Source organism: Streptomyces sp. SCL15-4, assembly GCF_033366695.1.
Taxonomy (GTDB): Bacteria; Actinomycetota; Actinomycetes; order Streptomycetales; family Streptomycetaceae; genus Streptomyces.
On record NZ_JAOBTQ010000001.1, the window covers coordinates 7,961,688 to 8,192,373 of the forward strand.

A 230,686-nucleotide genomic window follows, 5' to 3' on the forward strand; every position below is an offset into this window, starting at 1 on the left:
TCCCGTCCACGCGTTCGCCGGAACCGTTGACGCATTGGTCCAGACCTTCTACGTTGTGAGCGCTCGGTCAGGCAACGCGCACGCTCGGTTCACCTCACCCCTGTACCACCCCACGACCACAGGGAGAGCCATGTTCCACCGGCGCAGACCACCGCTCGTCCTCTCTCGAAGAAACCCGTCAGGAGCGCCCTCCGGCAGCTCCGGCAGCTCCGGTACCGACGGCCCCGGCGCGCGGCGTCGCGGCGGCCGGTTCCGGTGGCGGATCGCCGCCCTGGGCACCGCGCTGCTGCTGCCGCTCGGCGTGCTCACCGGGCTCGCCGCGCCCGCCCACGCCGCCGGGTCACTGACGGCCACGTTCACCGCACAGGACAACGGCTCCTGGTGGAAAGGGACTTACGTCGTCCGCAACAGCGGCTCGGCCGCCGTCAACGGCTGGAGCCTGGAGTTCGACCTGCCGGCCGGAGTCTCCGTCACCGGCCACTACAACGGCGACGCGACCGTCTCCGGGCGGCACGTGAGCGTGAAGAACGCCCACTACAACGCCAACGTCCCGGCCGGCGGCAGCACCGAGCCGTACAGCTACTGGTTCATCGCCAACGGGCCGATCGGCACCCCGACGGGCTGCACCGTCAACGGCGACAAGTGCGACGGCACCCCCGACGTCCCGCCGACCGCGCCCGGCGCACCGAAGGCGACCGCGGTCACGGTGCACTCCGTCGCGCTGAGCTGGGCCGCCGCACAGGGCGGCGACCATCCCGTGGCCTCGTACGAGGTGCTCGGCGGACCGGGCGCCGCGGTCACCGCGACCGGCACCTCGGCCACCGTCACCGGCCTGGCCCCGGCGACGGGTTACACGTTCACCGTGCGCGCCAGGGACACCCGCGGGAACGCGGGACCGGCGAGCGCCCCGCTGACCGTCCGGACCGTCGATCCGGCCACCGACCCGGCGCCGCCGACCGCGCCCGGCAATCTGCGCACCACCGGCAAGACGTCCTCCGGTGTCGGCCTCGCCTGGGACAGGTCCACCGACAACGTCGCCGTGGCCGCGTACGACGTGTACCGCGGCGGCACGCTGGCGAAGACCGTCGGCGCGGACACCACGACGGCCACCGTCGACGGGCTCTCTCCCGCCACCGCCTACACCTTCACCGTCAGGGCCCGGGACACCGCCGACAACACCTCACCGGCGTCGGACGCGGTGACCGTGACCACCGACGACGTGGCCGGGCCGGGCAAGCAGCTCAAGGTGGGCTACTTCGCGCAGTGGGGCATCTACGGCCGCCAGTACTTCGTGAAGAACCTGGACACCTCCGGCGCCGCCGCCAGGCTCGACGTCGTCAACTACGCCTTCGAGAACCTCGATCCCGCCAACCTCACCTGCCAGGCGGGAGTGACCAAGGGCGTCTCCGCCAACCCGCAGGACCCCGACGAGGGGACCGGCGCCGGCGACGCGGACGCCGACTACGCGCGCCCCATGTCGGCCGCCCAGTCCGTGGACGGGATCGCCGACGACGGCTGGGGCAGGCTCCGGGGCAATCTCAACCAGTTGAGGAAGCTGAAGGCCAAGTACCCGAAACTGAAGGTCGTGGTGTCGCTCGGCGGCTGGACGTACTCGAAGTTCTTCTCGGACGCAGCCGCCACGCAGGCCTCCCGGGAGAAGTTCGTCAAGTCCTGCGTCGACGTGTGGATCAAGGGCAATCTGCCCGTCTACAACGGCGCGGGCGGCCCGGGCACGGCCGCCGGGATCTTCGACGGCATCGACATCGACTGGGAGTGGCCCGGCTCCGAAGGGCATCCGGGCAACCACTACGGCGCCCAGGACAAGGCCGGCCTGACCGCGCTGCTCGCCGAGTTCCGCAAGCAGCTCGACGCGCTCGGCGGCGAACACCGGCTGCTGACCGCGTTCACCCCGGCCGACCCGGCGAAGATCTCCGCGGGCTGGGACCTGACCCGCATCTTCGACTCGCTGGACTACGCCAACGTCCAGGGCTACGACTTCCACGGCGCCGGCAGCGACAACTCCTGGGAGCCCGGACGCACCGGCCAGGGCTCCAACCTCTACGCCGACGCGCAGGACCCCTACCCCTTCCACTTCAGCGTCGAGAACGCGGTCAAGGTCTACCTCGACGCCGGCGTCAACCCCCGCAAGCTGACGGTGGGCTTCCCGTTCTACGGGCGCGGCTGGCAGGGCGTGACCGACGGCGGGGCCGCGGGCGAGTGGCAGGCCGCCAACGGCGCGGCGCCCGGCCAGTTCGACACCGAGGCCGGAGTGCGCGGCTACGACAACCTGATCACCAGCTTCCCGGCCATGACCGTCCGCCACGACGAGCAGTCCGTCTCGACGTTCGGCTACACCGGCCCGGGCGGCCAGTGGTGGACCTTCGACGACGCCTGGTCGATCGGGAAGAAGACGGCCTGGATCAAGTCCAAGGGGCTGCTGGGCGGCTTCGTCTGGGAGATGTCCGGCGACACACCGAACGGCCGGCTCATGACCGCGCTGAGCGACGGCCTGGGGTGACGGGCCCACGGCGGCGCCTGGTGCCGCGTACGACTCCCGGGCGGGCGGTCGGCGGACCGCCCGCCCGGGTCGCACGGCCCGGGCGCGGCCGACGACGCACCCGGTGGGGCGGGCGACCTCGTCCGGTGTGGCGGCCCCGGCGGTCTACTGCTTCTTGAACGACCGGATCTGGTAGCTGCCCTGGAGGTTTCCTCCGTGGCCGGCGGCGGTGGATCCGACCCGTGCGTTGTAGTTGGTCTGCGTGTAGTACTGCACGCGGTGGCCGGTCCCGTTCCACAAGGACAGCACGTTCTTGCCGTTGCGGATGAAGGAGCACAGGTCGGCGGTGTTGGCGACCTTCTCCGCCGTCCACTGGCAGCGGGTGCCGCCGCCGTCCCAGCCGCTGTAGATGCAGAAGTGTCCCGGATCGCAGTGGAAGGCCGCGGCGGCGCTGGTGCCGGCCGGGGCCGCCGCGGTGGCCGACGCGGCGGGGGCCGTGCCCAGGGCCGCCGTGAGGGCGAGGGCGGCGAGGGCGAGTGAGGTGACAGGACGCATGGTGGGTGGAGTCCTTCCCGCTGGATTCGTCGCCGGTGTCCCCGGACGACGGCTGCCAGTGTCACGTACGGTGAACGACTCACACCAGAGCGTGCCGGATGGCGCGCGAGGCGTTCCGGGCGGTCGCCGGCGCGGCGGTGCGAGTGGAGTCCTCCGGCGGAGGCAGGGGAGCGTGCGGACGGGCGGCGCGCCGGTCCCGCGCCCACCGGCGAGAAACCGCCTGGAACCGGGCGGGCTTGTGGCGGCCGGGCGCCGCCCCCGGTTGTCGGTGGCGGATGGAAGAGTGGCCCGCATGATCGCATCAGACCCGAAGGCGGACCTCCTCCGATACCTGCGTCAGGCGCGGGACGCCCTGGTGTGGAAGCTCGACGGGCTCTCGGAGTACGACATCCGCCGGCCGCTGACCCCCACCGGAACGAACCTGCTGGGACTGGTCAAACACGTCGCCGGCGTGGAGTTGGGATACTTCGGCGACACGTTCGGACGTCCGTTCTTCGAGGGCGAACCGCCGCCCTGGTGGTACACGCGGGAGACGGAACCCAACGCGGACATGTGGGCCACCGCGGACGAGTCACGGGAAGAGATCGTCGGGCTCTATCGCCGGGCGTGGGAGCACTCCGACGGCACGATCACGACGCTGGCGCTCGACGCGACAGGACACGTCCCGTGGTGGCCGGAGGAACGACGGGAGGTGACACTCCACCACGCCCTGGTGCGCGTGCTCTGCGACACCCAGCGGCACGCCGGCCACGCCGACATCGTGCGCGAACTGGTCGACGGCTCCGTCGGATACGCACCGGGCAAGGGCAACCTGCCGCCGGAGGACCAGGCATGGTGGGAGGGCCACCGGCGCCGGCTGGAGCGCGCGGCACGGGACGCGGCGAACGTCTGACCGCGCGCGGTGCCCGGTCTCAGCCCAGCAGTTCGCAGACGAGCGCCGCCACTTGCCGGGCCTCGATCAGGAACCCGTCGTGCCCGTACGGCGACTCCACCAGCCTGAGCCGGTCGGCGCCCGGGATCAGCGCGGCCAGTTCCGCCTGCTGGGCCGGCGGGTAGAGGCGGTCGGAGTCCACCCCGGCGACCAGGGTGGGCGTGGTCACCCGCCGCAGGGCGGCCCGCGCACCACCCCGGCCCCGGCCCACGTCGTGGGCGTTCATCGCCTCGGTGAGGACGACGTAGCTCGCCGCGTCGAACCGCCGTACCAGCTTGGCCGCGTGATGGTCCAGATAGGACTGCACCTGGTAGCGCCCGCCGCGCCACGGGTCCTCCACGCCCTGCGGCAGACGGCCGAAGCGGACCTGGAGTTCCGGCTCGCTGCGGTAGGTGACATGGGCCAGGCCGCGGGCCAGCTCCAGCCCCGCGTGCGGCCCGCGCCCGGTGTCGTGGTAGTCGCCGCCCTGCCAGTACGGGTCCGCGCGGATGGCCCGCACCTGGAGGTGCGCCCACGCGATCTGCTCCGCGCTCGCCGCCGCCGTCGTCGCGAGCAGCAGCAGCGCGCCCGTCCGCGCCGGGTACGACACCGCCCACTCCACGGCCCGCATCCCGCCCATCGAGCCGCCGACGACCAGCGCCCACCGGTCGATCCCCAGCGCGTCCGCGAGACCGGCTTCCGCGGCCACCTGGTCGCGCGGGGTCAGGAACGGGAACGCCCCGCCCCAGGACCGCCCGCCGCCGGGACGCCGGGAGGCCGGTCCCGTGCTGCCCTGGCAGCCGCCGAGCACGTTCGGCGCGACGACGAACCAGCGGTCGGTGTCCAGCGCCCGGCCCGGACCGACGAGCGTGTCCCACCAGCCGGGAGTCGGGTGCCCGGGACCGGCCGGGCCGGCGACATGGCTGTCCCCGGTGAGCGCGTGCAGCACCAGGACGGCGTTGGAACGGTCCGGCGCGAGCGTCCCCCAGGTCTCGAACGCGAGCCGTACGCCCGGCAGTTCGCCGCCCGCCTCCAACGGCAGCGGCTTCTCGGCGTCGTACCACCGGCGCCGGCCGGGCGGGTCCCCCTCCCGCCAGGCCCCGGTGGCCGGCGGAATAGGTGCCTCGGCAGCGGCGACGGCGTGCACCTACGCGCCCTTGGCCGCGCGGAAACCGGCCTCCAGGTCCGCCTTCAGGTCGGCGAGGGACTCGATGCCCACCGACAGGCGCACCAGTCCCGGCGCGGTACCGGTGGCCTCCAGCTGCGCCTCGTCCAGCTGGCTGTGCGTGGTGGACGCCGGGTGGATGATCAGGCTGCGTACGTCACCGATGTTGGCGAGGTGACTGAACAACTCCACGCCGTCCACGAACCGTTTGCCCGCCTCGACACCGCCGCGCAGTTCGAAGGAGACGATCGCACCGGCACCGCGCGGCAGGTACTTCCGCCCGGCCTCGTACCAGGTGCTGGACGGCAGGCCGGGGTAGTGGACGACGGCCACCTCGTCGCGCTGCTCCAGCCACTCGGCGAGCGCCTGGGCGTTGGCCGTGTGCCGCTCGATCCGCAGGCTCAGCGTCTCCACTCCCTGCAGCAGCAGGAACGCGGAGTGCGGGGACAGCGCCGGGCCGAGGTCGCGCAGCAACTGCACCCGCAGCTTGACCGCGTAGGCGCCGGGGCCGAGCGCGGGCCAGTACCGCAGACCGTGGTAGCTCGGGTCCGGCTCGGTGAAGTCCGGGAACCTGTCGGCGTGCGCGCCGAAATCGAACGTACCGCCGTCCACGACCACGCCGGCGATGGCGGTGCCGTGGCCGCCCAGGAACTTCGTGGCCGAGTGCACGACGATGTCCGCGCCGTGCTCCAGCGGCCGGAGCAGGTACGGCGTCGGTACCGTGTTGTCCACGATCAGCGGAACTCCCGCCGCGTGCGCCACGTCGGCCACCGCCCGCACGTCGAGCACGTTGCCGCGCGGGTTGCCCAGCGACTCCGCGAACAGCGCCTTGGTGTTCGGCCGGATCGCCGCCCGCCACGCCTCCGGGTCGTCCGGGTCGTCCACGAAGGACACCTCGATGCCGAAGCGGGGCAGCGTGTGGCGGAACAGGTTGTAGGTGCCGCCGTAGAGGGAGGTGCTGGAGACGATGTGGTCGCCGGCGCTCGCCAGGGTGAGGAGGGCCAGCGTCTCCGCCGCCTGCCCGGAGGACAGCGCCACGGCCGCCACACCGCCCTCCAGGGCGGCCAGCCGCTGCTCCAGGACGTCCTGGGTGGGGTTGTGGATGCGGGTGTAGATGTTGCCGGGCTCGGCGAGCGAGAACAGGTCGGCGGCGTGCCCGGTGTCCCGGAACACGAACGACGTGGTCTGGTAGATCGGCGTGGCGCGGGCGCCGGTCACCGGATCGGGCGCGGCACCGGCATGGACCTGCTGGGTCTCGAAGGACCAGGCCGGTGTGCCGGAGCCGGCGGACGGCTCCCCGGGGGCGTGGCCGGCGGTGACGGAGTCGGGGGAAGGGCTGCTCATGGTGCTCCTCGTGCGGGAGAGCGGCGCTGAGTTGCGATGAGGTAAGCACGGCGCCGCCGCCCGGGGACAGGGCGATCCGCACCGTGCAACGAGGACTTCACAAACGACATCCGCGCGCGACGACCGTCCGCACGCGCGACCGATGGGACGGACCTCTGTGCGGGAGGCCGAGGCCCGGCCTCCCGCGCACACCGTCAGCGGCGCACGGTCGCCGGACCGGCCGGTGTGTCACCGCGCAGCGTGATGCGGTGCATGACACGGTGCTGGTCGCCGTAGTCCCGATTGGCGTAGTGGGCCGTGCTGCGGTTGTCCCACAGGGCGACGTCACCCGGCTGCCAGCGGTGCCGTACGACATGCTCGGGCTTGGTGAGGTGGGCGTAGAGGATGTCGAGGATGCCCCGGCTCTCGTGCTCGGAGACGCCCACGATGTGCGAGGTGAAGCCGGGATTCACGAACAGGCCCTTGCGGCCGCTCTCCGGGTGGACGCGCACCACCGGGTGCTCCACCGGCGTCAGCGCGGTGAACACCTCGCCCTCCCACAGGTTGCCGCGCCCGCCCCGGCGCTGGGCCAGGTAGTACCCGAACTCGCGCGTGCCGTCGTGGACGGCGGTCAGCGTGTCGACGTAGTCCCGCAGGCCCGGCGAGAGCGACTCGTAGGCGAGCTGGCTGTCCGCCCAGTTGGTGTCGCCGCCGCTCGGCGGCAGCACCACGGCCCGCAGGACGGAGATCGCCGGCGGACGCCGTACGAACGTCACGTCCGTGTGCCAGACGTCGGCGAACCCGTTGTCCTGGCTGTCCAGCGCGTACACCTCGGGCGCCACGTCACCGGAGTCGTGGACCGGATGCCCGACGGTGACCTCGCCCAGCCGCCGGCCGAACTCGATCTGCGCGGCGTCGTCGAGGTCGTGCTGGCCGCGTACGAAGAGCACCTTGTACGCCACGAGCGCCTCGCGCAGCGCGAGTACCTGGTCGTCGGTGAGGCGGCCGAGGGCGATGCCGTGGATCTCGGCGCCGAAGCGCGGGCCGAGCGCGGTGACCGGCAGCAGCGCCGGGGCGGGCCGCTCGCTGAGCAGGCTCATGTGTGTGTCCTTTCCGGGTCGGGGGAACGGGGGTCAGGCCGCGGCGGCGGCCTTGACGGCGTGGGACACCCGCGCGCGCAGCTTCGCGAACTCGCCCGAGTTCCGCAGCTCTTCGGCGTCCACGTCGCCGCGCGGCAGCGGGATCGGGAGGTCCAGGGCCACGGTGCCCGGGCTCCGGGTCAGCACGACGATGCGCGAGCCGAGGAACACCGCCTCGTCCGCCGAGTGCGTCACGAACACCGTGGTGCGGCCGGTCCGCTCGGTCACCTGGCGGACGTCCTCCTGGAGCCGTTCCCGGGTCAGCGCGTCCAGCGCCGCGAAGGGTTCGTCGAGCAGCAGGAGCGGGTTCTCGGCGGCGAGGGCGCGGGCGATGGCGACGCGTTGCTGCTGGCCGCCGGAGATCTCCCAGACCCGGCGGTTCTCGACCCCCGTGAGGCCCACACGGTCCAGCAACTGCGCCCGCCGCTCCGGTCGTCGGGCGCGCTCGACGCCCGCGTACCGCAGTGCCAGGTCGATGTTGCCCCGCACGGTCCGCCACGGGAACAGGCGTGGTGTCTGGAAGACCACCCCGGCGGACACCCCGGGCCGTGGTTCGGCACCGCGGACACGCACCGAGCCGTGCGTGGGCCGCTCGAACCCGGCGATGAGCCGCAGCAGCGTGCTCTTGCCGCATCCGGAGGCGCCCACCAGGACCAGGAACTCCCCGGCGGGGACGGTCAGGTCGACGGGCCCCACGGCGGTGAAGCCCTCGCCGCCCCGGCCGTACCGGTGAACGACCCCGTCGAGGCGGATGGCCCCGGCGTGCACGGCGCCGGCCTCCCGCGTGGACGCGGTGACATCACTTGAGGGCATCGGGCAGCCCCTTGAGATAGAACGCCTCGCGGACGACGTCCTCGGACGGCGCGGCGTCGATCTGTTGCTGGTCGGCCAGGAAGCGCGCGGTGTCGGTGACGTAGGCGAGCAGCTTGCCGGGGCTGCGATCGGTGCCCAGCCAGTCGGCGGACGCCACCTGCTCCGGGGTGAGGAACACTCCCTGCCGGAGCTGGGCTTTCGCGTCCGTCGCGCTGATGCCGAGTTCGGCCGCGACGGCCGCGACCGAGCCGTCGGGGTCGTCCTTGAGCAAGCGCAGCGCCCGTGCCTCCGCCGTGCGCCAGGCGCTGATCGCCTGCGGGTCCCTGGCGATGAGGTCGTCCGAGACCACCGCCAGGTCGAGCGTCGGTCTGCCCGCCGCGCCTATCTCCTTGCTGCTGGTGAGCTGGGTGCCGGTCGTACGCAGCTCGTCCAGGGTGGGCAGCCACACATAGGCGGCGTCGATGTCGCCGCGCTGCCAGGCGGCGAGGATGGCCTGCGGCTGGAGATCGACGAGTTTGACGTCGGAACTCCTCAGTCCGGCCGTCCGCAGGGCCGCCAGCAGGCTGTAGTGCGAGGTCGAGGCGAAGGGAGTGGCGACGGTCTTCCCCTTGAGGCCCGCGACGGAGGAGACGCCGCTGCCCTTGCGCGCGACGAGGGCCTCGTTCTCCCCGGCGACGTCCAGGACCCACGCGACCTTGTACGGGATCGGCGAGCCGCCCGAGATGCCGCGGGCGAACGGGCTGGAGCCCAGCGCCGCGATGTCCAGCGACTTGCCGAGGAAGGCCTGGTTCACGGCGGCCCCGGAGTCGAACTTGATCCAGGTGATGCTGTAGTCCGGCAGCTCCTTCTCCAGCAGCTTCCTGTTCTTCACGAGCAGGTCGCCGCTGGGGAAGGCGAAGTAGCCGATGCGCAGCCGCGGGGAGCCGCCCGACGTCGACGCCTCACCGGACGAGCAGCCGGTGACGGCCGCGGAGACGGCGGCGAGCGCACCGGCCAGCAGGAGCCGGCGGGAAGCGCCTTGGGGCACACGGGACATGACGAAGCCGTTTCTGTGCTGGGTTCGGGGGAGGGGAGGGGGTGTGCGAGCGGGGGCCTGCGCGCCGGTGCCTGGACGGGCCGTACGCCGACGCGACCGGGAGGAGGAGGACGGGGACTGCGGAGGCCGGTGCTACGCGCGGCCGCGCCACGGCACGAGGACGCGCTCCAGCCGCAGCAGCAGGCCGTCGATCACCAGGCCGGAGACGCCGATGGTGATGATGCCGACCAGCACCACCGGGGTGTTGTTGTAGTTGGCGGCGTCCTTGACCATGCCGCCGATACCGGGCAGCCCGTTGACCAGCTCGGCGGCCACCAGGGAGGAGTAGGCCACGCCCACGGCGAGCCGGACGCCGGTGAGCGTCTCCGGCAGCGCGGACGGGACGACGACGTCCTTGACCACGTTCCACCGCGAGGCGCCGAGGGCACGGGCGGCCTCGATCAGACTCCTCGGCACGGCCGCGACAGCCGTGGTGGTCGACACCGCCACGGGCGGGAACGCGGCCACCGCCAGCAGGGTGACCTTGGGCTCCTCGTTGATGCCGAGCCAGATCACGAGCAGGGAGAAGTACGCCAGCGGAGGCAGGGTGCGCAGGAAGGTGATCCAGGGCTCGAACAACGCGCGCAGCCAGCCGACGGTACCCATGAGCAGCCCGAACAGCACCCCGAAGGCGACACCGATACCGGCGCCGATCGCGATGCGGCGCAGGCTGATGCCCAGGTGTTCGACGAGGTAGGTGCCGTTGTACCCGCGTACACCCTGGTGTGTCGTGGACACGTTGACGAACGCGTCCCACACCTTGGCCGGTGGCGGAACCAGTGTCTCGCTCCAGGTGCCGCTCGCCGCCAGCAGCTGCCACAGCGCGAGGAAGACGAGGAGCGAACCGAGCGGCAGCAGGATGGGGCCGACACGGGCCCAGGCGTGCCGCGTCGGGAAGGGCCGCCGAGGTGGCAGTCCGGTGTGCGGCTCGGTGGTGCGGGGTTCGGACAGTGGGGGAGTCGTGGACACGGGCGTCCTCCATGGGACGCCGGGGAGGAACGGCCTCAACGGCGGAGGGCGGCGGTCGGCCCCGGCGTGGGTGTTGCTGAACGATGCGGACGGAGCACCCCGGCAGGGCGCGACAAAGACCCTCGTCCGGGTGACGTCACCGGACGACGAGCGGCGCGGGAACAGGCCGGATCAGCAACAACACGAGCCCGGGCGTCGGCACAGGTCGATGACCAGACGTCGCACCAGGGACTCGGAGATCATGAGGCGTATTTGTACAACAGACGCGGCCCCCGTCCAAGAGCCGTCCACTCTATGGAACCCGGCCGCTCACGGACCGGGCACACAAGACCGCGACCCGGCCGGGAAGACGGTGCCCGGCGTCGCGCGGTCGCGGTCGCCGGGCCGGGAGCAGCGGCCGCGCCGGGAAGCGACGGCCGGCCGGAACACCGCGGGGCCGGGGCGGGTTGCGGGCCGCGGCCTCGACGCGGGCCCGCGATCGCCTGACGAGCGCGGACCCGCGCCCAGCAGCGCACCCCGCCACGCCCCCCGGCCGGCTCGTGCCGGGGAGCCGCTGCCGGTACACGCCTAACGGTGGCCCTGGTCCGTCCATGTGCCGTGGAGCGCGGTGACGGAGAAGCCCGGCCCGTAGGCGACCGCCAGCGCGGCGGTGCCGTCGGCGGGCGGCTGTTCGTGTGTGCGTTCGAGGACGCGCAGGACGGACACGCCGCCGAGGTTGCCTTCCTCGGACAGGGTGTCGAGTGAGTGGCGTGCGTCGTCCTCGTCGAGGCCGAGAGCGGTGGCGGTGTCCATGATGATCGGCTTGGAACCGGGGTGGATGACGGGGACGTCGACCGGGCGGCCGTCGAGCCAGTCGAGGACGGCGGGCATGACGTGCCGGGCGCCTCCGACGGCCTGCTTGGTGGAGTCGAAGTGCAGGCCGTCCGTGCCGATACGGCCGGCGTACATGGCGAGACTGTCGGGGAGGGCGTACTCGAACATACCGTCCGCCGCCACGGCCAAGCCGGGCCCGAGCGGCTCGCTGCTCACGATGGTGGCCGCCCCGCTGTCTCCGAACAGCGCTTTGTAGATCATGTGCTCGATCTTCGTGTCGTTGTGGTTGTAGGCGGTGGAGAGGACCTCAGCGGCGACGACGAGGACGCGGGAGCCGGGATGCAGGAGCGCTTGTTCGGCGGCGCGGATGAGGGCGTGGGCGCCGCCGGCGCAGGCCGTGGTGGTAAGCGCGGTGCGCCGGACGGTCGGGCGCAGACCGAGCCGGTGGACGAGATGGATGTCGAGGTTGGGAACGGCCCAGCCGGTGGCGTGGGTGGTGATGACGCCGGTGATGTCGCCCGGCCGCAGTCCGTACCGGTCGAGGGTGGCGCGGGCCGCGGCCTCGGCCATCGACAGCCCGTCGGCGAAGGCTCTGGTGACGCGTTCGCCCACGTCGGCGGTTCCGGAGATGGTGTCCGCGGTGAGGGGCTGGGTGAAGTAACGGCTGTCGACGCCGCAGTTGTCGAGGACCCGGAGAATGGCGCGGAGCCGGGGATGGCCGGGGTGGTGGGCGCGGATGTCGTCGGCTATCTCGCTGGTCGTGACCTTGTGCGGGGCGAGGACGGTGGTCGGGCGGGCGATGTGTGCAGGCATGTGGTCCCCCCTGGACGTACGTTGACCTGGTCGGGTCAACGTACGGCAAAGTTGGCGCGATCGTTTCCCTCGGTCGTCGCGTTCATGTCCCCGCACTACCCGTCATATCAGAACAAAGCCTCGCGTTCACCCCATTGTTCGAGCCTGCAGCATGGGAGGACGTGTGGCCTTGTGCCGTGGACCCGGCCGAAAAATGAGGATCATGAATCGTGATCCGGGCGCGGTGAGCGGCTGCGCCACACACATCGTCACCCAGCCCTGCCCGTGGAGCGCGTGCCGGATGGGGCGCTCGTCACCGTCGGGGTGGATGCTGGTGCCGCCCGCGTCGTAGAGAGGCCGGGAGGCGGGATCGGCGAGCACGTCGGCTTCTATGTTCAGCAGAGTCTTGTCGTCGGGACGCTGCGCCAGCGCGGTCTGGAGCTGGGGCATGACCAGCGGCGCCCAGGCGGTGGCCCAGTCGGTGAGCTGGTCGCGGCCGTCGATGAGCATCCACCGCATGGTGTTGGCGGGAGCCCGCCCGTGGTCGAAGAGCTGGTGGAAGTGGTCGTTGCAGGTGATGAGGTTCCAACTGGCGTCGGTCACATAAGCCATGCCCTGCACGGCGTGGACGGCGTCGGCCCAGGCGGCGGGCACGGCGTGCCCCGAGGTGTCGTACAGCGGGCCGGGCGGGTCCTCGCCGCGGGCGTACCGGCACAGGGAGATCCATTCCTGCTCGTTCATGCCGTACAGCCGCGCGATGTCGCGGAGCAGATCGACCGGCGCGTTCGGGTAGTTGCCGGATTCCAGGCGCTGGTAGGTGCGGTCGGCGCAACCGAGGAGTTCGTCGACGTGGTGCTGGGCGAGGCCGGGCGCGCGGCGGCCTCTGCCGGTGGGCCGGGGGAGGCCATGTGTTTCGGGGGATATCTGGGCACGGCGGTCTTTGAGGAGTTTGTTGAGGGCTTGCTTGTTCACTTCGGATTTGTCCCCCGGAACCGGTTGTAGAGTGGCAGTCAGTCTAATTACTGCAACGGGGATTTGCTGTAAAAGATCTGCCGTAGATATCGGCTGGTTATGTCATGCATGCTCGGTGCTGCGCGGGCCCCGGGCGGCAACTCTGACGGCTGGTGCGCGCGTGCATCACCCCCTCGCGGATACCGGCTGTCAACTGGTCGACTCCCCCGGCTGGTATCCGCGCGAGGAGGCCGGAAACGGACGTGTGGCCGAGCACGCTTCCGGATTCTGGTGCGGTGCCCTTCGGGACTCCCGGGCGGGCCGGCACCAGCGGCCGGACGCAGGTTCGGTGCCATGCTCCCGGACCTGCTGTGCTGTGGCCGGTGCCCTCCCGCCCTACCCCAGGGGCCTTGGCACCGGCCGCCGGCTTCCTCACGGCCACCCGGTCCCGTACGGGGACGGGCGCTGTCCTTTTCGGCCATGGAGCCGTTGCGCGGTCGGCGCACCGCGCGCCGCTCCCGGGGGAAACGCGGAGTCGCCGCGGTCAGCGTGCCTGCCAGACCGTTCCGCGCGCCTCGTACTCCAGCATCGCCTCCACACCGGTCGCGGCGTCCGATCCGAGTTCGCGTTTGACCAGCCAGAGGCCCAGCTCCAGCCCCGAGGTGATGCCTCCGGCGGTGACCAGATCCCCGTCGTCGACCACGCGGGCGTCCTTGACCGCACCACCCTGTTCCGCGAGGTACGCCTTCGCGCCGTGGTGCGTGGTGCAGGGGCGTCCCTTGGTCAGACCGGCCGCGGACAGCAGCACCGCGCCCGTGCACAGCGAACTGATCGTCAGCCCCTCGCGCGGAGCCGCGGCGAGCGCTCGCGGGAGGGTGCCGTCGGCGACCTCGGCCCACACCCCCGGGCCGTCGCGGCGTGTGTAGCCGACGCCGGGCACCACGATCACGTCCGCCTCCTGCGGAGCCCAGCGGTGCTTGACCTGGATCCCCGTGCCGTACCCGCAGCGGACCAGCCTGGGCCGTCCGGTGGTGACGTACCGGACCTCGACCCCGTTCGCGCTGTGCATCGCGGCGGCCGAGAACACCTCGTATGGAGCGGCACAGTCGAGTTCCTCGACTCCGTCGAACATCACGATGTCGACGCGCAGCCGACGCGTCCGCCGGGTCGCGGCAGCCGCCGCCCCGGTGCCTGAGACCGTGGCCGTCAGCGCCCCGGCTCCCAAAGTCGCCGCGCCCGCTGCTGTCGTCCGGCGAAGAAAGTCTCTGCGTTCCATCGGTGTGCCTCCTGTGTCTGCCGTGAACGGCCTTTCGGAACAGCGTACGGATTCCGTGAACCGCCTCTGAAACATTGGTCGTTGGAGACGACGGCCGAGTTCCCGACCGAGGCGATGTGGCGGGTTGCGGTACGGCTGTGCACAACGGGGGCCGATGCGTACCGTCGTGCGACGCGTGAGGCGCGGACTGTGAGGATGAGGCGCCATGACCGCCGGGTGGTGCTGTCGCACGCTCAGGGCCGCCGTGCTCGCGGCCGTCTGCGTGCTGCTCGCCGCCCTGGGCCACGTCATGATGTCGGAGACCGCGGTGCCCTGGTGGGCCATGGCCGCGGCTACCGGGCCGACCGGCGGCACGGCCCGGCTGCCGGCCGGCCGGGAGCGCGGGCCGGTCACGGCCGGCTCCCTCGTGGTTCGCGCGCGCCCGCGCCTCACTGATCGAGTGGCTGCGGGACGCCGAGCGCCGCGCGGCCCTGCCCGGCGCCGCCTGTCACCGCGACGCCCGGTGATTCCCGGGCTCCCACCGCTGTCGGACGGATGTCGGCGGCGGTCGATGTCTGTCGGCGCTTTGTCGGTGGCCGCCGGGACAGTGGAATCAGCCGGCGCCGGTCCTTCGACGGCACCGGCTCCCACTGTCCCGTCTCACCGCGGCGGCCGTCCCGGTGTGCTCTGCCGGGCGTCCACGCAGCCGTTTCGCACTCAGGAAGGTCCTCATGACCACGGACATCACCATCATCGGCGCCGGCCTCGGCGGCCTCGCGCTCGCCCGTGTCCTGCACGTCCACGGCATACCGGCCACGGTCTACGAGGCGGAGCCCTCCCCGGCCGCGCGCTCGCAGGGCGGGATGCTCGACATCCACGACTACAACGGTCAACTCGCCCTCGAAGCAGCAGGGTTGATGCAGGAGTTCCGCGGTCTGGTCCTGGAGGGCCGCCAGGCGATGCGGTTCCTCGCCCCGGACGGGACCGTCCTGTTCGACAAGGCCGACGACGGCACCGGCGGCAGGCCCGAGGTGCAGCGCGGCGAGCTGCGCCGGATGCTGCTCGACTCGCTCCCGGCCGGCACCGTCCGGTGGGGACACAAGGTGACCGGCGCCCGCGCCCTCGGCGGAGGCCGCCACCAGGTGACGTTCGCCGACGGCGGCACCGTCACCACCACTCTCCTGGTCGGCGCGGACGGCGCGTGGTCACGCGTCCGGCCGCTGCTGTCCACCGCCACACCCCGGTACATCGGCAAGTCGGTCGTCGAGACCTATCTCCACGACGCCGGCACCCGCCACCCCGCCGCGGCGAAGGCGGTCGGCGGCGGCTCGATGATCGTGCACACGCCGGGCAGGGAGATGTTCGCCCACCGGGAGAAGGACGACACCCTGCACGCCTACCTCGGGCTGTCCGAACCGCAGGACTGGTTCACCGCCATCGACTTCACCGACGCGGCCGCGGCCACCGCACGCATCGCCGCGGAGTTCGACGGCTGGGCACCCGAACTCACCGCACTGATCACCGACACCGACACCGCACCCGTCCTGCGTCCCCTTTACGCCCTGCCCGCCGAGCACCGGTGGGACCGGGTGCCCGGAGTGACCCTGATCGGCGACGCCGCCCACCTGACGGCACCGAACGGCGAAGGCGCCAACCTGGCGATGCTCGACGGCGCCGAACTCGGCCGAGCCCTCGCCGAGCACCGCGACGACACCGAGGCCGCGCTCGCCGCGTACGAGCGGGCCATGTTCCCGCGCAGCGCCGAGGCCGCCGCCTTCGAAGGCGAGGAGGCTCACGGGACCGACTCCGACACGGCCACGGTCCACGAACTGATCACCGCGCTGACCCGGCAGGGGTCCCGATGAGGCCGGCGGGGCACGACGGGTGCGGGCGGGCGGCGACCGGGCGAAGCCGTGGCACGAGCGGTCAGGGCCGGGTGGCGGTGTCCCTGTCGGGATAGAGGGAGAAGATCTGGTCCAGGCCGACGATGCGGAGCACGCGGAGGGTGTGGGCGGGGACCGCGGCGAGGGCGATGTCCGCCTTCGCGGCGTGTGCGCGGGTGCGGGCGGCGAGCAGAGCGGTGATGCCGCTGGAGTCGCAGAATTCCATGCCGGCCAGGTCCACGACGAGGCGCTGACCCGGCCGCAGGGCCAGGGCGGCGACCCGTTCGCGCAGCTCGGAGGCGTTCGAGTAGTCGAGTTCGCCGATGATCTCCAAGACGGGACCGGTCGCGGTGTCGAGAGGGGTGATGTTCAGTGGGCTCATTCGGGGGTGCTCGTCGTGGTGCGGGGGGCGGGGAGGGCGGGGGCGCCGAAGGCGAGCAGAGCGGTGTCGTCGTCGAGGCCGTCGCCGAAGTCGTCCAGCAGGCCGGTGAGGGCCTCGATGACCGCGTGTGGTGGTCTGCCGGCATGGCCGGCGGCGAAGGCGAGCAGGCCGTCGTCGCCGTAGAGAGCGGTGCGGTCCGCGCCGGTACGGGCCTCGGTGAGGCCGTCGGTGTAGAGCAGCAGTGTGTCACCGGGGGCGAGGATGGTGGCGGCGGTGGTGAAGGGAGCCTCGGGCAGGATGCCGACGAGGAGACCGCCGGGAGTGGGCAGGTAGTCGGCCGTGCCGTCGCCGCGCAGCACGAGGACCGGCGGATGGCCGCCCGAGGCCAGGTGCACGGCTATCCGCCCGGTCGCCGGGTCGGCTTCCAGCGTGCCGAAGACGGCGGTGCAGTAGCGCGGGTCGCCGCTCGCGGCGTAGCGCTCGTGCAGCACTTTGTTGAGCGTGGTCAGGGCGGACACCGGGTCGGGGTCGTGCAGCGCGGCGGCGCGCAGGGTGTAGCGGGTCAGCGAGGTGAGCGCGGCGGCCTCGGGGCCCTTGCCGCACACGTCGCCGAGGAAGAAGGCGAACCGTTTGCCGTCGACGGGGAAGACGTCGTAGAAGTCGCCGCCGAGCCGGTCCGGGGAGGCGGTGTGGTAATGGGCGGCCGTCTCCACTCCGGGGATCGAGGGCAGGATGTCGGGCAGCAGTGACTGCTGGAGCACGGCGAGGGCGTCCTGGAGCCGGGCGCGGTCGGCCTCCGCCTGCTTCTGTGCCGCCTCGGCCGCCCTCCGGCCGCGCAGGAGTTCCACCTCGTAGGCGCGGCGGTCGCGGGCGTCGAAGACGGTGGTGCGGATCAGCAGGTGCTCGCCGGCGTCGGTCTCCTTGACGACGGAGGAGACCAGTACCGGTATCCGGCCGCCGTCGGCCTGTTTCATCTCCAGGGCTATGCCGCCGATCTCGCCCTGCATCCGCAGCAGCGGCGCGAAGTGTGTCTCGTGGTACAGCTTGCCGCCGACGGTCAGCAGGTCGGTGAACCGCATCCGGCCCACCACCGCCGCCCGGTCCAGGCCGAGCCAGCCCAGCAAGGTGGCGTTGATCTTGGCAATGGTGCCGTCCATCAGCGTGGACAGGTATCCGCACGGCGCGGACTCGTACAGTTCTTCGGCGCTGTCCTCCAGCAACGCGGCGAACGCGGCGTCCGCGTCCCCGGCGCTGTGCGGGTCGGGCTGCCGTCCGGCACGGCACATCATCGCAAGCTCACCAGGAACTCTATGATCGCCTCGTTGGTGGCCTCGGGCGCGGACAGGTGCGGGCAGTGCCCGGTCGCGTCGAGCGTGACCAGGCGCGAACCGGGAACCGTCCGGTGGACGAAGGCCCCGACCTCCCGGGGCGCGATGACGTCCTGGACGCACTCCAGCACCAGCGTCGGCACCCGGACACCCTTGAGGTCGTCCCGGGAATCGGACAGGAACGTGGTGCGGGCGAAGACGCGCGCCATGTCCGGGTCGGTGGCGCAGAAGCTGTTCTTCAGCTCCTCGCCGAGTTCGGGTCGCTCCGCGTTGCCCATGATCACCGGTGCCATCACCGCCGACCAGCCCAGATAGTTCGACTCCAGCGACTCCAGCAGCTCGTCGATGTCCTCGGAGCCGAAACCGCCCCGATAGCCTTCGTCGTCGATGTACCGCGGTGACGGCGCGACCATCACCAGGGCACCGATCCGTTCCGGAGCCTTGGCGGTGGCCAGCACCCCGATCATCGCGCTGACCGAATGCCCGACGAACACCGCGTCCCGCAGGTCCAGTGCCTCGCACACCTCGACCACGTCGAGGGCATACCCGTCCAGGGAGCCGTACCGCTCCTTTGAGAACGCGGACGGGTCCGCGCGACCCGAGCCGACGTAGTCGAACAGCACGACCCGGTAGTCCCGCTCCAGCGCAGGCACCGTCAGCCGCCACATGTTCTGGTCACAGCCGAACCCATGGGCCAGCACCACGGTCCGTCCCCGGGGGTTGCCGGTGACGGTGACGTTGTTCCTGCGAGCGATGTCCATCCTGCCAGTCTCGCAGGTGCCGCCGGCTATCCCGGCACGTCACCGGACCACCACGGTGAGCGAGCGCGCGCCTCCGGGCGGCGCACGGCCGGGCCGCGTGCGCACAGCCGTGCGCGAGGCGCCCGGAACCGACGCCTGACCTGCGAGGACCGGGGTATGCGCGAGAGCGGGTCGTCATCCCCCGAGCAGTAAGGAGTCACCGTGTCGTCCACCGACGTCGTCGAGCTCATCCTGAAGGACCACCGGCGCATGGAAGATCTCTTCCGCACCATGCGCAATGCCGAAGCCGACCGTGCCGCCGCCCTCGAAGAGTTCGCCCATCTGCTCGTCGCGCACGCCTCGGCCGAGGAGGACGAGGTCTATCCGGCCTTGCGGCGGTACAAGAACGTCGACGGCGAGGACGTCGATCACAGCGTGCACGAGCACCAGGAGGCCAACGAGGCCCTGCTCGCCCTGCTCGAGGCCGGGGACCCCGGCTCCGACGAGTGGGACGAGAAGCTGGAGGAACTGGTCACGGCGGTCAATCACCACGCCGACGAGGAGGAGCGGACCCTGCTCAACGACGCGCGGGAGAATGTCGCCGACGAACGCCGCTCCCAGCTGGGCGAGGCGTTCCGCGAGGCACGCGCGAAGTACCTGGAGGACGGCTGCGGCGGCATCGAGAACGTGCGCAAGCTGGTGGCTTCCGGCAGCGAGTGATCCTCCTCGGACAGCACTGCGCCGCCCGGGCCGTCGCCCGGGCGGCGCAGTGCTGTCGGGCGGCCTCCCCGCCGGCGCGGCCGCGGTCCCCGTCCGCCGGTGCCCTACGGCGACCGCGTCACGCGGTCTCGGCGCGTACGACGACCGCGTAGGAGCCGACGCCGAGGAGGCGGTCGCCCGAGATGTCACCGAGGGCGGTGTACAGCGTGTGGATGCGACCGGTGGTGTTGTCGAAGGCGATGTCCTTGACCGTGCCGTGCTCGCTGCCGTGCTCCGTCAGGACCCGGCGCCCCAGGGCCTCTTGATGAGCGGGGAGGCTGCCGTGCCCGACATCGGTGGCGGTGCGGGAACGCACGATGACGGCGTCCCGTCCCACCGCCTCGATCGCGTGCCAGGCGATGGTCGCGAGGTGTTTCGGGGCTCCGGAGAGGCGCAGGCAGGCGATGCTCCCGGCGTGTGCGTCGATGGTCAGGCTCTCCACTCGCCCCAGCGGTTCGGCCTCGTCGGCGGTGATCACCGGAAGGCCCTGGGCCTGGGTGAACAGCATCATGCCGGGCCTCCTGCGTCGATCGTGGGACTGTCCGGGTACGACTGCGCGGTGTGCGCGCGGAACGCCTCGACCTGGGCGCTGAAGCTCGGCAGGTCGTCGGCGACGAAATGCCGGGCGTGCGCGGGGATCACCAGCGCCCGCCCGGAGACGGCCAGCGTCTCGCCGCGCGGGATGAACACCTTGCGCTGGTGGCGGTCCGCGGTTTCGTCGGCGGCGATCTCGAAGCCGGCCACGCGTCCGCCGACACCGGCCTCGATCACGACATCGAGGACCCGGCCGATCTCCGTGCCCTGGTCGGTGAGCACGGGCGCGCCGATGACCTGGCCGTGTCCGGCTTCACCGGCCCCCGCGACCAGGTCCCGTTTCTCCAGCGCCGTCTCACCGGGGATCATCACGGCGGACGGACCGATGGCGTGCACTCCGGAGAAGGGCAGACTCTCCTTCAGCGGTCCGGCCAGCAGCCCGCGCCCGCTCAGCGTGAAGCCGGTGATCCGGCCCGCGCGGGCGTCGAAGAGGGTGTCCCTGACCTGCGCGACGGCCTCACCGCCCAGCGTCACCACCACCCGCTTGGTCAGCTCGGAAGCGAGCACGAGGGCGATCACCGCAAACCCTCCCGGTCGGCCGTACGGCTCGAGCGCACCGCGATCACCGTTCCGCTACGGCGCTTGGCCTGAACCACCACGGCCGCGGCGATGAGCAACCCCACCACCGCGACCGACAAGACCACCCAGCCCCACCACACCATCACCGACCTCCTCGGCTCCGTCCTCGTCTCCAGCCGTCGTACTGTCCGGCGGTCCCCGGGCTATCCGGTTGCCCGCCGCGTGGGCTCGCACTCCTTCCGTGTCACGGGTGGCCGGAACCGGCGGAGGCCCTGGCAGACCGGTTGTGCCGGGACATCCGAAAAGAGGAATCGATTATTCCAGTATCTCGGGGATACCGGAGTGCCACGCGGCCGACACGAGACGGGAGGGTGGCGGCCGCACCACAAGAACGGCAGCTTTTCCTGGAAGGGTTCTTTATGTCTGTGAGTCGCACGTTAGCCGTGTCCGTGATCTGCGCGACCGCCGCCGTGGGCATCGCGGGCTGCTCCGACGACGCCTCGTCGGACCAGCCGTTCCAGGGACAGAGCGCGGACCAGGTGGCCGCCAAGGCGGTGACCGCCACCCGGAACGCCACCTCGCTGCGCATGGCCGGAAAGGTCTCCGCGCAAGGACAGCCGCTGACGGTCGACTTCCACGTCGACACCCAGAAGAACTGCAAGGGCAGGATGGCGATGGAAAGCGGTTCGGCCGACATCGTCCACACCGGCCAGACGACCTACGTCAAAGGCGACAAGAAGTTCTGGGCCGGCGCCGCACAGGACTCGTCAGGCGGACGGAAGCAGGCCGAGGCGCTCGGCGGCCGTTGGGTGAAGGTGCCGGTGGGCGATTCCCGTACGACGGGACTGTGCGACAAGCAGGGTTTCCTGGCCGACCTGGACAGCGACAAGTCCGAGCGCAAGGGAATGAAGAAGGGCGACGTCACCACGGTGGACGGCCGGAAGGCGATCGCGCTGAAGAAAAAGAAGGGGAGCGGCGAAACCATCGTCATGTACGTCGCCACCGAGGGAAAGCCGTACATTCTCAAGGTGGACCAGTCGGGCGGAAAGAGCCCGGGCACCGTCGTCTTCTCGGACTACGGAAAGCCGGTCAAGGCGACGCCTCCGCCGGCCGACAAGGTCATCGACGGCACCAAGGCGGGCAAGACGGCTTCCTGAGCGTTCCCCGCGCGTGACTCCCACCGGACGCGGGTCCCGGGCTGAACGAGCCGCCCGGGACGGACGGATCTCCCGGTGCTCGTCGAACCGGCCGCGCGCCGCCGTCCGTCCGGCCGGTCCTCCGCCGGACGGCTCCGGGTCCAGTGTGAAGAGACGGTGAATTCATCGCGGGCCAGGGCGAGTTGGCGGGAGCCGGCCGCCCGGGCGCGCGGCCGGCACCCTTCCCCGGTGAGCGGGCCGCGCCATCGGGACGGGTGTTACGCAGTGGTACGGTCTCTTCCGCATGCCGTATGACGCGCACGCGACACGCTCGCACACATCGCGGCCGGGCCGCGCGTTAGGGTGCGCGCGTGAATCTTCAAGTTGTCATCGGATCAGGGCCCGCCGGGGCCGCCACCGCGCGGCTGCTGGCCGAACAGGGCCACCGCGTACGGGTCATCACCCGATCGGGCCGCGCCCCCGAGCCCGGCATCGAGCACCTCGCGCTGGACGCCGCGGACCCGGAGGCGCTCACCGAGGCCGTCCGCGGCGCGACCGCCGTCTACGGCTGTGCCGCACCCCCTTACCACCGCTGGACGACCGACTGGCCACCGCTCGCGGCCTCGCTGCACGCGGCGGCCGAGGCGACCGGCGCCGTTCTGGTCATGCTGGGCAACCTCTACGGATACGGACCGGTGGACGGACCGCTCACCGAGGACCTGTCGCTCGCGGCGACCGGACCCAAGGGCCGGGCGCGGGCCGCCGTCTGGGAGCGGACCCGGGAACTGGCCGGACAGGGACGGATCAAGGCGGTCGAGGTGCGGGCCTCGGACTTCTTCGGGCCCGGCGTGACCGACGGCGGGCACCTGGCCGCACGGGTCATGCCGCGGTTGCTGCGCGGCAAGCCGGTCTCCGCGCTCGGTGATCCCGACGCCCCGCACAGCTGGACCTACCTCCCCGACGTGGCCCGGACGCTGGCCGAGGTCGCAAGTGAGGAACGCGCCTGGGGCAGGGCCTGGCACGTCCCGACCGCACCACCGGCCTCCGTCCGCCAGATGGTGGACCGGCTCGCCGCCGAGGCGGGCACCGGACCGGTCGCGGTCCGCGGACTGCCGCCGGCCGTCCTGGGCATCGCGTCGCTCTTCTCGCCGCTCCTGCGCGAACTGAAGGAGATCCGCTACCAGTTCGACCGGCCCTTCACCGTCGACTCCAGCGCCTACGAGGCCGCGTTCTCCGTGCGGGCCACCCCGGTCGAGGAGCAGGTCGAGGCGACCGTGGACTGGTGGCGCGCCAGACAGGGTGAGGAGCAGTGAGAGCGGAAACGATGCACTCTGCACCGAGTGGGTCCGCGCGCCGGGACGACATCGCGATCGTGGGCATGGCCTGCCGGTTCCCCGGGGCGCGGAACCTCAACGAGTACTGGCGGCTGCTGACCGGTCCGCGGCCGCAGTTCACCCGCATACCGGACGAGCGGTGGCGGGCCGCCGCCTTCCTCAGCGACTCCCTCCGGGACGCCTCCGCCGCCTACACCGACATCATGGCGATGCTGCCGGACGTGGGCCACTTCGACGCGGCCCACTACGGCATCCCGCCGCGCCGGGCCCGGGCGATGGACCCGCAGCACCGGCTGCTGATCGACCTCGCCCGCGAGGCGATCCAGGACGCGGGCTGGGAGGCCGAGGGCTTCGACCGCGAGGAGACCTCGGTGATCACCTCCCTCACCGAGAGCGGATACCGCGAGATCAGCACGCTGCCGATACGGATGCGCCAGCTGGCCGGCGGCGAGTTCGGGGCCGGGGCGGCCGGTTCCGGCGAGCTGGAGATGGTGCGCGCGGTCGACCGGCTGAACGGGACGTCGGTGGCCGGGCTGCTGCTCAACATGGGCCCGAACACCGTCAGTTCCGTCTTCGACCTGCACGGGGAGAGCTACGCGCTGGACGCGGCCTGCTCCGGCGGCCTCATGGCGGTGGCCAACGCCGTGCACGCGCTGCGGGCCGGCCGCACCCGTATCGCTCTCGCCGGTGGCGCCCAACTGGCCCTGACACCGGATCTGTTGGTCGGACTGTGCCGGATCGGAGCCATCTCGCGCAGCGGCCGGTGCCTGCCGTTCGGCGCGGAGGCCGACGGCTTCGTCCTCGGCGAGGGCGCCGCCCTCCTGGTGCTGCGGCCCCTGGCCGACGCACTGGCGGCCGGGGACCGGGTCTACGCGGTGATCCGCGGCGTGGGCTCGGCCAACGACGGGACCGTGCACGGCGGCATGCAGCCGCAGGCCGCCGGCCAGCTGCGCGCACTGCGCCGGGCCTACCGCGACGCCGGCCTGACCCCGGACGCGGTGGGCTACCTGGAGGCGCACGGCACGGCGACCGCGGTCGGGGATCCGGTGGAGATCGAGGCCCTGCGCGAGCTGCGCGGGGACGGCGGTTCGCACGCCTACCTCGGAGCGGTGAAGGCCGTGGTCGGGCACTCGCTCGGCGCCGCCGGCCTGGCGGGGCTCATGAAGGCCGCCTTGGCCGTGCACCACGGGATCGTCCCGCCGCAGCCCGCGTTCGGCCTGGCCGACTCCGCCGGACTCGACGCCGCGCGCCTGACCGTCCCGACCGAGCCGGTGCCGTGGCCGGATTCCGGGCAGCCGCGCCGGGCGGGGGTGAGCGCCTTCGGGTTCGGCGGCACCGGTGTCCACCTCGTGCTGGAGGAATCCGCCACGCGGCCGGACCGCCCGGTATCCGGGACGGGCCCGCACCTGCTCGTGCTCAGCGCGCGCGACCGGTCGGGACTGGCCCGGCACGCGCGCGAGCTGGCCCACGTCGTCGCCGCCGGCGAACCGCCGCCGGCCCAGGTGGCCGACACCCTGGCCCGCCGTACGCTCCTCGCCGAACGGCTGGCCGTGGTGGCGGAGGACGCCGCCGACGCCGTCGCCAGGCTGACCGAGGCGGCCGAGGCGGTGGCGGCGGGCCGTACGGGAGACATCGGGCCCGGGCAATGGGCCGGCACCGTGCCGCCCGACGCACCGGCCGATGCCGCCGGGCCGGTGCCGGTGCGGCTGCCTGGCGAGACACGCACGGCCGAGCTGCTGCGGCTCGCACGGCACGCGGTCACCGGCCGGGGGCTGCGTCCCGCCGGCGAGCGCCTGCCGCCGCTGACTTTGCCGCCGAGCCCGCTGGCCCCGCGCCGGCACTGGGTGGTGGACGACTCGGCCCGCGAGACCGTGCCGGTGGACCGGGCCCACGCGGCGGCCGAGGCGGAGGAGGCGGTGGTGCCCGCACCGGCAACGTCCGCCGTCTCCGCCGTCGTACGCGAGGAGGTGTCGCGGATCGGGGTCTTCCCGCCCCGTGACGTCCACGAACGGATGGCGCTCGTCGCCGACCTGGGCTTCGACTCGCTGATGCTGGAGGAACTCGAGGTGAGCATCGGCAACCGGCTGCCGGGCTTCCGCACCGAGGAGATGTACGAGCCGACGCTCACCGTCGCCCGGCTGATCGAACTGGCCGCCGCGCATCCCGTCGCGGAGCCGGTCCGGGAGGGCCCGGCGCCGCAGCCGTTCCCGCACCGCCAGGAGGAGCCCCGGTGGGACACCGAGGCCTCCCGCGTCGACGACTTCCCCGAGGTGCGGCGCTTCGAGGAACGCTTCGACGCGATCACGGGAAGCGGCGCCGACTACCCCTACTTCCGTGTCCACCAGGGCAACATCCGCGACACGACCGTGGTCGGCGACCGGTCGTACCTGTCCTTCGGCAGCTACAACTATCTGGGCCTCTCCGGACACCCGGCGGTCAACGAGGCGGCGCGCCGCGCGGTGGACCGGTACGGGACCTCGGTCTCCGCCAGCCGCGTGCTCTCCGGCGAACGCGAACTGACCGTGCGGCTGGAACGCGCGCTGGCCGATTTCCTCGGCGTCGAGGACTGCGTGGCCCTGGTGAGCGGTCATGCCACCAACGTCACCGCGATCGGGCACCTCGTCGGCCGGGACGACCTCGTCCTGCACGACGCGCTCGCCCACGACAGCATCCTCCAGGGCTGCGCGCTGTCCGGGGCGGCGCGACGCCCCTTCGCCCACAACGACGTCGGCCGGCTGGAACACCTGCTGCGGGCCAACCGGTCCCGATTCCGGCGGGTGTTGATAGCCGTCGAGGGCGCCTACAGCATGGACGGCGACCTCGTCGACCTGCCGGCCCTGATCGAGCTGAAGAAGCGGTACGGCGCCCTGCTGATGGTCGACGAGGCGCACAGCATCGGCACCGTGGGCGAACGCGGGCGCGGCGTGGGCGAGTTCTTCGACGTCGACCGGTCCGGCGTGGACCTGTGGATGGGCACCCTCTCCAAGGCCTTCGCCAGCTGCGGCGGTTACCTCGGCGGCTCCGCCAGGATGGTGCGGTGGCTGCGGCACACCCTGCCGGGCTTCGTCTACAGCGTCGGCCTGACCCCGGCCAACGCGGCGGCGGCGCTGGCCGCCACCGAGCTGATCGTCGCCGAACCGGAGCGGGTACGGGCCCTGCGGCGCAACGCCGACCTCTTCCGTTCGCTGGCAGCCGCGGCCGGCCTGGCCACGGGCGTCAGCGCCCACACGCCGATCGTGCCCTGTGTGCTCGGGGACTCCGCGCGGACCCTCCGCATCGCGGACCGGCTGTACGACCGCGGTGTCATAGCCGATCCGATCTTCCATCCCGCCGTGGAGGAGGGCCTGGCCCGGCTGCGGTTCTTCGTCACCAGCGAACACCGCGAAGAGGACATCCGGCGGGTGGTGTCGGTGCTGGCCGAGGAGGTGACGTCCGCCGGGGGATGACCGGGATGTCTCAGATCAAGGTGCGTTCGATCCGGCTCAGCACAGCGTTCCCGCCCGTGGCGCCGATGTGGCCGGCGTCCTCGGCCGACGGCGCGTTCCTCTGCTCGCGGGTGGTGCCCACCTGCTGGGAGAGCAGGTAGGCGATGATCTCCGCCTCCTGTTCCTGGACGTCGTCGTAGGTGGCGCGCAGCAGCATGTCCCGCACCAGCTCCGGGTCGAGATTGGGGAAGAGGAGGCGAGCGGTCGTCTCGTCGAGCAGGCCGGCCCCGCGATGGCAGCAGATGATGTGACCCAGCTCGTGCAAGATGATGTGCTCCTGATGCGCGGTGGTGGTGTTGGCGTCGTAGAAGATCAGGTCCTCGTCCCGTGCGGCAACCCACATGCCGCACGGGTGCGACGCCGGCATCTGCATCGGCACGAGCGTGATCGGGCGGCCGCGGACACTGCCGAGGTGGTGGCAGAGTTCGGCCACGTCGGCCACGTCCGGAAGGTCCAGGGCGGCGATCCGCTGCGCACCGGCCTTGCGCAGCTGCTTGAGCTGACTGCGGCGGTCCTGCTCGGCCGGGCGACTCTTCCTGAGCCCTCTCACTGAGTCGGATCCCCTCCCTCCGTATCGGGCACGTCGGTGACCGGAGGGAGCCCTTGCAACTGCCGGTACTGGTCCATGATGGCCGTGATCGCCTGGAGATTCTCCCGTTTCATGCCGGCGGCCCGCATCGCCACCGCGCGCACGCCCGCCTGCCGCAGTGCCTCGACGGCGGCCAGTTCGCTCAGGACCGACTCGGCGACCTCGTCGTCGAAGAAGTAGGCGACCGACACACCGAAGAACCGGGCCAGGGCCGCCAGGAGGTCCGGGGAGGGGTTGGAGCGCTTGCCCGTGCGCAGTTGCGAGAGGTAGACGCCGCCGACCTTCAGGTCGGGATTGTTCCGCTTCAGCTCCTCCGCCACCTCGGCGTTCGTCCAGTGCCTGCCCTTGGGGCGGACCGTTCTGAAGAGGCTGTCCAGGCGGGTGGCGAGCAGGGGTCGGTCGTCGGGCTCGGACACTGATCCTCCCTTCCGGTGCCCCTCGGTGATGCCCTTGGCTATACGACAGTTTTCCAGATTAGCTGTCAGTTGACAATTGGGCATGGCTCCGCCAACGTTGGAGCGCGCCGATAGCTGGTAGCTAACTTGGCTCACGGGGGTGGCCGAGTCGGCTCCGGCTGAGCCGGTCAGGCCTGCCCTCGGGGGTGGGCGGACCTGACCGGACGGCGCCGCTCGGCCCGTGTCCCGCCGCAGAACCGGCGGCGGGACACGGGCACGAGAAGACCCGCCCGGTCCGACGGGGGAACGGACCGGGCGGGAGCTCAACCAGCCTTGCCGAGCTTACGGTAGGCGGTGGCGACTTGGGTGAGCCAGGCCGTCTCCGCGGCGAAGTTGTCCGAATCACGATCTTCGAAGTTCGCCGTGTCCTTGTTGTCGTCGGGGATGGTGCCGGCGCGCTTGGCCCGCAGGGCCTGCCGGATCTGGGCGGCCTCGGCGAACGCCTGCCGCGACTCCTCGCCCGCCTGCGGGCGCGGCCCGCCGGTGCCGTCGGCGCTGCGGTCGATGTAGGGACGCAGGTCCCGCCAGCCGTCGCGTATCTCCACGACCCGCCGGTGGAGGCGGTAGTCGAGGTCGGCGACCGAGGCCGCGGGCGGCTCCAGGACGATGTCCGGGGAGGACTCGTACAGGTCCCGCCAGAGCGGATACAGGACACGGTAGGAGCGGTAGGTGTCCACCCATTCCACCAGCCGGACGGCCGGTGCGCCCCAGGAGGGCACGGTCAGGCTGAGGGAGAGGATCGCGATGCCCGCCGCGCTGAACACGTTGGAGGCGAGTGTCCAGGCGCCGATGTCGACCCCGGCCGCGGCGGTGAGGATGTTGACCGTCCTGGCCGAGCAGTAGAGGAAGAGCACCACCGCGGCGACGGAGAGCAGCCGCAGCGCCTGCCGCAGCGAGGTCTTGTCGCTCATCCGGGCGTAGGGCCCGCACTGGCGGAAGATGGTGACGCAGGGCACCGCCTGGGAGACGATGAAGAGCAACAGGTAGGTGAGGACCAGCGGTTGGCCGCTGCCGGTGTCGAAGTCGGAGGCCGGCCGTCCGGTGCCGTCGGCGACGAGGAAGAGCGCCGTCAGCAGGACGTCGAGGGCGACTCCGGTGATCAGCCAGTAGCGGCTCAGGCGTGCCGCCTCCGTCTCGGAGGCCGCCCAGTGCAGCAGGATGATCTGCGCGCTGACACAGAAGGCGACCGCCGAGAGGTGCATCACCAGGATGGCGAGATTTCCCACGCCCAGGAAGGCGCCGTCGCCCATGGCGACGGCGCCCATCGTGAAGGTGAGCGACTGCAGGAGCAGCGTGATCACCAGCGTGCGGTAGGCACTGTCCCGCCAGTTGCGGCGCACCTGGCACAGCCGGTAGACGAGCGCGGCGTACGAGGACAGCGCCGCGATGACGAAGCAGAGTGTTCTGATGGTGGTCACGGCCCGATTCCTGGGAAGCCGCGAGGGCGGCGGACGGCTCAGTCGGTCTTCTCGGTGGTGTTCTCGTCCACGGGGACTTCCAGGCCGATGCCTTCGGCCGCCACGGCGACGGCGAAGTCGAAGAAGGCCGTCTCGTCCCGGACGCTGTCGTGGGTGCGGCTGAAGACCTGGAACACCAGCAGGCCGATCAGACCGCTCCACAGAACGATGCCGCGTTCGACGAGGTCGGAGAAGGGAGCCTCGGGCGTGCCGCCGAAGAGGGCCAGGGCTTCCGGGCGCAGCAGCGGCGGTCCGGGCACCGTCCGGCGGGGCGGGGTGAGTTCACCGGCCTCCAGCGCGGACCGCACGATTCCGGCCAGCACCGCGGGCGTGCGTGAGGCCGGCGGCACGGTGTCCTGCGGGGCGTCGTAACCGGGAACGGGAGAGCCGTAGATCAGCGTGAACTCGGCGGTGTGGTCGAAGGACCACTGCCGCAGCGCCCGGGCGGCCGCGAGCAGCCGCGCGCCCGCCGGCGCCCCGGCGTCCCGGGCGGCCTGGTCGGCCCGCTCCATGGCGGCCCCGGACGCGTTGTAGGCGTCGATGATGAGGGCGGTCAGCAGCTCGTCGCGGTGCGGGAAGACGGCTGCCACGTCGGAGCGGGACAGACCGCCGGCCTCGGCGACGGCGTCCAGGGACAGCTGCCCGGCACCCAGGCTCTCCAGCAGCCGGCGTGCGGTGGTCTTGATGGCCTCCGCGCGTCCGACGGTCTCGTCGGCGGCGGGACTTGTTCCGGATTCCATGGTCAAACCGTACCTGTCGGTCACCATGGCGAGGGAGGCGGTTCGGCAGGTGCCGCGGCCGTGCCACCGGGTTCCGGCCATGCGCGCGGGAACGGGCGGGCACGGGTGGGCCGTTGGCGGAGCGGCGGCCGGCCGGCCGGGAAAGGTGGGCGGTCGAGGCGTGGTGCGGGACCGGGCCGGGTCGGCGTCGGACCTCCGGCGCCGGCCTCCAACCGGTCGTCGACGGCCGCCCGGTGGTTCCCGTCCCGGCGGAACAGCCGTCGCCCCCGGGCCGGGTGGCCTGCCGGACGTCGGTCGGCAGCGGCTCCGGTACGGCTTGTTCCTTACGCCTGCCGGGAGTTCGTACCACCGGCCCCGTCGGCCACGGCAGCCTGGCGGCCGGTGTCCCGGGCCGCGGGCCGGAGAGGCGGCTCGGGAAGGGCGGTCGCGGGCCGGCGGGGCGGACGGCGCGGGCCCGCCAGGACGACCGGTCGGGTTCGTTCCCGTCGCGGTGCCCGGTACGGCGTCCTTGGCGCGGCCCGCGTCCGCCGGGGCGTCTGCCTCAGACCACCGTGAGGGATCCCGTTCGTCCGGCGTACTCCCGCAGGCCCCGCGTCGTGTCGCCCGCCCAGCCCACGTATCCGTCCGGGCGGATCAGGAAGACGCCGGGGCCGTAGGAGGCCGGGGGAGCGGGGAGCGAGGGGAGGCCCGGGAGGGTCGCTCCGAGCAGTGTCCAGTGCGGTCCGCGGAACGTGTCGAAGAGCCGTACGCCCGCCACCGTGCCGTCGGGGGCGCGGTCGCCCGCGCGCAGCTCCCCGGCCTCCCGGCGCGTGTCGACGCTGAGGGAGGACTCCCGGTAGCCGACTCCGAGCTGCACCGTCGCCCTGCCGCGCCGCACCTCCCCGCGGTGCACGCCCGTCGACAGCTCCAGCATGGCCGCGGCGTTCGCCCGGCGCTCCTCCTCGTACGTGTCCAGCAGCGCGTCCGGCGCCCCGCCCCGCAGCACCGCGCCCAGCTTCCAGCCCAGGTTGTAGGCGTCCTGCACGCTGGTGTTCAGGCCTTGGGCGCCGGCCGGCGAGTGCACGTGCGCCGCGTCACCGGCGAGGAACACCCGGCCCACCCGGAACCGGTCCGCCAGGGCCGCCCGCGGCCGGAAGACGGACGCCCAGCCGACCTCCGTCACGTCCTCCGCGTCCAGGTGCGTGCCGCGGGCGACCAGCTTGCGGATGCCGTCGGGGGACACGTCCGGCCGCGACCCCTCCGGCAGGCGGGCCGCCAGCTGGAAGTCCTCCGTCCCGGCCAGCGGGCACAGCCCGAGGAAGCCGCCGTCGTCTCCGGGGAAGGCGTGCCAGTGGACCCGGTCCAGACCCTTCAGCCGCAGGTCCGCCACCACGAACGGCGCGGGGTCGACCGCCTCCCCGGTCATGCCGACGCCCAGCGCCTGCCGGACCGCCGAGCGCCCGCCGTCGGCCGCGACCGCGTACCGCGCGCGCAGTGCCGTACCGTCGGCGAACCGCGCCGTCACACCCTGTCCGTCCTGTGTCAGGGCCGTCACCTCGCGCCCGAAGGCGACCTTGCCTCCCAGTCGGGTCAGCCGCGCGTACAGCACCTCCTGCGTCCGCCACTGCGGGATCATCAGCGGCTCGCTGTAGGGCATGCCCTCGTCCGCGTCCAGCTTCTCGAACATCGACTCCTCGCCGAGCCGTTCGCCGTCCTTCCAGATCATCCGGTCCGGGTAGGGGCCGCCCGCCGCCCGGATGGCGTCCAGCACGCCGAGATCGTCGAAGACCTCCTGCGTACGCGGCTGGAGTCCCTTGCCGCGCGATCCGGGAAAGAGGTGCTCGCCCCGCTCCACGACCAGCGCGTCCACACCCCGGCGCGCCAGGTCGATGCCGAGGGTGAGGCCGGTCGGACCCGCACCCACGATCAGAACATCCATGACATTTCTCCTTAACATCGTTAAGTTCTGCCCTTCGAGAGACTGCCCTTAACGGTGTTAAGCTGTCAAGCGTGAGTACGGACAAGCGCGCTCCCCTCGACCGCGAGCGGGTCGCCGACACCGCCCTGCGACTGCTGAACGAGGTCGGCCTGGACGGGCTGACGCTGCGGGCCATCGCCAAGGAGCTGGACGTCAAGGCACCCGCCCTGTACTGGCACTTCAAGGACAAGCAGGCGCTGCTGGACGAGATGGCGACGCTGATGTACCGGCGGATGCTCGCCCACACCGCGCTCGACCCCTGCGACACATGGCGGGAACGGCTGCTCGCCGTCAACCGGGGCTTGCGAAGCGCGCTGCTCGGTTACCGCGACGGCGCCAGGGTCTTCAGCGGCTCACGCTTCACGAGCACGGACCACGCCCCCGCGCTGGAGGCGAACCTGCGGCTGCTGACCGGGGCGGGACTCGGCCTCACCGAGGCGGTCGACGCGGGGCGCACCGTGAACGCCTACACCATCGGCTTCGTCATCGAGGAACAGGGTGTGCGGCCCCTCCCGGGCGAGCGCCGGGAAGGGTTCGACATCGAGGACCGCGCCCGCCGCATGGCCGGCTTCCCGCTGGCGGCCGAGGCCGGCAGGCTCCTCTTCGACGACTACGACCGGCAGTTCGAGGAAGGCCTGGCACTCGTCGTCGCCGGCATCGCGGCGCGATACGGACTCGCGCCGTGACGCGGCGGTTCGCCTCGCGGCGGTAACTCACCCTCTCGTTCGTCTCGTTGGTCTCGCCGGAGAGCCGATCGCCGGTTCCGGCGAAGGATCGCCCGCCTCGGCGGCGGCCGTTGCCCGAAGGGGCGATCATGAGGCCTGTCCGCTCGAACCGAGGAGGAGCCGTGCAGGTGGAGCAGGTGGACTGGGTCGGGATTCCGGCAGGAGTGTTGCGCAGGGGTACACCGGCCGACGAAGTGGCGGCAGTGGCCCGCCGCTACGCGGACACCGGCGTGCCCGTGGAGTGGTACCTGAAAGAAGCCCCGCGCGCACAGATCCACGTCCCGGCGTTCCGGATCGCCCGCACCCCGGTCACGGCCGGCCAGTGGAGGCTCTTCGCGGCGGACACCGGCAGGCCGCTCCCGCAGGCGCCGGCGGACCACCCGGTCATCGGGGTCACCTGGGAGGCGGCGACGGCCTACTGCCGGTGGCTCGGCGAACGGCTCGGCGGCCTCGAGGTGCGGCTGCCCACGGAGGACGAGTGGGAGCGAGCCGCGCGGGGCGACGACAGCCGGGAGTTCCCGTGGGGTGACGAGTACCGCACCGGCCTGGCCAATCTGGTGGACCTCGGCATCGGCACCACGACACCCGTCGGCTCGTTCCCCGAGGGTGCCAGCCCGTTCGGCGTGCTGGACATGGCCGGCAACGCCGACGAGTGGACCTCCACCCTCTACGCCCCCTATCCCGGCGCGCCCGCCGATGTGCCGGGCACCGAAGACTGGGCCTTCGACCCGCACATCACCCGGGGCGGCGCCTTCCGTCACGACCGGGACCTGGCCCGCTGTGCCCGCAGGCACGGCGTCTACGAACCGGACCTCGAAGCGATCGGTGTGGGCTTCCGCCTGGCGGCTCCGGCCGCGTAGGAACCGGACGCCGGACGCTCGCCTCCGTACCGGCCTCCATGTTGTAATAGCCCCCAGCACTTAGCACCTATTACCTAATCAGGGAGTGGCCGTGCCCTTCAGGACCACCGCCGAGGCGGTACGCGCATGGGTCGAGGGATGGGTCGTCTCGCGTGGCGCGGTCCGACCGACGCCCCGGTCCTGGGGGTTCACCGTGGACGTCGGCCTGCCCGGGGAGGTGGCCCGGCACGTCGTGACCGCCGCCGACGAGGCGACCGTCCGCAAGCTGGCCGAGAACACCACCGTCCCCGGCATTCCCCTCAAGGTGTTCGTACCGGCGCGGACCCTGAAGGCGTGGCTGCCGCCGGGCTGGGTCCTCCTGGACGGCCACGCCGCCCTCATGGCCGCACGGCTGAGCGCCGGCGGGACCCCGCTCCGCCTGGCCGACGGCTACCGGCTGCACACCTGGGAGCGGGCCGATGTCACCCGCGTGGTGGTGCGCGCCGCCGACGGCGCCTTCGCCGCGCGCGGGCAGATCGCGGTCACCGGCCCGACCGCCGTGGTCGACCAGGTGGAGACGCACCCGGCGCACCGGCGCCGGGGGCTCGGCCGCGTGGTGATGGGGACGCTCGCCGAGACCGCGGCCCGCCAGGGCGCACGGGCGGCCGTGCTGGGCGCGACCGAGCAAGGCCGCGCCCTGTACGAGACCATGGGCTGGCAGGTGATCGCTCCGCTGAGCGCCGCGGTCCGCAGCACCGCAGACACCGGGGCCTAGGCTCCTGCCACGCCGCGGCGGGACCTGTCCCGGGCGTCCTCCGAAGGGTGCGGCGACGCTCAGGCAGGCCCGGTCCGCGTCGCCGCCGGCAACGCATGAAGGCGGCCGGTCTCTGTGTCGCCGACATCCCCGGCATCGCCCGCATCGCCGATGGCCCTGGTATCGCCCGCCGGCGGCAGCGGACCGTCCGCCTGGCCGCCGCCCGTGGGCCCGTCGCCGCACCCATCGGTGCTTTCGCGCGCGTGTGCGGGCCTGCGCCGTGACGACGGATCCGCCTCGGCACCCGTGCCGACTGCCCCGTTGCCTGCCGTCATCGTCCACCGCCGCGCGCGGTCCGCGAGCGGCGGCTGCGTGGGCGCACGCCCCCGGAAGCGGCCCGGACCGGCGCCCGCACCCACCGGACGCACCGCCGATTTGACGAACGGCCGTACGCCGGACGAGAGTTGGCCCGGACCGGCCTGGCCCCCGAGTGCGGCCGTCGGCCGAGTGTTTCCGCTGCCCGTGTGTCGTCGGCCGGGTGGACGCCACGGCCCGCCGGGACGGGTGCGGCGCCGGAGACCGGGCCCGGAATTCGGATCATGGCCTGAAACTCCGTTGTACGAAATGTTGCGGCTGCGTAAAAAACGCGTACTTGACAGGCACTGATCGCGATAAAAGGCGTGATGGTGCCGGTGCGGCCATGGATTGATTGCTTCCGTTTTCCTGTTTCCGCTCTCCTGTTTCAGGCCGTATTCCCGAGGGTGTGTTGCATGTCTCGTCGTGCCTCGTGTTGGCTATGCCCTGGGCCGAGCGCCTCGTGATCAACGAGAGGGAAGCTGCTTATGGCGAGGGTTAAGATCAATCCTGCTCGATACAGCCAGTTCGGGCCGGCGGAGGGAAGCATCTTCTGCCTGATTACGAACCGCGAGCTCGAGGCCGAGCTGGAGATCGTCGAGGAAGCGCCGTACGCCGAATATCGGACGATCTTTATCGGCAAGGGCGACGACTTCGAGTCCATGCTGGCTGACGAAACCATTCCTCAGCAGTCACACTCCTTGGTCATCTCGCCGTACCGCTTTTTTGAGTCGCCCTCGGAAGAAGCCCTCGGTCCTCGCCGCAAGCTGATGGGGATGGCCTGCAACTCGACGCCCGCGGATCTCGAGATCATCCGGCACTTCATCCGTGTCATCGAGAACACCTCCGCGAAGGAGCAGGGCGAGTTCAGCGACCGCTTCTTCGAGCTGGCCGAGACCACGGACCACCTGCTCTACGTCGACGAGCGGCACGGCACCCGCGCCGTGCTCGATCACCTCGCCGAGGACCTGATCTGGAACCAGCAGGCCGGCCCCCTCGAATGGGGAGAGCAGCAGATCGTCCCCTCCGGGGAGATCAGCGTGCTGCCGATGCAGATCGTCGAATTCGACGAAAAGCTGCACCTCCCGCTCGAAGGCAGCATCGCGTTCCGCGGATTCCCCATCCTGCACAGCGGCACGCCGTCGTTCACGCGCAAGGACCAGGCCCGCCTGTCCGGCAAGCTCGCCGGCCTGCAACACGAAGCGATCGTCTGCGACGTCACCAAAGGCACGATCACCTCCTTGCGTCCCTTCCGGAAGGAAGGCGCCGAGGTCGCCAAGGTCTTCGAGGCCATGTTCGAGATCGACTCGCGCTACGCGCTGGTCTGGGAGATCGGACACGCCCTCAACACCAGCCTGGACATTCTTCCGGGCAACCATGCCATGAACGAGGTGTACGGCGGTGAACGAGGCTGCCTCCACTGGGGCCTGGGGCTCACGCCCTTCACCCAGTACCACCTCGACATCATCTCGCCCGACACCACCGTCTACACCGAAAACGGAGACGTGGTCCTGGGTGACAAAGGCGGCGCTCCCAGCGTTCGTATGGCCCCTGTCGGCTGACCGGGGCATGAGCGAATCGCATGAGCGTGAAATCCACGCCGAAAGGAGGTGACGGCCATGAAGAAGACCATCAAGGTCCGCAAGAACAGCAACTACCTCGGCACCCTGCTGGGCTGAGCCGGGTAGTCGGGCCGGTTTCCCGGGCCCGTCTCCTGTCGGATCGAGCACCGGTTTGGGGGTGTGCGCCATGAAGAAGACCATCAAGGTCCGCAAGAACAGCAACTACCTCGGCACCCTCCTGGGCTGAGCCGAGTAGCAGGCAGCCACGCGCGAACGCTCCAGAAGCATCGCGCCGGGCGTGCCGTAAGCGGGGCGGGCCGAGGTGATAGCTCGGCCCGCCCCGCTGACATACCGGCACAACGACCTGGGAGTGTCACAGTGATTATCGTCCGCCCTGAAGCCTATCGCCAGTACCCGGCAGGCCATAACCGATTCACGCTCGTTGTGGAAGAGCGGTTCTCCGACCAGATCCGGTTGGAGCCCCCGAGCCGCTACGAGGCATGGGACACGGTCACGGCCGGGCCGGACCGCTCCCTGAGCGACCTGCTGCGCTCCGGCATCCCGACGGACAGTGACGTTCTCGTCGTTGCCCAGGACGACCGGCTGCTGACGGCGCCTGCCGCCGAGGTGGGCCCGGACCGTACCGTCGCCACTCTCCGCGCGGGCACCGGTCCCTTCGCCCTCGACCAACTGGGCGGGCTGCTCGCGGCGCTGGAGAAGACCGACCCCAGCACCCTCGACGCCGCCGGCACGGCGTTCGGCGATGCCGTGGCGGGGGCCGGCGGCCTGGTCCTGGAAGAGGCCCTGACCGGAGCCGTGGCGAAGATGACCTTCACCGCGCCGACATGGTCCCGGACCGACACCGGCACCTTCCGGACCGGCACCGCGCAGAACGCGTTCGCCGGCCTGCGAAGCCTGGACCTCACGGGTGCCGGCACCAGCGTCACCGGTCAGATCGCCGTGAAGGGCTGGTCCGTCGTCCGCACGCGCGAGCCGGACACGGCCGCCTGCCAGGAGCTGTTCGAGAAGCTGTCCGGACTCTTCCACTACCCGCTCGTCCTCACCGTCGAGGACGGATCGGTGACCGAGATGAAGGCGACGGAGACCGGGTCGGCGTCCGCGGCCACCGCCCTGACACAGCTCTTCGCCACGGACCCCGGCCACGCCAAGGTCACCGGACTGGAGTTCGGCCTCAACCCGGCCGTCCCGCAGCTGCCCTTCAACTCCGAGTCCAACGCCGTCGGCACGGGCAAGGCCGCGGCCTCCGTCCACCTGGTGCTCGGCGCGCTGCCGCAGACCGGGTTCCAGGTCGTCCTGGACTGCGCCACCAGCTCCCTCAGCGTGCTCGGCGGCGACGCCCCCCTGGCCGGAGCGGGCACGGCCCCCACCGCTCAGGGCCCCCGCCGCCGGATGAACCGCGTCTCGTCGGCCAGCTGCGGTTGCCACTGACATGGCCGCCTCCGACACACCCCTGTGGGAGCAGCGCTTCCGCGCCCCGCGCCACACGCTTCCCGCCTGGGCGAAGAGCTCGCCGGAGCGCTGCGTGTTCGTCAGCGATCGCTCCGGCAACGCCCAGGTCTACTGCTGGGACCGTACGGCCGGCACCTTGCGGCAGGTCACCGATCGCGCCTCCGGCGCCCAGCACTGCGCCATCGAGGCGTCCGGCGAGGCCGTGTGGTGGTTCGCCGACACCGACGGGGACGAGCGCGGCCAGTGGATGCGGCAGCCGTTCGGCGGCGGCCCCGACGAGCCCGCCGTACGGGACCTGGAACCGTACTGGCCCGCCGGACTCGCCCTCGGCCTGCGCGGACACAACCTGCTCGGCCACACCACCGAGCACGGCACCGACGTGTCCCTCGTCCTGCCCGGCGGCACGGCCCGCCGCCTCTACCGGCACGAGGAGCCCGCGTACGCCGTCGACCTGTCCCGTGACCTCGCCCTCGCCGTCATCGCGCACAGCGAGCGCGGCGACCTGTGGGAGCCGGGCATCCGCGTGCTGACGACGGACGGCGTCGCCGTCGCCGACCTCGACGGCGAGGCCGTGGGCTTCTCTCCCGTGCCCGGCGACAACCGGCTGCTGGTCCTGCAACCGCACGAGGACCGCTGGGAGCCCGCCCTCTACGACCCGCGCACCGGCGAACGCGTCCGCCTCGACCTCGGGCTGCCCGGCGAGGTCTCCGTGGAGTGGGCGCAGGACGCCGCGTCCCTGCTCGTCGTCCACGATCACCAGGCGCGCTCCGAGGCGTTCAGCTACGACCTGGCCGCCCGTGAGCTGACCCGGCTGAAGACTCCCGACGGCACCATCGAGCACGCGCGCACCCGCCCAGGCGGCGACGTGTGGTTCTCGTGGTCGGACTCCGCCCACCCGCCCGTCTTCCTGGCCCTCGACAGCGACCCTCGGTTTCCCGCCGCCAGCCGTGCGCCGCAGACCGCGCTCGCCGCCGACGTATGGGTCGACGGCCCCGGCGGCCGCGTCCACGCCCTGCTGAGCCTGCCCCGGACCGGCACGAAGCCGCACCCCGCGGTGTTCCTTCTGCACGGCGGGCCCGACGAACACGACCAGGACGCCTTCGATCCCGAGGCGGCGGCCTGGACGGACGAGGGGTTCGCCGTCGTACGCGTCAACTACCGCGGCTCGACGGGCTACGGCCGGGCCTGGACGGAGGCCCTGCGGCGCCGTGTCGGCCACACCGAGCTGGAGGACATCACCGCGGTACGGCAGTGGGCCGTCGACCAGGGGATCATCGACCCCGCCCGCCTGGTGCTGGCCGGCTGGTCGTGGGGCGGCTATCTGACCCTGCTGGGACTCGGCACCCGGCCGGACGACTGGACCGTCGGCCTGGCCGGCGCGCCGGTCGCCGACTGCGCCGCCGCGCACCACCAGGCCATGGACGACATCAAGGCGCTGGACCGCAGTCTCTTCGGCGGGACCCCGGAGGAAGTCCCCGAGGTCTACCGCGACGCCTCTCCCGTCACCTACGCCGATGCCGTCCGCGCACCAATCTTCATCAGCGCGGGGGTCAACGACGCCCGGTGCCCCATCGACCAGGCCCGCGCCTACGCCGAGCAGCTGCGAGCCCGCGGCCTGCCGGTGGAGTTCCATGCCATGGACGCGGGCCACAGTGTGACGGCCGTGGAGGAACGCGTCACGGTCTTCCGCCGTCAGCTCGACTTCACCCGGACACACCTCGATGCCGTAGGGAGGCTGTCATGATCTGCCGATGCGCCCCTGGGAACACCCATCGCGGTGAGATCGTCGTCCACCGCCCGCGGCGGCTCCGCGAACGCCTGCTGCGCCGGCACAGCCCCGCCTGAGCGCGGCCGGCGTCCGGGCGGAGGGCGCCGGGTCCGCCTCCGCGTCCGCGGCGAGCCGGGGCACGCACCTCCTACTCCAGGGCACCGCCCAGCCGGGCCATGTGCGTACGGAAGGTGTACGACGGGTCCCGCTGTCGGCGTTCCGTGAACTCCGCCCAGCGCAGTTGCTCGCGCAGACTCACTCCGTGCAGCGCCTTCTCGGCCTGCCGCTGCTCGGCCGCCACGATGGTCCTGGCGACGTCCACGACCTCCGGGTACGTCTTGGCCGGGATGACGATCAGGCCGTCGGAGTCGCCCACCGCGACGTCACCCGGCTCGAACGGGAACGGCTGCCCCGTGGTGTCACCGGTGTCCGGACGCAAGGTGGGCGACGACGGGCACGGCCCCAGGCTGAACACCGGCAGCCTGATGAGGGCCAGCTCGTCGGTGTCCCGGTGACATCCCCACACCACCAGGCCCGCCATCCCGGCCAGCCGTGCTTCGATCGCGACGAGGTCGCCCATGCATGCCTCGTCCGTCCGTCCGCCGTTGTCGATGAAGAGCACATCTCCCTCGCGTGCCTCGTCCAGGCCCTGGAAGATCGAGGCCACGCCCTCGGTGTGCCGGATCCGGCGCAGCGGCCCGGCGAGTCTCATGCCCTGCGCGGCCGGGCGCAGGGGGAGGGGCGGCAAGGTGAGCCGTTGCCCCAACCGGATACCCGCGTCCCACAGTGCCGCCGTGGGCCACACCTGCCCGTCGGCCGGGTCTGCGTTCATGGTGCCGGCTCCCCTCATCCCGCGATCAGCCGGGTCACGGCCGCCGCGGCGGCGCCGAGGACGACCACGAGCAAGGTGGGCCACTTCCGCCAGACCCCGAACGCGCCGACGAGCAGACCGACGACGCGGGCGTCGACCGTCAGCCGCTGGCCGTCGGCGAAGATCTGGGTGGAGATGAGTGCCGCGAGCAGGGTCGGTGCCATCAGGGCCACCACCCGCTGCATTCTCTCCGGCAGCTCCTGGCCGCCCAGCAGCACCGGTCCGGTGGCCTTCAGCGCCATCGACACGGCACCTACGAGCAGTACCGCGAGCCATACTCCGTTCATTATTTCCTCAATCCCAGCAGACAGGCGACCGTGGCCGCGATCAAAGGCACGCCCGGTGAGGCGACCGGTGTCAGCGCCAGTGCGATCGCGACGCCGAGGATCGCGCACACGAGCGCGCGCCGATCGTTGATCTGTCCCTTGAGCAGGGCCAGGAAGAGGACGGGCGACACCACGTCCAGTCCGAAGCGCAGCGGGTCCCCGACGTACTCCGCGCCCAGCACACCGACGGCCGTGCCGCCCACCCAGGCGCAGTAGACCACCACACCCGCGCCGAGCAGCCGGCCGCGTGAATAGCGGCCGCCGCCCAGGTGTCCCACGGCCCAGGACTCGTCGACCACCAGTTGTGCGGAGAGGAAGCGCTTGAGGGCGTTGCCCTTCATCGCCGGGGCGACGCTGATCCCGATCGGGAGGTAGCGGGAGTTGAGCAGTACGGCGGCCACGATCGCGGCGGCGATGCCTCCGCCGGTGCCCACCACGGAGGCGGCCGCGAACTGGGCCGATCCGGCGAAGGTCGTCAGGGACATGGCGATGGGGGCCATGATTCCCATGTCGGCGGCTCGTGCCACCACACCGAAGGACACGGCGAAGCCGAAGACGGCGATCGCCAGCGGGATGGCCATGCGCAGTCCGCGCAGCCACTCTTCCTTGAATCCGGCCTGAGGATAATACCCTTCAGATGTAACGGGGGGAGCGGGTAATGCCTCTTGGGAGTCCATCGACCCTCCAGTCCGAGCCGGTCCATTGTGACAGATGATACGGAGCCATGATGCGGTTTACTAGTTACTCCGAGGCTTCGGTGACATGGGCCGAGGACCTGGTGAACACCTACAACGTCGTCCGCGAGAAGGAGAAGATGCCTGATGTGGCCGCGCTGACGGAACTGCTCGTCGCACACGGCATCCGGGTCGAGGACGTGCCCACCGACAAGGACCTGGAGCGGGCCCGCACCCTGCGAGCGGCCCTGCGGGAAGTCTTCGGCGCCCCGGACGAGGAAACCGCGGTCACTCTCCTCAACCGCCTCCTCGCCGAGCACCACGCGGTCCCGCACTACACCGACCACGACGGCGAATGGCACCTCCATGTCACCGGCCCGCAGGCCCCGCCCGTCGACCAGTACGCCGTGAACGCCGCCATGGGCCTCCTCGGTGTCATCACCACCACCGGCATGAGCCGCCTGCACGTCTGCCGCGGCAACCGCTGTGCGGAAGTGTTCGTGGACGTCTCCCGCAACCAGTCACGTCGCTACTGCAGCCCGCAGATCTGCGGGAACCGCGCGAGCGCCGCCGCGCATCGGGCCCGACGGCGGGCTGCCACGTCCGGCCGCCAGGACTCATCGGCGTAGACCGTGGCCTTTGGTGATGTCCAGGACGGTGGAACGGACGAGCCGGTCGACGGCGCGGAAGGTGAGTGACGGCTGCGCGCGCAGGACGGTGCGGTCCGCCTCGTCCCGGCCGTACGGCGCCGGGGCCCGGCAGAGGGGCAGTCCGTGGCGGGCGCGGGACGGCGAACCGGGGCACCAGGTGCGGGTCCCCGGCGCCGTACACCGCACGTGGTCGCCGTACCACGGTGCCGGCGGCCTTGGTGCGGCCGTAGGTGTTCAGGTGGCCGCGCACCGGGTCGTCCTCGGCGATGGGGGAGCGGGCGGGGCCGGGCAGAGCGGGTAGGAGGCCATCAGCCGTAGCGGTTCACCCATCGAGGCCGAGTCGGTCGCCTCGCCGGAAGCGGGAGCGAGCAGCGCCTCCGGCCGTGCCGTCACCGGCGGTCTCCAGCAGCGCGCGGACGGTGGTTCCGGCCGGTGGCCGAGTCCGTGACCTCCTCCGCACGGGTTGAGGACATCGCCGTACCGGATGATTGTCGCCATGCGCGTTCAATGCGTGACCGGACCGACCGGACGGTAAGCGCCCGGGATCTGCGCCGACGCACCACCGGAGACGAGCGAAGCGGTGGTGGTCACCAGGCGTGACGGCGCGTCCGGGAGCAAGCTTCGTGACCCTGCACGCCCGCACCCTGCACTCGAATGAAGGATGTGCCGGCCGAAAAGATTCGGAAGGATCGTTACCGCCCCGCCGACACGGCGATTCGCTGGATCAGTACCTGTAATTCTCAGGGAATTCAGATGATCTGCGCAACACGGGGCGTTTACGGTTTCGGTGGTCGAGGAGTGCCATGACGATTTCGGCCGACGGTACGCCGCACGCGAAAGGCCCCGTCTTCACGGGTGACGCCGGTGTGACGTTCGCCTTCCCCGCGGCCGGCCCGGCGGAGGAAGCGGCCCGGCGCGCGGTGGTGCGGGCCGCGGACCATCTGCTGGCCCGGCAGGACGCCGCGGGATGGTGGAAGGGCCGTTTCACCACGGACGTGAGCTATGACGCCCACGATCTCTTCCTGCGCCACCTGCTCGGTGTGCTCGACGACCGTGTGGCCAAGGCGAGTGGCCGGTGGATCCGCTCGCAGCAGAGCGCGGACGGCTCCTGGCCCCTCGTCTTCGACGGCGCGGGCCATCTGGGAACCACGATCCAGACGTACGTCGCTCTCCGGCTCGCCGGGGACGGCCCGGACGAGGAGCACATGCTCCGGTGCGCGGCATGGGTGCGCGAGCAGGGCGGCGTGGCGGCCGGCCAGCTGACAGCCCGCGTATGGCTCGCCCTGCTCGGCCTGTGGAGCTGGGACGATCTTCCCGAAGTCCCGCCGGAGATCATCGCTCTGCCCAAGTGGGCGCCGCTGAACATCTACTCCTTCAGCTCCGTCATGCGCGTGGCGCTGGTCGCCATCAGCATCATCAGCGCACATCGGCCCGCGCGGCCGGCTCCCTTCGGCATCGACGAACTCTTCGCTCCGTCCAATACCTCGGCGGGCCAGCCGAGGCCGGACAACGGCTGGGAGAAGCTCTTCCGGCGTCTGAACGCCACTGTGCGCGTGTGCTCCAAGGGCATCCCCCGTCCGGTACGCGAAGCGGCGGCGAACGCCTGCGTCCGCTGGCTCCTGGAGCGCCAGGAGCCGGACGGCAGCTGGGGCGCGTGCACCCCGATGACCACGTGGGTCGTCCTCGCCCTGCACCTGCACGGCTACCCGCCGGACCATCCGGTGCTCAAGGCCGCCTGGGGCTTCCTGGAGGAGTGCGCCGCGTGGCCGGAGGACGACGTACGGGCGTTGCACACCGTCCACAGCCCGGTATGGGACACCTGCCTGTCCACCACCGCGCTGCTCGACGCCGGTCTGGCGACCGACCATCCCGCGCTGGTCAGGGCCGCCGACTGGCTGCTCACCCGGCAGGCCGACCGGCCCGGGGACTGGGTCGCCCGGCGGCCCCGGCTGTCTCCCGGCGGCTGGGCCTTCCAGTTCCACAACCAGCACTACCCCGACAACGACGACACCTCCGAGACGGTCCTCGCGCTGCGCCGGGTCGGCCATCCCGACCGGGTACGCGTCGACGACGCGCTGGACAGGGCGGCGCGGTGGTGTCTCGGCATGCAGAGCCGGAACGGCGGATGGGCCGCCTTCGACGCGGACAACACCAGCACTCTGCCCGCCAGAGTCCCGTTCTTCGACTTCGGCGAGTTCTGCACCGATCCGCCCACCGCCGACATCACCGCCCACGTGGTGGAGATGCTGGCCGCGCTGGGAAAGGAGCGCGACCCCCGCACCCGCCGCGGCGTCCGCTGGCTGCTCGGGCAGCAGGAGGCGAACGGCGCGTGGTACGGACGCTGGGGAGTGAACTACGTGTACGGCACCGGCTGTGTCCTTCCCGCCCTCGTCGCCGCCGGAGTTCCCCGCGGGCACGCTGCCGTCCGGCGCGCCGTCGCCTGGCTGATCTCGGTACAGAACGCGGACGGCGGCTGGGGCGAGAACTGGCACTCGTACGCCGATCCGGCCTGCGCCGGCCGTGGCCCGTCCACCCCTTCGCAGACCGCCTGGGCGCTGCTCGCGCTGCTCGCGGCGGGAGAACGCGACAGCACCATGGTGCGGGACGGGATCCGCTGGCTGACCGAGAGGCAGACGGAGGAAGGCACCTGGGAGGAGCCGCAGTTCACGGGCACGCTCGTTCCCCGGGCCGTGGCCGGGCACTACGAGTACTACGGGCACGTCTTCCCCTTGATGGCGCTGGGCCGCTATGTCCAGCGCACATGTCCCCCACGTGATGTGCAGGTGGGCCGGCAACGAAAAGAAGCGACGGAGCCGGACCGGTGACCGGCCTCCCCTCTGAAAGGCGCCCTCGCGTTGAGTACTGAAACACTGGCGGTCGAGTCCGACTTCTTCGCACCGCGCACCGCGATCGACAACCTTCTGTTCGAGTTCCTGACGGAAAAGGCACGGACCGCTCCCGTGCCCGGCCAGTCGGCGCTCATCCTCATGCTGCGCGACTTCATCTCCGGGGGAAAGAGAGTCCGTCCGCTGCTGTGCGTGACCGGATGGATCGCGGCAGGCGGGCGGGGTGACACCACGCAGGCCGTCAGGCTGGCCGCCTCCATCGAGCTGGCACACACCTGTGCACTCATCCACGACGACATCATGGACGCGTCCGACAGCCGCCGCGGGCGCCCCACGGTCCACCGGGCGCTGGCCGACCGGCACCACGTACCGTGGATGGCGCAACAGTACGGCGTCGGCGGAGCGATCCTCCTGGGCGACCTCGCTCTCGTCTGGTCCGACGAGTTGCTCCACACCACGCCCATGCCCGACGCCCACCGCGTCGGCGTCCTGCGCTGCGTCGACCTGGCACGCAGCGAACTGATCGCCGGCCAGCACCTGGACCTGCTGACCACCGGCAAGCTCCACGCCAGCGTCGAGACGCTGCTGAGCGTCATCCGCTACAAGACCGCCAAGTACACCATCGAGCGCCCCTTGCAGGTCGGGGCGGCCCTCGCCGGTGCCGGGCAGGACGTCATGAACGCCTGCAGCGCCTACGGCGTCCCGCTGGGTGAGGCCTTCCAACTCCGGGACGACATCCTCGGCGTGTTCGGGGACCCGGACCGGACGGGCAAATCCCGCCTGGACGACCTGCGCGAGGGCAAGTCCACCAGCCTCATCGTCCATGCCCTGCGCGCCTGCGGACCCGCCCAGGCCGGCCGGCTGCACGCGCTGATCGGCGATCCCGACCTCGGGGAGCAGGAAGCCGCGGAGGTCTGCGACATCCTCACCAGCACGGGAGCCCGGAGCGCGGTCGAGCGAATGATCGAGGAAAGATACCGGCAGGCCCTGGACTCCCTGGCCCTGGCCCCCTTTCCGGACGACGCCGTCCGCACCCTGAAGGACGTCGCGGAGGCGGTCGTGCACCGCACGGCGTGAGGCCCGGCCCAGCCGCCGACCGACACCAGGAGACACCCCGGCCGTACCCCGGCCCGGCCGATAACGGAGTACGGACCCACAGTGATGACCACGACCGCGCCCGCGGTGGTTCTCCAGAGCGCCTGGCGCGAGATTCGCCTGAGCTGGCTGTTCATCAGCGCCGACCGCTGGACCACCATCTTCCCCGCCACCTGCTTCGTCATGGCGGCCATCGTCCACGCCCGGCTGTCCCCGTCCGCAGCCGTGACCACCCTGGTCGGCGGCGCCCTGTACTTCTGGCTGTTCGTCTACGAACACACTCTGGCCAACCAGCTCGTCGGCGTCGAAGAGGACCGCGTCAACAAGCCCTTCCGGCCCCTGGTCACCGGCCAGAGCAGTATCCGGGGCGCACGGCTGCGCCTGAACGCCGTCCGGGTCCTCTTTCCCGTGTACGGATACTGCCTGGGCGTCCTGGAATGGGCCCTGATGTGGCAGATCCTCTCCCTGCTGCAGCACGAGTACGGCTGGGGCCGGCACTGGCTGGGCAGGAACCTCTACGCCGGAATCGGAGTCGTCGCCCAGCTGGCCGCCGCCTGGGAGATGGTCACCGTCATGACGCCGGACGCCTGGCGCTGGATCGTGACCCTCACGGTCACCGTGACCCTCCTCATGTCCGTCCAGGACCTCCGCGACATCACCGGCGACCGCGCGGTGCACCGCTCCACCATGCCGCTGGTCTTCGGCGAAAGACCCACCCGGATCTTCCTGTGCACCGGTTTCGCCGTCGGGCCCCTGGCCATCCACCACTTCCTCATGGAGCCCGCCGGGCCGCACTGGTGGATCACCGCCACGGACGTACTGCTGTGCGGTCTGAGCCTGGTGCTCTCCGTCCGGGTGATGCTGTTGCGGGGACGGGAACAGGACCAGCGCAGCTACCGCCTGGTCGAACAGTGGTACACCCTCGCCCTCGCCGCCTCCGTCTACACACTTCGCTGAGGGAAGGGCCCGACGTGACCGCAGAGGCCGCGCAGCAGGTGCAACAACAGTCACGGCTGCGGATCAGCAGCGTATGGAAGGCGTACGGCCGCAGACAGGTCCTGCGCGGTGCCGACCTCGACGTGCCCGCCGGAGCGCTGATCGGCGTCGTCGGCGAGAACGGCGCGGGCAAGAGCACCCTGCTCCGGATCGCCATGGGGCACCTGGCACCCGACCGGGGCACCGTGGAACGCACCGGCACGGCGGGATATTGCCCGCAACACGCCGTGCTGAACGACTCGTTCACCGTCACGCAGCACCTTCGCCTCTTCCAGGCCGCCTACCGGCTGCCGGCTCTCACGCGCGCCCACGAGCTGATGGACCTCCTGGCGTTCGCCGACTGCGGCCGGCAGCGCGCCGGGGACCTCAGCGGAGGCACGCGGCAGAAGCTGAACCTCCTGCTCACCCTCATGCACGATCCACAACTCCTGGTGCTCGACGAGCCCTATCAGGGTTTCGACTGGGACACGCATCAAAGGTTCTGGTCGCTCGCCGCTCACCTGCGCGACCAAGGCAGGTCGATCGTCGTGGTCTCGCATCTGCTGCACGATCTGCACCACTTCGACGCGGTCGGCCACCTGCGCGACGGCCGCCTCGACATGGAGAGGCCCACCCGATGACGTTCCGCCCTTCGGCGTACACCGAAATGCTGCGCTGCACCCTCCTCGGCCACCTGCGCAGCCGCATGGCGGTGCTCCTGGCGGTCGCGTTCATCCCCGCCTGGATCATGGTGGCACGTCTGTGCGCGTCGGACCGGCCCCTGAGGTTCTCCCTGCAATCCGTGCACGCCGATGTCCACGCGCCGGCGAATCACGTCAGCCAAGTGGTGAACGCCCTCGCCGCCGTCACCTTGGTCACGGGATTCTCGATGTTCATGGAGACCTTCAAAGCCGGGGAGATGGACCGCCGGCTGGTCCTGGCCGGCTATCCGAAAGTCCAGATGCTGCTGGCCAAGGTCACCGCCGTCGCCGTCGTCACCACGCTCATCGCCGTGTACACCACGGTCCTGCTCCGCGGCTCGCTGCCGGTGAACCAGCTGGGCCCGCTGGCCCTCGCCGTTCTCGGCGCCGGTCTCGCCTACGGCGGGATCGGCCTCCTGCTCGGCTCGTTGGTACGCGGCGAGCTGGAGGGCTTCTTCCTCGTCATCATGCTCAGCCTGGTCGACACCGGCCTGCAGAACCCCGTCCTCAACGTCGCCGATCTGACCGGCCTGAGCGTGCTTCCTCTCTACGGCGCGTGCCAGTCCGCGCTGGCCGCGGCGTTCACGTCCTTCTCCTCCTGGCCGTACGGGCTGCTCTCGTTCGCCTGGTCCGCCTCGACCAGCGCCCTGGCCCTGCTCGCCTTCCATCTGCGCACCCGCTCCCACTGCCGGATCGCCGCGGACACGGTTGCCTCAGCACCGCAGCCGGGGTGAAAGGGCGAGGCACGGCCCTGCCCGGCGGTGCGGCGAACGCGGCGGAACCCGGGCCCTCCACCCGGTCCTCGCCCGCGCGCCGCGCCTCCTCGGTGTGACGGCACCGGTCGTGGCACGCGCCGGGCGGACGCAGCGAAGACCCCCTTGCCGAGGTGGCATGGGGGTCTTCGCCGGGCGGGGATCAGACGCGGTGGGCCGTCAGGGTGACGGTGAACGTCTCGAGGAGGTTGCCCTGGGTGTCGTAGCGGCCCGAGGTGCCGGTCGACGACCAGGTGCTGCCGTTGATGGTGCCGGTCTGGTCGGCCTTGATGTAGGACACGACGGCGCCGGTGGAGTCGTAGATCGGGTGCTCCAAGTGGAAGGTGAACGTGGAGCCGCTCTGCTTCCAGGTGCCGGTGGCGAGGTAGGCGTTGTCCTCCGGGATCATCTTCAGCGTGCCGTTGCCGTAGAAGAAGAAGTGCGGCTGGACCGGGTTGGGGCCGGCGGTGCCGGAGCCCTGCCACTCGCCGGCCAGGCTGGCGTAGGTCACGTCGGCGGCGACCGGGGCGTCGGCGGCGGTGGAGGCGGCGGACGCGGTGGCGGCGCCCAGGCCCGTCAGGGCGAGTACGGCGGTGGCGGCGACGACGCCGGCGCGGGTGGCGATGCTGCGCATGGAGTTTCCTTTTCCCGATGAGGTGTCGATGGTGAAGTGAGGCTCAGGTGGTGCGTCGAGGTGGTGCGGAAAGAGTCTGTGCCGCTCTCCTAGAGCGGCGATCGAGAGCCGCTAGCAAGGAGGCCGTCCGACTTGTTGTCAGGGAGCCAGCTCCCGGAAGGAGCCGCCGAAGTAGAGCATCGGATGCCCCTCGCCCTCCCCGGTGTGGGTGACCTCCGCGACGAGGATCATGTGGTCGCCCGCGGTGTGCCGCTGCCGGACCCGGCAGGCGAGCGTGGCCAGTGCGCCGCGCACCGCCGGTGTGCCGTTGGGCAGCGTCTCGAAGGCGCCGTCCGTGAACTTGTCGGCGCCGCGGGTGGCGAACCGCCGCGCGACGCCCGTCTGGTCGTGGGCGAGGATGCTGATCCCGCAGTCGGCGGCCCGGGTGAACGTGTCGTACGACGTGGCGGTCTCGGCGAGACAGACGAGCACGAGCGGCGGCCGCAGCGACACCGAGCAGAACGAGCTGGCGGTGAAGCCGTGCGGCTCCCCGAGCGCGTCGCGCGCGGTGACCACCACCACTCCGCTGGCGAACCGGGCCAGCGCCGCCCGGAAGCTGTCGGCGTCGACGCCCCGCACCGTATCGGTGATGCCACCGGTCATGGATCGGCCCTCCCGGTGCCCTCGCCGGCCCGCAGCGCGGCGAGCACGGCCCCTTGGCGCGCGTCCCGGGCGGCGGCCAGCCGCCGGTAGGCGTCGGCGCCCTGCCCGTACGCCCGCTCGGTCTGCGCGGCGAGCGTGTGCACGGTGTCGTCGGTGAGCCCGGGCGTGCCCAGGTGCTCCCACTCCGCGGCCATCCGGTCCCCGACGGCGCCCAGCATCCGCCGCAGGCCTCCGGGACCGCCGCCGAGATGGAACGCCTGGAACGGACCGACCGCCGCCCAGCGCAGGCCGAGCGAGCCGGTCACCACGGCGTCCACCTCCTCCGCCGTGAGGTATCCCTCGGCGACTAGGTGCACGGCCTCCCGGAACAGGGCCGACTGCAGCCGGTTCGCGGGGGTGCCGGCCATGGGGCGGCGCAGCGCGACCGGCACCTTGCCCAGGGACCGGTAGAACGCGGCCGCGCGCTCGACGGCGTCGGGCCGGGTGCGGGTGCCCGGGACCAGTTCCACCAGCGGCATCAGATGCGCGGGGTTGAACGGGTGGCCGACCAGCAGGCCCGAAGGGTCGTCCATGGTGGCGCCCAGCGCGTCCGCGGACAGGGACGAGGACGAGGACAGCAGCAGCGCGTGGCCCGGCGCAGCCCGCTCGGCCTCGGCGAACAGCTCCTGCTTCAGGGAGAGTTGCTCGCGGATGTTCTCCTGCACCAGATCGGTGCCGGCGACCGCCTTGGCCACGTCCGGCTCGATCGTGAGCCGGTCCAGCAGCCGGGCCGGGTCGGCGGGCGGCGAGGGCAGCGAGGGTGCGAACAGTTCCACCGCCTCGAGCGCCGCCCGTTCGGCGTCGGTCCTGCGGGTGCTGAGCCGTACGTCGAGGCCGTGGGCGAGGAAAAGCGTGGTCCAGGCCAGGCCGATGGTGCCCGCGCCGACCACGGTGACGGTGCGTACGGGCCCGGTCATCGCGCCGGCGTGGCGAAGTGCGGTGCCACCTGCCGTGCGAACAGCTCCATCGAGCGGTTGGCGACCTCCACGGGCAGCAGCCCGGAGTGGATGGTCAGGCTGAGGGTGACGTCCGGACCGAACCAGCCCTGGATGCGCTCCACTTGGGCGCGGACCTCGGCCGGCGACCCGGCCAGCAGCTTGTCCGCCTCCAGCTTCTTGTCGAAGTCGTAGCTGCGGGTGGCCTCGAGGATCCTGTCGTAGCCCGGGTAGGCGCTGCTGGAGACGCGCCCCCACGCGGAGACGGCCTCGGACATCCGCTGGTTGTACTCCTCGTCGTCCTTGCGGGCCAGGCGGCGTGCCTCGTCGCCGTCCTCGGCGACATAGGTGGGGTAGCTGAACTGCACGCGGCCCGGTCCCTCGTGGCCCGCCGCGGCGCGCGCCGCCCGGTAGGCGCCGAGCATCTCCTGGGCCTTCTCGACGGACGAGGTCGCGGGTACGAGCAGCAGGTGGTGTCCGGCGCGTCCCGCGGACTCGCAGGACTCGAGGCTCATGGCGGTGGCGACATGGGTCGGCGGGTGCGGCCGCTGCACCGGGCGAGGCTGCAGGGTCACCGGGCCGAACTTGTGGAAGCGGCCTTCCCAGACCACGTCCTCCTCGGTCCACAGGCGGCGGATCGCCTCCACGTTCTCCTCGAACAGGGCGCGGCTGTCGTCGATGGAGACGCCGAAGGCCGCGAACTCGTCGGGCAGGAAGGCCCGGCCGAAGCCCACCTCCAGCCGGCCGTGCGAGAGGTTGTCCAGCATGGCGAGCTTGCCCGCGAGCTTGACGGGGTGGGTGAACGCGGGCAGCACGGTGCCGGTGATCAGCCGGATGCGGCGGGTGCGGGCGGCCGCGGCGGCCAGGAAGGTGACCGGGTCGGGGCTGTAGCCGCCGTACCGGAAGAAGTAGTGCTCGACGATCTTCACGTGCTGGAAGCCCAGCGCGTCGGCGTGCTCGGCGACGGACAGCGCCTCGTCGTAGTAGGTCGCGCCGTCCTTGTCGGCGGGACCCACGGTCGGGAAGAAGGTCACTCCGAATTCCACTGTGCACCTCGCGGGCTGATGTCGGCTGCAGTACGGCGACGCTCGCAAGCCGGGCTCGCAGTCGGCTGGAGGCCGGATCGAGGGAGAACGTACTTGCCAGAGACCGGGCCGCCGGGTAATAGTTGGTTTGACACAACCAATCGAGCGGGATCGTGGTGTCGGACATGGGACGCACGTCAGCCAATCCACCTCAGGGACCGGACGAACAGCGCGAAGCATCCGGTGAGGTGGCGTCGGCTCTCGCCGTGGTGGGGAACTGGATGTTCTCCACGGCGGCGCGGCGCCGCATCATGGCGGCCTCGGGTCTCGAACTGTCGCTCGGGGACTACACGTTGCTGGCCCAGATCTCCCAGCACGCACCCGTGCGGCTGTCGGTCCTGGCGGACCTCATGGAGGTCGACAAGTCCACGCTCACCCCGCCCGCCAAGCGGCTGGAGGCCCGCGGGTTCATCGTCCGCGAGCCCGACCCGGCGGACGCCCGCGCCCAGCTGGTCAGTGTCAGCAGGTCCGGCAAGCTCGCCGTCCGCAAGCTCTGGCAGGCGCGGGCCGCCATCGTGGCGGAGCTGATGGAGGACTGGAGCACCGCCGACATCAAGAGCCTGGCCACCCAGCTGGCCGCATTCGCCGAAGCGATCGAGAAGAAGGGGTAGGGGCCGTGACCCGCTTAGGGACCCAGGACGGCGCGAGTGGCGGCGACACCACCACTCCGTCTCCCGACACCCGGCGGTCCCAGGACCGCACCGCACCACCCTGGGTGATCGTCACCCTCGCCTGTCTCGGCCAGTTCATGGTCCTGCTCGACGTCTCCATCGTGAACGTCGCGTTACCGTCCATCCAGACCGGCCTCGGCTTCAGCGACACCGGACTGCAATGGGTCGTGAACGCCTACACCCTCGCGTTCGCCGGCTTCCTCATGCTCGGCGGCCGGGCCGGCGACCTGCTCGGCCGCAAGCGCGTCTACATAGCCGGCATCGCCGTGTTCACCGCGGCGAGCCTCGTAGGCGGCCTCGCGGGCAGCCCCGGCGTCCTGATCGTCGCCCGCGTCGTGCAGGGCGTCGGCGCCGCCTTCCTGTCGCCGATCACCCTGGCCCTGCTCACCACCACCTTCCCCGAGGGACCCAGACGGGCCTCCGCGCTGGGACTGTGGAGCGCGGTGGCGGGCGGCGCCGGCGCGGTCGGCTCCATCGCCGGCGGGCTGCTCACCGGCTATCTGTCCTGGCGCTGGATCCTCCTGGTCAACATCCCCATCGGCATCGCGCTCATCGCGGCCTGCGTGCGCTACCTCGACTACCGGCGCAGCGAGGGCCCGCGCCGCCTGGACGTCCTGGGCGCCGCCACCGTCACCCTCGCCCTCCTCGCCCTCGTCTACGGCATCGTCAACACCGCCTCGTACGGCTGGACTTCCGTGCAAGTGCTGCCGCCGCTGGTCGTCGGCGTCCTGCTGCTCGCGCTGTTCTGCTTCATCGAGGAGCGCGTCGCCAAGGTCCCGCTGATCCGGCTCGGCCTGCTGCGCGCCCGCTCGGTGGCCGGCGGCAATCTGGTGGGCCTCCTGATGAACGCCGCGTTCCTGTCGATGTGGTACTTCGTCTCGCTGTACGTGCAGAACGTGCGCGGCTTCAGTCCCGTCCAAGCCGGACTGGCCTTCCTGCCGCACACGGTGATGGTGATGGTCGGCGCGCGGCTCAGCTCCCGGCTCATCTCCAAGGCGGGCACCCGCCCGCTCATCCTGGCCGGTGCGCTCAGCGCGCTCGCCGGCTTCGTCTGGCAGGCCCAGCTCGGCCCGCACAGCAACTTCGTCCTGATGGTCGTCCTGCCCGGCATGCTGATGGCGCTCGGCGTCGGCCTGGTCTTCACCCCCGTCGCCGCGGCAGCCACCTCAGGGGTCGCGCCCGCCGACGCGGGAGTGGTCTCCGGGCTGCTCAACACCTCACGCCAGATCGGCGGCGCCCTCGGTCTCGCCATCCTCACCACCATCGCGACGAGCCGTATCCAGTCGCTCTCCGGTGACGCTCAGCCCACTCCCGACAACCTGGTCTCCGGCTACGGCCTGGCCTTCCTGGTGGCCGCGGCCTTCGTGGTCCTCGGCGCGGCGTCGGCACTCGTCCTGCCCCGCATCGCCAAGAACCGCTCCTGACGGCCGACCTTCTTACAAGGAGACCTCGTTGAGCACCGACAAGTCCCGACTGACCTACCCGCACCTGTACTTCCGTGAGCCCAACCCGCTCGCGGACGGCAACTACCCCGGATTCGCGCCGGGTTCGCGTGTCGCCGACGGGATGCGCATCGACCGCGACGTCGAGATCCCGGTCCGGGACGGCAGCGTCCTGTACGCCGACGTGCACCGGCCCGCCGACCCCGGCGCGGCGCCGCTGCCCGTGCTGATCTCCTGGGGCCCGTACGGCAAGCACGGCGGCCGCAGCACCGCCCCCAGCCGCAGCGCCGCCAGTGGTGTCGACCCGTCCTGGGTCTCCGAGTACGCGGCGATCGAGGCCCCGGACCCGCTGTACTGGTGCGGCCACGGCTACGCGGTGGTCTACGTCGACCCGCGCGGCACCTGGAGCACTCCCGGCGACTACACCCTGGCCTCCGAGCAGGAGGCGCAGGACTTCCACGACGCCATCGAGTGGGCCGGCACCCGCGACTGGTCCAACGGCAAGGTCGGCCTGTCCGGTGTCTCGTACCTGAGCATCGCCCAGTGGCGGGTGGCCGCCACCCGGCCGCCGCACCTGGCCGCCATCAACCCGTGGGAGGGCCTGACCGACTTCTACCGGGACATCGCCTACCACGGCGGCATCCCGGAGACCGGCTTCATGGAGGTGTTCGCCCGGCACAGCCTCGGCTACTCCTCCACCCGCGTCGAGGACCTGGAGCGCCTCGCCGCCGAGCACCCCTTCGACGACGCCTACTGGGACGCCAAGCGAGCGGTCCTGGAGAACGTCGAGGTACCCGCGTACGTCGTGGCCAGCTGGTCCAACCAGGGCCTGCACGGCCGCGGCACCCTGGAGGGCTTCAAGCGCATCTCCTCGCCCGACAAGTGGCTGGAGGTGCACGGCCGCAAGACCTGGGAGTACTACTACCGGCCCGAGAACCTCGCCAGCCAGCTCCAGTTCTTCGACTGGGCGTTGAAGGGCGAGGACAACGGCTGGACCGACCGGCCGAAGGTGCTCACCGAGGTGCGCGAGCGGGCGAACGCCGGCTATGTCACCGAGGAGCGGGAGTGGCCCATCGCCCGCACCGAGTACGTGCCGCTGCACCTGGACGCGGCGCGGGGCGCCCTCGTCGACAAGCCGCCGCTGGCCGAGGCCGAGGTGAGCTACCCCGTCCAGGACGGCGACGCGGTCGGCGGGACCCGCTTCACCCACGAGTTCACCGAGCGCACCCGGCTCACCGGCCACGCCAAGCTGCGGCTGTGGCTGGAGGCCCGGGGCTCCGACGACGCCGACGTCTTCGTCGCGCTGCGCAAGAAGGACGCGGCCGGCCGCGAGGTGCCGTTCCCGTTCTTCGCGCTGTACGACAACGGCCCCGTCGCCCTCGGCTGGCTCAGGGCCAGCCACCGGGCCCTGGACGAGCAGCGCTCCACGCCGTGGCAGCCCTGGCACCGGCACGACCGCGAGGAACTCCTCGAGCCCGGCGTCCCGGTCGCCCTCGACATCGAGATCTGGCCCTCCTCGACAGTCTTCGAGCCGGGCGAGCGCCTCGAACTGATCGTCCAGGCGGGTGACGTCGTCACCGGTGTGCTGCCCGGACACCGCGTCACCCGCAACGCCGGCGACCACATCATCCGTACCGGCGGCCGGTTCGACAGCCATCTGCTCGTCCCGGTCGTCGCGGACGAGTAATCCGTACACGATTCACCATGAAGGAGTGAGGACAGGTGCGTGCCGTCCTGCTGAAAGATTTCGGTCCCCCGGACCAGCTGACCGTCGCCGATGTCCCGGACCCGCGCCCCGCCCCGGGCGAGGTGACGATCCGGGTGGCCGCCGTCGGCATCCAGTTCCTGGAAACCCAGGTCCGCTCCGGCATGATGCGCGGGGCCCTGGGCGGCGCGCCCCTGCCCGTTGTCCTCGGCAAGGAGATCGCGGGCGAGGTGATCGAGGCCGGGGCAGGCGTCGACACGTCGCTCATCGGCAGCCGGGTCCTCGCCACCACCGGCGGCACCGGCGGTTACGCCGAACTGGCCACCGCGCCCGCCGAAGGGCTCGTCCCGGTGCCCGACGGGCTGGACTTCCGGGACGCCGTCGCGCTCTACCGCTACGGAGCCACCGCCCGCGGCCTGATCGACGCCGCGCGTGTCACCGCGGGCGACCGGGTCCTGGTGCAGGCCGCCGCCGGCGCCGTCGGCACGATCCTCGTCCAGCTGCTCAAGCGGGCCGGCGCGACGGTGATCGGCACGGCCCGCGGCGCCGCCAAGCTCGGCCTCGTCAAGGAGCTGGGCGCCGACCACGTCGTCGACTACTCGCTGCCCGGCTGGACCGACCAGGTGCGCCAGGCCGCCCAGGGTGCCGTCGAGGTCGTCTACGACCACATCGGCGGCGAACTCGGACGCGACTCGTTCTCGCTGCTCGCTCCGGGCTCCGGCCGCCAGATCGTGTTCGGCTTCTCCAGCGGGCAGCCGCTCGACGTCAAGCCCATGGAGCTGTTCGGCCGCGGCCTGACCCTGACCGGCTTCAGCGCGGGCCTGATCTGGAACCGGCCCGCGTACGCCCGCGAGCTGGTCACCGACGTGCTGGACCTGGCGGTCGCCGGCGAGATCAAGCCGGTCGTCGGCCAGAGCTACCCGCTGGAGCGGGCGGCCGAGGCGCATGCCGCCGTGGAGGCGCGCAGCACCATCGGCAAGACCCTGCTCATCCCGTGAACCACATCCCGCAGCACGCACATTGCGCACAATCGTCCGGGCCGGCCGAGGCCCGGGACTTACCGAGGAGAACGACAACACCATGACCACCGCATCCAAGATCTTCGTGGCCGGTGCCACCGGCCTGCTGGGCGGCCAGATCGTCAGCTCCCTGCTCGACCAGGGCGCCTCCGTGCGCGCACTGGTGCGGCCGGGCACCGACGGCGACAAGAAGGCCGCCCTCACGGCCCTGGAAGCCCGCGGCCTGGAGCTCGTCGAGGGTGACATCACCGACCCGGTGGACAAGCTGGCGGCCGCGATCGGCGACGCCACCACCGTCATCTCGGCCATCCAGGGCGGCCCGGACCTGATCGTGGACGGGCAGGTGAACCTGGTGCGCGCCGCCGAGCAGGCCGGTGCCCGCCGCTTCATCCCGTCCGACTTCGCCATCGACATCAACAAGCTGGACGACAGCGACAACGTCATGATCGGCTGGCGTCGGCAGGCCGCGGCCGCGTACGGCGACACCAGCCTCGACGTGATCTCCGTGCTCAACGGCGCCTTCTACGAGGTCATGATCGGCTTCATGGGGATCGTCGACTGGGAGGCGGGCACCGTCTCCCACTTCGGCGACGCCGACCAGCCGCTCGACATGACCTCGGTTCCCGACACCGCCGCCTTCACCGCCGCGGTCGCCCTCGACCCGCAGGCCAAGGGCCCTCAGCGGTTCGCCGGTGAGGTGCTGTCGATGCGCGAGTTCCACCAGACCCTGGAGCGGGCCACCGGCCGCAGCCTCACCTTGAAGAACCTCGGCACCGCCGACGAACTGCGTGCCGAGATCACCCGCCAGGCCGGCGCCACCCAGAACCCGTTCGAGTACGTGGGTCTGCAGTACCAGTGGTGCATGGTGACGGGCAAGGCGAAGTTCGACAGCCTGGACAACGCCAAGTACCCGCAGGTCAAGCCCGTTTCGCTGGAGGACTTCGTCCGGAAGAACGCGCCCAAGGCGTGACCCAGGCACCGCCGGCACGGTGACCGGTGCGGCGCTCGCCGTGCCGGCGGTCACCCGGGGCGGTGGCATGCCGCGGCGGTGAGAATCCCCCGCTCACCGCCGCGGCTTGCCGCCGCCCCGGGTTCTTGTGCTCATTTCCGGACCGAAAGGACACATCAGTGCGCGACAAACCGGCGAGTTGGTTGGGTAACGGGTGCGTCTTCCGGTGTGAGGACCGACGGTCTGGCGGACTTTTTATCCGGTAAGTGAGCTGACGTTTTCTCCGACTTCTTCGGGAGGTGGTGCCCTGGGCTGCGGTGCGAGGGACAGGTAACCGTTGACGAACCGCGAGACCGGTTTGTAATTTCGTGACCTGCCCTCTACAAAAAATACAGGAGGTCCGGATGGTTATGCATGATCTCTACGGTTTGACCGCCTGTACACCGGGAATGCCCCCCAGCGTCGTGACGTGTGACGGCCTCCTCGCCCGAGCCGTATTAGGCAGCGCCACGTGATCTCACACACCGCGCGCAGAAAGTGTGCGAGAGACCTGGCTCCGGTGGTGCTCGTGGCGGTGCCGGCCGGGGGAGCGGCCCTGGTGGCCGACACCCCCCTGTGGGACGGCCACGGGATGCTGCGGGGCGCGCTCGCCCTGCTGACCGTGTTGGTCTACGCGGGGCTGCCGACCCTGTTGGACGTGGATGCGTCGACCTGCAGGCCGCGCCGCCTGTGCGCTCCCGTGGCGCTGCTGCCCGTGCTCGCGCTGGCGCCGATGCTGGTGCTCATGCCGGGCGCGCTCGGCTATCCCGTCCTGGCCCTGGTGGTGTCGGTGGTGGCGCTCGACTGCCGACGGCGTATCGGAGGGATGCTCTGGGCCCAGCAGCGCAGAATCGTCGAGGAACGAAAGCGGACCCTGCGTGAGAGCCGCCGGCTGCGGCGGGACATGCACGACGTGCTCGGCTACAGCCTGTCGGCCATCACGGTCAAGGCGGAACTCGTCGACCGGTATCTGGTGCAGAACGACGCGCGGGTGAGGGAGGAGGTGGCCGAGCTGCTGGCGCTGTCCCGCAGGACGCTCGCCGAGATGCGCTCCTTCTCCTCGGCCGCGCGGCAGCTCTCCCTCGGTGTCGAACTGGCCTCGGTGCGCCGGGTGCTGGCGGCAGCCGGCGTGGACACCATGGTCTGCGGCGACGCCTCGGAGGTGAACGACCCGGCGCTGGGCGCGGCGCTCTCACTCGTGCTGCGCGAGGGTGCGACCAACATCCTGCGCCACAGCAGGGCCCGTCTCTGCCGGATCACGCTGAGCACCCATGACGGCATGGTCATGCTCCGGCTCTCCAACGACGGCTACGAGGGCGAGATCGAGGGCGGTGACCCGCTGGGTACCGGCCTGGCGAGTCTGTCGTCGAGGCTCACCGCGTTCGACGGCACACTGACCTGGACCCACGAGGGGGGCTGGTTCCATCTGACCGCCTGTGCTCCGGAATCCGTCGCGTCGTACGGAACGTTCGTGGCGTCCTGAGGAGTGCGGGCCGAGCCCGCGCGTGTCCCGAGGTCTTGCCGAGGTGCCCGGTCCGCCGGGCCCCGGCAGGGCTTTCGCCGTGCCGGACTACAGCCAGCCCGCCTGCTCGGCGATCCGCACGGCGTCCAGCCGGTTGCGCGCGTGCAGCTTGGTGACCGAGGACGTCAGGTAGTTGCGGACGGTGCCGGTCGACAGGTGCATACGGCGGGCTATCTCCGCGGGATCGGCGCCGGCGGCGGCCTGGCGCAGCACGTCCGTCTCCCGCGGGGTCAGCGGGCTGACGTCGCTTTCCCAGGAGGCCAGTGCGAGTTCGGGGTCGATGACGCGACCGCCGGCGGCGATTCGCCGGATGGCCGTGGCCAGTTCTTTCGGGGGCGCTTCCTTGAGCAGATAACCGCTGACGCCCGCGGCCATCGCCCGCTGCAGGGCCCCGGGCCGGCCCAGCGCCGTCAGGACCAGTGTGCGACACTGTGGCAACTGTTCGTGCAGGGCCGCGGCGGCACTCAGCCCGTCCAGCCCCGGCAGGTCGATGTCCACCACGAGAACATCCGGCCGGTGTTCCAGCGCCGTCGGCACGACGGCGTCCCCCCTGCCCACTTCCGCCACGACCTCGATGCCGCGCTCGCCCGCCAGCAGGGCTACGAAGGCACCGCGGATCATCTCCATGTCCTCGGCCAACATGACTCGTATCACGTCCCGCCCCCCCACCTCAGGGCAGTCGGCGAGTCCCCTGAGTAGCTTGATCATACACAGCGCTCACGCCGAACAAGTAACCGAATTCTGACGGTATGTGAGGATTCGCGTCGCTCGGTGCGCGGAGCGGGCGTCGTCTGCTCCAGGGGTGCTCGACGGGTGTCCCAGACGTGCTCCAGGCGTGCTCGCGCCCGCCGTGCCGAGCGGCCGGACCGCCGCGGCGAGCAGGCGCTTGAGCGGGACTGCCGGTGCGCCTCGAGCCGGAGCCGACAGGGTCGTGGCGAGAGCGGAACGATCCATCGAGGAGTGAGTATGCCGCCGCAGCTGACGGAAATCGCCGACGACGTCTACGCCTACGTCCAGCCGGACGGTGGCTGGTGCCTGAACAACGCCGGTCTCGTCGTGGCGGAGGGAGAGGCCCTGCTGGTCGACACCGCCGCCACCGAGCGCCGGGCCCTGGCGCTGCGCGAGGCCGTCAAGAGTGTCAGCCCCGCCCTGCCCCGGCTCCTGGTCAACACCCACTCGCACGGCGACCACACCTTCGGCAACTACCTCTTCCCCGAGGCCGCCGTCGTCGGGCACCGCGGCACCCGGACCGAGGTGACCCAGGTCGGGATGCATCTGACGACACTGTGGCCGGACGTGTGCTGGGGCGATCTGGAACTGCGCCCGCCCCAGGTGACGTTCGAGGACCGGCTCACCATCCATGTGGGCGGCACGGAGGTCCATCTGCTGCACCTGGGCCCCGCCCACACCGGCAGCGACGTCGTGGTGTGGCTGCCCGGGCAGCGCGTCCTGTTCACCGGCGACATCGTGATGTCCGGAGCGACTCCGTTCTGCCCGATGGGATCGGTGGCCGGCTCGCTCGACGCCGTGCGGGCCCTGCGCGAGCTGCGGCCGCGCGTGGTGGTGGCCGGGCACGGACCGGTGGCCGGCGACGGGCTGCTGGACACCACCGAGGGGTATCTGCTGCTGCTCCAGCGGCTGGCCAAGGAAGGCGTGGCGGCCGGAGCCTCCGTCCTGGACGTGGCCCGCGAGGCCGAACTCGGCTCCTACGCCGAGCTGCTGGACGCCGAGCGGATCGTCCCGAACCTGCACCGCGCCTATCTCGAGGAACGCGGGGCCGAGCGCGGCCGCCCGGTGGACATGCCGGCGCTGTTCGCGGAGATGGTGGAGTTCAACGGCGGCCTGCCCGCCTGCCACGCCTGACCCCGGCTTCCAGACGGTTTCCAGGACGGCTCGAGCCGTCGGGCACAGCCTCGTCCGGTATGACCGCTTGCACAACCTTCCAGAAGGGAACGGCACATGAGCACCGTTGAAGAGCGGCCGTTGCCGACGGCTCACCCCTCCTCGCTGAGCGCTCGCACGGCCGAACTCGCCCAGGTGCGCGAAGCCGTGCGCCTCGGGCCGGGCGAGGCGGCCACCGCGGCGCAGCACGCCAAGGGCAAACTGACGGCGCGCGAGCGACTGGCACTCCTCTTCGACGAGGGGGTGTACACCGAGGTCGAGGGGATGCGCCGGCACCGGGCCACCGGGTTCGGACTGGAGGCGAAACGGCCGTACACCGACGGAGTCGTCACCGGCTGGGGGACGGTGCACGGCCGCACCGTCTTCGCGTACGCCCACGACTTCCGCATCTTCGGCGGCGCGCTCGGCGAGGCCCACGCCGAGAAGATCCACAAGATCATGGACCTGGCCGAAAAGGCCGGGGCGCCCATCGTCGGCCTGTGCGACGGCGCCGGCGCCCGCATCCAGGAAGGCGTCACCGCGCTCGCCGGATACGGCGGCATCTTCCAGCGCAATGTCCGCAACTCCGGTGTCATACCGCAGATTTCGGTGATCCTCGGCCCGTGCGCGGGCGGCGCCGCGTACTCGCCGGCGCTCACCGACTTCGTCTTCATGGTGCGCGGCACCTCGCAGATGTTCATCACCGGCCCCGATGTGGTGCAGGCCGTCACCGGCGAGCAGATCACCCAGGACGCGCTCGGCGGTGCCGACGCGCACTCCACGCTCTCCGGCGTCGCGCACTTCGCGTACGACGACGAGCGGAGCTGCCTGGAGGACGTCCGGCACCTGCTCGCGTTGCTGCCCGCCAACAACCGGGAGCGCCCGCCCGCCGAGCCGGCCGACGACCCCTGCGACCGCACCAACGAGGCCCTCTACGACCTGGTGCCCGCCGACCCCGGCCGGGCGTACGACATGAAGCAGGTCATCGGCGAGATCGTCGACCACGGCGAGTACTTCGAGGTCCACGAGACCTGGGCCACCAACGTCATCTGCGCGTTCGCCCGCCTGGCCGGCGAGGTGGTCGGCATCGTCGCCAACCAGCCCGCCGCGCTGGCGGGCGTCCTGGACATCGAGGCGTCGGAGAAGGCCGCGCGGTTCGTGCAGACCTGCGACGCGTTCAACATCCCGCTGGTCACCCTCGTCGACGTTCCCGGCTTCCTGCCGGGTGTCGACCAGGAGCACGGCGGGATCATCCGGCACGGCGCGAAACTGCTGTACGCGTACTGCAACGCGACTGTGCCGAGGATCTCGCTGACCCTGCGCAAGGCGTACGGCGGGGCGTACATCGTGATGGACTCCCGCTCCATCGGCACCGACCTCGCCCTGGCCTGGCCCATCAACGAGATCGCCGTCATGGGCGCGGAGGGGGCGGCGGGCGTCGTCTTCCGCAAGGAGATCGCGGCGTCCGACGATCCCGAGACGACGCGCCGGGAGCGGATCGAGGAGTACCGCACCCAGCTCATGCACCCCTACTACGCCGCCGAGCGGGGCCTGGTCGACGATGTGATCGACCCGGCCGAGACGCGTTCCCGGCTGATCGACGCGCTGGCGACGCTGCGCCACAAGCACGCCCCGCTGCCCACCCGCAAGCACGGGAACCAGCCCCAGTGAGCGCCGGCCGGCCGCTCGTCGTGGTGGAGCACGGAAGTCCCGGCACCGAGGAACTGGCCGCTCTGGCCGCGGTGTTGCTGGCCGTATCCCGTGAACGCGGAGGCAGGTCCGCCCCGCCGCGGCCCGCGCTCGCCTGGTGCCGTATCAACCCCGTCCATGGATCCGCCGTCGCCTGGGCGGCCGCAACGCGGCCCGCCTGGACGTCTTCTCAGTGAGAGGTCACACGTGAGTCTGCGCAAGGTGCTCATCGCCAACCGTGGTGAAATCGCTGTCCGCGTGGCCCGGGCCTGCCGGGACGCCGGGATCGCGAGCGTCGCCGTCTACGCCGATCCGGACCGGGCCGCTGTGCATGTCCGCGCGGCCGACGAGGCCTTCGCACTGGGCGGTGACACCCCGGCCACCAGTTACCTGGACATCGAGAAGGTGTTGCGCGCCGCCAAGGACTCGGGCGCGGACGCCGTGCATCCGGGTTACGGCTTCCTGTCGGAGAACGCGGAGTTCGCGCAGGCCGTCCTGGACGCGGGTCTGGTCTGGATCGGCCCGCCGCCGCAGGCCATCCGGGACCTGGGGGACAAGGTCGCCGCCCGGCACATCGCGCAGCGCGCGGGTGCGCCGCTGGTCGCCGGCACACCGGACCCGGTGAGCGGTGCGGAGGAGGTCGTGGCGTTCGCCGAGGAGCACGGCCTGCCGATCGCGATCAAGGCCGCGTTCGGCGGTGGCGGCCGCGGCCTGAAGGTCGCCCGGACCCTGGAGGAGGTCCCCGAGCTGTACGAGTCGGCCGTGCGTGAGGCGGTCGCCGCGTTCGGCCGCGGCGAGTGCTTCGTCGAGCGCTACCTCGACCGGCCGAGGCACGTGGAGACACAGTGCCTGGCCGACAAGCACGGCAACGTCGTCGTGGTCTCCACCCGCGACTGCTCCCTGCAGCGCCGCCACCAGAAGCTGGTGGAGGAGGCCCCCGCACCGTTCCTGTCCGAGGAGCAGCGGGCGGAGCTGTACCGGGCGTCGAAGGCGATCCTGAAGGAGGCCGGCTACGAGGGCGCGGGCACGTGTGAGTTCCTCGTCGGGCAGGACGGCACGATCTCCTTCCTGGAGGTCAACACCCGCCTCCAGGTCGAGCACCCGGTCACCGAGGAGGTCGCCGGCATCGACCTGGTCCGCGAGATGTTCCGCATCGCCGACGGCGAGGAACTCGGCTACGGCGATCCGGTCCTGCGCGGTCACTCCTTCGAGTTCCGCATCAACGGCGAGGACCCCGGCCGGGGCTTCCTGCCCGCTCCCGGCACCGTCACCCGCTTCGACGCGCCCTCGGGTCCCGGTGTCCGTCTGGACGCGGGCGTGGAGGCCGGCAGTGTGATCGGCCCGGCCTGGGACTCCCTGCTCGCCAAGCTGGTCGTCACCGGCCGCACCCGCAGGGAGGCGCTCCAGCGGGCCGCGCGGGCTTTGGAGGAGTTCCAGGTCGAGGGCATGGCCACCGCGATCCCCTTCCACCGCAAGGTGGTCACCGATCCCGCCTTCGCCCCCGAGGTCCACGGTCAGGACGGCCCGTTCACGGTCCACACCCGCTGGATCGAGACCGAGTTCGTCAACGACATCAAGCCCTTCACCGCTCCCGCCGGCACCGAGGCGGAGGAGGAACTGGGCCGCGAGACCGTCGTGGTCGAGGTCGGCGGCAAACGCCTGGAGGTCTCCCTCCCCTCGTCCCTGGGCATGAGCCTGGCGCGTACGGGTCTGGCGGCCGGGGCCAAGCCCAAGCGGCGCGCGGCGAAGAAGTCCGGCCCCGCCGCCTCCGGTGACACCCTTGTGTCACCGATGCAGGGCACCGTCGTCAAGATCGCCGTCGAGGAGGGCCAGGAGGTGAAGGAAGGCGACCTGGTCGTCGTCCTGGAGGCCATGAAGATGGAACAGCCCCTCAACGCCCACAAGTCCGGCACCGTCAAGGGACTGTCGGCCGAGGTCGGCGGCTCGCTGACCTCCGGCGCGGTCATCTGCGAGATCAAGGACTGACCTCTGCCGTCAGCAGGAGGAACCGATGAACCACCAGCACGGTGAACCCGACGCCGGCGACCTCCGGGAAGCCGGCGGCCCGGAGCGCGCGCCCGCGCTGCGTCTCGCCGGGGAGGAGGAAGACCCGGAGCCGCACATCGTCCGGGGGATCGACTAACGGCCGTCGGATGACGGCGTCGGGTGAGCGGGTGTGAAGAATTCATGCCCGCTCATGCCGGGCACACTGGTTCACCATACAACGATCCTGCGATGCTCATGTCCATGGAAATCGATGTTCTGGGACCACTTGGAGCACGAGTAAACGGCAGATCCATCGTACCGACTGCCGGAAAACCCCGGCAGATTCTGGCGCTGCTCGCGATTCGCGCGGGCCGCGTCGTCTCCGTGGAGACACTGATCGAAGAAGTGTGGGGAGACGCGGTTCCGCGCAGCGCCGCCCCCACATTGCAGACGTACATCCTGCAACTGCGCAAAAAGATCACCGATGCCCTGCCCGCCAACAGCGAACTGACGGCGAAGGACATCCTCGCCACCTCCTACGGGGGATACCAGCTCGCACCGGTGGAACCGATCCGCTGTGACCTCGTCGAGTTCCAGCGGCTGACGGCCCACGGCACCCGTGCCATGGCCGAGAACGCCCCGCACACCGCGAGCGAGAAACTGCGCGAGGGCCTCGGCCTGTGGCGCGGCAACGCCCTGGTCGACGTGCCGCTGGGCGAGGTGTTGCGCATGGAGGTCATCGGGATGCAGGAGGCGCGCACCCGCGCCCTCGAACTGCGGATCGAGGCGGACCTGCAACTGGGCCGGCACGCGGAACTCATCGGCGAGCTTCGCATGCTGGTCGCCCAGCAACCGCTGCACGAGAACCTGTGTGCCCAGCTGATGACCGCCCTCTACCGCGCCGGTCACCCCTGGCGGGCCCTTGAGGTCTTCCAGTCCCTGCGCCAGTCCCTGGTCGACGAGTTGGGTGTGGAGCCCTCGCCCCGGTTGCAGCGGCTGCACCGCGCGGTGCTCGCCAACGACGACCGGCTGGACCGGTTCACCCCGGCCCAGCGGTTGCTCTCCGCCTGAGCGGGCGGCCGGCTTACGGGCCGGCCGCCCGTGTGCGCGCCGTGCTGACGACGTGGCCGGTGCCGAGCCGGTGAGTGGTGAACGTCCACTCCACGGGCAGCACCGGCTCACCGGTGCTGCCGTGCAGCACGGCGGCCGTGCCTTCCACCGTGAAACCGAACGTGTGGAACGGCAGTCCCGTGCCCACACCGAGGGCCTTGGTGTAGGCCTCCTTCAGTGTCCACAGGCGCAGCATGGCATCGCCCCGCTCAGGTGCGGGAAGGGCGCGGAGGTCTGCCAGCTCCCGCGCCGTGCACGCGCGTCGTGCGAGCAGCGCACGGCATCCGGACCGGCCGAGCGGCTCCGCGTCCGCGCCGATCGGGCCGTCCAGGCCAAGGGCGAGCACCAGCAGGTCGCCGGTGTGGCTCAGGCTCAGGCCGAGCCGGTCGCAGCCGCGCAGATACGGCCGGCCGCCCGGCCCCCGGGCGAGATCCAGCTCGTGCGCCGGTACCTCCAGGACGGCCGCAGCGGCGTGCTTGACGAGCGCCCGGGACGCGGCGAAGCGGGCGCGGGCCGCCGGCCGCCGGCCGGCGGCCCGGTACCGCTGGTACTCGCGGCCGAGCAGGACACGGAGTCCGGTCCCGTCGGGGACGCTCCAGGAGCCGGCCGACGCGTACAGCACCACGGTGGTTCCGGCGCGCAGCGCCGTCCCGGCGGCCGCGGTCCAGGCTCCGTCGGGCCCGTCCGCGTGCAGGTGCACCACCGCGGGCGCGGTCACGCGCCCACCAGCCGGCGCGTGCCGGTCTGTGACGTGCGGGCCCGCGCCGTCGGCCGGCGGCAGTGCGCGACCGCCTCTTCGAAGAGGGCCCCGCTCAACTCGGTGTCGGGCCGGACCGGTTCCAGGCCGAGGCGGATGGCGATCCGGGAGAGCGCGGCCACCAGACGGACCCGGTCGGTGGTGATCCGCCGTCCCCGGCCGGCGCCCCGCCAGCCGTCCAGGCAAGCGGCCGCCGCGGTCAGCAGCGCGTAGCGGTCGGCCAGGGCCCAGGCGCCGGCCGAGGACCGCGCCGGCGCCGGGGCGCAGGCGCCGACCACGGCGCGGCGTTCCCGCTCCAGTTCGTCGAGCAGCGCGTGCAGGTCCAGCGGCAGCGCGGCGGGACGCACCGAGGTGAGCGGCCGGGCCAGCCGGTCCTCCCCGGTGGGCGGCCCGTCGAGGCGCGCCGTCACGGCGTCGAGCCGCGCACGGTGGTCGGGATGCCACATGGCCTGGTGCAGCCGCCGGGCGTGGCCCCGGTACGCGGCGCCCGGCCCCTCGTTCGACTGCGCCTGCGCGCCCAGCAGTACGCACAGGGCGTCGGCGCTCTCCATGAGCAGCCGCGGCAGCAGGAACCTGGCCGGGGCCGAGTGATTGCCGCCGTCGGCGCGCAGCAGCCGGTCGCCCACCCACAGGTCCAGGTAGGCGGCTCCGGCCGCGGCCCGCCCGAGCCGCGCCGGCTCGGTGCCGGCCACGGCCGCCAGCGCGCTGCGCAGTGCCATGTCGGCGTGGACCATGAGCTGGGCGGGGGAGGGGGCGGCGAGGGTCCGCACGGCGTCAGACCAGCTGGTCGTAGCTCACGGAGCGGGAGCGCAGCAGGATCTCGCCGTCCGTCACCTCGATGACGTCGTGCACGACGGTGCTGGGCCACACCTCCGGCCGCTCGTTCGGCCGCACCCGCACGATCAGCGCGTACACCGTGGACCGGATGCTGCCGTCCTGCTGCGGCTCCAGGACCATCTGGTTGAAGAAGTGACGGCGCTGTGTGGGGTCGTCCTGGTACTTCTTCAGGAACGACCGCAGCTCCTCGAGGATCGCGTCGCGGCCGACGGCCGCGGCGATGCCGGGCGAGTGCTGGAAGCTGCCGTCCTTCGTGAACGTCTGCGTGTACTCCTCCAGCCGGCCCTCGTCGAGCGCCTGCATCTGGTGGGCGTAGAACTGCTGGACCTGGGTGTAGAGATCACTGCTGACGGGCGTGGGCATGAGCGTTCCTCACGTGGGTCGTCGGACGAGAGGGGGCCGGGCCAGGATCGCCGCCGGCGCTCGAATCGCTCTGGAGCACGGTCGGGGCGGCGCATGAGCGCGGCCGGTGCGCTTCCAGGGACCTTCCAGCACGGCACGAGGCGCGCCCAGCACGCTCGGTGGGCACCTGCCGTCACAGCGATTCGGGAGAACACATGTCACAGGCAGTCAAGCCGGTTGCCCTGGTCACGGGAGCCACCAGCGGGATCGGTCTCGAGATCGCCCGGCGCCTTGCCGGGCTCGGGGCCCGCGTCTACCTGTGTGCGCGCCAGGAGAGCCAACTGGCCGACACCATCAAGGAGTTGACGGACGCCGGATACGAGGTCGACGGCACCACGTGTGACGTGTCCGACCCCGAGCAGATCCGGGCCTTCGTCCGCGCGGCCGTCGACCGCTTCGGACCGGTCGACATCCTCGTCAACAACGCCGGGCGCAGCGGCGGCGGAGCCACCAACGAGATCGCTGACGACCTCTGGTTCGACGTCATCAACACGAACCTCAACAGCGTCTTCCTGATGACCAAGGAAGTCCTCAACACCGGTGGGATGCTGGCGAAGAAGTCCGGCCGCATCATCTCGATCGCCTCCACCGGCGGCAAGCAGGGCGTCGTGCACGCCGCGCCCTACTCGGCGTCCAAGCACGGCGTGGTCGGCTTCTCCAAGGCCCTCGGTCTGGAGCTGGCCCGCAGCGGCATCACGGTGAACGCCGTGTGCCCCGGCTTCGTCGAGACGCCGATGGCGGAGCGGGTGCGCGAGCACTACGCCGGCATCTGGGGCGTGAGCGAGCAGGAGACCCACGACCGCATCACCACGCGCGTGCCGCTGGGCCGCTACGTGGAGACCCGTGAGGTGGCCGCCATGGTCGAGTACCTGGTGAGCGACGACGCGGCCGCGGTGACCGCGCAGGCCCTCAACGTGTGCGGCGGTCTGGGCAACTACTGATCCGGCGCGCCTACGGCCACGACGCGGCCGCTCCTCCCCGGTGCGGGAGAGGAGCGGCCGCTCGCGTACGTGCCGGAGTTCAGGCGGAGACCTGGCTGCCCTCGCCGGTGTGCGCGGCGGCGTGCGTCATCGTGGTCAGGCTGTTGCGGCCCAGCGCCTCGCGCACGAAGGCGCGGGCGTCGGCGAGGGTGGCCTGCTCGCCGAGCACCTCGCGCACCGTCGCCGGGTTCAGTGCGACGGTGTGCCGGGCGGTGGCCACGGGTCCGTCCGGGCCGTCCGTGAATGTCCACAGACCGCTGTGCCCGGTCAGCAGCTTCGGCAGCACGTGCTGCTTGTAGGCGATCCACGACGGCTCGTGGCAGACGCGCACCGAGCGGGTGGTGTGTGCCGAGCCGTCCGCCGTGACGGTGTCCATCTCCAGGTCCTGCACGCCCGGCTCCTCCTCGGTCAGCCGCACCCGGCTGACGTGCGGCAGCCGCTCGGCCCACAGGTCGGCCCGGTTGACGAAGTCGTAGGCCGCCGCGGCGCCGCCGGTGATCGGGACGACGTCGGTGAAGGAGAACACCACGTCGGCCACCGGGTGGCCCAGCTCGGCGACCCGGGCGAGCGCCGCCAGTTCCTCGCCGCTGTTGCGGTCCAGCGCGGTCAGCAGCGCCTCGACGGCGGCGGGCGCATCGTCCTGGACGCTGAAGCGGTGGCGCAGCACCACCTCGGTGCGGCCGTCGGGCAGTTCCCGCAGCAGCCAGCTGCCGGCCATCGAGGTGACCGGTGCGAAGCTGCGCTGCTGCCGGAAGCTCACATAGCGGCGCGCGGGATCGAGGACCCGCCGCGATGTCCAGCTGGTGACCTTCCCGTTGACCTGCGCCCAGATCTCGAAGACCTCGCTGCGCTCGTCGCGCTCCAGGTGGCGCACGTACACGCTGGGCCCGAACACCGCGGGCCACAGGGTGACATCGGCTACCAGGTCGTAGACGACCTGGGCGGGAGCGGACACGATGCGGGTGTGCTCGGTGCGGTGGATCACGGTGCGTTCCATGGCGGGTTCTCCTCGGCTCGGTGCGGTGGCGCGGAAGGGGCCGGGGCCCGTATCCCAGCGGCAGCGGATACGGGCCCCTAAGGCATGCGGTCGGGCCCGGACGTCAGACGGCGGCCGATGCCGTGTTGGTGTTGACCAGGGCGAGGAGCGCGCGGGGTGTCTCCACGTCCGCGATGTCGTCGTCCGACAGGTCGATGCCGTACTCCTGCTTGATGCGCGCGGCGGACTCCATCAGGGCGAGCGAGTCGTAACCGAGGTCCTCGAACGTGCTGTCGAGGATGTCGCCGGTCAGGTCGAGGCTGTCGTCCTCGCCGGCGCAGGCGATGAGGATGCGTCGCAGATCTTCGATGGCGAGCTGAGCCATGAGGGCCTTCTCCTGTCAGGTGGGGAACTGCCGGCGTTCGGCAGGTCAGTGATCGGTGTGGCGCGTGACGACGACAGCCGAGTTGAAGCCCCAGCGCCCGCGTGCGAGGACGAGTGCCGCCGACACCGGCCGGGTACGCGGTTCGCCGGTGACCAGGTCGATGCCGTAGGCGTCGGGGACACGAGCGGTGAAGCCGCTGGCCGGGACGACGCCGTCCCGGATCGCGAGCAGCGCGCTCACCAGGTCCGCGGGGCCGCCTCCCGCGTACATCCGGCCGGTCAGCGCCTTGGGCGCGGTCACCGGCACACCCCGCGGGCCGAAGACGGCACGCAGCGCGTCCGCCTCGATCCGGTCGAGTTCGGGCAGACCGGCCGCGTCGGCGAACACCACGTCGATGTCGGCGGGCGCCAGGCCGGCGTCGGCGAGGGCCAGTTCGGCCGCCCGGCGCAATCCGGGTTCGCGGCCGGAGCCCGGTTTGGGATCGAACGTCGAGGCATAGCCGGCGATCTCGCCGTAGATCCGCGGCGCGCCGCGCTCACGCGCGCTCGCGGCGTCCTCGGCGATGAGGATCGCGCCGCCCTCACCGGGCACGTAACCGGCCGCCCGCTCGTCGAACGGCAGGTACGCCGCCTCCGGGTCGGTGGCGGTGGTGACCCGGCCGCCCGCCAGCTGGGAGGCCCAGCCCCAGGGGTCGAACGCGGCGTCCACACCGCCGGACACCACGAGCTTGGTGCCGCGCTCGACGGTGCGCCGGGCGTGCCCGACGGCGTCCAGGCCGCCGGCCTGCTCGCCCACCAGGGCCGCGCTCGGACCGCGCAGCTTGTGCCGGATGGAGATCTGGCCGGTGTTGACGGCGTAGAACCAGGCGAACGACTCGTAGACGGAGACGAATTCCGAGCCCTTCGACCAGAGTTTGTTGAACTCCTGGTGGGTGAAGGCGAATCCGCCCAGGGCGTTGGAGGTGACCGTGCCCATGTCGTAGTCGGGCAGGGTGTTCTCGTCGACCGCCGCGTCCGCGAGGGCCCAGGCGGCGGCCGTGAGCGCGTAGCGGGTCGACACGTCGGTCTGCGGCAGCAGCCTGCTGGGCAGATGGGCCTTGGCGTCGTAGTCGACGATCTGCCCGGCCAGCCGCGAGGGGTACGCGGAGGCGTCGAAGCCGGTCAGCTCCCGGACACCGTTGGTGCCCGTCAGCGTCGCCTTCCAGAATGCCTCGGTGCCCAGGCCGTTGGGCGTGGCCGCCCCGATGCCCGTGATCACTGTGGTCATACCGGTGCCACCTCCGGACGGTGCAGGACCATCGCGCTCTGGAAGCCGCCGAACCCGGAGCCGACCGTGAGCACCGTGTCCACGCGCTGCTCACGCGCCGTCAGCGGCACGTAGTCGAGGTCGCACTCGGGGTCGGGAGTGTGCAGGTTCGCCGTCGGCGGCACGACGTTGTGCTCGATCGCCAGCAGCGACGCGGCGATCTCGACGGAACCGATGGCGCCCAGCGAGTGACCGACCATCGACTTGATGGAGGAGACCGGCACGTCGTAGGCGTGCTGCCCCAGCGAACGCTTGAAAGCGGCCGTCTCGTGGCGGTCGTTCTGCTTGGTGCCCGAACCGTGCGCGTTGATGTAGTCGATCCTGGTGCCGTCCAGGCGCGCCTCGTCCAGCGAGACCCGGATGGCCTCGGCCATCTCGCGGCCGTCCTTGCGCAGGCCCGTCATGTGGTGGGCGTTGCAGCGGGTGGCGTAGCCGCCGACCTCCGCGTAGATGTGCGCACCGCGCTTCCTGGCCGCCTCGTACTCCTCCAGCACGAACATGGCCGCGCCCTCGGCGAGCACGAATCCGTTGCGTGTGCCGTCGAAGGGACGCGAGGCGTGCGCCGGGTCGTCGTTGCGGGTCGTCGTCGCCTTGATGGCGTCGAAGCAGGCGACCACGATCGGCGAGATCGGGGTGTCCGCGGCGCCGGCGACGACGGTGTCGACCGTGCCCTCGCGGATCAGCTGCACGGCGTAACCGACCGAGTCGAGCCCGGAGGTGCAGCCGTCGGACACCATCGTCACCGGGCCTTCCGCACCCACTTCCCAGGCCACCTCGGCCGGCATGACGCCGGGGGAGAGGTAGTCGAACATGTGCGGCGACAGGTAGGAGGGGTCGACCTCCCACTCCTTGCCCGCGTCCGACATCACGAGGTACTCGTTCTCCAGGCTGGTCGCCGAGGCGACCGCGCTGCCCAGGCTGACCCCGACGCGGTGCGGATCGAGCGCGGACAGGTCCAGCCCGCTGTCCGCGACCGCCTCGCGGGTGCAGGCCACCGCGAACTGCGTGGCCCGGTCCATGCGGCGGATCTCGCGCGGGCCGAAGCCCTCGGCCGCCGCGTCGAAGTCGACCTCGCCGGCGATCCGCGAACGGAACGGCGACGCGTCGAAGAAGGAGATGTTCCGGGTGGCGGTGCGGCCGGCCGACAGCAGGTCCCAGAACGCCTTCGTTCCGTTGCCGCCGGGGGCGCGTACACCGACACCGGTGATCACGACGCGCCGGGTCATATCCGGCCCGCCTTCGTAGACAACATCGCTGTGAGTCCTTTCGTCGCCTCTGGAACAGCGGCAGTTACGTCCTGAAAGGCTGTGGTGACGGTCTAGAGCACCACTCGACCCCGCCTCGGGAGAGCGCGCGGGGTCACACGGAACACGCGCCCGCGGAGCCCGCGCCGGCTGACGGCGGCCGTCGCGGAACACCACGTCGGCAAGCCCGACGACAAGGCAGCCTCCCGCTCACCGAGCCAAGGCGCACCCGCCGGCCCCGTCGCACGGGCCGCCGCGCCGCGTGTGACCTGGGGACGGCGCGGGAGCACGCGCAGGCCGTTCTCGCGCACCGGGAAACCGGCCCCTCGTGGCCACCGGCATCGGCGGGGCCGCGGGCGGAGGCCGGAGGGCCGGGGCCTGGTAACGAGGTGTGAGCGGGACGACCCGGTCACGTACCGGACGTACCGGCCGGGTTGTGGCGCCGGCAGCAGCAACGGCTCCAGCGCCCGCCTGCACGGCAGGCACAGCGGGGAACCCGCGGGCGGTCACTGAGCGGAGCCGCCGACCGGCGGCGGCCTCGGCGCGGCCCCGCGTCCGACGGCGTCCGACGGCGTCCGCCGGGAGCCGGGACCGGTGCGCCGGGCCGCGCGGCACGACGGCCGTGTGCCGGCGCGGCGAAGCGGCACGACGGCCGTATGTCGGCGCGGCGAAGAGGATGTTGCGGCGGGCCGGTGGCCGACACCGGCCGGTTGTCCGGGAGCCGGGACTGCGGCTAGCGTGCCCGGCATGTGGCTCTCCCAGCGGCTCACGGTGCGACGCGCCGTGGATCTGATGCGTGTCGCCGCCGCGCTGTGTAGGTGACGCCGGGCGCCATCCCGTGTCCCGGAGCGTTCGTACGGTCACCGTTCGCCGGCCGACCGCCTCCTTGTACGCGGACGCCCGCGCCCGTCCGGAGCATTCACCCGCAGCAGTGTGCGAAGGAGACTTCCGTGAACCCGCTCAGAACCCGCCGTGCCGCCCGCCTCACCCGTACCGCCCTGGTGGCGTCGAGCGTCGCGGCGCTCACCGTCACCGCGACCGTCACGACCGCCACGGCACAGGACCGGCAGCCGCGCCCGTCGGTGGCGCTCGACTGGTACGACACCACGGCCGCCGGCATCGCCGCCGCCGGTGCTCCCACCCAGATCACCAACAGCCGCACCTGGGCCGTCAGCTGGCTCGCGGCGGCCCGCGCCACCCGCACGGTGCCGCACGGCGTCGACCGGGCGGACTTCCAGGACGCCGCCCTCGCCTCCGCCGTCCACGACTCCCTCTCCGCGCTGATCCCCGCCCGCACCCGGCAGTTCGATGCCGCGCTCGCGACGACACTGGACGGCATCCCGGACGGCGCCGCCGAGACCCGGGGCGTCGAGGCCGGGGCCCGCCAGGCCGCGCTGGTGCTCGCCTCCCGGGAGCGCGACGGCCTGGACCCGGCCTCGGTCGACGCGCCGTTCCCGGTGCCCGACGCCGCGCCCGGTGTATGGCAGCCGACACCGCCCGCCCACGCTCCGGCCGCGCAGTACGGCAACCGGCTCGCCCGGCCCTTCCTGCTCGCGCGCGCCGACCAGTACCGGCTGCCCGCACCGCCCGCCCTCACCTCCGAGCGCTACCGGAACGATCTCGCCGAGGTCCGCGCGTACGGAGCCGTGAACAGCACCGTCCGCACCCCGCGGCAGACGGAGACCGCCGATTTCTGGTTCGGCCCCTCGCCGACGCTGTACACCGAGCCGCTGCGCGTCGCCCTGGCGCGGTCGCCGCGGTCGGCCGCCGCGCGGGCCCGACTGGTGGCGCTGTTCCATGTCGCCCTGGTCGACACGCAGATCGCCACCTCCGACAGCAAGTACGCCTATCTGCGCTGGCGTCCGGTCACCGCGATCCGCACGGGCGCCATCGACCCCGACCCCGGGTGGACCCCGCTGCACACCACCCCGGCGCACCCCGACTACCCCAGCGGCCACGGCACCTACGCCGGCGCGGCGCAGACCGTCCTGACGGCGTTCACCGGGCCCCGCACGGCACCCTTCGAGCTGACCAGCCCCACCGCACCCGGTGTCGTCCGCACCTATACCGCCTGGAGCCAGTTGTCGAAGGACAACGTGGACGCCCGTGTGTACTCCGGCATCCACACCCGCTCGGCCGACGAGGCGGGAGTCACCTTGGGCGAACGCGTCGCGGCCCACACGCTGCGCACCGCGGAACGGCTGTTCGGCGACCTCTGAGCGGCGGGCGGGGCCGGCGCGCAGCCGTCCCGGCCGCCTCGGCGACCGGAAACCTCATCCACCGTCCTCGGCCGGCTCGTCGGTCACCGTGAGCAGGTCGTCCCGGGCGGCCAGGGCATCGAGGGAGAGCGTGCGGTAGCCGACGTCGTCGAAGAGGGCGGTGATCCGGTCCCCGTCCTCGCTCAGCACCGTGCCCCGGCCCCACTGTTCGTGACGCACCGAGACCCCGACCGGATAGGAGCCCGCGTCCGGGTGCGCCGGACGCCGCCCGGCGGGCGTCCCGTCGTCCTCCGCGGCCTCCCGCTCGTCGCAGGTGTCACAGTTGCCGCACGGCTCCGGGTACTCCTCGCCGAAGTAGCCGAGGAGGAAACGCCGCCGGCAACCGGTCGTCTCCGCGTACGCGCGGGCCATCTCGACCCTCGACCGGTCCATGCGCTTGTGGGCCTCGGCGCTGTCCTCGGCCCGTCGCACGGCGGTCGCCGGGGCGGTGTCCGCGACCGGCCGGACGGCACCCGAGGCGTCCGTCACCACGGCCTCGGCCTCCTCCAGCAGGTTCACGGCCGTGGTGACCCGGGCCCGCGACATACCGGTCTCCCGGCGCAGCTCCGTCAGCCCCGCCGGATCGTCACCGTGCTCGTGCACGGCCTCCACCACGGCCGCCACGGTGTCCCTGCCCGGCGGACGGCCGCTGAAGTAGGCCTGCATCCCCGTGTCCTGGGAGCGGTAGTGCAGCACGGCCAGCGCGGGCCGCCCGTCCCGGCCGCACCGCCCGATCTCCTGGTAGTAGGCGTCCAGGGAACCGGGCAGCGAGGCGTGGAGCACATACCGCACGTCCTCCTTGTCGATCCCCATCCCGAAGGCCGAGGTCGCCACCACCACGTCCGTCGCGCCCGCCAGGAAGTCCTCGTGGACCTGCCGGCGCTCGGCGGCGCGCAGGCCGGCGTGGTACGCCCGCGCGCTGAACCCGAGAGCGGCCAGCTCCGCGGCGTAGTACTCGGTGTCCTTCCGGGTCGCCGCGTAGACGATGCCGGGCTTCGGCCCGGCGGCGGCCTGCTCCACGACGGCACGCCGTCGCTCGTCGTCCTCCAGGTGACGGTGCGCCTCCAGCCTGATCTCCGGGCGGTCGAAGCCGGTGACGAGCTGCCGGGCGCCGTCCATGCCGAGCCGGTCGAGGATGTCCTGCCGGACCGGGGGAGCGGCGGTCGCGGTGAGCGCGAGCACGGGCGGCCGCCCCAGACGCCGTACCGCCTGGGCCAGGCGCAGGTAATCGGGCCGGAAGTCGTGCCCCCAGGACGACACGCACTGGGCCTCGTCCACGACGAACAGGGCGGGTTCCGCCTCGGCCAGCCGGTGGACCACCTCGTCCTTGGCCAGCTGCTCGGGTGACAGATAGACGAAACGGACCGCGCCGCGTCGTACGGCGTCCCAGGCGGCGTCCGTCTCGGCCGCGCCCAGGTCGGAGTTCACGGCGACGGCGCCGGGCTCGTGCTCGCCGCCGGGCAGGCCGGCGATCTGGTCCCGCTGGAGCGCCAGCAGCGGCGACACGACGACCACCGGGCCGGACAGCAGCAGGCCCGGCACCTGGTACACGGCCGACTTGCCGGACCCCGTCGGCATGACCACGAGCGTGTCCCGGCCCTGAAGCACCCATTCCATGGCCGTGAGCTGCTCAGGACGCAGCTCGTCCCAGCCGAAGACCTCGGCGGCCGTCTCCCGCAGACGCCTCGCCCGCCGTCCGCGCGATCCCTCGCCGGTCATGTCCCGCTCCCTCGCTCCGCCGCCGGAACGGCACCACATCCCGGCCCGGCACGGCTCCGGGTACCCCGTGGGCGGCGCCGGCAAAGCCCGCCGGTCCTGGTCCACCGCGAGACGCGAAGGCCGCCGGTGCCGTCGCCGCCCGGCTCGCCCGCGACGCCGTGCGCTCTCGGGCAAACGCCTGTGCGCTCACCAGAAACCGGGCCGGGACCGCCGGACATAACGTGACGGCGAAGCGGCCGTGCCACGGTCTCGCGCGGACCCCGCCGCATCCCGTCATCCGGACGCCGACAACCACCCGGTGGTCCCCGGCTCCTTTCCGCACACCAGGCGTACCGCCCGGACGACCGTCCGGGACCGTACCGACCCAGCACCGAAAGGCACCCTCATGGCCGACATCGCCCACGTCACCGCTGCTCCCGGCCCGGACCTGCTCACCCCGGACAACTGCGCGGTGCTGTTCATCGACCACCAGCCGCAGATGTTCTTCGGCACTGGCAGCGGCGACCGGACCGCGATCATCAACGCGACGGTCGGCCTGGCGAAGGCCGCCAAGGTCTTCGACGTGCCGGTGGTCCTGAGCACCGTGGCCGCCGAGTCCTTCTCCGGCCCGCTCCTGCCGCAGCTCGCGGACGTCTTCCCCGGCCAGGAGATCATCGACCGCACCTCGATGAACGCCTGGGAGGACACCGCCTTCGTCGAGGCGGTCAAGGCCACCGGCCGCGAGAAGCTGGTCCTCGCCGGCCTGTGGACCGAGGTCTGCGTCGTGCTGCCCGCGCTCTCCGCGCTCGCGCAGGACTACGAGGTGTACGTCGTCACCGACGCGTCCGGCGGCGTCAGCCCGCAGGCCCACGAACACGCCGTCCAGCGCATGGTCCAGGCCGGCGTGGTGCCGGTGACCTGGGTGCAGGTGCTGCTCGAACTCCAGCGGGACTGGGCGCGTACGGACACGTACCTGCCGGTCATGGACGTCGTGAAGGAGCACGGCGGCACCTACGGCCTCGGCGTCGTCTACGCGCAGGCCGTCATCGGCGAGCACGCCGCCGGCTGATCCACCACCCACGGTTGACGACGGACGTCAGGAACAGGCAGACGACGCGATGGACAGCGGACTGTTGGTGCTCCGGCTGGTGGTGGGACTCCTCATCGCCGGGCACGGAGTGCAGAAGGTCAGTTACCGGCTGGGCGGCAACGGGCTGGCCGGAGGGACCGAGGAATTCCGCCGTGACGGTTTCCGCGGCGGGAGACTCACCGCTCTCGCCGCGGGCGGCAGCCAGATCGGCGCCGGCCTGTTCCTGGCGGCCGGCCTCCTCACCCCGCTGGCGGCGATGGCCGCCATGGGAGTGATGACGGTGGCCGGGACCGTCAAACGGCACAAGGGGCTGTGGGTGCAGAACGACGGTTACGAGTACCCGCTGGTCCTCGTCACCGCCGCCGCGGCCCTCGCGCTCACCGGCCCCGGCCACTGGTCCCTCGACCACCTGATCGGCGAGGCTTCCTGGCCGCTGTGGACATCCCTGGCGGCGCTGGTCATCGGCCCGGGCAGCGGACTGGCCACCCGCCTCGTCCTGCACCAGGCACCCGGTGGCGGTCACACCACGAACGGGAGGACGCGGCATGCGCAGGCTGCTGACTGACGCCGCCCATACACTCGTCCCGCCGAAGAGCGACCGGCACGGCCCCCTGCCGCCGCTGATGCTGGGACTGACCGTGGTGACCGGCCTCATCGACGCCGTCACCTATCTGGCGCTCGGACACGTCTTCGTCGCCAACATGACGGGCAACGTCGTCTTCCTGGGCTTCGCCCTGGCCGGCGCACCGGGCCTGTCCGCGCCCGCGTCCGTCGTCTCCATGACGTCCTTCCTCACCGGGGCACTGGCGGGAGGACGCTTCGGCACCCGCTACGCCGCGCACCGCGGCCGGATGCTGACCGCGGCCACCGCGGTCCAGACGCTGCTGGTCGCCGGCACGGTGCTCACCGTCGCGGTCGCGCACGGGGAGGTGAACGGCCCGGTGAAGTACACCCTCATCGTGCTGCTCGGCATGGCGATGGGCCTCCAGAACGCCGTCGCCCGGCGTCTCGGCGTCCCGGACCTGACCACGACCGTCCTGACCCTGACCCTGACCGGACTGGCGGCGGACTCCGCCCCGGCCGGCGGGGCGACCCCCCGACCCGGCCGGCGCGTCCTCTCCGTCCTCGCCATGTTCCTCGGCGCCCTCGTGGGTGCCGTGCTCCTGCGGCACGCCGAACTCCTCCCCGTCCTGGCCCTGGCCCTGGTGCTGCTCGCGGCGGCCCTGGTCACCGTCCGCCGCCACTGGAACTCCGAGGCCGACTGGACGAGGCCGCAGTCGTGAACCCGGCGGGCACTTCGGCCTGGGCGCCGCTCGCGGCGCGTGTCTTCCGCGCGCTGTGGATCGCGCAACTGGTGTCCAACACCGGCACCTGGATGCAGACGGTCGGCGCCCAGTGGCTCCTGGTCGGGCACAGCGCCGCCCTGGTGACGCTCGTGCAGACGGCCTCCAGCCTCCCGGTCGTCCTGCTCGCGCTGCCCTCCGGTGTGCTGGCCGACCGCTACGACCGCCGCAAGGTGCTCCTGGCCGCCCAGTTCGCCATGCTCGCCGTCTCCGCCGCGCTCACGGTGCTCGCGTTCCGGGGCGCGCTCGCCCCGGGGCTTCTGCTGTGCCTCACCTTCCTGCTGGGCTGCGGTACGGCCCTGATGGGCCCGGCCTGGCAGGCGATCCAGCCGGAACTGGTGGAGCGCGAGCAGCTGGGACAGGCGGCGGCGCTGGGGGCCGTGAACATGAACCTGGCCCGTGCCGTGGGTCCGGCCCTCGGCGGCGCGGTGGTCGCCGCGGCGGGCGCGGGCTGGGTCTTCGCCTTCAACACCCTGTCGTATCTGGGCATCGCGGCCGTGCTGCTGCTGTGGCACCGGCCGGTGACACCACGGCCCGCCGTCCCGGGCGAGGGACTTCTCGCGGCCGTGCAGGCCGGCCGCCGCTATGTCCGGCACGCCCCGGGAGTCCGCCGGGTCCTGCTGCGCACGGCCGTGTTCATCCCGGGCGGAGCCGCCCTGTGGTCGCTGCTTCCCCTCGTCGCCAGCCGTTCCCTGGGACTCGGGCCGGACGGGTACGGGCTCCTGCTTGGGGCCGTGGGCATCGGCGCGGTGGGCGGTGCCTTCGCGCTGCCCGTGATCCGGCGCGCACTGGGCGCCAACGGCACCCTTGCCGCGGGGGCGGCCGTCTTCGCCGTGACGCTGGTGGTGCTGGCCACGGCCCGTTCCGCCTGGCTCGCGGCGGCCGCGCTGCTGCCCGCGGGCCTGGCCTGGATCGGTGTGCTGTCCACGCTCAACGCCGCCGTGCAGCAGCGGTTGCCCGGCTGGGTGAGGGGCCGGGGACTCGCCATCTATCTCGTGGTGTTCCAGGGCGGACAGGCGCTGACCGCACCCGTGTGGGGTGCGCTGGCCGACGGGCTGGGACTGACCCTCTCTCTCCTGACCGGCGCCGGGCTGCTGGCGGCCGGTGCCCTGAGCGTGCGCCGATGGCCGCTGCACAGCGCGGAAGGGCTCGACCCGAGCCCCTCCGACCACTGGCCCGTTCCGCCCCTGCTGTTCGAACCGGCGCCGGCCGACGGCCCGGTACTCGTCTCCGTCACGTACCGGATCGCTCCCGAGGACTGGACGGCCTTCACCGACCGCATGCGGCACGTGGCCCGTTCCCGGCACCGCACCGGAGCCTTGACCTGGGGACTCTTCCAGGACGGCGGCGATCCCGACCGGTTCATCGAGAACTACGTGGTGGCCTCCTGGGCGGAGCACCTGGCCCAGCACCACAGCCGGCTCACCGCCAACGACCGCCGCTACGAGGAGCAGGCCCGCGCACTGCTCGCGGCAGGCACCGCACCGGAGGTGACCCACGCCTTCCACGCCACCGCCGGACCCGTGGTGGCCCCGGGCAAGCGGCACGCGGGACGGAACAGACCGGCACCACCGGATGTTCACGGAAATGCTTGATCACGAACGTGGGGCACCCGGGTTCGACGGACGCCTCCACCCATACTCACGAAGGACATGAGCCATGTTCCAGCGCATTCTCGTAGCCGTCGATTCCAGCCCCGCCCGCCACTCCGCCGTGCGCCTGGCCGGTGACATGGCCCGGCTGACCGGCGCCAAGGTCGGTGTCCTGCACATCGCCGCCTCCACGGCGACGCTGGCCACCGTCGTCTCCCTGGAGGACGACGCGCAGGCCAAGACCATCCTCGACGAGGCGGTCACCTCGCTGCGGGACGCGGGCGTCGAGGCCGAGGGCGTCCTCGCCGACGCCCTGACGACCCAGATCGCCACCACCATCTCCGCCGTCGCCGAGGACCAGCGGGCCGACCTGCTGATCCTCAGCCCCCACCACCGCGGGGTCCTGGAGGCGTTCATCCACCCCCGCGTCAGCGACGCCGTCGTGCACAGCAGCCGTACGGCCGTACTCCTCGCGCCCGCGGACGGCGCCGGCGACCAGGACTGACCCGAGCACGGCCGGGTGCGCCGGGCGGTCCGCCTCCGCGGACCGCCCGGCTTTTCGCATGCGGTCACCGCCGGGCCCGGGACATCAGTGGTGCGCTGGGGGACTCCGAGCGGTGCACGGAGGAACAACTGGCCGGCCCGGCGCCTCCTTAGCCTGGCCGCGGCCCCCGTGAGCGACCACCCGAGGAGCACCATGTCAGGACAGTCCGTCGCCGAGCAGTATGTCGACCTTCTCGCCCGCGCCGGCGTGCGCCGCATGTACGGGGTGGTCGGCGACAGCCTGAACCCCGTCGTCGACGCCGTCCGACGGCACGGCTCGCTGGAATGGGTCCAGGTCCGGCACGAGGAGGTCGCGGCCTTCGCCGCCGGTGCCGAAGCCCAGTTGACCGGAAGGCTCGCCGCGTGCGCGGGATCGTGCGGACCGGGCAACCTGCACCTGGTCAACGGCCTGTTCGACGCGCACCGCTCGATGGCACCGGTCCTCGCCCTGGCCGCGCAGATCCCGAGCGGCGAGATCGGTACCGGCTACTTCCAGGAGACCCACCCCGACCGGCTGTTCCAGGAGTGCAGCCACTACTCGGAACTGATCTCCTCGCCCCGGCAGATGCCGCGAGTGGTGCAGACCGCGATCCAGCACGCGGTCGGCCGGCGCGGAGTGTCCGTGGTGGCACTGCCCGGCGACGTGGCCGCCGAGGACTCCCCGGCCGGTGGCGCGGAACTCGCCACGCCGCTGGACCGGCCGACGGTCCGGCCGGCGGACGCGGAACTGGCCCGGCTGACCGAACTGGTGGACGCCGCCGGGAAGGTGACGGTGTTCTGCGGCCGGGGTGTCGAAGGCGCCCACGCGGAGGTGATGGCGTTCGCCGAAAAGGTGAAGGCCCCGGTGGGCCACGCGCTGCGCGGCAAGGAACACATCCAGTACGACAACCCGTACGACGTCGGGATGTCCGGTCTGCTGGGCTACGGCGCCGCCTACGAGGCGATGCACGAGTGCGATCTGCTGCTGCTCCTCGGCACGGACTTCCCGTACACGGACTTCCTGCCCCGCCACGTCCGGACCGTCCAGGTCGACGTGCAGCCCGAGCGGCTCGGACGGCGCACGCAGCTGGACTTCGCGGTGTGGGGAGACGTACGCGAGACGCTCCGGTGCCTGACGCCCGCCGTGCGGGAGAAACCGTCCCGCCGGTTCCTGGACCGCATGCTGCACCGGCACGCCCACGCCCTGGAGGGCGCCGTCGGAGCCTACACCCGCGACGTCGGCCGGCACACCCCGATCCATCCCGAGTACGTGGCGTCCGTGCTCGACGAGGAGGCCGCCGACGACGCGGTGTTCACCGTGGACACCGGCATGTGCTGCGTGTGGGCGGCCCGCTACCTGACGCCGAACGGCCGGCGCCGCATCCTCGGCTCCTTCGTGCACGGTTCCATGGCCAACGCGCTGCCGCAGGCCATCGGCGCGCAGTTCCTCGACCGCTCGCGCCAGGTGGTGTCGCTCTCGGGCGACGGCGGCTTCTCGATGCTGATGGGGGACTTCCTGACGCTGGTCCACCACGGCCTGCCCGTGAAGGTCGTCGTCTTCAACAACTCCTCGCTGGGCATGGTCGACCTGGAGATGATGGTCGACGGTCTGCCACCGCACGGCACCGGCTACCCGCACACCGACTTCGCGGCCATCGCCACCGCCGCCGGCGCACACGGCATCCGGGTCGAGAAGCCCGCGCAGGTGCGCGAAGCCCTGCGCGAGGCCTTCGCCCACGACGGGCCGGCACTGGTCGACGTGGTCACCGACCCCAACGCCCTCGCGATCCCACCGAAGATCACCACCGAGCAGGTCACCGGGTTCGCGCTGTCGGCGACCCGCACCGTCCTCACCGGAGGCGTCGGACGCATGGTCGACCTGGCCCGGGCGAACCTCCGCAACGTCCCGCGCCCGTGAGCGGACGCCGTAACCCTTCCCCACCGATCCGAAGGGACCTCGCCATGTCGGACCCGACAGGTGTCACGCACCACACCGCCGTACTCAACGGGATCAAGCAGCACTGGGTGAGCGCGGGCCAGGGACCGCCGGTCTACCTGCTGCACGGCTTCCCCGAGACCTGGTACGGCTGGCGCAAGCAGATACCCGTGCTGGCGGAGCGGTTCACCGTCGTCGCACCGGATCTGCGCGGCTACGGCGACACGGACAAACCCGCCTCCGGCTACGACAAGCGGACCATGGCGCGCGACATCGTCGCACTGGCGGACCACCTCGGGCACCAGCGGATCGCGCTGGTCGGCCACGACCGCGGAGCCCGCGTCGGCACCCGGTTCGCCAAGGACCACCCCGAGCGCATCGACCGGTTCGTGGCCATGGACAACATCCCCACCCGGATCATCGCCGAGACCTACGACGTGCGCCTCGCCCGGCAGGGCTACTGGTTCTTCACCTTCCTCGGCGTGCCCGACCTGCCCGAGGCGCTCATCACCGGCCGTGAGGAGACCTGGCTCACCCACTTCTACCGCGGCTGGTCGTACGACCCGGACATGCTCACACCCGAAGAGATCGCGGTCTATGTGCGCGCCTACCAGCAGCCCGGTGCCGTACGCGGGTCCTGCATGGACTACCGCGCGGCACCCCAGGACGTCGCCCAGGACCAGGAGGACGCGGACACGCTCATCGACTGCCCCGTGCTGACTCTGTGGGGCGAGGACTTCAGCGCCGTCGGACAGGCCTACGACGTCCTCGACGTGTGGAGGGGCATGGCCCGCGACGTCCGCGGAGTGCCCATCGCCCGGTGCGGACACCTGTGCCAGGAGGAGCGACCGGACGTCGTCAACCGCGAACTCCTGGACTTCCTCGCCGACTGGAGCGGCTGACCGTGCACCGCCCGCGAGCACGCACAGACCACAAGCAGGGCACTGACGGACAAACACACCTCGCCCGCCGACTCTAAGGTCGCTCACATACCGGCGGCATCCCGCTCACCGCGATCCGCCCCGGCCGGCAGGCCGTCCCGCACCCCGCCCACGCCTTGCGAAAGAGAGCACTCCCATGTCCCGTTCCCCCAAGCCGACCGTCGTCCTCGTCCACGGCGCGTTCGCCGACGCCTCCAGCTACGCCCAGGTGATCCCCCGGCTCCTCGCCCGCGGTCTGGACGTGGTCGCCCCGGCCGTCCCCAACCGCAGCCTGATCGGTGACGCCGCCTACGTCGCCTCGATCGTCCGCCAGATACCCGGCCCCGTCGTCCTGGTGGGCCACTCCTACGGCGGCGCCGTCATCACGGTCGCCGGGACCGAGGACAACGTCGAGGCACTGGTCTACCTCGCGGGTTACGCCCTGGAGAAGGGCGAGAGCCTCGGCGAACTCCAGGGCCGCTTCCCGGACTCCGACCTCGCCGCCGCCCTCGTCTACACGCCCTTCCCCATCGAGGGCTCGACCGAGAACGGCACCGACGTGTCGGTCCGGCCCGACCGGTTCCCGGCCATCTTCGCCGCCGACGTCGACGTCCGCCTCGCCGAGGTCCTCGCCGTCTCCCAACGCCCCCTCGCCGCCCAGGCGTTCGCCGACGCGGCACCGGCCGCCGCCTGGCGGACCAAGCCCTCCTGGGGCCTGGTCGCCTCGTCCGACCACACCATCAACCCGGACGTGGAGCGCTACGGCTACCAGCGGGCCGGCATGACCACCGTCGAGGTCGACTCCTCCCACCTGGTGATGCTCTCCCACCCCGAGCGCGTCGTCGACCTGATCGAGGAAGCCGTCCGGGCCACCTCCGCCTGAGACACCGGCTGCCGAGCCCGCCCCTTTCACAGAGAGCCACCCATGAACGCACCGATCTCACGCCGTACCGTGACCGCGTCCCTCCTGGCCGGCGCCGCCGCGCTGGGCACCGCGGGCGCCGCGTACTCCGCGCCGGCGACGGCCCATGACACGGGCAGACCGCACGCGCGCCCGGACACACCCACCGTGGTCCTGATCCACGGCGCGTTCGCCGACGCCTCCAGCTGGAGCGGAGTCGTCGAGCGCCTCCAGCGGCGCGGCCACCGCGTGCTGGCGCCGGCCCTGCCGCTGCGCGGACTGGCGAGCGACGCCGCCTACATCCGCAGTGTCCTCGACAGCGTCACCGGTCCGGTCGTGCTGGTGGGCCACTCCTACGGCGGAGCGGTCATCAGCCAGGCCGCGGCCGACGCCCCGCACGTCAAGGCGCTCGTCTACGTCGCCGCCTTCGTACCCGAGGTCGGGGAGAGCGCGCTCCAGCTCACCGACAGATTCCCCGGGAGCACCCTGGGACAGGCCACCGTCACCCAGTACTACCCGCTGCCCGGCGGCGGACAGGGCGAGGAACTGGTCATCAAAAAGGACCTGTTCCGCCGGCAGTTCGCGGCCGGCGTCCCCGTCCGAACCGCCCAGGTCATGGCCGCGGGACAGCGGCCGATCGCCCTCGCCGCGCTCCGGGAACCCGCCACCGCCGCCGCGTGGAAGACGATCCCCAGCTGGTACCTCGTGGCGACCGAGGACCGCAACATCCCGCCGGCCGCCGAGCGCTGGATGGCCGAGCGTGCCCGCGCCCGCACCGTCGCCGTCCGCGCTCCGCACGCGGTGTCCGTGAGCGACCCCGGGCCCGTGACCGACCTGATCCTGAGCGCCGCCCGCTCCGTTCGCCCCGGACACTGACCGCGGCCGGCGGAGTCCACGACGCGCAGGACGTCCGGCACGCCCGACGTCCTGCGCCACGACGTCCTCCGTCGGCCAGGAGGCCCGCCGTGTGCCCGAGGACGACGCCTGGCGCCGTGCGGCGAGGCCGACGGCCGGAGAGGACCTCTCCGACCGCGTTCTCCGGGCGGAGCGCCCGAGGTCCCCACGCCGTGCGCGGGCTTCATCAGACAGGCCCCTGACCGGCGGCCCCGGACGAGTCCGACGACCCGACGACCTCCGACCGGCCTGCTCCGGCACCGGCGAGCCGCGACAGAGGTCCGCCGGCCGAACCCGGCACACCACCCGCACATCACCTGATGCAGAAGGCAGATCCCATGCCCCCATTCCTCGCAAGGACGCGCACCGGTCTCCTGGCCTCCGCCGTGGCGGCAGCCCTCGCCGTGACGGCCGCCGGCCCCGCGACCACGGCGACCGCCGGCACCCGGCCGGACGTGCGCGTCGTGGCCCACCTGGACATCACCACCGGACAGCGACCGGAGAACATCACCCTGGAACCCGGTGGCAGCGCCGTCGTCACCTTCGCCTACAGCCGCCGGATCGCCCGTATCAGCCCCGACGGCACGGTCCGCGTCCTGGCCACCCTGCCCGAACCGCCGGCCGGCTCCACCACCCCCGCCCTCACCTCACCCTTCCTCGGCGGTATCGTCCGCGCCCACGACGGAACGCTGTACTTCCTGTACGCCACCGGAAGCAGCGATCTGACCGGCCTGTGGCGCCTGCGCCCCGGCGGCACCCCGCAGCGCATCGCCGCACTCCCGGCCGACGGCCTGCCCAACGGCCTGGCCCTCGACCGCCACGAACACCGGCTGTACGTCGCCGACTCGGTCCTCGGCACCGTCTGGCGGGTGCCCGTCACCGGAGGCACGCCCACCCGCTGGGCCGCCGCACCCGAACTGGCCGCCGCGGGATTCCTCGGAGCCAACGGCATCAAGGTCCACCACGGCGCGGTCTGGGTGTCCAACCTGGACCGGGGCACCGTGCTCCGCTTCCCGGTCACCCGGCAGGGGACGGCCGGCCGCGTCGAGACCCGGGCGACCGGCCTGGCCGGCATCGACGACTTCGCGTTCACCGGCCACGGCGACACCCTCCTCGCCGCGATCAACGCGGACAACGAGATCGCCCTGGTCCGGCCCGGCGGCCGGCACCGGGTGGTGCTCACCGGCGCCGACGGACTGGAGAACCCGACTTCGCTCGCCGTACGGGGCACCACCGCCTACATCGCCAGCGGCGCCTACTTCACCGACGACGACCCCAACCTCCTGGCCGCCCCCGTCGCCCCGCGCCGATAGGCCGGCCGACGCCACCCCGCCCCCACGAGAGGAAACTCCGATGACACAGCCCCACACCACCCCGGCGGCACCGGCGGCGTTCGATCCCGACGCCTTCCACGTGGTGCCGGCCAGGACGTTCGAGGACCTGCGCGTCGGCGAGGTCTTCCGGGCGCCCAGCCGCACCCTGACGGACGCCCACGCCGCCGCCTTCCAGACCGTCTCCGCGGACAACCACCCGGTGCACTACGACGCCGAATGGGCACGCAGACACGGCCACTCGGCGCCGGTGGTGCACGGCCTGCAGGTCCTCGCCTTCACCGCCCCCGGCGCCACCCTGTTCCCGCACTTCATCGGCGAGGTGTTCGTCAGCTTCCTCGAACTCTCCTGCGCCTTCCTGGCCGAAGTGCACTCCGGGGACACCCTCTACCCGGCCCTCACCATCACCGCCCTGGAGCCCCGGGGCGACGACGGAGTGGTGACCACGTCCGCCACCGTCCACAACCAGCGCGGCGAACTCGTGCTGTCCGGTCAGCACAAGTACCTGCTGCGGCGCCGGTGACCCCGGGAAGAGACATGACGCGCCGCATCCTCCTTCCCGGCGTGCTCCTCGGCTGCGCCGTACTGGCCGGCTGCACGGACCGGAGCACGGACGGCACCGCGCAGGACGGCCCGAGCGGGCCCGGCCCCTCGGCACCGGCGAGGACCGCCGGCCCGGCACCTTCCGGCAACGGCCCGTCCGGCGCCCGTGACGCCGCACCGACACCGTCGCCCGGCGACGGCACCGCGTCACCAGGGTCCGCCGCACCGGCGACGACAGGCCGCTGCCACACCGCCGACCTGAGGGCGTCCATCGGGGCCGACCATCCCGGCGCCGGGCAGGCGGACTTCGCCATCGTCCTGACCAACGTCTCCCGCGGCACCTGCACGGTGTCCGGCTTCCCCGGCGTGGCGTTCGTCGACGGCGCGGGCGAGGCGGTCACCCCGGACCCCGAGCGGGCCACCGGCGAGAAGAGGCGGACCGTGACGCCGGCCCCCGGAGCCGGCGCCTGGTCGGCGATGACGTACGCCCGTCCGGCGAGCACCGGCGTCACCACCGTGACACCGGCGACCGTCCTCGTCACGCCGCCCGACGAGACGGCCCCGATCCCGGTCCGCTGGACGGGCGGCGAGGTCTCCGACACGGGCAAGGCGTCCGTGCCCCGGGTGAGCCCTCTGCGACCGGGCGAGGGCGCCTGACCCGGGGACACACAGCGGCACGAGACGGCGGACCCGGGGGCCGAAAGAGCCGCCGGGGACCGTTTGTTAGGCTGCCCTTGCCTCCCGTGGGGGAAGTCCGGTGAGAGTCCGGCGCTGACCCGCAACGGTGTGCACGGCACCGGATCCACCGGTCGCCGTGCGAGCCCGATCGCCTGCGGGGGCGTACCGACCCGTTGACTGCTCGCCGTGGACTGCGAGAGGGGATCGCCCGGCCGGGTACGGCCGCGCGGGCTGCTCCTGCTCGACGTCCAGCCGGCGGCCCGTGTGAAGGACGGCCCACCCGTGCGCCGAAGTACGGCTCCCAGCCGCATACCCGTGCCGCCGCTCAGCCTGTCCCTGGCGCTGGTGCTGCTGTTGTCCCTCGTGGGCGGTGTCAAGCTCGGTGCGGCCGACGTCGGCTGGGCGGAGGCGGCGCGCTTCCTGTGGGCCGGGCTCACCGGCGGTGGCGTGCGCGCGAGCGACGCGGCCGCTTACACCATCGTCTGGGAGATCCGGCTGCCGCGGGTGCTGCTCGGCGCCGTGGCCGGAGCGGGCCTCGCGACCGTCGGCGTGGCCGTGCAGGCACTGGTGCGCAACGCGCTGGCCGACCCCTTCGTCCTCGGCGTCTCCTCGGGCGCGGCGGTGGGCGCCAACGCCGTGATCCTCCTCGGCGCGTTCGCCGGACTCGGGGTGTGGGCGCTGTCCGCCTCGGCCTTCGTCTCCGCACTCGCGGCCATGGCGCTCGTATACGCGGTGGCCCGCTCACCGCGGGGCCTGACGCCGCTGCGGCTGATCCTCACCGGTACGGCGCTGGCGTACGGCTTCGAGGCCGTCACCACGGTCATGGTGTTCGGCGCGGCCCGGGGCGAGGCCGCCAGGTCGGCGATGATGTGGCTGCTGGGCAGCCTGGGCGGTGCCACCTGGGCGCAGGTGCCGCTCGCCGCGATCACCGTGGCGGCCGGCTGGGCCTGGCTGCGCCGGCGGGCCGAGTCGCTCAACGCGCTCGCCATGGGCGACGAGACCGCGGCCGCGCTCGGCGCCGTACCGGCCCGGCTGCGCCGGGAGCTGTTCCTCGTCACCGCGGCCGTGACCGGGACGGTGGTGGCGGTCAGCGGGGCCATCGGATTCGTCGGGCTCATGGTGCCGCACGTGGCACGGATGCTGGTCGGCGCCGACCACCGGCGGGTGCTGGCCGTCGCGCCGCTCGCGGGGGCCGTGCTGCTGGTGTGGGCCGACGTACTGTCCCGGCTGCTGTTCGCCCCGGCCGAGCTGCCGGTCGGAGTGATCACCGCGGTCGTCGGCGTTCCCGCGTTCCTGCTGCTGATGCGGCGGGGCGGCTACGCGTTCGGAGGCCGCTGAGCATGCGACTCGACATCGACGACGTCACGATCGAGGCCGCCGGAACCCGCCTGGTCGAGCACATCGACCTCACCGTGGGCAGCGGGGCGTTCGTCGGGCTCGTCGGCCCCAACGGCAGCGGCAAGTCGACCCTGCTGCGCTCTCTGTACCGGGCGCTGCGGCCGTCCGGGGGAGCGGTACGGCTGGACGGCGACGACCTGTACGCCATGGACCCACGGGCCGCCGCCCGGGCGCTGGCCGCGCTGCCGCAGGAGTACTCGGCCGAGTTCGACTTCACCGTCACCGAGGTGGTCGCCATGGGCCGGCTGCCGCACCGGGGCCGCACGGCCGCCTCGGACCGGGAGATCCTCACCCGGGCCATGGAACGCACCGGCGTCGCCCATCTCGCCGACCGCGGCTTCCCCGGCTTGTCCGGCGGCGAGAAACAACGCGTCCTCATCGCGCGCGCCCTCGCCCAGCAACCCCGGATCCTGATCCTCGACGAACCCACCAACCACCTGGACATCGCGCACCAGTTGGAAGTCCTGTCCCTGGTCCGCGACAGCGGCCTGACCGTGCTGGCCGCCCTGCACGACCTCAACCTGGCGGCGGCTCATTGCGACGTCCTGTACGTCCTCGACGGCGGCCGGATCGTCGCCTCCGGACCGCCTCACGACGTCCTCCGGCCGGCTCTGCTGGCCGAGGTGTTCGGTGTCCGGGCCCACGCCGTCCGGCACCCCGGGACGGACGCCGTCCAGCTCCTGTTCGACCTGCTACCGCCCGCCACCTGAAGGACGCCATGCGCAAGCGACTCCTCGCCACCGCTCTCTGCCTCGCCGCGACCGCCACCGGATGCGGCGCCACGGTGGAGCCGTCACGGGACGCGGAACACCCGCCGTCGGTGACCCTCACCAACTGCGGCCGCCGGGTGACGTACGACAAGGTCCCCGAGCGGGTCGTCACCAACGACGTCGGCATCACGGAGCTGATGTTCGCCCTGGGCCTGGAAGACCGCATGGCCGGCTTCGCCATGCCCGACGACAAGGGAGACCTGCGCGGTGTGCCCTGGAAGGACGGCTACGACAAGGTCACGTGGCTGTCCAAGGACCAGCTCACCAAGGAGAACGTCCTCGACGCCCGCGCCGACCTCGTCTTCGCCGGCTGGAACTACGGCTTCCGCGAGGACGGCGGCTTCACGCCCGATGCCCTGGAGAAGCTCGGCATTCCCTCGTACATCCTCACCGAGTCCTGCCGCAACGGCCGTTCGAAGACCTCCCGCGGCATCATGCCGCCGGTGGACGCCCTGTACACCGACCTCGCCAACCTCGGCGAACTCTTCGGCGTCGAGAAGCGCGCGGCCGGGCTGATCGCCGACTTCAAGAAGCAGATCGCGGACGTGCGGGACAAGGCGCCGAAGGGCTCCGACCGTCCTTCGGTCTTCCTCTACGACAGCGGCCGGGACACGCCCTTCACCTCCGGCCGCTACGCCGCTCCGGAACAGATCATCACCGAGGCCGGCGGCGTGAACGTCATGCACGACCTCGCGGACTCCTGGACCACGGTCGGCTGGGAGACCGTCGTGCGGCGGAACCCGGACGTCATCGTCATCTGCGACTACGGCGACGTCAGCGCGGAGCAGAAGAAGAAGTTCCTGCTCTCCTACGCCCCGCTGCGGAACGTCTCCGCCGTCAGGCACCGGAGGATCATCTCCCTGGACTACGCCGACCTGGTCGAAAGCCCCCGCAACCCGTCGGCGATCACCCGGCTCGGCGCCTACCTGCGAACCGTGCGGACCGGCCGGTGACGCGGCGGAGTCAGCCGTCCGCGACCGCGCCACGCCGGCCGACACGAGCCCCGGCCTCTTCGGCCGCCGAAGAGCCGCTGAAGAAGGCATCGGCCCTGTCGGCCGTACCCGCACCGGGTGTCACCGGAGCTGCCGCGCCCACGCGGTGCCGGGCGGCTCGGGCAGCCGGTCGCGGGCCGGGTCGTACTCCAGCCAGCGGCCGTGCCCCGCTCGCGCGGCGCAGGCGGCGGTGCGGCGGCGCAGACCCGAATGCCCGTCACCGGCGCGCCACAGCAGCGACCGGGTGTACAGCGGTGCGGGCTCGGCCGGCGGGGCACAGCGCACCCCGGCGAGGTCCGGCAGGCACACGTCGGCGGGCAGCAGCGAGAAACGCAGCGGCTCCTGGGCCACCTCGCCGGAGCGGCCTTCGACGCCCCGGACCGCGACGGCGACGGGCGCGTCAGCCCCCAGGAGTACCCGGCCTCGATCCGCGCCCACGTCACAGGCGGCACATCCCTCATGGGCGACGCCCTGTACTGACCGGCCCCCGAGCCGGCCGACCGCCGAGGACGCCGTGACGGCCGTCGCCGGGTTCCGCGGGAGGGGGCGACGGCCGGACGGGACCGGTGGTCAGGACGCCGTGCAGGTCCCGAGCGTCGGAGCGGTCGAGCTGCCGTTCTTCATGACCGTGAAGCCGAAGCTGGTCGAGGCGCCCGCCGCGAGGTTGCCGTTGTAGGTGGAGCGCACCGTCGCGACGTCGCCGTTCCAGGTCGGGCTGCCGTTCCACAGCGCGGACACCTTCTGCCCGGAGGGGAAGGTGAGGGTCACGGTCCAGCCCGTGATCGGCGCGGCACCGGCCGTCACGGTGACCTCGCCGTTGTAGCCGTCGTTCCAGTCGGAGGTGCGGGCGTAGGCGATGGTGCACGCCGCCGCCGGGTCACCGCCGTTGCCACCGCCGCCGTCACCGCCCCCGGTACCGCCGAGCGTGGTCAGGACGGCGGCGTACGCGGGCTTCTGCGCGTAGTTGGAGTCGAACAGCAGCGGGGTGCCGCTGCTGCGCCAGGAGTACTTGTCGGTGATGCCCCACACGGTCAGGCCGGTGCAGCGCGTGACGGCCAGGCAGGCCTTGACGACATTGGCGTAGTTGTTGGCCTGTGCGGTGCCGGAGCCCTCGATGTCCAGCTCGGTGATCTGCACGTCCACGCCGAGGTCGGCGAAGCGCTGCAGGTTGGCCTGGTAGTCGGACGGGACCGGGGAGGCGCTGTTGAAGTGGGACTGGAAGCCCACGCAGTCGATCGGCACACCGCGGGCCTTGAAGTCCTTGACCATGTCGTAGACCGCGTTGCTCTTCGCGTTGACGCCGTCGGTGTTGTAGTCGTTGTAGCAGAGCTTGGCGTCGGGATCGACGGACCGGGCGGTGCGGAAGGCCTCCTCGATGAAGCCGTTGCCGAGCTTGTCCTGGAAGGGCGAGCTGCGCCGGGCGCCGCTGGAGCCGTCCTGGAACGCCTCGTTGACCACGTCCCAGGCGTAGATCTTGCCCTTGTAGTGCTGCATGACCTGGGTGATGTGGTTGTTCATCGCCGTGCGGAGGTCGCCGGCGCCCAGACCGGAGACCCAGGAGGGCAGCTGGGAATGCCACACCAGCGTGTGCCCGCGGACCTTCATGCCCTTGCCCTGCGCGTGGCTGACGATCTGGTCGGCGGCGCCGAAGGTGAAGGTGTTCCGGGTGGACTCGGTGGCGTCCCACTTCATCTCGTTCTCCGGCGTCACCGCGTTGAACTCGCGGTCCAGCGTGCCGGAGTAGGCGGACTCGCCGAGATGGTTCGCCGCGACCGCGGTACCGAAGTAGCGGCCCTTCGCGGCCGCCGCGGAACCGAGGGTGCCGTCGGCGGCGGTGGCGCTGTGCGCCAGGGCCGTCAGTGTCGTCGCGGCGAGCAGCGCGGACGCGAACGCCCCGGCGGCCCGTCTGGGCAGCGATCTGGGCATGATCATGCCAGCTCCTTCATCGAAACTTTCGTATCTATGGCCGAATGTGACGGGCAGATTACGAACTGAAGTGACGCTGGTCAACGGTTCGCGCGACTTTTCGGGGAGTCGGCCGGAGGTCCACCTTGCAGGGCGCAATGGCGAGTTGGGCTCTGGTGATAGTGGTTGACGTCGCTCTCCGGTGCCTTTAACGTGACGCGGCACGTTCCCGAAAGATGTCCGAATGTTTCGAACCGAGGGGCGATGACATGATCCGTAGAAGGCCGGGGCCACGGTCCCTGCTGACCGCCTTGCTCGCGGTCCTGGCGCCGCTGCTGGCCGCGCTGACCCTGTCCGCGCCGGCCGCCCACGCGGCCTCCCTGACGGAGGTCACCGGTTTCGGCGCCAATCCGAGCAACCTGCGCATGTACGTCTACCGCCCGGACAGCGCACCCGCCCGTCCCGCGGTCCTGGTGGCCGTGCACTACTGCACCGGTTCCGGCCCGGCCTTCTACTCCGGCACCGAGTTCGCCTCGCTGGCCGACCGGTACGGCTTCCTGGTCGTCTACCCGTCGGTGACCCGCAGCGGCGGCTGCTTCGACGTCTCGTCGCCGCAGGCGCTCAAGCGCGGCGGCGGCAGCGACCCCGTCGGCATCATGTCGATGGTCACCTACGCCGAGCAGCACTACGGCGCCGACCCGGACCGCGTCTACGTCACCGGAGCCTCGTCGGGCGCGATGATGACCAACGTTCTGCTCGGCGACTACCCCGACGTCTTCAAGGCCGGGGCCGCCTTCTCGGGCGTGCCCTTCGGCTGCTTCGCCACGACCGACGGCTCCGGCTGGAACAGCGCCTGCGCCAACGGAACCGTGACGAAGACACCGCAGCAGTGGGGCGACCTGGTGCGCGGCGCCTACCCGGGCTACAGCGGGCCCCGGCCCCGGATGCAGCTGTGGCACGGCACCGAGGACACCACGCTGCGCTACCCGAACTTCGGCGAAGAGATCAAGCAGTGGACCAACGTCCTCGGCGTGAGCCAGACGCCCGCGTCCACCGACCACCCGCAGTCCACCTGGACCCGCACCCGCTACGGCGGCACCGGCACCCAGGCGCCCGTCGAGGCCATCAGCATTCAGGGCACCGGTCACACGCTGCCGGCCGCGGGCATGGCCGCCCGCGCCATCTCCTTCTTCGGACTGGACTCCACGACCACCCCGCCGCCGACCGACCCGCCCACCCCGCCGGCCGGCGCCTGCCGGGTGACGTACACGAACAGCACCTGGAACACCGGGCTGACGGCCGCGATCACCGTGACCAACACCGGCACCACGCCGGTCGACGGATGGGCGCTGACGTTCCCCCTGCCGGCCGGACAGACCATCACCTCCGGCTGGAACGCCCAGTTCTCGCCGTCCAGCGGCACCGTCACCGCGCGGAACGCCACCTACAACGCCACCCTGGCCCCGGGCGCCTCGACCACCCTCGGCTTCCAGGCCACGCACACCGGCGACACCTCCGCCCCGGCATCCTTCAGCCTCAACGGAGCCGCCTGCGCGACGGGCTGACTCGCGTCCACGACCGGAACGGCGGGTGACGACGCATCCGTTCGTCACCCGCCTGCTTCGGTGCCCGCCAGGCTGATAGAGGCGGGTCGCCGTCTCCGGACGTCGACGGCGCCGGCGCGGCGGAGTGCCGGTCCCGGAGGACCGGAGATCCGACAGGCGCCGGCACGTCCACCGGATCGCGCATTCCGCGCCGTCCTCGTCACCGCGGCACCGGGAGTCGCCGCCGTGACCGGACCGCCTCCTGCTGCTCCCGCACCGAGGCGGGCTTCACCGGTTCATTCGCGAGCTTGGTCCACGGCGCGGTGGCGGAGGGCCGTATCGGTACCGGAGCCGGCGCGCAGGGCGAGTTCCGCGTCGGCCAGCCGGGTCACCGCTGCGGGGTCGGACAGGCCGGGCACGCACACGACCTCGCCGGACTCCAGGGCATCGAGGGACGCGGTGACGACATCGGCCGCCGGCATGCCACCGTCCTCGTGAACCCGCGCCTCGCCGGGTACGGGAGCCTCACCCGTGCCGAGGTGGAACTCGGTGGCGGTGAGTCCTGGGCAGGCGACCTGGACGCGCACCGGTGTGCCGGCCAGTTCGGCGGCGAGCGTCCTGGTGAACGTCACGATGTACCCCTTGGTACCTCCGTACACGGCCCGGTGGGGGAGGGGACCGGGTGGCAGGGCGCCGGCGAACGCGAGCAGCGAGGCGACATTGACGACCGCGCCACGGCCGCGCGCCAGCATGCCGGGCAGGGCGGCGCGAGCGAGCACCGTCGGCGCCACGACATTCACGTCGATCACCTTGCCGAGCAGGGCGGTACCGACCTCGGTGAAGGGCCCGTACCCGTTGATCCCGGCGTTGTTCACCAGCAGCGTCACGTCCTCGGCGGCGACCCGCTCCGCGACCCGCACCAGATCCGCGGACGCGGCCAGGTCGGCCACCATCACCTCCACCGCGGCCCCGGTCTCCTTCCGCAGTCGTTCCGCCAAGACGTCGAGCCGCTCGGCACGCCGGGCCACCAGCACCAGGTCCGCGCCTCGGCCGGCCAGCCGGGCGGCGTACTCCGCACCGATTCCCGACGACGCCCCGGTCACCACGGCCCGGCCTGCTGTGCCGTCGTACGTCATGGCGGCCCCCTTCGCTCGGCGATCGCGCCGCCCGCGACCGCCGGGTGTCCCACCGCGGTCCCGGCGAAACCCCGGTGGCGGCCTTCACCCGGCACGTCGTGCCGGCCCGGTCCGTAACGGTCGAAGTCTCGGCGCCGGGCGCGGTGCGGCGCGTTGCGCGTGGGGGCACACGCCGGCGCCCCGCCGCGGCGGTGCCGGGGCGGGGCGCGAGGGAAGCGGTGTCGGAATCAGTGCGCGGCGGCAGCACCCGCCGGCGCGCCGCCCCGGCCGTGGCCGGTCGGCCGGGCGACGACCAGGATGCCGGAGGCCACCGCGGCGAGCAGCATCGCGGCCACGCCCCACCAGATGGCGTGCGTGTAGCCGTGCACGATGCCCTCGCGCAGCACCTGGGCCTTCTGCGCGGGGTTGGTCAGGTGCTGGCCGACGTACGTGCTCGTCGCCGAGGTGGCGATGGTGTTCAGCAGCGCCGTGCCGAGCGAACCGCCCACCTGCTGCGAGGTGTTGACCATCGCGGAGGTCACTCCGGCGTCCTGCGGCCGGACCCCGTGGGTCGCGGTGGAGAAGACCGGCATGAAGGTGAGGCCCATGCCGAGGCCGAGCAGCAGCTCGGCGGGCAGGACATGCGTGGCGTACGCGGAGTCCACGCCGAGCTGGGTGAGCAGCGCGAGGCCCGACGCGGCGAGCAGCATGCCGGGCACCATCAGCAGGCGCGGAGGCGTACGGGGCAGCAGCCGGGCGGAGATCTGCGTGGAGCCCAGGATGATCATCACGGACATCGGCAGGAACGCCAGACCGCTCCTGACCGGGCTGTAGCCGAGGATGCCCTGGAAGTAGTAGGTCATGAACAGGAAGAGACCGAACATGCCGATCGTGGCGAGCCCCATGGTCAGGAAGCAGCCCGCGCGGTTGCGGTCGGCGAGGATGCGCAGCGGCAGCAGCGGGTGCTTGGCCTTGCTCTGCCAGAACACGAACGCCGCCAGCAGGACCACGCCGCCGATCAGCAGGCCGACCACCAGACTGTCGCTCCAGCCGCGAGGCTCGGCCTCCGAGAAGCCGTAGACCACGGCGACCAGTCCGCCGCAGCCCAGGATCACGCCGGGAATGTCCAGCCTGGCCTCGCGGTGGCCCGGGCGGTCGTGCAGCAGCACGAGGGCGCCGATCACCGCGACGGCCGCGATCGGGATGTTCACGTACAGGCACCAGCGCCAGTTCGCGTACGAGGTGAGGATGCCGCCCAGCAGCAGGCCGATCGCGGCGCCCGCGCCGGCGATGGCGCCGTAGATGCCGAACGCCTTCCCGCGCTCGCGCGGGTCGGTGAACGTGGTGGTCATCAGGGAGAGCGCGGAGGGCGCGAGGACGGCTCCGAACACGCCCTGCAGGGCCCGGGCCCCGAAGAGCATGCCGGGGCTTCCGGCCGCGCCGCCGATCGCGGAGGCGACGGCGAAGCCGATGAGGCCGATGACGAAGGTGCGCTTGCGGCCGACCAGGTCGGCGATGCGGCCGCCGAGCAGCAGCAGGCCGCCGAAGGCGAGGGTGTAGGCCGTGATGACCCACTGGCGGTTGCCGTCGGTCATGCCGAGGGCTTTCTGCGCGGACGGCAGCGCGATGTTCACGATGGTCGCGTCGAGGACCACCATCAACTGCGCCAGGGCGATGACGACCAGGCCCCACCAGCGGCGGGGGTCGGGAGCGTCGGCGGCGCCGTGCGCGGTGGAGGCCGAAGCCGTGCGTATGGTCTCGGCCGGGGGCGAGTCACTCATGACGTGAACGTCACTTCCTTGCTCGTGATGGTGGCGTGCGTGGTCCGCGCGGATGCGGTGGGGCGCCACGTCGATGAGGCGCCCCGCCCCAAAGAGCGCGGTCCGGTGCGTACTGCGCGGACCCTCGGTGATACCGGGTGTCCCGTTCACCGGTAGCCCGAACGGACCAATGATCGGTCATTGAAGCAGATCGTTGGTCAGGCTGACGGTCAGTGAAGTGTACGCTGTCTCGTATGAAGGAAGAGCGTCCTCCGGAAGTAATTTCCCGGCGATTGGGATATCTCCTGAAGCACGCCTACGTGGCGCTGGCCGCGGAACTGGACACGGCGCTCGCGCCTTTCCGTCTCGTCCCGCGCGAACTCGGCGTGCTGGCGGTGATCGGCGCCTCACCGGAGCAGCCGTCCCAGCTGGAGATCGCGGCCCTGCTCGGTGTCGACCGCACCACGATGGTCGGCGTCATCGACTCGCTGGAGGACAAGGGGTACGTCGAGCGCCACCGCAGCGAGCGTGACCGGCGCCGGAACGTGGTGACGCTCACCCAGGCCGGCCGGACCTGCCTGGGCGAGGCGGAAGAGGTCCGCGAGCGGGTGGAACGCGACTTCCTCGCTCCCCTGGACGAGACCTCCGCCGAGGCGCTGACCGAGGCCCTGCTCACCCTGCACCTGGCGCGCGGCTCTGCTTCCCCGGCATCGGTCGCGGCCTGGACCACGCCGTCGGCGAGAGCGTAGACGGCGACGGCGCCCGGCACGGCGGTGGCCGGCCGTACGGATACGTCGTCCGGTGACTACTGCCACACCTGTGCGGCGACGCGGCGGAAGTTGCCGCCGAGGATCGCGGTGACCGCGTCGTCGGGATATCCGCGGGCGAGCAGCGCGTTCTCGACGGTCGGCAGCTCTTCCGGGGGCATGAAGTCGATCGGCCCCCAGCGGGTGTACGAGTCGGGGAACAGCTCCGGGCTCTGCTCCAGCATCGCGTTGAAGTCGTCGTGGTCGAACGGGTAGTCGGTCGATACTCCGACGTGTTCGTGGCCGACGAGTTCGACGGCGTAGTCGATGTGCCGTACGAGCGCGTCGACGCCGGCGTCGTTGGGGCCGAGGAAGATCCCGACACCGGTGATGCCGATGACCCCGCCCGTGGCAGCGCACGCCATGGCCTGCTCGTCGGTGATGTTGCGGGGATGGTCCCACAGCGAGCGCATGCAGGAGTGGCTGTAGATCACCGGCTGTTCGGAGACCTCGCACATGTCCAGCCCCGTACGGGCGCCGCAGTGTGATCCGTCCGCCACCATGCCGACGGCGTTCATCTCCCGCACCAGTGCCCGGCCATAGGCGGTGAGCCCCTCGTCGACCTCGTCCAGGCAGCCCCCGCCGGCGGCGTTGCGGTTGTTGTAGCTCGGCAGCATCGTGCGGACACCGAGATCGTAGAACCGGCGCACCCGGTCCAGCCGTCCCGCGAGCGGACCGGAATCCTCCAGGTCGAACGCCACTGCCACGTTCCCTTCCCGCGCGGCGGCCTCGATGTCGTCGAGTCTCCCGGCCGGCCGCAAGCGGTGATCGGCGGCGATCCGCTCCCGCCAGCTCGTGATCAGGCCGGTGACGTCGTCGGCGCTGTGCGGAACGTAACCCGCGTTCACCGACACGAAGCTGCCTCCCGGCCTGCGGTAGCGGGCCAGCTCGCCGACGTCCGCGTGCCGCCGCAACGGCAGGCAGCAATGCTGCTCCCACAGCAGGGACGGGCCGCGCGGTCCTGATCCTTCTTCCGTCATGGGGAGAGCGTGCCCAGGCGCCGCCGTGCCCAGGCCGCGAGGAGGGGGCGCGTACGACCTCACGCCTGGAACTTCATGATCCTTGACGAGGAGACCGGCCACACCGCGCGGAGGGTTCGGCGGTCACCGGACCCCGCTCCCGGAACACCGGTGGATTCGCCGATGGCAGCCCGCCACGGTTCACCGAGACTGCGGTCTCAACCCATTGGTCCACGCATTCACGGAGGCAACCCGTGCGCATGCTTGCTCGGTTATCCCGGCGGTCCGTCACCGCCGCCGCGCTGGGGGCGCTGCTCTGCGGCGGCCTCCTCGGCACTCCGCTGACGGCCCCGGCCGCGGCCTCGCCCGCCGCGGTCGCGAGCCCCGCGGTCACCGTTCCGCCCGACGGCACCCACGGCTTCCCGTTCCTCGCCGCGGCGGAGGACCTCGGCTCGTTCGGCTACACCGAGAGCGAGTACTTCATCTCGGGCACCGCCACGTCGTACGCCAAGTCCGGCCTGTGGACCTCGGACGGCCGGTGGAACGTCCGCGCGTCCGGCACCGCCGCGTACAAGAGCCGCCTGCTGGTGCGCCGCCCCGCCGACCCGGCCCAGTTCAACGGCACGGTGGTCGTGGAGTGGCTCAACGTCAGCGGCCAGCTCGACCTCTCCCCGGACTACTGGTTCGAGCGGGACGAGCTGCTGCGCCAGGGCTACGCCTGGGTCGGCGTCTCGGCGCAGGCCGTCGGGGTCAACGGCGGGCTGGGCGAGATCAAGGGCCTGAAGGGCTGGGACCCGGCGCGGTACGGCAGTCTGGTCCATCCCGGCGACGCCTTCGCCTACGACATCTTCTCCCAGGCGGGCCAGGCGCTGCGCACCCCGAACGGGGCCGACCCGCTCGGCGGGCTCCAGGTCCGTACGCTGCTCGCCGACGGCGAGTCGCAGTCGGCGGGCTTCATGACGACGTACGTCAACGCCGTCCAGCCGGTGTCCGGGGTCTACGACGGCTTCATGGTGCACAGCAACAGCGCGATCGCCTCGCCGATCAGCGGCGTGCTCGCCGACACCCTGCTGATGCCGAACCCGTCCCGGATCAGGACCGACCTGTCGGTGCCGACGTTCGTCGTCCTCACCGAGACCGACGTGCCGGGCGCCGCGATCGCCCGGCAGCCGGACACCGACAGCGTCGTGCACTGGGAACTGGCCGGCACCGCGCACGGTGACCAGTGGGCCTTCGACCTCGGCAACCCGACCGTGCAGAAGTCGGCGGGCTCCGCCGCGCCGTCGGCCGACTGCGCCGCCGGTTCGGCCCCCTTCAACGACGGACCCGGCCACTGGGCGATGAACGCGGCGCTGCGTCACCTGGCCGACTGGGCGCGCGGCGGCGCGCGGCCGCCGAGCGGTCAGCCGCTGAGCACCGTCCTGCGTGACCCGGCCACCGGCCTGGCCACCGGCGGTGTCCGTCTGCCGGACGTCACGGTGCCCACCCGTACGCTCACCGGTCTGCGCGACACCACCGGCAGCGGTGTCTTCTGCGGCCTGTACGGCGCCCGTGACCCGTGGAACGGCGGCGCCGACGCCTGGGACCGGCACGACGACGGCGACCCGTCCGACCCGTCCTTCCCGGTCACCGCGGAACCGGTGCTCAGCCGGCTCTACCCCACCCACGCCGACTACGTGACCAAGGTGCGCGCGGCCGCGCGGACGTCCGTCGCCGCCGGCTACCTGCTGCCGGAGGACGCGACGGCCGTCATCGCCGCCGCGCAGGACTCGGGCATCGGCGGCTGATCCGCCGGCCGGCGCCGCCTGCGCACCGGGCGTCCCGGGCAGACCGTGGCGAGACAGCGCGGGCAGCGAGGTCCGGCCGGTCGGCGTCTTGCCGGCCGGACCTTCGGCGCGCCGCCGGACACGCGGTCCCCGGCGCGGCACCGCGCCCCTCCCCGGAAGAGCGGGGCGGGGCGCGGCAAGGGAGACGGACGGCGGATCAGCGGTATGCGCGCATCGCGCACACCGAGTGATCTTCGCGCGCATCCTGCTCCAGCGCCTCGGCGAGTTCCCGTGGCCGGGCGGCGAACGGGCTGTGACTGCCGGGCAGGGTACGGACGGTGAACGGCTTCTCCGGCATGGCCCGGTCGGCCTCCGTGATCATCAGGTCCTGTACGGCCGCCGGCAGCGCCCGGTCGTCGGCGCAGCGCAGGAACGTCCGCGGGATGCGGCCCCACCGCGCCGGGGTCAGGGCGACCGGGGCCGTCACGACGGCCAGCGGCAGGTCGGGACTGAGGGCGGAGCGCCAGCGGTCGAACCGGTCGGCGGGTGTGTCGTGGTAGTGGGTCTGCCGCAGCTCCTCGACGTACGCGGGATCGGGCGAGAGAGGGTCGATCCGTACGGCGCCCAGCGCCTCGGGATCGCCGAGCGTGAGGCCGTGTCCCCGCGCGGTGGCGTTCTCGGGAGCGCCGAGGTAGTCGGAGAACCAGGACCGGCCGGCGGGGACGAACGCGGAGAGGTACACGATGCGGTCGACCAGCTCGGGCGCGCGCTCGGCGGCCAGCGACGCGGGGCCGCCGCCCGCGCTGTGGGCGACGAGCACGACACGGCCGTAGCGGCGGACCCGGCGCAGTGCGTCCAGGACGGCCTCGGCGCAGTCGTCCATCGTCACGTCGGCGAGCCGTGATCTCTCGGTCGGCAGTCCGGGCCGGCCGGGCAGCAGGTATCCGCTGGGCAGGGGCGCGTCGAAGCCGTGCCCGGGCAGGTCGACGGCGACGCCGACGGTGCCGAGACCGGTGAGTGCCCGCTGCGTCGCCGCCCACTGCCACGAGCCGTGCCAGGCACCGTGGACGAGGACGAAGACGGTGTCGTTCGGGTCGGGGCGCACAGCGGTGTGCGGGTCGTCGTACGGGCCGTTGCCCGCGAAGGGGGTCATGGCTTCCATCCCAGCCCCGGACGGCGGCGTCATCCAGTGGGATATATGGCAGGGTGAGCGGCGATACCTCGTATGTATGGAGAGGCATACGGGGAGTGCCGTGCGAGGGGGATGGTGGTCATAGAGGCGCGTCATCTGCGGTACGCGCTCGCCCTCGCCGAGCACGGGCACTTCGGCCGGGCGGCCCGCGCGCTGGGCATCGCGCAGCCCCCGCTGTCCAAACAGATCGCCGACCTGGAACGCGAGACCGGGGCCCGGCTGTTCGACCGTACGCGCCAAGGCGTGTTCCCGACCGCCGCGGGCGAGGCGTTCCTCGCCCGGGCGCGGAGCGCGCTGAAGGAGATGGCGGCGGCCACGGTCGACGCCGGACGCGCGGCGCGCGGCGAGACGGGCCGGCTGCGCCTGGGGTTCATCGCCTCCGCGCTGCTCGACCCGCTGCCGGACGTCCTGGGCCGGTTCGGCCGCGAACGGCCCGACGTGCGGCTGGAGTTGCACGAGATGGCGTCCAGCCGCAGCACCGCCGCCCTCGTCGCCGGGGAGCTGGACGTCGCCGTCACCCTGGGACCGCCCCGGGGCGCCGGGGCCGAGCACCTGGTGTCCGCCCCGGTCGGGCACGACCACCTGATCGCCGTCGTCGGCAGCGCGCACCCCTACGCGGGCCAGGCATCGGTGAGTGTGGAGCAGTTGCGGCGTCAGCCGCTGATCGTGGCCGCCGGGGAGGACGAGCCCGCGGTCACCGCCACGCTGCGCGCCCTGCTCGGCGAGGACACCGCCGCGCTGGACGGCGCGACCGTGGCCCGGGACGTGCACACGATCATCGGCCTGGCCGCCTGCGGAATCGGCGTGGGCCTCGGCCCCTCCCGCATGCTGTCGGCTTCCCGCCCGGGCATCCGCTTCTGCGAGGTGACCCCGCGCACGGCACTGCCCGACCTGGTCCTGTCCTTCGCCGACCGCGACCCCTCACCGGTCCTGGGCGCCTTCCTCGCCACGGTCCGCAGGAACTGCCCCGGCGTCGACGCGGTGCTCGACCGGCGGACGGGGTGAGCGGGGAGGCCCGGCACTGTGGAGGAACCCCGTGCGGTACTCGTGCTCGCACGGCCGACCGACGACGCTCCGCGTGAACCGGCACTCGACCGAACCGGGCTTCACAGCGGCTTCCAGCGGTGACGTGCGCGTCGGCGGACCGCGGTGAACCCGCCCGCCTCGCGCGGAAAGGGCGTTGTCAGTGGGTCCCGCTAACTTGATCCATGTCCCGCCGATCCGGCGTTGGGACTTCCCTTGTGCTGCGAAGGAGATGGTGCGTTGTCCGACTTCGAGAGGTCGAGCACGGCGCGGGTGATCCCGCCCGCCCGGCCGCGCAAGCTCGCCAAGGTGCCGTTCGTGGAACTGGCCGACGGACGCCTCCAGGGCGTCGTCTCCAGCGGCTCGGCCATCGAGCGGGTCTACGTCTCCTCGGTCGCCGCCGGGACGTACGCCTACGCGTGCAGCACCAACAACAACCGCCCCTGCGGCGGCGCCCGCGGCGGCTTCTGCAACCACATCGGCGCCCTGATCGGCGAAGCGGTGGTGCAGTACGGCGCCGAACGCGTCGCCCGCTATCTGCGGGTCGACCTCGGCGACGGCGAGGCGGGCGCGCAGACGATCAACGCCACCATGAGCGCGACCCGCCCCTCCCCGGCGGACAGCAAGGCCGCCGCATCCGTCTTCAGCCGGTTCCTGCGCCACCTGACCTACCTGGAACTCGCCCCCACCACAGCGCCGTTGCCGGAGATGCAGTGGTTCCCGACCACGCGAGCGGAGGCCACACGGGTGCCCGCGCAGGAGGCCGGCGCGGACGAGGAGGAACACCTCGACGGGCTCACCGGACCCGTCGACGGGCTCAAGGAGGCGCTGGCCGCCGTCGACGCCTTCGACCACACCCTGACCGGCGGCCTGCTGCGCCCGCGCCCCGCCCAGGCGGAAGGCCTGATCGCGCTCGCCGACGCGGTCGCCGCGAGCCCGCTCGCCGCCCGGGTCGCCGAGGCCGCCGAGAAGGCGGCGGCCGGTGCCGCGAGCGAGGACCACTTCGTCGCCCTCGCCGCCGCCCGCACCGCCCTGCTCGGCTCGGCGCACGACGCGCTCACCGCCCGCGCGGACGAGGTCACCGGCCGCACCCGCGAGGAGCCGACCGCCCCGGCCGCCGCCGGACGGCAGGCGCCGAACCTGCTCGCCGCCGCCCGCTCCTGGCTGTGCGACCTGGCCCGCACCGGCTGGCAGGGCATCGACCACGACCTCGTCTCCGGCGCCGCGCAGGTCGTGTCCGCGATGCTCCCGGACCCGGAACTGCGCCGGCTTGCGGCCCTCCTCGACGGTTTCGCCGCCGAACTCGCCGCGTCCTGCCCCGGCGCCGCCCTGGAACGGATACCGGTGCGCCGGTGGGCCGACCTGTGGGCACGCGGCATGCTGCTGACGCTCCCCGGCGCCGCCGCCGCGCCCGCCGCGGACACCGCCACCGGCCGGCTGCTGCCCCTCGGCGTCGACCTCCAGGAACACGCCACCGCCGCACAGGCCCAGGTGCACGCCGTGTTCGAACCCGCCGACGGCACCGCGCCCCGGCTGGTCCGGGCGAGTGTGTCCGTGCCCAAACCCGACACCGTCCTCGGCGCCGGCGTCTGGCAGCTGCTGCGCCCGCACATGACGCTGCTGGCCGCCGCCGGCGAGGGCCGCTCCATGGACCTCACCGGCATGCCCGTCACCGCCGAGGGCGACCTGGTCTGGCAGGACGAACACGCCCGCCCGGGAGAGCCCGCCGACCCCTTCGCCACCGCACGCGTCGCCCTGCCCACCGCCACCACGGCGCCGGCCGCCCCCCTGGACCGGCACCCGGCGCACCTCGCCCAGCCCGTGTTCCTGGAGGGCTACGGCATCGAGCAGGACGGCGACACGGTGACCTTCACCCTCCCCGGGCACCGCCTGGCCGTCGACACCGACCGCATCCCCGCCGCCGGCCCGCTCACCCCGCAGGCCGTCACCGCCTCCAGCTCCTGCATCGGGCTGCTCCGCTGGGACGCCGGGCGGTTCCGTCTCCAGCCGCTCGCCGTGGAGACCACCGTGCGCAGGAAACCGGCCGCCGTGCACGCCGGTGCCTGGGCCGGAGGCACCACCGACAAGGCCGGAGTCAAGGCCGAGAAGGCCGCCACCGACGCGGTGGCCGTACTGCGCGAACGCGCCGGAAGGCTGCTGCGGAAATGACCGACCACACCACGAAGGAGCCCACCCTGCCCAGCGCCGACGAGAACCGCCGGCAGGTCCTGTACTGGCGGCTGCTCGCCCGCCTCTTCGACCACGAGGAACAGGCCACCCTGGAGTCCGCCTCCCTCGCCGTCGTGGAGGACATCGGACTGCCGCCCGCGCTGCTGGACCCGCAGGCCTCCATCGACGCCCTAGTGCAGCGCCATCCCGAACTGGCCGAGGAGTTCGACGCCCTGATGGTGCCCGAGACCGGCGAGGAGGGCCGCGACCGGGCCGCCGAGGTGCGCCGCGCCGCCCTCGCCGCCAAGGTGCTGCTCAACGTCTTCGCCACCGGCACCGGAACCGTCACCGCCGGGCAGCTCGCCCGCTGGCAGTCCGACGCCGGATGGCTGGAGCGGGCGTTCGGCTGCAAGCCCGGCGAACTGCGCGGCGGCCGGGGCCCGGGACACGGCACGGGAAGCGGCGGGACGGGCGGGGGAGTGAGCCCGACCGGCACCGGAGGCGGCGGCCGCATGCCCGACCTCGGCAGGCTCGTCCCGGAGATCGGCCCCGAACTCGGCGCCCTCGAAGCCGACCTGGTCAAGCGGATGCACCTGCGCGAAGTCCTCGCCGACCCCGCGCTCGCCGCACAGCTCACCCCGAGCATGTCGCTCATCGAGCAGCTGCTGCGCGACAAGAACAACCTCTCCGGCGTCGCCCTCGCCAACGCCAAGGCGCTGATCCGCCGCTTCGTCGACGAGGTCGGCGACGTCCTGCGCACCCAGGTCGAGAAGGCCTCCGCCGGAGACCTGGACCGGTCGACCCCGCCCAAGCGGGTCTTCCGCAACCTCGATCTCGACCGCACGATCTGGAAGAACCTCACCAACTGGGACCCCGAGGAGGAGCGGCTCTACGTCGACCGCCTCTACTACCGGCACACCGTCCGCAGGACGACACCCCAGCGCCTGATCGTGGTCGTCGACCAGTCGGGCTCGATGGTCGACTCGATGGTCAACTGCACCATTCTGGCGTCCATCTTCGCCGGACTGCCCAAGGTCGACGTCCACCTGATCGCCTACGACACCCAGGCGCTCGACCTCACCCCCTGGGTGAGCGACCCCTTCGAGACCCTGCTGCGCACCAACCTCGGCGGCGGCACCGACGGCACGGTCGCCATGGCCCTGGCCCAGCCCAAGATCGCCGAACCGCGCAACACCGTCGTGGTGTGGATCTCCGACTTCTACGAATGGCGGTCCGAGCCGCTGTTCGAGAGCATGGCGGCCATCCACCGCTCCGGGGCCAAGTTCATTCCCGTCGGCTCGGTGACCAGTTCCGGCCGCGGCAGCGTCAACCCGTGGTTCCGGGAGCGTTTCAAGGACCTCGGCACGCCGGTGATCTCCGGTCACATCCGCAAGCTCGTCCACGAGCTGAAGACGTTCCTCACCTGAGCCGTCCCGCACCGGCTTCTCTTCCCTCCTCTCACCGAAAGGCCATGCACATGTCCGACCTGCTGCGCGCCCCCGCCGAGATCAAGTACGCCGAGGAACTGGACTGGCTGGAGTCCGTCGACGACAACCCCAAGCCCTACTCCTGGCGGCTGTCCCCCAAGATGATCCGGCTGTTCATCCTGGGCTCCGAGCGGGCCGACGGCCTCGACCGCGAGGTCTCCCAGAAGTGGTTCGGCGACCGCAGCATCGTGGAGCGGGCCATCGTCACCCTCGCCTCCGACCGCGGCCTGCTGCTGATCGGCGACCCCGGCACCGGCAAGAGCTGGCTCGCCGAACTGCTGGCCGCCGCCGTCTGCCGCAACTCCACACTCGTGGTGCAGGGCACGGCCGGCACCACCGAGGACCACATCAAGTACTCGTGGAACGTGTCCATGGTCATCGCCAAGGGCCAGTCGCGGGAGTCCATGATCCCCTCGCCGATCATGACCGCGATGGAGAACGGCGTCATCGGCCGCTTCGAGGAGCTGACCCGCTCCACCAGCGACGTGCAGGACGCACTGATCTCCATCCTCTCCGAGAAGTACATCTCGGTCCCCGAACTCGACAGCGACAACATCGTCTTCGCCAAGCCCGGCTTCTCCGTCATCGCCACCGCCAACAGCCGCGACCGGGGCGTCAACGACCTGTCCTCCGCGCTCAAGCGCCGCTTCAACTTCGTCCGCATACCGGTGGTCACCAACAAGAAGAGCGAGGCGGAGATCGTCCGCTTCCGCACCGAGGAACTGCTGCGCCGCCACCAGATCGAACTGGACGTGCCGCCCACCCTGCTCGACGTGCTGCTCCAGAGCTTCTCCGACCTGCGCGCCTCGGCCGCCGCGGCCGGCAGCGACGACGAGAAGCTGGAGTCCGCGCTCTCCACCGCCGAGCAGATCGGCGTCCTGGAGGACGCGGTCCTGCACGGCAACTTCTTCGGCGAGCGCGCGCTGACCGCCCGTACCCTCGCCTCCTCGCTGGTCGGCTCCCTCGTCCGGCGCGAACCGGAGGACCTGGCCATCCTCAACAAGTACCTGCACGGCGTCGTCGAGCCGCGCAGCAAGGAGGAGGGCGGTTCCTGGGCGGAGTTCCTCGAAGGCGGCCGCGACGCGATCGCCACCCTGTCGTGACCGCCCGGAACAGCACCATGGAGAGCACGGTGAACGAGGGAACCTTCACCGCCCTGCGCGCCCAGCTCCAACAGGCCGCCGCCGCGTTCGCCGACGGGCCCGACGCGCTGGAGGGCATCCTCCTCGGCATCGTCGACGACGTCGACCGCGCGGTGCGCGAACCACTGGAGATCTTCCCGGTCTGCCACCACTCGCCCGCCTCCGCGCTCGCCATGGCACGCCGGCTGCGCGAGAAGCAGCCCAAGGTGGTCTACCTGGAACTCTGCGAGGACATGGCGCCGCTCCTGACCGAACTGCGCAACTGCCGGCTACCGGTCGCGGTGCAGGCCTTCGCGACCGAGGTCGACGGCTTCCCCGCCGAGTGGGCCCCGCTGTCGGTCGTCGCCCCGATCACCGAGGCGTCGGCCGAGTACCAGGCGATCGCCTACGCCCTGGACACCCCGGGCGTCGAACTCGTCCTCGTGGACCGCTCCTCCGACCACGTCTTCCAGTGGCAGGAGAGCAAGGACGAGTCCGCCGCACCCGCCGTCCCGGACGCACCGTCCGCCGAGGAGGAGGCGGCGCTGCACGGTGACGCCGTCGGCGTGGAGATCGGCGACCTGCGCCCGCGCTTCGCCGAACTGGAGGAGCACCTGCTGCGGCACGGGCGGGTACGGCACTGGTCGGAGTGGTGGCACCAGTACGTCGAACTGCCGCTCGGCGACAGCGACCACGACACCTACCGCCAGGTCATGCTGCTGATCGGCAGCCTCTTCAGGCGCCTCGCCCCCGGCGAGGCACACCGGGTCCGCGTCGACGAGGACCGCGAGCGGTACATGTGGACGCGGATGCGCGAGCACATGGCCGCCACCGGCACCGACCCGGCCGACGCCCTCTACGTGTGCGGCGCCTTCCACGCGGCCAGCCGCGTCGCCGAGTTCGGCGTCCACGGCGCCGCCACCTTCGAGATCAGCCCGCCCAGCGCCACCAAGTGGCAGCACGGACTGATCCCCTCCAGCCACGCCGCGATCGAGGCCCAGTTCGGCCTGGCCGCCGGCTCGGTGTCCATCGCAGCGGCCCAGTGGGCGAAGAACCTCAGGCGCACCCGGGTCAAGCCCTACCGGCTGGCCGGTCAGGCGGGCACGAAGACGCCCGCGAAGACCGCGCAGGCCGCCGCCCCGGCACCGCCCGCCGAATCCGCCGCCCCGGACCGGCTCACCGGCTTCCTCCGGCGGCCCCCCGTCCTGGACCGCCTCGACGAGGCCGAACTGCTCGGCTGGTCCGTGGACATCGTGCGCGCCGCCCGCCGCAACGGCTACCTCGCCTCCACCGCCGACGCCATCGCGGTGTTCGAGACGTCGATCCTGCTCGCCGGGATGCGCGACCGGGCCAGACCCACGCCGTACGACTTCCAGGACGCGGCGGTCACCTGCATCGAGAAGGACACCGTGCCCGGCCGGCGTGATGTGCGCCGCCTGGTGGAGATCATGCTCGGCGGCGACCGCGTCGGCCAGGTCGGCTACGACGCCCTGCCGCCGCTCGCCCGCGACGTGCACGACCGGCTCGCCCCGCTGAACCTCAAGCTCCAGCAGCGCGGCGTACAACGGGCGCTGCTCGACATGGCGTCCCGGCCGGAACTCGAGCAGTGCTCCGACGTGCTGTGGATGCTGCGGTATCTGATGCCGCACGGCGCCGCACGCACCGTCATGGGCGAGCGGCGGCTCGGCGAACGCTCCCTCCAGGAGTCGTGGGACCTGGCCCTCGGCACCCACCAGCGCGCCCTGATCGAGCTGGGCTACGAGGGCGTCAGCATCGAGCAGGTCCTCGAACAGCGGCTGCGCCGCGCCGCGTACGGCCCGCAGGCGACCACGGCGACCGTCCTCGAGGCCGTCGAGGACGCCACCCTCTACCTGCGCAGCCGCCGCCTCGCCGACGAACTCGGCCGGCACGCCCTTCAGGTGCTGGCGACCGAGCGGAGCGTCGACGGCGCGCCGGAGGTGCTGCGCCGGGTACGCGGACTGCTGGCCTACTACCGCACCAGCGAGCCGTCCCTGCCCGCCTGGATCGAGTCCTTCGTCAAGACCGGCTACGCCCACTACTGCACGCTGCTGCCGACCGCGTTCTCCGACGACGACGCGAGCGTCCGCCAGGTCGCGGCCATGCTGGGCTTCCTGTTCAGCATGGAGAGCCTCGCCCTCTCCCTCGGCTGCGACCGCAACCAGCTGGAACTGGCCGTCGCCCAGTCCCGTTCCGAGGACGCGGCCAAGACGGCGCTGCTGTGGGCGGCCAGAACTCAGCTCGGGCGGCTCTCGCGCGCGGACCTGCGGGCCCGCTGCGACGAACTGCTCGGCAACCCCCTGACCCTGCCCGCCTATCCGCGCTACCTCAGCGGATTCCTGCACGCCCTGGAACCGGTGCCCGCTCTGGCCGACTTCGCCGTCGAGGCCGTGTCCAACGCCTTCGCACGGCTGCCGGACCCGGTGCTGCTGCCCTGGCTGCCGACGCTGATCACCACGGTGCGGGGCAGCGGCGCCGACCTGGCGCCGTTGCTGATCCGCGAGGCCGGCCGCGTCTTCCCGGGCCGGCTGGCGGCCCTGGACAGCTGGGTCCCGCCGTGGCAGGCCGACCCGGTGACGACCACGGCGCGCCCGTCCCGCGGCAGCGCGGCCGAGCCCGGCGGTGTGCGGCTGCTCTCGGCGCACCCCGCGACCTGTGACGCGGTGGCGGACCTGCTGGGCTGCGACGGCGGCTGGCAGACCTCCGCGCCGGCCCGCACCGGCGCGACGCTGCTCGCCCGCCACCCGCGGACCGCCCAGGCACTGGAGGAACTCCTGACCACTCCCTGACAGCCCTCGGCGGCCCGGGCCCGGCCCGCGCACACTCCGGCACGGTGGTGAGCGTCCGTACGCTCCGGTCTGCGGCGTCGACTCGGCCAGGACGACGGCGCCGCCGACTGCTGCCCGGGGCTGCTGACGTCTCCGCTCGATGAGGACCACCCCGGGGGCCGGAGTCGCGTCAGCACGGGTTGTCGGCGGTCGCGACGCGCCAGCACGTGATCACGGCCGTCCCCGCTCGGCCGAGTGCCGGGTGCTCGGGCGGGCGGCGACAACGAAGACCGACGGGCAGGCCGGCGACGCGGTGCGACGTCGCCGGGGGCGGTGCACCGCGTCCTTACCGGGACTGCCCGGGGACGACCAGTCCGCTCTCGTAGGCCATGACGACCGCCTGGGCGCGGCTGTTGAGGGAGAGTTTGCCCATGATCCGGTGCAGGTGTGTCTTGACCGTGCCCTCGGTGACGTGGAGCTGCCGGGCGATGGCGTCGTTGCCGACGCCCAAGCCGACCAGCCGCAGTACCTCTCTCTCCCGCGCGGTCAGCCTCGACACCGCCTCCGGTTCGACCACCGAGGCGGGCCGGCGCGTGTAGGACTCCACCAGGCGCCGGGTCACCGCCGGGGCGAACAGCATCTCCCCCTGGCTCACGACCCGGACCGCTTCGACGAGCCGTTGCGGCGACGTGTCCTTGAGCAGGAAGCCGCCGGCACCGGCGCGCAGCGCCGCGTACACGTACTCGTCGATGTCGAAGGTCGTCAGCACGATCACATGGGGCGGCTCGGGCACCGTCTCGAGGATCTCCTCGGTGGCGGTGATACCGCTCATGCCCGGCAGCCGGATGTCCATGAGGACGACGTCCCACCGCTCGCGGTGCACGGCCTCGACCGCTGCCTCGCCGTCGCGGGCCTCGCCCACGTCCGTGATGTCCGGCGCGGTCCGGAGCAGGGCGGCCAGGCCGGCTCTGACGAGATCCTGGTCATCCACCACGAGCACGCGTGTCATGTCCCCCGCCCCCCGGTTCCTCCGGGCGCGCACGACGCGGCGCGTGCACCGGAAGGACCACTTCGACTGCGAAACCGCCTCCTTCGTGCGGTGCCGCGGACAGTCGTCCTCCGCAGATCCTGACCCGTTCGCGCATGCCGATCAAGCCCAGCCCCGAGCCGGGGACGGGTTCCGGTCGCCCGTCGCGGCGGACGCGGCCGTTCCGGCCGCCGTCGTCGCGGACCACGAGGACGACCTCGTCCAGGATGCGGTCGAGGGTGAAGTCCACGCGCGCGCCCGGCGCGTGCTTGATGACGTTGGTGAGCGCTTCCTGCGCGACCCGGTAGACGCACACTTCGGCCACGGGCGACAGGGGAACCGGTTCCGGCGGTGCCGTGAACCGTATGTCGAGGCCGGCCGCGGTGGCGCCGCCGACCAGCTCCGGCAGCCGGTCGAGGCGGGGCGCCGCCTCGTAGGGCACTTCCTCCCGGTCGTCGTCGGCCTGGACGCGGAGCACGGTGAGCAGGCGCCGCAGCTCGTCGAGGGCGCCGCGTCCGGTCTCCGCGACGTTCCGCAGGGCGTCGCGGGCCGTGGGCACGTCCGAGGTGAGCACCGTCTCCGCGAGCCCGGCCTGAATCGTGATCACCGACATGTGGTGGGCCACCACGTCGTGCAACTCCCGCGCGATCGCCATGCGTTCGAGCGTGACGGCGTTGCGGGCGCGTGCCTCCTGCTCGGCCACCAGGTCCGCGGTGGCCTGGCGGAGCTTGGCGTTGGCCCGGACGAGGAGGTAGCGGGTATGGCCGAAAGCGACGGTTGCCACGGGCACGAGGACGGTCTGGGCGGCCACCAGCGCGAGGTGCAGGCGGCCGGTGAGCCCGCTGAGCCCGGTGACCACGGCGACCGGAACGGCCGCGGCCCAGGAGACGGCGAGCGGACGGCACCCGGCGAGGCTGAGCAGGGCGGCGGCCGGCGCCCACACGTTCACCGACGGTTGGTAGCCGCAACCGAGGTAGACGGCGTAGCCGGCGGAGGACACCAGCACCGTCAGGAACGGCAGCCGCCGGCGCGCCGCCAGCGGCAGTGCCGTCAGACAGCCAAGGACGGCGCCGGTCGCGTCGAACGCGCGCCAGCCGGGCGGCTGATAGTAGATGCCGGCGATGCAGGCGGCCACCGCGAAACCGACGGCGATGACCGAGTCGGCCGCCATCGCTCCTGTACGAGACCAGGTCACCGCAGGATGCTAAGGCCGCCGACGGCCCGGTGACGGTCTCCCGCAGGAACACGGTCCCCGCGTCCGGGACCCGGCTCACCTGAACGTCGTCCTCACCTGGCGTACGGGACCGCCACAGGACAGGCGTGGGCGGGGCTTCGTCGGGAGGGCCTCTGACGCGGCTTTTCCGGGGCGGGCGTGCCGTCGGAACTCCGAGTCCGAGGGCCCGGCGCGCCCCCCGGCGAGAGCCGGAGTCCCTTCCGCGGCAACTCAGGAGCGGGCGTAGCCCGTCAGTGGCGGGGTGCGCAGGGCGATGACCGCCTTGTCGTCGTGTCCGTTGCCGGGCAGGTGGTCGAGCAGGGCCCGGCACAGCTCGTCCGGTGAACGCCCGGCGAACCTCGATGCGGTGACGGCCAGCGCGTCCAGTCCTCGGTCCAGTGGATGGCCGGGGCCCTCCACCAGGCCGTCGGTGTAGAGGACGACGGTGCTGTCCACCGGCACCGCCTGGCAGTGGTCGGGGCGGGGCAGATCGGGCATCACCCCGAGGGGGAGGCCGGGCTCGGCGAACAGGTAGCGGGGCCGTCCGTCGGGCAGCAGCAGGAGCGGCGGTGGATGTCCGGCACTGGACCAGCGCAGTCGCCAGGAGCCGTCGGCAGGTTCCAGACGGGCCAGCAGCGCGGTGGCGATGGGCGTCTCACCCAGCGCGGCATGCATGATGTGGTCCAGCCGGGCGAGACAGGCGCTGGGCGGGACGCTCTGGTCGTAGTACAGCGCCCGCAGCATGCTGCGGAGCTGCGACATGTCGGCCGCGGCCCGCAGGTCGTGTCCCACGACGTCACCGATCACGGCCGCGCAGGCTCCGTCGGGCAGCAGCAGAGCGTCGTACCAGTCGCCACCCACGGCGGCCGGGGCGCTGGCCGGCTGATACGCCGCCCCGGCGGTGAACGGCCACAGGTCGGGCAGGCGGGGCAGCAGCATCCGCTGGAACTGTACGGCGCTGTTGCGGACCTGCTCGTAGAGGCGGGCGTTCTCGATCGCCACTCCGGCGGTGCCGGCCAGTGCGCGGATCACTCCTTCGTCGTGCCGGTCGAAGGGCTGCCCGTCCGTGCGCTCGGAGAGGTAGAGGTTGCCGTAGATCCGTCCGCGCACGCTGATGGCGACGCCGAGCAGGCTCCGCATGGGAGGGTGCCCGGGCGGAAAACCCGCCGACTCCGGATGGCGGGAGATGTCCCCGAGCCGCAACGGCTCGGGATGGCGGATCAGATGCCCCAGCAGCCCCCGCCCGCGCGGCAGCTCCACCCCGTTTAGGTCCGCCAACTCCTTGGCGCTCAGTCCCAGCGGGATGAACTCGGCCAGGAGCCTGCCCTCCGCGTCGAGCACGCCCATGGCACCGTAGCGGGCGCCCACCAGGTCCATCGCGGTGCGCACGATGCGCCGCAGCACCGTGGGCAGTTCCAGTTCGCTGGTGATGTTCAGCACCGCCTGGAGCAGCTCCTGCAGTGTGCTCTGCGCACGGGCCAGGGCGTGCAACTGCTCGCCGATGCGGTTCAGATCGGAGCTGAGCGGCAGATCGAGCAGGGACGTGTAGGAAACCTCGTCCGGCGGTGCGCCGCCCTCCCGCGGAGCCTCGTCCCCGACCGGTGGCTCCTGACCGTACTCCGCCATCGCCGCCGCCTCGCTTTCCGTACCCAGCCCCGGATACCCTCTGCGGCGTGCCGGCGGTACGCCACACGGGCCGCTCCAGTCATCTGAACCGCCCTCCCGCTCCGCTTCCCGGCGACTGGCCGTGCGCCGTCCGCAGCCACCCCATCGGCCGAACCGCGGCCGTCTGCGCTGGCAGACGCCCGTACGGGCCCGGTGGTGAAGGTGCCGTGCCGGCCAGGACGCCCACCGCTCCGTGGTACGGGTCCAGCGGGTCGCCGGGGTGTATGCCGACGAGGCATCCTCGGCCGTTTCCACGTCGCCGAGCGCGTAGTGCCCGTTGAGGGCGGCCGGGCGGCGGGTCCACGTCAGGCGGGGGAGTGCTTCGGTGTCGGGACAGGGTGAGGAGGGTGCCGTAGGGCCCGGATGCCAGGTCGTGGCCGGGAAGGCGGCCTTCCGTGTTCGGCGGGCCGGCGGGCCGGCGGGCGGTGAGGTGGTCGTGCGGCCGGGTGGCGTCCGTTCCGCCGGCCTACGTCACCGAGGTCAGCGTCGCGTAGACCACTACGTTGCCCAGGTAGCCGGTGTCCTTGGTGTAGCCGCCGCCGCAGGTGATCAGCCGGAGCTCGGGCCGGCCGGAACTGCCGTAGACCTTCTTGCTGGGGAACTGTTCTTTGTCGTAGAGCTCGATGGCGTGGACGGTGAACACCGCTGTGCGCCGGTCCGCCCTGTGGATCTCGATGGTGGAGCCCTCGGTCAGGGCGCCGAGGTCGTAGAAGACGCCGGGGTCGCCGGCGGGTGTGTCCACATGCCCGGTGACGACGGCGGTGCCCGCCGAGCCGGGCGCGATGCCGTCGCCGTACCAGCCGGCGAGGCCGGGTTCCTCAGGCGGTGGAGTCCGCAGCGCCCCTGTCGCGTCGAGGCCCACCCGTGTCATCGGGGCGTCCACGCCGATGGCGGCGATCCGGATCCGGTCCGGGTCCGCGGGGGGCAGCGGACGGACCGTCGGGGGAGGGGCGGGATGCGCGGAGGTCGAGGAGGCCCGGGCCGAAGGCCGCGGTGGCTCCTCGTCGTGCACCCCGCTGATCAGCAGTACCGCACCTGCCGCCATCGCCCAGCCCAGAGGGACCACGGCGGAAAGGAGCGGGCCTCGGAAAGGGCGGATCTGGTGGCCGGGTGCCATCGCGGTTGAGCCTTCTCTTCACGGCGGGTGCGGTGTAGTGGTGGGGCCGGTCCCGCGGCGGGTGGGCCGCGCCGCCACGGGGGCATTCCGTTCAGAGCCCGGTTGCGGGCCGAAGTGGATCGACACGGGATCGACCGATCGGCAGGGGTCAGCTTCTGTTGTCGTTCGGCCGGCGGTAGATCCAGACGACACCGGCGGCGGCCGTGAGGAGCAGTCCGCCGCCCAGGGCGAGCCCCGTGCCCGAGTCGTCGGCCGGTCCGAAACCGGCGTTGACCGAGCCCTCCGGAGGGCGGCCGGTGATCTCGTACGTCTCCGTGACCTTGGTCAGTGGCGGACACTTCAGGGTGACGGTGTCACTGCCCGGGCCGACGCCTTCCGGGATCTGGAACTGACCGGTGAGCACGCCCTCCTCGTCACCCGCGAAGAGGTGGAAATCTCCGCCCGCCTCCGACGTGCCCTTGCCGTAGTCCGCGTCAGGGTCGCAGGCACTCGTACTGACCGTGACCGTGGAACCCGGATAGGCGTTCCGCGGTTCGATACGGACATCCGAGTCGTCGGCGGCGGCTGCGGCCGGGATCTGGAGTCCCAGGGCACCGAGAGCCAGGCCGATCCCTGCACCCATGTGTGTGTAACGCATGCGAATCCTCCAACGGACAGTGCCCGGCCCGTCTGTGCGGTGCCTCTCCTGTGTTCCGCTCATGAGGCAACCGACAGTCCGTCAGTCCCGCAACCCGGCGCACCACCACATGTGTCACCCGGTCAGGCGCAAAGGCAGCGCCGCTTGATCACTTCCGCAGGTCACCGCCGCGAAGATCGGCCTCACGCATCACCCGCCACTCCGTCCCCATATCGGTGAATGCCGGTCGCGCGGTCCCGCACGGCGCGGGCACGCCTCGGACAGCCGCGCGGGGAGCGGTGCGACGTCCTGCGCGCCGGGCCCAATCACCTGTACGGAGGTGTATGCGCGGCGCTCCGGCCGTCGCGGAGGGCAAGGACGCCGGAAGCAGCCCACACGCCGCTCGTACCCTTGCTCACGCTCGCTCCCACTTGGCCCCGGAGGCGTTCACCGTGCCTGGGTCCGTCGGTCTATTGAATGGGATGGGTGTCGCGCCGGTATTCGGCCAGCTCCGATCGCTTTGTGCCATTCGTCGGCAACCGGCCGCGAACATCACCGGGGCGCCGCTACACAAGAACGCTGGGGCGGCGTCCTGCCGTTCCGTTGTGGTGGGTGGGTCCGTGGGGGAGGTCCGGGGTTGCTGACCATCGATGTGGCGGTGCTGCTCGCAGTCGTCGTGTTCTTCCGGCTGCGGCGGCGCACCGAGGCCCGCAGCCGCTCCGACGAGAGGATGACCGTGGTCATCGTCCCGGCGCTGGACATCCTGAACGGTCCGACTCCGGCCGGCCAGGGGATCTTGAACGCTTTCGAGGAGCCGGCGAGTGGCGTCACGGAGGCCGGCCGGTGAGTCCCCGCAGGCGTAAGGTCCGGATGGCGGCGGCCAGGCGCCCGGCGGCCCGGCGGCACTCCCGCAGGCCGGCCAGACGGCGTCAGCACGCGCATGGCCGGCTGATCGGCCTGGTGCCGGCCGCGGTCCTGGTCGTCGCGCTGGTCGTGGCGGTCGTCAACTGGCTGCTGGCCCACTGGTGGGTCCTGGTCGTCATCGGCGTACTCGCGGCGCTCGCCGGCGGCGGCTGGGTCTACCACAGGCAGCAGCGGGCGCGGTGGGACGCGGTCCGCGCGCGAGGCCTGCGCTACGGCCTCTCCCAGCTCGACGCCCTGCATCACACCCGGTTCGAGTACGCGGTCCGGGACCTCATGCGCCGTGACGGCTGCCGGAACGCGGTCCGGGTCGGGGGCGGCGGCGACCTGGGCGCCGACGTGAAGGCGACCGACCCCTACGGCAGACGCTGGGTGATCCAGTGCAAGCACCGCCGCAACGGCCTCGCCGGCTCCGCGGTGGGCACGCCGGACCTCCAGGTCCTCAACGGCACTGCCCGCCAGGTCCACGGCGCCGACGTCGCGGTCATCGTGACCAACGGCCGGGTCACCGCACCCGCCGTGAACTTCGCCGAGCAGCAGCGCCTCCACGTCGTCGACCGGCGCACCCTCGGAGTATGGGCGTCCGGCTCACGCCCACTGTGGGAGCTACTGCGCGCCGTCCCGCCGCCTCGCAGACCGACCACCCTCTCCTGAGGACGCCGGGACAGGCCCGCCGTCAACAGCCATAACGGAGCACACTCGTTGAGGGTGATCTCCGGGACGACTGGTGCTCCTCCTGCACCGCCTCGCCCTGCGGCAGCGTGCCCGCCGAGGACCTGTTCGCGTGTCAGGGCCCTCGATGACAGGCTGCTGCTCCCGGTCGGCGGCCGGGGCAGGCGCATGTTCCACCACAGCACTGCAAGGACGTGCTCGCCGGTGCGGGCGTGCGGTTCTCGCCCGGTCACGAGCCACGTGCCGTCGGCCTGATCTCTGGCGCGGAACCCGTCCGGGCTCAGCCCCGTGAACCCGTGGGATCCGCTCACTGGACGGCGGCCTCCGACGGCGACCAAGAGCACGGCCAGGGCCTCGGGCCGGTCATCGGGCACCGAGGACAGGCGGGCACACGACGCGGGCCGTCAGGTGAGTACGTGGACGAAATCCTGCGGAGCGTGCTGCGTGCCGGCCACGGCGCGCAGGCGTCGTGGCCGGCACGGTTCGAAGTCACTCTCCTCAGAGGGAGGAGCCTTCGCCTCCTGTCGCCGTGGTGGTGACCGGCTCGGCGGATGGGGCCGGCAGCCGCGCGGCGACGGTCCGGGCCACGGCCTCCGCCTCGGCGTCGACGTAGAAGTGGCCGCCGGGGAAGCGCACGATCTCCGTCTCCGCGGCGGAACTCAGCCGCCATGCGTCCAACTGGTCGTCGCTGAAGAGGTCGTCCGTTCCGCAGCACACCACCAGGTGGCTCTCGGTCGTCGTACGCCGCATGGTGCGCACGAAGGAATCACACACGGCGAAGTCCGCCCTGAGCAGTCGCACCGCGTGCTCACGCAGCTGCGCGTTCTCCAGGATCTGCGGTGCCGGCCCACCGAAGCGGGCCGCGACGCGCAGGACCTCCTCGTCGTCGGCGTGGAGCGGATCGCCTTCGAAGAGCGGCTGCACGCGCAGGGGCCCCAGGTTCGCGGAGGCGAAGAGTACCGAGCACCGTGCCTGCCCCGGGGTCTGTTCCAGCCTCGCGGCCAGCGACAGACCGAGATAGGCGCCCATGCTGTGGCCGAAGATCGCGAACTCTCCTGTCACGCCGGCGTCCGCCAGCCGCGCGTCGAGATCGCTCACCGCGTCCGCGGCGGTGTGGACCGGTTCCTCCCGCCAGCGACGGCCCCGGCCCGGCAGTTCCAGCGGGACCGGCTCCAGCCATGCCGGGAGGGCCCGGACGAGCCCGTCGAAGACCCGGGCGGTCCCGCCCGAATGGTGGAGCATGACCAGGGGGTAGCGACTCACTCCTTGACCTCCGATGCAGGTGGGGACGAGCGCTGCCGGGCATCGACCCAGCGACCCAGATAGGCCGACAGCAGCACCAGCGCTCCTCCGGCCAATTGGGCCGGACCGAGGTGTTCGCTGAGCAGTACGACCGCGAAGACGGCGGCGAAGAACGGCTCGGTGGACAGCACCAGGCCCACCCGGGTGGGACTCGACACCCGAGCGGCGTGCAGTTGGGTGAGGAACGCGAACGCGGTGCCGGCCACGCCCAGATAGGCGATGACCAGCCAGGCGTCGCCCGGCAGATGTTCCACCTCGTGCCAGGACCGTTCCGGCTGGACGAGCGACAGCAGCAGGCCGCCGAGCGCGACCACCCACAGCTCGATGCCGGTTACCCGGATGAGTGACACCTCGCGGCCCTTCGATCGTGAACCGAAGAGCACGATCTGCGCGGCCCGGATGACGGCGGCCGCCAGGATGATCAGGTCGCCGCTCCGTACCGAGAGTCCTTGGTCCAGGGTGAGCAGCGCGCATCCGGCGAGGGAGAGCAGTGTGAGCGGGTAGATGCTCCGGGCGACCCGCACCCGCAGGAACACCCGCTCGATCAGCGGGACGAGCATGACCGACAAGGAGATCAGGAAGCCGGCGTTGGACGCCAGGGTGTAGCGGACGCCCAGGGTCTCCAGGGACAGGATGCCGAAGAGCAGGCACCCGAACAGGACGCCCAGGGACACCTCCTCACGGGTGACTCCACGCCATACGCGCAAGGACAGGACCGTGATGACCAAGGCGCCCATCGCGAAGCGTAAGAACAGGAAGGCGGGGACGGAGATGAACTGCCCCGACCACTGCATCGCCACGTACGTGGAACCCCACACGATCGCCACGCCCAGCACACCGATGTCGCTGAGCCAGGTCGTGGCCGGGCGCGCGCCGGGCGCTGCCGGGGCCGGGCCGGCGGGAACGGCTTCGTCGACGACTTGCGCCTCGGCGACGCTCTTCGCGGCGCGGTCAGACGTGCTCAACGACGTACCCCACCTTCAGGACGCCGCCCTTGATCTTGACCGAGCGCAACGAGAATCCGGTGAGCTGCCCGAGCGAGCTGACGTGGGTGCCGCCGCACGGGTCCTCCTGGAGGCCGTCGATGCCGATGATGCGCCGGTCGCCCTGCTCGGTCGCGTACACCTTGCGATCGGCCTCGATGGCCTGCCGGGTGCGTTCCTCCACGGTCGCCGCCAACTGCTGCAGATCGGGCTTGCCTCCCTCACCGGCGTCGAACTCGATGCGCGCCTGCCCGGGGAAGTGGTTGCTCACCCGGTGGCGGAAGCCGAGCTGCCGCACGAACCCGTCCACGACGTGACCGCAGGTGTGGAGGGCCGCGTGGCGGCGGCGCGCCTCGGGGTCGATGGCACTGGTGACCTCGTCGCCGATCGTGAAGGGCCGCTCGCACGAGAGGCGTACGACGTGCTCGTCCGTCTCGGGCGCCTTGAAGGGCCGCGCCGCCGTCTCGTCGACCGTTCCCACGTCGCTCGGCTGTCCGCCGCCCTGCGGGTGGAAGATGTTGTCCTGCAAGGTGAGCCAGTACCCCAGCTCACCGCTTCCCGCATCGACCACCCGCGTGGTGACGGTGAACCGGTACGTGTCCTTGAGGTAGATGTGGCGCTGCAACGAAGTCTCCGGGGAAGTCAGTTGAGGTGTGCTGGGGCGGCCCGGCCGGCGGGCCCGCCCCAGCAATATCACAGTCCCTCAGAAGCGCCGCGGCGCGAAGACGTAACCCGTCTGGCTCTCCTTGGCGATGCGGTTGATGCCGTACTTGTCCTCACCGGCGACGACGACGGCGCCGTAGTTGTCCAGCGGGATACCGCCGCCGTACTCCGCCACGGTCTCCGTGCCCGGGTAGACGTGCACCTGGGTGGGCACGTAACGGGCGGCGAAGCCCATGCGGTAGTCCTTGTTGCTGCCGGTGTGGGGGAGCGAGGCGTGCATCAGGGTCGACCAGAAGATGACGCACTCGCCCTTCTTCATCACCAGCGGGAACGCCTGCGACTCGTCGGGCTTCCAATTCGGGTCCTTCTGGAGCTGGCGGTAGTCGTAGCCGAAGAAGCCACGCTTGACGCCGTCCTTCTCGCGGCTGTTGATGGCGTTGGGGTCGTAGTCCATGGCCAGCGACTCGTCGTAGTTCATGTGCCGGTGGGTGCCGGGCATGAGCTGGAGGCAACCGTTCTCCAGCGTCGAGTCGGTGAAGGCGGTCCACACGGTGATGGTGCCGCCGAAAGCGGGCCGGCCTTCCTCGGACGGCCACATGATCTGCGGCTTCTTGCTGGCGTTGGCGAACGTCGCCGCCTGGTGCCAGTCGGTCCCCTCGTCCCCCGGGTACTTGGGGAAGAACTCCGTGCGCCAGCACAGGACGTCGGGCCCCAGGATGGAGACCACGCGGTCGACGATCTCCGCCTTCATGATGTGCTCGGAGAGCAGGTCGACGTCGAGGTGGCGGTCGTAGTTGGAGATGTTGGTGACAGCGCCGAGCGCGTCGTCAGGGTAGATGGCGCGGGAGCGGTCCGGCAGCTGGCGCCGGATGGTGTTCCACCGCTCCTCCATTTCCTCCGGCTCGTACACCTTGATGGGGCCGATGAAGCCGTCACGCTCGAACTTCTCGAGTTCGTCGGCTCCGAGTCGGAAGTCCGTCTGCTCACTGGTGCTCATGCGTTCTCACCCTTCGATGTGGCCGATACGCCGTTCAAGCGTTGCTGCGTCGGAGTTGTGAGGAAACGATTCAGCTGATGGTCGTGCGGGCGGCGAGATCGGCGCCGGCCTCCGCGATGCTCCCCTCGAAGAGCACCTTGATGTCGTATTCCGCACCGAACCTGTCCTTCGCCCGCTGGCTCAGCTGCAAGGCGAGCATGGAGTGCCCGCCCAGGTCCAGGAAGTTGTCGTCCGGGCCCGCCTGGGGATCTTCGAGCAGTTCGGCGACCCATTCCAGGGTCAGCTGCTGCACCTCCTCGGTGCTCCCCGCCTTCGGGCCACGGCTCAGGGTTTCCGACATCCGTCATCTCCTTTCTTCGAAGGCCCGGGCCACGGAGGCCCGGTCGGCCTTTCCGTTGATCGTGCGCGGCAGCTCCGGCAGTGCCAGATACTGCGCGGGCTGCATGTACGACGGCAGGACCGACTTCACGTGGGCGCGCAGGGCACGGGCATCGGGTCCCGCGTCCTCCTCGGAGGCACGTGCCGTGTAGGCGCATACCAGTCGGCTGTCGCCCGGCGCGAACTCATGCACCCAGACCACCGCGTCGACCACCGCGGGGTGCGTGCGCACCGCGGCCTCCACATCGCTGAGTTCGATACGGTGGCCGCGGAGCTTCACTTGCAGGTCGGCCCGGCCCTGGTAGACGAGATCGCCCCCGGCTCGCCGGCTGACCAGGTCACCGGAGTGGTAGTAGCGCCGCGGTGGCTCACCGCCGTCCCGCGCAGGACCGGTGGTGAAGCGTTCGGCGGTCAGTTCGGGCCGGTTGAGATAGCCCTCGCTCACCTGCGGACCGGCCAGCCACAGCTCGCCCTGCTCGCCCGGTACGGCGTCCCGCCCGTCCTCGGTGACGATCCGGTAGGTGAAGCCGGGCAGCGGCCGGCCGATGACCGAGTCTTCCGCTGCCAGGTCGTCCTCGGTCAGCCGATGGAACGTGGCGTGCACCGTGGTTTCGGTGATGCCGTACATATTGACCAGGTGCGGTCGCTCCAGGCCGAAACGCTTCGCCCAAGGGCGCACCACGGCGGGCGTGAGCTTTTCGCCGCCGAAGACGACGTAGCGCAGTTCCGGCAGGTCGATGCCCTCGTTCAGGATGGCTGTGGTCAGCGCGCTGAAGGCGGTCGGTGTCTGGTTCAGCACCGTGATCCCCCGGTCGCGTACGACCCGGGCGGTCTCGACAGGGGTGCGGGCCGTCCAGTACGGCAGGACGACCAGTTCCGCGCCGGTGGTCAGCGCGCCCCAGATCTCCCAGACCGAGAAGTCGAAGGCCATGGAGTGGAAGAGCAGCCATCGGTCTTCGGCCGAGAAGGAGAACAGGCGCGAGGCGGCCGCGAAGAGAGCGGTGACGTTGCCGTGCCGGACGGGAACCCCTTTGGGGCGGCCCGTGGTGCCGGAGGTGTAGATGATATAGGCGACGTCCTGCGGGCCGGGCCGTTCGGGCCCGGGGCCCTTGTCCGCCCGGTGCTCCCGCAGCGCTGCCACGCTCTCCTCGGTGACCACCGGCCCTGTGTATCCGGAGGCCTCACCGGCGTCTCCCACCAGCGCGACCACCTGGCTGTCGGTGACGATGAACGCGTTGCGAGCGGGTGGGTTGCGGATGTCCAAGGGGACATAGGCGGCGCCGGCCCTGAGGATGCCGAGCATGGCGGCGATGGCGTTCGCGCCAGGAGGCATGCGCAGCGCGACCCGGTCGCCTCTCCTCACCCCGGCGTCGTGAAGGAGACCTGCGAGAGCGTCGACCCAGGAAGAGAGGTGGCCGTACGAGATCTTTTCGTCGTCAATGTGTAGAGCGGTGCGGTCGGGCTTTTCGATGGCGGCCCTGGAGAATAAATCAACCAGCGTCGCGCCGAACTCTGCATCTTTTGGCGAGGGGTACTGGGTCTTCTCTTCGGACACAATGGCTCCATTGTGTATTGATGACCAAATCCACCAGTCCAACGTGGCCCCGCAGTCGCAACACATCGTTACATGATTGATGCCTGTACGGACCTCGGCGTAGATAAATGTGATCTTAGTTACATGTGATCGTCAAAGGTTTGTTCACTTTGGCTGAATCCGCATCTTGACGGGAAAGTGGAATACATAGCTCCGATGGAAGTTGGCGAGAAATGACCTGAACACCCCCGGAGCGCCGCGCCTGCGGAGTCCGGACACAGCCGTCCGTTTCTTCGTCGGTGGCGCAGTCGTCCCGGCTGCAGCGCGCGTCGACGGCGCGCTCACCCGCCGCCTCGGCAGCCACCGGTCACCGGCGTGAGCTGCGCGGGCCCGACCGTGTGGCCCGTCCCGTTCCGGGCGTACGCCCCCTGTCGCGGCTCACCGACTCTTGCCGGAGGCAGCGCTTCGGTGCCGAGCGGGGCTTTCCTGACTAGGTCTGACGTTCGCCGCGTTCGGCGTCGGCCGAGAGCTGGCCGGAACGCACCTGCGGTACGCGGCCAGGCAGGCTGTGTCCGTCGGCCAAGGGCTCCTGATCGCAGCCTGTGCCGCCGGTACGTCGTTGCTCTGCCTCCGCTGGATACCTGCAACGGCCCCGGAGGGCGCCCGCTCGCCTTTGTGTACGACCGTCCGTGGCATAGGAAACGGTCGTCTCCACCGAGACCCAGGCCGGCTCATCCCCGGAACGGGTGCGGTTTCGAACCGACTTGATTCACGGCATGCAGGGAGTGGTCAATCCGGCATCTCCATCCGGGGCGTGGTGCACGCCTTCCCGGCGGTCACCAACGCGGCGTCGAACGGCATCTGCCGGTCCGTCGGGTTCCGGTTCCGGGCGGAGGCCGAGGTGGAGTTCGCCGGGCGGATGCTCCGGACCCACCACTGGGTCGTCGATCCGCGGACGGACCCGATCCGGTGACGGCGAGTCAGGGCGCGCTTCCGGCCTCCCCGGCGGTCGTCCGCGGGGCCGGACCGGTCGGGGGCCGCGGCGGCACGGCCCGGTTCAGCCGCCGGAACAGCTCGCGGACGCGGTGTTCCATGGCCTTGTCCGGCCGGTCGTAGGGCCGGGCGCCGTCGACCGGGGTCGTGCCGAGGGCCCTGCCGGGGTCCCGGTGCGCGCCGGGCGCGCCGCCGAGTGCGCCGTAGGACCAGCCCACCAGCCGCGCCGGGTATACGTATTCTGGCCGCGAGAACGGCAGCGACGTCCCGGTCGGCGGCCGGCACCGGCCCGGCCGCCCCGCCGGCTGCCGCCGGGAAGTTCACGGTGGCCGGCTCGTTCGCGTGCGCGTCGGCGTACGCGTGTGGCCGGGTCTGGCGGATGGCCGCAGATGCGCGTCGCCGGGGAGTTGCCGTATCCGCCCGCCAGGGGAGCGGGGCGCTGGTCGTGACCGTGCAGAGGGTGTCGTCGGTGGTGCAGGGCGCCCGCGGTGTCCGCACGAGCGCGGTCGGGGCGCGCGGCTCCGCCCGGCCGTGGGAGGCGATCCGGGCCGGGGCCGCCGCCGGAGCGTCCCGGCGCGGCTCGGGGTGGCGTGTCTACCGCAGGACGATGTCGCGGCCCGGGCCGCCTTCGACGGTGTCCTTCCCGGGGCCGCCGAGGACGACGTCCGGGCCGTCCCCGCCCATGGCGTGGTCGTCGCCCGGGCCGGCGTACACGGTGTCCGCACCGCCGTACGCCTCGATCATGTCGTCGCCCCGGCCGCCCCACAGCCGCTGGCCGTCGTCGTCGCCCATCAGGTGATCCATGCCGTCGCCGCCGTCCAGGACCGCGTGTCCCATGACCATGTCGTCCCCGGCGTCACCCCGCACCGTGTGCGCGGTGTGGGCGTGCAGTTCGTCGTCGCCGGGACCGCCGCGGACGGTGGCGACCGCGGGGTCGCTGGTGACGATCGTGTCGTCGCGGTCGCCGAGGAAGACGTCGATCCTGTCCGGCCGGGGGCTGCCGGTGGGCAGTTCGCAGACGACGAAGGTGTCGTCGCCGGGTTCGAGGTACGCACAGTGGTCGCCTGGTTCGAGCGGGACCGCGTCGCGGAAGCCGATCCGCCGGACCCCGGCGCCGAGGTCCATGGGAATCACGTGGAGATCGTTGGCCTGGCCTGCGGCGGCGGTGAAGACGATCGACTGAGTCGCCCAGTCGGCCCCGACGCGGGCCTTGGCCTGGGCGGCGGCGAGGGTGGTGGCTGCCGGGACGGCGACGAGACCGGTGGCGAGCAGGGTCACGGCGACCGCGCGGGCGGTGGCTGCGTGTCGGTTCATGGGACCTCATCTCGATGTGGCGACCGCTGGGCCGGCCTGCCGGCGGTGGCTGCCGGGGACCTGGCGGGCGGTCGCGACGGCAGTGTCCTCGTGGCCGTCCCTCCCGAGCGGGACGGCCCGTGGGGTGGTCGGGACGAGCCACCGTGTCGGGGCCTGCGCGCTCGGCCTGGGTGTCCTCAGGGTGAGCTTCGCCGTGGTCCGTGGTCTCGCAGAGCCTGAGGAGCCCCGGGTGCGTGGCTGGGTCCGGTCCGCGCGGGGCCCGCCTGCCGACTCCGGCTTCCTCCGGGGCGAGCACGCGAGGGAGAGGTCTCCCGGCCGCCGGGCGGCCGGGAGAAGAGGCACCCGGCGCATCGCCCGCTCCGGGCACCGGGACACCGGCCGGCCCTGACAGGACCGGCCGGTGTCCCGGCAGGGCCGGATGGTGCGGTACCGCGTCAGCTCACGTTCACGTCCACGCAGGCGTAGAAGGCGTTGGCGGTGTCGGCGATGTTCCACACGGCGAGCACCTTCTGCTTGCCGGTCAGGCTGCCGAAGTTCACCTGGTGGGTGACGGTCTCGCCCGGCCGGGCGCCACCGTCGTTGAACTCGGCGATCTTCCGGCCACCCGCGTAGTACTGCCAGGTGCTGGTGGCGTGCCGGGCCGTCAGCCGCCAGCTGAAGCTGGTCGTCCGGCTGACCGGGGTGACCTTCCAGCCCTTGCTGTCGTTGTCGAGCTCGGCGAAGGCGGCGTTTCCTCCGCTGCAGCTCATCAGGCCCTTGGGGCCCTCCACGCTCTGCGGCTCGTACTTGATGGAACCGCAGGAGACCATGCCGGCGGCGCACTGGGCCTGCCGGCTGGGGGGCGAGGATATGTAGCCGTGCGCGCTCGCGCTGCCGGCCGGCAGGCTCACGGCCAGGATCGGGGCTATCCCCGCGCCGATCGCGGCGGCCAGCATCTTCTTGCTCTTCATGACAACTCCTGTGTGGGGGTCCGTGCCCGCCTGCCCGAGGACGATGGCGAGCATGAGCATGTCAAGCAGAGGCTCCATGGCCGTGTGGGCGGCCATGTGCAGTGACAGAAGCGTACCCCGCTTGGTCTAGACCAAACTAGTACTCGGGAGCGACTGTTGCGTCCGACTGCCGACGGGGTGACCTACCGGCTCACGGCCGACAGGGTTCGGGCTGCCGCGGCCCGTCTCGCGCCCGCCGACTCCTCGGACCCGCACCCCAACCGCAACTGGTACGCCCTCGTCGGCACCCACCTGTACTACGTGGTCGACCTGGTGGAAGAGGCCACCGGTGCCGAGGACGTGAAGGTGAAGACGGCCCGCCTCCGCCTCGACGAACTCGGCTTCCCGGTCTTCGCGCTGGCGTGGAACACGTTGCCGACCCAGGGGCATCCCGCTCACACCGGCTGAGCGCCGCACTCGATCGGCCGCCGGACCGCCAGGCGCGGCCCCGGGTGCGCCGGAGCCGCGCCTGCGGGTGCCGGTCGGCTCAGGAGTCCTGCGCGGCGGACGGCGCCTGCGGCTTCGGCACCCGGATCGCCGTGAGTACCAGCAGCAGCCCCGCCGCCGCGAACACCGTCGCTCCGATGAAGGCGTCGGCCGTGGCGTGCGCCAGCGCCCGCGAGGTGCGGGAACCGCCGAGCGCCGTGCCGTACACGGTGACGAGGACGGCGAGCCCCAGCGCGCCGCCCACCTGCTGCATCGTCTGCATGGTGCCCGAGGCGGCGCCCGCCTCCCGGGGCGGGACACCGCTCAGGATCAGCGCGTTGAGCGGCATCAGGAACGAGCCGATGCCGATCCCCAGCAGGACCGTGGGGCCAGCGATCCCGAGCGCGTACGAGGAATCGGCGGTCAGCCGGGACAGCCACAGGGCGCCCGCCGTCACCAGGACGATGCCCGCGGTGATCAGGACCCGGGCGCCGAGCAGCGGAAGCAGCTTGGGCGTCACGCGGGACATGCCGAACATGCCGAGCGCCATGGGAAGGAACGCCAGTCCGGCGCGCACCGGCGAGAAATGGAGCGGCCCCTGCAAGAACTGCGAGATGAAGAAGAGGGCGCTGAACAGCGTCGCCATGCTCAGCAGCACGGTCGCATAGCCGGCCGCCCGGTTGCGGTTGGCGAACAGGCCGAGCGGCAGCAGCGGGGTGTCCGCCCGTGTCTGCAGCGTCAGGAACACGGCGAGCAGCACCACGCCGACCGCGAAGGCCGCCAGCGCCAGAGGATCGCTCCAGCCGTCCGAGCCGACCCTGATGAACCCGTACACCAGCCCCGACATCCCCGCGGTCCCGGTGAACGCGCCCACCAGGTCGAGCCGGCCCGGGTGGGGCCGCGAGCCCGTGACGTAGCGGGGCGTGAGCAGGGCGACGGCCAGGCCGAAGGGGACGTTGACGAACAGCACCCAGCGCCATGACGCCCACTCGGTGAGCACGCCGCCGAGGATCATGCCCGTGGCCATGCCGAGCCCGGCCAGCGTCGAGTAGACGGCCAGCGCCCGGTTGCGCGCGGGCCCTTCCTTGAAGTTGGTGATCAGCAGGGACATTCCGCCGGGCGAGGCGATCGCGGCGCCGACGCCCTGCACGGCGCGTGCGGCCAGCAGCATCCACGGCTCGGTCGCGAGCCCGCCGAGCAGCGAGCACACCGTGAACAGCCAGACGCCCCACACGAACGTGCGCCGGTGCCCGAACACGTCGCCGGCGCGCCCGCCGAGCAGCAGCAGACCACCGAAGGTGAGCGTGTAGGCGCTGAGCACCCAGGACAGTCCCGTGGGCGAGAAGCCGAGGGAGTCGCGGATCTGCGGCAGAGCGATCGTGACGACCGTGTTGTCCACGGTGATCATGAGGTAGCAGGTGACGAGCAGCGTCAGCACGATCCCCGGGTGGCGGCCCGCCCGAGTGGTGGCGTGCCGGTCGTCGGAGGCGTCGACGGCCGAGGGGTTCGCTGAGGTGGACAACGGGGCTCCTGGAGGCGATGGGGCGAAGGGGGGTTGCGTAGAAGCGGAGTTACGGGTGTTTTCTGGCCCGTACGGTCATCGGCAGGTCGCGCGGCGACAGCATCGGTGAGCGGGCCGGGCGTATGCGGTGGCCGGGCACGGAATGCAGGGTCCAGTCGTGGGTCACGGCGGCCAGGAAGATCAGCATCTCCTCCCAGGCGAAGGGCTCCCCGATGCAGCCGCGGTTGCCCGCGCCGAACGGCAGGAACGACGTGCGGGGGAGCGCCGCACCGGCCGCACCGGCCCAGCGGTCCGGCTCGAAGGCGTCGGGGCGTGCGTAGATCCCGGGGTCGCGCTGGATGGTGTACAGGGAGAACAGCACGTTCTGGCCCGGCGGGACGTGGTGGCCGGCCAGGTCGAGGTCGGTGAGGGTGCGGCGGGTGAGCAGCCAGGCCGGCGGGTAGAGCCGCAGTGCCTCGTTCAGGACCCGGCGGGTCAGGTCGAGTTCGGGCAGCACGTCGTGGCCCAGGGCCCGGCCGCCGGCCAGCACCCGGTCCACCTCTGCGGCCAACTCGGCCTGGACATCCGGGTGTTCGGCCAGCAGATGGCAGGCCCAGCTCAGCACGTCACGGGCGGTCTCCACACCACCGAGGAACAGGGCCATCGCCTCGTCGTGGATCTGTTCGTCGGTGAGCCGGTAGGTGCGCCCATGGCCGGACGGGGTGCCCTCGTCCGGCGCCGGGGAGTCGTCCGTGGCGCGCGCGGCGAGTAGCAGCGCCATCAGGTCGCCCTCCTCGCCGCCCACCCGCTGGTACTCGCGGATGACACCGCCGAGCGTCGAGCCGAGGCGCTCGCGGGCCCGCTCGAAGCGGCGGTTGGCCGGTGTGGGCAGCTTCTCCAGCCAGCCGACCGGGAACGCGATCCGTCGCTTGACCCCTTCGAGGAGGACCGGCAGCGAGTTCTCCACCTCGTCGGCGACCGTGTCGCCGAGGCCGGAGGAGAACAGCGCGCGGCACACCACCGTCACCGCGTAGCCGTGGATCTCCTGGTCGAGGCGGAGCGTCTGCCCGTCCCGCCACCGGGCCGTCCGCTCCGCGACCGCCTCGCGCATGTGGCGGGAGTAGTCGGCGATGCGGTGGTGGTGGAAGGCCGGCTGGAGCAGCCGCCGGTGGGCCATGTGCGTGGGCTCGGAGGAGTTCAGCAGACCGTCGCCGAGGAACGGCGCCGACTTCTCGTAGGCCACGCCCTTGTCGAGCTTGCGGACGTCCTTGGTGAGGATCTGGTGCACCAGGGCGGGGTTGTTGACCACATAGGCACGGGCGGGGCCGAGCCCGATGGTCACGACGTCGCCGCTGTCGCGCAAGCCGTTGAAGAACTCCCTCGGACGGGTCAGGAGTTGGATCACATGGCCGAGCAGCGGCACGCGGCCGGGCGCCTTGGCGATCGTGGGTGCGGGGGTGGTGGTGGCCGTCATCGGCTCAGCTCCTTGGGCAGTGCGAACGTCGCGGTCTCCACGGCGAGTCGCCGGCCGGCCACCTCGGCCGGGCCGAGCGCGCGCGGGGCCGCCACGACCCCGTCGGCGAGGCCCGGCGCCGTGGACGCGCCCGCGGTGAGGCCGGTGCGGGCCCCGGCGAGGGCGGTGGGACCGGCGGGCAGCACCGTGCGCGGGCTCCGGGCCGCCCGCGCGGCGCTGACGCCCGCCGCGCGCGCCTGTGCCGCGCACCGCCCCGCGGCATGCGGCGGTACCTGCGCCGGCCTGTCCGCCATCCGTCCTCCCGGTGCGGCTGCTCGATCCCGCGCCGCCCGCACCACGCTAGGAACTTCCGCCGACGCCGCGCAGGTCCGTGTTCCGTCAGGCGGAACGAGCGACTGCGGCGCCGCCCGCGCGGCGCTTTGATGGCGCTTCCGCACGCCGTGGACCGCCCAGCACCTCCGTGTTACGCCGTGCACCGCCGTGGACAAGGAGCCCGATGACCCTCCTGGAGACCCTTCGCGGACCGCACGACCTCGCCCGCCTGGACCGAGCGCAACTGGCCGAACTCGGCTCCGAGATAAGAGAGTTCCTCGTCGCCACGGTGACACGGACCGGGGGACACCTGGGGCCCAACCTCGGGGTCGTGGAGCTGACCCTCGCGCTGCACCTGGAGTTCGACTCGCCGCGCGACGCCCTGCTCTTCGACACCGGGCACCAGACGTACATCCACAAACTGCTCACCGGCCGGGCCGCGGGCTTCGGCCGGCTGCGCGCCCGGGGCGGCCTGTCCGGCTATCCCGCGCGGGCCGAGTCCGCCCACGACCACATCGAGAACTCGCACGCCTCGACCGCCCTCAGCTACGCCGACGGCCTCACGAAGGCCGACGCGCTCACCGGCCGCACCGACCGGCATGTGGTCGCGGTCGTCGGCGACGGCGCCCTGACCGGCGGCATGGCCTGGGAGGCGCTCAACAACATCGCGGCGGGCCGGCCCCGCAATCTCGTGATCGTCGTCAACGACAACGGCCGCTCCTACGCCCCGACCGTCGGCGGCCTCGCCGAACACCTGGGCCGGCTGCGCACCACCTCCGCGTACGAGCAGGTCCTGCGGGCCGGCAAACGCGCCGCGTACGGAATCCCGGTCGCGGGCGGAGCCGTCTACCGGGGACTGCACGGGATGAAGGAGGGACTGAAGGACCTGGCCGCGCCGCAGGCCCTGTTCGGGGACCTCGGGCTCAAGTACCTCGGCCCGGTCGACGGCCACGACCTCGCGGCGCTGCGGACCGCGCTCGCCCAGGCCCGGGAGTTCGACGGGCCGGTCATCGTGCACGCCCTGACCCGCAAGGGCGAGGGCTACGGGCCCGCCGAGCGCGACGAGGCGGACCGGTTCCACGGGATCGGCGTGGTCGACCCGGCGACCGGCCGGCCGCGGTCCACGGGCGGCCGATCCTGGACCTCGGTGTTCGGCGAGGAGCTGACCGGGATCGGGCACCGGCGCCCCGACGTGGTCGCCCTCACCGCCGCCATGCGCGGGCCCGTCGGCCTGGACGGGTTCGCCGCGGCCCACCCCGGGCGGGTCTTCGACGTGGGCATCGCCGAACAGCATGCGGTCACCGCGGCCGTCGGCATGAGCATGGGAGGACTGCACCCCGTCGTCGCCCTCTACGCCACCTTCCTCAACCGTGCCTTCGACCAGGTGCTGCTGGACGCCGCACTGCACCGGGCCGCCCTGACCCTCGTCCTGGACCGGGCCGGGATCACCGGCGACGACGGGCCCAGCCACAACGGCGTCTGGGACCTGTCCGTGCTCCAGGTCGTGCCCGGGCTCAGGGTCGCCGCCCCACGCGACGCGGCCACGCTCCGGGCCGAACTGCGCGAGGCGGTCGAGGTCACGGACGGGCCGACCGTCGTCCGCTTCCCCAAGGGCACGGTGCCCGCCGACATCCCGGCCGTCGGCCGGCACGGACCGCTCGACGTCCTCGCGCGCGCCGGCACCGAGCCCGCCGACGTCCTCCTCGTGGCCGTCGGCGCGACCGCCGGCGCCTGCCTGGGGGCCGCCGGGCGGATCAGCGCCGGAGGCGGTCCCGGCGTCACCGTCGTCGACCCGCGCTGGGTCACCCCGGTGGACCCGGCCCTCGTCGACCTCGCGCTCAGCCACCGGCTCGTGGTCACGGTGGAGGACAACAGCCGTACCGGCGGCGTGGGTTCGGCCATCGCACAGGCCCTCGCCGACGCGGACGTCGATGTGCCGGTACGCGTGCACGGGGTCCCGCGACGCTTCCTCGACCACGCTTCACGCGACCGGATCCTCGAGGAACTCGGCCTGACGGAGCAGAAACTGGCGGCAGCGGTGCGCACTGCGTACGGCCGGCTCGTCCCGGGGACCGCGACCGCGGGCCGGCTCACCGCCCTCACCGAAGGAGCGTGATCGCCCGTGACCGGAGTGACCCTGGGCCTGCCCGAGCTGCCGGCGCGCCCGCTGGCCGAGCGGCGGCCGACCCGGCGCATCCAGGTGGGCCCCGTACCGGTGGGCGGTGGAGCGCCGGTGTCGGTCCAGTCGATGACCACGACGGTGACCGCCGACGTCGAGGCCACCTTGCGCCAGATCGCCGAACTCACCGCCGCCGGCTGCCAGATCGTCCGCGTCGCCTGCCCCTCGCAGGACGACGCGGACGCTCTGCCCGCCATCGCCCGGAAGTCGCCGATCCCGGTGATCGCCGACATCCACTTCCAGCCGAAGTACGTGTTCGCGGCCATCGACGCGGGCTGCGCGGCCGTGCGGGTGAACCCCGGCAACATCAAGAAGTTCGACGACCGGGTCAAGGACATCGCTCGGGCCGCGTCCGACGCGGGTGTGCCCATCCGGATCGGAGTGAACGCGGGCTCCCTGGACCCTCGGCTGCTCACCAAGTACGGCCGGGCGACTCCGGAGGCGCTCGTGGAGTCGGCGCTATGGGAATGCTCGTTGTTCGAGGAGCACGGCTTCCGCGACATCAAGATCTCCGTGAAGCACAACGACCCGGTCGTGATGGTGGCGGCCTACCGGCTGCTCTCCCGGCGCTGCGACTACCCGCTGCACCTGGGCGTCACCGAGGCGGGACCGGCCTTCCAGGGCACCGTCAAGTCGGCTGTCGCTTTCGGGGCGTTGCTCAGCGAGGGGATCGGCGACACCATCCGCGTCTCGCTGTCCGCGCCGCCCGTGGAGGAGGTCAAGGTCGGCACCCAGATCCTGGAGTCGCTCGGCCTGCGCGAACGCGGTCTGGAGATCGTCTCCTGCCCCTCCTGCGGCCGGGCCCAGGTCGACGTCTACCGGCTCGCCGAGGAGGTCACGGCCGCCTTGGACGGGCTCAGCCTTCCGTTGCGCGTCGCGGTCATGGGGTGCGTCGTGAACGGTCCGGGTGAGGCCCGCGAGGCCGATCTCGGCGTCGCCTCCGGGAACGGCAAGGGGCAGATCTTCGTGGAGGGCGAGGTCGTACGGACCGTGCCCGAGGCGCGGATCGTCGAGACGCTGATCGAGGAGGCGCTCACGCTGGCCCGGCGGCGCGGGCTCGACCTGCCGGACGAAGCCGCGGGCTGAGGGGCGCGCGCGGGAGGAGGGCCGCCGGTGCGGACCGGGCGGCTCGTTGTCAGTCCGCCCACCAGGTGACCGGCAGCTCCAGCGGCGAGACGCCCTTCTCGCCGTCGGTCCACCCCGGCCGCGCCGGACCGGCCGCGAGGCGCGGCACCGGCAGCCCCTCCATGAGCCGCAGGGGCCGGTCCCGAGGGACGCCCGGGTGAGCGGCACGCCCGGGCGGGAGCGCACCCGGCGCCGAAGGCGAGCCGCTTGGCGAAGCCCTCGGGTTCGCCGCGGCCGCGCGTACCGTGCGCACGTCGCGACGGGCGTCCACGTCGTCCGGCGCCGAGTCGATGGCGAGCAGCACCGGCCGCCCGGCCCGCACCGTGCCGGACGACAGCGGGCACGTCCGTCATCGCGCCCCGCACCGCCGCCACCCCGCGCACGGCTTCCCCCCGTTGCCGTACGCAAGGCGCGCTGCCGCCAGGAGCCCGGCCCCGCCGGCGGCAGGCCACCGTAAGCCGCTCCGGCCGACTGCCGGGACCGCGCACTCCGTCCGGCCGCAAGCGCAGCTTCTCCCACCGGGCGCGGCCGTCGTCGAGCCGGATGAGCAGAACCGGGCCGGCCGTCGTGGTCGTGGTCTCCGCGCCCCGTTTGATGCCGTTCGGCGGGCTGACGGTGACCTCCTCCGGGAGCGGGCGCCCGCGCTCGGCACGGCGCGGCGTGAACGACGGCGTCAGCGGGCGGCGGCGGCCGAACGAGGGGCCCGGCTCGGAGGAAGAAACGGAAGGGCAATTGTCGGTCGTGACTTCTCGGCAACCCTTCGCCGGGCCCCGCTCAACCACCGTTCCGCACCGCGGAACGGCCCATGTACAGGCCTCGAACAGCATGCTTAGCATCCGGACATCTGAACGTGGGAGAGATTCAGCGAATCGAACGCGCCTGGTATTCAGCGCTCGACGGATGTGGCGCAGAGGGAATTTCACACGGACTGCGCGACCGGAATCAGCGCCTCACCCGAGAAAGGATCCACACCGCATGTCGAACCCTACGGAATTCTTCATGCCGGAACTCCCGCGCCTGTTGCCCTACGCCTATCACCCGCAGGCCGCGCAGATAGAGATCGCCTCGAACGGCTGGGTGCGCCGGTTTCTCGCCGACACGTTCCCCGGCGAACCCGACCTGCTGTATTTCCTGCGTCAACGCAACGGCATCTACGGCCCGTTGACCGTGCCGGAGGCCACCTACCAGCGGGCGCTCGACATCGCCGACTGGTACCAGTACGTGACGGTGATCGACTCCTTCGTCTCCGACCGCTCCGCGCTCGGCGCGAGCGCGACGGCCGCCCGCGAGGTCTTCGCCCGCATCCTCTCCGACTTCGAGGGCGACCTGCCCACGGACCCCGGCTTTCCCTACGGCCGCGCTGGACAGGACCTGTGGCGGCGGATCAGCCCCGGGCTCAGCGCAGGCCAGGTGCGCCGGTTCGCGCTGAGCCTGGAGGCCTTCCTGCGCGGCTGCGCCACCGAGATCCAGGCCAAGCTGTCCGACGAGGTGCCCGACTACGAGACGTGCCTGGAGGTGCGCCTCGACAGCTTCGGCTGCGACTTCATCGAGCTGATGACGGAGTACGGCGCCGAGGTCGACATGACCGACCTGCTGCCGCAGCTGACCGGGCTCCACCTGCACTGCCGCCGGCAGATGATCCTCATCAACGACCTGCTGTCCTGGCGCAAGGAGCACGCCCAGGACGACAAGATGACGGTGGTGCGCGTCCTCACCGAGCAGGAGGGCCTCGGACTCCAGGAAGCCGTGGACCGGCTGTGCGCGCGGGTCGGGGAACACGAGAAGGCGTACATCGCGGAACGGGACGCCCTGCTCGCCGGGCCGCTCGGCGACCGCGACGACCTGCGCCGCTACCTTCGTGCCGTCGACCATCTGATGGGCGGCAGCCAGGAGTTCGAGTACCTGACGCCGCGCTACTACGGCGACGGCTCGGTGTGGGACGGCACCACCTCCGGCTGGCTCGACCTGAACGCGCCCGTCACCCGCTTCCGCGACCGCCCCCACACCGCCACGGACGAGGGCCCGCGGCCCGACGAGGCGGCGGCGCTCGGCAAGCTGCGCGCGGCCGCCTCGCACCGGGTGGCGACCGATCCCGCCCCGGCCTCCCGGCGTACCGCGCGCCCCGACCGGGAGTGGCGGACGGTCAGCCCGGGCGGCGCGCTCCCCGTCCTCGGACACGCCCTGCCGCTGTGGCGCGACCCGCTGAAGTTCCTGGCCGAGTTGCCCCCCGACGCGGACCTGGTCGAACTGCGACTCGGGCCCAAGCGCGCCTATCTGGCGCACGGTTGGGAGCTGGCCCAGCAGGTGCTCACCGACTCCCGCACCTTCGACAAGGGCGGCCCGCTCTTCGAGAAGGCACGGCTTCTGGTCGGCGACGGCCTGGTCTCCTCCGCGTGGGAGCCGCACCGGCGCCAGCGCCGCATGCTGCAACCCGCCTTCCATCCCAGCCGCGTGCCCGGCTACATCGCGCTGATGGGCGAAGAGGTGGAAAGCGAGCTGGCCTCCTGGCGCGAGGGAGAGGCGCTCGACGTCAGCGAGGTCATGCACGGCCTCACCCTGAAGATCACCGCCCGCACCATGTTCGCCACCACGGCCGACCGCGCCGCTCTCGACGAGGTCGCGTACTGCATGCCCGTGATCATGCGTGGCGTCTACAAGCGCATGGTCGCTCCGACCGGCCTCCAGGAGAAGCTGCCGACCGCGCACAACCGGGACTTCGAGCAGGTGCGCATCCGGATGCGGCGGCTGATCCGCCGCACCGTCGAGTCGTACCGCGCGGCCGGCTCCGTCGACACCGGCGACCTCATGTCGATCCTCGTCAACACCCGGGACGAGGAGACCGGCAAGGGGCTGTCGGACGAGGAGATCCACGACCAGGTCATGACGCTGCTCATCGGCGGGACCGAGACCACCGGCAACACCATGGCCTGGGTCTTCCACATCCTCGCCACCCATCCCGAGCTCGAGCGCCGGCTGCACGAAGAACTGGACACCGTGCTGGAAGGGCGCACCCCCGGCTTCGACGACCTGCACCGGCTCGACTTCACGGGCCGGCTCATCACCGAGACGCTGCGGATGTACCCGCCCGCGTGGCTGCTGACCCGGACCACGACCCGCGCGACGAAACTCGCCGGACAGGCACTGGCACCCGGCACCACGGTCCTGTACAGCCCCTACGCCCTCGGCCACAACCCGTCCGTCTACCCCGACCCCGGGCGCTTCGACCCGGACCGGTGGCTGCCCGAGCACGCCGACCGGCTGCCACGCGGCTACAACCTGCCCTTCGGAGGCGGCAGTCGCAAGTGCATCGGGGACAGCCTCGGCATGGCGGAGACCACCATCACGCTCGCCGGGATCGCCGCCCGCTGGCGGCTGCGCGCCGTACCGGGCACCCGGGCCGGCACCGCCGTGCCGCGCGCATCGCTCGGCACCGGACCGCTGCCGATGGTGCCCGAGCCGCGCGAGCCGGCCCGGGCCCGGGCCGGTCTCGGCCGCGAGGGCAGCCGGTGAGCACGGCGGCCGGACCGGCCGGACTCGTCGCCGCCGCGGCCGTCACCGACACACTGGAACGCTGCCGGACCCTGGTCACCCCCGCCCTGCGCGCCGCCGTGGCACGCCTCGCCCCCGATGTCGGCGCCATGGCGGCCTACACGTTCGGCTGGCAGGACGTGGACGGGACACCGCGGGCCGGTGCCGCGGGCAAGGGGCTGCGGCCCGCGTTCGCGCTGCTCGCCGCCGAGGCGGTCGGGGCCCCGGCAGAGGCGGCCGTGCCCGGCGCGGTCGCCGTCGAGCTGGTGCACGCCTTCTCGCTGGTGCACGACGACATCATGGACGGCGACGAGCGGCGCAGGCACCGGGACACCGTCTGGAAGGCGTACGGCGTCGGACCCGCCGTCCTCGCCGGTGACGCCCTGCTCGTACTCGCCGTCGACACCCTCGCGGCCGCGGCCCCCGAGCCGGCCAGGACCGCCGCGATGGACCTGCTCACCACCGCCCTGGTGGAACTCGTCAACGGGCAGGCCGCCGACGTGGCCTTCGAGACCCGGCCCTGGACCGGTCCCGGCGCGGTGAGCGTCGAGGAGTACACCGCGATGGCCGTCGGCAAGACCGGCTCCCTGCTCGGCTGCGCCGCCGGGCTCGGCGCGCTGCTCGGCGGCGCCCCGCCGGACACGGTCGCCGCCCTCGACCGGACGGGCCGGGACGTCGGCCTCGCCTTCCAGGCCGTCGACGACCTGCTCGGCGTCTGGGGCGACCCGGCGCTGACCGGCAAGCCGGTCCGCAACGACCTGCGGGAACGCAAGAAGACCCTGCCGGTCGTCGCCGCCCTCGCCTCCGGCACCCCGGCCGGCGAGCGCCTGCCCCGTCTGCTCGGCGACGACGCGTCCCTGCACGAGGCGGCCCGTGCCATCGAGACGGCCGGAGGACGTGCTCTCACCTCCGCGCTCGCCGAACGCCACCTGCGCCGGGCCCGCCGCGCGCTCGACCGGGTCGCCACGGACCACGCCGCCGCCGAGGCGCTCGGCGCCCTCGCCGCGTTCGCCGTCACCCGCACCCACTGAACGTCCCGCCGCACTTCCCGCCGCACCAGGACACGAACCGCGGCACAGACCCCGAGGAGTTCCCCATGCCCGTGCGCAGCCGAGCGCCACGCACCACGGCGGCGCTGGCCGCGCTCGCCGCGACCGCCGTGCTCGCCGGCTGTTCCGGAGGCGGCCAGGCGGCGGGTGACGACGGACCGCCGCGCAACGGCGGCACCCTGACCTACGCCGTCGGCGCCGACATCGCCTGCGCCGATCCGCAGCAGGCGGGCAACGGCGACGAACTCACCGCCGCACGCGGACTCGCCGACTCCCTCACCGACCAGGACCCGGACACCGGACACATCGTCCCCTGGCTGGCCACGAAGTGGCGGACAGGCGACCGGGGCAGGAGCTACACGTTCACCCTGCGCCACGGCGTCACCTTCAGCGACGGCAGCCCGCTCGACGCCCGTGCCGTCAAGGAGAGCTTCGACGGCGTGCGCCGGCTGGGCGGGAAGGCCGTCCAGGCGACCACCTATCTGACCGGCTTCCGGCGCGTCGTCGTGGTGCGCCCGGACACCGTCCGCTTCGACTTCGAACGTCCCAACGCCCAATTCCTGGCGGCCACTTCATCGGTGAGCCTGGCAGTGGTGAGCCCGGCCACGGCCCGGCGCTCCGCGGCGGACCGCTGCACCAAGGGCGTCGTGGGCAGCGGCCCCTTCACCCTTGACCGCTTCACCCCGAACCAGCAGGTCGTCCAGCGGGCCCGCAAGGGCTACGCCTGGCCGTCGCGAGTGGCACCCGGCACGGCGACCCAGGGCTCCTCCACCCGCGCCCGCCTCGACCGGCTCGTCCTCAAGGTGGTCCCGGAGACCCGGGTGCGCGTCGGCGGCCTGCAGTCCGGAGAGTTCGACGCGGTCGCCGCGGTCCCGCCGCAGGACGAGCAGACCCTCAGGACCACGGGCTTGCCGCTGCTCGCGCGGCCCGTGCCCGGCCTCGTCCAGAGCCTCAACGTGAACGCGGCGCGCCCCGCCACCAAGGACCCCGCGGTGCGCCGTGCGCTGCAGAAGGCCATCGACCGGGACGAGATCGTCCGGACGGTGTACACCCCCGACTACCGCACGGCCCGCAGCGCCCTCGCCTCCACCACGCCGCACTTCGCCGACGTCGGCTCCTACCTCGCCACCGACCGGACCGCCGCGCGCTCCCTGCTGGACGGGGCCGGCTGGCGCCCGGGCGCCGACGGGGTGCGCGCCAAGGACGGCAGACGGCTCGCCCTCACCGCCGTCTGGTTCGGAGCCGGCTCCGGCCCCGCCCAGTCGGCCCTCGAACTCGTCCAGCAGCAGCTCAAGGCGGTCGGTGTCGCCCTGACCATCAAGACCGTGCCGCTCTCACGCGCCCTGGAGACCTTCCGGACGGGCGCGTACGACCTGGCCCTCGGCAACGCCTCGACCGCCGACCCCGACATTCTGCGCAACTACTACACGCCGAAGGGACTCGACGTGGTCCGCCTGGGCGCGGGACCGCTGCGCGACGCGCTGTACGCGCAGTCGGCCGACCTCGATCCGAAGGCCCGCGCGCGGCATCTGCGTACGGCACAGCGGCTGCTGGTCGCGGACGCCTACGCGCTGCCGCTGTACGAGTCCCGGACCGTCGTCGGCGTCGGCAAGAAGGTGCACGGCATCACCTTCGACGCCGCCTCGCGCCCGCTGTTCGCGCACGCCTGGCTGTCCTGAACGTCCGACCAGACCGGCCCGGAGAGGAAACCCGACCATGGCCACCGTCGACGCCCCCGCACGCCAGCTCCACCTCAACGTCAACATCCTCGGCGGCCTCGGACTGCATCCCGGCGCCTGGCGCTGGCCGGCCGCCGACCCGCTGTCCTTCCTCGACGTCGACTCCTATGTGCGAGCGGCCAGGACCGCCGAACGAGGACTGCTCGACGCGGTGTTCCTCGCGGACTCGCCGGGCATCGTGCAGAACGTCGCGGACGTCCCGCCGTACAACGGCATCGAGCCGACCCTGCTGCTCACCGCCATCGCCCGCGAGACGACCCACATCGGGCTCATCGGCACGGCGTCCACCACGTACAACGAGCCCTACAACATCGCCCGCCGCTTCCTCGGCCTCGACGTGCTGAGCGGCGGACGGGTCGCCTGGAACGCGGTGACCACCTACAACGCGCACTCCGCACGCAACTTCGGAGCCGGTGAACCCACCCGCGCGCAGCGCTACGCGCGCGGCAACGAGTTCGTGCACGTCGTCCGCGAACTGTGGCAGGGCTGGCGAAGCGACGCGGTGCTCGCCGACCGGGCGACGGGCCGGTTCGCCGACCCGGACCGGATCAGGCCGCTGCGCCACGAGGGCGCGCACTTCACCGTGCACGGGCCGCTCACCCTGCCGGGCTCGCCGCAGGGCTACCCGGTGATCTTCCAGGCGGGCGGCGGCGTCGAGGGGCGCGAGCTCGCCGCCCGGTTCGCCGACGCCGTGTTCGCCGCGCCCGAGGACCTGGCCGCCGCCGGCGCCGCCACCGCCCGACTGCGCGCACAGGCCGCCGCGTTCGGACGTGACCCGCAGGCCATCCGGGTTCTGCCCGGCCTGCGTACGACCGTCGGCGGTACCGAGGAAGAGGCGTGGCGGCGCCGTGACCAGCTCGCCGACCTGAGCGACCGGAGCGGCGAACTGGTCACTCTGGCCGGCCGGCTGGGCGTGCCCTCCACGGCCCTGGACCTCGACAGCCCCGTCCCGGCCCGCCTGCTGCGCGCGGCCCCGCCGGCGGGCGGGGGAGAGGCGGAGGAACGGGCGAGGCGGCTCGCCGAGCGCGGCCTGACGGTGCGCGATCTGCTCAGCCGCGGCCTGGGTGCCGGCTACTTCCACGTCGTGGGCACGCCGGAGCAGGTCGCGGACCGGATCCAGCTCTGGTTCGAGTCGCGGGCCGTCGACGGCTTCAACCTCATGCCGGACGTGCTCGCCGACGGACTGCCGGCGCTCGTGGACGAGGTCGTGCCGGTCCTGCGACGCCGCGGTCTGTTCCGCACGGAGTACCGGGGCTCCACCCTGCGCGCGCACTACGGCCTCCCGCTGCCCGGACGCCACCCCGCGACGGCGATCACGGGCTGAGACGAGCACCCTTCGACCCATGTTTTCCCGGAACGATGCATTCCTCCGCGGGCCGGGGAAAGGAGCTGGTCATGCGGGCCTGCCGGGTAACGAATCGGGCGGCTCACGGCGGCATTCCGGCCGGAGGCAATCCGTCCGGGAAAACACGCGGAGAAGCGCGGTGGACACTCGTCCGACAGGCGTGTGATATTTGACCCGTCCCCAAAGCCCTTGGCTTTAAAGGGCGTTGCGCTATGCGTCGACCGAGTGTTCATTCCCCGCGCCACTGCCGGTACGACCGGCGATCCGTCGCCAAGTGAGGTTCGCATGGCAGACAGCAATTCCACGCTGACCGACTCCTCGCACACCACCGAGGCGTACCGCGCGATGGTGCGTCCCGCTCTGCGCGAGGTCGTCGGGCGCCTGCACCCCGACGTCGTCCGGGCGGCCGCGGGCGGCTGTGCCCGCCCCGGCGCCGAAGAGGATCACGGACTGTGCCCGGCCCTCGCGCTGCTGAGCGCCGCGGCCGTGGGCGGGCGGGCCTGGGACGCGGTGCCCGGCGCCGTCGCCGTGGAACTGGCCCGCCTCTTCGCCCGCACCCACCGCGGGATCACCGGTGCCGGACCGAAACCGGGCGGACCGGTCCGCGGCGTCGGCCCGGCCGTCCTCGCCGGCGACGGATTCCTCGCCCTCGCGCTGCGCACCCTCGCGGAGACCACGTGCCTGTCGCTGTTGTCCTCCGCTCTGGTCGACCTCGTCCACGGCGAAGCGGCGGCCGCGGCCCTCCACGGCCGCCCGGACACCGTGACCGTCGGCGCGTACACCGCCGCCTCGGCCCGCACCCGCGGCGCGCTGCTCGGCTGCGCGGCCGGGATCGGCGCCCGGCTCGGCGGCGCGCCTCCCGACGTCGTGTGCCGGCTCACCGTCGCGGGCCGCGAGCTGGGCGTCGCCCTGCACGCCGCCGACGACCTGGCCGCGCTCGGCACCGGCCGCCCGCGGCCGCTGTCGTACCCGGTCCTGTACGCACTGGAGGCGGCCGACGGCACCGCCGGTGAACTGGCGGACCTGCTCGCCGAGGCGTGTGCCGAGCACGGTGGCGCGCGGTTCGACGAGGCCACCGGACGACGGGTCGCCGACCTCGCGGCACGCGCGGGCGGCGTGGCCCGCACCCGCGAGACGGCCCGGCACCGGCTCGACGAGGTGCTGCGGACCGTCGACGCCGTCAGCGTCGCACCGCAAGCCGCGCGGCAGCTGTCCGCCCTGGTCCGGTCCGCCGTCGAGCGGACGCACTGAACCGTGACCACCTCCGTCCCCGGCCACCCGCGCGCGACGGCCTCCGCCTCCTCAGGGATGACGATGACCTCCTCCACGACCACGCTCGGCACCACGGTGCGCACCGACACCACGGCGCGCGCGGTGATCGCCACGGCGGTCGGCGCCGCCAACGACGGCCCCGGCGCCGTCGAGAAGTCCTTCCTCGTCCTGGAGCACCTGCCCGGCGACGGCAAGGTGATCGGCGTGTCGGAACTCGCCCGCCGCACCGGCCTGTCCAAGACGACCGCCCACCGCATCCTCGGGCTGCTCACCGGACTCGGCCTCGCCGACCACCCCACCGGCGGATACCGGCTGGGCCGGCGCATCGTCGACATCGTCGCCCAGACCCCGTGCGTGCGTACCCAGGCCCTGCGCGACCAGCTCCTGCCCTACCTCCTGGACCTGTACCGGCTCACGGACGAGGCGGTCCACCTCGGCGTGCTGCGCGAACAAGGCGTGCTCTGCCTGGAGCGGCTGTACGGCCACCGCAGCGCGCCGCTGCCGCTGCGGATCGGCAGCATCCTGCCGCTGCACGCCACCGCGCTGGGCAAGGCGCTGCTCGCCTTCACCGACGAGTCCCTGCACAGCCGCGGCCTCGCGGGCGACCTGCCCGCCGTCACCTCCCGCACCCTCGCCACCGGGACACTCCTGCGGACCGAGCTGGACCAGGTGCGCGGACGCGGAGTCGCCGTGGACCAGTGCGAGTTCAAGCAGGGTGTGACCTGCGTCGCGGTCCCGCTGTGGGGGCGCGGCCGCACTCTCGCCGGCGCCGTCTCGGTCTGCGGCCCCGCCCACCGGCTCGACGTCGAACGCACCGCACGGGAACTGCGGCGCGTCGCCTACGAGGCCTCGCGCGCGCTCGCCGCGACGGTCTGCGGCACCGACGCCACGGTGCACGAACTGCCCCCCGTAACTCCCTTATGACCGCCGCCGCTCCGACGGCCTGTCAGGCATGACAGACCTTCCGCCCGCCCCGACCGCAGCCTCGCCCGCCCGCACCGGCCGTCACCGTGCCCGGCCCCGTCCTTCCCGCCCTGGAGACCCCCGCCGATGCCCGCACCCCTGCCCAGGCGCCGCCGTGCCCCGGCCCCCTTCGCCGCCGTCACCACGCCGGCCCCGGCGGCCGGCGCCCGCTCCTCGTCCGGCGTCGCCGGCCCGTGCCCGGGTGGCGGACCGGCCTTCGCCTCGCGGCTCCGGTTCCACGGCACGCGGCCGTCATGACGACCTATCTGGTACGCCGCCTGATCCAGGCCGTCCTCGTCCTGTGGGCCGCGTTCACACTGTCGTTCGCCGTGCTCTACCTGCTGCCCGGCGACCCCGTGTCCGTGATGGCGGCGGGCGGCGGCGAGACGAACGCCGTCGCACCGGAGCAACTCGCCGAACTGAAAAGGCAGTACGGCCTCGACAAACCGGTCTCCGAGCAGTATCGCGGCATGCTGTGGAACGCGCTGCACGGCGACTTCGGAACCTCGGTGCGCAGCGGCGACCGCGTCACGCACATGATCGCCACGAACCTGCCCGACACCCTCCGACTCGCCTCCGCAGCGCTGCTGTTGGCCCTGGCCCTCGGCGCGGGCACGGCCCTGCTCGGCACATACACCCGCAGGCCCTGGCTGCGTCAGGCGCTGCTGTCGCTGCCCGCCCTGGGCGTGTCCGCGCCGACGTTCCTGGTCGGTCTGCTGCTCGTGCAGCTCGTCTCGTTCCGCTGGGGACTGCTGCCGGCCGTCGGCAACGAAGGACTCGACAGCCTGGTCCTGCCGGCGATCACGCTGGCCCTGCCCACCGGCGCGGTGATCGCCCAGGTCTTCGCCAAGAGCCTGCGCACCGCCCTCGGCGAACCGTACGTGGTGACCGCCCTGGCCAAGGGAGCGAGCCGGGCCCGGGTGCACTTCCGGCACGCCGCCCGCAACGCGGCGATCCCCCCGCTCACCGTGGCGGGCATGCTCGTCGGCAACCTGCTGGCCGGTTCGGTGGTGGTGGAGACGGTGTTCTCCCGCACCGGCGTGGGGCGGATCACCGCCACGGCCGTGAGCGCGCAGGACATCCCGGTGGTCCAGGGCCTGGTGGTGTTCGGCGCCCTCGTGTTCGTCCTGGCGAACCTGGCGGTCGACCTCGTCCATCCGCTGCTCGATCCGAGGGTGACGACGGCCGCGGCGGTGGTCCGATGACCGGACTCCCGCAGGCCGAGGCGCTCACCCGCCGCTCCGGTGCGCCGTACTCCGGCCCCGAGCGGCAGCAGCGGACGCTTCAGCGGCTGCGCCGCCTGGCCGGCTTCCTGCTGCGCCGACCCGGACTCGTCCTGTCGGTGCTCCTGCTGCTCCTCGTCCTCGTATCCGCCTTCTTCCCGGGCCTGTTCACCTCGCAGGACCCGCTGTCCGGAGTGCCCCGGGACAAACTGCTCAGCCCGGGCGCCGGTCATCTCTTCGGCACCGACCAACTGGGACGCGACCTGTTCTCCCGGGTGGTGCACGGCTCGGCCCTCTCGCTGCGGGCCACGCTGCTCGCCGTCGCCGTCGGCCTGGTGATCGGCTCCGGGCTCGGCCTGCTCGCCGGCTACCTGGGCGGCTGGGTCGACGCCGTCTCGATGAGAGCCGCCGACGTCCTGCTGGCCATCCCGAACCTGCTGCTCTCGCTGGCCGTGGTCACCGCGCTGGGCTTCGGCACGGTCAAGGTCGCGATCGCCGTGGGCGTCACGAGCGTGGCGAGCTTCGCCCGCATCATGCGCTCGGAAGTGCTGCGGGTGCGCGCCGCGGTGTACGTGGAGGCGGCCCGCTCCTCCGGCGTGCGCTGGTTCACGGTCCTGTGGCGGCACGTCCTGCCGAACGCGGCGGGCCCCGTCCTCGTGTACGCCACCGTCGACCTCGGCGCCGTCGTGCTCCAGGTCTCCTCGCTCAGCTTCCTCGGCTACGGCGCCACCCCGCCCGCCCCCGAGTGGGGCGCCCTCGTCTCGGGCGGCCGGGACTACCTCGCCACCGCATGGTGGCTGACCATCCTGCCCGGACTGACCATCGCGGCCACTGTGCTCGCCGCCAACCGCATCGCGCGCGCCCTCGACGGAGAAGGCAGGCAGACACGATGAACGACGGACCGCCGCTGCTCGACGTCCGCGGCCTCGAAGTCTCCTACCGCACCCGGTCCGGCGTCGTACGAGCCGTGCGCGGCGCCGAACTGACCGTGCGGCCCGGTGAGGTCGTCGCCGTGGTCGGCGAGTCCGGCTCCGGCAAGAGCACGATGGCGCACGCCGTGCTCGGCCTGCTCCCCGCCGGCGGCACCCTGGACGCCGGGCGGATCGTCTTCGACGGCGTCGACCTGGCCCGGGCCCGGGACAGGGAGCTGCGGGCCCGGCGCGGCCGTGCGATCGGGCTGATCCCGCAGGACCCGATGGTGGCGCTCAACCCGGTGCAGCGCGTCGGGGCCCAGGTCGCCGAGGTGCTGCTGATCCACGGGCTCGCGGACCGGGACGCCGCGGCCGAACAGGCCGTGGAGATCCTGCGGCGGGCCGGGCTGCCCGACCCCGGGACCACGGCCCGCCAGTACCCGCACGAACTCTCCGGAGGCATGCGCCAACGGGTGCTGATCGCCGTCGCGGTGGCCGCCCGGCCCCGACTGGTGATCGCCGACGAACCGACCAGCGCCCTCGACGTCACCGTCCAGCGGCGCATCCTCGACCACATCGGGGAACTCACCCGGGAGTCCGGCACCGCCGTCCTGCTGATCACCCACGACCTCGGCATCGCCGCGGACAGGGCCCGGCGTATCGTCGTCATGGCCGAGGGCCGGGTCGTCGAGACCGGCCCGACCCGGCAGGTCCGCGCCACACCCCGGCACCCGTACACCCGCCGGCTCCTGGCGGCCGCGCCCAGCCTCGCCGCTGACCGCCTCGTGGCACGGCACCGACCCACGGCCGGCACCGGGCCCGCTCCCGCCGCACCCGTACTCGTGGCCGCCCAGGGCCTGGTGAAGGACTTCCCGCTCCCGCGCGCGGCGACGGGCGGTCCGCGCACGCTCCGCGCCGTCGACCACGTCGGTTTCACCGTCCGGCGCGGCGAGACCTTCGCGCTGGTCGGCGAATCGGGCTCCGGCAAGTCGACCACCGCCCGCCTGGTGGCCCGCCTCGCCGAGCCCACATCGGGCACGGTCGTCTTCGACGGACAGGACATCACCGCCCTGCGCGGCGAGCGGCTGCGGCGGCTCCGGCAGCGCATGCAGATCGTCTACCAGAGCCCCTACGCCTCACTCGACCCGCGGCAGTCCGTCGGGGACGCGATCACCGAACCGCTGCGGGCGTTCGGCGTCGGCAGCCGCAAGGAACGCAGGAGGCGCGCGGACGACCTCCTCGCGCGCGTGGCGCTGCCCGCCTCCGCGCTCGGCCGCAGGCCCGCGGAACTGTCCGGCGGACAGCGCCAGCGCGTGGCGATCGCCCGGGCCCTCGCCCTGGAACCCGACCTCGTCGTCTGCGACGAGCCCGTCTCCGCTCTCGACGTGTCGGTACAGGCACAGATCCTCGAACTGCTCGTCGACCTCCAGCGCGACCTCGGCCTGAGCTATCTCTTCATCTCCCACGACCTGGCCGTGGTCCGGCAGATCGCCGACCGGGTCGGCGTACTGCGGCACGGCCGCCTGATCGAGACGGGCACCACCGAGGCCGTCTTCTCCGCGCCGGCCGAGCCGTACACGAAGGAACTGCTCGCGGCCGTCCCCGGCGGCCGGCACAGCTCCGTCGGCACCTGACGCGCCGTGACACGGCCGGTTGTCGCGCCGCGCCCGGCCGGCCCATCGGAATCCGCGGGCGGCGCAAGGGCGTACGGCGGCCGGTGCCCGGCTCGCGGGTGACCGTCTCGTCACAGGCGCCGCCCGCGAGCAGCCACGGCAGTACGGCCGGGACCAGGAGCGGGAGTCACCAAGAGGCCCGTCAAGGCCGGGACTCACGACAGCCGGAGCCGCGAGCCCGCCAGGACCAGGCCGCCCCGGTCAGCCGGCGGACCGGCTGCTGAGGAGTGTTCGGTACGTACTCGCGCCCCCGTCCGTCCCCTCCTCACCGACCGGACGGCCGTCGACCTCGACCCAGGCGTGGGCAGCGAACGGACTGGTCCGCACGCCGACGCACCAGATGGGCCGCTGTCCGTGCAGCCGGGCCAGCAGCATGACCGCCAGCGAGCGGCGCAGACAGCCCTGCTGCCCTCGGCAGGAAGCGCTGACGGCGACGACGGCGGCCCGGTAGGCGCGAACCGAGGCGTAGTCCGCAGCGCGCGACCCGCGCCCGAGGACACGCAGAATCCGCAGGATCACGGCGGGCGAACAGCGGGCCATCGGCGCGGCCACACACGCCGCCGCGTACGCCGGAGCACGCAGCCGCCAGCGGGGCAGCGGCAGGCGGGCGAGCGTCTGGTCGGTGGCGGTCATGGCGTCACCAGTCCCGCGCCGTGCAGCCGGTCGACCAGTTCGGCCACGTCCCGGTGCACCTTCTCCCGGCCCGCGCCCGTACGCTCCGCGAGTGCGCCCACCACGTCGGGCAGCCGTTCACCGCCCAGCAGACGGGACAGCACTTCCGAGCCGGTGGAGTTGAGCTGGTAGAACTTCCCGCTCCGCTCGTGGAGCAGGACGGTGCCGTCGTCGGTGTCCAGCGCCGACACGGATTCCGCGAGACGCATGCTGTCCCTTCTGTCCCTGTTCCTGTCCCTGTTGCTCTTGCCGTCCCGTCCGTCGTCAGCCACCGGCCACCGCCTCATCGAGCCCCGCACTCCACGCCACCGCCGGTCACCGGCCTGCCGGCCTGGGCGCGCAACCACACCTCACCGCCCAGCGTGAGGGTCACGGCCGCGAGGGGAAGCCGTGGCGGGAGCGGTCCGGACAGGGTGGCGCGCAGCGTTTCCGCGTCGATCAGGCCGAGCGCCGCCAGGGCCGAGTCCGCACACAGTCCGAGCAGTTGGCGGCGGTGGCGGCGCAGACCGTCGTGCGCGTCCTGTGACGTCTCGTCCTTCGTCCGGCGCGCCAGCAGCTCCGGCGGCAGGACGCCGGTCACGGCCTCCTTCAGCAGAGGCTTGTACTCCCACGGCGAGAAGCGCTCGCCGGAACGGACGCGCAGGCAGGCGTCGACGACGGTGTCGTCGAAGAACGGGACTTGGCAGCGGACCCCCTCCGCCTCGAAGACCCGTCCGTACAGACGGCTGTTGCGGGCCCCCGCCCGTACCCGTTCCACGGCGAGGTGCCGCCCGCGTCCGTCCGCGTGCGCCGCGATCTCGGGCAGCCTGGTCTCGATCAGCCCGCACACCAGCTCGGCGGCCGTGCCGGTGGCCCACGGAGGCAGCCTGAGCGGGTAGCCCCAGGAGGTGGGCGGCCCCGCGTAGTCGATGTTCGCGCGGAGCCCCTGCCGCTGACCGGCCAGCCATTGCGCGTACCGCCCGGGTCCACCGCCGATCAGCCCGAGTGCCTGCCGCGGTCGCCAGCGGTGGTGTGCCCGGTACGCGCTCAAGTGCCGCAGCGCGAGCAGCGGTTCACGACGGACCAGGTCGTGGAGATAGCCGTGGGCGGGTGCGAAGAGTTCGTCACCGCCAAGACCCGCCAAGTGCGCGCATGCGCCCCGGCCGGCCAGACACCGTGCGACTCCGCGCAGCCGGGCCTGGGTGCGGGCTTCGGGAAAGGGTTCGTCGGGCGGTGTCCAGGCATCGGCCAGTTCCGCGTAGCACGGGGCGAGATCGCCGGCCGCGTCGAGCGTGAGGTGCGTGGCATCCGGCATCAGGGAGCGGGCGCGCGTCGCCCAGCGCATGTCCTCGTCGCCGATTCCGGCGACGGACACGGTGGTGAGGCGTGCGCCCGCGCGGTGGGCCAGGAGGGAGAGGCTGGTGGAGTCCAGCCCGCCGGAGAGGTCCGCGGTGAGCGGTCCGAGCCTGGCGCGTGCCTCGACGGACCGCCGTAGCTCGGTGGACAAGAGCCGGGCCCCTTCACGCACGGAGAGTTCCTCCGCCGGCGGCGTCCACCATCGCTCCTCTCCGGCCCGGCCCTCCGGCGTGAGCGTCAGCAGGCGGCCGGGCGGCACGGCGCGAACCCCCTGCCAGACCGTCGTGTCCGCCAGGGCCTGCGGCAGGCTGGGCAGGAGCAGCCGGGCGGCGAGGGCGGCGGGCTCGACACGCGCTCCCGCGAGGCGGGCGAGGACGTCCGCACGGTCCCCGGCCACCGTCACGCCGCCGAGGGACACGGTGAACACCTGCCGCACGCCGTGCGCCCCGCCCCGCAGGGACATGCGCCCGTCGCCATGGCTGACGGCGACGTGGAACGAGCCGGGCAGGACGGCGCGCAACAGCTCGGCGGGCCTCGCCGACACCGACGCGGCACGGACATCGGCATCCCGGAAGACCCCGCACACCACGACCCGCGCCCGCCCCGCGTCGAGGACAAGCAGTTCATCCGTCCGCCAGACACCCATCAGCCACGCCCGCCCCGACGGGTGGGCCACTTCGGCGCGGGCGCGGGCGCGCAGGTTCGCCGCGACCCGTTCGCCCGCCGGGCAGTCGGGGAGCGCGACGAACCAACTCGCCTCTACGGCGGGCATGCCCTCGGCATGCGCCACAGCGGTTCAGCCGTTGAACCCGAAGGCCAACGGCTCCACGGCGATCGTCCCCGTCCCCATGGTCAGCTCGGCGAAGTCGCCCAGCTCGATGAAGGTCGGGGGGATGTAAGCCGCCGTTTCGGCGTCCTCGGCACGTCCTGCGTGCACGGTCGCGATCTGCGGATAGTCGGGTGCGCTGCCATTCATGGAGATCTCCTCACGGCGAGTGGCCTGTTGCGAAACACGGAGATGCCTTCACAGTCACTACAGACGGATGCCTGCGCAGTCAATGCATCACCGCTCATGCGGTCAGGTATGACTCAAACCACTCGTGGAGGGGGCGCTCCAGGCATGCGGGCAGCCCGGTGGTGCGCCCGCGCGAAACCGGCCCACCCCGTCGGCGCAGCGGGCGGAGCGGTACGGCCCGCACCCGATACGGCCGGCGAGTCCCGGCGGTGTCGGGTGCGACCTGTCCTCTCGTACGACGTGGGGCCCGGCCGTCACCGGCCGGGCCCCACCTTTCTACGAGCCGCGCTTCTCGCGCCGAATGTCGTCTACCAGCGGTACCAGCGCCCCTTGCGGCCTGTGCCGTCCGCGGACCGGACGACGAAGCCCAGGAGCCACAGGACCAACACGATCACGGCGATCCACCAGAGCGCCTTCAGCGCGAAGCCCGCGCCGAAGAGGATCAGAGCCAGCAGAAGAACCAGAAGCAGGGGAACCATCGGTATCAACCTCCTGGCCACCGGATGCCCTTACCTCACCTCTACAAGCACACAAAGTGCGAGTTATTTTCACGCGATGAGGGGCATCCGCACGCCTCGCACGGTTCCCTCTCCCGGGCATCTGATGCACCACAGAGGCATCTTTTCGATCATTCGGTGCCGGCCCGCGTTTCCGGGTTTACCTGCGCCGCACGGGGTCATGCGCCAGCCAGGACCACCTACCGAATCAGAGGAGGGTGAGCAGTATGACCGCCAGTGAGAAGGCGCGGGCCAAGGCGGAGCAGGCCCTCGGCAAGGTCGCCCAGGCGGCCGGACGGGCCACCGGCAACACCAAGCTGATCGCCAAGGGACACGCGGCCGAAGCCATGGGCAAGACCCGGGAGAGCAAGGAGTCGCTCAAGGACACCGGACGCGGCTGACCGGCTCTCGGTACCGCACGGCGGACTCCGGGCGCTTCGCGTCCGAAAGCGGCACGGCGGCGCTGGAGGTGATCCTCTGGCGCCGCCGTCGCGCTGGGTGTCGCAGGTGAAGCAGTGGAACCCACCGCCGAGCGGCCTGCCGGTGCCGACGACGCAAGTGGTGACCTCACGTGTACGCAGCCCGGCCGATGTGCGCGATGGGGCAACCGATCGTGCCCCCGGACATGTCCCTGCTGCCCTGACCGCGCCTCCCGCTTCGCCCGACGATGGACGTCGTACCGAGTCGGCGCGAGCGGCGTGCGCAAGAGCGCGGAGCGATACGACTCAGCGGGTGCGCGCGCCATCGAGTGGTGGGTGATGAGGATGCGTAGGCAGGCACGACGTCCGGAGCCGGACCAGGACTCCCACGCCGAACACGCGGACCGCCCTGGTTCCCGGCCGAGACCGTCCGGCGCATCGGCGGCCCTGTCGGCCGGGCCGCCGATGACGGTGGACACCGTGCGGACCCTGCAGCGCACGGCGGGAAACGCCGCCGCGGTCGCGGCGCTCGGACGCTCCGTGCCCGTCCAGCGCGCTCCTTCCGAGGGCTCCGACGGTCAGCGTGACGAGAAGGCCATGGACGCGAAAAGCAGGTTGCTGAGAGCCAACCGCCGGGCACAAGCACGCGCGGCGGCCGGTCAGGAGCCTCTTGCTCCTGGCGAGTACCAGACTCCCTTCGGTCCTTACACGGTGGCCGAAGGGCGGGGCGGAGTCCCCTGGATCCGTTCCAACAAGCAGCAGCACCCCGGAAGCGAAACGGTCGGGGAAAGATACGAGCAGGTGGTTCCGCAACTCGACGCCGAGCACTTCGGGATCGTGACGAACGCCCTGCGTGACGGAACGGTCGAGGACGAAGCCCTCAACAGCATGGACGCGACGCAACGACGTGCGGCCGCCATGCTCTACGCGATCGCCGCGTCCGAGGAGAACAGATTCCCGGGAGCCGCCAAGGCGCTGCGGAGCGCCTTGGACCGCCAGACGGACCCGTACCACGAAGCACCGGAATTCCTGAAGGACTTCCCGATGGGCATGCCGAGCAAGGCGGGCGGCGGAGCGCGGTACTACGAGGACGTACTGAGCGGCAAGAAAGAACTCACCGAAGAAGCTCGCCGGACGCTGGAGGACATGTCGTCCTCCTCCGACGAGGAGACTTCTGCCTGACCTCCCGGCGACAGCGGGCTGTCGCGACCGATCCGCCGGTCGGGCCCTGGACAGGCCGGGCCGGCCGTCGCGCTGGTGAGGACAGAAGGCAGGCATCCCGGAGACCGGCAGACCGGCACCGGCCCGTTGGCCGGTGCCGCACTCGCACGCGAAGGAGACCTACGCCTCCGCACTCGGCACCCGAGCGGTGCGTGACGGTCGGCTCCTCCATCTCGTGTGTCTGGTACGGGGTTTGAGGGGCATCCGGATGGCAGGAAGGAGGACTGCCGGATGACGGCTCCCCGCAGGCACATGCCCGGCTGGGCGAAGGCGGTGACCGCCTTCGTACTGGTACTCGCGCTGCTGTTCGCCGGGATCGGACTGGCCGTGCTGCCGGGCATCAAAGGTCTGTTCGGCACGGAGACGCACGACCGCTCGGGCCCCGCTCTCCTCAAGTCCATCAAGGACATGAGCCGTTACGACGCGGCCTCGGGCAACTTCCAGGTCGTCGTCGACCTGGAGAAGGACACCAAGTACCTCCCGGACGCCCTTCGTGGTACCCGCACCCTGTACGTCGGCGCCGGCACGGTGGACGCGTACGTGGACCTCGGCAAGGTGGGCGGCAAGGACGTGACGGTGAACAAGGAACGTACGTCGGCCACGCTGCGGCTCCCGCACGCACGACTGGGCGCACCGGCCCTGGACGCCGAACACTCCTACGCCGTCTCCAAGCAGCGCGGGCTGCTCGACCGTCTGGGCGACCTGTTCTCGGACAACCCCAACAGCGAACACGCCGTACAGAAGCTCGCCGTGTCCCACATCCGCGAGGCGGCCGAAGGCAGCGGACTGGTCGCACGGGCCGAGTCCAACACCACGGACATGCTGGAGGGTCTGCTGCACTCCCTCGGATTCAAGGAGGTGCGCGTCTCCTACAGCCACTGACCCGCCCGGCACTCCGCCGATTTCACGGGTGACCTTCCCGCCACGCACGGCCGTCGACGACTGGAGGACCGAATGGCCCGCATCGCCTTGTCCTCACGCGCAGCCTCTCCCGGCCGCGCGTCCCGAACGAGTCGCCTCGCCCGGTTCGGCCTTCGGGCCCGGAACGGGACGGAGGCACAGCCCCGCGAGGACGCCGAGCGGGCTCCGATGACGAAGACGGCAGCAAGAGGTGGCCTCTTCGCGAGGGCGCGGACGCGATGGAGCGGCGGCCCTTCCCGGAACGCGACGGAGGGCAGCGCGGGTGACGTCCGTGCGGCCACCGCGGCGAGGCGCGCCGAGGAGACGGCGCCCGGCCGCGCGCGCCGTCGACACGTGCTCCCGCTGCCGGTGCGGATACTGGCGATGCTCTGCGCCTTCGTCTTCATGGTGGCCTTCGCCGTCGTACTGGCCAAGATCACCCTGGAGCCGTCCCCGGCCTCGGTCTCCCTGACGCACAGCAACCTGCATCCCGGTCGCTCCCTCAAGGCCTATCTGGACCAGTCCGAACTGCGGGACGCCGTCAAGCAGGTCGGCGGCAACCTCCTGCTGGGCGTGCCGTTCGGGGTCCTGCTGCCGGTGCTCGCGCCGGGGGCCCGGGGATTCTGGCGGGTGCTGCTGCTGACCGCGATCGTGATGCTGCTGGTGGAGACGGCCCAGGGCGCCCTGGTCACCGGGCGGGTCTTCGACGTGGACGACGTCATCCTCAACACCTCCGGCGCGTTGGCCGGCTACCTGTTGCTGGGCCGCAGGCTCGGGCGGGTGCACGATCGCCGCAAGAGCGCGTGACGCGGACGCCGGTGCCTCCGCTCGCTGCCGGCCGCGCATCCTTGAGCCCGCCGGTGTTGCAGGAGTCGCCGGTCACCACCGACGTGCTCGGCGAACGGCTTACCCCGGGCCTGCCCGGGATCGAGATCAGCGCGAGCGCGGCGATGGCCGGCCGGTCGCGAGGTGGTGTCAGGGGCTGAGCGCGTCGCGCAGAGTGGGCCGGCAGACGATGACCTCGTCCACGCCGACGATCTGGAGGGTCCGCAGAACGGGCGCGGCGGGGGCGGCCAGCCGGAGCCAGCCGCCGGCCTCGGCGGCGGCCTGGTGGGCGGCGATGAGGATGTTGATGCCGGTGGAGTCCATGAAGGCGACCTGCCGCATGTCGACCACGAGGCGTGGCCTGCCGGTGCGCGCGGTGTTCAGGGCGTGGCGGAGCGTGCCGCCGGTGTGGTGGTCGATCTCGCCGGTCAGCGTGATGACGTGGATGCCTTCGGTGACGGTGGTCACGGCGGACAACCTGCCGGGCGGCGGTGTCTGCTCCGCCGGTGCGCTCTGTGCACCTCGTGGATCGGCCATGCCGGTGATACTGGCACACGAAGACCTCGGCCCGCACTGCCGCCCGTGCGGTGCCGGCGATGTTCCCGCGTCGGGAGAGTCGGCACCGAGGACGGGGCGTGCATCGCGCGGGCGGGGGTATGCGAGTGGATGTGAACGGGGTAATGAGGGCGACCGCGATGGATTCCGTGCCGGTGGGCGAGGACGGTACCGCACCTGACGAACGGGCCTTGCAGGCCACGCTGGCCCTGGACGGTGACGGCTCCGTCATCGCCCAGGCCCGGCACCTGGCCGCGGGCTTCCTGACCCGCGTGCAGAGGGACCACGGGCTGCCGGTCTCGCAGCGCGCGCTGGAGCTGACCCAGCTGGTGGTCAGCGAGCTGGTCACCAACGCCCGCAAGTACGCGCCCGGCCCGGTCCTGCTGGACCTGCGCATCGCCGGCGACGCGGTGGAGGTGGTGGTGTGGGACTCCGATCCGGTCCTGCCGGTGGCCCGGGCCGCGGACGCGGGGCGGGTGGGACAGCACGGGCTGGAGATCGTCATGGCCGTCGCCCAGGGCTTCGAGGTGCAGCGGGAGCCGGTCGGCAAACGCATCACCGTCCGCATCGCCCTGCTCGACGACCCAGGAGGGTCGCTCGCCGGACGCCACCCCTCGTAAACGCCTGCACGGCTCCGGCTGCCGTAGACCATCAGGTTCTCGTGCGCCTCCGGATACGGTCCGCCGGGGAGCACGGCCGTCACACGGTGTGGCCGGCCGCTGCCGAAACAGCCGTATGTCCCGCGTGGGCGGCGGGTACTCGGTGGAGCGCCTGCCCGAAGACGGGTTACCCACCTGAGCGCCAGAGGGAGTTTCAAAAGTGGCGACTCATCCTGAGCCGCGCGCGGCCGTAGCCGGGATCGGTGATCCTTTGGGCGCTCGCCCGCTGAAGGGGTCGGACCGTGACTGAGAGCAGCGCGGTGTCACTGGTGCGGTTGATGCAGGCCAGCCACACCGCCACGCTCGAGCGGCTGCCGGGAATGATCGCCGAGCATGCCGCCGCGGCGGGGATGCACGACGTGGCGGTCTTCGTGGTGGACGTCCGCGAGACGGTGCTGCGCCGGCTCACCGGCCAGGGGCCGACCGCCGGCGGCGGCGGACAGGAGTTCACCGTCTCGGGCAGTCTGCCCGGTCAGGCGTACCAGCGCGTGGAACTGATCCCCGAACGGGACGGGCCGCAGGATCGTCCGGGCGGCCGGAGGTGGTGGGTGGCCATCACCGACGGCGTCGAGCGCCTGGGTGTGCTGCGAGCCGACACCCATACCGATGACGAGCCCATCCGGCAGGCCCTGCGCGACCTGGCGTCCATGACGGCCCTGCTGCTGCTCAGCAAGCGGTCCTTCAGCGACTCCTACGCGCGCCTGGTGCGCACCGAGCCCATGAACGTGGCCGCGGAGATGCAGTGGAACCTCACCCCGCCGCCCGCCTACGCCGGAGACGACGCCACCGTGGGCGCGGTGATGGAACCCGCCTACCAGGTCGGCGGCGACGTCTTCGACTACGCCGTGGCCGGCAGCACCCTCCACCTGGGTGTCTTCGACGCGATGGGCCACGACACCACCGCCGGCATCACCGCCAACGTCGCCGTGGCCGCCTGCCGCAACGCCCGCCGCCAGGGCGCCTCCCTGAGCGAGACCAGCGAGCAGGTGGAACGGACCCTGATGGAACAGTTCAGCAACGGCCGCTACGTCACCGGCATCCTGGCCGACCTGGACCTGGAAAGCGGCCGGCTGACGTGGATCAACCGTGGCCACCACCTGCCGATCCTGATCCGCGGCAACCGCTGGACCACCGAACTGGCCTGCCCTCCGGCCGGCCCCATGGGCGCCGGCCTCGGCCTGCCGGTCATCACAGCCACCGAGCAGCTCCAGCCCGAGGACCGCCTGCTGCTCTACACCGACGGCATCGTCGAGGCCCGGGACGCCTGGGGAAGAGAGTTCGGCCGGGACCGGTTCGTCGACTTCATCCTGCGCCACCACTCCGGTCAGCACACCTTGCACGAGACCTTGCGCCGGCTGATGGCCGCCGTGGTGGCACACCACGACGGCAAGCTCGACGACGACGCCACCGTCCTGCTCACCGAATGGCGCGGTGGTCACCAGCAGGAATTGACCCCGTGAACCCCGTCTCCCACACGGAAGGCAGGAGCAAGGAATCCCTCCCGTCGAGACGTCTCGCCGTTTCAGTCCCGGCACCCGTGCAACTCGGCCGTGGTTCCTACCGGCCGGAGCCTTGGCGCAAGCCGGGCTTGCGGTGACCGAAGACACACCTTACGAGGAGGGCAAGGATGGATCACTCTCGTGTCCCTGTGCTGGAGGCGTTGCAGGAGTTCCGGCGTCGCGGCGACGTGGTGTACGGGCCTCCCGGTCACAAGCAGGGTCTGGGAGTCGATCCACGAGTCCTGGACATCGTGGGGGAGGGCGTGTTCGGCTCGGACGTGCTGTCCCTGAACGGGCTCGACGACCGCCGTGAGTCACAAGGGGTGCTCACCCAGGCGGAAGAGCTGATGGCCGACGCCGTCGGTGCCGAGCAGGCCTTCTTCTCCACCTGTGGCAGCTCCCTGTCGGTCAAGACGGCCATGCTGGCCGTGGCCGGGCCGGGCGAGAAACTCCTCGTCTCGCGCAATGCCCACAAGTCCGTGATCGCCGGCGTCATCGTCAACGGAGTGCAGCCGGTGTGGGTACACCCCAAGTTCGACACCGAGCGCCACCTGGCCCATCCGCCGGAGCCCGACGACGTACGCCGGGCCCTGCGGGAGCACCCCGATGCCAAGGGCATGCTGCTGATCACCCCGACGGACTGGGGATCGTGCGCCGACATCCGCGGTACCGCCGCCGTCTGCCACGACCACGACATTCCCCTGATCGTCGACGAGGCCTGGGGAGCCCATCTGCCCTTCCATCCCGACCTGCCGGCCTGGGGCATGAACGCCGACGCGGACCTCGTCGTCACCAGCGTCCACAAGATGGGCGGCGCCATCGAACAGAGCTCCGTCTTCCATCTCCAGGGCGACCGGGTCTCACCCGAGGTGCTCAAGCAGCGCGAGGACCTGCTCGGCACCACCAGTTCCTCCTCCCTGGTGTACGCCACCCTCGACGGATGGCGCCGCCACATGGTCCAGCACGGGCACGACCTGCTGGACGCGGCGCTGCACCGCACGGCACGCATCCGCAAGGCCGTCGCCGACATGCCCGGTCTGCGCCTGATGGGGCCGGAGGTCGTGGAGCAGGGGCTGACGGCGGAGCTGGACCTGCTGAAGATCACCATCGACGTACGGGAACTCGGCATCAGCGGGATGCAGGCCGCCGAGTGGCTGCGCGCGCACTGCCACGTGGACATCGGCTCCTCCGACACGTGCCGGATCAGCGCACAGGTCACCCACGCCGACAACGACCGGACCGAGAACCTCCTCACCGACTCGCTGCGCCGCCTCGTCGAGCACGCCGACACCATCGAGAAGCAACCGCCCATCCGCCTGCCCGAGCCCCGCACGCTGCAGTTGGAGCAGGCCATGCTCCCGCGTGACGCCTTCTTCGGCAGCGCCGAGCACGTCCCGGCCCGGCAGGCGGTGGGACGCGTCGCGGCGGAGACGATCAGCCCGTACCCGCCCGGTGTTCCCGTCGTGGCCCCGGGTGAGGTGATCACCCGGGAAGTCGTCGACTACCTCACCAGCGGTGTGGCCGCCGGCCTGCTCATCCCCGACGCCGCCGACCCCAGCGCCGAAACGCTGCGGGTGACGACGCGGTAGGGCGGTTCGCAGACCACGCGACTCCGGGCGGAAACGGCACGAGCAGGAGCGAGCCGCCCGCCACCCGGGCCTAGTCCGCGCTCACGGCCTCGACGACGGACAGCACCGTCGGCGTCGGCACGATCCGCCGCAGGCGCAGACCCGCCTCCTTGAAGAGCTGGACGAAGTCCTCTTCGGTGCGCTCGCGTCCCACCAGGGAGGACATCATCATCAGGTCGAGGGCCTTGGACTGGTGGGGCAGGTCACCGGGTGGTACGACGGCGTCGATGACGAGGACGCGGCCGCCCGGTGCCATGGCCTGCCGGCAGTTGCGCAGGATCGTGGCGGACTGCTCGTCGTCCCAGTCGTGGAGGATCCGCTTGATGAGGTAGATGTCCGCCGTCGGGACCGAGGAGAAGAAGTCGCCCTCGACCGCGGACCATCGGCCCACGATGTCGCCGCGGTCGCCCAGCCGGTGGCCGGCGAGGACGTGTGCCTGGTCGTGGAGCACTCCGCGCAGGCCCGGCTGACGGCGGAGCACCTCGACGAGCAGGCCGCCGTGGCCGCCGCCCACGTCCACGACGGTGCCCGTGGGCGGAAAGTGGTAGGCCTCGGCGATGGGTTCGTTCTCGTGGTCCGACAGGGCGGCCATGCCGACGTGGAAGACGGCGGCGGTTTCCGCGTCGCGCGCGAAGTAGTCGAAGAACGTGGTGCCGAAGATGCCGGTGAACGCGGAGCCGCCGTCGGTCAGGCAGCGGTGCATCTCCCCGGCGGGGCGCCACATGGTGGCGTCGGTGAGCATCAGGATCGCGGCACGGGCGGAATGAGGAGCGTCCGAGCGCAGCGCCTGACCGGTGGCGGTCAGCCGGAAACGCCCCGCGCCCGTCTCCTCGACCACGCCGCGAGTGGCGAGCAGCCGCAGGACTCGCCCGAGGTTGCGGGCGTCGGTCCCTGTCGCCTCGGCCAGCCACTCGACGCTCTGGTCACCGTCCGCCATGTGGTCGGCCACCCGCACGGCAGCGGCGGCGCGCAGCGCCGCGGGAAACAGGAAGCCCAGACTTTCGTCGATCAGCCGGGCGGCGGACTGCCGTGCCGTGTCCATTGCTGTGTCACCTCTTCTTGGGCGGGGCCCGGTTCCCGTGGCGGGCGGGCCGCGCGTGCGGGGACGGGCGGAGACGGTGGTTGCCGTCGGGGGTGATACGGTCAGAAGGACCGGTGTTGACCGGTGCGCGGGTTCGGTGAGACCGCTGGTCCCAGTGCATCCCCTAGGGCACGGCGCGGACAGAGGGCTTCCGGCCGTCTTCACCCGAACGTGGACAGGCCTTGCCCGACTGGTGTTGGCGAGGGCGCGGAACAGGCCTCGGGCGTGGCGGCAGCGCTCCTACGGCTCCTCGCCGCCTTCCCGCTGTGGTTTCCGCCGCCGGCTCGCCTCGCCGCGGGAACGCTCCCGTCGTCCGCCCGGCCGTGCCGTACCCGGCCTGCCTTGTCCTCGTCCTTGCCCGTCGCCCGGCCCCGCCGCTGTCGGCTGTCGTGCCCCCGTTCGCCGCGCGGTCGGCGAGGCGGTCATGGCGGCCGCCGAACCGATCGACGCGGTCGGGGACGTGGGGGACGGCCCGGAGACCCCCACGACCGTACTGTCCGCCGCGACCGCCGACATGCCCGCGCTCGCGGTGTTCGCTGTACGCCCGGCCGGCCTTGAGCTGAATGGCATGCCGCCATCGGCTGCCCGTCCGCGGCCACGCCCCGACGCGCGTTCCATTCGCCGTGCCGCTCGCCGCCTCGTTGACCGTCCCGCCGTCGAACGCTTCGGGCACCTGCTGGACGCCGACGGCTGTGGCCCGGAGATGCCCGAGGCGGGACGCGACACGTTCCCGCACACGTGTGCCGGTGGACCGGACCGCGAGTCCGATCCACGCAGGCCCATCGGACCGTACTCGCCTCCCGGTCGCCGCGGCGTGCTGGACGCCGATGCGACAGGGGCCACCGGCCCGGGTCACGGTCCCGGATGCCGTCGGCCGTGGGGTCACGCGCCGCGGGCCGTCGCACGGAAGGCCGTCGGTGTCGTGCCCGTCCGCTGTCGGAAGAACTTGGTGAAGTCGCTGGCGTCGGCGAAGCCGAGGCGTGCGGCGACGGCGGCGACGGTCAACGGGCCGTGGGCCAGCTCCCTTCTGGCCTCCAGCACCACGCGTTCGTCGATGTAGCGCTTCGCCGGCATGCCGGTGGCAGCCTCTGTCGCCCGGGTGAGCGTGCGACGGCTGTAGCCGAGTGCCGCCGCGTAGTCCTCCACCCGGCGGGTGACCGCGAAGTCGCGCTCCACGGCCGCGCGGAAACGGCGGAACGTCTCGTTCGGGGCCGGCCTGCCGGGCTCGGAACCGTACGCCCTCGCCAGGCGCACCATCAGCACCGCCAGCAGATGCCGCAGCACCTGCACATGGGACTCCAGAGGCAGCTCGGCCATCGCCTCGTACTCGTACCGCAAGTGCTCCAGTGCCCGGCGCAGGCCCTCCGCGTGCGGAGTGTCCGGTCTGAGGGGTGCCTGGGCCGACGCCAGGTCGGCGACCGAGGCGGCGGCCGTCTCCGTGTCGGGGAAACCCGGGGGAAAGGCGACCACCAGGCCTTCGGCCCTCGTCAGATCCGTGCCCCAGCGCTGTACCTGTCCGGGACGGATCCACAGCCAGGCGCCGCCGGACAGTTCGTACCGGGTGAAGTCCACCGAGACCGTCAGGCGGCTGCCCGGCCGCACGGCGACGAGCTGGTGGAAGGCCGGGCGCAACGACGCGTACGGATCGTTGCCGTGCCGGCGGGCGCGCTCGGCCAGCCCCGCCAGCTCCACCAGCTCCAGACCCGGCGGGGAGCCGGCCGTGCGCCGCAGCGCGAGGTCCCGGATGACCGACCGCCGCGCAACCTGTCCGTTTTTCCCCATGTCGAGTCCCGAGTGTACCGCCGCACCCCGTGACCGGGCTCCTAACGTGAGGACGTAGTCGCAGACCAGCGCGGTGCACGCGGGAAGGAAGGCCGGTATGAGACTGGTCGTGGGGTTGACGGGAGCCACGGGCGCCGTGTTCGGTGTCCGGTTCCTCCAGGTGCTGGCCCAGCTGCCGGACGTCGAGACCCATCTGGTCCTCAGCCGGTGGGCGCGGACGACGATCGAGCTGGAAACGGGCCTGTCCGTGAACGAGGTCGGCGACCTGGCCGACGTCGTGCACCGGCCGGAGGACCAGGGCGCAGCCATCTCCTCCGGGTCGTTCCGCACCGACGGCATGGTGATCGTGCCGTGCTCGATGAAGACGCTCGCCGGGATCCGCGCCGGATACGCCGACAGCCTGGTCGGGCGCGCCGCCGACGTGGTGCTCAAGGAGCGCCGCAGGCTCGTCCTCGTCCCGCGCGAGACACCGCTGAGCGAGATCCACCTGGAGAACATGCTCGCGCTCTCCCGGATGGGCGTGCGGTTGGTGCCGCCCATGCCCGCCTTCTACAACCACCCGCAGTCGGTGGACGACATCGTCGACCACGTCGTGGCCCGGATCCTGGACCAGTTCGACCTGCCCGCCCCCGCCGCCAAGAGGTGGGAGGGCATGCGTGCCGCCCGCCTCCTGCGACCGGCTTCCTGACCCTCGCTCCCCAGACCACCCGCGCCCTTGCGTCCCGGCGCACCCTCATCCCGCCCCTTTCGGCTTCCACGGAGTACCCATGGCTTATGACGACCTGCGCGGTTTCCTCAGCACGCTGGAGAAGGAAGGCCAGTTGCTGCGCGTCACCGAAGAAGTCCTGCCCGAACCCGACCTCGCCGCGGCGGCCAACGCCGCCGGGCGCATCGGCGAAGGCGCACCGGCCCTGTGGTTCGACAACGTCAAGGGCTTCACCGACGCGCGTATCGCCCTGAACGTCCACGGCTCCTGGGCCAACCACGCCCTCGCCCTCGGCCTGCCCAAGCACACCCCGGTCAAGGAGCAGGTGGAGGAGTTCGCCCGACGCTGGGACGCCTTCCCGGTCACGCCCGAGCGCCGCGAGGACGCCCCGTGGCGGGAGAACACCCAGGAGGGCGACGACGTCGACCTCTTCTCGGTACTTCCCCTGTTCCGCCTCAACGACGGCGACGGCGGCTTCTACCTCGACAAGGCGGCCGTGGTCTCCCGCGACCCCGAGGACCCCGGCCACTTCGGCAAGCAGAACGTGGGGACCTACCGCCTCCAGGTCATCGACAGGAACCGGCTCGCGATACAGCCCGTCCCCGTGCACGACATCGCGCTCCACCTGCGCAAGGCGGAGGAGAAGGGCGAGGACCTCCCCATCGCCGTCACCCTCGGCAACGACCCGGTGATGGCCATCGTGGCCGGGATGCCCATGGGATACGACCAGAGCGAGTACGAGATGGCCGGCGCGCTGCGCGGCGCACCCGCCCCGATCGCCACCGCCCCCCTCACCGGCTTCGACGTGCCCTGGGGCTCCGAGGTCGTCATCGAAGGCGTCATCGAGAGCCGCAAGCGGCAGATCGAGGGCCCCTTCGGCGAGTTCACCGGGCACTACTCCGGTGGCCGCCGCATGCCCGTCGTCCGCATCGACCGCATCTCCTACCGCACGAACCCGGTCTTCGAGTCCCTCTACCTGGGCATGCCGTGGACCGAGTGCGACTATCTCGTGGGCCCCAACACCTGTGTCCCGCTGCTGAAGCAGCTGCGCGCCGAGTTCCCCGAGGTCCAGGCCGTCAACGCCATGTACACGCACGGCCTGCTGGCCGTGATCTCCACCAGGAAGCGGTACGGCGGGTTCGCCAAGGCCGTGGCCATGCGGGCCATGACGACCCCGCACGGCCTCGGTTACATCACCACGGTCATCGTCGTCGACGAGGACGTGGACCCGTTCGACCTGCCGCAGGTCATGTGGGCGATGTCATCGAAGGTCAACCCGGCCGACGACGTCGTGGTCCTGCCCAACCTCTCCGTGGTGGAGCTGGCCCCGGCCGCCCAGCCGGCGGGCCTGACCAGCAAGATGATCATCGACGCCACCACGCCCGTGCATCCCGACGCGCGAGGCAACTTCTCCACGCCCACCAAGGACCTCCCCGAGGCGAAGGACTGGGCCGCCAGGCTCCAGCGCCTGCTGTCCGAAGCCCGCGGCTGACGCCCGTCCGGACACCCGCCCGACCCCGCAGCAAGGAAGGAACCCCCATGACCGACTGCTGTCCCCGCTGTGCCCACGAGAGCCTCAGGACCCTGCACTCCTCGCCCGTACCCGGTGTCTGGGACGTCGTGCAGTGCGGGCGCTGCCTCTACACCTGGCGGACCAGCGAGCCGGACCGGCGCACACGGCGCGCCGCCTACCCGGAGGCGTTCCGGCTGACCCCCGAGGACATGGCGAACGCCGCCGAGGTGCCGGCCGTACCGCCCCTGCGCGCCGGCGACGCCCGCCAGGAGACCGGGCAGACCGCCGGCCCGGCGGCGGCCGGCACGACCGGGTCGCAGCGGGCCGCGCGCGGGCGGTAGTCACCCGGCAGGGGCGGGCGACCACACGGGTTTCCATGCCGTGCCGACCGCCGCCGCGACCGTACGCACCCCCGTGCCGGAGCCGTGCTCCGCGCGGGGATGCCGGCGTTCCGGAAGGCCCACCCGGCTCAAAGAAGCGCTTTGGGTGTCTCAAAGTACAAGTGTTAACGTGTTCGGCATGAAGACAGCTGTGCGCCCCCGTGAACCCATGAGCCCCCTGCTCGTGGTGCGCCTGCATGTCGACCTGTGCCGCTGTATGTCCGCGGTCTGTTGCCGCGCGGTCTGACCGGCATCATGCAGCGGCGCCGCCCGTAGCGCGCGTGCGCCGCACCCACCCCGCCCTTTCCGTATTCCCCGATACGCCCTCACTGGAGTGTGTCCGTGTCCGCGTCCGCGAGCACCGAAACCCCCGCCAAGCCCGTCCGGGGCATACCCGCCGTGCCCTTCTGGGCCCAGATCATCGCCGGTCTCGTCCTGGGCGTCCTCCTCGGCTGGATCACCCGCACCTATGACGTGCAGTGGCTGCACACCACACTCGACAAGGTCGGCCACATCTTCGTCCAGCTGCTGAAGCTGGCCGTCGCCCCGCTGGTCTTCTTCGCGATCCTGGTGTCCATCACCAACCTGCGCAAGGTGAACAACGCCGCCCGGCTGGCCTCCCGCACCCTGCTCTGGTTCATGATCACATCGCTGATCGCGGTCGCCATCGGCCTCGCGATCGGCCTGGTCACCAACCCGGGCGCGGGCACCGGTCTCACGCCGAAGGACGGCAAGATGCCCGAGACCGCCGGCTCCTGGCTGGACTTCCTCACCGGCATCGTCCCGACGGACGTCATCACGCCCTTCACCGAGCTGAACGTCCTGCAGATCGTCTTCATGGCCGTCGTCGCCGGCATCGCCGCGCTGAAGCTCGGCGAGAAGGCGCAGCCGATCCTCACTCTCAGCGAGTCGGTCCTGGAACTGCTGCAGAAGGCCCTGTGGTGGGTCATCCGCCTCGCCCCGCTCGGCACCGTCGGCCTCATCGGCTACGCCATCGCCGACTACGGCTGGGACCTCATCGGCAAGTACGCCACCTTCACCGCCGACGTCTACATCGGCTGCGCCCTGGTCCTCTTCGGCGTCTACCCGCTGCTGCTGGCGACCGTCGCCAAGGTCAACCCGGTCCAGTTCTTCAAGGGTGCCTGGCCCGCCATCCAGCTGGCCTTCGTCTCCCGCTCGTCCGTCGGCACCATGCCGGTCACGGTCAAGGTCACCGAGCGCCTCGGCGTGCCGAAGGAGTACACCTCCTTCGCCGTCCCGTTCGGCGCCACGACGAAGATGGACGGCTGCGCCGCGATCTACCCGGCACTCGCCGCGATCTTCATCGCCCAGATCTTCGACGTGCAGCTGAGCGTCGGCGACTACCTGCTGATCGCCTTCGTCTCGGTGATCGGCTCCGCGGCCACCGCCGGTCTGACGGGTGCCACGGTCATGCTGACGCTGACCCTGTCCACGCTGGGCCTGCCGCTGGAGGGCGTGGGCCTGCTGATGGCGATCGACCCGGTGCTGGACATGATGCGCACGGCCACCAACGTCGCCGGCCAGGCACTGGTCCCGGTCGTCGTCGCCGCCCGCGAGAAGATCCTCGACCTCGACGCTTACAACTCCGCCTCGGGATCCGAGGTGGACGACGAGTACGGCGTGCATGACGCCGAGCCGAAGGTGAACGTGCCGGTCACCGCCTGACACTCCCGCACGCGATGGCGCCCTCACCGGCCTGCCGGTGAGGGCGCCATCGCGTGTGCGGTCACGGGCCGCCGAGGGAGCCGTTGAGTGCCGCGGGCTGCGCGGTGACCCGGCTCGCGCATCAGGCGGGAAAGCACCTACGGAGCCGAGTCGGTGTCTGATACTGATCGTTGACGTGAGATTACGAACAGGGCTACGCTCTGCTCACCCACGAGCTGCTCATATCATGGCCACGGATATTCGACACCGGGTTCCACGACAAAGCAAGGCGCGGCGGAATATCTCGACGTGGATCGCCGTATCCGACCGAAGCGAGCGTCACGCAAGAGGCGCCGAGCCCAGGGGTATGAGTCAGCGCTTATCCATCGACTTCCAAGTCTGTATTCTCCGCCTGTTCCGCGGCGACCTGCCGGGAATTCTCCGGGCTCGAACGAAGGTTTTCATGGAAAAGCTCTTCGCCCGTTCCCCTGATGGCTGTCGATACGCCTACATCCGACTCGGCGACGACGAGCGGACGCCACCCCTGCTGCTCCTGTCACATTTCCGTGCCGGCATCGACATGTGGGACCCGGCCCTGCTCGAAAGGCTTGCGGCGGACCGCGCGGTGATCGTCGCGGACAACCGCGGTATCGGCCTGTCGGACGGAGTGACCCCGAACACGGTCGTGGCCATGGCGGAGGGAATCGCCGAGTTCTTGGCGTCACTGGGACTCGTCAGCGTCGATGTGCTCGGATTCTCACTGGGCGGCTACGTGGCCCAGGCCCTGGCGCGCATCCGGCCGGATCTGGTACGCCGCCTGGTACTCGCCGGCACCGCGCCACGCGGATTCGGTGAGGACATCGCCGCGGGCGGCCGGATACGGTCGATCATCAGCAAAGAGCTGATCAGCCCCAAAGACCTCATCCACCTGTTCTTCCCGCCGACCGCGGCCGGCCGGGCGCACGGCGTCGAGTACGTCCGCCGCCTGTCCCGACACCGGACGGGCCCGGGCGGCGATGTCGCCGAAGCTTCCTGGCGGGCCCAGTTGGAAGCCGCGGCGGCCTGGGGAGCACATGATCCGCTGGCCGCCCGGGAGCTTGCGGCGATCACGCAGCCGACCCTCGTCGCACACGGCGAACTCGACACCATGGTCGCCGTGGAAAAGAGCACCATTTTGGCGTCACACATGCCACGTTCCGTACTGAAGACCTACCCCGGCACCGGACACGGGTTCCTGTTCCAGGCGTACGAGGAATTCGGTGCCGACGTGGTGCGCTTTCTGACGGACAAGTCGTCCCGGCACGCCGTGCTTCCCTAGGGGGAGATGAAGTGGAGTCGACCGAGCAAAGCGCCGGGCAGATGTCCCGGTGCCCGTTCGAGCTGGACGTCGACGGTTCGGACCAGCACGCGGAGAACGCCCGCCTGCGAGCGGCGGGCAGAGCCGTGCCGGTCCGACTCCCCGGTGGTGTGCGGGCGTGGGCGATTCCGCACCATGCGGACCTGCGCCGGGTGCTGACGGATCCCAGGATCGCCAAGGGGATCGCGCACTGGGGGGCGGCGGCCCGCGGCGAAGTGCCGGACGGGTGGCCGTTGACCGGCTTCGTCGCGACCGACAGCGTCATCAACTCACACGGCGCGGATCACCGGCGGTTGCGCGGACTGGTCGACCAGGCGCTGACCCCGGCACGGGTGGAGGCCATGCGCCCGGGCGTGGAACAACTCGTCGACGCGCTCCTCGACCGGCTCGCCGCACTGCCGCGGGACCGGCCGGTGGACTTCCGCAAGGCTTTCGCCTATCCGATCCCCACCACCGTCATCTCGGATCTGCTGGGCGTCCCGCAGCGCAAGCGACGTCTGCTGCACGTGCTCACCGGCATGCAGACCCGTACGAACAACACCCCGGAACAGGTCCTGGAGATCGACGGACGGATCGAAGCGCTGCTGCGGGAGATCGTGGCGGAACGTCGCGGCGCCCCCGGGGACGACCTCATCAGCGCGCTGCTCACCGCCCGCCGAGCCGGAGACGACCGGCTCAGCGACAGCGAACTGCACGGCATGATCCTGCTGATGTTCTTCGCCGGCCACCAGAGCGTCATCAACGTCCTCGTCAACGCCTGCCACGCGCTGCTCACCCATCCCGGGCAGCTCGCGGCCGTCCGCGCCGGAGAGGTCCCGTGGAGTGCCGTGGTCGAGGAGACGATGCGCTGGAACGGCGCGGTGAACCAGTTCCCGATGCGCTATCCGCTCGAGGACGTCGCCATAGGAGGCGAGACGATCCGCCGCGGAGAAGCCATCCTCGCGTCCTTCGGGTCGGCGGGCCGCGACCCGGAGCACCACGGAGCGGACGCCGAACGCTTCGACGTCCGCCGCCGACAGGCCGGCCACCTCGGCTTCGGGTACGGTCCGCACTTCTGTGTCGGCATCCACCTCGCGCGCCTCCAGCTCGAGACGGCACTGGCCGGATTCTTCCAGCGCTTTCCCGACGTGCGGCCGGCGCCGTCCGGCACGTGGACCGTGCGGCCCGTGCCCTCGTTCGTCAGCAACAGCATCGAGGCGCTCCCCGTGCTCCTCGGCCCCGCCGCGGGAACCGGACCACGCTGACGCGGCACGCACGTTCGCGGCGCCGAGCGGCACGCACCGCGCGGCGGAAGGCTCGCCGGCCGCGCCCGACCCACAGAGAGGACGCCCCCCGTGACCACGCCCGTAATCGCCCTCCTGGCACCCACCGCCGCCGCCTCCCGCGCCGAACAGCTCACCGTGCCCGCCTTCGGTGACATCGTCGTGGACCGGCCGGCACACGCCGACTGGCAGCGCTACCTGCACGAGTTCGACCCGTCAGCCGACCTCGCGGCGGTGTGGATCGACGCGGACGCCGAGCCGCTGCCCGCCGTCCGGGCCCTGCGGTCGAACACGAGGTTCGACCGGACCCGGGTGTACGTCGTCGGACCCGGCACGGCCGGCCCGGTTCCCGCCTGGGCGGAAGCACTGGACGTCGAGGACATCGTGCGGCCCGCCGCGGTGGCGCCCGAGGGGCTCACCGCCTCGGTCGAACTGGCCCTGCGGGCACACCGCGCGTTGATGACGGACGACCTCTACACCGACTACTACCTCGACATGACGTTCAACAAGATCTTCGACTGGTTCGAGACGACCCGCTGGGACTGGACCGAGGTGGACCTGGACCGCATCGAGCGCGGCACGCTGGACGAACGGACCGTGGACTTCCTCACCGAGGCGGCCGTGATCGAGTTCGGCACCCTGCCCGGTGCCCACAACTTCCTGCGGGAGTGGCAGGACGAGGTCAGCTTCTCCTCCTGGGTCCTGCAATGGGGTGCGGAGGAAACTCGTCACTCGCTGGTCCAGGCCCGCTATCTGGACCGGATCGGGGTCAGGCTCCGTTCGAAGCACGCTCTCTACAAACGCCAGCCGTACCCGCAGGGAGAGGTGCGCTCCGCCACCCTCATGATGAACGTGATCTCGGAGTCACGCGCGTCCGCCCTCTACAAGTCGCTCGCGGCCCATGCGCCGGAGCCGGTGATCCGCAAGATCTGGCGGCTTCTGGCCCGGGACGAGGCCCGGCACTGCCGTGCGTTCTCGGTCTTCATGCGGGAATTGTGCGACGGCGACCCGGTCCATCGGACCGCCGCGCTGAGCATGGCCTACATCTGGCTCGCGGACCGGCGCAACGGCGTCAAGCATCCGGCGGGCATGTTCTATCCGCACTCCACGTCCTCGGCCGGCATCCGCCGGATCGAGACCCTCCAGCGCGACTCGGTGGACGCCGCCGACGCCAAGGTGATGTCGATCGTCCGGCTCCTGGCGGACGACCACTCGCTGGAGACGCCGCGGGACATCAAGGCCAAGCTGCGCGACCTGGCCCGCCGGCCCGGCGCTCGCTGACCGGCCGTCCCGGCGTCCGCCCCCGACCGCTCCGCCGACGCGTCGGCCTCACAGAACAGGACGACAACACGCCATGCCACAGGTGGGTGTCACCGACATCGAACGAACAGTCCGCCACATCGTCGCCGAGCAACTGCGCGTCACGGTCGAGGAGGTGGACGTGGACGCCGATCTGCGCTCCCTGCCGCGTTTCGACTCCATACACGCGCTCCAGATCGTGCTCGAGATCGAGCAGCACTACGACATCGAGGTGGAGGACCACATCGTCTTCGAGACGAGCACCGTGCGGGAGTTCGCGGCAGCGGTCGCCGGGGTGATCGCGGAGGCAGGCCCGGAGCCGGTGTCGTGACCCTTTTCGCGGCGCTAGGTCACGTCGCCGCACGCAGGTCCGGGCGGGGCCTGCACGTGCTGCGCCGGGGCCGGGACGGCCACGCCCTGTCCTGCACCGACCTCTTCACCGAGGCCGGACGGGTGGCGGCGGGCCTGCTGTCCCGAGGAGTGGAGCCCGGCGAGCGGGTTGCCCTGGTCCTGCCGACGTCGCTGGACTTCGCACGTGCCTTCTTCGGCGTGCTCGGGGCCGGCGCCGTCGCCGTGCCACTGCCCGGACCCGCTCCCTTCGGGTCGTCCGACGCCTACCTCCGGCGCACCGCCGCCGCACTGCGCCGCTCACGGGTCCGCACCGTGCTGACGGCTCCCGCCGTGCTCCCGCTGCTCGGTCCGGGACTGTCCACCGGCGACCGCCCGGTCGACGTCCTCCTGGTGCCGGAGGTGACCGAGCCGGGCACCGCGCACGTCGCACGGACGGCGTCGGACCAGGCCGTGGTCCAGTACACGTCGGGAACCAGCAGTGAGCCACGGGGCGTCGTGCTCAGCCACGGCAACGTGGCGGCCGCGGTGGAGGCCATCGCCCGTGGCACCCGGCTCACCGCGTCCGACGTCGGCTGCACCTGGCTGCCCCTCTTCCACGACATGGGGCTGGTCGGCTCCTTCCTGACACCGCTGCTGCACGATGTCGACACCCATCTGCTGCCGCCCGAGGACTACCTGCGCAACCCGGGGGACTGGATCCAGGCCATGGGACGGCTGGGTGCCACCTACACCATGGCTCCGGATTCCGGCTACCGGTACGTCCTGCGACGCGACGCGGGGCCGCTGGCCGGGCTGGACCTTTCCCGCTGGCGCATCGCGGTGAACGGCGCCGAGCCGGTCGACCGGCGGCTCCAGGACGCTTTCACCGAGCGTTTCGCGCCCGCCGGACTGGCGAAGGACGTCTTCCTGCCGGCCTACGGACTGGCGGAGGCGACCCTGGCGGTCGCCTTTCCGCCGGTCGGCCGGCCGACCAAGGTGCTGCGTGCCGACCGGGACGAACTGAACCGGGGCCGGTACGTACCGGCGTCCTCCGGTGCCGGGCCGTATCGCGAACTGGTCAGCGTGGGAACGCCGGTGCGGCGTACCGAGGTCCGTCTCACCACCGCGGCCGGCGCACCGGCCGCGGCCGGCACGGTCGGCGCCATCGAGGTCCGGGGCGCCTCCGTCTCCAGCACCGGGTACGACCATCACCCGGAGGAGAGCCGTCGCGTCCTCCTGCCGGGCGGCTGGCTGACGACCGGTGACCTGGGACTGTGGCACGACGGCGAGCTGTACATCGTGGGCCGCGCGAAAGAGGTGATCATCGTCTTCGGCGCGAACCACTGGGCGAGCGACATCGAGGCGGTGGTGCGGGACACGCCGGGCCTCCCCGTCCACGGCGTCCTAGCCGAACAGATCTGGAGCGACGAGGGAGGCCGGCTCGGGCTCGTCGTCGAGACGACGCAGCAGGACGAGGTGGGCCGTCGTGCCACGACGCGACGCATCCGCGCGCGCGTCATGGCCGAGCTGGGCGTCACACCCGACGCGATCACGTTCGTGCGCCGGGGCGGAATCGCCCGTACCTCCAGCGGCAAGGCGCTGCGCCGCCCGCCACCCCCCGACACCCGCACGTTCCGCTCCGGCGCATGACGGACCCGGAACACCGGATCACACCGCGCGCCCGCGACAGGGCACCACATGCCGCAGGCCCACGGAGCCCCCTGGCCACCCGCCGTGGGGACGACAGCCCGCACGACCGGTCCTGGAGGCCTCTCATGGCGCACCACGGCGCATACCTGCTCGGTCACTCCGAGAGCGAGCACCGAAGACTGTCCCTGCAGAACAAGGCGGTCTCGCCGTTCACCGAGCGCACGCTGCGGTCGGCCGGAATACGCCCGGGGATGAACGTCCTGGACATCGGCGCCGGACCGGGCGACGTCTCCCTGCTGGCAGCCGGTCTGGTCGGGCCCGGCGGGCACGTGGTGGGAATCGATCGTGACCCCGAGAGCGTCCGCAAGGCGCGGATCCGGTCGCGTGACGCGGGTCTCGCGCGCTCGGTGCGGTACGAGGTCGCGGACATCGGCAGCTTCACCTGGCCGGAGAAATTCGATGTCCTGGTCGGCAGGTACATCCTGATGTACCTGCCCGATCCCGCGCCGGCGCTCCGCCGTCTGACTTCCCTGCTGAAACCGGACGGAATCGTCGTCATGCACGAGATGGACTTCACCAACACCTCGCCGTCCCATCCGCCGCTGCCGGAGTGGGACCAGTACTACGCGCTGTGGCCCAAGCCCTTCCTGGCGACCGGCGCCGTCCCCGACTTCGGTCCCCGCCTCGCCCGGACGTTCCTCGACGCCGGCCTCCAGCGCCCGGAGGTGGCCACCTGGGTGCCGGTGGCGGGCTCCGGCGATTCCGCGGTTCTCGACTGGCTCAGCACCACCTGTCGCGAGATCGCGACACCGCTGCGTACCGCCGGTGTCACGGTGCCGGACCACCTCCGCTTCGACGACTGCCTGCCGCAGCGCCTCCGGGACCTCGTCCTGTCCCGCGGGGCCCGGGTCAGCGGGCCGACGCAGTTCGGTGCCCACGTCCGGCTGACGAGGTGAGGCACATCCGGACGCCGATCCGTCCACCGAGACCGCGCAGGCCGGACAACTGGTCACTCTCCGGGCGCCGGAGAAGGATCTGCCCGGCCGGCTCGGCGCGCCCCTTCCGAGGAGTCATCGACCATGTCCGGCACTTTCGAGCACTGCCAGACCGGCCCACTGCCGTCCTTTCTGGCAGCGCCGCCACGGGCGGCCGTCCAGCGGGTGCGGATGCCCACGGGTGATCACATGTGGCTGGTCACCGACTACGCCCTGGGGCGCGCCGCGCTGGCCGACACACGTCTCAGCAGAGCTGCCGCCACCCACCCCGATGCTCCGAAATGGGGATCCGTCGACCTCTCGCCCAACTCGATCATGAGTCTGGACGGCGCGGACCACGCCCGGCTGCGCCGGGTCGCCGCAGCGGCGTTCACCGGCACTCGGGTCACCGCACAGGCGGCGGTCATCGAGGAGGCCGCCGACGCGCTGCTGGACCGGGTACAGGCCGCGGGGCCGGGCGCCGACCTGGTCAGCGGTTACGCCTCGCCGCTTCCGATGGTCGCGTTGAGTTCACTGCTCGGCGTGCCGGTCACGGACCGGCCCGTTTTCGACGCCGCCGTGACCGCCCTGTTCGACATGACGTCTCGGAGGGTCGGCGCAAGAGGCCGCCATGTCCTGACGCTCGTCCAGTACATGTCCTCACTGATCGACGGCAAGCGAGACGCGCCCGGGCCGGATCTCCTGAGCGCGTTGGTGCGGGCCGAGCAGTCGGGTGAGATCTCCCGCATCGAGTTGATCAATCTCGGACTGGCACTTCTCATGGCCGGTTACGAGACCACCGCCCATCAACTGAGCCTCGCCATCCTCGAACTGCTCACCGGCGACGCGCCCGGCGGGGCTTTTGTGGAGGAGCTGGTGGACGAGCTGCTCCGCAAGACGCCGTCCACACCCATCACCTTTCCCCGAGTGGCCGTCGAGGATCTCGTGCTGGGTGAGACGAGGGTGCGAAAAGGAGAGGCCGTCATCGTCTCCTTGCTGCACTGCAACCACGATCCCGGCGTGTTCCGCACACCGGCCGTGCGGAGCGACGCCCGCCGGCCCGCACACCTCACGTTCGGTCACGGCGCCCACCGATGCATGGGCGCGCCGCTGGTCCTGCTGCAGATGAGGATCGCGCTGACCCGTCTGCGGCAGCGTTTCCCCGGCCTGCGACTCGCACCCCGGGACGGGGCCCTGGTATGGCGGGAGGGCCTCGCGACGCGCGGTGTGTCAAGGCTGCTCGTCGAGTGGTGACCGAGCCGCTCGGCGCCGATCGTGCCGCGGAGGCGCGGAAGCCGCGGCGGATCGTGCGCCGGGGCAGCGCCGGCCCGGTGGCTCAGGCGGTCGTCGCCGTCTCGGGGACCGTGGGCGCGGTCGTGCCGGTGTGCCGCGGGGTGTCCGTACGGCGCAGGGCGATCAGGGCCAGCAGGCAGGAGACCAGCGCCGCCGCGCCGCAGATCGTGAAGCCCAGCGCGTACCCGTGGCCGAGCGCCCGCAGCGCCAGCGGCGCGGCACCGCCCGGCGGTGTGGTGGCCGGCAGGGAGTTGACGGCCAGCGGGCCGCCTTCCGCGGCGACCTCGGCCGCGGCCGCCTTCACCTGCGGACTCAGCGCGGAATGGCGCAGGTCGGAGCTGAACAGCGAGCCCGCGCGGCTGAGCGCGACGGCGCCGATGACCGCCGGGCCCAGGGTGAAGCCGAAGTCGCGCAGCAGGCTGGTGGAGGCGCTCGCCATACCGGCGTAGCGCAGCGGGACCGTGTTCACGGCGGTGGCGGTGATCGAGGAGACGGTGAGCGCGAACCCCGCGCCGACCAGTCCCAGCGGCAGCACCAGCGAGGTCAGCGCCCGGTCCGCCACCGGCAGCGTCGCGGCGAGGAAGTCGCCGGCGGCCATCAGCGCCAGGCCCGCGGTGAGGATCCAGCGCCCGCTCACTCGCTCCAGCAGCCGCGAGGTCAGCGGGGCCAGGACCAGGGTCAGGCCGTTGAGCAGCAGGAAGGCCACGGAGGTGCGCAGCGGGCTCTGGTGCTGCACGGGGCCGAGCCGGATGCTGGTGGCGTAGGCGGTGCCCAGGAAGCTGAACATGCCCACGACCGCCACGACCGAGGCGACCGCGAACGCCCGGTTGGCGAACAGGTCCAGGCGCAGCAGCGGCGAACGGGCGCGCCGCTCGGCGACGACGAAGAGCACGACGAACACCGCGGCGACCACGAACGCGACGACGACCGGGGCCGAGCCCCAGCCGTCCGTGGGGCCCTGGATGACCGCGTACAACAGCGCGAACAGGCCGATCCCGACGGTGAGCTGCCCGCCGAGGTCCAGCGAGCGGCCCTCGGGCGCCCGGGAGTCCTCGGCACCCAGCAGGCTGACCACGGTGCTGGCCGCGGCGATCACCACGACCACCACGAACGCCGCGCGCCAGGAGTCGTGGCTGCCCGTGACGCCGCCGATGACGGGGGCGACGAACCCGCCGGTGGACAGGGCGGCCGCCCACACGGTGATGCCGCGCGCCCGGTCCCGGTGGCTGTGCGTGCCCGCCGCGATCATGGCGAGCGAGGTCGGGAAGAGCGCCGCCGCGCCGAGGCCGGAGACCACCTGCCCGACCCACAGCAGGTGGACGCCGTCGCTCACGGCGGAGACGGCCTCGCCCGCGACGACCAGGACGGAGCCGCCCACGAGCAGCCGCTTGCGTCCGAACAGGTCGCCCAGGACGCCGAAGGTGAGTTCCAGCACGGTCACCGGCAGCAAGAACGCGTCGGAGATCCAGGTCAGTTGGGAGCCGATCGGATGCAGGTCCTCCTGGAAGAGGCCGTTGAGGGTGGCGGGCACGGCGAGGGCGATCTGGGCGAGGCAGACCGCGAGGCAGCCGGCGACGAGGGTGCCGAGCGGCAGCCGGCCCGGCGCGGGGCCGGCGGGTTGCGCGGAGGGGAGGGGGTCGGTCAGCGACATGGCGGGTCCAGGGGTGGAAGGCCGGCGGCGGGAGAAAGGTCGGAGGAGCAGCAGGTGTGTCAGCGGCCGACGACGAGGCGCGTGGGCCGGTAGGGGACGAAGGCCGCTCCGCCGAGGCCGAGCGCCTGCGCGGCGCGCTGGAGGGCGGCCGGCGCGGTGGCGCCGTCCCAGCGGCCCGAGGCCACCCGGTGCTCCACGGCGTGCACGCCCGCGACGACCTCGGCGGCGGTGAAGTTGCAGTGGCCCTGGCGGGCGACGTAGGCCTGGCGCAGCAGGGCGCCGTCACCGGCGGCCCGTACCCGGGCGGCGAACGCGTTCTCCTGCTGCACGGGGACCAGCTGGTCGGAGGTGGTGTGCAGGTTCAGCAGCGGCACGGCCAGGCCCTGTCCGGCGGTGGAGGTGGCCTGAAGGCGGCGCACCGCCTGCGGGTCGGCGTGCACCCGGGCGCCGCGGGTCAGGGCGGTGAGGTCGGCGCGCAGGTCCAGTCCCGCCGTCCGGTACAGCGCCCGGACCTCGTCGGCGTGCTCGGAGGAGCGCAGCAGGCCGGCGTAGTCCACGCCCGCGTTCCAGGAGGTGTTGCCGCCTGCCGACTGCTCGACGGAGTAGCGCGCGGGCCCGATGAAGGACAGCACGCCCTGGGCGAACCAGGCGTACTGCTGGGCCTCCTGCCCTTCGGCGTCGCCGGGCGCGGGCGGGTTCTGTCCGGGGGCCCAGTCGGGCAGGTTGAGGTACGCGGCGGCGAGCGCGATCCGCGCCCGGCCGGCGGGCGTGGTCTGGGCCCGTTCCACGGCGGCGGTGAGCCGGGCCGCGGTCGCGGCGGCCGCGTCCTGGTCGGCGAAGTCCACCAGGTCCAGGTGCTCGTCCGGAGCGAGCAGGGAGGCGATGGTGTACTCGGCGTCCAGTTGGTAGTTGTCCAGGTCGACGCCGCCGGCGACCAGGCCGCACAGGCCCAGGGCGCCGTCGATGGCGCCGTCGGCGTCCCGTGCGAGCTGGGCGTTGACCAGGCCGCCCATGGACTGTCCGACGGACAGGGTGCGGGCGGGGCGGCCGGCGGCGGAGGCGAACGCCTCCCGGGTGGCGAGCTGGTCGCGTTCGGCGCTCTCCAGTGCCCACCAGGGGCCGTTCGGGTCGTAGGAGGAGCCGGCCAGCGCGTAGCCCTCGGCCAGGAGGGCCTGGCCCGCGGCCGGGGAGGGCGCGTCCTGGGCGGTGGTGGGGCCGTAGCCGTGGCTGAACAGCAGCAGGGTGCCGTTCCAGTGGGCGGGCAGGTCGGCGATCCAGCTCGCGCCATCCGGCAGGCGCCCGGTCAGGTGCCGCGTGGCGGCGGCCGGTGCGGTGGTCTGCGGGGTGTCGGCTTGCGCGGCGGCGGGGGCTGCCGCGGCGAGAGCGAGGGTGGCGGCCAGCGCGGCCGCGCCGAGCGCGGACTTCGGCATGTGAGGGCTCATCTCTGTACGGCGGATGGAGCTGTACGGCGGATGCGGCGTGTCTGTGCGGAAGGCGTTCTCGAACGGATGCGGCGTGTGTGTACCGGTAGGTGTACGAGGTGCGTGCGGGCGGGGGGACGACCGCCGAAGGGCGCCTGGGGGTGCTGTTCGGCGGGCTGTGCCGGCCGTGCTGGTGTCCGTGACCGCCGATGGGCAGGCGGACGGCGTGGCGGAAGGTCCGCGGAGCCTCGCTGCCAGCGGCGGGTGCGCCGAATATAGGGCTGATTGTGGACGGCGGTCAATGAAGTGACGAACGTTTGCGGATGACGGCCGTACGGCCGCCCGCGGCCGCGTCGGCGCGGCGGCCCGTGGGCTGTCCTGCCGTGCCCCGCCTCACTCAGTCCTGACCGGCCGCCGGCTCCGCCGGGAGGGTGTCCAGCACCGCGTCGGCCAGCTGCTTGGCCGGTGCGTCGTACCGGGCGGACAGGGTGCGGAAGACGTGCTCGGCGTGGATGGCGGGCCAGTTGGCGGGAAGGTGCTCCACGGGCAGGCGTGGATCGGAGCGGACGACCTGCAGCCAGTCGGTGTGCAGCAGGAGCTGCCGGGCCAGGTCGTCAGGGGCGGACGGCAGGGGGGCGGGGCGGTCCCACTGGTCGAGGAAGGCGCGGTAGCGCTCGGCGATGCCGGCCGTGTCGAAGGCCCGGTGCAGCAGCTGGGCGGCCTCGGTCGGTTCGGCCGCGTGCCCGCGCAGCACGTTGAGGTGGTCCTCCAGGCCGAGCCCGGCGACGACGGCGGGGACGTCCAGGTGGCCCGGCGCGATCCACAGGCCGTTCTGCAGCGGACCGAAGCCGGCCCACACCAGGCGCGAGCGCAGGTCGTGGCGCTGGCTGCGCCAGGCCTCGGGCAGCGAGAAGCCGACCAGTGTCCAGGTGCCGTCCCAGTCGCGGTTGACGGCGCCCGCGCCCCAGACGCGGTCGTGGCCGTCGCGCAGCACCTCGGTGGAGCGCGCGGTGAGCCCGAAGTACATCTTGCGGCCACGGCGGTGACGGGCCAGCAGGTCGCGTTTGACCATCCGGGTCAGCGTGGAGCGCACCGCGTCCTCGGAGACGCCGACGCGCGCGAACACGTCGATGACGCTGCCCGAGTAGACCGCGCTGCCGTGCTCCAGGACGTACAGGCCCAGGAAGCTCAGCATCAGCGTCTGCGGCCGCGCGGACGCCGCGGCCCCGTCCTCCCGGCCCGTCGAGGGCTTGGTCTCTGTCCCGGTCACGCGGCTCAGTGTAGGGCGCGGAGACAAAGCTCGGCACAGTGTTGACGGCGGTGACGTGAACGCCTAATGTCGCCCTTTGCCGGCGCATCCGCGAGCCAAGGGCCGCGCCCGCAACGGTCTCTCGGACGAGGTCGTCGTGGCCACCGGCTGCGCACCCGAGCCGACGCCACCGGCCACCAGCGGTTCCGCGGCCGGTGGTGTACGAGCCGAGGTCATCCGGCGGTCAGCGTGGTCCACTTCTGGTTGGCGCCGCCGGTGCAGTCCCACAGCTGGAGCTGCGTGCCGTCGGCCGTGGAGAAGCCCGGATCGTCGAGGCAGCGGCCGGAGGCGGGGTTGCGGTAGCCGCCGTTGTAGGGCTGCCAGACCTGGTTGGCGCCGCCGTGGCAGGACCAGATCTGCACCTTGGTGCCGTTTGCCGTGCCCCCGCCGGCGGCGTCGAGGCACTTGCCCATGGAGCGCAGCGTGCCGTCGGTGTAGGCGGACCAGACCTGGTTGGCGCCGCCGCCGCAGCCCCAGATCTGGACGGCGGTCCCGTCGGCACTGTTGGCGCCGTTGACGTCCAGGCACTTGCCGGCGATGCCGGACTGCACGCGTGCCGGGGCGGGAGCGGGGTTCTTCAGCCAACCGGCGCCGTCCGCGGCCTGGATGCCGCGCTGGAAGGCGTCGGCCATCTTCTGGTAGCCCGAGTCGTTGGGGTGCAGGGCGTCGGCCAGGTCGGCCGTGGTCAGGCCGCTCATGTCGACGTACGCGACGTGTTTGCCCGCGGCCTGTTCCTCCCGTACGAGCTGGGGGACGGCCTGGTTGTACGCGGCACGGTACCGCTCCTCCGAGCCGCTGGTGGACACGACCAGCGAGGCCACGAGGACGGTGGCGTCGGGGGCGGCGGCGGTGACCTGGTCGACCAGCGACCGCAGCCGGGCGGTGGCGGTGGAGACCTGGTAGCTCTCGTTGAGGTCGTTGGTGCCGATGTGCAGCGTCACGACGTTGGGCCGGTAGCGGGTCAGTGACGCGTCGGCGAGTGCGGCGATCTGGTGGATCTTGTAGCCGGAGTGGCCTTCGGTGTCGGGGTCGGACATCGAACCGTTCCGCAACGTGCCCACGAAGTCCAGCGGATGGCCGTCCGCCGCGAGCTTGTTCCATAACGGTCCCCGGTAACCGTTGCCCGTACTGCTTCCCACGCCCCAGGTGATGGAGTCGCCCAACGGCATGAGACGCAAGGGTGTGTTGGAGGCGGCGGAGGCAGACGACACACCTGCCGCCGTGACCCCGAGCGCGGCAGCGACGAGCGTGACCAGGGTGAGAATCCAGGACCTTCTCATACGGACGTCCACTTCTGCGAGTGAGGGCTGAGGCGAGGAGGGGAGTCTCTTGCGCCGTGTGCGTTGTCAGGCCGCGCAGGCGCGTCGCGCCTGGAGACGGTGGGTGTGGTCGCCGCCGGATCGGCCCTTGGGTTCGCGATATCGAACATGGATTGACCCATCGACCAACCTGGATGATAGAGGGCCGACGGATCTCGTCAATCCTCCTCGCAGGATTCGTCACTTACGCCGAAACATTCGCAGGCTCGGCTGTCGCGTCTCTCCTGACCCTTTGACGGGATGGCGCAGTTCGGCGCGCATGCGCAGCCTTCACCGGCTGGACGGCGGAGCCGGGAGGCCGGACGGTGTTGACATGTTCGGAGGTCTCTCTAGTATCCGTGAGGCCCGACTTTCCGAATGCTGTTCGAAATTGCGAACCTTCGAAAAACTTAATGTCATGAGCCTGACATCCTGCGCGTCACACCGCGCGCCCTCTCGTTCATGACGTGATGTCCTCCCGGGAAAGGAGTCCCTGGTGCCCAGACAACCAGGCGGACGACTGCTGCGCCTCCTCGCGACCGCCGTGCTGACGGTCACCGCGTCCCTCACGGCCGCCTCTCACTCCACCGCCTCGGCCGCGCCGGGCAGCCCGGCGCTCACCCCGCCGCTGGGCTGGAACAGCTGGAACAGCTTCGGATGCGGAGTCACCGAGACCCAGGTCCGTCAGGCCGCCGACGCCATGGTGTCCTCGGGCATGCGAGACGCCGGCTACCGGTATGTGGTGGTCGACGACTGCTGGTTCGATCCGCAGCGGGACGCGGCGGGCAACCTGCGGGCCAACCCGACCAAGTTCCCCAGCGGCATGAAGGCGCTCGGAGACTACATCCACGGCAAGGGACTGAAGTTCGGCATCTACCAGGTGCCGGGCGAGCGCACCTGCGCGCAGGCCACGGGCGGCTACCCGGGGTCCACGGGCAGCAAGGGGCACGAGGCCCAGGACGCCGCCGCGTTCGCCTCGTGGGGCGTCGACTACCTGAAGTACGACTGGTGTTCCTCCAGCGGTACGCGTGACGAGCAGGTCGCACGGTTCACCCTGATGCGCGACGCCCTGCGCGCCACCGGACGGCCGATCGTCTACAGCATCAACCCCAACAGCCTGCACGCCATCACCGGCTCCACCTACAACTGGGGTGAGGTCGCCGACCTGTGGCGGACGACCGAGGACCTGCTCGACATCTGGCAGAACGGCAACACCAACAGCTATCCGATGGGCGTCGGCAACGTCCTGGACGTCACCGCGCCGCTGGCGGCGCAGTCGGGCCCGGGACACTGGAACGACCCCGACATGCTGGTCGTCGGCCGCCCGGGCCTGTCACTGACCGAGTCCCGCTCCCACTTCGCCCTGTGGGCCCTGCTGGGTGCGCCGCTCATGGCCGGCAACGACATCCGCACCATGTCCGCCGACGTGAGTGCCATCCTGCGCAATCCGCGTCTGCTGGCGGTGAACCAGGATCCGCTGGGCGCGGGAGGGCGCAGGGTGCGCGACGACGGTGCCACCGAGGTGTTCGCCAAGCCGCTCTCGGACGGTTCGGTCGCGGTGGGCCTGTTCAACAGGGGAGCGGGCGCCGCGACGGTGACCACTTCGGCCGCGCAAGTGGGCCTGTCCGGCGGGCCGTTCACCCTCACGGACCTGTGGACCGGCGGTACGTCGAGCACGACCGGGCAGATCTCGGCGAACGTCCCCGCGCACGGCGTGGCCGTGTTCCGGGTGACCGGCGGCACTCCGCTGGCCGCCACCACCTCGCGTCTGCGGGGCAACGCGTCCGGCCGCTGCGCGGACGTGGACAACGCCTCCACCGCCGCCGGTGCCACGGTACTGCTCTGGGACTGCCACACCGCCGCCAACCAGCAGTGGACCACCTGGGCCGGTGGCGAGATCCGCGTCTACGGCGACAAGTGCCTGGACGCCTACGACCAGGGCACCGCCAACGGCACCCGTGTCGTCACCTGGCCCTGCAACGGCCAGGACAACCAGAAGTGGACCCTCGGCTCCGACGGATCGATCCGCAACGTCCACGCCGGACTGTGCCTCGACGCGGACCGGTCCGGCACTGCCAACGGCACCCCGCTGGTCCTGTGGACCTGCAACGGCCAGGCCGGCCAGAAGTGGTCCCGCCCATGAGGGACATCGCGCACCGGCCGGCAGCTCATCCATCCGCCGACGTCCCGAGGAGGCCACGATGACGATCGCACTCCGGCGGTCGTCCGCCACCGGCACGAGGCTCGGCCGGGCGGTCGCCTGGACCGTGAGTCTCCTGCTGGCGTTCGCCGTCGTCCCCGCCGCGGTGGGGCCCACGGCGGCCAGGGCCGACAACCCGATCGTGCAGCACGTCTACACCGCGGACCCGGCCCCGCTGGTCCATGACGGACGGGTCTACCTCTACACCGGGCACGACGAGGACGGCTCCACCTACTACACCATGAAGGACTGGCGTGTGTGGTCCTCCGCCGACATGGTCAACTGGACCGACCACGGCTCACCGCTCAGCCTGGCCACCTTCAGCTGGGCGTCCGCCGACGCCTGGGCGGGCCAGGCCGTGCAGCGCAACGGCCGGTTCTACTGGTACGTGCCGGTGAAGAATCGGGCCACCGGCCGGATGGCCATCGGCGTGGCGGTGTCGGACCGCCCCACCGGCCCCTTCCGGGACGCCCTCGGCCATCCGCTGGTGGAGAACGGCGAGATCGACCCGACCGTCTTCATCGACGACGACGGCCAGGCCTATCTGTACTGGGGCAACCCGAATCTGTGGTACGTCAAGCTCAACGCCGACATGACCTCCTACTCGGGCGGCCCCACCCGTATCCCGCTCACCACCGCGGGGTTCGGCACCCGCACCGGCGATCCCAACCGTCCCACGCTGTACGAGGAGGGACCCTGGGTCTACAAGCGCAACGGTCTGTATTACCTGGTGTTCGCGGCCAAGTGCTGCTCGGAGTTCATCGCCTACTCCACGGCGCCCGGTCCGACCGGGCCCTGGACCTACCGCGGGACGGTCATGCCCACCCAGGGCAGCAGCTTCACCAACCATCCCGGGATCGTGGACTTCAAGGGCAATTCGTACTTCTTCTACCACAATGGCGCGCTGCCGGGCGGCGGCGGCTTCACCCGCTCGGTCGCGGTGGAGCGGTTCTCCTACAACGCCGACGGCACGATCCCGACGATCGGGATGACGAACACCGGCGCACCGCAGGTCGGCACGCTCGACCCGTACGTACGCCAGGAGGCCGAGACGATCGCCTGGGGGTCCGGGATCGAGACGGAACCGGCCGGCGACGGCGGAAGGGATGTCGGCTGGATCGACAACGGCGACTACCTCAAGGTCAAGGGCGTGGCCTTCGGGCCGGGCGCGTCCTCCTTCACCGCGCGCGTGGCCTCGGGCAGCGGCGGCGGCACCGTCGAACTGCGGCTGGGCTCCCCGAGCGGGACGCTCGTGGGCCGGTGCGCCGTGCCCCCCACCGGTGGCTGGCAGGTCTGGACGTCGGTGACCTGCCCGGTCAGCGGCGCCACGGGAACCCAGGACCTCTACCTGCGGTTCACCGGCGGCAGCGGCTACCTGTTCAACGTCGACTGGTGGCAGTTCACCCCTGCCACGTCCTGACCCGGCACAAGGAGATGCCCGAACGGAAGGTGAGGTGCACGATGACAAGGACGAGGTCCCTCTTGTGGCCCGCCCTGGTCGCGGTACTGCTGGTCCTCGGCATGGGCGGCACGGCACCGGGCCGCGCCGCCGCCGCACCCGCCGGCGCCGCTGCCGCGAGTCCCGGATGCGGCAAGGCCCCGACGCTGACGAGCGGTACGTACACGATCCAGAGCAGTGGCAAGAACCGCAGCTTCATCCTGCGGATCCCCGACGGCTACGACCGCAACCGCGCCTACCGGCTGGTCTTCGGATTCCACTGGCTGGGCGGCACCTCCACCGACGTCGCCACCGGCCGCACCGTGGACACAGGAACCTGGGCCTACTACGGGCTCCAGCGGCTGGCGGACAACAGCGCCGTCTTCGTCGCGCCCCAGGGGCTCGGCAACGGCTGGGCCAACAACGGCGGGGAGGACATCACCTTCGTCGACGACATGATCAGGCGGATCGAGGCGGACTTGTGCGTCGACCAGACGCAGCGCTTCGCTCTGGGGTTCAGTTACGGTGCCGCCATGTCGTACTCGCTCGCGTGTTCCCGCGCGACGGTCTTCCGCGCGGTCGCGGTGCAGAGCGGCGGGGTGCTCAGCGGATGTGACGACGGCACCCGGCCCATCGCCTACCTCGGCGTGCACGGTCTGAGGGACAGCGTCCTCGGCATCTCCGGCGGCCGGGCGATGCGGGACAGGTTCGTCAGGAACAACGGCTGCACCCCGCAGAACCCGCCCGAGCCGGCCCAGGGCAGCCTGACGCACCGGATCACCGCCTACTCGGGCTGTTCGGCCGGCCATCCGGTCGTCTGGGCCGCGTTCGACGAAGGGCACATCGCCGCTCCGCAGGACGGGGCCCCGGGCGACAGCGGGCCCAGGACCTGGCTGCCGCAGGAGGTCTGGAAGTTCTTCACGCAGTTCCAGCCGACCACACCGTCCCCGGGCACGGCGACCTGCCAGGTCACCGGCGCCGTGAACGCGTGGAACACCGGCCTGACCGCGAACCTCACCATCACCAACACCGGCACGACCGCGATCGACGGCTGGTCCCTCGCCTTCACCCTGCCCGAGGGCCAGACCATCACCTCCGGCTGGAACGCGGACTACTCGCCCGCAGCCGGCCGGGTGACGGCCAGGAACGCCTCCCACAACGCCACCATCGCTCCCGGCGCCTCGGTCGACATCGGCTTCCAGGCCACCCACAGCGGCGATACCGCAGGTCCGGGCTCCTACGCCCTCAACGGCACAGCCTGCGCGGCCGCCGGGAGCGCGCCGATGTGACCGCAAGGGCCACGGATCGCCGACCGGTGAACTCCGGCCGCCGTGACGCCGTCACCTCCGGGCCGGAGAGAACGGTCCGGGGGTGACGGCGTCGAGGTGCCGTCGGCCACGGGCGCCCACGTGCTTCCGAAGGCGGCCGCACGCACAGCCGCTGACGACGCGCTCCTCCATCGCGGCGCACCGCGCACGGGCCGGCCGCGGCGGCCTTCCCGTTCATCCCAGGTCGAAGGTGTTGGGCAGGCCGAGCCGGTAGCGCACCTCGTCGACGCGCTTGAGGGGCTCCAGCTCCTGGGGGCGGTACAGCTCCCAGATCCGGCACCGTTCGGCCTCCGAGCCGTCCCGGTTGAGCAGCGCGTTGACGGCCCGTCGCGCCGACTCGTTGGCGCCTTCCATCGTCGCCAGGTCCACGTCGGTGCGGACGTAGTCCCCGGCGAGGAAGAAGTTCGGCACGGCGGTCCTCGCCGACGGGCGGTTGTACAGCGTGCCCGCGGGATGGATGAGGAGCGGCTCCCGGTTCTGCGGATCGGGGCCGCCGAGCCCCGTCACAGCCGGGTCCATGAACCAGGCGATCCGGTCGGTGTCCGTGAGCGTCGTCTTGCCGGAGTCGTTCAGGGCGCCCTTCAACTGCGCCCAGCACTCCTCGACGATCTCCTCGCGCGTGCACTCACGGGCCGTCTTGCCGTACAGGATCCCCGGCTTGTCCCACTCCGAGACGATCGCCGACAGGCAGTCGCGGGCGCGGCCGTCGCCGTAGTCCTCCGGGAAGTTCCGCACGTCCCAGAACTGCGCCTGCCCGATCCCGGTCACCGACCACGGCGAGTCGAGGCAGTTGATGTGCCCGTGGACGACGGGCGTCGGTGTGCGCAGATAGAACTGCACACCGGTCATCCAGTCCGTCTGCAACGCGTCGCACCGGGCGAGCTGCGGGTCGGCCGCGCGCAGCGCGGCACCCCAGGTGCGCCGGGCGTGCTCGACGGGCATGGCGGAGACGTAGTGGTCGGCGGTGACGGTGCGTTCGTCGCTCCCGTCACGGGCCGAGACCCTCACCCCGGTGACGCGCCCACCGTCGTACAGCACCTCCCGCACCTGCGTGCCGAGGACGAACCGGACGCCCAGCGAGCGCAGGTGCGCGGACCAGGGATCGATCCACGCCTCGCTCGTCGGTGCGTTGAGGACCCGGTCGATGTCCGCGTCACCGTCCATGCCGCGGCCGAGCAAGCCCCACAGCAGCAGCGCCTCGATGATGACGCGGCCGACGGTGCGGGTGGAGGCGACCTCGGCGCGGGTGGCGACGAGGTTGCGGGTCTGTCCGATGCCGAGGAGCGTGCGGTACTCCTCGCTCATCCGCTCGGCGCGGATGAAGTGCCACCAGGGAGTCTTCTCCCACTGGTCCTCGCGACGCGCGTCGCAGCTGGTGAGGTGGACGAGGACACGGCCGGCGAAGTAGGCGGCCTCGTGCGCGGGCAGTCGGCCGCCCAGGTCGAGGACGGAGAGGATCTGGTCGCGGATCCACGACGGGGTGATGTCGCCGGGCGCGGGCGGAGTGGTGAGCCGTCGCAACGGGAAGTGCAGGTCCGGGCGGCCGCCCTCCCGGGCGAACAGTGCCTCGGTGCCGTTGCGGAGGTTGTCGTGGACGCCGTTCGCGTTGCCGGGGAAGGGGATGCGGCGCATGCTGTCCGGAAGGTTCCGGTAGAAGCCCGGGAAGAAGCGGAAACCGTGTTCCCCGGGCAGGGGTCTGCGGCCGCCGGTGCCGGTTCCCGGTACGTCCATCGAGCGCGCCTTGCCGCCGAGCACGTCGTAGTACTCGTAGACGGTGACGGCGTAGCCGCGTTCGGCGAGTTCATGGGCGGCACTGAGTCCGGCGACGCCGCCGCCGAGGACGGCGACGTGCTTGCCGGTGGCGGCAGCCGCGGCGGCACGGGCGGCACCCGGTGACAAGGCGAGGGCGCCCACCGTGCCTCCGGCACCGGCGAGGAACCGTCTGCGGGTCGTTCCCTGGTCTTCTGTTGTCATGGATACGGGAGAGTAGAGAGACCGGGGACGCGGCGACAGGTCGCCATTCGGTCACCACGGCATCCTCACAATCCCGCGGGTCGCGGGCGCCGCTCCGGGCGACGGAGCGCGCCACGGCAGCGGATCGAGCCCGGCGGATTGCGCTGGTACCGGTGCGCCGGGCGCCGCTCCGGCCGGCGAGGAGCAGGCCACGCGGAAGGGCGGTGCGCGGGCTCAGAAGCGGTCGCGACGAGTGCCCCGGCACCGGCGGTTCGGAGGCGGTGGTGACATACTCGAGGACCGTCGCCGGGCCGGGAGGGGGCGACCGCGTCCGTCCGGGAGCTGTGCCGGGTGGCGGCGGTGCGGCACGGGCCGCCCACGCCGCGGGCGGCCACCCCGCCATGTGTCCCGGCCGACTCCGGCGGCAGGATGTCAGGGGAACGCGGGGTGAGGAGGGGACGGTGTTCGGCAGAGGCACACGTATGCCGGCGGGCGCCTTGGCCGTGGCCTGCATGGTGCTCGTCGGCCCCAGCGCGCCGAGCGGTGCCCTCTTCGCCAGGCCGCTGCCCGCCGAGGCCGTCCGGGCCGTCGTGCCGGACCGGGTCGTGACGTGGAACATCTGCAACCCGTGCGACGCGGGCAACCTCGACCGGGCAAGGGAGATCGCCACGTACGCGCCCCAGGTGATCGGCCTGCAGGAAGCCTGCGTGCGGGATGTCGAGCGGATACGGATCCATCTGAAGAAGTTCTACGGGCTGGTCTACCACGCCGAGTACGGGCCGGTTCTCCGGGACTGGGGCCGCTGCGGGGGAGTGCCGTGGAAACCCGGGGCCTTCGGCCAGGCGGTCCTCTCGGCGGCGCCGATGACGGATCCCGTCAGCGTGGAGTATCCCGACGGCGGATCGGAGGACCGCGGGTACATGGCGGTCACCACCACGGTGGGCGGCCGGTCCGTCCGTGTCTTCACCACACACCTCGCCCAGCGACGTCAGGAAGCGGTCCGGGCAGAGCAGGCGAGAGTGCTCGCCACAGAGGTCGCCCGGTACGACCGCGCGATCGTCCTCGGCGACTTCAACGCCGTGCCGGACGCCCCCGAACTCGCCCCCCTGTGGGAACGGGCCGTGGACGCGGACCCCCGGTGCCGTCCCGTGTCCACCGGCGGTTGCGTCCCGACCACCGACTGGCAGAGCAAGTTCGACTACGTGTTCCTGCGGGGCATCGTCCCGCTCGGGCACCGTGTGCACCCGACCCCGCACTCGGACCACCACCTGCTGCACGCCGACCTGGACATCGGCCGTGCCGGGCCGGCCTCTCGGCGAGTTCCCGCTCCAGCCGGGCCAGCCGCGCGTCACTCGGTCCCGGAACGGCCCGTGCCCCCGGACGACGTCATGGTTCCCTCGTAGTCGGTGCCGTCCCGGCCAAGGGAGCCTTGTCGGGCCGGCGGCTGTGGTCGCGGTGGTCCAGCAGCGCCAGCAGCGGGGCCGTCATCACCGTGGTCACCAGGGCGACGATCACGAGGACGCCGAAGAGCGCGGGAGAAGCGATGCCCGCGGACAGGCCCACGTTGATGGCGATGAGCTGCATCAGACCGCGTGCGTTCATCAGCGTGCCGACGCGGACGGCGACGGTTTGCGGCTCGCCCAGCAGGCGCGCCGTGGCCCAGCAGGCACCGAACTTGCTGATGATCGCCACCGTCACACAGACCACCGTGAACAGCAGCAGCTTGCCGTCGGACAACAGGGTGAAGTCCGTGTTGAGGCCGGAGTAGGCGAAGAACAGGGGCAGGAACACGATCCGGCTCACCGGTGCGACGGCCTCCACCGCGCGGGTCACCACCGGGTCACGGGGAAAGGCGACACCGAGGCTGAAGGCGCCGAACACGGCGTACAGGCCGATACGGTCGGTGTACCACGCGGCGAGGAACAGCAGCAGGACGGTGACCAGCAGCACCTGCTCCTCGGACAGCCGCCGGGCCCGTTCGAGAGCGCTGGGCCGCACGCGGAGGAAGAGCCCGAGGAACACGGCGAGCCCGAGCGTGCCGATGACCGCGCGCAGGAAGGTGTCCGCGCCGCTGCCGGCCATGCTGAGCACACCGGCCAGCAGGACCCACGCCACGGCGTCGTCCAGCGCGCCTGCGGCCAGGGAGACCGCACCGAAACGGGTGTTCGTCAGGCCCCGTTCGGTGATGATGCGGGCCATCATCGGGAAGGCGGTGATCGCCACGGTGACGCCGACGAACAGCGCGCCCACCGAAGGGGAGATCCCGTCCGGGTAGAGGTCCACCGCGTCGTGCGCCGCCCAGGCCAGTGCGGTGCCCAGCAGGAGCGGCACGACGATGCCGGCCGCCGAGACGGACACCGCCGTACGGCCCACCGACCGCAGCCGGTCGGTGCGGAACTCGTATCCGGACAGGAACATGAACACGACGAGGCCGACCTGCCCCGCCACGTACAGCACGGGACGGATCTCGTCCGGGAACACGGCCTTCTCCAGGCCGGGCGAGAGGAGGCCGAGCACGGAGGGGCCGAGGGCCACGCCGGCGACCATCTCGCCGACGACCGGTGGCTGGCCGAGCGGTCGCAGCAGCCGGCTGACGAGGCGGCACGCGGTGAGGATGACGGCCACGGCGAGGAAGAACGCCGGGCCCATCTCGGTGGTCGACAACGGTGACTCCTTGGTGAGGAGACGTATGGGGGGTGTTGCCGCTGTCAGGCAGTGCGGCCGGTGCGGGGGCAGGCGGCCGCGGCCTGTCCGGACGAGGCGTGCGAGCCGTCCAGCGGACGGCCCTCGGTGTCGTGCCGGGCGAAGTACGTCGCGGCGGGCCTGGTGCGGCGGGCGTCGAGCACCATCCAGGTGCCGAAGAGCAGTTGCAGCAGGCTGCGTCCGACGTCCTCGGCGCGGTCGCGGACGGTCAGCGCCGTGCGCAGCACGCGCCGCAGACGGTCCGGGACCGGCCGGTCCCGGGGGAGGAGCAGGCAAGGAGCGCGGTGCGGGATGGAGCGGGTGTGACCGACGGGAGAGTCGAGCACGTACCGGGCCAGCACCTCGCGGGTCGCGGCTCGCATGACGACGGGTGCGAGGCGCCAGGCGGGGCAGGGACGGTTGGCGGCGACACCGAAGGGGATGTGGTGGGCGTTCTTCGCGGAGAGCGTCGCCCAGCGTTCGGGGTCGAAGCGTTCGGGGTCGGTGTAGCCGGTGGCGTGGTAGTCGGGGTAGCTGAAGGTCAGGACGGAGCCCGCCGGGATCGTGGGCAGGCCGTCGAGGACGATGTCCGCGGTGGTGATGCGGTGGGCCACCCCGAACAGCGGGTAGAGACGGAAGGTCTCGTTCATGACGTGGGTCAGGTAGCGGTCGTCGTCGGGGCCGGCCGCCACCCGTTCCTGCACGTCCGGATGGTGGGCCAGGGCCAGCAGGAGGTGGGCCGTCGCCTCCGACATCTGCACGACGGCGGTGTTGAAGAAGGTGCCCTGGAGGTAGTACGCCTGCTGACGGCGGGTCAGGCCGGCGGGCAGCGCGTGCGGTACGTCCCCGGCCGCCAGACGGCGCAGGAGGTAGCGGGTGAGCCGGTTCCTGCGGCGCATGTGGCGCGGGCGGGTGCATTTGAGGGCGTTGACGACGTCCTCGGCGTGGGCGACGATCAGCCGCCGGGCCTCGGCCGGACAGGGCTCGTCGAAGACCAGGCCGTAGAAGAACTCGGCCCACACCGGCATCATCAGATCGCGCAGCCGTACCGCGCGTACGCGGCCGGTGGCTGCCGCGTCCAGGGCCTGCCGGGTGTGCCGTGCGGCGGCTTCGTACAGCTGCGCCGACGGGCCGGAGAGGAGGGCGAGGGTGCGCCGGGCGACCTCGTCGTAGCGGGGTCCGGCTTCCAGGTGCTCCTGGTGGACGTCGGCGCCGGGCGCGAGCCAGTACCAGAACAGGTCGGACAGTGCCGCGCCCCTGCTCCGGCCCCCGGCGGCCGGATGGCCGTAGACCTCCTGGAAACGGTCGGGGCCGAACGCGGCGTTGGGAAGGAGCATGCCCTCGTCGCCGTTGACGCGGGCGAAGACCTTCGTGCGGAGGGCGACGACCTTGCCGGGCAGCCAGGCCGGGGACGACAGCAGCAGCGCGCCGCCCGCGGCCAGCGCCGCCGCCGTTCTCCTGCTCACCATGCGCGTCCTCCTCTCGCGGGCCGGTAGGCAAGGCCGCGCGCAACCACCTGGTCGGCCGTGAGGTCCTGCGGCCGGTGTCCGCCGCAGAGGGCGAGCACCTGGCCGAAGTCCTCGCGCAGGGCCGTCAGCGCCTGCCGTACGCCGTCCTCGCCGCCCGTGGCCAGGGCCCACAGCACGGGCCGGCCCACACCGACGGCCCGGGCTCCGAGGGCGAGGGCCACGGCGATGTCGGTGCCCCGGCGCACTCCTCCGTCCATGAGGACGGGCACCCGCCCGGCGACGGCCTCGGCCACGGCCCGAAGCGCCTCGACCGAAGCCGGAGCGGCGTCGAGCTGCCGTCCGCCGTGATTGGACACGACCAGCGCGTCCACGCCCCGCTCGACGGCGACCCGCGCGTCCTCGGGATGCAGTACGCCCTTGAGGACGAGGGGCAGAGCGGTCAGCTCGCGCAGCCGCGCCAGGTCGTCCCAGCCGGCCGGCCACATGGCGATGTCGCGGGTGGTGCCGGGTGCCGCACCGGGCAGGTCCCGCATGTTCTCGGCCGCGAGACCGGGCGGCAGGTCGTGGAAACCGTTGCGCAGGTCCCGGGTGCGCGGGCCGAAGACGGGTGAGTCGACGGTGACGACGAGTGCGGAGCAGCCCGCCCGTTCGGCCCGGAGCACCAGCTCGGCGGTGACCTCGCGCTCCGGTTGCAGATACAGCTGGAACCAGACCACGGCCCCCGGGTCCGCCTCGCGGGCCGCGGCGGCGACGTCCGCGACGGCGGTGGTGGCGGCCATGCCGGTGACCAGTGGGATGCCGGTCGCGGCGGCGGCGCGGGCGGTGGCCAGTTCGCCGTCGGGGTGGGCGAGACGGTGGAAGGCGGTGGGCGAGACGAAGAGCGGGGCCGGCCAGTCCCGGCCCAGCACGCTCACCCGGGTGTCACGGCCGGCGCCGCCGCGCAGCACCCGGGGCAGCAGGGCCAGCCGGCCGAAGGCGTCCTCGTTCTCCCTGAGCGCCGTCTCCTCGCCCGCGCCGCCGGCGAAGTAGTCGTAGTGCTCGGGGCTGAGTTTTCCGCGTGCCGACTCGGCCGGATCGTGCGGCGGGCCGGTGTGCGAGCCGGTCATGCCCGGGGCGCGGCGATTTCCTCGCCGGCCGGGAGGTCGTCGCCCGCGGACAGCCGGGACGCGAGGAAGGAGCGCAGCGGGCCGACGTGGACGTCCGGGTTGTCCCACTCGTTCTCCAGGTTCTCCGTGATGTGGTGCTCGGCGACCGGCTTGCCGGTGCCGTCGGGCAGGAACTGCCGTACCACGGGGTGGAGGTAGCGCGCGTCGAGGCCGCTGGTGTCCTGCTGGGGCATCCTGCTGACGGTGATGTCGAAGGGGTCGACCCGGTCGTGGTCGGCGCCGTACTCCAGCGTGACCGTGAAGTAGGAGGCCAGGTCGCCGAACCGGCTCCGGGCGGCCGCTTCGTGGAGATGTGCCACCGGGATCTCCTCGCAGTAGCGCACCTCGCCGTCGGCGCCGACCAGCACCGCGTCGCCGAGGAACCCGAACAGCTGCCACAGGGCCGAGGTGCGGTTGACCCGCTCGATGACCGCGTCGGTCACGGGGCCCGCGGCGGCGGGCAGCGTGGTGTGCGGCCATTCCTGGTCGTGGTAGCGGCGTTCCAGGATGCGGTGCAGTGCCTTCACGCCGTACCGGAAGCCGTGGATGAAGCCGCTGGTCGACTTCTTGAAGTCCAGGGACTGGGTGATGGTGCCGGCGAAATAAAGATCGGGCACGTTCACGGATTCCCAGGCGTCGGTGAGCTGCGGGAATCGGTCCTTGATGACGAGGTCGGGACGGCAGTCGTCGTCGAAGATCGAGGCGTCGAAACGGAATCCGGTGGCCAGGATGACGCGGTCGTACGGGATGTCCTTGACCACTTCCGCGACGCGCGAGAACTTCACACTCACGACATAGGTGCCGTCGGGCTTCCGGCTTATGCGGAGAATGTCACCGTCCAGTACGGCGTTCTGGGACTTGAGCTGGTAGGTGTCCAGGAAGTTGTTGTTGACGGCCCGGAGATGTCCGACGAAATGCGTCCGCCAGGCGAGCTTGAGCGAGCCGGGCCCGGCTACGTGGATGACGGCGGCGGTCTCGATGAGATTGTCGGCGGTCTCGAAGGCGGAATTGCCCCGCCCGATGATCAGTACCCGCTTGTCGGTGAATTCGGCGGGGTCGACGGACACCTGGTCGTAGTGCTCGGCCTCCTCGGCGCCCTCGATGGGCGGCAGGTACGGCCGCGAGACTCCGGTGGCGACGATGACGCGCCGGGCCCGGACAACGTTGCCATGCGCGTCGGTCGCCGCGAAGAGGCCGCCGTCGGGACGGGAGATGCCGGTGATTCGGGTGTTGAAGCGGATGCGCAACTCGTGCGTCCGTGCGAAGTCGGCCAGATAGCGGACCATGTCGTCGGCCGGCGGGAAATAGCGCGGGGAGTACGCGGTGAACAGCGGGCCCTGGTCCGACAGCAAGGAGTTCCAGTCGACGCGCAGACGCATCTCGGGGTCGCTCCAGCCGGTGTGCACCTTGTTGGAGGAAATAAGGGTCCGGTGTCTGGGGAAGCGAGTGAAGAAAGCGCCTGGACTGTCGCTCTCTTCTGCGATGAGGTAATCTCTGCCGCTCTTCTGGAGGAAATATCCGGCCTGGAGGCCCGCAGGGCCGCCGCCGATGACGAGATAGTCAACCTGTCCTAAATCAGACATGGCCATGTCCTGCCTTCCGTGGGGGCGGAAAAGACGGTACTTGACGCTTAAAGCATGGAGCCACCCTAGTGATGTGTGATGTAGGTCACACGTCTCTCGCGAGGGTGGATTTCTCCCTTCGGATAACTTGAAACCGTGCGGGGGCGGGCCGGAGCGCCGAGTGCACCCGCCGCGGTCGTTTTCCAGTCATTCACACAGCCTTTACATCGGTTACCGGCCCAGAGTGGAGACGAAGTGGACGAAAAGCCCGGCGAAGTCTTTCCGCAAGCGCTCGTCGACGCGTTCCGCGACGCTCCCGACCTGGCCGCTTTCGAGTACCGGGGACACGCGGTCACCAGGGGCCAGGTGCTCGTACTGATCGCCGGGTTCGTGAGAGGTCTGCGCGGCGCGGGTCTGACCGCCGGATCCCGCGTGGTCCTCGACACGGGTGTCACGCCGGAGGCGTTCGCCGTCCGGGTCGCCGCCCATGTCGTCGGCTGCCAGGTGGTGGCGCTGCGCCCCGGGCTGACCCGCGAGCACCTGCGCGACATCCTCGCCCGCGACATCGACGCCGTGGTGACGGACGACGCCGCGAGCCGACCCGAACCGGCCGCCGAGGCCGGCGGCATCCCGCTGCTGGAAACCGGCGGCGTGTTACGGCCCCCGGCCCCCGTCACGCCCGGCCCCGACGACCTCACCGCCCGGGGCGACCGCGACGGCATCGGCGTCATCCACCTCACCAGCGGCAGCACCGGCCGGCCCAAGGGCACGATGGTGACCTACGGCGCCCTGTCGCAGGGCTGGGCGCTGCAACCCGTCCGCTGGACCGACCGCACCCGGCGCCTCGCGGCACGGTACGCGCGCTTCCTGCTCTTCGGCACGCTCAGCAGCGCCGTCATGTTCGAGCACCTGTGTCTGTCCCTGCTGGGCGGAGGCACCGCCGTCATCCCGGACCAGCCCCTGCGGTTTCCCGAAGTCTTCGCCGGCCATCGCATCACCGCCTGCATGACGACGGTGCCGCGCCTGTACGGCATCCTCGACGCCGTCCGCGACAGGGCCGTGGACACGAGCAGCCTGCGCGCCCTCGTCGTGGCGGGCTCCCCGCTCGCCCCGCACCGGCTGACCGAGGCGGCCCGGCTGCTCGGACCGGTGGTCCACCACGCCTACGGCCAGACGGAGACGGGCATGCTGACCGTCCTCGAACCCGAGGAACTGGCAGCCGATCCCGGCCTCGCCGACAGCGTCGGGCGCCCGCTCGACACCGTCGAGACGACCGTGCGGGATCCCGGTGGACGGGACCTGCCCACGGGCCGGACGGGTGAGGTGTGGGTCCGGCTGGCGGACGCGTTCTGCGGCTACTGGCAGGACCCGCGGGAGAGCGCGGAGGTCCTGCGGGACGGCTGGGTCCGCACCCGGGACCTCGGCCGGCTCGACGCGCGAGGATATCTGCGGCTGTCCGGGCGCACGCGCGACATCGTCATCGTCAACGCCGTCATCCACTACGTGGGCCCCATCGAGCAGGTCCTGGCCTCCCATCCCGACGTCGACCAGGCGTACGTCGTCGGAGTCCCGGACGAACGCACCGGCGAGGCGATCCACGCCTTCGTGGTCCCGCGAACCGGAGCCGTGCCGGACGCGGACGCGCTGCGCGGGCTGGTGGCCCGGGAACTCGGGGAGGCCGGCGTCCCGGTCGGTGTCGTCAGCATCACCGAGGTGCCCGTGGCACCGAGCGGCAAGCCGGACAAGGCGGCGTTGCGTGCCTTGCTGGAGGCCCCCTGACCGGACACGGATCGCCTGGACGTCCGCTCCGGCGGCCGTCACTCGAGGCGGTGCCGGGTGCACCCGGCCGGGCAGGCGCGCCAGGATCTGCCGACTCCGGCCGAGAGCGGTCGAGGCGGGCTGTCGGCGCCCGGTCGAGCGCCTTGTCCAGGCGCCGCTCGCTGCGGCGTCCCACGGCCCGGACCCTCCTCGGTCACCGGGGGAAGCGGCGGCCGACGACACTGCCGGCGCCGATGGCCGGGTCGTGTCCGACGCGGACGCCGAACCGGTCGTGGGCCAGGCGGGTCCGCAGCCGGGCAACCTGCGCGCGGGTCCGGTGGCCGGCCGGGCCTCGGGTGCGTCGGCGGCGGTGACCGGCGGAGTGTCGTGCCCGCTCGCCGTGGCCCGCGCCGGTACGACGGCCTCCGGGCTGTGCGGCGGACGAGCCGACTCCTGAGCCTCGGACGGGACTGCCGAGCCTCGGACGGCCGGCCGGCGAGTGGGGCCACGCGGGCGTCGAAGCGCTCGGCAGGCCCACGACGGTCGGGGCCGGTGGCGCGCCGTGGTGCGCGAAGAGCCGTCGGCCGCACCAGGCCGTCCGGTCCCGCGCCGCCGTGACCCGCGAAGGTGACGACGGCGAAGGGGACGATGGCGAAGGTGACGACGACGCCGCTGCCGGCCGCCGTGGTGGGCGGTGGTCGGCAACGGCGGGAGAGGTCCGTCGTCGGTGGTCGCGGGCCCGGTTACTCGACGATGACCGGGCGCGGCAGCCGGTCGCCGGGACGGAGGAAAGGGGAGCCGGGGCCGCTGTCGTCGCGGAACGTCTTGCGGCTGATCCCGCGCCGCCGACGAGTACCCGCGCTGGATGTCACCGGTGCAGAGCACCAGCCGCACCGTGGCCGAGGATCTCACCCTCGGGGAACGCACCTGGCGGCGGGGGTGCGGGTCCGTCCCCTGGGCCGCCACCAACCGGGATTGGAACGTCTGCCCCAACGCCTCCGAGGCCGACGTGGGCGGAGAGACAGTGCCGGGCCCCACCCTTGTACTGGATCTACTTGAGACGGGGCCCGGTGCGGCGAGAGTGCGCGCATGGCGGTGCGGGGCGGACAGGAGCTCGACGATGGACCGGGGCCGTACGCCTGGACTGGCCGCCTCAGGTGCTCAGGCCGGCTTGAGTCCTGGGGCGCCGGCTTCCGTGACGAAGGACGCCGCGGTCGTGACGGGTGCGCCCGGCCTGGTGACGTACGGGACGGTCTTGAAGTCGGCGCGGGCCGCTTCCTGTCCGAGCGTGACGGTCACGTAGCCGCGCCGTCCGTTGTAGAACCTCATGTGCGGGTTGGCCGCGAGGTAGGTGGCCCAGTTGCCCGGCCGGTCCGCGCCGTCGCGCCCGCTGGTGATCGACGTGGTGACCAGTTCCGTGCCCACGGTCCGGGAACCGGGGTCGCCGAAGTCGCGCTTGATGTCGAACGCGTAGTGCACGTGCACGTCGCCGGTGAGGACCACGAGGTTCTCCACGCCGGCGGCCTCGGCCCCCGCCAGGACCCGCTCGCGGGAGGCCGGGTAGCCGTCCCAGGAGTCCATGGAGACCTTGGACGGCGTAGCGGTGGTGTTGTACCGCCGGGAGAAGGTGACCTGCTGCGGTACGACGTTCCACACCGCCCGCGAGGCACGCCAGCCGTCGATCAGCCACCGTTCCTGCGTGGCGCCGGTGAGCGTGCGCGCCGGGTCCTCGGACTCCGGGCCGGGGTACTGCCAGCCGTCGCCGTAGGCCTGGTCCGAGCGGTACTGGCGGGTGTCCAGGACGTCGAACTGGGCGAGCCGCCCCCAGTGGAGGCGGCGGTAGAGCCGCATGTCGGAGCCGGTGGGCAGCTGGGGCCGGCGCAGCGGCTGGTTCTCCCAGTAGGCGCGGTAGGCGGAGGCGCGGCGCAGCAGGAACTCCTCGGAGGAGCCACCGTCCTCCGGGGTGTCGTCGGCGTAGTTGTTCTCCGTCTCGTGGTCGTCCCAGGTGACGACGAAGGGGTGCGCGGCGTGCGCGGCCATCAGGTCCGGGTCGGACTTGAACAGGGCGTAGCGCAGCCGGTAGTCCTCCAGCGTCACCGTCTCGCGGTTGTAGTGGGCCGGGAGGGTGCGGTCGGTGTAGCCGCGGTCGTTCCCGGTGGCGTTGACGGCGTACTCGTACAGGTAGTCGCCCAGGTGGAAGACGACGTCCACGTCGTCCTCGGCGAGGTGGCGGTAGGCGGTGTAGTAACCGTCGGCGTAGGCCTGGCAGGAGACGGCGCCCAGGGTGAGCGCGGCGGGCCGGGCGCCGGGCGGCGGGGCGGTGCGGGTGCGGCCGGTGGGGCTCAGCCATGCGCCGGCCCGGAAGCGGTAGAAGAACACGCGGTCGGCCGGCAGGTGCGGCACCTCGACGTGGACGGTGTGGCTGAACTCGGGATGGGCGGGGGCGGTGCCGCGCCGGACGATCCGGCGGAAGTCCGCGTCGTGGGCCAGCTCCCAGTGCACGGTGACGCGCCGCGCGGGCAGTCCGCCGTCGGGCTGGTAGGGCTGCGGGGCCAGCCGGGTCCACAGCAGGACGGAGTCCGGAAGCGGGTCGCCGGAGGCCACGCCCAGCGTGAACGGGTCGTCGGTGATTCTCCGCGGGTCGAACTCGGCGGCGGCGGCCGTACCGGCGGCGGGCAGGTTCACGGCGAAGGCGAGCGCGGCGGCGGCGCCGGTGACGGTGAGGAAGCGGCGCCGGCCGAGGTGCCTGGCGGCGGCGCGCAGTTCGGGTGCGTGCTGGGACGGGCGTACTGCGGGTGTCATCCGGTCTCTCCCCTGTGGCGGTGAATGCAGGGGGCAGTTGACAGGGCCGTGACTACCGCGACAGGGCGCGAGCTTGGCAGGCTCATGACGCTCGTATGACGGAAGCACGCGTTCCGGCTGTCGGCCGGCGAGCGGTGCGGCCGCGGGCGGACGGTCGGCGTCGCAGCGCGCCTTGGACGTCAACCAGTGCGTTATCCCACTGGTTGCAGGCCGCCCTCGGAGAACTCAACCCTGTGCGGGATTCGCCGGGCCGGGGGCCGTCCGTAACGTTCGACGGGCACACACGGGGGTGGCGGCAACGCCGTCGGTCAGGGACTTCCGGCTGCCGCCCGTCCTTTCCCCGCGACACACACCACGGAGGAAAGATGAAGTCTGCGACCCGGTCCGGAGCGGTTCGAGATGTCACCAGGCGCAAGGCGGCGGCACTCGCGGGCATCGCACTCGCGCTGGGCACGGCGATGACCGGCGCCACGACCGCACAGGCTGCGCCCGAGTCCGCGCGGGCGGCCAAGGCGACGCCGTTCTACGACTCGCTGGTCAACTACCACTCCGGCAAGTGCCTGGAGATACCGGGAGGATCGACCAAGAACGGCGTCCAGGCACAGCAGTGGACGTGCAACGGCAGGAAGCACCAGAAGTGGATGCTGCGGTACTCCGAGACGCGTGTCGGCCTGAAGCTGTACTACGCGGTCAACGAGCGCAGCGGCAAGTGCCTGTCCGTCAAGGGCGGCAGCAGCAAGAACGGCACGCAGATCATCCAGTGGCCCTGCCGGGTCGGCGACATCGCGGAACTCTTCGCCCCGCTGAAGGTCAACGACGTGCCGGGTACGAACTTCGTCCTGTGGAACGCCAAGACCGGCAAGTACCCGCAGGTCGACGGGGCCAGCCAGGCCAACGGCGCCAAGGTCAGCCAGTGGAAGGGACAGAGCGGCAAGCACCACTTCTACTGGCGCTTCAACTGAGCGCGCCCGCCGGATCAGGCCCCGGCCTCGCACTCTCGGCAGGCGGTTCGCTCATCGAGCGGGCCGCCTGCCCGTGCGCGGTCGCCGGCCGTGCGGGACGCGGGGACGCGGGTCGGCTCCTCCGGTCCGCCGGCCGCGCATCCTCGCCGGTCCGCGACCAGGCCCGTGATGACCCGCTACGGCCGCGGCGCCGGCGTCGGCCGGATACCGATCGCGGCCCCGGTGACGCGTACCCGCGGATCGCCGGCCCGCAGGACGACCTCCAACAGTGACGGGCGGCCCATGTCGTGGCCCTGGTGGAGAGTGAGCCTCGCGTCGGCCGGGACGAGGCTCAAGTGGCGGGCGTAGGCGCCGAACGCCGCGGCCGCGGCGCCCGTCGCGGCGTCCTCCACCACGCCGCCGACCGGGAACGGATCGCGGACGTGGAAGACGGTCGCCGTCTCACGCCACACCAACTGCACGGTCGTCAGGTCCAGCCGCCGCATCAGCCGCAACAGCCGTTCGAAGTCGTAGTCCAGGGCGGCCAGTCGCTCACGGGTCGCGGCCGCGAGGACCAGATGGCGCACGCCCGCGAAGGCGATCTTCGCGGGCAGGGCGTCATCCAGCTCGCCGGGCTGCCAGCCGAGCGCCGCCAGGGCCTCCGCCACATCCGCCGGAGCGGCGTCGAGCACGTGGGGCTCGACGCTGGTGAGGGTGGCTTTGAGCACGCCGTTCTCTTCGCGGACGGTGACGGGCACGTGGCCCGCGGCGGTGTGGAAGCCGAAGTCGCCTTCGCCGAGGCGCTCGCCGAGCGCCACCGCGGTGGCCACGGTGGCGTGGCCGCAGAAGCCCACTTCCGCCTTGGGACTGAAGAACCGCAGTGTGAACGACCGGTCGTCGTCCGGGTCGGGCCCGGGAGTGACGAAGGCGGACTCCGAGTAACCGAGTTCGGCGGCGATCGTCACCATCTCGGCATCGTCGAGAAGCGAGGCGTCCAGGACGACCCCGGCGCCGTTGCCGCCGGCCGGGCTCGTGGTGAAGGCGGCGTAGTGCAGCACCTCGGCGGGCAGATGCCGGGCCGGTTCGGTCGCGGTGGTCCTCGTCGGGTTCGTCATGGTCGATCATTCTCTCCTGTGGGGCTCCTTACGGGCCCGCCGGGTGACGGGCCGCGTTCCTCTCACGGAGAGATGATCGAAGCCGAATACTTCGCCGTACGTAAAAGTGTCGACGTCGTACGCTGCGTTGATGATGGACGAGCCCCTCAAGCAGCAGACCGACGTCGCCCGCGCCGCGGCGTTGATCGCCGACCCTTCGCGGGCCCGGATGCTCAAGTGCCTGGGCGACGGCCGCGCCCTGCCCGCCGGCGCGCTCGCCGGCGAGGCCGGAGTCAGCGCCGCCACCGCGAGCGTGCACCTGGCCAAGCTGGTCGAGGGCGAGCTCGTCACGGTCAGCCGGCAGGGACGGCACCGCTACTACCGACTGGCCGGCCCGGACGTCTCCGCCGCCCTCGAAGCCCTGGCACTGATCGCCCCGCCACTGCCCGTCACCTCACTGAAGCAGAGCAACCGCGCGGGCGCCCTGCACCGCGCCCGCACCTGCTACGACCACCTGGCCGGACAGCTCGGCACCGGCTTGATGGGCGCGCTGCTCGACCGCGGCGTGCTGACCGGCTACGACGGCGTGCACCGCCCCGAGGAGGCCGTGCGCGACCGCCCTGCCTCCCACGGACGCGACATCCGCTACGAACTCACCGACAGCGGCCGGGCGGAATTGCGTGAACTCGGCGTCGACGCAGGCCGGTTGCCGCCCCGCCGCCCCGTGGTGCGCTACTGCGTCGACTGGAGCGAGCACCGGCACCACATCGCCGGCGGTCTGGGCGCGGCGTTGACGTCCCGGCTGTTCGAGCTGGAGTGGGTGCGCTGGGGAGCGGCGCCGCGCGTGGTCCAGGTGACCGACAAGGGGATAGCGGGTCTGGAGCGCGCGCTCGGGCTGATTGTCGCGCGGTAGCGGGATGAGCGAAGGGTGCGACCTGGTGCCGGCCGAGCGGGCCGCCGACACTCGCGCGGACTGATCATCTTCGGGTCCGGACGTATATCGGCACACGCATGGCAGCGAGCGTTTCCGCCGCCCGGTCGCCGGCCCGCTCACCCTCGCGCCACGAAGAGGCGCCGTGTCCGTGCCCCGATTGCCTTGTTACCGAATGCGGACAGATGGCAGCGAACGACGCTCGGCCCGGCGTCGTCTCACGGGGTGCAGCGAAACAGCCGAAACGTCCGGCCGCCCCGCGGGAGCGGGGGAGTGCCGCGTCCTGACAGACCTTGAGGGAGTTCTCATCATGACCACGCACCGTGCCCGTCGTACCGCCCGTTCCGCCGCCCTGGCCGCCGCCACCGCCGCGCTGGCGCTGGGCCTGACCGCCTGTGCCGGCGCCGGCGACGGCTCGAAGGCGGCGGGCGGCGACCACGCCGCTGGTGGCGCCCGGAGCGGGGCCGCGTCCGACGCGGCGGCCGGCCAGGACAGCGCGAAGCAGGCCGAGAGCGGTGGTGACGTCGCGCAGGGGATGCGCTCGGCGTCCGCCATGGGCGGGGCGGAGGAGATCGCGAGCAAGGCCGCGACGGTCGGTGCCCAGCCGTGCCGTGGGGACGAGCTGGCGGTCACCGCGGTACACCGGTTCGCCGGTGAGCAGGGCGACCACCTGCTGCTCACCGCGGTGAACGAGGGCACCAAGCCGTGCTGGGTCACCTCGTACCCGGCCGTGGTGCTCGACTGGAACGTCGACAACCAGGTACTGCCGCACTCGAAGAGGGACAACCCGGGCGGCGACCGGCACATCACGCTCCGTCCCGGAGGCAAGGCGTACAGCGCGGTGAACCTCTTCGACTACGGCTCGAAGAACCACACGGCGCAGTCGCTCGCCCTGGCGCTGCACGGCGCGGACGGACACAACGGCCCGTTCTACTCCGTCGCCGTCAAGGGCCAGAAGCCGCAGTTCAGCTGGAACGAGGCCGACGTGCTGAACTGGAGCACCGAGAAGCCGTACGACTTCTGACGGATCTTGTGTCAGAGGGTGTGTGGCGGGGCGCCGCCTTCGAGACCGCGGTCACATTCGAGGGTCCGGAACGGTGACCCAGCGCGAGAATCCGGGCGCACGGCGCGAGCGGGCCGGTGAAGGACCCCACATGACGCACGTCACCTACGACCCCGCACCGTAGTACCTTTTGCCCGATTCACCCCGCCCCGCACCCCCTCCGACCTGCACATTGAGACGCACACCACATCCCCGGCATTCCTCACCGATCCGGCCACCACTAGTAAAGAGGGTCATTGCGGGCATCTGCCGGGCCTGCTTATCTGGACGACGTCGCCAGGCGCCACGAGCCCCGCAGCGGGCCGCGGCGCCGACGTATGCGAGCCACCCACCCCGGCCCACCCCATACGAGCGACACCCCCGTCCCCGACGCAAGAGGTAATCCGTGTCCGTCTCCTTCATCCGCCGCATCGCCTCCCCGAAGAAGGCCCTCACCACCGCCGCCGTGGCCGCCGCCACCGCCGGCATGGCACTCACCGCCGCCCCGGCACACGCCGCCCCGGCCCAGGCCTCCTCCGCCCAGGCGATCGCGCACAAGATGATCCCGGACGCCGCCCAGTTCAACGCCTTCAGCAAGATCGTCTCGCACGAAAGCGGCTGGAACCCCAGCGCCACCAACAGCTCCTCCGGCGCCTACGGCCTCGTCCAGGCCCTGCCGGCCTCCAAGATGGCCTCCGCCGGCACCGACTGGAAGACCAACCCCGCCACCCAGATCAAGTGGGGCCTGGACTACATGAACTCCCGCTACGGCAGCCCCGTCAAGGCCTGGAACTTCTGGCAGGCCAACGGCTGGTACTAAGCCGACAGCACCCCTCGAGGGGCCAGGCGCACCACCATCGCCGCCGCCCCTCACAGCGGCCCACCGGCCGCACCGCACGCTTCCGCGCCCCCGCCCACCCGGCGGGGGCGCACGCGCGTCCATGGCGCGTCCGCCGGTCGGGCAGCCGCCCTCCGCGCCTCCGCGGTGACCGCCGCGGTGCACTCCGTGCGGGGTGGATGGCAGGCCGCCGGCGTGCGGGAAGCGGCCGGCCGGCGCGGTGCCGCGGGCCAGTCGGCGCGGGGCCCCCGCACTCGCGCTGTGATCAGCGCGTCGAAGGCCCTCACGTGGCCGATCGAGGACAGGCGCCGGTGAGCGTGCCGCCCAGGTCCCGGGCCGTCCGAACGAACACGCCGTGCAGGTCCCGGGCCGCCTGTGGCTGCGACTCCGCTTTGCGGCGTTGCAGCATCAGCAGCACCCGGGTCGCCTCCGCGGCGATCGGCCGGTGCGGCGCGGGGCAGGACTGGCGCACGGCCTACCGGGTCGTCCGCGAGGTCGCGAAGGCTGTCCTGCCGGTGCTGGAGAAGCGCGGTCTGTGGCGGTATCCGGCGGGCCCGCGCACCGTCGAGGCGGGCATCGTCCCGTTCGCCGCCCGCTGAGCGCGGCACCGGCGTCTTCGCAGGCCCGTGCGCCCGGGCCGGGTCCCACCGGTCCGGGCGGACCGAGGCCCGGCATTTGACGCGCGGGGCCCCGTACCGTCCGGCGCCCGGCACGCGAGCCGCGGGCCCACCGGCTCGTCGGGACCCCGTCCAGCGCGCGACGCCGCGATCGTGCCACGACCCGGACGGCACCGCCGCGACGAGCGCCCGGCACCGGATCTCCGGCGGCCGGCTCGGTCCGCGCATCCGCACGCCGGCCGGGCCCGGTCTTCCGGCGGCGGCGCTTCCACCGTGCCGAGGCGCACCCGGTGCGTCTCCCGCCCGGGCACGGCGGCGGCCCCTCGTCCGGTGCGCGGATGTCCCTCCGGCCGCGCATGACGGAGCCCCGGCCGGCCCCCGTCCCACGGGGACCGGCCGGGGCCGGTGTGTGCGGTCGTGCGTGTGTGTCCTGCCGGGTGGCGACCGTCAGACGCGTTCCCACAGGGCCGGGACGTTCGGCGGCTCCCAGCCCGGGTAGGCGGTGTGGCCCTGGATGCACCGGTAGCCGACGCCGTTGTAGGTCACGACGTCGCCGGCCGCGTAGGTGGCGCCCACCTGCCAGGTGGTGTCACCGCCGCCACCGCCGGGCACGGTGAGGGTGTAGGTGGTGGTGTGGCCGACCTCGCCCGTTCCCGTGATGGTGAGGGTGTACGTACCGCCGGCCGTGCCCGCGGCGACCTGCACGGTGGCGGTCGAGGACTGGCCGGAGGTCACCGAGGAGGGGCTGAACGACACGCTCACACCCGCCGGGGCACCGGACGCCGACAGCCGGACGCTCTGGGCGTTTCCGCTGGTCGTCGCGGTGGATACGGTCACCGTGGCGGACGAGCCGGGCTGGACCGTGCCGGCGGCGGGGTCGGCGGAGATCGAGAAGTCGTCGGCCGGTGCGGGCGCGTCACCGACGGCGGTCTTCCAGATCGTGTACGCGATCCCGTCCGCGCTGCGGTTCAGCGCGGTGGCGTTGATGTTGCCGGTGGTGTCGCAGGCGGAGTGGTAGCACGAGTCGTAGGCGCGGCCCGCGGTACCGCCCCACTTGGCGGCCTCGGCGGCGGACTTCACGTCCGAGGCGCCGGTGGCGTAGCCGGAGGTCGGGATGCCCACCTGCTGGAAGGAGTAGTCGTCGGAGCGGCCCTGGCCCTCGACGTTCTCCTGCGGGGCCAGGCCCAGGGAGTCCCAGTAGGCCTTCATCGGCGCGGAGGCGGCCGAGTTCAGGTTGTTGACGAAGTAACCGGCGTTGGTCGAGGCGACCATGTCGAAGTTGTAGTACGCCTTGATCCGGGCGCGTTCGGTCGTGGAGAGCGAACGGGCGTAGAAGCCGGAGCCGTTCAGGCCCTGTTCCTCGTCGGTCCACCAGGCGAAGCGGACCCGGTTCTTCATGGCGGGGCCGGACTGCGCCAGGGTCAGCGCGGTCTCCAGGAGTGCGGCGGAGCCGGAGCCGTTGTCGTTGATGCCGGGGCCGGCGGACACGCTGTCGAGGTGCGCGCCGAACATGTAGACGTTGTTCGCGTCGCCCCGCGGCCACTCGGCGATCAGGTTGTTGCCCGCTCCCGCGGTGCAGCCGGAGGCGCAGCTCTGCTCGGTGACCGTGTAGCCCGCCGTCTGGAGCCGGTCCTTGACGTAGGCGAGCGAGGCCCGGTAACCGGAGGTGGTGGAGCGGCGGTTGCCGCCGTTCTGCGAGGCGATGGTGTTCAGCTGGGTCAGGTGTGCCTGCACCCTGGCCACGTCGACGTCCGGCGGAGTGGACGGGTTGCCGCCGCCACCGCCGCCGACCCTGAGCGTGTACTGGGCGGTGTGGGTCCTGGTGCCGGCGGTGCCCGTGACCGTGATCTGGTAGGTTCCGGCGGCGGTCGCCGACGAGGTGGAGACCGTCATGGTGGAGCTGCTGCCGGAGGTGACCGTCGCCGGGCTGAAGGAGACGTTCACCCCGGCCGGTGCGCCGGAGGCGGTCAGCGAGACCTGCTGGGCGCTGCCGGAGACGGTGCTGGTGTTGACGGTGGCGCGCGCGGAGGAGCCCGCGTCGACGTCGCCCGAGGCGGGGGCGAGCGCCAGCGAGAAGTCGGTCTGCTCCCCGGTGCAGGTCGGGTCGCCGGTCTGCGCGGGCACGCTGATCGCGTCCCAGGCGGCCTTGGTGGAGTTGAACAGCGAGCAGCCGGCGTCGAGGTTCTTCGCCGTGGTGAGTGTCGCGGTGCGGTAGCGCTTGTACGTCATGCCGCTGGTCTTGAGCAGCATGGCGCCGTAGAAGACCTTGCCCGCGTTCTGGATGCCGACGCCGGTGACGGCCGAGTTGTTGCAGGTGGGGCTGGAGGGCTTGCCGCCGCCGGGGTTGGAGCCCTCGGCCAGCAGGTAGAACCAGTGGTTGAGCGGGCCGGCCGCCGCGTGCTCCTCGGTCTGCGGGATCGACGCGGAGTAGCAGTTGGGGTTGTTGCCGACCTGGCTGGGGTTGTACATGTTGCGTATCGGGCCGCGCCCTTGGAGGTTGATCATCTCGCCGACGGTGTAGTCGGGAGTGTCGTACGGCGCCGGCTCGTTGGCGTACGCCTCGGTCAGGGCGCCCATGATGTCGCCGGTCGCCTCGCCCAGTCCGCTCTCGTGGTTGGCGCCGCCGGGGGTGAAGGAGTCCAGGCCGTGGCCGAACTCGTGGCCCACCACGTCGATTCCGGCGATCCACTCGTTCGCGCTGTTGTGGCCGATGGTGATGGTGGAGCCGTCCCAGTACGCGTTCAGCTCGTTGAGGCCGACACGGACCGGCCAGCTGCCGCCGTTGCCGTCGTGCCCGTTGCGGCCGAGCCAGTTCCTGAGCATGTCCGATTCCTTCTGCGCGGCGAACATCGCGTCCACGCAGCCGGTTTCCTTGCTCGTGGGGTTGCCGGTGCCCCAGTTGTCGGTCGCCTTGGTGAACAGGCCGCCGCTGTAGTCCGAACACTGCAGTCCGGGCCGGGTGGTGTCGCGCAGCGCGTAGGAGGAGCCCGACCGGGAGGTGTCGATGGTCAGCGGGTTCGGGCCGTTCCACTTGCTGGTGCCGCTGCCCGCCCGCACGTCGTCGTAGGCGTCGACGGCCTTTCCGGTGCGCGCGTCGACGAAGACGTGCAGCCTGCTGGGGACGTTCGCCTCGGTGCGCCCGGTCAGCACGGTCTCCCAGGCGAGGACGGCGCGGTCGCCCCGGGCCCGCACCACCAGCCGCCGGGACTCGACCTTCTCGGTCTTCGTGAGCCTGGCCCGGCTGGTGCGGACGGCCTGTGCGGCGGTGACCCGGGCCTTGGTGGAGAGCGCGATCCTGGCCTTGGTGGCGGACTGGACCGAGCGGACCCTGCCGGTGCCGTCGGCGAGGACGACCACGTCGCCGCCCACCACGGGCAGGCCCCGGTAGGTGCGCTCGTAGGCGACGGAGTACAGGCCCTTGACCCAAGGGGTGACCTGCCGCCGGTCGTACTGCTCCTCGGGGCCCTTGGCCAGCGCGTCGAGGCCGCTGCGTGCCGCCTGGTCGGCGGCCGCGACGGCTTTGGCGACGGGGGCCGGTTCCGGCTTGCTCGCCGGGGGCGCGGCGTGTGGCGCGGCCGAGGCGAAGGCGGCCGGCATCACCACCCCTCCCAGCGTCAGGGCCAGGGATGTCCCGGCCACCACCAGCTTTCTCAGCATCGTTGCTCCTTGTGAGAGGTCGTGAGGCTCACCCGGCACCCCGATAGGCATGCTCATGCCAAAGCGTTCACCGGTGTCCGCGGTACGTCGGTGTCTCCGTCCGTCCCGCGCCCAGGTGGCGTGCCGCGCCGCCTGGCTGGCCGAACCCTCACACCGCCCGGCGCCCGGGTCAACGCATCGCGGCTCGCCGTCCCGTCCTGTCAAAAACCGGCAAACGGCCGGGCGGCGGGGCGCGCTCAGATCCCGGCGGCCGGCAGTCGCTCGCGGTACTCCCTGACCTCCGGCACATCACCCCAGCGGGCGAGCAGCCTGCCGTGCAGTCCGCGCAACTCGGCGTTGATCATCAACTCGCGTGAGGACACCGCCTCGTCGAGCACCGGTGCCGCCAGGGCGACCGCCGCGCCCGGGTCACCCGCGCACGCCCAGCTGTCGGCCAGGCGCAGCGTGAGCAGCAGCCCGGTCTCCCGCATCGGCGGCGGCAACCGGGCACGCGACCGCGCGGTGGCGTCGACGGCGCGCCGCGCCGTCACCCGGTCCCCGGTCGCGGCGGCGAGATCGCGCAGCGCCCCGCCGATCGCCGACTCCACCCTCATCTCGCCCTCCGCGCCGGACAGCCACGGCGCCTCCAGGAGGTCCCGGTGGCCGAGGCGGGCGAACGCGCGCCGCGCCAGGGCGATGTGCCGTCGGCACTCGGCGACGTCGTGGCCGAGCGCGTGCCCGCGTGCCCGGTACAGGTGGGAGAGGGTGACCACCCACCGACGCCCGGGGTCCACCGCGCCGATGGCCTCGGCGTACGCGAGAGTCGACCCGGCGTCCCGGTCGAGCCGGACCAGGGCGCACACGTCGCTGAGCAGGGTCGCCCGGGCCGGAACGTCGTCCGCCGCGTCCGCCCAGCCGAGGCCGTGGCCGAACCAGGCCATGCCGATGCCGCTCTGCCCGCGTTGCATCCGCAGCCGCCCGGCGACCTGGGCGTACTGGGCGGCCAGCCGGAGCTGCCCGTACGGCAGCCGGCCGGTGGAGTTCACCGCCTCGGCCCACCGCACCAGTGCCCGTAACAGCCGCTCCACCGTGGTCACGCCGTCGGACACGGCCCGGTGCAGCGCGCCGCGGATCAGGCAGGCCAGGACCGCGGTGAGCGCGTGCAGCAGCTCCGGTTCGCTGCCCGTGGTGCCGCCGAACCCGTCCTGCGGCCCGGTCAGCCCCTTCAACAGGCCCGGCGTTCCCGCCCGGTCGGGCACCGCACAGCCCACCGTGCCGTGCAGCGGGCACGCCAGTCCCTCGGCGGGCAGCCGCGACGGCCACAGCACGGGGTCCAGCAGGTCCAGGCCGAGGGCGGTCTCCCCGCCGCCCGGCACCGGGGCGAACAGCCGGGGGTCCGCCGGCGGGCGGTCGGGGCGGTAGGGCGTGCCGCGCGGAGCGGCGACGACCGCCGCCAGCTCGCCACCGGTTCCCAGGACGGAGTCGAGCCGGCCCGCGAGCCCGGCCGGCGGTTCGCGCAGCCCCGCTTCGAGCCTGCTGATGAGACTGTGGTGGTAGCCCACCTTCACGCCGAGCTGCGACTGGGTCAGTCCGGCCTGTCTGCGCCGGGCCCGCAGCCGCCGCCCGAACTCCGCCCAGGACTCAACCGGTTGTGCCGTCTCCACGGATCTGCCCCTCCTGACGAAGGCCCCACCGCCGACGGCGGGACGCCGGATGCCCCATGTCCGCGCGCGTCAGGGCCGGACGGGGCCGGTCCGCGCGCCGTATGCGCCGGGCGTGACGGGCGCCCGCACCGGGAGAGCCCGCCGACGTGGCCGGCATCAGGCAGGACAGGCTCCGGAGCTCTCCCGGGCGCCCCACCGGCCGGTGCGACCGCCGAAGTTCACCTGCCGGGTGATGCCGGCGGCGGGCTGCGTGTAGTGACCGGTGAACTCGGCGATCTCCTGGCGCCGATGCGGTACCGCCCGTTGCCGGTGGCGTGCCGTGCCGCGTCGCGCCCGGAGGCGGACGTAGCGCTCGATCGGGCCGACGTGACCTGCCAGGGCTTGCTGTCGTCGTCGGGCTCGGCGTACTCGGTGTGCCCGCCGCCGCGGCGGCGCAGGCCCTCGGGCCCCTCGGCGCGCCGTGGCGCACACCTGTTCCGGCCGCGGGCGACGCCGCCCTCGGCGCACCGCTCCCGCCGGTCCGTGGGCAGGGTCGGCCGGCCGTGGGTGCCAGACGGGCTCGCCGGAAGGCCGACGATGAGCAGAGGGGCGACCGGTGCGCCGACGGCGACAGCCGCTCGTCGTGTCGTGCTCATGCCATGCCACTCTCTTCGGTGCGCGCCGAGACCGCCGCCACGGCCCGGAGGCGCGGGAGCCGACGCTGGTCCAGACCTGACCTATTAGGTCTAGACCATAGCTGTGAACCGGGCCCGGTCAAGAGCCCGGACGTGGCGAACCGCGGCCCTGCCGAGGTTCGTCGTGCAGCCGTGGTCGCGGTCGTACTCACGGGGCAACGCCGGGAGTACGACGGCCGCGTGGCCGGCCGCGGTACGGCGATGGCGAGGGAGAGTCCCGCGAGCGAAGGCGCATGATCCGTCCACGTGTCGAGGGGTCGTCGTCCGCGCACCCGACCGCACCGCAGCCCCGCGGGACAGCCGGCGCCCTGGCGGATCGGCCGCATGCGCCCGACCGGACCTCGTGCAGCGAAGCGCGACCGCCGGCGTCGGCACGCAGGCGGCCACCAAGACGGGCTGCGGGAGTCGGCTGGTGGCATCCGGGCTGCCCTCCGCCCGCGACCGGCCCGAGACCGGCGGCCGTAAACCGGCCGCCGGTACGCACCGCACGACTTCCGGCCGGCCGTTCCCCGGCCGCACGGCATGCCTCCATGACCACCGGTGACCGCCGCGCCCGGACCCCCGTCGCCGACGGCGCAGACCTGCGACCATACATGACGCTCCATCAGATACCGGCGCATCAGCGGCGGTAGGGTAATTCCGGCAGGACTCCGGCTCTTGCGCCATCAGCACACCGGCTGACAGGCTCACGGCCGTGACCGCCAACGATGCGCTCGCGGCAGCCGGACCGGCCGCCTCTTCCGGGTGTCTGTCGGCCCCGGCGCCGCCGCAGTCCCGGGAGTCGCGGGACCGCGTCGCGGCCGAGTTCGTCGAGGCCGCTCTCGCCGCCGCGCCCGAAGACCCGGTCCCGCCGTCCGGGCCGCTGCCGGGCACGGCCGGCTTCGCCGTCGTATTCGCGCCGTTCGCCGAGCTGGCCGGGCGGCGGCTGCGCGCCGGACTCGGCCCGGGCGCCGGCCGGTCGGCCGAGCTGGACGGCATCACACGGGAGTTCACCGCGACCACGGCCGCCGCGCTGGGCGGCCTGGCGGCCCGCGCGCTGGTGCTGGAGCTCCGGGTGGCCCGGATGGAGGGACGCCTGGCGGGCGCGACTCCGCAGGCCAGGTTCCGCGACTTCGTCGCCGGCACCGCGACCAGGGCCGGCCTGGTCCGGCTGTTCACCGAGTACCCGCTGCTGGCCCGGTTGGCCGGTCACAGCTGCGTCAACGCCGTCGCGGCCATGGCCGAGCTGCTCACCCGGTACGCCGAGGACCGGGCCGAACTGGTCGACCGGCTGCTGGCCGGACGCGACCCCGGTCCGCTGGTCGCGGTGGACCGGGCCGCCGGCGATGCGCATCGGCGCGGGCGCAGGGTCGCCGTGCTGCGCTTCGCCGACGGCAGCCGGGTGGTGTACAAGCCCCGCTCGCTCGCGGCCGACCGCCACTTCGGCGAGCTGGTCGACTGGTGGAACGCCCGGGCGGGAACGCCCGGACTGCGCACACCGGCCCTGCTGGACCGACCGCACCACGGCTGGTCGGAGCTGATCGAGGCCCGCCCCTGCTCCTCGCAGGCCGAACTCGACCGGTTCTACCTGCGCCAGGGCGCGTTGCTCGCGCTCGCCCACGTGCTCGACCTCACCGACCTGCACCACGAGAACCTGATCGCGTGCGCCGACCACCCGGTGCTGGTGGACCTGGAGACGCTCTTCCACCCGCCGCTGCCCGAGGACCCCACCGCCGACGACCCGGCGGGCCGCGCGCTGGACGCCTCCGTGCAGCGGATCGGCCTGCTGCCCCAGCTGGTGCTCGGGGACGAGGACGCGTTCGACCTCTCCGGCATCGGCGCAGGCGCGGACCGCCGCTCGCCGGTGGAGACGGTCTGTTGGGAGGCCGCGGGCACCGACGCCATGCGGCTGGTCCGCCGGTCCGGCACGGTCCGTGGCGGCGCCAACCGCCCCCGGCTGGCCGGCGCCGAAGCCGAGCCCGCCGCCCACACTGAGGCGCTGGTGTCCGGGTTCCGCGCGGGCTACCGCATGATCCTGGCGCACCGGCAGGAGCTGGCCGGCCTGCTGCGCCGCTTCGCCGGCGACGAGGTCCGGGTGGTGACCCGGGCCACCCAGGTCTACGTGACCGTCCTCGCCGAGGCCACCCACCCCGACGTGTTGCGCGAGCCGGGCGACCGGGAGGAACTGCTGCGGCTGCTCGGCACGGAGGCGGTGGACGACCAGGGCTGGCCGGGACTGCTCGACCACGAGGTCGCCGAGCTGTGGGACGGCGACGTACCGGTGTTCACCGCCCGGCCCGGCCGCACCGACCTGTGGAGCGGCACCGGCGCCCGCATCCCCGGCGCCCTCGAACGGCCCGGACTGGCCCGGGTGGCGGCGCGCCTCGCGGTCATGGACGAGGCCGACCTCGCCGGGCAGGAGCGGATCATCCGGACGGCACTGGCCTGCCGGACGGCGGCGCCCGCGCATCCCGCCGCCCTGCCCGGACCCCGGCCGGCCACGCCGCGCGCGCCAGCCGACGGACCGCCGGCCCCCGGCCGACTGCTCGCCGCCGCACGGGAACTCGGCGACCTGCTGGTCCGGCGGGCCCACCGGGGCCGGGGACGGGCGAACTGGCTGGGCGTCGAACTGCTCGGCGAGCGGTACCGCAGGCTCGCACCGTGCGGCGCCGACCTGGGACACGGGTACCCGGGCGCCGCCCTCTTCCTCGCCCAGCTGGCCGCGCTCACCGGCGAGGACCGCTACGCCGGGACGGCACGCGCCGCGCTGCGCCCGCTGCCGCGGCTGCTGGACCGGCTCGCCGCGCTCCCGGACGCGGATCTCGGCGTGGTCGGCTCGGGCGGCTTCACCGGTCTCGGCGGCATCCTGTACGCCCTCACCCGGATCTCGGCCGTGCTGGACGACGCCGGGCTGCGCGCCCTGGTCGAGCCGGCGGCCGCGCTGACCGTCCGGGCCGCCGCAGCCGAGCGGCCGACCGGCGTGCTCGACGGCACGGCGGGCGGCTTGGCCGCGCTGCTGGCCGCGCACCGGACGTACCCGTCGGCCGGGCTCCGGCACGCTGTGGGTGTGTGCGCCGACCGGCTCGCCGCCTCACCCGTCCCGGCCGCGCCGGGCTTCGCCACCGGCGCCGCCGGGGTCGGCTGGGCGCTGCTCGGCGTCGAGGGCCCCGGGGACGGCGAGCGGTACCGCCGGGCGGGACTGACCGCCCTGCGTGCGTCCGTGGCCGCGTTACCGGCTGCCGGCGCCGACCTCTCCTGGTGCACCGGCGCGACGGGAGTGGCGCTGGCGATCGCCGACCGGCCCGGAGCGATGGCGGATCCGGCGTTGGCGGCGGCCGTCGCCGCGGCCGTCGGGGACCTCGCGGACAGCGGACCGGTGGCGGACGGCAGTCTCTGCCACGGCGAATGGGGCCTGCTGGAGCTGGCGCACCGCACGGCGGCGGGCGCGGTGCTCGGGGCGCGGACCGCCGGGCGGCTCCCGCACGGCCCGCACCCCGCGGCCGGCGGCGGCGTCGCGGAACCCGGCCTGCTCACCGGCCTGTCCGGCCACGGCCTCGGTCTGCTGCGGCTGGGCTTCGCCGACCTGGTCCCGCCGGTGCTGCTGCTGCGGACGCCGGACCCCGGCCCGTCCCGCCCCGGCTCCGGAGCAAGGCCGCCGACGACGCCGGACATCCCGTAGCCGGGTCCCGTACCACCCGACGAAGACCACCGAGAACGTCCGCTGTGAAAGGAACCCCTTGATGAACACCACCGACCTCGTACGGCTCTGGAAGCAGCCCGCCACACGGCACGGCGCCGCCACCGACCACCCGGCGGGCGAGATCCGGCTGCGCAGCGGCGGCGGCCTCGGCCGCCGGTCCCAGATGCTCGGCACGTCCTCGGCGCTGCGCGGGACCAGCCCGTGGACCACCGTCAGCATCGACTTCCACGACGGGCGCCCCTGAACGCCCGCCGGGCGGCAGCGGCGGGCCGCGGCGGCGAAGCGTGATCATTCTTCCCGGGGAACTCTCTACTCAGCGCGAGGGCGCCACGGGTAGCCTGCGCAGGTGCACACTACTGCCCCGACCACCATCGGTCGCGAGATGGAACTCGGGCTCTTCCGGCGTGTGCTGACCGGCCTTCAGGACCGGGCGGGCCACACGGTCCTGTTGGTGGGGGAGGCGGGGATCGGCAAGTCCCGGCTGGCCGGGGAGTGCGCCGGCCAGGCCGAGTCGCTCGGCCTGCCGGTGCTGCGCGGGCGCGGCAGCCCGACCAGTGCCGGGATGCCGTACCGCCCGCTCATCGAGGCGCTGCATTCCCGCTTCCGGGTCACCGGCCTGCCCCAGGACCCGGAGCTGGAACCCTACCGCCCCGCCCTCGGCCGGGTGATCCCGGAGTGGCGGCACACCGCCGTGCCCGGCTATCCCGAGAGCGCGGTGGAGCTGGCCGAGGCCGTGCTGCGGCTGCTGGCCGTACTCGGCCGCGACCGCGGCTGCCTGCTCGTCCTGGAGGACCTGCACGAGGCCGACTCGGAGACCATCGCCGTGGTGGACTACCTGGTCGACAACCTGGCCGGGCTGCCGGTCCTGCTGGTAGCCACGCTGCGGCCCGAGCCGGGCGCCGCACTGGAGCTGGCCCGGGGCGCCGAGCGGCGCCGGGTCGCCACGCTGGCCACCCTGGAGCCCCTCGGCGCGGACCAGGTCGGCGCGCTCGCGGCCGGCTGCCTGGACCTGCGGGCCGAGCAGGTGCCCGCCGCCGTGGCCGAGCGGCTGAGCACGCTCAGCAACGGCAACCCGTACCTCGTCGAGGAACTGCTCGCCGAGATGGTCGGTTCCGGAGTGCTGCGCCGGGACGGCGACGGCTGGCGCGTCGCCGGCGACCTGGCGGCCGCGGTCCCGGTCAGCGTGGTCAGCGGCCTGCGGCAACGGCTGGCGCAGCTCGATCCGCAGGTGCGCGACCTGCTGCTGCTCGCCGCCACCCTGGGCACCGTCTTCTCGATCGGCACGCTGGAGCTGATCACCGGGCACAGCGTGCGGCTGCTGCTCGACCGGCTGGCGGCCGCCGCCGACTCCGGCTTCGTCCTTCCCGATCCCGGCGCGGTCGACCAGTACGCCTTCCGGCACGCGCTCACCGCGGAGGCGCTGCTCGCCGGGCTGCCGCCGGCCGAGCGGGCGGTCATCGCCCGCCGGGCGGCCGAGGCGGTCCTGGCCGCCGACCCGGCCGTCTCCGGCGACCGCTGCCAGCTGGTGGCACGGCTGCGGCAGCTGGGCGGCGACGAGGCGGGAGCGGCACTGCTCTACGCCGAAGCCGGCCGCCGAGCGCTCGCCGGGGGCGCGTCGGCCACCGCCGCGCAACTGCTGGAGCGGGCCCGGGGGCTGGCGGCGCCGGCCGACCGCACCGCCGTCACCGAGTCGCTGGTACACGCGACGGCCGAGACCGGGCAGCTGGACCGGGCGCTCGCGCTGGCCGAGTCGCTGCCGGACGCGGGGGCCGACGCGCTGGACATCGAGCGCCGGGTCGCCCTGCACACCAGGCTCGCCTGGGCCGCGGTGATCTCCGAACGCGCCGCCGACACCCTGGCACAGGTGGCCGCCGCCCGTGCGCAGCTCGGCGACCCGGCGGACCCGCGGCACACCGCCGCGCTGGCCGTGATCGAGGCCCACCTGGCGCTGCTGCCCGCGCACAGCGTGGATACGGCCGAGACCGAGCGGCTGGCCCGCGAGGCGGCCGAGGTCGCCGAGCGCGAGAAGCTCCCCGTGGTGGCCTGCCAGGCATGGCAGCTGCTCGCCCTGCTCGCCCGCAAGCGCGGCTTCGACGGCGCGGACGCCTGCCTGGAGCGGATGCTCGCCGTCGCGGAGGAGCACAGCCTGCCGGTCTGGCGGGTGGAGGCGCTGCTGCGGCTCGGCGCCAACGCCTTCCTGCGCAGCGGTGAGGCGCGGCGGATCCGGGAGGCGCGGGACGCCGCGCGCGACCTGGGCGCCCTCGCCCTGGTCCAGCACGCGGAGGGCCTGCTGGCGATGGACGCCGTGCAGCGCGCCGACTTCCCGGCCGCACAGGAGATCATCGACCGCTGCCTGGAGCCGAGCGCCCGGATGCGCAACCTCGGCGGCCACCGCTACCTGCTGCTGGTGGCCGCCACCCTCGCCGCCCACCAGGGCCGGCGGCGGCAGATGGAGCGGGAACTGCTCCGGTTCGACCAGGCCGACGAATCCACCTCTTTCCTGATGCCGGTCCTGCTCGGCCTGTGCCGGGCGTTCTGCGCCCTGCTGGAGGAGGACCGCACCCAGGCGCTGGCCGAGCTGGCCGCCGCGGCCGACTGGGAGGACCGGCACCCCAACATGTTCTACCTCAGCGGGCGGTACGGCCTCGGCCCGCTGCTCGCCGTCGTCGCCGGCACCGCCGACCGCGCGCAGTACGCGGCGGCCCTCGCGGCGCCCGCCGCCGCGCTGGCCTGGAACCGGCAGTTCCTGGTCCTCACCGACGCCGTCCTGCTCGGGCGGGAGGGCCGCGGCCGGGAGGCCGCCGGACTGGTGGACCGGGCGGGGCAGGAGTTCCCGGGGTTCCCGACCGCCCGTCACCTCGGGCTGCGGCTGGTCGCCGAGGCGGCCCTCGCCGACGGCTGGGGCGAGCCCGTCGCCTGGCTGCGGACCGCCGAGGAGTACTTCCACCAGGCCGGCGTGCGCTCCGTCGCCGGCGCCTGCCGGTCGCTGATCCGGCAGGCGGGCGTGCCGGTCGCGCAGCGGCGCACCGGACGGGAGCTGATCCCCGAGGGACTGCGGTCGGTCGGGGTGACGCCGCGTGAGTTCGACGTCTTCGCGCTGCTCGTGGATCGGCTCGGGAACCAGGACGTCGCCCAGCGGCTGTCCCTGTCTCCCCGCACGGTGGAGAAGCACATCGCGAGCCTGCTCCACAAGACCGGCAGCGCGAACCGCGCGGAGCTGTGCCGGCTCGCCCGGGCGCTGTGCGGGGACTGACCGGCCGTGCCCGCCGGGCCGGACCGGCGGGCACGGGCGAGGCGTCGGCTACTGTGCCGGGGCCGGGAGGAAGTCCGGGACGTCCGTGCCGAGGCCCTGCTCCTGAGCCCGGTGCCGGACCAGGTCGGCGACGGCGAGGTCCAGCACGCCCAGGCCGAACGGCGAGAAGACCGTGAGGGCCTCCGGGTCGCGCTCGCGCCGGCCACCGGTGAGGATGGCGCCGATCGAGTCGGCGATGAAGTCGCGGTGACCGGCCTGTTGCTCGGCCAGGTGCAGCGAGGTGGACTCGCGGCAGACGTGGTCACCGTCGTCGACGATGTTGACGCTGGACAAGATGGTCTCCGGAGCGAGGTCGCGCAGGGACAGGTGCAGCAGCAGCGTCCCGGGCGGGCAGGGGGACGGGTCCAGGTGCGGGGTGGCGGCGGTGGTGGCGAGCGAGACCAGCCGGTGGGCCGCCAGGGCGTCCTCGCTCCGCTCGGCGATGGTGGTCCGCAGCCCGGGCAGCCGGGCCGCGCACCGCTCGGCGAAGGCCCGCGCGCGAGCCGGATCGAGGTCGAAGAGGGTGACCTCGGCCAACTCGGGCAGCAGAGCGCGCAGGAAGACGAGCACCTGGAAGTTGATCACTCCGCAGCCGATCAGCGTGACGCCGGTCTGCGGCTCGCGCGGGGCGAGCGTCGCGGCGGCGAGCGCGGCGCTCGCCGCGGTGCGCCGCGCCGAGATCACCGAGCCCTCCAGCAGGACGTCGGGATGGCCGGTGCGCATCGAGTTGAGGACGATCACCGCCGAGGCGCGCTCCAGCCCGGCGGCCGTATTGCCGGGGAAGGAGGAGATCCACTTGACGCCGGCGACCGGTTCCCGCGCCCCGGTGTCACCGGCGTCGCCGGCGTCACCGAGATAGGCCGGCAGGGCGATGATCCGGTTGCGGGCCTCCTCGGGGAACCGCAGGAAGAGCGAGTGCGGGAGCACGGTGCGGCCGGCCGCGTGCAGTCGATACGCCCGGCTCACCGCCTCGACCACCTGCTGCTCGGCACCGTCCAGGACCTGACGGACCTGTCCGGCCGTCAGGATCAGCATGTCGCCGCCTCCGCCACTGGACCGTACTCCTTCCACAGGTGGGCGGCGTCGCCGAAGTGCGCCGCGACCCAGTCGTCGTCATAGATCGTGTCGAGGTAGCGCTCGCCCCGGTCCGGGAGGATCACCGCGCAGGCCGCGCCCGCCGGGATCCGGCCGCCCAGCCGCCGGACCGCGGCGAGCACCGCGCCCCCCGAGCCGCCGGCGAGGATCGCCTCGCGGTGCGCCAGCCGGCGGCAGTTGACCACGCAGTCGAGGTCGCTGACGTGCACCACCTCGTCCGCGAGACCGTCCTGGTGGAGCGCCGGGCGGACGGCCGCGCCGTGGCCGGGGATCAGCCGGGGCGCGGCCTCGCGCCCGAAGATGACGCTGCCCTCGGCATCGACGGCCACGATGGTCACCGGGACCCGCTGTTCGCGCGCGTACTCGGCGCAGCCGCGCAGCGTCCCGCACGAACTCGTGGCGCAGAACAGGTAGTCGAGGCCGCCGGGCACGGCCTCGCAGATCTCCCGCATCGTCGCGTGGTGCGAGCGCGGGTTGAGCGGGTTCGCGTACTGGTCCGGGCAGTAGGCGTGCTCGGTGCCGGCGAGGATCTCGCGCACCCGGCGGATGCGCACCGGCAGGTACTCGCCGGTGACCGGGTCGGTCCCGGTGACCACCTCGACCTCGGCGCCCAGCGCCCGCATGATGGCGATGTTCTGGCGGTTGGCGCGCGGGTCCACCACACAGACGAAGCGGACCCCGAAGTACCGGCACGCCTGGGCGAGTCCGATGCCCAGGTTGCCCGAGCTGGATTCGACCACGACCGACCGGCCGGGGACCACGCGACCTTCGCTGATGGCCCCGCACAGCAGCTCCAGCGCGGAGCGGTCCTTGACCGAGCCGCCGGGGTTGTGCGCCTCCAGTTTGGCGAACAGGCGGAAGCGGGCGGTCGGATCGAACCTGGTCAGCTCGACCAGCGGCGTCCGGCCCACGGTCTGCAGCACGCCGGCGGGCACGGTGTCAGACGGTCGCACGGGTCCCGCCGGCGGCGGCGCCGTCCATCCGGTTGCGCAGGCTCAGCGGCCGCATGTCGGTCCACACGGTCCCGATGTGCGCCAGGCACTCCGCCCGGCTGCCCCGAGTGCCCTCGGACCGCCAGCCGAGGGGCAGTTCACGGTCGGCGGGCCAGATCGAGTACTGCTCCTCGTCGTTGAGCACGACCAGGTAGCTACGGGTGTCGGCGGCTTCCTCGGCCATCAGGCCCTCCTGCCCTCGGGGGTTCGACACTGCGACGGGGCGAGCCTGCCGGGCGCGCGGGAACGGCGACAAGAGACAAACGGGCAGCAGGAGCGGCATCGCAGCCTGCCGCTGTGTCCCTGGTGCCGGGCTTGCGCCCGCCAGCAGGCTTCGCCGGGGCGCGGTGCGCGTCCGTGAGGACCCGTGGAGGTGGCCGGTGGGAATCGACGACAGCCGTGACGGCGCGGACAACCAGCCCGGAGCGCCCCGCAGCGCGTCGTTCGGGCAGCAACGGATCTGGTTCCTCGACCAGTTGCGGCCGGGCACGCCCGACTACCTGCTTCCGCTGGCGCTGCGGATCCGGGGCGACCTGGAGACCGACGCGCTGCTCGGTGCGCTCACCGCCGTCGTCGAGCGGCACGAGGTGCTGCGCACCAGCTACCGGCAGGAGGCGGGACGGCTGCTGCAGCGCATCACCCCGGAAGCCGAAGTGCCCTTCCGGGAGTGCGACTTCACCGGCCTGCCGGCCGCCGGACGGGAGGCCCGGCTGGCCCGGCTGATCGAGGAGGAGCTGCGTCTCCCGATCGACCTGGCCCGCCGGCCCCCCTTGCGGGCCGTACTGGCCCGGGTGGGCCCCGCCGACCACCTGCTGATCGTGGTGGTCCACCACATCGCCTTCGACGGCATGTCCTGGCACCTCCTCGGGGCCGAGCTGGCGGCCGGCTACCGCGAGCGCACCGGCGGCGCGCCGGCCGACCTCGCGCCGCTCGCCCTTCAGTACGCCGACTTCGCCGACTGGCAGGCCGAGCGGCTCACCGGCCCGCGGCTGGCCGCCGGGCTGGACCACTGGCGCACCGCGCTGGCAGGTCTGACCCCGCTGGAGCTGCCCACGGACCGGCCCCGCCCGGCCGCCTGGGACGGCGCCGGCGACGCCGTCCGCTTCGAACTGCCGGCCGAGCTGATGGCACGGGTCGACCTCCTCGCCCGCAGCAGCCGGGCGACCCGGTTCATGGTGCTGCTCGCCGCGTTCCAGGCGGTGCTCGCCCGGTTCAGCGGGCAGCGGGACATCGCGGTCGGCACGCCGGTGAGCGGCCGCGGCCTGCCCGACGCGGAGCGGCTGATCGGCCTGTTCGTCAACACCGTGGTGGTGCGCGGCGACCTGAGCGGCGAGCCGTCCTTCCGGACCCTGCTCGGCCGGGTCGCCGCGAACACGCTGGCCGCCCTCAGCCACGCCGGCACGCCGTTCGAACTGGTGGTTGACGAGCTGGCACCGGAGCGTGACCTCGCCCGCAATCCGCTCTTCCAGGTGTCCTTCTCGCTGCGCACCGCGCCGCCGCAGCCGATCGCGCTGCCCGGCCTCGACTGCGAGCTGGTGCGCACACCGCTGACCGGCTCGCCGTTCGACCTGGTGCTGGACACCGACGTACTGCCCGACGGACGGCTCAACGCCCGGCTGCAGTACGCCACCGCGCTGTTCGACCGGACGACCGCGCAGCGCCTGGCCGACGCCTTCCGGCTGCTGCTCGACGCCGTGCTGGCCGATCCGGACCGCCCGCTGCACCGCGTCGGCCTGCTGACCGATCAGGACCGGCTCGCCGTGATCGAGAAGTTCAACGAGACCGCCGTGCCGCTGCCCGAACGCTGCCTGCACGAGCTGTTCGCCGAGCAGGCCGAGCGCACCCCGGGCGCGGTCGCGCTGCGCTGGGCCGACGGCCGGCTGACCTACCGGCAGCTCGATCGCCGGGCGAACCTGCTGGCGCACCGGCTGCGGGCGCACGGGGCGGGACCGGAGAGCCTGGTGGGCGTCTGCCTGCGTCGGGGGCCGGACCTGGTGGTGGCGCTGCTCGCGGTGCTCAAGGCCGGTGCCGGCTACCTGCCGCTGGCCCCCGACCACCCGCCGCTGCGGCGAGCCCGCCTGCTCGACCAGGCGGGCGCCGAACTGCTGATCGCCGACGACGAGTCGGCGCAAGGCTGGACCGGGACGGTGCTGGCCGTCGGGGACGGGGAGCGGGAGACCGCGCCCGAGAGCGGCGCCGGGCCGGACAACCTCGCGTACCTGATCTACACGTCGGGCTCCACCGGCGAGCCCAAGGGCGTCATGGTGACCCACCGCAACGTGGTCAACTACGTGCGCTGGTCCGCGCGGACCTACCTCGGCGAGGGCGCCGGCACCGCGCTGTACTCCTCGGTCGCCTTCGACCTGCCGGTCACCTCGCTCTTCCCCGCGCTGCTCACCGGCGCCGCCGTCACCCTCACCCCGGACGACGGCACGCCCGGCCTCGACGGCCTGGTCCGGTTGCTGGACCGCAACTCCTTCGACCTGCTCAAGCTCACCCCCACCCACCTCGGACCGCTCGGCCGGGAACTGCCCGAGACGGCGCTGCGCACCGCGACACCCCACCTGGTCCTCGGCGGCGAGCAGCTCACCGGCGCGATGCTGGAGCCGTGGCGGCGCCATGCCCCGGACACCGTGGTGTTCAACGAGTACGGTCCGACCGAGACCACGGTCGGCTGCGCCACTCTCGCCCTCCCGGTGCGCGCACTGGACCAGGGCCCGATGGGCATCGGCGTGCCGATCGACAACACCACACTGTACGTACTGGACCCCGAGCTGGAACCGGTGCTGCCGGGCGCCGTCGGCGAGCTGTACATCGGTGGTGTCCAGGTGGCCCGCGGTTACCGCGGGCGCGGCGACCTGACCGCCGAGCGCTTCGTCCCCGACCCGTACGCCAAGACTCCCGGCGCCCGGCTCTACCGCAGCGGCGACCTGGTCCGGCACCGCTGCGACGGCCTGCTGGAATTCATCAGCCGCGCCGACACCCAGATCAAGGTCGCCGGGTTCCGGGTCGAACCGGCCGAGGTGGAGGCCGCGCTGACCGAACATCCCGAGGTGCTGGAGGCCGCGGTGGGCGCCCACGGCACGGGGGACGCGGCCCGGCTGGTCGCCTACCTGGTGCCGGCCGGCGAGCGCGCACCGCGAACCGCCGAACTCCGCGCCCACCTTGAGCAGTTGCTCCCCGCCTACCTGGTGCCCGCACTCTACGTGGTGCTGCCCGGGCTGCCCCGCACGGCCAGCGGCAAGGTCGACCGCAAGGCGCTGCCCGACCCGGCCGGCGCCCGGCCGGCCCCGGCCCCGGACCGGGTCGCGCCGCGCACCCCGCTGGAGCAGGCGGTCGCCGCCGTCTGGTGCGAGCTGCTCGGCCTGGACGAGGTCGGCGTGCACGACGACTTCTTCGTCCTCGGCGGCAATTCCCTGCTGGCCACTCGGCTGGCCTTCCGGCTCCGGCAGGTCGCCGCGGCAGAGGTGCCGCTGGCGGCGGTGTTCGCGGCCGGCACCGTCGCCCGGCTCGCCGAGGTACTGGCCGCCGCCACCGCCGTCCGGCGGGCACCGATCACCGCGGCGGGCACGGACGGACCGCTGCCGCTCTCCTTCGCCCAGCAGCGCCTGTGGTTCCTCGACCGTCTGGCGCCCGGCGCCACCGATTACCTGGTGCCGATCGCGCTGCGGCTGCGCGGCCCGCTTCACCGGCCGGCGCTGACCGCCGCGCTGGCCGCCCTGGCCGAGCGCCACGCGGTGCTGCGCACCCGGTACGAGGAGCGCGACGGCGAGCCGGTCCAGCTCGTCGACCCCGGTGCCCGGATCCCGCTGACCGAGCGGACGGCCACCGAGCAGGAGGCGCTGCGGCTGATCCGCGCGGACCTGGAGATCCCGTTCGACCTGGCGGCCGGCGCCCCGGTCCGCGCGATGCTGCTGCGTATCGGCGCCGACGACCACGTGCTGGCCCTCACGCTGCACCACATCGCCTCCGACGGCTGGTCCGTCGAGGTGCTGGCCGACGAACTGGCGCGACACTACGCCGGCGAGGCCGTCGCACCCCTGCCCGTCCAGTACGCGGACTTCGCCCGCTGGCAGCGCGAGCACGCCGCCACCGAGGAGTTCGCCGCGCGGCTCGGCCACTGGCGGAAGCGGCTGGCCGGCCTGGCCCCGCTCGACCTGCCCACCGACCGCCGCCGTCCGCGCCTGCGGGATCCGCGCGGCGACCGGCTCGCCGTGGAACTGCCCGCCGAACTCGGCGCGGCCGTCGACGAGCTGGCCCGCCGCAACAGCGCGACGCCGTTCATGGTGCTGCTCGCCGGCTGCTACGCGCTACTGGGCCGGTGGAGCGGCCAGCGGGACATCGCGGTCGGCACCGCCGTCTCCGGCCGCACCCGCTCCGAGACGGCACCGTTGATAGGCTTCTTCGCCAACACCCTGGTGCTGCGCGGCGACCTGAGCGGGCGCCCCACCTTCACGGAACTGCTCGCCCGGGTCCGTGAATCGGCGCTCGACGCCTACGCCCACGCCGACGTGCCCTTCGAACGCGTAGTCGAGGAGCTGGCGCCCGAGCGCGACCCGTCCCGCAACCCGCTCTTCCAGGTCATGTTCGAGCTGCGCCCACCCAAGGACGAGGCGTTCGCCCTGCCCGGGCTACGCGTCGAACAGCTCGCCGTCTCCTGGCCGGCCGCCAAGTTCGATCTGACGATCTCGGTGCAGCCGCAGGCCGACGGCACCCTGCGCTGCGGGTTCGAGTACGCCACCGCGCTGTTCGACCGCGACACCGTGCGCGTGATGGCCGAGCACTACGGACGGCTGCTCGCCGCGGTGGTCGACGCACCCGACCTGCCGCTCGACCGGATCGAGGCGCTGGACGCCGCCGAACGGGAGAGGCTGGTGCACGGCTGGCACGACACCGCCGTCGAGCCGCCCGTCCGCTGCCTGCCCGAACTGTTCTCCGAGCAGGCCGCCCGCACCCCCGACGCGCCCGCCGTCGTCTTCGCCGAGCGCACTCTGAGTTACGCCGAACTCGACGCCCGCGTGACCCGGTTGGCGCACCACCTGCGCGCCGTCGGGGTGCGCGCGGAGACCCCGGTCGCGGTGTGCCTGCGCCGGGAGGCCGACCTGGTCACCGCCCTGCTCGCGGTGCTCCGGGCCGGTGGCACCTATGTGCCGGTCGACCCCGCGCACCCGGCGCGGCGCCGCGCCCACGTGCTCGCCGACAGCGGCGCCACCGTCCTGATCAGCCAGTCCTGGATCCGCGGCGAACGGCCCGGCGGCGCGGCCCGGCTGGTGCTCCTCGACGAGGACCGGGAATTGACCGGTCCGGCACCGGCCGACCGGCGACCGGCCGCCCAACTGCCGCCGCTCGACCCCGCCGGCGCCGCCTACCTGGTGTACACCTCGGGCTCGACCGGTCGCCCCAAGGGCGTGCTGATCAGCCATGAGGCCATCCGCAACCGGGTGTTGTGGACGGTGCGCGAGCACGGCCTCGGCCCGGGGGACCGGGTGTTGCAGAAGACCACGGTCGGCTTCGACGCCTCCGTCTGGGAGTTCCTGGCACCGCTGGTCTGCGGCGCGACGGTGGTGGTGGCCGCCGACGGCGTGCCGCGCGACCCGGCCGCCATGGTGCGGGCGGCGGCCGAGCACCGGATCACCGTGCTGCAAGTCGTGCCGTCCGTGCTGCGGGCGCTGGTCCAGCAGCCCGGGCTGCGCGACTGCGACACGCTGCGGCTGGTGTTCTGCGCCGGCGAGCCGCTGCCCGTGGAACTTAGCGACCGGCTGCTCGCCCTGCTGCCGGTCACCCTGGTCAACACCTACGGCCCCACCGAGTGCGCCATCGACGTGACCTCGTGGCGCTACGACGGCCGGGAGGCCGGCGACATCGTCGCCATCGGGCAGCCGATCGACAACACCCGCATTCTGGTGCTCGACCCGGACGGCGGCCTGGTCCCGCTCGGCGTCCCCGGCGAGCTGTGCGTGGCCGGCACCGGCCTGGCACGCGGCTACCTCGGCCGCGGCGACCTGACCGCCGAGCGCTTCGTCCCCAACCCGCACGCGGCCGCACCGGGCGAGCGGCTCTACCGCACCGGGGACCGGGTCAGGCGCCGCACCGACGGCACGCTGGAGTACCTCGGCCGGCTCGACCGGCAGGTCAAGCTGCGCGGCATCCGGATCGAGCCCAGCGAGATCGAGGCCGTCCTCTGCGAGCACCCCTCGGTCGCCGCGGCGGCCGTCGGCGTCTACGGCGACCAGCAACTGGTCGGCCACGTCGTCCCCGTCGAGGGCTTCGAACCCGATCCGGCCGCGCTGCGGGCCCACTTGGCGGCCCGGCTGCCGGACGCCATGGTGCCGGCCGTGTTGCGGGTCCTTTCGGCACTGCCGCTCACCGCCAGCGGCAAGGTGGACCTCGAGGCGCTGCCCGGACTGGCCGGGCTGGCCGCGGTGGGGGAGTATGTCGCGCCGCGCGACCCCGCCGAGCAGACCGTCGCCGAGGTCTTCGCCGAGCTGCTGAGCCGCGAGCGCGTCGGCGCGCTCGACGACTTCTTCGCCCTCGGGGGCCATTCGCTGCTCGCCACCCGGCTGGTCTTCCGGCTGCGATCGGCCTTCGGCGTCGAGATCCCGGTCGCCGAGGTCTTCTCCCGCCGCACCGTCACCGCCCTGGCCGAACTGGCCACCGCCCCCGGCGCCCGGCCCGCCGACCCGGCCGGAGCGGTGCTGCCGGTGCCGCGCGACGGCACGCTGCCGCTCTCCTCCGCCCAGCGCCGGATGTGGTTCCTCGACCAGCTGGAGCCCGGCAGCTCCGAGTACCTGGTGCCGCTGGTGCTGAGCCTGCGCGGCCCGCTGCACACCGCCGCGCTGGCCGGCGCACTGGACGACCTCGCGGCCCGCCACGAGGCGCTGCGCACCCGCTACCCGGCGCCGGACGGCGAGCCGGTTCAGGTGATCGACCCGGTGGTCACCCTCGGTGCCGCGCCGGTGGACCTCACCGGCCTGCCGGCGCGGGAGGCCGCCGCCCGGGCCGGAGAACTGGTGCGGGCCGAGACCGCCCGGCCGTTCCTCCTCGACCGGGAACCTCCGCTGCGCGTCCTGCTGGTCAAGGTCGCGGAGCAGGAGCACCTGCTCGTCCTGACGGCCCACCACATCGCGGTCGACGGCTGGTCCGTGGACCTGCTGACCCGCGACCTCGGACTGCTCTACCGGGCCCGGCTCACCGGCGGCAGCCGGCCGCCCGCGCCACCGGTGCAGTACGCCGACTTCGCGGCCTGGCAGGACCGCTGGTCCCAGGGTGAGCTGCCGCAGGCGCAGCTCGCGCACTGGCGGGAGCGGCTCGACGGGCTCACCCCGCTGGAGCTGCCCACCGACCGGCCCCGCCCGGCCGTCCGCGACCCGCGCGGCGACCTGCTCGCCCTCACGGTCCCCGACGAGCTGGCCGAGGCCGTGGCGGACCTGGCCCGCAGCCAGGCGGTCACCCCGTTCGTGGTGCTGCTCGCCGCCTTCGACGTGCTGCTCGCCCGCTACACCCGGCAGGCGGACGTCTGCGTCGGCACCCCGACCGCCGGCCGGACCCGGCCCGAAGTGGAAGAGGTGGTCGGCTCCTTCGTCAACACCGTCGTACTGCGCGCCGACCTCGGCGGCGACCCGGGCTTCGCCGCGCTGCTGCGCCGGGTCCACAGGGACGTGGTCGCCGCCTACAGCCACCAGGACCTGCCCTTCGAGCGCCTGGTCGACGAACTCCAGCCGGAACGCGACCTGTCGCGGAACCCGCTCTTCCAGGTGATGTTCGAGCTGCAGCACGTGCAGAGCACCCCGCTGCGGCTCGACGGCCTGACCGTCGAGCGGGTCCCCTCGCCCTGGCGGACCGCGAAGTTCGACCTCACCCTCTCCCTCGGCCGCCGCGCCGACGGCGGTCTGCAAGGGCTGTTCGAGTACGCCACGGCGCTGTTCGACCGCACCACGGTCGAGCGGATGGCCGGGCACTACCTGACCCTGTTGCGCGCCGCCACCGCGCGGCCCGAGACCCCGCTCAGCCGGCTGGCGATCCTCACCGGGGACGAGCGGGAGCAACTGACACACGGCTGGAACCCGGCCGGCGCCGAGCCGCCGGCGGCCTGCGTGCCGGCCCTGTTCGAGCGGCGCGCCGCCGAGATCCCCGACGCGGTCGCCGTCTCGTTCGGACCGGTCTCGCTCGGCTACGCCGAACTCAACGCCCGGGCCAACCAGCTCGCCCACCACCTGCGCGACCTCGGTGTCGGGGCGGAACGCCCGGTCGCCGTCTGCATGGAGCGCGGGATCGAGGCCGTGGTGGCGCTGCTCGCGGTGCTCAAGGCGGGCGGCGTCTACGTACCGATCGACGCCGAACACCCGGCCCAGCGACTGGCGTTCATGCTGGACGAGCTGGACCCCGGGGCCGTGCTGAGCACCGGTCGGTTCGCCGAGCGGCTCGCCGCCGTCGCCCGCGGCCCGCTGGTGCTGGTCGACGCGGAGGCGAGCCGGATCGCCGCACGCCCGGACCACAACCTTCCGCCGCAGGCCACGCCGGACCAGCTGGCGTACATGATCTACACCTCGGGCTCCACCGGGCAGCCCAAGGGCGTGCTGATCCAGCACGGCTCCTACGCCCACCACTGCCGGGTGATCGCCGGCGCCTACGGCATCGACCCGGGGGACCGGGTGGTGCTGCTGTCGGCGCTCACCTTCGACGTGGCGATGGACCAGATCGCCGCCACGCTGCTGGCCGGCGCGACCGTTGTCGTGGCCGACCCGCTGTTCTGGAGCCCCGCCGAACTGCCCGCACGGGTCGCCGAGAACGGCATCACCGTCATGGAGATCACTCCCGCCTACTACCGCGAGGTGATGCAGCACGTCCGGCCCGGTGACGAACGGCTGCGCGGCCTGAAGCTGATGAACGTCGGCAGCGACGTGGTCACCGTGGACGACGCCCTGGCCTGGGCCGCCACCGGCCTGCCCGGCCGGTTCCTGTGCAACTACGGCCCCACCGAGGCGACCGTCACCTGCGTCCTTCACCCCGTGCCCACCGCCCCGGCCGGCCGGGGCGAGGCCGCGCTGCCGATCGGCCGCCCCGTCCCGGGCACCCGGGCCTACGTGCTGGACGGTGCGGGCGACCTGGTACCGGTCGGGGTACCCGGCGAACTCCACCTCGGCGGCGTCCGGCTGGCCCGCGGCTACCACCGCCGTCCCGGGCTCACCGCGGAGAAGTTCGTCCCCGACCCCTTCGGCGACGTGCCGGGCGGCCGGCTGTACCGGACCGGCGACCTGGTGCGCTACCGCGCCGACGGCACCATCGAGTTCCTCGGCCGGATCGACCAGCAGGTCAAACTGCGCGGCTTCCGGATCGAACTGGGAGAGATCGAGGCGGTGCTGGCGCAGCACCCCGGGCTGCGCCAGGTCGCCGTCGTCGCCCGCGACGTCCGTCCCGGCGACCGCCGGCTGGTCGCCTACCTGGTACCGCGCGGCGACGGCGGCCCGGACGTCACCGAGCTGCGCGAGTGGGCCGGCCGGCGGCTGCCCTCGTACATGGTGCCCTCGCTCTGGACCACCCTGCCCGAGCTGCCGCTGACGCCCAGCAAGAAGGTGGACCGCAAGGCCCTTCCGCAGCCCGCCACCACCAGCGAACTGCTGGAACGCCCCTACCGGGCGCCGCGCAACCCGACCGAGGAGATCGTGGCCGAGGTGTGGGCGGAGATCCTCGGCATCGAGCGGATCGGCGTCGACGAGGACGTCTTCGTCCTCGGCGCCCACTCGCTGCTGGCCACCCGGGCGCTCGCCCGGCTGAACGCCGTCTTCGACGTGGAGCTGCCGCTGCGCTGCCTCTTCGAGGCCACCACGGTGGCCGCCCTGAGCCAGGTCCTGCTGGAGGCGCTGGAAGCGCAGATCGCCGAGCTGACGGACCAGGAGGTCGCCGCTCTGCTGGCGGAGGAGGGCGAAGACCGCTGAACCCCGGGCCCGGTACGTCCGCCCGCCGTCCCCTCGGGGCGGCGGGCGGACGTACGCGCGGTGCCGTCTCCACGCACGGCCGGGCGGGCATCGCGGGCGGGCGGGGCCGCGCCACGAGGCTGCCGGCGGGCAACGGCGAAGCGCGGCGCACGGATGGGAAGCCGTGCGCCGCGCGGGGGCGGGCCGGGTGCGCGGGCCGTCAGGCGGCCGGCGTCGGCTCCGGCTCGCCGGCGGCCGTCGCGGCGCCGGCCAGCGTGGGGGCGGAGCGCACCGAAGGGCTGAGCGTGGCGGTCACGGCCAGCAGGACCATCCATGCGGCGAGCGCCCAGACGGTGGCGTGCGCGCCCGGTCCGGCAAGCAGCTGGCCGCCGACCAGGGAGCCGAGCGGGATGGCGCCGAAGGCGACCAGACCGACCGCGCCGAGCACCCGGCCCTGGATGGCGTCGGGCGTGACGGCCAGCTGGTAGGCCGAGACGACCACGTTCCACACCGGGCCGACGAAACACATCAACGCGTACACCACGCCGATCAGGTACGGGTCGCGGACCACCAGCAGCACCGGAGTGAGCAGGGCCCAGAGCCAGTTGGCGCCGATCACCACGGTCCGCATCGACAACCGGCGCTCCACCGCCGGCGCGAGCAGCGAGCCGAGCACCCCGCCCATCGCCGCGACCCCGAACATCACGCCTATCGCGGCGGACGAGCCGTGCCGTCCGCGGGCCATCACGATGACCGTCAGGAAGAGCGCCTGGAACAGCAGGTTGCTCCCGGCGATCAGGAAGGTGGTGGTACGCAGGAACGGCTGTCGCCACAACCAGCGCACGCCTTCGGTGAGTTCGCGGTGCAGCGGGGCGGTGCGCGGGCGCCGCTCGGCCTGGAACTCGCGGCGGATCAGCAGCAGGCAGACCAGCGACCACAGGTAGCTGGCGGCATCGAAGAGGAACGGCACCGCCCGGCCGAGGCCGAAGAGCACGCCGCCGAGCGGCTGGCCGAGCATCGCGGCGCCGCGCGCCCGCGCCTCGTTGCGGGAGAGCGCGGCGGCGAGCTGGGAAGGGTGCACCACGTTGGGGACGGCCGCCGAGGCGGCGATCCGGAAGCACACCGTCAGCGTGCCCTCGGCGAACCCGACCGCGAGCACGTGCGGCAGCGAGAGCCGGTGCAGCAGCAGGGCCGCCGCCACGCTGCCGATGGCCAGGGCGCGCAGCACATCGCAGATGATCATCGTCCGCCGCCGGTTCCAGCGGTCGACCAGCGCTCCGGCCGGGAGCTGGAACAGCAGTTGGGGCAGCAGGGCGATGAAGCCGGTGAGTCCGGCGTCGGCCGGGGAGCCGGTCAGCGCGAGGATCAGCAGCGGATAGGCCACGCTGGAGGCGTTGGAGCCCAGCCCGGACACCGCCGCGGCCTGCCACAGCAGGACGAAGTCCCGGTTGCGCAGCAACGGCTTGACGTTCCGGGGGACTTCCTCGCGCACGGTGTGGGTCATGGCTCGATGCTGGGAGGCCTGCCGTCCCCGGCCCAGAGAAGGACCGGCAGTCACACGCGCAGTCCGCGGCCGGAAGGATCGCCGCGCTGACCCTGCCGCCGGCCCGTGTGCCGTCGGCAGGCTGCTGCCTGGCCGGTGGACCGTCGCCGGGCCGGACCCGTCGCACGCACAGGAAGGCGAAGGATGAGTACGAGCCCGAGCTCCCGCACGGAGCTGCTGCAGCGGCGGCTGCGCGGCTTGACGAAGAAGCGGCAGGACGGGATCGCCCCCGTCGCCCGGGACGGCGCTCTCCCGCTGTCGTTCGCGCAGCACCGGATGTGGGTGCTCGACCAGCTCCAGCCGGGCGGCACCGAGTACCTCGTGCCGCTGCTGCTGCGCCTGCCCGGCCCGGTCGACCCGGTGGCGCTGCGGCGGGCCCTGGACGCG

At 72.3% G+C, this 230,686-nt stretch carries 189 protein-coding genes, 3 pseudogenes and 1 riboswitch (1 of these 193 running past the window's edge); of the genes and pseudogenes, 106 read left to right on the forward strand and 86 right to left on the reverse strand.

From position 1 onward, the window contains the following. The first annotated feature begins 130 nt into the window (after positions 1-130). Complete coding sequence (locus SCK26_RS35855) at positions 131-2,518, forward strand: glycosyl hydrolase family 18 protein (protein WP_318205551.1); 2,388 nt, start codon at positions 131-133, stop codon at positions 2,516-2,518. A 144-nt stretch (positions 2,519-2,662) separates the two neighbouring features. Here SCK26_RS35855 and SCK26_RS35860 read toward each other — a convergent pair whose 3' ends face one another. Further along, positions 2,663-3,052 (reverse strand): peptidase inhibitor family I36 protein, encoded by a 390-nt coding sequence (locus SCK26_RS35860; RefSeq protein WP_318205552.1) that lies wholly within the window; start codon positions 3,050-3,052, stop codon positions 2,663-2,665. Between the two features lie 292 nt (positions 3,053-3,344). Here SCK26_RS35860 and SCK26_RS35865 point away from each other — a divergent pair, with 292 nt between their 5' ends. Continuing rightward, positions 3,345-3,944 (forward strand): DinB family protein, encoded by a 600-nt coding sequence (locus tag SCK26_RS35865; RefSeq protein ID WP_318205553.1) that lies wholly within the window; start codon positions 3,345-3,347, stop codon positions 3,942-3,944. A 19-nt stretch (positions 3,945-3,963) separates the two neighbouring features. Here the strand turns inward: SCK26_RS35865 and metX are convergent, their stop codons facing one another. The 9 genes from metX to SCK26_RS35910 form a co-directional block, all read right to left on the reverse strand. Beyond that, a complete protein-coding gene (gene metX, locus SCK26_RS35870; protein ID WP_318205554.1) occupies positions 3,964-5,109 on the reverse strand; it encodes a homoserine O-acetyltransferase MetX in 1,146 nt (381 codons plus the stop codon). Continuing rightward, positions 5,110-6,471, reverse strand: a complete 1,362-nt coding sequence (locus SCK26_RS35875; RefSeq protein WP_318205555.1) for a bifunctional o-acetylhomoserine/o-acetylserine sulfhydrylase — start codon at positions 6,469-6,471, stop codon at positions 5,110-5,112. A 194-nt stretch (positions 6,472-6,665) separates the two neighbouring features. Next, positions 6,666-7,550 (reverse strand): TauD/TfdA dioxygenase family protein, encoded by an 885-nt coding sequence (locus tag SCK26_RS35880; RefSeq protein WP_318205556.1) that lies wholly within the window; start codon positions 7,548-7,550, stop codon positions 6,666-6,668. A gap of 33 nt (positions 7,551-7,583) precedes the next feature. After that, a complete protein-coding gene (locus SCK26_RS35885; RefSeq protein WP_318205557.1) occupies positions 7,584-8,402 on the reverse strand; it encodes an ABC transporter ATP-binding protein in 819 nt (272 codons plus the stop codon). Continuing rightward, complete coding sequence (locus SCK26_RS35890; protein WP_318205558.1) at positions 8,389-9,438, reverse strand: ABC transporter substrate-binding protein; 1,050 nt, start codon at positions 9,436-9,438, stop codon at positions 8,389-8,391. The genes SCK26_RS35885 and SCK26_RS35890 overlap by 14 nt, the downstream gene beginning before the upstream one ends. Positions 9,439-9,570: 132 nt before the next feature. After that, positions 9,571-10,446, reverse strand: coding sequence for an ABC transporter permease (locus SCK26_RS35895; protein ID WP_412080816.1), 876 nt, complete (start codon positions 10,444-10,446; stop codon positions 9,571-9,573). A gap of 567 nt (positions 10,447-11,013) precedes the next feature. Then, entirely contained in the window at positions 11,014-12,072 is a 1,059-nt protein-coding gene (locus tag SCK26_RS35900; protein ID WP_318205559.1) for a PhlD, read from the reverse strand. Between the two features lie 126 nt (positions 12,073-12,198). After that, positions 12,199-13,023 (reverse strand): XRE family transcriptional regulator, encoded by an 825-nt coding sequence (locus tag SCK26_RS35905; protein WP_318205560.1) that lies wholly within the window; start codon positions 13,021-13,023, stop codon positions 12,199-12,201. Between the two features lie 523 nt (positions 13,024-13,546). Continuing rightward, positions 13,547-14,278: a DJ-1/PfpI family protein gene (locus SCK26_RS35910; RefSeq protein ID WP_318205561.1), complete on the reverse strand. Its 732-nt coding sequence runs from the start codon at positions 14,276-14,278 to the stop codon at positions 13,547-13,549. A gap of 710 nt (positions 14,279-14,988) precedes the next feature. Here SCK26_RS35910 and SCK26_RS35915 point away from each other — a divergent pair. Then, the gene (locus SCK26_RS35915; RefSeq protein ID WP_318205562.1) at positions 14,989-16,122 is read left to right on the forward strand and encodes an NAD(P)/FAD-dependent oxidoreductase; all 1,134 of its coding nucleotides are present in this window, start codon (positions 14,989-14,991) and stop codon (positions 16,120-16,122) included. A gap of 61 nt (positions 16,123-16,183) precedes the next feature. Here the strand turns inward: SCK26_RS35915 and SCK26_RS35920 are convergent, their stop codons facing one another. From SCK26_RS35920 to SCK26_RS35930, 3 genes are read right to left on the reverse strand one after another with little or no spacing between them, the layout of a single operon-like run. Then, the gene (locus SCK26_RS35920) at positions 16,184-16,522 is read right to left on the reverse strand and encodes an STAS domain-containing protein (RefSeq protein WP_318205563.1); all 339 of its coding nucleotides are present in this window, start codon (positions 16,520-16,522) and stop codon (positions 16,184-16,186) included. After that, positions 16,519-17,808, reverse strand: coding sequence for a PP2C family protein-serine/threonine phosphatase (locus SCK26_RS35925; protein ID WP_318206167.1), 1,290 nt, complete (start codon positions 17,806-17,808; stop codon positions 16,519-16,521). Before SCK26_RS35925 ends, SCK26_RS35920 begins: the two co-directional genes overlap by 4 nt. Then, on the reverse strand, positions 17,808-18,611 hold the full coding sequence (locus SCK26_RS35930; protein WP_318205564.1) for an alpha/beta hydrolase: 804 nt from the start codon (positions 18,609-18,611) through the stop codon (positions 17,808-17,810). Before SCK26_RS35930 ends, SCK26_RS35925 begins: the two co-directional genes overlap by 1 nt. A 201-nt stretch (positions 18,612-18,812) precedes the next feature. On the opposite strand from SCK26_RS35930, the gene SCK26_RS35935 reads away from it, so the two are divergent. Beyond that, entirely contained in the window at positions 18,813-19,310 is a 498-nt protein-coding gene (locus tag SCK26_RS35935; protein WP_318205565.1) for a hemerythrin domain-containing protein, read from the forward strand. A 118-nt stretch (positions 19,311-19,428) separates the two neighbouring features. On the opposite strand, the gene SCK26_RS35940 is transcribed toward SCK26_RS35935, so the two are convergent. From SCK26_RS35940 to SCK26_RS35950, 3 genes are read right to left on the reverse strand one after another with little or no spacing between them, the layout of a single operon-like run. Next, the gene (locus SCK26_RS35940) at positions 19,429-19,860 is read right to left on the reverse strand and encodes a PRC-barrel domain-containing protein (RefSeq protein WP_318205566.1); all 432 of its coding nucleotides are present in this window, start codon (positions 19,858-19,860) and stop codon (positions 19,429-19,431) included. Then, the gene (locus tag SCK26_RS35945; RefSeq protein WP_318205567.1) at positions 19,857-20,462 is read right to left on the reverse strand and encodes a PRC-barrel domain-containing protein; all 606 of its coding nucleotides are present in this window, start codon (positions 20,460-20,462) and stop codon (positions 19,857-19,859) included. The genes SCK26_RS35940 and SCK26_RS35945 overlap by 4 nt, the downstream gene beginning before the upstream one ends. After that, entirely contained in the window at positions 20,459-20,605 is a 147-nt protein-coding gene (locus SCK26_RS35950; protein ID WP_318205568.1) for a hypothetical protein, read from the reverse strand. The genes SCK26_RS35945 and SCK26_RS35950 overlap by 4 nt, the downstream gene beginning before the upstream one ends. A 282-nt stretch (positions 20,606-20,887) precedes the next feature. Here SCK26_RS35950 and SCK26_RS35955 point away from each other — a divergent pair, with 282 nt between their 5' ends. The 3 genes from SCK26_RS35955 (at position 20,888) to SCK26_RS35965 (ending at position 26,378) form a co-directional block, all read left to right on the forward strand. Further along, complete coding sequence (locus tag SCK26_RS35955) at positions 20,888-21,619, forward strand: hypothetical protein (protein ID WP_318205569.1); 732 nt, start codon at positions 20,888-20,890, stop codon at positions 21,617-21,619. Between the two features lie 350 nt (positions 21,620-21,969). Beyond that, a complete protein-coding gene (locus tag SCK26_RS35960; RefSeq protein ID WP_318205570.1) occupies positions 21,970-22,911 on the forward strand; it encodes an NAD-dependent epimerase/dehydratase family protein in 942 nt (313 codons plus the stop codon). A gap of 11 nt (positions 22,912-22,922) precedes the next feature. Then, a complete protein-coding gene (locus SCK26_RS35965; protein ID WP_318205571.1) occupies positions 22,923-26,378 on the forward strand; it encodes an aminotransferase class I/II-fold pyridoxal phosphate-dependent enzyme in 3,456 nt (1,151 codons plus the stop codon). A gap of 10 nt (positions 26,379-26,388) precedes the next feature. Here the strand turns inward: SCK26_RS35965 and SCK26_RS35970 are convergent, their stop codons facing one another. From SCK26_RS35970 to SCK26_RS35990, 5 genes are all read right to left on the reverse strand, one after another. Next, positions 26,389-26,967, reverse strand: coding sequence for a toxin (locus SCK26_RS35970; RefSeq protein WP_318205572.1), 579 nt, complete (start codon positions 26,965-26,967; stop codon positions 26,389-26,391). Continuing rightward, positions 26,964-27,422, reverse strand: coding sequence for a helix-turn-helix domain-containing protein (locus SCK26_RS35975; protein ID WP_318205573.1), 459 nt, complete (start codon positions 27,420-27,422; stop codon positions 26,964-26,966). Before SCK26_RS35975 ends, SCK26_RS35970 begins: the two co-directional genes overlap by 4 nt. A gap of 302 nt (positions 27,423-27,724) precedes the next feature. After that, a complete protein-coding gene (locus tag SCK26_RS35980) occupies positions 27,725-28,879 on the reverse strand; it encodes an MAB_1171c family putative transporter (protein WP_318205574.1) in 1,155 nt (384 codons plus the stop codon). A gap of 38 nt (positions 28,880-28,917) precedes the next feature. Next, positions 28,918-29,658, reverse strand: a complete 741-nt coding sequence (locus SCK26_RS35985) for a TetR-like C-terminal domain-containing protein (RefSeq protein ID WP_318205575.1) — start codon at positions 29,656-29,658, stop codon at positions 28,918-28,920. A gap of 541 nt (positions 29,659-30,199) precedes the next feature. Further along, on the reverse strand, positions 30,200-31,576 hold the full coding sequence (locus SCK26_RS35990) for an FAD-dependent monooxygenase (RefSeq protein ID WP_318205576.1): 1,377 nt from the start codon (positions 31,574-31,576) through the stop codon (positions 30,200-30,202). A gap of 71 nt (positions 31,577-31,647) precedes the next feature. On the opposite strand from SCK26_RS35990, the gene SCK26_RS35995 reads away from it, so the two are divergent. The 6 genes from SCK26_RS35995 (at position 31,648) to SCK26_RS36020 (ending at position 39,063) form a co-directional block, all read left to right on the forward strand. Further along, positions 31,648-32,301, forward strand: a complete 654-nt coding sequence (locus tag SCK26_RS35995) for a TetR/AcrR family transcriptional regulator C-terminal domain-containing protein (protein ID WP_318205577.1) — start codon at positions 31,648-31,650, stop codon at positions 32,299-32,301. A 128-nt stretch (positions 32,302-32,429) separates the two neighbouring features. Then, positions 32,430-33,200, forward strand: a complete 771-nt coding sequence (locus tag SCK26_RS36000) for a formylglycine-generating enzyme family protein (RefSeq protein ID WP_318205578.1) — start codon at positions 32,430-32,432, stop codon at positions 33,198-33,200. A 91-nt stretch (positions 33,201-33,291) separates the two neighbouring features. Beyond that, on the forward strand, positions 33,292-33,954 hold the full coding sequence (locus SCK26_RS36005; protein ID WP_318205579.1) for a GNAT family N-acetyltransferase: 663 nt from the start codon (positions 33,292-33,294) through the stop codon (positions 33,952-33,954). Between the two features lie 821 nt (positions 33,955-34,775). Next, positions 34,776-35,849, forward strand: a complete 1,074-nt coding sequence (locus SCK26_RS36010) for a hypothetical protein (protein ID WP_318205580.1) — start codon at positions 34,776-34,778, stop codon at positions 35,847-35,849. A 444-nt stretch (positions 35,850-36,293) separates the two neighbouring features. Then, positions 36,294-37,298: a hypothetical protein gene (locus SCK26_RS36015; RefSeq protein ID WP_318205581.1), complete on the forward strand. Its 1,005-nt coding sequence runs from the start codon at positions 36,294-36,296 to the stop codon at positions 37,296-37,298. A gap of 1 nt (position 37,299) precedes the next feature. Continuing rightward, positions 37,300-39,063, forward strand: a complete 1,764-nt coding sequence (locus SCK26_RS36020) for a prolyl oligopeptidase family serine peptidase (protein ID WP_318205582.1) — start codon at positions 37,300-37,302, stop codon at positions 39,061-39,063. A gap of 172 nt (positions 39,064-39,235) precedes the next feature. On the opposite strand, the gene SCK26_RS36025 is transcribed toward SCK26_RS36020, so the two are convergent. Genes SCK26_RS36025 through SCK26_RS36035 form a run of 3 tightly spaced genes read right to left on the reverse strand, consistent with a single transcriptional unit; the run spans position 39,236 to position 40,865 of the window. Continuing rightward, on the reverse strand, positions 39,236-39,919 hold the full coding sequence (locus SCK26_RS36025; protein WP_318205583.1) for an RraA family protein: 684 nt from the start codon (positions 39,917-39,919) through the stop codon (positions 39,236-39,238). Between the two features lie 14 nt (positions 39,920-39,933). Further along, positions 39,934-40,245 (reverse strand): AzlD domain-containing protein, encoded by a 312-nt coding sequence (locus SCK26_RS36030; RefSeq protein WP_318205584.1) that lies wholly within the window; start codon positions 40,243-40,245, stop codon positions 39,934-39,936. Beyond that, the gene (locus tag SCK26_RS36035; RefSeq protein ID WP_318205585.1) at positions 40,245-40,865 is read right to left on the reverse strand and encodes an AzlC family ABC transporter permease; all 621 of its coding nucleotides are present in this window, start codon (positions 40,863-40,865) and stop codon (positions 40,245-40,247) included. The genes SCK26_RS36030 and SCK26_RS36035 overlap by 1 nt, the downstream gene beginning before the upstream one ends. A 176-nt stretch (positions 40,866-41,041) precedes the next feature. Between SCK26_RS36035 and SCK26_RS36040 the strand changes: the two genes are divergently transcribed. From SCK26_RS36040 to SCK26_RS36065, 6 genes are all read left to right on the forward strand, one after another. Further along, positions 41,042-41,587 carry a CGNR zinc finger domain-containing protein gene (locus tag SCK26_RS36040; protein ID WP_318205586.1) on the forward strand — a complete coding sequence of 182 codons (546 nt, stop codon included), beginning with the start codon at positions 41,042-41,044 and terminating at the stop codon, positions 41,585-41,587. Positions 41,588-42,411: 824 nt separating this feature from the next. Further along, a complete protein-coding gene (gene shc / locus SCK26_RS36045; RefSeq protein WP_318205587.1) occupies positions 42,412-44,433 on the forward strand; it encodes a squalene--hopene cyclase in 2,022 nt (673 codons plus the stop codon). A gap of 30 nt (positions 44,434-44,463) precedes the next feature. Further along, positions 44,464-45,531 (forward strand): polyprenyl synthetase family protein, encoded by a 1,068-nt coding sequence (locus SCK26_RS36050; RefSeq protein WP_318205588.1) that lies wholly within the window; start codon positions 44,464-44,466, stop codon positions 45,529-45,531. 84 nt (positions 45,532-45,615) lie between these two features. Then, positions 45,616-46,506 (forward strand): UbiA family prenyltransferase, encoded by an 891-nt coding sequence (locus tag SCK26_RS36055; protein ID WP_318205589.1) that lies wholly within the window; start codon positions 45,616-45,618, stop codon positions 46,504-46,506. A 14-nt stretch (positions 46,507-46,520) separates the two neighbouring features. Next, positions 46,521-47,165: an ATP-binding cassette domain-containing protein gene (locus tag SCK26_RS36060; RefSeq protein WP_412080817.1), complete on the forward strand. Its 645-nt coding sequence runs from the start codon at positions 46,521-46,523 to the stop codon at positions 47,163-47,165. Further along, on the forward strand, positions 47,162-47,959 hold the full coding sequence (locus SCK26_RS36065; RefSeq protein ID WP_318205590.1) for a hypothetical protein: 798 nt from the start codon (positions 47,162-47,164) through the stop codon (positions 47,957-47,959). Before SCK26_RS36060 ends, SCK26_RS36065 begins: the two co-directional genes overlap by 4 nt. Positions 47,960-48,140: 181 nt before the next feature. Here the strand turns inward: SCK26_RS36065 and SCK26_RS36070 are convergent, their stop codons facing one another. The 4 genes from SCK26_RS36070 to SCK26_RS36085 all read right to left on the reverse strand — a co-directional run bounded on the left by SCK26_RS36070 (position 48,141) and on the right by SCK26_RS36085 (position 51,273). Beyond that, positions 48,141-48,611, reverse strand: a complete 471-nt coding sequence (locus SCK26_RS36070) for a hypothetical protein (protein ID WP_318205591.1) — start codon at positions 48,609-48,611, stop codon at positions 48,141-48,143. 138 nt (positions 48,612-48,749) lie between these two features. Further along, a complete protein-coding gene (locus SCK26_RS36075; protein ID WP_318205592.1) occupies positions 48,750-49,253 on the reverse strand; it encodes a flavin reductase family protein in 504 nt (167 codons plus the stop codon). Continuing rightward, positions 49,250-50,209 carry a 3-hydroxyacyl-CoA dehydrogenase NAD-binding domain-containing protein gene (locus SCK26_RS36080; RefSeq protein WP_318205593.1) on the reverse strand — a complete coding sequence of 320 codons (960 nt, stop codon included), beginning with the start codon at positions 50,207-50,209 and terminating at the stop codon, positions 49,250-49,252. The genes SCK26_RS36075 and SCK26_RS36080 overlap by 4 nt, the downstream gene beginning before the upstream one ends. Continuing rightward, entirely contained in the window at positions 50,206-51,273 is a 1,068-nt protein-coding gene (locus SCK26_RS36085; RefSeq protein ID WP_318205594.1) for an LLM class flavin-dependent oxidoreductase, read from the reverse strand. The genes SCK26_RS36080 and SCK26_RS36085 overlap by 4 nt, the downstream gene beginning before the upstream one ends. Positions 51,274-51,437: 164 nt before the next feature. On the opposite strand from SCK26_RS36085, the gene SCK26_RS36090 reads away from it, so the two are divergent. The 6 genes from SCK26_RS36090 to SCK26_RS36115 all read left to right on the forward strand — a co-directional run bounded on the left by SCK26_RS36090 (position 51,438) and on the right by SCK26_RS36115 (position 58,620). Beyond that, the gene (locus tag SCK26_RS36090) at positions 51,438-51,923 is read left to right on the forward strand and encodes a MarR family winged helix-turn-helix transcriptional regulator (RefSeq protein ID WP_318205595.1); all 486 of its coding nucleotides are present in this window, start codon (positions 51,438-51,440) and stop codon (positions 51,921-51,923) included. 5 nt (positions 51,924-51,928) lie between these two features. Next, the gene (locus SCK26_RS36095; protein ID WP_318205596.1) at positions 51,929-53,407 is read left to right on the forward strand and encodes an MFS transporter; all 1,479 of its coding nucleotides are present in this window, start codon (positions 51,929-51,931) and stop codon (positions 53,405-53,407) included. Positions 53,408-53,435: 28 nt separating this feature from the next. Beyond that, entirely contained in the window at positions 53,436-55,112 is a 1,677-nt protein-coding gene (locus tag SCK26_RS36100) for a CocE/NonD family hydrolase (RefSeq protein WP_318205597.1), read from the forward strand. Between the two features lie 35 nt (positions 55,113-55,147). Then, positions 55,148-56,128: a quinone oxidoreductase family protein gene (locus SCK26_RS36105; RefSeq protein WP_318205598.1), complete on the forward strand. Its 981-nt coding sequence runs from the start codon at positions 55,148-55,150 to the stop codon at positions 56,126-56,128. Positions 56,129-56,210: 82 nt separating this feature from the next. Next, positions 56,211-57,119 (forward strand): NmrA family NAD(P)-binding protein, encoded by a 909-nt coding sequence (locus tag SCK26_RS36110; RefSeq protein ID WP_318205599.1) that lies wholly within the window; start codon positions 56,211-56,213, stop codon positions 57,117-57,119. Between the two features lie 577 nt (positions 57,120-57,696). Further along, a complete protein-coding gene (locus SCK26_RS36115) occupies positions 57,697-58,620 on the forward strand; it encodes a sensor histidine kinase (RefSeq protein ID WP_318205600.1) in 924 nt (307 codons plus the stop codon). Positions 58,621-58,707: 87 nt separating this feature from the next. On the opposite strand, the gene SCK26_RS36120 is transcribed toward SCK26_RS36115, so the two are convergent. Continuing rightward, positions 58,708-59,313 (reverse strand): DNA-binding response regulator, encoded by a 606-nt coding sequence (locus SCK26_RS36120; protein ID WP_318205601.1) that lies wholly within the window; start codon positions 59,311-59,313, stop codon positions 58,708-58,710. A 312-nt stretch (positions 59,314-59,625) separates the two neighbouring features. On the opposite strand from SCK26_RS36120, the gene SCK26_RS36125 reads away from it, so the two are divergent. The 6 genes from SCK26_RS36125 (at position 59,626) to SCK26_RS36145 (ending at position 65,286) form a co-directional block, all read left to right on the forward strand. After that, positions 59,626-60,522 (forward strand): MBL fold metallo-hydrolase, encoded by an 897-nt coding sequence (locus tag SCK26_RS36125; RefSeq protein ID WP_318205602.1) that lies wholly within the window; start codon positions 59,626-59,628, stop codon positions 60,520-60,522. Between the two features lie 96 nt (positions 60,523-60,618). Continuing rightward, positions 60,619-62,211: an acyl-CoA carboxylase subunit beta gene (locus SCK26_RS36130; protein ID WP_318205603.1), complete on the forward strand. Its 1,593-nt coding sequence runs from the start codon at positions 60,619-60,621 to the stop codon at positions 62,209-62,211. Between the two features lie 23 nt (positions 62,212-62,234). Next, a complete protein-coding gene (locus SCK26_RS38105; RefSeq protein WP_412080878.1) occupies positions 62,235-62,426 on the forward strand; it encodes an acyl-CoA carboxylase epsilon subunit in 192 nt (63 codons plus the stop codon). Positions 62,427-62,442: 16 nt separating this feature from the next. Beyond that, the gene (locus SCK26_RS36135) at positions 62,443-64,215 is read left to right on the forward strand and encodes an acetyl/propionyl/methylcrotonyl-CoA carboxylase subunit alpha (RefSeq protein WP_318206169.1); all 1,773 of its coding nucleotides are present in this window, start codon (positions 62,443-62,445) and stop codon (positions 64,213-64,215) included. Between the two features lie 25 nt (positions 64,216-64,240). Further along, positions 64,241-64,372 carry a hypothetical protein gene (locus SCK26_RS36140; protein WP_318205604.1) on the forward strand — a complete coding sequence of 44 codons (132 nt, stop codon included), beginning with the start codon at positions 64,241-64,243 and terminating at the stop codon, positions 64,370-64,372. A gap of 104 nt (positions 64,373-64,476) precedes the next feature. Next, complete coding sequence (locus SCK26_RS36145; RefSeq protein ID WP_318205605.1) at positions 64,477-65,286, forward strand: AfsR/SARP family transcriptional regulator; 810 nt, start codon at positions 64,477-64,479, stop codon at positions 65,284-65,286. Between the two features lie 13 nt (positions 65,287-65,299). Here the strand turns inward: SCK26_RS36145 and SCK26_RS36150 are convergent, their stop codons facing one another. Genes SCK26_RS36150 through SCK26_RS36160 form a run of 3 tightly spaced genes read right to left on the reverse strand, consistent with a single transcriptional unit; the run spans position 65,300 to position 67,282 of the window. Further along, positions 65,300-66,043 carry a 4'-phosphopantetheinyl transferase family protein gene (locus SCK26_RS36150; protein WP_318205606.1) on the reverse strand — a complete coding sequence of 248 codons (744 nt, stop codon included), beginning with the start codon at positions 66,041-66,043 and terminating at the stop codon, positions 65,300-65,302. Continuing rightward, a complete protein-coding gene (locus SCK26_RS36155) occupies positions 66,040-66,852 on the reverse strand; it encodes a hypothetical protein (RefSeq protein WP_318205607.1) in 813 nt (270 codons plus the stop codon). The genes SCK26_RS36150 and SCK26_RS36155 overlap by 4 nt, the downstream gene beginning before the upstream one ends. A 4-nt stretch (positions 66,853-66,856) precedes the next feature. Further along, on the reverse strand, positions 66,857-67,282 hold the full coding sequence (locus SCK26_RS36160) for a nuclear transport factor 2 family protein (protein ID WP_318205608.1): 426 nt from the start codon (positions 67,280-67,282) through the stop codon (positions 66,857-66,859). 194 nt (positions 67,283-67,476) lie between these two features. Here SCK26_RS36160 and SCK26_RS36165 point away from each other — a divergent pair, with 194 nt between their 5' ends. After that, positions 67,477-68,262, forward strand: coding sequence for a 3-oxoacyl-ACP reductase (locus tag SCK26_RS36165; protein WP_318205609.1), 786 nt, complete (start codon positions 67,477-67,479; stop codon positions 68,260-68,262). A 79-nt stretch (positions 68,263-68,341) separates the two neighbouring features. On the opposite strand, the gene SCK26_RS36170 is transcribed toward SCK26_RS36165, so the two are convergent. From SCK26_RS36170 to SCK26_RS36185, 4 genes are all read right to left on the reverse strand, one after another. Beyond that, complete coding sequence (locus tag SCK26_RS36170) at positions 68,342-69,298, reverse strand: aromatase/cyclase (RefSeq protein WP_318205610.1); 957 nt, start codon at positions 69,296-69,298, stop codon at positions 68,342-68,344. Positions 69,299-69,401: 103 nt separating this feature from the next. Beyond that, the gene (locus SCK26_RS36175) at positions 69,402-69,662 is read right to left on the reverse strand and encodes an acyl carrier protein (RefSeq protein WP_318205611.1); all 261 of its coding nucleotides are present in this window, start codon (positions 69,660-69,662) and stop codon (positions 69,402-69,404) included. Positions 69,663-69,707: 45 nt separating this feature from the next. Then, on the reverse strand, positions 69,708-70,928 hold the full coding sequence (locus SCK26_RS36180) for a ketosynthase chain-length factor (protein ID WP_318205612.1): 1,221 nt from the start codon (positions 70,926-70,928) through the stop codon (positions 69,708-69,710). Beyond that, positions 70,925-72,193, reverse strand: a complete 1,269-nt coding sequence (locus SCK26_RS36185) for a beta-ketoacyl-[acyl-carrier-protein] synthase family protein (protein ID WP_318205613.1) — start codon at positions 72,191-72,193, stop codon at positions 70,925-70,927. Before SCK26_RS36185 ends, SCK26_RS36180 begins: the two co-directional genes overlap by 4 nt. A gap of 968 nt (positions 72,194-73,161) precedes the next feature. On the opposite strand from SCK26_RS36185, the gene SCK26_RS36190 reads away from it, so the two are divergent. Next, positions 73,162-74,430 carry a vanadium-dependent haloperoxidase gene (locus SCK26_RS36190; RefSeq protein WP_318205614.1) on the forward strand — a complete coding sequence of 423 codons (1,269 nt, stop codon included), beginning with the start codon at positions 73,162-73,164 and terminating at the stop codon, positions 74,428-74,430. Between the two features lie 54 nt (positions 74,431-74,484). Here the strand turns inward: SCK26_RS36190 and SCK26_RS36195 are convergent, their stop codons facing one another. Next, the gene (locus tag SCK26_RS36195; RefSeq protein WP_318205615.1) at positions 74,485-76,188 is read right to left on the reverse strand and encodes an ATP-dependent DNA helicase RecQ; all 1,704 of its coding nucleotides are present in this window, start codon (positions 76,186-76,188) and stop codon (positions 74,485-74,487) included. Positions 76,189-76,573: 385 nt separating this feature from the next. Between SCK26_RS36195 and SCK26_RS36200 the strand changes: the two genes are divergently transcribed. The 15 genes from SCK26_RS36200 to SCK26_RS36270 all read left to right on the forward strand — a co-directional run bounded on the left by SCK26_RS36200 (position 76,574) and on the right by SCK26_RS36270 (position 91,038). After that, the gene (locus SCK26_RS36200; protein ID WP_318205616.1) at positions 76,574-77,236 is read left to right on the forward strand and encodes a hydrolase; all 663 of its coding nucleotides are present in this window, start codon (positions 76,574-76,576) and stop codon (positions 77,234-77,236) included. A 49-nt stretch (positions 77,237-77,285) separates the two neighbouring features. Further along, positions 77,286-77,822 (forward strand): DoxX family protein, encoded by a 537-nt coding sequence (locus SCK26_RS36205; RefSeq protein WP_318205617.1) that lies wholly within the window; start codon positions 77,286-77,288, stop codon positions 77,820-77,822. Continuing rightward, positions 77,803-78,540 carry a YoaK family protein gene (locus SCK26_RS36210; protein WP_318205618.1) on the forward strand — a complete coding sequence of 246 codons (738 nt, stop codon included), beginning with the start codon at positions 77,803-77,805 and terminating at the stop codon, positions 78,538-78,540. Before SCK26_RS36205 ends, SCK26_RS36210 begins: the two co-directional genes overlap by 20 nt. Further along, a complete protein-coding gene (locus SCK26_RS36215; RefSeq protein WP_318205619.1) occupies positions 78,537-80,195 on the forward strand; it encodes an MFS transporter in 1,659 nt (552 codons plus the stop codon). Before SCK26_RS36210 ends, SCK26_RS36215 begins: the two co-directional genes overlap by 4 nt. A 64-nt stretch (positions 80,196-80,259) precedes the next feature. Then, on the forward strand, positions 80,260-80,697 hold the full coding sequence (locus SCK26_RS36220) for a universal stress protein (RefSeq protein ID WP_318205620.1): 438 nt from the start codon (positions 80,260-80,262) through the stop codon (positions 80,695-80,697). Between the two features lie 192 nt (positions 80,698-80,889). Next, on the forward strand, positions 80,890-82,632 hold the full coding sequence (locus SCK26_RS36225) for a pyruvate dehydrogenase (RefSeq protein ID WP_318205621.1): 1,743 nt from the start codon (positions 80,890-80,892) through the stop codon (positions 82,630-82,632). 44 nt (positions 82,633-82,676) lie between these two features. After that, positions 82,677-83,552 (forward strand): alpha/beta fold hydrolase, encoded by an 876-nt coding sequence (locus SCK26_RS36230; protein WP_318205622.1) that lies wholly within the window; start codon positions 82,677-82,679, stop codon positions 83,550-83,552. Between the two features lie 175 nt (positions 83,553-83,727). Further along, the gene (locus tag SCK26_RS36235; RefSeq protein ID WP_318205623.1) at positions 83,728-84,453 is read left to right on the forward strand and encodes an alpha/beta hydrolase; all 726 of its coding nucleotides are present in this window, start codon (positions 83,728-83,730) and stop codon (positions 84,451-84,453) included. A 42-nt stretch (positions 84,454-84,495) separates the two neighbouring features. Next, a complete protein-coding gene (locus SCK26_RS36240) occupies positions 84,496-85,347 on the forward strand; it encodes an alpha/beta hydrolase (protein ID WP_318205624.1) in 852 nt (283 codons plus the stop codon). 356 nt (positions 85,348-85,703) lie between these two features. Next, positions 85,704-86,678, forward strand: a complete 975-nt coding sequence (locus SCK26_RS36245) for a hypothetical protein (protein ID WP_318205625.1) — start codon at positions 85,704-85,706, stop codon at positions 86,676-86,678. Between the two features lie 40 nt (positions 86,679-86,718). Next, on the forward strand, positions 86,719-87,219 hold the full coding sequence (locus SCK26_RS36250; protein WP_318205626.1) for a MaoC family dehydratase: 501 nt from the start codon (positions 86,719-86,721) through the stop codon (positions 87,217-87,219). Between the two features lie 14 nt (positions 87,220-87,233). Next, positions 87,234-87,896, forward strand: a complete 663-nt coding sequence (locus tag SCK26_RS36255) for a DUF4232 domain-containing protein (RefSeq protein ID WP_318205627.1) — start codon at positions 87,234-87,236, stop codon at positions 87,894-87,896. Positions 87,897-87,956: 60 nt separating this feature from the next. Then, positions 87,957-88,092: riboswitch (cobalamin riboswitch) on the forward strand. Between the two features lie 107 nt (positions 88,093-88,199). Then, entirely contained in the window at positions 88,200-89,255 is a 1,056-nt protein-coding gene (locus tag SCK26_RS36260; RefSeq protein ID WP_318205628.1) for an iron ABC transporter permease, read from the forward strand. Positions 89,256-89,257: 2 nt separating this feature from the next. Further along, on the forward strand, positions 89,258-90,025 hold the full coding sequence (locus SCK26_RS36265; protein ID WP_318205629.1) for an ABC transporter ATP-binding protein: 768 nt from the start codon (positions 89,258-89,260) through the stop codon (positions 90,023-90,025). 8 nt (positions 90,026-90,033) lie between these two features. Continuing rightward, a complete protein-coding gene (locus SCK26_RS36270; protein WP_318205630.1) occupies positions 90,034-91,038 on the forward strand; it encodes an ABC transporter substrate-binding protein in 1,005 nt (334 codons plus the stop codon). Positions 91,039-91,158: 120 nt separating this feature from the next. Here the strand turns inward: SCK26_RS36270 and SCK26_RS36275 are convergent, their stop codons facing one another. Further along, positions 91,159-91,515: a hypothetical protein gene (locus SCK26_RS36275; RefSeq protein ID WP_318205631.1), complete on the reverse strand. Its 357-nt coding sequence runs from the start codon at positions 91,513-91,515 to the stop codon at positions 91,159-91,161. Positions 91,516-91,647: 132 nt separating this feature from the next. After that, positions 91,648-93,003, reverse strand: a complete 1,356-nt coding sequence (locus SCK26_RS36280) for an endo-1,4-beta-xylanase (RefSeq protein ID WP_318206170.1) — start codon at positions 93,001-93,003, stop codon at positions 91,648-91,650. Positions 93,004-93,251: 248 nt separating this feature from the next. Between SCK26_RS36280 and SCK26_RS36285 the strand changes: the two genes are divergently transcribed. Beyond that, positions 93,252-94,547 (forward strand): PHB depolymerase family esterase, encoded by a 1,296-nt coding sequence (locus SCK26_RS36285; protein WP_318205632.1) that lies wholly within the window; start codon positions 93,252-93,254, stop codon positions 94,545-94,547. 275 nt (positions 94,548-94,822) lie between these two features. On the opposite strand, the gene SCK26_RS36290 is transcribed toward SCK26_RS36285, so the two are convergent. Continuing rightward, positions 94,823-95,662 carry an SDR family NAD(P)-dependent oxidoreductase gene (locus SCK26_RS36290; RefSeq protein ID WP_318205633.1) on the reverse strand — a complete coding sequence of 280 codons (840 nt, stop codon included), beginning with the start codon at positions 95,660-95,662 and terminating at the stop codon, positions 94,823-94,825. 227 nt (positions 95,663-95,889) lie between these two features. Continuing rightward, positions 95,890-97,422, reverse strand: a complete 1,533-nt coding sequence (locus SCK26_RS36295) for an MFS transporter (RefSeq protein ID WP_318205634.1) — start codon at positions 97,420-97,422, stop codon at positions 95,890-95,892. A 272-nt stretch (positions 97,423-97,694) separates the two neighbouring features. Here SCK26_RS36295 and SCK26_RS36300 point away from each other — a divergent pair, with 272 nt between their 5' ends. After that, positions 97,695-98,150, forward strand: a complete 456-nt coding sequence (locus SCK26_RS36300) for a MarR family winged helix-turn-helix transcriptional regulator (protein ID WP_318205635.1) — start codon at positions 97,695-97,697, stop codon at positions 98,148-98,150. Positions 98,151-98,206: 56 nt separating this feature from the next. On the opposite strand, the gene SCK26_RS36305 is transcribed toward SCK26_RS36300, so the two are convergent. Beyond that, on the reverse strand, positions 98,207-99,187 hold the full coding sequence (locus SCK26_RS36305) for a dipeptidase (protein ID WP_318205636.1): 981 nt from the start codon (positions 99,185-99,187) through the stop codon (positions 98,207-98,209). A 239-nt stretch (positions 99,188-99,426) separates the two neighbouring features. Between SCK26_RS36305 and SCK26_RS36310 the strand changes: the two genes are divergently transcribed. Next, complete coding sequence (locus tag SCK26_RS36310; RefSeq protein ID WP_318205637.1) at positions 99,427-100,953, forward strand: alpha/beta hydrolase domain-containing protein; 1,527 nt, start codon at positions 99,427-99,429, stop codon at positions 100,951-100,953. Positions 100,954-101,149: 196 nt separating this feature from the next. Here SCK26_RS36310 and SCK26_RS36315 read toward each other — a convergent pair whose 3' ends face one another. Further along, positions 101,150-102,085 (reverse strand): alpha/beta fold hydrolase, encoded by a 936-nt coding sequence (locus tag SCK26_RS36315; protein WP_318205638.1) that lies wholly within the window; start codon positions 102,083-102,085, stop codon positions 101,150-101,152. A gap of 120 nt (positions 102,086-102,205) precedes the next feature. On the opposite strand from SCK26_RS36315, the gene SCK26_RS36320 reads away from it, so the two are divergent. The 6 genes and pseudogenes from SCK26_RS36320 to SCK26_RS36340 all read left to right on the forward strand — a co-directional run bounded on the left by SCK26_RS36320 (position 102,206) and on the right by SCK26_RS36340 (position 110,731). Further along, positions 102,206-103,129, forward strand: coding sequence for a LysR family transcriptional regulator (locus SCK26_RS36320; RefSeq protein WP_318206171.1), 924 nt, complete (start codon positions 102,206-102,208; stop codon positions 103,127-103,129). Between the two features lie 234 nt (positions 103,130-103,363). Continuing rightward, positions 103,364-103,888: pseudogene (locus SCK26_RS38110) on the forward strand (hypothetical protein); the annotation flags it as partial. A 6-nt stretch (positions 103,889-103,894) separates the two neighbouring features. After that, positions 103,895-105,316 carry a hypothetical protein gene (locus SCK26_RS36325; RefSeq protein ID WP_318206172.1) on the forward strand — a complete coding sequence of 474 codons (1,422 nt, stop codon included), beginning with the start codon at positions 103,895-103,897 and terminating at the stop codon, positions 105,314-105,316. Beyond that, positions 105,313-106,743 (forward strand): vWA domain-containing protein, encoded by a 1,431-nt coding sequence (locus SCK26_RS36330; RefSeq protein WP_318205639.1) that lies wholly within the window; start codon positions 105,313-105,315, stop codon positions 106,741-106,743. The genes SCK26_RS36325 and SCK26_RS36330 overlap by 4 nt, the downstream gene beginning before the upstream one ends. A gap of 50 nt (positions 106,744-106,793) precedes the next feature. Beyond that, positions 106,794-107,906 carry an ATP-binding protein gene (locus SCK26_RS36335; protein ID WP_318206173.1) on the forward strand — a complete coding sequence of 371 codons (1,113 nt, stop codon included), beginning with the start codon at positions 106,794-106,796 and terminating at the stop codon, positions 107,904-107,906. 17 nt (positions 107,907-107,923) lie between these two features. After that, a complete protein-coding gene (locus SCK26_RS36340) occupies positions 107,924-110,731 on the forward strand; it encodes a DUF5682 family protein (protein WP_318205640.1) in 2,808 nt (935 codons plus the stop codon). Positions 110,732-111,056: 325 nt separating this feature from the next. On the opposite strand, the gene SCK26_RS36345 is transcribed toward SCK26_RS36340, so the two are convergent. The 5 genes from SCK26_RS36345 to SCK26_RS36365 form a co-directional block, all read right to left on the reverse strand. Next, a complete protein-coding gene (locus tag SCK26_RS36345) occupies positions 111,057-111,719 on the reverse strand; it encodes a response regulator transcription factor (protein ID WP_318205641.1) in 663 nt (220 codons plus the stop codon). Further along, entirely contained in the window at positions 111,694-112,932 is a 1,239-nt protein-coding gene (locus SCK26_RS36350) for a sensor histidine kinase (RefSeq protein WP_318205642.1), read from the reverse strand. The genes SCK26_RS36345 and SCK26_RS36350 overlap by 26 nt, the downstream gene beginning before the upstream one ends. Before the next feature lie 249 nt (positions 112,933-113,181). Continuing rightward, a complete protein-coding gene (locus SCK26_RS36355) occupies positions 113,182-114,576 on the reverse strand; it encodes a GAF domain-containing SpoIIE family protein phosphatase (protein ID WP_318205643.1) in 1,395 nt (464 codons plus the stop codon). Positions 114,577-115,081: 505 nt separating this feature from the next. Continuing rightward, the gene (locus SCK26_RS36360) at positions 115,082-115,660 is read right to left on the reverse strand and encodes a class F sortase (RefSeq protein ID WP_412080879.1); all 579 of its coding nucleotides are present in this window, start codon (positions 115,658-115,660) and stop codon (positions 115,082-115,084) included. Between the two features lie 220 nt (positions 115,661-115,880). After that, positions 115,881-116,369, reverse strand: coding sequence for a sortase (locus SCK26_RS36365; protein WP_318205645.1), 489 nt, complete (start codon positions 116,367-116,369; stop codon positions 115,881-115,883). 616 nt (positions 116,370-116,985) lie between these two features. On the opposite strand from SCK26_RS36365, the gene SCK26_RS36370 reads away from it, so the two are divergent. After that, on the forward strand, positions 116,986-117,195 hold the full coding sequence (locus tag SCK26_RS36370) for a hypothetical protein (RefSeq protein WP_318205646.1): 210 nt from the start codon (positions 116,986-116,988) through the stop codon (positions 117,193-117,195). 23 nt (positions 117,196-117,218) lie between these two features. Next, positions 117,219-117,923: a restriction endonuclease gene (locus SCK26_RS36375; RefSeq protein WP_318205647.1), complete on the forward strand. Its 705-nt coding sequence runs from the start codon at positions 117,219-117,221 to the stop codon at positions 117,921-117,923. Positions 117,924-118,439: 516 nt separating this feature from the next. Here the strand turns inward: SCK26_RS36375 and SCK26_RS36380 are convergent. The 6 genes from SCK26_RS36380 to SCK26_RS36405 all read right to left on the reverse strand — a co-directional run bounded on the left by SCK26_RS36380 (position 118,440) and on the right by SCK26_RS36405 (position 123,819). Continuing rightward, entirely contained in the window at positions 118,440-119,183 is a 744-nt protein-coding gene (locus SCK26_RS36380) for a thioesterase II family protein (RefSeq protein ID WP_318205648.1), read from the reverse strand. Between the two features lie 17 nt (positions 119,184-119,200). Continuing rightward, positions 119,201-120,208: a DMT family transporter gene (locus tag SCK26_RS36385; protein ID WP_318205649.1), complete on the reverse strand. Its 1,008-nt coding sequence runs from the start codon at positions 120,206-120,208 to the stop codon at positions 119,201-119,203. Next, a complete protein-coding gene (locus SCK26_RS36390; protein ID WP_318205650.1) occupies positions 120,195-120,851 on the reverse strand; it encodes an alanyl-tRNA synthetase in 657 nt (218 codons plus the stop codon). Before SCK26_RS36390 ends, SCK26_RS36385 begins: the two co-directional genes overlap by 14 nt. A 78-nt stretch (positions 120,852-120,929) precedes the next feature. Next, positions 120,930-121,886 (reverse strand): chlorinating enzyme, encoded by a 957-nt coding sequence (locus SCK26_RS36395; RefSeq protein WP_318205651.1) that lies wholly within the window; start codon positions 121,884-121,886, stop codon positions 120,930-120,932. A 70-nt stretch (positions 121,887-121,956) separates the two neighbouring features. Then, positions 121,957-122,226: a phosphopantetheine-binding protein gene (locus SCK26_RS36400; RefSeq protein WP_318205652.1), complete on the reverse strand. Its 270-nt coding sequence runs from the start codon at positions 122,224-122,226 to the stop codon at positions 121,957-121,959. 3 nt (positions 122,227-122,229) lie between these two features. Then, entirely contained in the window at positions 122,230-123,819 is a 1,590-nt protein-coding gene (locus SCK26_RS36405) for an amino acid adenylation domain-containing protein (protein WP_318205653.1), read from the reverse strand. Between the two features lie 790 nt (positions 123,820-124,609). Here SCK26_RS36405 and SCK26_RS36410 point away from each other — a divergent pair. Beyond that, positions 124,610-124,771 (forward strand): annotated as a pseudogene (locus SCK26_RS36410) (N-acetyltransferase); the annotation flags it as partial. Between the two features lie 7 nt (positions 124,772-124,778). On the opposite strand, the gene SCK26_RS36415 reads toward SCK26_RS36410, so the two are convergent. From SCK26_RS36415 to SCK26_RS36425, 3 genes are all read right to left on the reverse strand, one after another. Further along, the gene (locus SCK26_RS36415; RefSeq protein WP_318205654.1) at positions 124,779-125,009 is read right to left on the reverse strand and encodes a hypothetical protein; all 231 of its coding nucleotides are present in this window, start codon (positions 125,007-125,009) and stop codon (positions 124,779-124,781) included. A gap of 376 nt (positions 125,010-125,385) precedes the next feature. Further along, entirely contained in the window at positions 125,386-126,105 is a 720-nt protein-coding gene (locus SCK26_RS36420) for a calcium-binding protein (protein WP_318205655.1), read from the reverse strand. Positions 126,106-126,539: 434 nt separating this feature from the next. Beyond that, a complete protein-coding gene (locus SCK26_RS36425) occupies positions 126,540-127,055 on the reverse strand; it encodes a lytic polysaccharide monooxygenase auxiliary activity family 9 protein (RefSeq protein WP_318205656.1) in 516 nt (171 codons plus the stop codon). Positions 127,056-127,211: 156 nt separating this feature from the next. On the opposite strand from SCK26_RS36425, the gene SCK26_RS36430 reads away from it, so the two are divergent. After that, entirely contained in the window at positions 127,212-127,502 is a 291-nt protein-coding gene (locus tag SCK26_RS36430) for a hypothetical protein (protein WP_318205657.1), read from the forward strand. 79 nt (positions 127,503-127,581) lie between these two features. Here SCK26_RS36430 and SCK26_RS36435 read toward each other — a convergent pair whose 3' ends face one another. From SCK26_RS36435 to SCK26_RS36445, 3 genes are read right to left on the reverse strand one after another with little or no spacing between them, the layout of a single operon-like run. Then, the gene (locus SCK26_RS36435; RefSeq protein ID WP_318205658.1) at positions 127,582-129,042 is read right to left on the reverse strand and encodes an MFS transporter; all 1,461 of its coding nucleotides are present in this window, start codon (positions 129,040-129,042) and stop codon (positions 127,582-127,584) included. 49 nt (positions 129,043-129,091) lie between these two features. Further along, on the reverse strand, positions 129,092-130,495 hold the full coding sequence (locus SCK26_RS36440; RefSeq protein WP_318205659.1) for a cytochrome P450: 1,404 nt from the start codon (positions 130,493-130,495) through the stop codon (positions 129,092-129,094). Further along, positions 130,492-130,788: a hypothetical protein gene (locus tag SCK26_RS36445; protein ID WP_318205660.1), complete on the reverse strand. Its 297-nt coding sequence runs from the start codon at positions 130,786-130,788 to the stop codon at positions 130,492-130,494. Before SCK26_RS36445 ends, SCK26_RS36440 begins: the two co-directional genes overlap by 4 nt. Before the next feature lie 203 nt (positions 130,789-130,991). Here SCK26_RS36445 and dxs point away from each other — a divergent pair, with 203 nt between their 5' ends. The 11 genes from dxs to SCK26_RS36500 all read left to right on the forward strand — a co-directional run bounded on the left by dxs (position 130,992) and on the right by SCK26_RS36500 (position 147,775). Continuing rightward, positions 130,992-132,923, forward strand: coding sequence for a 1-deoxy-D-xylulose-5-phosphate synthase (gene dxs / locus SCK26_RS36450; protein WP_318205661.1), 1,932 nt, complete (start codon positions 130,992-130,994; stop codon positions 132,921-132,923). Between the two features lie 6 nt (positions 132,924-132,929). After that, a complete protein-coding gene (gene ispG / locus SCK26_RS36455) occupies positions 132,930-134,072 on the forward strand; it encodes a flavodoxin-dependent (E)-4-hydroxy-3-methylbut-2-enyl-diphosphate synthase (RefSeq protein ID WP_318205662.1) in 1,143 nt (380 codons plus the stop codon). A 1,014-nt stretch (positions 134,073-135,086) separates the two neighbouring features. Further along, positions 135,087-137,621 (forward strand): cytochrome P450, encoded by a 2,535-nt coding sequence (locus SCK26_RS36460; RefSeq protein ID WP_318205663.1) that lies wholly within the window; start codon positions 135,087-135,089, stop codon positions 137,619-137,621. After that, a complete protein-coding gene (locus SCK26_RS36465) occupies positions 137,618-138,670 on the forward strand; it encodes a polyprenyl synthetase family protein (RefSeq protein ID WP_318205664.1) in 1,053 nt (350 codons plus the stop codon). Before SCK26_RS36460 ends, SCK26_RS36465 begins: the two co-directional genes overlap by 4 nt. 65 nt (positions 138,671-138,735) lie before the next feature. Further along, positions 138,736-140,367, forward strand: a complete 1,632-nt coding sequence (locus SCK26_RS36470) for an ABC transporter substrate-binding protein (protein WP_318205665.1) — start codon at positions 138,736-138,738, stop codon at positions 140,365-140,367. A gap of 37 nt (positions 140,368-140,404) precedes the next feature. Then, complete coding sequence (locus SCK26_RS36475) at positions 140,405-141,751, forward strand: NtaA/DmoA family FMN-dependent monooxygenase (protein ID WP_318205666.1); 1,347 nt, start codon at positions 140,405-140,407, stop codon at positions 141,749-141,751. Between the two features lie 306 nt (positions 141,752-142,057). Then, the gene (locus SCK26_RS36480; protein WP_318205667.1) at positions 142,058-143,023 is read left to right on the forward strand and encodes a polyprenyl synthetase family protein; all 966 of its coding nucleotides are present in this window, start codon (positions 142,058-142,060) and stop codon (positions 143,021-143,023) included. Between the two features lie 3 nt (positions 143,024-143,026). Next, positions 143,027-143,968: an IclR family transcriptional regulator gene (locus SCK26_RS36485; protein ID WP_318205668.1), complete on the forward strand. Its 942-nt coding sequence runs from the start codon at positions 143,027-143,029 to the stop codon at positions 143,966-143,968. A gap of 293 nt (positions 143,969-144,261) precedes the next feature. Further along, entirely contained in the window at positions 144,262-145,212 is a 951-nt protein-coding gene (locus tag SCK26_RS36490; protein ID WP_318205669.1) for an ABC transporter permease, read from the forward strand. Beyond that, positions 145,209-146,123, forward strand: coding sequence for an ABC transporter permease (locus SCK26_RS36495; protein WP_318205670.1), 915 nt, complete (start codon positions 145,209-145,211; stop codon positions 146,121-146,123). Before SCK26_RS36490 ends, SCK26_RS36495 begins: the two co-directional genes overlap by 4 nt. Then, positions 146,120-147,775 (forward strand): ABC transporter ATP-binding protein, encoded by a 1,656-nt coding sequence (locus tag SCK26_RS36500; RefSeq protein WP_318205671.1) that lies wholly within the window; start codon positions 146,120-146,122, stop codon positions 147,773-147,775. The genes SCK26_RS36495 and SCK26_RS36500 overlap by 4 nt, the downstream gene beginning before the upstream one ends. 240 nt (positions 147,776-148,015) lie before the next feature. Here SCK26_RS36500 and SCK26_RS36505 read toward each other — a convergent pair whose 3' ends face one another. The 5 genes from SCK26_RS36505 to SCK26_RS36525 form a co-directional block, all read right to left on the reverse strand. After that, entirely contained in the window at positions 148,016-148,447 is a 432-nt protein-coding gene (locus tag SCK26_RS36505) for a lasso peptide biosynthesis B2 protein (protein ID WP_318205672.1), read from the reverse strand. Continuing rightward, on the reverse strand, positions 148,444-148,695 hold the full coding sequence (locus SCK26_RS36510) for a lasso peptide biosynthesis PqqD family chaperone (protein ID WP_318205673.1): 252 nt from the start codon (positions 148,693-148,695) through the stop codon (positions 148,444-148,446). The genes SCK26_RS36505 and SCK26_RS36510 overlap by 4 nt, the downstream gene beginning before the upstream one ends. Positions 148,696-148,769: 74 nt before the next feature. Further along, the gene (locus SCK26_RS36515) at positions 148,770-150,593 is read right to left on the reverse strand and encodes an asparagine synthase-related protein (RefSeq protein WP_318205674.1); all 1,824 of its coding nucleotides are present in this window, start codon (positions 150,591-150,593) and stop codon (positions 148,770-148,772) included. A gap of 24 nt (positions 150,594-150,617) precedes the next feature. After that, the gene (locus SCK26_RS36520; RefSeq protein ID WP_318205675.1) at positions 150,618-150,797 is read right to left on the reverse strand and encodes a lasso RiPP family leader peptide-containing protein; all 180 of its coding nucleotides are present in this window, start codon (positions 150,795-150,797) and stop codon (positions 150,618-150,620) included. A gap of 347 nt (positions 150,798-151,144) precedes the next feature. Beyond that, a complete protein-coding gene (locus SCK26_RS36525; RefSeq protein WP_268691654.1) occupies positions 151,145-151,315 on the reverse strand; it encodes a DUF5670 family protein in 171 nt (56 codons plus the stop codon). Between the two features lie 245 nt (positions 151,316-151,560). Between SCK26_RS36525 and SCK26_RS36530 the strand changes: the two genes are divergently transcribed. From SCK26_RS36530 to SCK26_RS36545, 4 genes are all read left to right on the forward strand, one after another. Then, positions 151,561-151,734 carry a CsbD family protein gene (locus tag SCK26_RS36530; RefSeq protein ID WP_318205676.1) on the forward strand — a complete coding sequence of 58 codons (174 nt, stop codon included), beginning with the start codon at positions 151,561-151,563 and terminating at the stop codon, positions 151,732-151,734. A gap of 498 nt (positions 151,735-152,232) precedes the next feature. Next, entirely contained in the window at positions 152,233-152,934 is a 702-nt protein-coding gene (locus SCK26_RS36535; RefSeq protein WP_318205677.1) for a hypothetical protein, read from the forward strand. 270 nt (positions 152,935-153,204) lie between these two features. Further along, the gene (locus tag SCK26_RS36540) at positions 153,205-153,855 is read left to right on the forward strand and encodes a DUF4230 domain-containing protein (protein WP_318205678.1); all 651 of its coding nucleotides are present in this window, start codon (positions 153,205-153,207) and stop codon (positions 153,853-153,855) included. Positions 153,856-154,062: 207 nt separating this feature from the next. After that, positions 154,063-154,680, forward strand: coding sequence for a VanZ family protein (locus SCK26_RS36545; protein ID WP_412080818.1), 618 nt, complete (start codon positions 154,063-154,065; stop codon positions 154,678-154,680). A gap of 168 nt (positions 154,681-154,848) precedes the next feature. Here SCK26_RS36545 and SCK26_RS36550 read toward each other — a convergent pair whose 3' ends face one another. Continuing rightward, positions 154,849-155,166 carry an STAS domain-containing protein gene (locus SCK26_RS36550; protein WP_318205680.1) on the reverse strand — a complete coding sequence of 106 codons (318 nt, stop codon included), beginning with the start codon at positions 155,164-155,166 and terminating at the stop codon, positions 154,849-154,851. A gap of 227 nt (positions 155,167-155,393) precedes the next feature. On the opposite strand from SCK26_RS36550, the gene SCK26_RS36555 reads away from it, so the two are divergent. The 3 genes from SCK26_RS36555 to SCK26_RS36565 all read left to right on the forward strand — a co-directional run bounded on the left by SCK26_RS36555 (position 155,394) and on the right by SCK26_RS36565 (position 159,000). After that, positions 155,394-155,873: an ATP-binding protein gene (locus SCK26_RS36555; protein ID WP_318205681.1), complete on the forward strand. Its 480-nt coding sequence runs from the start codon at positions 155,394-155,396 to the stop codon at positions 155,871-155,873. Between the two features lie 317 nt (positions 155,874-156,190). Then, positions 156,191-157,372 carry a PP2C family protein-serine/threonine phosphatase gene (locus SCK26_RS36560; RefSeq protein WP_412080880.1) on the forward strand — a complete coding sequence of 394 codons (1,182 nt, stop codon included), beginning with the start codon at positions 156,191-156,193 and terminating at the stop codon, positions 157,370-157,372. A gap of 167 nt (positions 157,373-157,539) precedes the next feature. Further along, entirely contained in the window at positions 157,540-159,000 is a 1,461-nt protein-coding gene (locus tag SCK26_RS36565; protein WP_318205683.1) for an ornithine decarboxylase, read from the forward strand. A gap of 70 nt (positions 159,001-159,070) precedes the next feature. On the opposite strand, the gene SCK26_RS36570 is transcribed toward SCK26_RS36565, so the two are convergent. Next, complete coding sequence (locus SCK26_RS36570; protein WP_318205684.1) at positions 159,071-160,081, reverse strand: methyltransferase; 1,011 nt, start codon at positions 160,079-160,081, stop codon at positions 159,071-159,073. Between the two features lie 921 nt (positions 160,082-161,002). Further along, positions 161,003-161,902, reverse strand: coding sequence for a helix-turn-helix transcriptional regulator (locus tag SCK26_RS36575; RefSeq protein ID WP_318205685.1), 900 nt, complete (start codon positions 161,900-161,902; stop codon positions 161,003-161,005). 97 nt (positions 161,903-161,999) lie between these two features. Between SCK26_RS36575 and SCK26_RS36580 the strand changes: the two genes are divergently transcribed. From SCK26_RS36580 to SCK26_RS36630, 11 genes are all read left to right on the forward strand, one after another. After that, positions 162,000-162,590 (forward strand): non-oxidative hydroxyarylic acid decarboxylases subunit B, encoded by a 591-nt coding sequence (locus tag SCK26_RS36580; protein ID WP_318205686.1) that lies wholly within the window; start codon positions 162,000-162,002, stop codon positions 162,588-162,590. A gap of 79 nt (positions 162,591-162,669) precedes the next feature. Then, positions 162,670-164,100, forward strand: a complete 1,431-nt coding sequence (locus SCK26_RS36585; RefSeq protein ID WP_318205687.1) for a non-oxidative hydroxyarylic acid decarboxylases subunit C — start codon at positions 162,670-162,672, stop codon at positions 164,098-164,100. Positions 164,101-164,147: 47 nt separating this feature from the next. Beyond that, positions 164,148-164,462 carry a non-oxidative hydroxyarylic acid decarboxylases subunit D gene (locus SCK26_RS36590; protein WP_318205688.1) on the forward strand — a complete coding sequence of 105 codons (315 nt, stop codon included), beginning with the start codon at positions 164,148-164,150 and terminating at the stop codon, positions 164,460-164,462. 375 nt (positions 164,463-164,837) lie between these two features. Beyond that, positions 164,838-166,187 (forward strand): dicarboxylate/amino acid:cation symporter, encoded by a 1,350-nt coding sequence (locus tag SCK26_RS36595; RefSeq protein ID WP_318205689.1) that lies wholly within the window; start codon positions 164,838-164,840, stop codon positions 166,185-166,187. Between the two features lie 346 nt (positions 166,188-166,533). After that, the gene (locus SCK26_RS36600) at positions 166,534-167,484 is read left to right on the forward strand and encodes an alpha/beta hydrolase (protein WP_318205690.1); all 951 of its coding nucleotides are present in this window, start codon (positions 166,534-166,536) and stop codon (positions 167,482-167,484) included. A gap of 11 nt (positions 167,485-167,495) precedes the next feature. Continuing rightward, on the forward strand, positions 167,496-168,767 hold the full coding sequence (locus SCK26_RS36605) for a cytochrome P450 (protein WP_318205691.1): 1,272 nt from the start codon (positions 167,496-167,498) through the stop codon (positions 168,765-168,767). 90 nt (positions 168,768-168,857) lie between these two features. Further along, positions 168,858-170,066, forward strand: coding sequence for a ferritin family protein (locus SCK26_RS36610; protein ID WP_318205692.1), 1,209 nt, complete (start codon positions 168,858-168,860; stop codon positions 170,064-170,066). Positions 170,067-170,139: 73 nt separating this feature from the next. Further along, positions 170,140-170,415, forward strand: a complete 276-nt coding sequence (locus SCK26_RS36615; RefSeq protein WP_318205693.1) for an acyl carrier protein — start codon at positions 170,140-170,142, stop codon at positions 170,413-170,415. Beyond that, entirely contained in the window at positions 170,412-172,064 is a 1,653-nt protein-coding gene (locus SCK26_RS36620; protein ID WP_318205694.1) for an AMP-binding protein, read from the forward strand. The genes SCK26_RS36615 and SCK26_RS36620 overlap by 4 nt, the downstream gene beginning before the upstream one ends. A gap of 125 nt (positions 172,065-172,189) precedes the next feature. Then, entirely contained in the window at positions 172,190-173,020 is an 831-nt protein-coding gene (locus SCK26_RS36625; RefSeq protein WP_318205695.1) for a class I SAM-dependent methyltransferase, read from the forward strand. A 123-nt stretch (positions 173,021-173,143) separates the two neighbouring features. After that, positions 173,144-174,292: a cytochrome P450 gene (locus SCK26_RS36630; protein WP_318205696.1), complete on the forward strand. Its 1,149-nt coding sequence runs from the start codon at positions 173,144-173,146 to the stop codon at positions 174,290-174,292. A gap of 82 nt (positions 174,293-174,374) precedes the next feature. Here SCK26_RS36630 and SCK26_RS36635 read toward each other — a convergent pair whose 3' ends face one another. The 4 genes from SCK26_RS36635 to SCK26_RS36650 form a co-directional block, all read right to left on the reverse strand. Further along, the gene (locus SCK26_RS36635; RefSeq protein ID WP_318205697.1) at positions 174,375-175,982 is read right to left on the reverse strand and encodes an MFS transporter; all 1,608 of its coding nucleotides are present in this window, start codon (positions 175,980-175,982) and stop codon (positions 174,375-174,377) included. Positions 175,983-176,041: 59 nt separating this feature from the next. Beyond that, positions 176,042-177,412: an alpha/beta hydrolase gene (locus tag SCK26_RS36640; protein ID WP_318205698.1), complete on the reverse strand. Its 1,371-nt coding sequence runs from the start codon at positions 177,410-177,412 to the stop codon at positions 176,042-176,044. Between the two features lie 388 nt (positions 177,413-177,800). Continuing rightward, positions 177,801-178,673: a PaaX family transcriptional regulator C-terminal domain-containing protein gene (locus tag SCK26_RS36645; RefSeq protein WP_318205699.1), complete on the reverse strand. Its 873-nt coding sequence runs from the start codon at positions 178,671-178,673 to the stop codon at positions 177,801-177,803. Between the two features lie 212 nt (positions 178,674-178,885). Continuing rightward, the gene (locus tag SCK26_RS36650) at positions 178,886-179,992 is read right to left on the reverse strand and encodes a ricin-type beta-trefoil lectin domain protein (RefSeq protein WP_318205700.1); all 1,107 of its coding nucleotides are present in this window, start codon (positions 179,990-179,992) and stop codon (positions 178,886-178,888) included. 514 nt (positions 179,993-180,506) lie between these two features. On the opposite strand from SCK26_RS36650, the gene SCK26_RS36655 reads away from it, so the two are divergent. From SCK26_RS36655 to SCK26_RS36665, 3 genes are read left to right on the forward strand one after another with little or no spacing between them, the layout of a single operon-like run. Further along, positions 180,507-182,153 carry a glycoside hydrolase family 27 protein gene (locus SCK26_RS36655; protein WP_318205701.1) on the forward strand — a complete coding sequence of 549 codons (1,647 nt, stop codon included), beginning with the start codon at positions 180,507-180,509 and terminating at the stop codon, positions 182,151-182,153. A 58-nt stretch (positions 182,154-182,211) separates the two neighbouring features. Beyond that, a complete protein-coding gene (locus tag SCK26_RS36660) occupies positions 182,212-183,630 on the forward strand; it encodes a glycoside hydrolase family 43 protein (RefSeq protein WP_318205702.1) in 1,419 nt (472 codons plus the stop codon). Positions 183,631-183,671: 41 nt separating this feature from the next. Then, entirely contained in the window at positions 183,672-184,937 is a 1,266-nt protein-coding gene (locus SCK26_RS36665) for a cellulose binding domain-containing protein (RefSeq protein WP_318205703.1), read from the forward strand. Between the two features lie 213 nt (positions 184,938-185,150). Here SCK26_RS36665 and SCK26_RS36670 read toward each other — a convergent pair whose 3' ends face one another. Further along, complete coding sequence (locus SCK26_RS36670; RefSeq protein ID WP_318205704.1) at positions 185,151-186,950, reverse strand: FAD-dependent oxidoreductase; 1,800 nt, start codon at positions 186,948-186,950, stop codon at positions 185,151-185,153. Between the two features lie 461 nt (positions 186,951-187,411). Here SCK26_RS36670 and SCK26_RS36675 point away from each other — a divergent pair, with 461 nt between their 5' ends. Further along, on the forward strand, positions 187,412-188,332 hold the full coding sequence (locus SCK26_RS36675) for an endonuclease/exonuclease/phosphatase family protein (RefSeq protein ID WP_318206174.1): 921 nt from the start codon (positions 187,412-187,414) through the stop codon (positions 188,330-188,332). Here the strand turns inward: SCK26_RS36675 and SCK26_RS36680 are convergent. From SCK26_RS36680 to SCK26_RS36695, 4 genes are read right to left on the reverse strand one after another with little or no spacing between them, the layout of a single operon-like run. Then, the gene (locus SCK26_RS36680; protein WP_318205705.1) at positions 188,316-189,593 is read right to left on the reverse strand and encodes a cation:proton antiporter; all 1,278 of its coding nucleotides are present in this window, start codon (positions 189,591-189,593) and stop codon (positions 188,316-188,318) included. The two genes, SCK26_RS36675 and SCK26_RS36680, sit on opposite strands and share 17 nt — an antisense overlap. Positions 189,594-189,637: 44 nt before the next feature. Next, the gene (locus SCK26_RS36685) at positions 189,638-191,080 is read right to left on the reverse strand and encodes a cytochrome P450 (protein ID WP_318205706.1); all 1,443 of its coding nucleotides are present in this window, start codon (positions 191,078-191,080) and stop codon (positions 189,638-189,640) included. Then, on the reverse strand, positions 191,074-192,186 hold the full coding sequence (locus SCK26_RS36690) for an alpha-hydroxy acid oxidase (RefSeq protein ID WP_318205707.1): 1,113 nt from the start codon (positions 192,184-192,186) through the stop codon (positions 191,074-191,076). Before SCK26_RS36690 ends, SCK26_RS36685 begins: the two co-directional genes overlap by 7 nt. Continuing rightward, positions 192,183-193,814 carry an NAD(P)-binding domain-containing protein gene (locus SCK26_RS36695; RefSeq protein ID WP_318205708.1) on the reverse strand — a complete coding sequence of 544 codons (1,632 nt, stop codon included), beginning with the start codon at positions 193,812-193,814 and terminating at the stop codon, positions 192,183-192,185. The genes SCK26_RS36690 and SCK26_RS36695 overlap by 4 nt, the downstream gene beginning before the upstream one ends. Before the next feature lie 228 nt (positions 193,815-194,042). On the opposite strand from SCK26_RS36695, the gene SCK26_RS36700 reads away from it, so the two are divergent. Together SCK26_RS36700 and SCK26_RS36705 are read left to right on the forward strand one after the other, a co-directional pair. Continuing rightward, entirely contained in the window at positions 194,043-195,566 is a 1,524-nt protein-coding gene (locus SCK26_RS36700) for a fatty acid--CoA ligase family protein (protein WP_318205709.1), read from the forward strand. A gap of 244 nt (positions 195,567-195,810) precedes the next feature. Further along, a complete protein-coding gene (locus SCK26_RS36705; protein WP_318205710.1) occupies positions 195,811-196,002 on the forward strand; it encodes a hypothetical protein in 192 nt (63 codons plus the stop codon). Positions 196,003-196,706: 704 nt separating this feature from the next. Here the strand turns inward: SCK26_RS36705 and SCK26_RS36710 are convergent. Next, positions 196,707-198,347 (reverse strand): alkaline phosphatase D family protein, encoded by a 1,641-nt coding sequence (locus tag SCK26_RS36710; protein ID WP_318205711.1) that lies wholly within the window; start codon positions 198,345-198,347, stop codon positions 196,707-196,709. 365 nt (positions 198,348-198,712) lie between these two features. On the opposite strand from SCK26_RS36710, the gene SCK26_RS36715 reads away from it, so the two are divergent. Next, positions 198,713-199,309 carry an RICIN domain-containing protein gene (locus SCK26_RS36715; protein WP_318205712.1) on the forward strand — a complete coding sequence of 199 codons (597 nt, stop codon included), beginning with the start codon at positions 198,713-198,715 and terminating at the stop codon, positions 199,307-199,309. A 176-nt stretch (positions 199,310-199,485) separates the two neighbouring features. Here the strand turns inward: SCK26_RS36715 and SCK26_RS36720 are convergent, their stop codons facing one another. Beyond that, positions 199,486-200,403, reverse strand: coding sequence for a PhzF family phenazine biosynthesis isomerase (locus SCK26_RS36720; protein WP_318205713.1), 918 nt, complete (start codon positions 200,401-200,403; stop codon positions 199,486-199,488). Between the two features lie 130 nt (positions 200,404-200,533). Here SCK26_RS36720 and SCK26_RS36725 point away from each other — a divergent pair, with 130 nt between their 5' ends. The 3 genes from SCK26_RS36725 (at position 200,534) to SCK26_RS36735 (ending at position 203,175) form a co-directional block, all read left to right on the forward strand. Next, entirely contained in the window at positions 200,534-201,295 is a 762-nt protein-coding gene (locus tag SCK26_RS36725; RefSeq protein ID WP_318205714.1) for a metalloregulator ArsR/SmtB family transcription factor, read from the forward strand. Between the two features lie 328 nt (positions 201,296-201,623). Beyond that, a complete protein-coding gene (locus tag SCK26_RS36730) occupies positions 201,624-202,337 on the forward strand; it encodes a DUF4232 domain-containing protein (RefSeq protein WP_318205715.1) in 714 nt (237 codons plus the stop codon). Positions 202,338-202,761: 424 nt separating this feature from the next. After that, positions 202,762-203,175: a transglycosylase SLT domain-containing protein gene (locus SCK26_RS36735; protein ID WP_318199306.1), complete on the forward strand. Its 414-nt coding sequence runs from the start codon at positions 202,762-202,764 to the stop codon at positions 203,173-203,175. Positions 203,176-203,476: 301 nt separating this feature from the next. On the opposite strand, the pseudogene SCK26_RS36740 reads toward SCK26_RS36735, so the two are convergent. Further along, positions 203,477-203,641 (reverse strand): annotated as a pseudogene (locus tag SCK26_RS36740) (LysR family transcriptional regulator); the annotation flags it as partial. Between SCK26_RS36740 and SCK26_RS36745 the strand changes: the two are divergent. Beyond that, a complete protein-coding gene (locus SCK26_RS36745) occupies positions 203,586-203,792 on the forward strand; it encodes a hypothetical protein (RefSeq protein WP_318206191.1) in 207 nt (68 codons plus the stop codon). The pseudogene SCK26_RS36740 and the gene SCK26_RS36745 overlap by 56 nt on opposite strands. A 465-nt stretch (positions 203,793-204,257) precedes the next feature. Here SCK26_RS36745 and SCK26_RS36750 read toward each other — a convergent pair whose 3' ends face one another. Together SCK26_RS36750 and SCK26_RS36755 are read right to left on the reverse strand one after the other, a co-directional pair. Then, a complete protein-coding gene (locus SCK26_RS36750; protein ID WP_318205716.1) occupies positions 204,258-207,467 on the reverse strand; it encodes a M28 family peptidase in 3,210 nt (1,069 codons plus the stop codon). A gap of 236 nt (positions 207,468-207,703) precedes the next feature. Continuing rightward, on the reverse strand, positions 207,704-209,110 hold the full coding sequence (locus SCK26_RS36755) for a helix-turn-helix transcriptional regulator (RefSeq protein ID WP_318205717.1): 1,407 nt from the start codon (positions 209,108-209,110) through the stop codon (positions 207,704-207,706). 1,368 nt (positions 209,111-210,478) lie between these two features. Between SCK26_RS36755 and lanM the strand changes: the two genes are divergently transcribed. The 3 genes from lanM (at position 210,479) to SCK26_RS36770 (ending at position 216,716) form a co-directional block, all read left to right on the forward strand. After that, positions 210,479-213,442 (forward strand): type 2 lanthipeptide synthetase LanM, encoded by a 2,964-nt coding sequence (lanM, locus tag SCK26_RS36760; RefSeq protein ID WP_318205718.1) that lies wholly within the window; start codon positions 210,479-210,481, stop codon positions 213,440-213,442. 61 nt (positions 213,443-213,503) lie between these two features. Beyond that, positions 213,504-213,707: a hypothetical protein gene (locus tag SCK26_RS36765; RefSeq protein ID WP_318205719.1), complete on the forward strand. Its 204-nt coding sequence runs from the start codon at positions 213,504-213,506 to the stop codon at positions 213,705-213,707. 102 nt (positions 213,708-213,809) lie between these two features. Continuing rightward, complete coding sequence (locus tag SCK26_RS36770) at positions 213,810-216,716, forward strand: helix-turn-helix transcriptional regulator (RefSeq protein ID WP_318205720.1); 2,907 nt, start codon at positions 213,810-213,812, stop codon at positions 216,714-216,716. A gap of 48 nt (positions 216,717-216,764) precedes the next feature. Here SCK26_RS36770 and sbnB read toward each other — a convergent pair whose 3' ends face one another. From sbnB to SCK26_RS36785, 3 genes are read right to left on the reverse strand one after another with little or no spacing between them, the layout of a single operon-like run. Further along, a complete protein-coding gene (gene sbnB / locus SCK26_RS36775) occupies positions 216,765-217,790 on the reverse strand; it encodes a 2,3-diaminopropionate biosynthesis protein SbnB (RefSeq protein WP_318205721.1) in 1,026 nt (341 codons plus the stop codon). Then, positions 217,784-218,773, reverse strand: coding sequence for a 2,3-diaminopropionate biosynthesis protein SbnA (gene sbnA / locus SCK26_RS36780; RefSeq protein ID WP_412080819.1), 990 nt, complete (start codon positions 218,771-218,773; stop codon positions 217,784-217,786). The genes sbnB and sbnA overlap by 7 nt, the downstream gene beginning before the upstream one ends. A gap of 16 nt (positions 218,774-218,789) precedes the next feature. Continuing rightward, positions 218,790-219,026: an MbtH family protein gene (locus SCK26_RS36785; protein WP_318205722.1), complete on the reverse strand. Its 237-nt coding sequence runs from the start codon at positions 219,024-219,026 to the stop codon at positions 218,790-218,792. A gap of 196 nt (positions 219,027-219,222) precedes the next feature. Between SCK26_RS36785 and SCK26_RS36790 the strand changes: the two genes are divergently transcribed. Next, positions 219,223-228,777, forward strand: a complete 9,555-nt coding sequence (locus SCK26_RS36790; protein WP_318205723.1) for a non-ribosomal peptide synthetase — start codon at positions 219,223-219,225, stop codon at positions 228,775-228,777. 199 nt (positions 228,778-228,976) lie between these two features. On the opposite strand, the gene SCK26_RS36795 is transcribed toward SCK26_RS36790, so the two are convergent. Then, complete coding sequence (locus SCK26_RS36795; protein WP_318205724.1) at positions 228,977-230,260, reverse strand: MFS transporter; 1,284 nt, start codon at positions 230,258-230,260, stop codon at positions 228,977-228,979. Positions 230,261-230,443: 183 nt separating this feature from the next. Between SCK26_RS36795 and SCK26_RS36800 the strand changes: the two genes are divergently transcribed. Continuing rightward, a protein-coding gene (locus SCK26_RS36800; RefSeq protein ID WP_318205725.1) for a non-ribosomal peptide synthetase crosses the window boundary here: on the forward strand, positions 230,444-230,686 show its start. It continues 7,095 nt past the right edge of the window; only the first 243 of its 7,338 coding nucleotides appear in the window; the start codon lies at positions 230,444-230,446; its stop codon lies off the right edge, out of view.

Bases quoted from the DNA above. Each gene is read 5' to 3' on its own strand.
- SCK26_RS35855 (WP_318205551.1), top strand. From the start codon at position 131: ATGTTCCACCGGCGCAGACCACCGCTCGTCCTCTCTCGAAGAAACCCG.
- SCK26_RS35860 (WP_318205552.1), bottom strand. From the start codon at position 3,052: ATGCGTCCTGTCACCTCACTCGCCCTCGCCGCCCTCGCCCTCACGGCG.
- SCK26_RS35865 (WP_318205553.1), top strand. From the start codon at position 3,345: ATGATCGCATCAGACCCGAAGGCGGACCTCCTCCGATACCTGCGTCAG.
- SCK26_RS35875 (WP_318205555.1), bottom strand. From the start codon at position 6,471: ATGAGCAGCCCTTCCCCCGACTCCGTCACCGCCGGCCACGCCCCCGGG.
- SCK26_RS35880 (WP_318205556.1), bottom strand. From the start codon at position 7,550: ATGAGCCTGCTCAGCGAGCGGCCCGCCCCGGCGCTGCTGCCGGTCACC.
- SCK26_RS35885 (WP_318205557.1), bottom strand. From the start codon at position 8,402: ATGCCCTCAAGTGATGTCACCGCGTCCACGCGGGAGGCCGGCGCCGTG.
- SCK26_RS35890 (WP_318205558.1), bottom strand. From the start codon at position 9,438: ATGTCCCGTGTGCCCCAAGGCGCTTCCCGCCGGCTCCTGCTGGCCGGT.
- SCK26_RS35900 (WP_318205559.1), bottom strand. From the start codon at position 12,072: ATGCCTGCACACATCGCCCGCCCGACCACCGTCCTCGCCCCGCACAAG.
- SCK26_RS35910 (WP_318205561.1), bottom strand. From the start codon at position 14,278: ATGGAACGCAGAGACTTTCTTCGCCGGACGACAGCAGCGGGCGCGGCG.
- SCK26_RS35915 (WP_318205562.1), top strand. From the start codon at position 14,989: ATGACCACGGACATCACCATCATCGGCGCCGGCCTCGGCGGCCTCGCG.
- SCK26_RS35920 (WP_318205563.1), bottom strand. From the start codon at position 16,522: ATGAGCCCACTGAACATCACCCCTCTCGACACCGCGACCGGTCCCGTC.
- SCK26_RS35925 (WP_318206167.1), bottom strand. From the start codon at position 17,808: ATGTGCCGTGCCGGACGGCAGCCCGACCCGCACAGCGCCGGGGACGCG.
- SCK26_RS35930 (WP_318205564.1), bottom strand. From the start codon at position 18,611: ATGGACATCGCTCGCAGGAACAACGTCACCGTCACCGGCAACCCCCGG.
- SCK26_RS35940 (WP_318205566.1), bottom strand. From the start codon at position 19,860: ATGATGCTGTTCACCCAGGCCCAGGGCCTTCCGGTGATCACCGCCGAC.
- SCK26_RS35950 (WP_318205568.1), bottom strand. From the start codon at position 20,605: ATGGTGTGGTGGGGCTGGGTGGTCTTGTCGGTCGCGGTGGTGGGGTTG.
- SCK26_RS35965 (WP_318205571.1), top strand. From the start codon at position 22,923: ATGCACTCTGCACCGAGTGGGTCCGCGCGCCGGGACGACATCGCGATC.
- SCK26_RS35985 (WP_318205575.1), bottom strand. From the start codon at position 29,658: ATGGAATCCGGAACAAGTCCCGCCGCCGACGAGACCGTCGGACGCGCG.
- SCK26_RS35990 (WP_318205576.1), bottom strand. From the start codon at position 31,576: ATGGATGTTCTGATCGTGGGTGCGGGTCCGACCGGCCTCACCCTCGGC.
- SCK26_RS36000 (WP_318205578.1), top strand. From the start codon at position 32,430: ATGAGGCCTGTCCGCTCGAACCGAGGAGGAGCCGTGCAGGTGGAGCAG.
- SCK26_RS36010 (WP_318205580.1), top strand. From the start codon at position 34,776: ATGGCGAGGGTTAAGATCAATCCTGCTCGATACAGCCAGTTCGGGCCG.
- SCK26_RS36020 (WP_318205582.1), top strand. From the start codon at position 37,300: ATGGCCGCCTCCGACACACCCCTGTGGGAGCAGCGCTTCCGCGCCCCG.
- SCK26_RS36025 (WP_318205583.1), bottom strand. From the start codon at position 39,919: ATGAACGCAGACCCGGCCGACGGGCAGGTGTGGCCCACGGCGGCACTG.
- SCK26_RS36030 (WP_318205584.1), bottom strand. From the start codon at position 40,245: ATGAACGGAGTATGGCTCGCGGTACTGCTCGTAGGTGCCGTGTCGATG.
- SCK26_RS36035 (WP_318205585.1), bottom strand. From the start codon at position 40,865: ATGGCCATCCCGCTGGCGATCGCCGTCTTCGGCTTCGCCGTGTCCTTC.
- shc (WP_318205587.1), top strand. From the start codon at position 42,412: ATGACGATTTCGGCCGACGGTACGCCGCACGCGAAAGGCCCCGTCTTC.
- SCK26_RS36055 (WP_318205589.1), top strand. From the start codon at position 45,616: ATGACCACGACCGCGCCCGCGGTGGTTCTCCAGAGCGCCTGGCGCGAG.
- SCK26_RS36065 (WP_318205590.1), top strand. From the start codon at position 47,162: ATGACGTTCCGCCCTTCGGCGTACACCGAAATGCTGCGCTGCACCCTC.
- SCK26_RS36070 (WP_318205591.1), bottom strand. From the start codon at position 48,611: ATGCGCAGCATCGCCACCCGCGCCGGCGTCGTCGCCGCCACCGCCGTA.
- SCK26_RS36075 (WP_318205592.1), bottom strand. From the start codon at position 49,253: ATGACCGGTGGCATCACCGATACGGTGCGGGGCGTCGACGCCGACAGC.
- SCK26_RS36080 (WP_318205593.1), bottom strand. From the start codon at position 50,209: ATGACCGGGCCCGTACGCACCGTCACCGTGGTCGGCGCGGGCACCATC.
- SCK26_RS36090 (WP_318205595.1), top strand. From the start codon at position 51,438: ATGGGACGCACGTCAGCCAATCCACCTCAGGGACCGGACGAACAGCGC.
- SCK26_RS36110 (WP_318205599.1), top strand. From the start codon at position 56,211: ATGACCACCGCATCCAAGATCTTCGTGGCCGGTGCCACCGGCCTGCTG.
- SCK26_RS36125 (WP_318205602.1), top strand. From the start codon at position 59,626: ATGCCGCCGCAGCTGACGGAAATCGCCGACGACGTCTACGCCTACGTC.
- SCK26_RS36130 (WP_318205603.1), top strand. From the start codon at position 60,619: ATGAGCACCGTTGAAGAGCGGCCGTTGCCGACGGCTCACCCCTCCTCG.
- SCK26_RS36140 (WP_318205604.1), top strand. From the start codon at position 64,241: ATGAACCACCAGCACGGTGAACCCGACGCCGGCGACCTCCGGGAAGCC.
- SCK26_RS36145 (WP_318205605.1), top strand. From the start codon at position 64,477: ATGGAAATCGATGTTCTGGGACCACTTGGAGCACGAGTAAACGGCAGA.
- SCK26_RS36160 (WP_318205608.1), bottom strand. From the start codon at position 67,282: ATGCCCACGCCCGTCAGCAGTGATCTCTACACCCAGGTCCAGCAGTTC.
- SCK26_RS36165 (WP_318205609.1), top strand. From the start codon at position 67,477: ATGTCACAGGCAGTCAAGCCGGTTGCCCTGGTCACGGGAGCCACCAGC.
- SCK26_RS36170 (WP_318205610.1), bottom strand. From the start codon at position 69,298: ATGGAACGCACCGTGATCCACCGCACCGAGCACACCCGCATCGTGTCC.
- SCK26_RS36175 (WP_318205611.1), bottom strand. From the start codon at position 69,662: ATGGCTCAGCTCGCCATCGAAGATCTGCGACGCATCCTCATCGCCTGC.
- SCK26_RS36180 (WP_318205612.1), bottom strand. From the start codon at position 70,928: ATGACCACAGTGATCACGGGCATCGGGGCGGCCACGCCCAACGGCCTG.
- SCK26_RS36185 (WP_318205613.1), bottom strand. From the start codon at position 72,193: ATGACCCGGCGCGTCGTGATCACCGGTGTCGGTGTACGCGCCCCCGGC.
- SCK26_RS36195 (WP_318205615.1), bottom strand. From the start codon at position 76,188: ATGACCGGCGAGGGATCGCGCGGACGGCGGGCGAGGCGTCTGCGGGAG.
- SCK26_RS36200 (WP_318205616.1), top strand. From the start codon at position 76,574: ATGGCCGACATCGCCCACGTCACCGCTGCTCCCGGCCCGGACCTGCTC.
- SCK26_RS36205 (WP_318205617.1), top strand. From the start codon at position 77,286: ATGGACAGCGGACTGTTGGTGCTCCGGCTGGTGGTGGGACTCCTCATC.
- SCK26_RS36210 (WP_318205618.1), top strand. From the start codon at position 77,803: ATGCGCAGGCTGCTGACTGACGCCGCCCATACACTCGTCCCGCCGAAG.
- SCK26_RS36220 (WP_318205620.1), top strand. From the start codon at position 80,260: ATGTTCCAGCGCATTCTCGTAGCCGTCGATTCCAGCCCCGCCCGCCAC.
- SCK26_RS36225 (WP_318205621.1), top strand. From the start codon at position 80,890: ATGTCAGGACAGTCCGTCGCCGAGCAGTATGTCGACCTTCTCGCCCGC.
- SCK26_RS36230 (WP_318205622.1), top strand. From the start codon at position 82,677: ATGTCGGACCCGACAGGTGTCACGCACCACACCGCCGTACTCAACGGG.
- SCK26_RS36235 (WP_318205623.1), top strand. From the start codon at position 83,728: ATGTCCCGTTCCCCCAAGCCGACCGTCGTCCTCGTCCACGGCGCGTTC.
- SCK26_RS36240 (WP_318205624.1), top strand. From the start codon at position 84,496: ATGAACGCACCGATCTCACGCCGTACCGTGACCGCGTCCCTCCTGGCC.
- SCK26_RS36245 (WP_318205625.1), top strand. From the start codon at position 85,704: ATGCCCCCATTCCTCGCAAGGACGCGCACCGGTCTCCTGGCCTCCGCC.
- SCK26_RS36250 (WP_318205626.1), top strand. From the start codon at position 86,719: ATGACACAGCCCCACACCACCCCGGCGGCACCGGCGGCGTTCGATCCC.
- SCK26_RS36255 (WP_318205627.1), top strand. From the start codon at position 87,234: ATGACGCGCCGCATCCTCCTTCCCGGCGTGCTCCTCGGCTGCGCCGTA.
- SCK26_RS36265 (WP_318205629.1), top strand. From the start codon at position 89,258: ATGCGACTCGACATCGACGACGTCACGATCGAGGCCGCCGGAACCCGC.
- SCK26_RS36270 (WP_318205630.1), top strand. From the start codon at position 90,034: ATGCGCAAGCGACTCCTCGCCACCGCTCTCTGCCTCGCCGCGACCGCC.
- SCK26_RS36280 (WP_318206170.1), bottom strand. From the start codon at position 93,003: ATGCCCAGATCGCTGCCCAGACGGGCCGCCGGGGCGTTCGCGTCCGCG.
- SCK26_RS36285 (WP_318205632.1), top strand. From the start codon at position 93,252: ATGATCCGTAGAAGGCCGGGGCCACGGTCCCTGCTGACCGCCTTGCTC.
- SCK26_RS36290 (WP_318205633.1), bottom strand. From the start codon at position 95,662: ATGACGTACGACGGCACAGCAGGCCGGGCCGTGGTGACCGGGGCGTCG.
- SCK26_RS36295 (WP_318205634.1), bottom strand. From the start codon at position 97,422: ATGAGTGACTCGCCCCCGGCCGAGACCATACGCACGGCTTCGGCCTCC.
- SCK26_RS36305 (WP_318205636.1), bottom strand. From the start codon at position 99,187: ATGACGGAAGAAGGATCAGGACCGCGCGGCCCGTCCCTGCTGTGGGAG.
- SCK26_RS36310 (WP_318205637.1), top strand. From the start codon at position 99,427: ATGCTTGCTCGGTTATCCCGGCGGTCCGTCACCGCCGCCGCGCTGGGG.
- SCK26_RS36315 (WP_318205638.1), bottom strand. From the start codon at position 102,085: ATGACCCCCTTCGCGGGCAACGGCCCGTACGACGACCCGCACACCGCT.
- SCK26_RS36330 (WP_318205639.1), top strand. From the start codon at position 105,313: ATGACCGACCACACCACGAAGGAGCCCACCCTGCCCAGCGCCGACGAG.
- SCK26_RS36335 (WP_318206173.1), top strand. From the start codon at position 106,794: ATGTCCGACCTGCTGCGCGCCCCCGCCGAGATCAAGTACGCCGAGGAA.
- SCK26_RS36340 (WP_318205640.1), top strand. From the start codon at position 107,924: ATGGAGAGCACGGTGAACGAGGGAACCTTCACCGCCCTGCGCGCCCAG.
- SCK26_RS36345 (WP_318205641.1), bottom strand. From the start codon at position 111,719: ATGACACGCGTGCTCGTGGTGGATGACCAGGATCTCGTCAGAGCCGGC.
- SCK26_RS36355 (WP_318205643.1), bottom strand. From the start codon at position 114,576: ATGGCGGAGTACGGTCAGGAGCCACCGGTCGGGGACGAGGCTCCGCGG.
- SCK26_RS36360 (WP_412080879.1), bottom strand. From the start codon at position 115,660: ATGGCGGCAGGTGCGGTACTGCTGATCAGCGGGGTGCACGACGAGGAG.
- SCK26_RS36365 (WP_318205645.1), bottom strand. From the start codon at position 116,369: ATGCGTTACACACACATGGGTGCAGGGATCGGCCTGGCTCTCGGTGCC.
- SCK26_RS36375 (WP_318205647.1), top strand. From the start codon at position 117,219: ATGGCGGCGGCCAGGCGCCCGGCGGCCCGGCGGCACTCCCGCAGGCCG.
- SCK26_RS36380 (WP_318205648.1), bottom strand. From the start codon at position 119,183: ATGCTCCACCATTCGGGCGGGACCGCCCGGGTCTTCGACGGGCTCGTC.
- SCK26_RS36395 (WP_318205651.1), bottom strand. From the start codon at position 121,886: ATGAGCACCAGTGAGCAGACGGACTTCCGACTCGGAGCCGACGAACTC.
- SCK26_RS36400 (WP_318205652.1), bottom strand. From the start codon at position 122,226: ATGTCGGAAACCCTGAGCCGTGGCCCGAAGGCGGGGAGCACCGAGGAG.
- SCK26_RS36420 (WP_318205655.1), bottom strand. From the start codon at position 126,105: ATGAACCGACACGCAGCCACCGCCCGCGCGGTCGCCGTGACCCTGCTC.
- SCK26_RS36425 (WP_318205656.1), bottom strand. From the start codon at position 127,055: ATGAAGAGCAAGAAGATGCTGGCCGCCGCGATCGGCGCGGGGATAGCC.
- SCK26_RS36440 (WP_318205659.1), bottom strand. From the start codon at position 130,495: ATGACGGCCACCACCACCCCCGCACCCACGATCGCCAAGGCGCCCGGC.
- SCK26_RS36445 (WP_318205660.1), bottom strand. From the start codon at position 130,788: ATGGCGGACAGGCCGGCGCAGGTACCGCCGCATGCCGCGGGGCGGTGC.
- dxs (WP_318205661.1), top strand. From the start codon at position 130,992: ATGACCCTCCTGGAGACCCTTCGCGGACCGCACGACCTCGCCCGCCTG.
- SCK26_RS36460 (WP_318205663.1), top strand. From the start codon at position 135,087: ATGTCGAACCCTACGGAATTCTTCATGCCGGAACTCCCGCGCCTGTTG.
- SCK26_RS36470 (WP_318205665.1), top strand. From the start codon at position 138,736: ATGCCCGTGCGCAGCCGAGCGCCACGCACCACGGCGGCGCTGGCCGCG.
- SCK26_RS36475 (WP_318205666.1), top strand. From the start codon at position 140,405: ATGGCCACCGTCGACGCCCCCGCACGCCAGCTCCACCTCAACGTCAAC.
- SCK26_RS36480 (WP_318205667.1), top strand. From the start codon at position 142,058: ATGGCAGACAGCAATTCCACGCTGACCGACTCCTCGCACACCACCGAG.
- SCK26_RS36490 (WP_318205669.1), top strand. From the start codon at position 144,262: ATGACGACCTATCTGGTACGCCGCCTGATCCAGGCCGTCCTCGTCCTG.
- SCK26_RS36495 (WP_318205670.1), top strand. From the start codon at position 145,209: ATGACCGGACTCCCGCAGGCCGAGGCGCTCACCCGCCGCTCCGGTGCG.
- SCK26_RS36500 (WP_318205671.1), top strand. From the start codon at position 146,120: ATGAACGACGGACCGCCGCTGCTCGACGTCCGCGGCCTCGAAGTCTCC.
- SCK26_RS36505 (WP_318205672.1), bottom strand. From the start codon at position 148,447: ATGACCGCCACCGACCAGACGCTCGCCCGCCTGCCGCTGCCCCGCTGG.
- SCK26_RS36510 (WP_318205673.1), bottom strand. From the start codon at position 148,695: ATGCGTCTCGCGGAATCCGTGTCGGCGCTGGACACCGACGACGGCACC.
- SCK26_RS36515 (WP_318205674.1), bottom strand. From the start codon at position 150,593: ATGCCCGCCGTAGAGGCGAGTTGGTTCGTCGCGCTCCCCGACTGCCCG.
- SCK26_RS36520 (WP_318205675.1), bottom strand. From the start codon at position 150,797: ATGAATGGCAGCGCACCCGACTATCCGCAGATCGCGACCGTGCACGCA.
- SCK26_RS36525 (WP_268691654.1), bottom strand. From the start codon at position 151,315: ATGGTTCCCCTGCTTCTGGTTCTTCTGCTGGCTCTGATCCTCTTCGGC.
- SCK26_RS36530 (WP_318205676.1), top strand. From the start codon at position 151,561: ATGACCGCCAGTGAGAAGGCGCGGGCCAAGGCGGAGCAGGCCCTCGGC.
- SCK26_RS36540 (WP_318205678.1), top strand. From the start codon at position 153,205: ATGACGGCTCCCCGCAGGCACATGCCCGGCTGGGCGAAGGCGGTGACC.
- SCK26_RS36545 (WP_412080818.1), top strand. From the start codon at position 154,063: ATGACGAAGACGGCAGCAAGAGGTGGCCTCTTCGCGAGGGCGCGGACG.
- SCK26_RS36555 (WP_318205681.1), top strand. From the start codon at position 155,394: ATGGATTCCGTGCCGGTGGGCGAGGACGGTACCGCACCTGACGAACGG.
- SCK26_RS36560 (WP_412080880.1), top strand. From the start codon at position 156,191: ATGCAGGCCAGCCACACCGCCACGCTCGAGCGGCTGCCGGGAATGATC.
- SCK26_RS36565 (WP_318205683.1), top strand. From the start codon at position 157,540: ATGGATCACTCTCGTGTCCCTGTGCTGGAGGCGTTGCAGGAGTTCCGG.
- SCK26_RS36570 (WP_318205684.1), bottom strand. From the start codon at position 160,081: ATGGACACGGCACGGCAGTCCGCCGCCCGGCTGATCGACGAAAGTCTG.
- SCK26_RS36575 (WP_318205685.1), bottom strand. From the start codon at position 161,902: ATGGGGAAAAACGGACAGGTTGCGCGGCGGTCGGTCATCCGGGACCTC.
- SCK26_RS36580 (WP_318205686.1), top strand. From the start codon at position 162,000: ATGAGACTGGTCGTGGGGTTGACGGGAGCCACGGGCGCCGTGTTCGGT.
- SCK26_RS36585 (WP_318205687.1), top strand. From the start codon at position 162,670: ATGGCTTATGACGACCTGCGCGGTTTCCTCAGCACGCTGGAGAAGGAA.
- SCK26_RS36590 (WP_318205688.1), top strand. From the start codon at position 164,148: ATGACCGACTGCTGTCCCCGCTGTGCCCACGAGAGCCTCAGGACCCTG.
- SCK26_RS36600 (WP_318205690.1), top strand. From the start codon at position 166,534: ATGAGTCAGCGCTTATCCATCGACTTCCAAGTCTGTATTCTCCGCCTG.
- SCK26_RS36615 (WP_318205693.1), top strand. From the start codon at position 170,140: ATGCCACAGGTGGGTGTCACCGACATCGAACGAACAGTCCGCCACATC.
- SCK26_RS36625 (WP_318205695.1), top strand. From the start codon at position 172,190: ATGGCGCACCACGGCGCATACCTGCTCGGTCACTCCGAGAGCGAGCAC.
- SCK26_RS36630 (WP_318205696.1), top strand. From the start codon at position 173,144: ATGTCCGGCACTTTCGAGCACTGCCAGACCGGCCCACTGCCGTCCTTT.
- SCK26_RS36635 (WP_318205697.1), bottom strand. From the start codon at position 175,982: ATGTCGCTGACCGACCCCCTCCCCTCCGCGCAACCCGCCGGCCCCGCG.
- SCK26_RS36640 (WP_318205698.1), bottom strand. From the start codon at position 177,412: ATGCCGAAGTCCGCGCTCGGCGCGGCCGCGCTGGCCGCCACCCTCGCT.
- SCK26_RS36650 (WP_318205700.1), bottom strand. From the start codon at position 179,992: ATGAGAAGGTCCTGGATTCTCACCCTGGTCACGCTCGTCGCTGCCGCG.
- SCK26_RS36660 (WP_318205702.1), top strand. From the start codon at position 182,212: ATGACGATCGCACTCCGGCGGTCGTCCGCCACCGGCACGAGGCTCGGC.
- SCK26_RS36665 (WP_318205703.1), top strand. From the start codon at position 183,672: ATGACAAGGACGAGGTCCCTCTTGTGGCCCGCCCTGGTCGCGGTACTG.
- SCK26_RS36670 (WP_318205704.1), bottom strand. From the start codon at position 186,950: ATGACAACAGAAGACCAGGGAACGACCCGCAGACGGTTCCTCGCCGGT.
- SCK26_RS36675 (WP_318206174.1), top strand. From the start codon at position 187,412: ATGCCGGCGGGCGCCTTGGCCGTGGCCTGCATGGTGCTCGTCGGCCCC.
- SCK26_RS36685 (WP_318205706.1), bottom strand. From the start codon at position 191,080: ATGGTGAGCAGGAGAACGGCGGCGGCGCTGGCCGCGGGCGGCGCGCTG.
- SCK26_RS36690 (WP_318205707.1), bottom strand. From the start codon at position 192,186: ATGACCGGCTCGCACACCGGCCCGCCGCACGATCCGGCCGAGTCGGCA.
- SCK26_RS36695 (WP_318205708.1), bottom strand. From the start codon at position 193,814: ATGGCCATGTCTGATTTAGGACAGGTTGACTATCTCGTCATCGGCGGC.
- SCK26_RS36710 (WP_318205711.1), bottom strand. From the start codon at position 198,347: ATGACACCCGCAGTACGCCCGTCCCAGCACGCACCCGAACTGCGCGCC.
- SCK26_RS36715 (WP_318205712.1), top strand. From the start codon at position 198,713: ATGAAGTCTGCGACCCGGTCCGGAGCGGTTCGAGATGTCACCAGGCGC.
- SCK26_RS36720 (WP_318205713.1), bottom strand. From the start codon at position 200,403: ATGACGAACCCGACGAGGACCACCGCGACCGAACCGGCCCGGCATCTG.
- SCK26_RS36725 (WP_318205714.1), top strand. From the start codon at position 200,534: ATGATGGACGAGCCCCTCAAGCAGCAGACCGACGTCGCCCGCGCCGCG.
- SCK26_RS36730 (WP_318205715.1), top strand. From the start codon at position 201,624: ATGACCACGCACCGTGCCCGTCGTACCGCCCGTTCCGCCGCCCTGGCC.
- SCK26_RS36750 (WP_318205716.1), bottom strand. From the start codon at position 207,467: ATGCTGAGAAAGCTGGTGGTGGCCGGGACATCCCTGGCCCTGACGCTG.
- SCK26_RS36765 (WP_318205719.1), top strand. From the start codon at position 213,504: ATGAACACCACCGACCTCGTACGGCTCTGGAAGCAGCCCGCCACACGG.
- sbnB (WP_318205721.1), bottom strand. From the start codon at position 217,790: ATGCTGATCCTGACGGCCGGACAGGTCCGTCAGGTCCTGGACGGTGCC.
- SCK26_RS36785 (WP_318205722.1), bottom strand. From the start codon at position 219,026: ATGGCCGAGGAAGCCGCCGACACCCGTAGCTACCTGGTCGTGCTCAAC.
- SCK26_RS36795 (WP_318205724.1), bottom strand. From the start codon at position 230,260: ATGACCCACACCGTGCGCGAGGAAGTCCCCCGGAACGTCAAGCCGTTG.